This is a genomic window from Janthinobacterium sp. 78 (genome assembly GCF_003096775.1).
In the GTDB taxonomy this organism is placed as follows: domain Bacteria; phylum Pseudomonadota; class Gammaproteobacteria; order Burkholderiales; family Burkholderiaceae_D; genus Janthinobacterium; species Janthinobacterium tructae.
This window is the reverse complement of the sequence record NZ_QENT01000001.1, coordinates 4413348-4639768: the sequence shown is the minus strand read 5'-3', so window position 1 is coordinate 4639768 and position 226421 is coordinate 4413348. Positions and strand designations below refer to the sequence as shown.

Below are 226421 nucleotides of genomic sequence, written 5' to 3'. Positions count from 1 at the left end.
GAAGGAAGTCGAGATGCGTTCCTACCGTCCCGTCGACAAGGGCCACTCGGGCCAGATCCGCAAGGCCGTGCAGCTGTTGCTGCAAGCCGAACGCCCGATGATCTACACGGGCGGTGGCGTGATCCTGGCGAATGCGGCTCCCGAGCTGAACAAGCTGGTCGACCGCCTGGGTTTTCCGTGCACCAATACCTTGATGGGCCTGGGCGGCTACCGCGCATCGAGCGAGCAGTATGTCGGCATGCCCGGCATGCACGGCACCTACGAAGCGAACATGGCGATGCAGAATTGCGACGTGCTGATCGCCATCGGCGCCCGTTTCGATGACCGCGTGATCGGCAACCCGAAACATTTCGCCTCGCATCCGCGCAAGATCATCCACGTGGACATCGATCCATCGTCGATTTCCAAGCGCGTCAAGGTCGATATCCCCATCGTCGGCAACGTCAAGGACGTGCTGATCGAGTTCCTCGCGCAACTCGACGCGGCCGAAGCCAAGCCGAACGTCAATGCGCTGAGTAACTGGTGGAAGCAGATCGCCGAATGGCGTGGCCGCGAATGCCTGAAATACCCGACCTCCGACCTGGTCATCAAGCCGCAATCGGTGGTGGAGAAAGTCTTCCAGATCACCAAGGGCGACGCTTTCATCACCTCCGACGTGGGCCAGCACCAGATGTGGGCCGCGCAATATTACGGTTTTGACAAGCCGCGCCGCTGGATCAATTCCGGCGGCCTGGGCACCATGGGGGTCGGCTTGCCGTACGCCATGGGCGTGCAGATGGCCAACCCGGACGCCACCGTCGCTTGTATTACCGGCGAAGGCTCGATCCAGATGTGCATCCAGGAACTTGCCACGTGCAAGCAGTATCACCTGACGCCGAAGATCATCATGCTCAACAACCGTTTCCTCGGCATGGTGCGCCAGTGGCAGGAAATCGATTACGGTTCGCGTTATTCCGAGTCGTACATGGATTCGCTGCCCGACTTCGAAAGGCTGGCTGAAGCCTATGGCCACGTGGGCATGAAAATTGAAAAACCGGGCGACGTCGACGGCGCCCTGAAAGAGGCGTTTGCGATGAAAGACAGGCTGGTATTCATGAATTTCATTACCGACCAGTCCGAAAACGTGTGGCCCATGGTGAAAGCCGGCAAAGGCCTGTCCGAAATGATGCTCGGTTCGGAGGATCTCTAATCATGCGCCATATTATTTCTGTCTTGCTGGAAAACGAAGCGGGTGCCCTGTCGCGCGTGGTGGGCCTGTTCTCGGCACGCGGCTACAACATCGAAACCTTGACGGTGGCGCCGACGGAAGACTCGACCCTGTCGCGCATGACCATCGTCACCAGCGGCTCGGACGACATCATCGAGCAGATCACCAAGCACCTGAATCGCCTCATCGAGGTAGTCAAGGTGGTGGACCTGACCGAAGGCCAGCATATCGAACGCGAGTTGATGCTGATCAAGGTTCGTGCCGTGGGCAAGGAGCGCGAGGAAATGAAGCGCACCGCCGACATCTTCCGTGGCCGCATCATCGATGTCACCGAAAAGACGTACACGATCGAACTGACCGGCAACAAGGTCAAGCTCGACGCGTTCATCGATTCGATCGACCGCGCCGCCATCCTGGAAACCGTCCGCACGGGTGGTTCCGGCATCGGCCGCGGCGAACGCATCCTCAAAGTATAAAAATATAAGCAGCTCTACGCGGCCCACGGGCCGCATTTAAAACAACAACGCATCATCAAATTATAGGAAATACCATGAAAGTTTTTTACGACAAAGACGCTGACCTCTCCTTGATCAAAGGCAAAAACGTTGCCATCATCGGCTACGGTTCGCAAGGCCATGCGCACGCACAAAACCTGAACGATTCGGGCGTCAACGTCACCGTCGGCCTGCGCAAGGGTGGCGCTTCGTGGACCAAGGTCGAGCAAGCCGGCCTGAAAGTGGCGGAAGTCAACGACGCCGTGAAAGCGGCCGACGTCATCATGATCTTGCTGCCAGATGAAAACATCGCCCAGGTCTACAACGAAAACATCGCCCCGTTCGCCAAGCAAGGCGCCGTACTGGCCTTCGCCCACGGCTTCAACGTGCATTACGGCCAAGTCGTGCCACGCGCCGATCTGGACGTGATCATGGTCGCGCCGAAAGCCCCGGGCCACACCGTGCGCGCCACCTACACCCAGGGTGGCGGCGTGCCCCACCTGATCGCCGTGTACCAGGACAAATCCGGCATCGCCCGCGATATCGCCCTGTCGTACGCCTCGGCCAACGGCGGCGGCCGTGCCGGCATCATCGAAACGAATTTCCGTGAAGAAACCGAAACGGACCTGTTCGGCGAACAGGCCGTGCTGTGCGGCGGTGCCGTGGAACTGATCAAGGCCGGTTTCGAAACCCTGACGGAAGCCGGTTACGCGCCTGAAATGGCGTATTTCGAGTGCTTGCACGAACTGAAACTGATCGTCGACCTGATCTATGAAGGCGGCATCGCCAACATGAACTACTCGATCTCGAACAACGCCGAATACGGCGAATACGTGACCGGTCCTAAGGTTGTGACCTCGGCCACCAAGGATGCGATGCGTCAATGCCTGAAAGATATTCAAACGGGCGAATACGCGAAGAGCTTCATCCTGGAAAACAAGGCCGGCGCTCCGACCCTGATCTCGCGCCGCCGTTTGACGTCCGAGCACCCGATCGAAGAAGTGGGCGCCAAACTGCGCGCCATGATGCCTTGGATCGCCAAGAACAAGATGGTTGACCAGTCGAAGAACTAAGCAGCGATCGTAGCAACTATCGTTCTTCACAAGAAGCCGGCGCAAGCCGGCTTTTTTCATTACAATCAGGGCCATTCAACCATACCGTGAGCACCATGCTTGTTTTTTCTAAAGTTTTTGTCGGCAATCTTCATGTGGTCAAGCGCCCCGTCCTGGTTGCCATCAGCTGCTGGTTTCTGGTCCTCGGCTCGCTGTCAGCACTGGTGTCGTCCTACCTCGGCCGCAACGATCCCGCCATGCTGGCCGGAATGGGGCACAGCGTGATTTCCGCCGAGGTGCAATACGCGATTTTTCTTTTCAGTCAGGGCATTACCCTGGTGGCTGCGCTGGCCATGCTGCAAAGGCAGCGTGGCGCGCGCACCGTGTATCTGGTGTGGGGCGTGCTCGACATTGCGTTCTGCCTGGCGACCTTACCGCTCAAGATGCACGTCTTGCCTGGCGCGCTGCTGTTCGCCGTCATCTGCGCCTTGCTGTACAGTCCGAAATCGAATGCCTGGTTTTCGCCACGCAAGGCGGCCAATGATGCCTGCATGACGCCAGCTTGAGCACGGTTGTTTGAGCACGCACGTTTTTTGCCCGTCTCCTATATAATCCCGCCCTTCCTTTGCAGTTTCCTATGGACTGCATCTGTTTCGGTATCTGCCGACCGCAACGCGCATCACCGCTTTTGTCGCACGCCAGGCGCTAATTGATCAGCCGCTTGCGCAAGTAGAAGGACCCCCATGACTGACCGTATCACCGCCACGGCGCCCTCGCAGGCCGCTGTTGACTCTTCCATTCCCATCCTGGCCTTGCTGGCCCTGGCCATGACGGCGTTCCTCGCCCTCCTGTCGGAAACCTTGCCGGCCGGCTTGCTGCCGCAGATCGCCCAGGGTCTCGGCATTTCCGAAGTCATGACGGGCCAGCTGGTGACCGTGTACGCCATCGGTTCCATCCTGACGGCGATTCCCCTGACGGCGCTGACGAGCACCTGGCGCCGGCGCAATGTCTTGTTGCTGGCCATCATCGGCTTCCTGATCTTCAATACGGCGACGGCCCTCGCGCCCAACTATATGGTTGCCCTGATCGCGCGCTTCGTCACCGGCATGGCCGCCGGGCTGGCCTGGGGCTTGATGGCAGGCTATGCGCGCCGCATGGTGCGTCCCGAACAGCAGGGCAGGGCGATGGCCATTGCCATGATCGGCACGCCGCTGGCCCTGTCGCTGGGCGTGCCGCTGGGCACCCTGATGGGCGGCGTGCTGGGCTGGCGCAGCATCTTTGGCATCATGTCCGGCCTGGCCGTGGTGCTGGTCGCATGGGTATTGCTGGTCGTGCCCGATTATCCGGGGCAAAAGCGTGGCGAACGCCTGTCGATCCGCCAGGTGTTCGTGACGCCGGGCGTGCGGCCGATTCTGTTTGTGATCGTCGCCTGGATGCTGGCGCATAACATTCTGTATACCTATATCGCGCCGTTCCTGGCGCCGTCCGGCTTGCGCCCCCGCGTCGACCTGGTGCTGCTCGTGTATGGCGTGGGTTCGCTGGCCGGTATCTGGCTGGTCAGCCAGCTGATCGACCGCTGGCTGCGCCCGCTCGTGCTGGGCTGCATCGCCGCCTTTGCCCTCGTGGTGGTGGTGCTGGGGCTGGCGATGGATTCCCCCATCGTCATCTATGTCAGCATGGCCATCTGGGGCATCACCTTCGGCGGCGCCGGCACCTTGCTGCAGACGGCGTCGGCGGACGCGGCCGGCGATGGCATGGATGTGGCGCAGGCGATGGTGGCGACCATCTGGAACGTGGCCATCGCGGGCGGCGGCCTGGCGGGCGGCATGCTGCTCGACGGCTATGGCGCGGCATCGTTCCCGTGGGCCATGCTGGCCTTGCTGCTGGTGGCATTGACCATCGCCTGGCGCGCGCACCGCCACAGTTTCAAGCCGGGCCGGCGCAGCGGTGGCGCGGTGATTGGCCACTAATAACATTGTTATTTATGATCACAGTGTGTTGAAATGTGAGCAGATGTGACTGCCAAGCGCATTTTGTGACGATTTGTTAATTTGCGCCACGGGAATGAATGAGGCGTTAGAATCTACACAGTTTGACAAGTTTCTCAGGCGAAAGGGATGGAAAAAGCGTCCCTTTCGCGGGCTGTCAGCCATATTAACTACCTAGGAGTACCCCCATGACCGTGATGAAATCCATCCTTGTTGCTGCCGCAGCCACCGTTGCCCTGAGCGCACAAGCGCAAACCTTGCCAACTTCCGGCACCCTGGTGGTCGTCCCCGCATTTGGCGAAGTCAAGCATGTCAATGACCAGGTGGTCGCTACCCTGGCCATCGAAGAGCAGGACAAGGACAAGGCTGCCGCCGCGTCGAGAGTCAACCAGAAGATGAACAAGGGTATCGCCATCGTCAAGCAGGCTGACCCGTCGGCAGCGCTGAAATCGTACGGCTACTACACCTATCCCGTGTATCCGGAAGAGCGCCCATTGCCAGCCGGCGCTGTCGCCAAGCCACGTTTGCCAACGGCCTGGAGAGTGGGCCAGTACCTGGAAGTGACGACGGCCAACCTGGCGTCCTTGCCAAAAACCGTGTCGGCGGCGCAAGGCGTGCTGACCCTGAATGGTTTGAATTTCGGCCTGAAGCCGGAAACCATCCGCCTGCTGGACGACCAGCGCATTGCCGCCACGTACAAAAACCTCAATGAGCGCGTGGCCGCCATCGCCAAGGCCATGGGCCGCAATGTGTCCGACGCCGTGCTCGATACGGTGGACTTCGAAGGTTCGGGCAACTACGCCACCGAAAGCCGTCCTGCTGCCGCACCGATGATGATGCGCAGCGCCAAGATGGCCGAAGACAGCACCGTCGCCGAACCGAGCTTCGAACCGGGCGAAACGACGCTCGACATGCGTGTCGTCGGCAAGGTCAAGTTCAAGTAAGCACGCCAGCGTGGAAATATTTCCGCATTAGCATGTGTTAAAAAATCATGGGGCTGTTGGCCCCATGCTCGTTTTTGCCCCATTATTTTCCAGGAGAACACCATGACCGTCATGAAATCGATGCTGGCTGCTGCCGTTGTTGTTACTGTCGCTACCGTTGCCCTGAGCGCACACGCCCAGACCTTGCCCACCTCCGGCACCCTCGTGGTGGTGCCCGCGAATGGCGAAGTGGTGCATGCGAACGACCAGGTGACCGTCACCCTGGCCATCGAAGAGCAGGACAAGGACAAGGCCGCCGCCGCCTCGCGCGTGAACCAGAAGATGAACCAGGGCGCGGCCATCGTCAAGAAAGCCGATCCGCAAGCCGTGCTGAAAACCCAGGGCTACTACACGTACGCCGTGTACCCGGAAACGGCGCCCCTGCCGCCCGGTGTCGCCGCCAAACCGCGCGTGCCGACCAGCTGGCGCGTAGGCCAGTACTTGCAAGTGACGACGACCAATCTGGCCGCCTTGCCGAAAACAGTTTCCGCAGCGCAAGGTGTGCTGACCCTGAATCGTTTGAACTTCGGCCTGGCGCCCGCCACCGTCCGCAAGCTCGACGACCAGCGCATCGCCGCCGCCTACAGGAACCTGAATGAACGCGTGGCCGCCATCGCCGGCGCCATGGGCCGCAATGTCAATGAGGCCGTGATCGACACCATCGATTTCGAGGGTTCGGGCAACTACGCGCAGCGCGTCAGCGTGACGGGTGCGCGCAACATGAGCGCCGACGCCATGGGCTATGGCGGTAACCAGGTGGCCGAACCGAGCTTTGAAGCGGGCGAAACGACCCTGAACATGGGGCTGGTGGCGAAGATCCGCTTCAAATAAAGCTTGAATCGGCGTCAATATTGCCAGCTTGACGCCGCCGCGCTTTTCTTTGGCGGCAGCTCCTCTATAATGGCAACATCGGCAGGCGCATGCCGCGAGACGAATGCGCCTGCCATCTGGCACCGAATCCCCCGCAGTACACAAGATATGGAACAACATGGCAAACTTCCCCCGTCGTAGAGGCAAGAACGGCACTCCCGCAGTCTCCAAAGCGTCCCGCTTCAGCAAATTCGTGCGCCAGCCGGTGAACGAGGGTACTGGCAAGAAAACCTTGCGCCGCCGCGGCATCTACTTGTTGCCGAATGCCTTCACGACGGCAGCCCTGTTTTGCGGCTTCTACGCCATCGTCATGGCCATGAACCAGAAATTCGAACATGCAGCCTGGGCCATCTTCATCGCCATGATCCTCGACGGCCTTGATGGCCGCATCGCGCGCCTGACGAATACGCAGAGCGAATTCGGCGCCCAGTACGACAGCCTGTCCGACATGGTCTCGTTCGGCGCCGCGCCCGCGCTGGTGATCTATGAATGGTCGCTGCGCGGCATGGGCAAACTGGGCTGGCTGGCCGCCTTCGTGTATTGCGCCGGCGCCGCCTTGCGCCTGGCCCGTTTCAACACGAATATCCAGGTCGTCGACAAGCGCTTCTTTCAGGGCTTGCCCAGCCCGGCGGCGGCGGCCATGGTGGCCGGCTTCATCCTGCTGATGAACGACCTGGAATTTGCCGGCAACCAGCTGGCCTGGGTTTCGTGGACGATCGCCCTGTTCGCCGGCCTGACCATGGTGACCAACGTGCCGTTCTACAGTTTCAAGGATGTGAATTTCCGCAAGTCCGTGCCCTTCATCGTGGTATTCCTGCTGGCACTGTTCTTCGCGCTCATTTCCATCGATCCGCCGAAAGTGCTGTTCCCGATTTTCGTCGCCTATGGCCTGTCCGGCTACGCCGTGTTTTTCTGGCGCATGGCGAAGGGCAAGCCCGTCAGCATCATCCAGACCGACCCCGAGCATTAAGGCGCTGAGTCGGTAGCGTCGCCAGTCTTCAGCCAGCCAGGAGCAGCCATGAACACCAGCAACCGACTCATCATTTTTGACACCACCTTGCGCGACGGCGAGCAATCGCCGGGCGCCTCCATGACGCGCGAGGAAAAGCTGCGCATCGCCAAGCAGCTTGAGCGCATGAAGGTCGACGTGATCGAAGCGGGCTTCGCCGCCGCCTCGCAAGGCGACTTCGAGTCGATACGGGCGATTGCCGGCGCCGTGCGCGAGTCCGTCATCTGCTCGCTGTCGCGCGCCAACGACCGCGACATCGCGCGCGCCGCCGAAGCGCTGGCACCTGCCGAACGCAAGCGCATCCACACTTTCATCGCCACCTCGCCCCTGCACATGCAGATGAAGCTGCGCATGACGCCTGAGCAAGTGCTGACGCAGGCGCAGAACGCCGTGCGCTACGCGCGCCAGTTCACGGACGATATCGAATTCAGCCCCGAAGACGGCAGCCGCTCCGACGAAGATTTTCTGTGCCGCGTGCTCGAAGCCGTGATCGCCGAGGGCGCCACCACCATCAATTTCCCCGATACGGTCGGTTATGCCGTGCCTGAGATCTTCGGCAATACCATCAAGCGTTTGCGCGAACGCATCCCGAACTCGGATAAAGCCATCTGGTCTGTCCATTGTCATAACGACCTGGGCCTGGCCGTGGCCAATTCGCTGGCCGGCGTCATGATCGGCGGCGCGCGGCAGATCGAGTGTACCGTCAATGGCCTCGGCGAGCGCGCCGGCAACACGGCGCTGGAAGAGGTGGTGATGGCGCTGCGCACGCGCGCCGCCTATTACAATTTGACGGTCGGCATCGACACGACGCAAATCGTGGCGGCGTCCAAGATGGTGTCGCAGATCACGGGCTTTGCCGTGCAGCCGAACAAGGCCGTCGTGGGTGCGAACGCCTTTGCGCACGCCTCCGGCATCCACCAGGACGGCATTTTAAAGGCGCGCGAGACGTATGAAATCATGCGCGCCGAAGACGTGGGCTGGACCGCCAACAAGATCGTCCTGGGTAAATTGTCGGGCCGCAATGCCTTCAAGCAGCGGCTGCACGAGCTGGGCATCGCGCTCGAATCGGAGGCGGAAGTCAACGCCGCCTTCCTGCGCTTCAAGGAGCTGGCGGACCGCAAATCCGAGATTTTCGATGAAGACATCATGGCCCTCGTCAGCGAAGAACAGCAGGCGCAGGAGAGTGAGCACTACCGTTTTATTTCCCTGACACAGCAATCGACGACGGGCGCCGTACCCCACGCGCGCGTGGAATTCCTTGTCGGCGGCGTGCAGCGCAGCTGCGAAGGGCAGGGCGACGGCCCCGTCGACGCCACCGTCAACGCCATCGAAAGCGCGGCCGCCAGCGGCGCGGAGCTGGTCTTGTTCTCCGTCAATGCCATCAGCACGGGCACGCAGTCGCAGGGCGAAGTCACCATGCGATTGTCGCGCGACGGGCGCATTGTCAACGGCGTGGGCGCCGACCCCGACATCATCGTCGCCTCGGCCAAGGCGTATTTGTCGGCCTTGAACAAGCTGCATGCTAAAGACGAGCGTATCGATCCCCAGCCGTGAAGGGGCGCTAACTACCAAAAAAAGCGCCGCTCTTCCTTGGCCGGATCGGGGCCGTTCATCATCATGCGCACGATGCCGTCGTGGTCGAAGTGCACGTGCATCATGGAATCCCACACGCCCGATTCCTTGTAGCGGTAGGACCAGACGTGCAGTTTCGGCAGCGACAGATACGATGTTTCCGTCGGGCGGCCCAGGGTGTGCAGCACGTCTTGCTGGGTCGACACGCCCACCTTGATGCGGGCAAAGCCCGGCGTGTCGAGCACTTGCTCGTAAGAAAGCAGCTTGTCGTCGGGGCCGAAGCGGGCCATATACGTGTACTGGCCGTACGGCCCCGTGGCGTATTCCAGTTCCGGGCCCGTGGGCAATGAGTAGATGGCCGTGGGACGGCCCAGGCGCGCTTCCACGGCGGCGCGCGGCTCGCCCGGCTGCGGCGGCGGGACGTTCCAGCTGGCGCAGCCGGCCAGCGCGGCCAGCAGCACGGGTGTTGCCAATTGGAGCAGTTTTTTCATGGTTATCCTCCTGAAATGCGGGAAAATCCTATCATGGACCGAGAAAAGAGCGCACGGCAGGATACAGGCGGGCTTTTTTCCGATATACTTGCGCGTCTGGTTGGAAGCATAGGCCAGTATTTTAATAATCGTAGTTCACGGTGGATAGGGTTCAGACTCTGTGCACCGCATGTGAAAGGTTTATCATGACAGTAGAAAACATCAACAAAGCCGCTATTATCGCGGACAACGCACGTGGTCAAAACGACACCGGCTCCCCTGAAGTGCAAGTTGCACTGCTGACAGCTCGCATCAACGAACTGAACGGCCACTTCAAAGCCCACTCGAAAGATCACCACTCCCGCCGCGGCCTGATCATGATGGTCAACCGTCGTAAGAGCCTGTTGTCGTACCTGAAGTCGAAAGACGCTACCCGTTATCGCGACCTGATCGCTAAACTTGGTCTGCGCAAGTAATTTTTGCCGTACAAGGTTTATACAGAAATGCCTGCGCCAGTTCGCTGACGCGGGCATTTTGTCATTTGAATTCCGGATTTATGTCGGTAAGTGCAGTATGCTCCTACCGATATCATGCTTTAAAAGTAAAGTAGTAAAGGCGGCAACGGTTTTTTCACCGCCTGTGGTGAGGTGAACGACAGCCCCTGAAAATCTGTCGGCAATTAGAAAAGGGATACCCCATGTTTAACAAAGTTACGAAAACCTTCCAGTACGGTCAACACCAAGTGACCCTGGAAACCGGCGAAATCGCACGTCAGGCATCCGGCGCAGTGCTGGTGTCGATCGAAGATACCGTCGTGCTGGCAACGGTAGTGGCACGCAAAGATGCCAAACCAGGCCAGGATTTCTTCCCTTTGACGGTAGATTATGTTGAAAAAACCTATGCTGCCGGTAAAATCCCGGGCGGTTTTTTCAAGCGCGAAGGCCGTCCTTCCGAAAAAGAAACACTGACATCGCGTTTGATCGACCGTCCTATCCGTCCGCTGTTCCCGGAAGGCTACCTGAATGAAGTGCAAGTCATCATTCACGTGTTGTCGGTCAACCCTGAAATCGATCCGGACATCGCCGCCATGATCGGCGCCTCGGCTGCCCTGTGCGTCTCGGGCGTGCCTTTCAGCGGCCCGATCGGCGCAGCGCGCGTCGGTTACGCGAATGGCCAGTACATCCTGAACCCGACCGTCCAGCAACTGAAAACGTCGGAAATGGACCTGGTGGTCGCCGGTACCGAAACGGCCGTGCTGATGGTCGAATCGGAAGCGAAACAGCTGTCCGAAGAAATCATGCTGGGCGCCGTGGTCTTTGGCCACGACCAGATGAAAGTCGTCATCGACGCAATTCACGACCTGGTGCGTGACGGCGGCAAGCCGGAAGTGGAATGGGCGCCTGCGCCGAAAAACGAAGCACTGATCGCCCGCGTCGCGCATTTCGCCAACGCCAAGATCAATGACGCGTATCAAACCAAGGACAAGCAAGAGCGTACGGCCAAGCTGAAAGCGGCGACGTCGGAAGTGATCGCCGACCTGTCGGCTGAAGCTGCCGCCAACGGTGGCGCGTCCATCGACAGCGCCGAAGTGAACAACATCCTGTTCGACATCGAAGCGAAAATCGTGCGTACGCAAATCCTGGACGGCGAGCCACGCATCGACGGCCGCGACACGCGCACCGTGCGTCCGATCTCGATCCGCACCAGCGTGCTGCCACGCACCCACGGTTCGGCCCTGTTCACGCGCGGCGAAACGCAAGCGCTGGTCGTCGCTACCCTGGGCACCGCCCGCGACAGCCAGAAGATCGATGCGCTGATGGGCGAGTTCACCGATTCCTTCATGCTGCATTACAACATGCCTCCGTTCGCCACCGGCGAAACGGGCCGCGTCGGTACGCCAAAACGCCGCGAAATCGGTCACGGCCGCCTGGCCAAGCGCGCGCTGATCGCCGCTCTGCCAGCAGCTGAAGAGTTCAGCTACTCGGTGCGTCTGGTATCGGAAATCACGGAATCGAACGGTTCTTCGTCGATGGCTTCGGTCTGCGGCGGCTGCCTGGCACTGATGGACGCCGGTGTGCCGATGAAAGAACACGTGGCCGGTATCGCCATGGGCCTGATCAAGGAAGGCGGCAAGTTTGCCGTGCTGTCCGACATCCTGGGCGACGAAGATCACCTGGGCGACATGGACTTCAAGGTAGCCGGTACCCGCAACGGTATCACGGCGCTGCAGATGGACATCAAGATCATGGGCATCACCAAGGAAATCATGCAAGTGGCACTGGCGCAAGCCAAGGAAGGCCGCGAGCACATCCTGGGCGAAATGCAAAAAGCCATGCCGCACGTCAAAACCGAACTGTCCGATTTCGCACCGCGTCTGATCACCATCAAGATCAACCCGGAAAAAATCCGTGACGTGATCGGCAAGGGCGGCGCCGTGATTCGCGCGCTGACCGAAGAGACGGGCACCCAGATCGACATCAGCGACGAAGGCGTGGTCACCATCGCTTCCGTCGACGCTGCTGCCGGCCAGGAAGCCAAGCGCCGCATCGAAGAACTGACGGCCTCCGTCGAAGTGGGCAAGACCTACGAAGGCACCGTGCTGAAACTGCTGGACTTCGGCGCCATCGTGCAAGTCATGCCAGGCAAAGACGGCTTGCTGCACATCTCGCAGATCGCCAACGAGCGCGTCAACGCCGTGGCCGATTACCTGAAAGAAGGCCAGCTGGTCCGCGTCAAAGTGCTGGAAACGGACGACCGCGGCCGTCTGAAGCTGTCGATGAAAGCTGCTGAAGGCAACGAAGCGCCAGCCGCCCAGTAATAAATTTTGTTTCCATGTTTTGCCATTCATGGCCGGACATGATAAACCGCCAGCGCGTAAGCCTGGCGGTTTTTCTTTTTGATTGCTTGTTTGATTAGCAAGAAAGGCCGGGAGGTTTGAACGTTTGCGGGAGTGCGGTAGGTAAGTGAATTTTTTTAGATAAACGGGGCGCCTGTAGTATTATTGGTGAGAAAAATAGAGTTCTGATCGGAATTCCTATAAATATGGATTGGATTGAAACGTGGCATTGGGCAACATACAACGAAAATTAACTGCAATTGACTTGTTTGCAGGTTGCGGTGGGCTTACGCAAGGTCTGAAAGATGCCGGCTATAGTGTCCGTGGCGCTGTTGAAATAGACTTCAAAGCAAGAGAAACCTATTTGCTTAATCATCCAGGAATTCCTTTGATTGGAACGGATATTAGGCAAGTTGAGCTAGATGATGTGTTAGCGATAACAGGTTTAATGCCGGGTGAATTGGACTTGTTGGCAGGATGCCCTCCTTGTCAAGGTTTTTCAACAATGCGAAGGAAAAATAAAGCTGTTGAAGTTTTTGATCCAAGAAATGATCTTATTGATGAGTTTACTCGGCTTGCTATTGCGCTAAAGCCAAAAATTATTATGATGGAGAATGTTCCTGGGATCGTGGAATATCCAAGATTTAAGGCTATGGTGGATGAGCTTAATATGTGCGGATATTCAGTAATATACCAAATTTTGGATATAGCGACCTTTGGCGTTCCACAGCGACGTCGTCGTTTAATTTTATCTGCGAATCGTACCGGTACTGCAGTGCTTGCTAAGCCAACTGGACGAATGTCAACTGTTCGAAAGGCGATCGGAAAATTGCCAGTTCCAGGAGCTACAGGGGATGCTATTCATGACTTCCCTGCTCGACGTTCCGCTAGGGTTGAACTTGTAATTAAAAATATTCCGAAAGATGGTGGTAGCCGTACTAGTCTTCCGGATTCATTGCAACTTGCATGTCATAGGAAAAATGGCGGATTCTTTGATGTATATGGTCGAATGAAATGGGATGATGTATCCCCAACAATTACTAGTGGATGTACTAATCCATCGAAGGGGCGATTCTTACATCCAGAACAGGATCGAACTATTACTCTACGTGAGGCTGCTATCCTGCAAGGATTTCCAAGGAAGTATAAATTTATAGGTTCCCACGGAAAAGAATCTATTAGTCTTATGATTGGAAATGCACTGCCGCCCTCCTTTATTTCCGCGCATGCGGCATTGATGGCCGAAAGTATTTATAATGAAGAGTATTGATGAATTGGTTAGGGTTATTCAGGGTGATTTTAAAAAAAATCATTATGATAAATTTATTCAGGACGTGACTTTTCCAAATTTTAAAAAAATATCACCATATTCAAAACTTCCTTTTCGCTTTCCATTGACTCTTTTGGTCGGTCCGAATGGTGGGGGGAAGAGTTCTATATTGCATGCTTTATGGGGTATGCCTTTAAATCATAGTACTAGTAGGTTTTGGTTTTCAACCGCGGTGGATCCAATTGCTGAGAAAAAAAGAGATGTTCCTCGATATTGGTACACGCATTATGTAAAAGATTTGGGGCGAAGTGTTCAAACCCGTAAGGTGAAGGGGCGGAAGCGGAATGGATATTGGGAACCATCGAAACCTTCTGTTCATGATGGAATGGATGTGTTGCAGGAGGCTGAAAAAACTGAATTCCGTGCAACAGACCGCTGGACTCCTGTACGGCGTGAGGTGAAATATATAAATACCAAAGCTGAGACAAGTGCATTTGATCGTTTTTTTTACTATACAGATAATACATTACTTCAAGACAGGCAAAATGTTTTCGTGAAGGAATCCGAACGTCTTCGCTCCGTAATTGATGGGGATTTAAAATCTAAAAGAATAGGTCGTGGTGAATTTGTATTTGAGAATACAACAATTGCACCGCCAACATTAGAGATAATAAATAAAATACTTGGAAAAAGGTATATTTCTGCAAAATACATAATTCACCGTTTTTACGATAGAAATAAGGCCGCCAGTGTTATATTTCAGACGAAATCTCACACCTACTCTGAGGCTTTTGCTGGTAGTGGGGAACTTTCTGTTGTTAATTTAATTCTTGCAATTGAGAAAATGGAAGATTTCTCATTGTTATTATTGGATGAGCCGGAAACATCATTGCATCCTGGCGCGCAACGAGAGTTGCTTAATTATCTGCTTGATCGTATAAATGAAAAAAAATTGCAGGTCGTTATTTCAACTCACTCTCCTACATTGGTGGAGCTTGTTCCGCAAGAGGCATTGGTTGTTCTTGGGAATGATGAGAGTGGAATTGTAATTCGACATGATATAAATAAGAGCGCCGCATTTTACCGACTTGGTCAAGCTGATCCACATAAGATTTCAATACTTACAGAAGATGTTTTGTTGAAAACTATGGTGGAGAGAAGTTTGAAGCTTCTGGATGAATCACTACAAAAAAAATGTGAAGTAATAGCTGTGACGCTTGGTGCATCGGAAATGCTTTCTCATCAAGTGCCGACCTTTATTATGACTGGTGCGCGTGCAGTTATGGTGTTAGACGGTGATCAAAAGCCTTTTATTGATTTGATTGATGTAAATGTTGATGAGTTGTCGGCTAACGAACAAGATAAATTAATTTCAAAATTTACAATGCATCATGTTGCGTTGGTTGGGATAAATCCGGATCTGAAGGGGTATGTAAGTTGGTGTCGGGACAGAATTAGCCTCATTGAAGAAATTTGCCCTGAGCAATTATTTCTTTCTATTCTAAATCCAAATCACCCAAAGCTTGGGCAGGCTAAAAATAGAGAGTATAAGACTCATCTGAAGAGTGAGCTTAAGCGAAGGGGCGATGATGTTGATGCACATTCGATGTGTGCAATTTTCAAGTTGAAATTGGGCGAAGAGATGTTGACTGAAGGACCTGTTTTGAAAACAATGCAAGTGCTTGCTGATCGAATATTGAAGGCATTGACAAATGTTGGTATCTAGTGCCAAGTTCTATTGCAGACAATAATCATGATAAAATTTTATTGAAGTTTGCCAAAGCTATCGAAATGGCTGCAATGTAGTACTCCTCAATTATTTTGCATACCTATACTTTAGAATCCAGCATACAAACCGCCAGCGCGCAAACCCTGGCGGTTTTTTTTTGCGCCGCGTTTGTGCTGCATCAAGGTAGATGCCGCTTTGCGCATCGGCCTTGATCCAGCTCGCATTGGCCAGTTGTACGCCTTGTAGATTCGGGAGGGGATCTTCCCCTGAACGAGTCTTCCAAGGAGATGCAGCATGCGCACATTCTGCGGGCTGGCCGCCGCCTTTCTGCTTGCCGTCGCGCCCGGCGTCCGGGCCCAGCTGGACAACGCGCCCATGCCGGTGCCGCTGCCCATCCCGATTGCCGGCGCGTCCACGGCCATGCCGGCGCAGGAGATCGACGCCTTGCGCGCCGTGCATGCGCGCGAAATCAACGACCTCAGCACGTTCAAGACGGCGGGCGTGCCGCGGCAAGCTATCGACTCCTATCTCGATAGCGGACCAGGGCAGCAGTTCCTGCGCGAACTGCGCGCCGCCGATCCGGCCGCACCGGCCGAGACGATTTATGCGCGCGCGGTCGAGCAGCTCGCTTCCGGCAGCACCTTGCCCGACTTGCTAGCCATGTCGGCCGCATTGGTAAAAATCGTGCCGCATGGCCAGAATGTGTCGCCGTATTCGCCGTATTTCACCACCAGCGCGCAATTGCAGCTGGTATCTAGCCAGTGCGCCAGCCTGGCCGACTGTTTCGGCTTGCCCCTGAAGAGCGAGGCGCCGCTGTATGATGTGTACCAGATCATGCCCAAGGGCACGGTGAACGTGTTCGTCAGCCAGGTGGCGCCCACGCAAGAGCTGGGCGGGCTGGTGCGGCGCCGTGGCGGGGCGCAACAGTATTTATTGCCAAATCGCAACTTGTGGTCGGCGCCCGTGCTGATCGGCACGATCAGGAACTGAGGAGAGATGATGGACCAGCAGCGCTTGCAAGCCCTGGCTACCGAACTGGAACAGTTGCTGGCGCGCCTGGCGCTCGCCGATGCGGAGGTGGCCGACCTGCGCAGCGCGCTCGAGCCGCTGCTGGCCCTGGCTGGCAGTGGCGCCTTGAGCGCGCCCCTGGCATGGGGCGACATCCCCGGCGGACGTTATTTTACGGAAGGCAGCCTGCGCCGCTACCCCGCGCTGGAACAGGCGTTTGCCCGCTTCCGCATCGAGGCCACGGGCGGCGAATCGCCGGCCTTGCGCAAGCTGCGTGGCGAGATGTAATTAATATTTGGTATCAATTGTTGTTTCTGGGTAATTGAGAGTCAGTATTGCTTGACGACAAAATCTTATTCCCCGACCATGGTGCATCCCTCCCGATTTCCCCTTTTTTATTGGATGCACCATGTTGTCCTCCCTTAAGGCGCGGCTGATCGCCATCGCCGTTTCCATCGTCGTGCTGGCCATGCTGGCTGTGGCCATCGCCAATTTCTTCACCACGCGCTCCAGCACCCTGGCCGCGCTCGACACGCAGATGCTGCAGTTGTCGCACAGCCATGCGCAAGCCATCGCCGAATGGCTGCGTTCCAAGCAGGCCGTGGTCGCTTCGCTCAAGCAGGGCGCCACGGCGGCCGATCCGCTGCCGGCCCTGAAGGCGGCCGAGCAGGCGGGCACGTTCGACATGGCGTACATCGGCTTTGCCGACAAGCGCGCCGTCTTTTCGCAGGAGCGCAAGCGCGCCGCCGACTATGATCCCACGGCGCGCCCCTGGTACAAGCTGGCGTCCGAAACGGGCGGCCCCGTCATTACGGCGCCGTATATCGGCGCCAGCACGGGCAAGCTGGTGGTGACGTTTGCCGAGCCGCTGGGCGGCAAGGGCAGCGTGACGGGCGTGATGGCGGCCGATGTGATGATGGATGCCGTGGTGCAAAACGTCGCCTCGATCAAGCCGACGGCGTCCAGCTACGGCTTTCTCGTCGATGGCGGCGGCAAGATCATCGCCCATCCTGACGGCAAGCTGACCCTGAAACCGCTGGCCGAGCTGGACCCGGGCCTGAGCGCGCAGGCGCTGGCCGATATTGAAAAGAGCGGCGACGGCGCCGCCATTCGCCTCGGCGAGCGTAACGGCATCTTGCATGTGAGTAAAGTGCCGGGCAGCGACTGGCTGCTGGCGACCGTGCTCGACCGCGCCGAAGCGACGCAAGCATTGACCTCCATGCTGCGCGCCTCGGCCCTGACGGCCTTGCTGGTGCTGGCTCTGGCCGCGACGGTATTGAGCGTGCTGGTGGCGCGCGCCCTGCGCCGCCTGGGCCTGGTGCGCGATGCGATGGAAGCGATCGCCACGGGCGACGGCGACCTGACCAGCCGCCTCGACGCGGAAGGTAGTGACGAACTGGCGCAGATCGCCAAGGCCTTCAATTTGTTCGTGGAAAAGATTGCCACCGTGCTGGTACAGATCCGCAGCATCAGCATCCTGGTGCGCAGCGAGTCGGCCGATATTGCCGCCGGTAACGCCGACCTGTCCTCGCGCACGGAAGCCCAGGCAGGGGCGCTGGAACAGACGGCCAGCTCGATGGATGAGCTGACCTCGACGGTGAAACAGAATGCGGAAAACGCGCATGCGGCCAACGAACTGGCCATGTCCGCCTCGGAAGTGGCGGCCAAGGGTGGCCGCGTGGTGCAGCAGGTGGTGGGCACGATGGCCGGCATCCAGGAAAGTTCGCGCAAGATCGTCGACATCATCGGCGTGATTGACGGCATCGCGTTCCAGACGAATATCCTGGCCTTGAACGCGGCCGTCGAGGCGGCGCGCGCGGGCGAGCAGGGCAGGGGCTTTGCCGTGGTGGCATCCGAAGTGCGCAACCTGGCGCAACGCTCCGCAGGCGCGGCGAAGGAAATCAAGGAATTGATCGGCGACTCGGTGGAAAAAGTCGATGCGGGTGGGCGCCTTGTCAATGAAGCGGGCCTGACCATGGATCAGGTGGTGGCCTCGGTGCAGCAATTGACGACCATCATGAGCGAGATCACCGTGGCCAGCCGCGAACAGAGCGCCGGCATCGGCGAGATCAACACGGCCGTCACGCACATGGATACCATGACGCAGCAAAATGCGGCCCTCGTCGAGCAAGCGGCCGCCGCCGCGGAAAGCTTGCAGGAGCAGGCGGTGGATCTGGCACAGGCCGTTGGCATGTTCCGCCTCGGCGATGCCGGCCCTGCCGCAGCACCCGCGCCCGTGACGCGCCTCAAGGCCCGGCCCGCGGCGCCGGCGCCGCGTGCGCCGACCCGTGCGCTCTCGCCGGCCAAGCCCGTCAAGGCGGCCAAGTCCGGCGCCGACGAATGGGAAGAGTTTTAAGTTGCAAGCGTAGCGACCTGCGCGTTTATCCGCGTTTTTGTCAGGCCAGCCTGCCAAAAGCGCAGTTCGTCGCAATCGGCGTGTTGGCCGGGGGCGGTATGGCTATAGTGACACCATACCGCAAGCCCACTGCCAGACACCCGAGGAGAACAACATGAACGTCGCTCAAAACATGGAAGTCATCGCCGTTGCCGCCGCCATCGTGCTCGGCGTCAGCTGCTACGCCATCGCCCCGGCCGCCCCGGCCCTGCAAGTGGCCAGCTCCACGGCCACCGTGGCCGCGCCAGCGAACAAGGCTGACATGCACGTGGTGGTGGTCAAGGCCAAGCGCCTGAGCGCTACCGAAAAAGCCCGTTTCGCCTGATTGATTGTCAGCCCGATTGTCAGCCCTTTTCTGCGCTGCTACAGTGGTGGTCAATGGCAATGCGCGCAAGCCCCACGAGGGCGCCGCGACACATAAAAACAAGATACCGAGGATGCACTACATGAAAAAGATACTGCAACTGGCGCTGCTGTTCCTGGCGACTTTTGGCCTGGTGCGCGGCGTGGCGGCCGAGACCCGCTTGCTGGAAATGCGCAACATCGACGCCCGCGTGGTACGCGTCAAGCTCGACGGCGTGATGGAAGTGCGCATTCGTCAGGGCAACGTGGCGTCCTTGAGCATCACGGCCGACAAACGCTACATCGCCGATGTCAGTACGGCGCAAAGCGGCGACACCCTGCACATCGAGACGGAGGTGCGCGGCTTCAAGCTCGGTCCCTCGTCGATCCGCGCCGACCTGGTCTTGCCGAACTTGCGCGAGCTGAGCTCGGAAGGCTTTGGCAGCACGGACATCACGGGTTTCAAGGGCGAGGAACTGACCCTGTCGCTGGAAGGGGCTGGCAGCATCAAGCTGGTGGGCGACTACCGCAAGCTCAATGCCAGCCTGGGCGGCGTGGGCAGCATGCAACTGTGGATCGGCAACAATGAGCGGGCCGAGCTGGACTTGCAGGGCGCCGGCTCGGTGGTGCTGGGCGGACGCGGGCGCACCCTGAAGGCCAGCCTGGGCGGCCTGGGCAGCCTGAATGCGCAGCAATTCGAAGCGGACGCCGTGAACCTGGAATTGAGCGGCCTCGGCAATGCCACGGTGAATGCCCATACGAATGCCAAGCTGAACCTGAGCGGACTCGGTTCGGTGGTGGTGTACGGCAAGCCGGCCAACCGCGATGTCAGCGTCGAGGGCCTGGGCAAAGTCAGCTGGAAGTAAAAGCATCCTGCCGCATGCCTTCGGCAGGACAAGAACAAGTAGTCAGACCACATCCCATTCCGATGAAAAAACTGATCATTACATTACTCATGCTGTTGACGATACAGCTACCCGCGCGGGCTGGCTTCGCCGAAGGCGCCAGCGCCTACAACAACAAGAATTACGCGCTCGCCTACAAGGAAATCCTGCCACTGGCCAAGACCGGCAACGCCGATGCCCAGCATTTGCTGGGCTTGATGTATTACATGGGACGGGGCTTGCCACAGGATTACAAGCAAGCCATGTTCTGGCACCGCAAGGCGGCCGAGCAGGGCAAGGCCGATGCCCAGTATGTGGTGGGCGCCATGTATTACACGGGCAACGCCGTGCTGCAAGACCACAAGCAGGCCGTGGGCTGGTTCCGCAAGGCGGCCGAGCAGAACCATGCGGAGGCGCAGCAGGTGCTGGGCCTGATGTACCGCTACCACATGGGTGGCGTGCCGCAGGATAACGTCATCGCCTACATGCTGTGGAACCTGGCGGCGGCGAATGGCAACGCGAATGCGGCCGACCAGCGCGCCGCCGTGGTGCGCAAGATGACGCATGAGCAAGTCGAGGAGGGACAAGCCCTGTCGGCCAAATGGAAGCCGGGCACGCCCTTGCCGCGCCAGTCGAAGACGGGCGCCGGTTAAGAGCGGCGCTGGTCTGCAGGGGAGGGCGGCTTGGCGTACAATCGCCGTTTTCCCTTGAGAGAGTCCCGCCATGCGTGCAGTTGCCATCAGCCAGCCAGGTCCCGCCGACGTTTTGCAGATCGCGGAGCGTCCCACGCCGCAATACAAGGCGGGCGAACTGCTGATCAAGGTGCACGCGGCCGGCATCAACCGCCCTGACGTGCTGCAGCGCCTGGGCAAGTATGCGCCGCCGGCCGGCGCGTCCGACTTGCCGGGCCTGGAAGTGGCGGGCGAAGTCGTCGATGGCGATTTCAGCAACACTGAATTCAAAAAAGGCGACCTGGTCTGTGCGCTGGTGCAGGGTGGCGGCTATGCCGAATACTGCGCCGCGCCCGCCGGCCAGTGCCTGCCCTTGCCCAAAGGCTTGACGGCGCTGGAAGGCGCCTCCTTGCCGGAAAACTTCTTTACCGTGTGGAGCAATGTGTTCGACCGCTGCGCGCTGGCCGACGGTGAAACCTTATTGGTGCAGGGCGGCACGTCCGGCATCGGCGTGGCGGCCATTCAATTGGCCGCTGCGCTCGGCCATCGCGTCTTCGCCACGGCCGGCAGCGACGAGAAGGCGCGCGCCTGCGAGGCGCTGGGTGCCGAACGGGGCATCAATTACCGCACGGAAGATTTCGTTGCCGTCGTCAAGGAATTGACTGATGGCAAAGGCGTCGATGTCATCCTCGACATGGTGGGCGGCGACTATCTGCCGCGCGAGATCGATTGCCTGGCCGACGACGGCCGCATCGGCCTGATCGCCGTGCAGGGCGGCAGCAAGGCCACCCTGGACCTGGGGCAAGTGCTGCGCCGCCGCCTGAGTGTCAGCGGCTCGACCTTGCGTCCGCGCCCGGTCGCCTTCAAGGCCGCCATTGCAAACCACTTGCGCACGACCGTCTGGCCGCTGATCGAGGCGGGCAAGATCAAGCCCGTCATCTATCAGACTTTCCCGTTGGAAAAAGCCAACGAGGCGCATGCCTTGATGGAAGCGAGCACGCACGTGGGCAAGATCATGTTGCAAGTTGCCTGAAACGGGGCGCTGCCTGTTTGACCGGCATCGGTGCCGGGGTTAGAATGACGGGTTATTAAAATTTAGGCTACTATGCGTCGCAAACTCGTCGTCGGAAATTGGAAAATGAACGGCAGTCGCACCTCGAACGCGGTGTTATTGTCTGAAATAGTTGCTGGCCTGGCCGCCTCTGGCGCCGCCAGCGCCGTCTGTGTGCCCGCGCCATATCTGGCGCAGTGCCAGGCGCAATTGGCAGGCTCGCCTCTCGGCTGGGGTGCGCAAGATGTTTCCGCGCACGCCAGCGGTGCCTATACTGGCGAAATCTCGGTTGCCATGCTGCAGGATTTCGGCTGCGGCTATGTGGTGATCGGGCATTCCGAGCGCCGCGCCTACCACGGCGAGAGCGATGCACAGGTGGCGGCCAAGACGGTTGCGGCGCTGGCGGCAGGCATTACGCCTATCGTTTGCATCGGCGAGACGCTGGCGCAGCGCGAAGCGGGCCAGACCGACGCGGTCGTGGCGCAGCAGCTGGGCGCCGTGCTGGCGGCGATTTCGGCCGACGACGTAGCGAAACTGGTGCTGGCCTATGAGCCAGTCTGGGCCATCGGCACGGGCAAGACGGCCACGCCGCAAATGGCGCAGGACGTGCATCAGGTACTGCGCGGCCAGTTGGCGGCAAAGAATGCGGTAGCGGCCGCCGGCGTGCAGATCCTGTACGGCGGCAGCATGAAGCCGGAGAACGCAAAAGAATTGATGGCGATGCCGGATATCGATGGCGGTCTGATCGGTGGGGCGGCATTGAAGGCGGCGGATTTCCTGGCGATTATTCACGCCGCTGATTGAATTAATTTAAACTAAGAATGGAATTGCAATGAACATGATGTTCAATCTGGTAGTGGTAGTACAGGTTATTTCGGCATTGTCGATTATCGCGCTGGTGTTGCTGCAGCACGGCAAAGGCGCCGACATGGGTGCCGCGTTTGGTTCGGGTGCCTCGGGCAGCCTGTTCGGTGCGACGGGTTCGTCCAACTTCATGTCGAAATCGACGGGCGTTGCCGCCGCGATCTTCTTCGGCGCCACCCTGGCCCTGTCGCTGATGGCCAATCAGCGCGCCACCACGGTGGGCGGCGGCGTGATGGATAAAGTCGTCAAGCCAGTGCCAGTCACCGGCGCGGGCGCGATCCCGACGGCGGTACCTGCCGCGGCTCCAGCGGCCAGTGCTCCAGCAGCGGCAGCCCCTGTTGCCAGCACCCCGGCAGGCGCGATCCCGAAGTAATTTAGTATTTACTGAGTAATAACTCGATACCTCATCGAGAGTAATTCTCATTACGGGCAGATTATTGCTCAATGTTTTGGCAGCGCGGCAGGAAAAAAACGTGGCGCGCTGGAAGATGTAAAAATTTATCGTTTTTATCTGTGTTTTGATGCATTTGTGCATTAACTTTAGCGGCAAAGCAGAGTAGAATACGGGCCTTACCGCCGACGTGGTGAAATTGGTAGACACGCTATCTTGAGGGGGTAGTGGCGCAAGCTGTACGAGTTCGAGTCTCGTCGTCGGCACCAGAAATCAGAAGCCAGCAACGGCGCACGAGCCATGGCTCGTACAAAGTTGCTGGCTTTTTTTACGAGGATGTGTCGTTCGATCCTGGTCTTAGCTTTGATTGGGGTCGTGCGTTAGATACGCTGCAAATGATCGCAGCGTCCTCATTTAACCGATCGTTCAATATAAGCTTATCAATCGTGAACCTCGAAAATTACTTCCCCGTCCTGCTGTTCATTATTATCGGCCTTGGTGTCGGTATCGCTCCCCAGCTCCTGGGGCGCCTGTTAGGCCCTCACAAGCCTGACGCAGCAAAACTCTCCCCGTACGAATGTGGCTTTGAAGCATTCGAAGACGCGCGCATGAAATTTGATGTGCGCTACTATCTGGTCGCAATCCTGTTTATTTTGTTCGATCTGGAAACGGCATTCTTTTTCCCATGGGGCGTTGCAATGCGCGACCTGGGCTGGGCCGGTTTCGTCACGATGATGGTGTTCATCGCTGAATTCGTGGTCGGATTTTGGTACATTTGGAAGAAAGGTGCCCTTGACTGGGAATAAGCCATGGCTATTGAAGGCGTATTAAGCGAAGGTTTCATCACCACCTCGGCCGACAAGCTGATCAACTGGGCGCGCACCGGGTCTATGTTCCCGATGACGTTCGGTCTGGCCTGCTGTGCGGTCGAAATGATGCATGTGGGCGCAGCCCGCTACGATATGGACCGTTTCGGCGTCGTGTTTCGTCCGTCGCCGCGTCAATCCGACGTCATGATCGTTGCCGGCACCCTGTGCAACAAGATGGCGCCGGCCTTGCGCAAGGTCTACGACCAGATGGCAGAGCCACGCTGGGTCATCTCGATGGGTTCCTGCGCCAATGGCGGCGGGTACTACCATTACTCCTATTCTGTGGTGCGCGGTTGCGACCGCATCGTGCCCGTCGACGTGTATGTGCCTGGCTGTCCTCCGACCGCTGAAGCCTTGCTGTACGGCATCATGCAGTTGCAGAACAAGATCAAGCGTACCAGCACGATCGCACGCTAACCGGGCCGCTTCAGATTATGACAACACATTTAGAAGTATTGCAAAACGCCCTCGGCACTGCCCTGGGCGATCGCGTTAGTACCACGGTTGCACTGGGCGAAGTTACCCTGGTCGTCAAGGCCGAGGACTACCTGGCCGTGATGCAGACCTTGCGCGACGATCCGACCCTGCATTTCGAGCAAATGCTCGACCTGTGCGGCGTCGACTACTCGACCTATGGCGACGGTAGCTGGGATGGCCTGCGTTTCGCGGCCGTCTCGCACTTGCTGTCGGTCAAGCACAACTGGCGCGTGCGCGTGCGCGTGTTCGCGCCCGATGACGACATGCCGCTGCTGCCCTCCGTGGTGAACATCTGGCGTGCCGTCAACTGGTACGAGCGCGAAGCGTTCGACCTGCTGGGTATCCTCTTCGAAGGCCACAACGACTTGCGCCGCCTGTTGACCGACTACGGTTTCATCGGTCATCCGTTCCGCAAGGATTTCCCCGTCTCCGGCTATGTCGAGATGCGTTACGATCCGGAACAAAAGCGCGTGATTTACCAGCCCGTGACGATCGAGCCGCGGGAAAACGTGCCGCGCGTGATCCGCGAAGAACATTACGGGATGAAATAATGGCTGAGATTAAGAACTACACCCTGAACTTTGGGCCACAGCATCCGGCCGCGCACGGTGTGCTGCGCCTGGTGCTGGAGATGGATGGCGAAGTCATCCAGCGTGCCGACCCGCATATCGGCCTGCTGCACCGCGCCACCGAAAAGCTGGCCGAACAAAAGACCTACCTGCAATCCGTACCGTACATGGACCGTCTCGACTATGTGTCGATGATGTGCAATGAACATGCGTACGTGATGGCCATCGAAAAGATGCTGGGCCTGGAAGTGCCGCTGCGCGCGCAATACATCCGCGTCATGTTCGACGAGATGACGCGCATCCTGAATCACCTGATGTGGCTCGGCACCCACGCGCTCGACGTCGGCGCCATGGGCCCGTTCCTGTATTGCTTCCGCGACCGCGAAGACTTGTTCGACGCCTACGAGGCAGTCTCGGGCGCGCGCATGCACGCGGCCTACTACCGTCCGGGTGGCGTGTACCGCGACTTGCCCGATGCGATGCCGCAGCACAAGGCTTCGATCATCCGCAACGCCAAGGCGATCAGCAAGCTGAATGAAAACCGCCAGGGTTCCCTGCTGGACTTCATCGAAGACTTCGCGCGCCGTTTCCCGAATTCCGTGGACGAGTACGAAACCTTGCTGACCGACAACCGTATCTGGAAACAGCGCACGGTTGGCATCGGCGTGGTCTCGCCGGAAGATGCGCTGGCCATGGGCTTTACGGGCGCCATGCTGCGCGGCTCGGGCGTGCAGTGGGATTTGCGCAAGAAACAGCCGTACGAAGTGTACGACCTGATGGATTTCGACATTCCTATCGGCACCAACGGCGATTGCTACGACCGCTACCTGGTCCGCGTGGAAGAGTTGCGCCAGTCGAACCGCATCATCAAGCAATGCGTGGAGTGGCTGCGCAACAATGAAGGTCCTGTCATGACCAGCAACCGCAAGGTGGCGCCTCCGGGCCGCGTCGACATGAAGACCAACATGGAATCCTTGATTCACCACTTCAAGCTGTTTACCGAAGGTTTCCACGTGCCGCCAGGCGAGGCCTACAGCGCCGTGGAACATCCGAAGGGCGAGTTCGGCGTGTACCTGGTGTCCGATGGCGCCAACAAGCCGTACCGCATGAAACTGCGCGCGCCAGACTACGCTCACTTGCAGTCGCTCGACGAGATGGCGCGTGGGCACATGCTTGCCGACGCCGTGACCATCATCGGGACGCAAGATATCGTGTTCGGCAGTATTGACCGCTAAGAGGCAAAAAGTATGTTGTTATCAGAGCAATGCTATAAGAAAATTGACCGCGAGCTGGCCAAGTACCCGGCCGACCAGCGTCAGTCGGCCGTCATGGCCGCGCTGGCCCATGCCCAGGATGAACTGGGCTGGCTGGCGCCGGACACCATGAAGGAACTGGCCGATTACATCGGCATGCCGGCGATTGCCGTGCAGGAAGTGGCCACGTTCTACAATATGTACAACGTGAAACCCGTGGGCAAGCACAAGATCACCGTGTGCACCAACCTGCCATGCGCCCTGTCGGGCGGCGTGCGCGCTGCAGAATACCTGAAGCAGAAACTGGGTATCGATTTCCGCGAAACCACCGCAGACGGCCAGTTCACCCTGGTTGAAGGCGAGTGCATGGGTGCTTGCGGCGATGCGCCAGTCTTGCTGGTCAGTAATAAAACCATGTGCAGCTGGATGTCGAACGAGAAAATCGACGCCATGCTGGAGGAACTCAAGAAATGACGTCACTCCACAACCGCCATATCGATCCATTGATCCTGAAGGATCTGGATGGCAAGAACTGGCATTTGCAAGATTATGTGAACCGCGGCGGCTATAGCGCCCTGCGGCGTATCCTGGAAGAGAAAATCACGCCGGAACAGATCATCGCCGACCTCAAGGCTTCGTCCTTGCGCGGCCGTGGCGGCGCGGGTTTTCCTACCGGCTTGAAGTGGAGCTTCATGCCGCGCCAGTTCCCGGGTCAAAAATACCTCGTCTGCAATACAGATGAAGGCGAACCGGGTACTTTCAAGGACCGCGACATCATTCGTTACAATCCCCATGCGCTGATCGAAGGCATGGCCATTGGCGCTTATGCGATGGGCATCACCGTCGGCTATAACTATATCCACGGCGAAATCTGGGCCGAGTACGCCCGTTTCGAAGAAGCGCTGGAAGAAGCGCGCGCCGCCGGTTTCCTCGGCGACAAGATCATGGGCAGCGAGTTCTCGTTCCAGTTGCATGCGCACCATGGTTATGGCGCCTACATCTGCGGCGAAGAAACGGCCCTGCTCGAATCGCTGGAAGGCAAGAAAGGCCAGCCGCGCTTCAAGCCGCCTTTCCCTGCCTCGTTTGGCCTGTACGGCAAGCCGACGACGATCAACAACACGGAAACCTTCGCGGCCGTGCCATTCGTGCTGAACATCGGTCCAGAGAAATACCTGGCGATGGGCAAGCCGAACAATGGCGGTTCGAAGATCTTCTCGATCTCGGGTGACGTGGAATTGCCGGGCAACTACGAAGTGCCGCTCGGCACGCCGTTCTCCACACTGCTGGAACTGGCAGGTGGCATGCGCGGTGGCAAAAAGATCAAGGCCGTGATCCCTGGCGGCTCGTCCGCGCCGGTGATCCGCGGCGACATCATGATGCAGACCGACCTGGACTATGACTCGATCGCGAAAGCCGGTTCGATGTTGGGTTCGGGCGCCATCATCGTGATGGACGAAACACGCTGCATGGTGAAGGCGCTGGAGCGCCTGTCCTACTTCTACTTTGAAGAATCGTGCGGCCAGTGTACGCCTTGCCGTGAAGGCACAGGCTGGATGTACCGCATGGTGCACCGCATCGAGCAGGGGCAGGGTCGTCCAGACGACCTGGACATGCTCAACTCGATCGCCGACAACATCCAGGGCCGCACCATTTGCGCGCTGGGCGATGCGGCCGCCATGCCGGTACGGGCCTTCATTAAGAATTTCCGTGAAGAATTTGAATATCATATCGAGCACAAGCATTGCTTAGTGCCCGCATATATCTAAGCTGCGTCAGGTAACGATCACCATGGTTGAAATCGAAATAGACGGCAAAAAAGTCGAAGTCCCTGCTGGTAGCATGGTGATGGACGCCGCCAACAAATTGGGAACCTACATTCCGCACTTCTGCTATCACAAGAAATTGTCGATCGCAGCGAACTGCCGCATGTGCCTGGTCGAAGTGGAAAAGGCGCCGAAGCCTTTGCCCGCTTGTGCGACCCCGGTCAGTGCCGGCATGATCGTGCGCTCCGCCAGCGATAAAGCTGTGCAGGCGCAAAAGTCGGTCATGGAATTCTTGCTGATTAACCACCCGCTCGATTGCCCTATCTGCGATCAGGGCGGCGAATGCCAGTTGCAAGACTTGGCAGTGGGCTACGGCAAGAGCGAATCGCGCTACAAGGAAGACAAGCGCGTGGTGCAGCCGAAGGAAGCCGGTCCGCTGGTGTCCATGCAGGAAATGTCGCGCTGCATCCAGTGCACCCGCTGCGTACGCTTTGGCCAGGAAGTGGCCGGCGTGATGGAGCTGGGCATGATCGGCCGCGGCGAACACTCGGAAATCGTGTCCTTCGTCGGCCAGACGGTCGACTCGGAACTGTCGGGCAACATGATCGACCTGTGCCCGGTCGGCGCACTGACCTCGAAGCCGTTCCGCTACAGCGCCCGTACGTGGGAACTGTCGCGCCGCAAATCGGTCAGCCCGCATGACGGTCTGGGCACCAACCTGATCGTGCAAGTGAAAGCTGGCAAGGTCAAGCGCGTCCTGCCGCTGGAAAACGAAGCCGTCAACGAGTGCTGGATCTCGGACAAGGACCGTTTCTCGTACGAAGCGCTGGACAGTGCCGAACGCCTGACTTCCCCGATGCTGAAACAGGGCAACGAGTGGAAAGAAGTCGATTGGCAAACCGCGCTGGAATACGTGGCGCACGGTTTGAAAAATATCAAGCACGAGCATGGCGCTGACGCCATCGCCGCGCTGGCCACCCCGCATTCGACCGTCGAAGAGCTGGTCCTGCTGCAAAAAGTCGCCCACGGTCTCGGTTCCGAGCACGTCGACTTCCGCCTGCGCCAGACCGACTTCGCACTCGACGCGAGTGTGAAACCATGGCTGGGCATGCCGATCAGCGAATTTGGCCAGATCAAGCGCGCCTTCGTCATCGGCTCGTTCCTGCGCAAGGATCACCCATTGCTGGCGACGCGTCTGCGCGCGTCCGTCAAGGGCGGCGCCAAGCTGTCGATCCTGCACGCCTCGGACGATGATCAGCTGATCAGCATCGCCAACAAGATGATCGTCGCGCCGAGTGATTGGCTGGCGGCCTTGTCGGAAGTGCTCGTCGCTGTTGCTAAGGCGAAAGAAATCGCCGCGCCAGCCGGTTTTGAAGCGGTTGTTGCTTCGGACGTGGCTGTCGCCATCGCTGCCAGCCTGATGGCCGGCGACCATGGCGCCGTGCTGCTGGGTAACGCGGCAACGCAACACCCGCAAGCGTCGCAACTGCATGCTGCCGCGCAATGGATCGCCGAACAGACGGGCGCCAAGCTCGGTTACCTGACGGAAGCGGCCAATACGGTTGGCGCGCACCTGCTCGCCAAGCCGCGCGCCAATGTGCAAGCAGCGTTTGCGGTGCCGAAAAAAGCTTACGTGCTGCTGCACGCCGAGCCGGAACTCGATGCCGCCAATCCACAAGCGGCGCGCGCCGCCCTGGATGGCGCCGAGATGGTCGTGGCCATGTCGGCCTTCAAGCACGGCATGGATTACGCCGATGTCTTGCTGCCGGTCGCGCCGTTCGCTGAAACCTCGGGTACTTTTGTGAACTGCGAAGGCCGCGCGCAAAGTTTCAACGGCACCGTCAAACCGCTGGCCGATACCCGTCCAGCCTGGAAAGTGCTGCGCGTCCTGGGCAACATCCTGGGCCTGGCCGGTTTCGACTACGACACCTCCGAAGCGATTCGCGACGAAGCGTTTGGTGCCGGCGTGACCGACCTGTCGGCACAGCTGAACAACCTCGCCAAGAACGCACCGGAAGCGGCTTCGTACGCACCGGCATCGCCTGCGCTGCAACGCATCGCCGACGTGCCGATCTACTTCGCCGACGCGCTGGTACGCCGCTCCGAACCGTTGCAACGCACGGTCGATGGCGCCGCGCCGCAAGCGCACCTGTCCCTGGCGCTGGCCGAGAAGCTGGGCATCAAGGCAGGCGACAAGGTCAAAGTGGCGCAAGGCTCCGGCAGCGCCATCCTGGTGGCGGCAATCCATGCCGGCCTGCCAGCCAATGTGGTCAAAGTGTCGGCGGCGCATGCCTCGACGGCTAGCCTGGGCGGCATGTTCGGTGACATCACAGTTGAAACAGCAGAGGGGAAAATCTGATGGCTCTGCCTGAATTTGTAAACGTCATCAACAGTACCGGCCAGGATTTGCTGGGCGGTACCTGGCCGTTCTTCTGGACCCTGATCAAGATCCTGTGCGTGCTGTTGCCACTGATGGGTCTGGTTGCTTACGCCACCCTGTGGGAGCGCAAGCTGATCGGCTGGATCCAGATCCGCGTCGGTCCGAACCGCGTCGGCCCATTGGGCTTGCTGCAACCGATCGCCGATGCGCTGAAACTCTTGTTCAAAGAGATCATCATCCCGGCCAAGGCCGCCAAGGGCCTGTTCGTGATCGGCCCGATCATGACCATCATGCCGGCCCTGGCCGCCTGGTCGGTCGTGCCGTTCGGCCCGGAAGCCGTGCTGGCCAACGTCAACGCGGGCTTGCTGCTGCTGCTGGCGATCACCTCGATGGAAGTCTACGGCATCATCATCGCCGGCTGGGCCTCGAACTCGAAGTACTCGTTCATGGGCGCCATGCGCGCTTCGGCACAGATGATTTCGTATGAAATCCCGATGGGCTTCGTGATGGTCATCGTGCTGATGGTCTCGGGCAGCCTGAACTTCATCGACATCGTTGGCGGCCAGCAAATCGGCTACTTCGCCGACAAGGGCGTGAACTTCATGTCGTGGAACTGGCTGCCGCTGCTGCCGATGTTCGTCATCTACCTGGTGTCGGGCCTGGCTGAAGCCAACCGTCACCCGTTCGACGTCGTCGAAGGCGAGTCGGAAATCGTTGCCGGCCACATGGTCGAGTACTCGGGCATGGCTTACGCCATGTTCATGCTGGCCGAATACGCCAACATGATCCTGATCGGCGCGCTGGCTGCGATCATGTTCCTCGGTGGCTGGTCCGCACCATTTGCCTTCCTCGAGTTCTGGGGTGGTTTCGGCGGCTTCTTCTGGCTGTTCGCCAAGACCTTCTTCATCGTCTCGGTGTTCATCTGGGTGCGCGGTACTTTCCCACGCTACCGTTATGACCAGATCATGCGCCTCGGCTGGAAAGTGTTTATCCCGTTGACGCTGGTCTACCTGGTCTTCGTCGCTGCCTGGATGCAGACATCCTGGAATATTTGGAAGTAAGAGAGTGCATACGAATGGATAAGGTAAAAGATTTCCTCAGCAGCCTGTTGTTGGGCGAGCTGATCAAGGGCATGGCGCTGACAGGCAAGTACATGTTTTCGCGCAAGATCACGGTGCAATTCCCGGAAGAGAAGACACCGATCTCGCCGCGTTTCCGTGGCTTGCACGCGCTGCGCCGCTACCCGAACGGCGAGGAACGTTGCATCGCCTGCAAGCTGTGCGAAGCGGTTTGCCCGGCGATGGCCATCACGATCGAATCGGAACAGCGTGACGACGGTTCGCGCCGCACCACGCGTTACGATATTGACTTGACCAAGTGCATCTTCTGCGGTTTCTGCGAAGAGTCCTGCCCGGTCGATTCGATCGTCGAGACGCAAATCCTGGAATACCACGGCGAGAAACGCGGGGATTTGTATTACACGAAAGAGATGTTGCTGGCCGTGGGTGATCGTTATGAAAATGACATCGCCGCTGCGCGCGCCGCCGACGCACCTTATCGCTGATGGATGCGCCGTAGCCTCTGGCTGCGGCGCGCCCCTCGTTCATCTGTACGTCTATTGGGTTTTTTATGGACTTTAAAACAATTTTGTTTTACGCCTTCGCGCTGATCTTGATTCTGGCAGCGACGCGCGTCATCACGGCCCGTAATCCGGTCCACGCAGTACTGTTCCTGGTGCTGTCCTTCTTTTCCGCAGCGGGCATCTGGATGCTGCTGCAAGCTGAATTCCTGGCCATCGTGCTGGTATTGGTGTATGTCGGCGCCGTGATGGTGCTGTTCCTCTTCGTGGTCATGATGCTCGATATCAATATCGACCGCATGCGCGAAGGCTTCTGGGGCTACCTGCCTTTGTCGGTGACGGTGGGCGTGATCATCGTGCTGGAAATGGCCGCTGTCCTGTGGCACGGTTTCCGCAACTTTACGCCTAGCATCGCTCCGGTGAACGTCAACCTGGGCGGCACCAAGGAACTGGGCCTGCTGATCTACACGGAATATGTGTTCGCCTTCGAGATCGCTGCCGTCGTGCTGCTGGTGGCCATCGTCGCCGCAGTTGCATTGACCCTGCGCAAACGCAAGGACACCAAGCATTTTGCTCCAGGCGATGCGGTACGCGTCAAGCGCAACGACCGCCTGAAGATCATCAAGATGGACGCGGTGGTCGAGCGTCCTGCGGCTGAGCCGGAAGTTAAGGAGGCACCATGACATTATCGCTCACACATTTTCTGGTCCTGGGCGCGATCCTGTTCGCAATCTCGATCGTCGGTATTTTCCTGAACCGCAAGAACATCATCGTATTGCTGATGGCAATCGAATTGATGCTGCTGGCGGTGAATATGAATTTCATCGCGTTCTCCCATTTCATGGGCGACGCGGCCGGTCAGATCTTCGTTTTCTTCATCCTGACGGTTGCCGCCGCTGAGTCGGCTATCGGTCTGGCTATTCTGGTGGTGATGTTCCGTAATCTGGATACCATCAACGTCGAAGACCTGGACAGCCTCAAAGGCTGATGTTTTTCAGACTCGATCTCTCGAATAATAACGATTAAGGTTCATCATGGCGGGGCAACTCCTCAACCCTAACCTCCTTCTTGCCGTACCGCTGGCGCCGCTGGCCGGTGCCGCGATTGCAGGTTTGCTTGGCACCCAGTTCCTGGGTAATTTGGTCGGACGCAAGACGTCGCATACCGCGACGATCCTGGGCGTACTGATAGCGTTCATCCTGTCCGTGCAGACACTGCTGGCAGTGATGGATGGCGCGACATTCAATGGCACGATCTATAACTGGATGACGATCGGCACCCTGAAGATGGAAGTGGGCTTCCAGATCGATTCGCTGTCGGCGATGATGATGTGCGTGGTCACCTTCGTCTCCCTGATGGTGCACATCTACACGATCGGCTACATGAAGGACGACGAAGGCTACAACCGCTTCTTCGCCTACATCTCGCTGTTCACGTTCTCGATGCTGATGCTGGTCATGGCCAACAACTTCCTGCAACTGTTCTTCGGTTGGGAAGCCGTGGGCCTGGTCTCTTACCTCTTGATCGGTTTCTGGTACCAGCGTCCGACGGCCATCGTGGCCAACATGAAGGCTTTCCTGGTCAACCGCGTGGGTGACTTCGGCTTCATCCTGGGCATCGGCCTGCTGCTGGCGTATGGTCAATCGCTGGATTACCAGGAAATCTTCGCCAAGAAGGAAGCCTTGTCCTTGCTGACCTTGCCAGGTACCGACTGGGCCCTGCTGACCGTTGCCTGCATCTGCCTGTTCATCGGCGCAATGGGCAAATCGGCGCAGTTCCCGCTGCACGTGTGGCTGCCTGACTCGATGGAAGGTCCTACCCCGATCTCGGCACTGATTCACGCCGCGACGATGGTGACGGCCGGTATCTTCATGGTCTCGCGCATGTCGCCGCTGTTCGAACTGTCCGACACGGCACTGTCCTTCATCCTGGTGATCGGTTCCATCACGGCGCTGTTCATGGGCTTTTTGGGCATCATCCAGAACGACATCAAGCGCGTCGTCGCTTACTCGACCCTGTCGCAGCTCGGCTACATGACCGTCGCGCTCGGTTCGTCCGCGTACTCCGTGGCCGTGTTCCACCTGATGACGCACGCCTTCTTCAAGGCACTGCTGTTCCTGGGCGCCGGTTCCGTCATCATCGGCATGCACCACGACCAGGACATCCGCAACATGGGTGGCCTGCGCAAATACATGCCGATCACGTGGATCACGTCACTGGTCGGTTCGCTGGCCCTGATCGGCACGCCGCTGTTCTCCGGTTTCTACTCGAAAGACAGCATCATCGAAGCCGTCGAAGCGACGCACATCTGGGGTGCTGGCTTTGCCCAGTTCGCCGTGCTGGCTGGCGTGTTCGTCACCGCCTTCTATTCGTTCCGCATGTATTTCCTGGTCTTCCACGGCAAGGAACGTTTCGGCCAGGCGCATGCGCACGGCCATGACGACCATCACGCGCCTGCGGCCAAGCATGATTCGGACGCGCACGATGAAGAAGACGAAGACGACCACGCGCACCACGGTCTGGAACCTGGCCAGAAGCCGCATGAATCCCCATTCGTGGTGTGGTTCCCGCTGGTGATGCTGGCGATCCCGTCGCTGCTGATCGGTTACCTGACGATCGGCCCGATGCTGCATGGCGATTTCTTCAAGGGCGTGATTTTTGTGGGCGAAAACCATCCGGCAATGGAAGAGTTGTCGCATGAATTCCACGGCGCGATGGCGATGGCGATCCACGGCCTGTCGACGGCACCGTTCTGGCTGGCATTGTCCGGCGTGGTAGCAGCCTACTACTGCTACATGGTCAACCCGCGTGTACCGGCCTGGTTCTTTGCCAAGTTCCACGCGATCCACACCCTGCTGGACAACAAGTACTACCTGGACAAGTTCAATGAAGTCGTGTTCGCCGGCGGTGCCCGTTTGCTGGGTAATGGCCTGTGGAACTTCGGTGACAAGAAGCTGATCGACGGTTTCGTCGTCAATGGCAGCGCCAAGGTTGTCGCCTGGCTGTCCTCGCTGTCGCGAGGCTTGCAGACCGGCTACATCTATCACTATGCATTCGTGATGATCCTGGGCGTGCTGGGCTTCCTGATCTATTTCCTGCCATTCTGGCCCGCTAAGTAAGCTGACCTGATAAAAGAATACTGAGAACCATGATGCAGTCTACGATTTCTACATTACCTCCTTACCTGAGTCTGTCGATCTGGGTGCCGATCATTTGCGGCGTCCTGGTCCTGGCTCTTGGCCGTGACAGCAAAGCGGGCTTTACCCGCTGGCTGTCGCTGGCTGGCGCCGTGCTCAGCATGCTGTGCACCTTGCCGCTGATCCAGCATTTCGACAACGCCGCACACGGCATGCAATTCGTCGAAAAAGCACCGTGGATAGCAACCTTCAATATCTGGTACTCGCTGGGTATCGATGGCCTGTCGCTGTGGTTCATTCCACTGACGGCCTTCATCACGGTCATCGTCGTCATTTCGGCCTGGCAAGTGATCGAGAAGCGCATCGCCCAGTACATGGGTGCCTTCCTGATCCTGTCGGGTCTGATGATCGGCGTGTTCTGCGCGCTGGACGGCTTGCTGTTCTACTTCTTCTTTGAAGCAACCCTGATCCCGATGTTCATCATCATCGGTATCTGGGGCGGTTCGAACCGCGTGTACGCGTCGTTCAAGTTCTTCCTGTACACCTTCTTCGGTTCGCTGCTGACCCTGGTTGCCATCATCTACCTGCGCAATGTGTCGGGTACCTTCGACATCCTGGCCTGGCATGCGTTCAAGCTGACGATGAACGAACAGATCTTCATCTTCCTGGCCTTCCTGATGGCGTTTGCCGTGAAAGTGCCGATGTTCCCGGTCCACACGTGGTTGCCGGACGTCCACGTGGAAGCGCCTACCGGTGGTTCCGCCGTGCTGGCCGCCATCATGCTGAAACTGGGCGCGTATGGTTTCCTGCGTTTTTCGCTGCCGATCACGCCGGACGCCAGCCACTACCTGTCGGGCTTCATGATCGCCTTGTCGCTGATCGCCGTCATCTACATCGGTCTGGTTGCCCTGGTGCAGACGGACATGAAAAAACTGGTCGCCTATTCGTCGATCGCGCACATGGGTTTTGTGACCCTGGGCTTCTTCATGTTCAACGACATTTCGGTGCAGGGCGGTATCGTGCAAATGGTCTCGCACGGCTTCATCTCCGCTGCGATGTTCCTGTGCATCGGCGTGCTGTATGACCGCATGCATACCCGCAACATCGCCGACTACGGCGGCGTCGTGAACCGCATGCCGAAATTTGCCGCCTTGTTCGTGCTGTTCTCGATGGCCAACTGCGGTCTGCCAGCAACTTCCGGCTTCGTCGGCGAGTTCATGGTGATCCTGGGCGCGGTGCAATACAACTTCTGGATCGGTCTGCTGGCTGCAACGGCACTGATCTGGGGCGCGGCGTACTCGCTGTGGATGGCCAAGCGCGTGGTGTTCGGCAAGATCAAGAACAAGCATGTGGCCGAACTGACCGACATCAACAAACGTGAATTCTTCATGCTTGCTTTGCTGGCCATCGCCGTGCTCGTGATGGGTCTGTACCCAGCCCCGTTCACCGACACGATGCAAACTTCGGTTGCCGACCTGCTGCAGCATGTCGCCACCAGCAAGTTGCCTTAAATAGAAGACCGATAACATGACTAATGCACCTAATCTGGTACCGCTGTACGCGGAAATCTTTTTGCTGATCGCCACGTCGGCGCTCTTGCTGATCGATATGTTCTTGCCTGCGGCGAAGCGTTCGATCACTTATGCGCTGTCCTTGCTGACCCTGGCCGGCTGCGCCTTGCTGACCGTGGGCGACTTCAACGCGGGCACCACCGTCTACACGTTCCATAACATGTTCGTGTCGGACCCGATGTCGCAGCTGCTGAAACTGTTCTCGTACGGCGCCGTGGCGCTGACCCTGATCTACTCGCGTGCCTATGCCACCGACCGCAACATGCTGTCGGGCAACCTGGGCGGCGAGTTCTACGTGCTGGCCCTGTTTGCGCTGCTGGGCCAGATGATCATGATCTCGGCCAACAACTTCCTGATCATCTACCTGGGTCTGGAACTGATGTCGCTGTCGCTGTACGCACTGATCGCCTTGCGCCGTGACAATGCCAAGGCCACGGAAGCGGCCATGAAATACTTCATCCTGGGCGCACTGGCTTCCGGTTTCATGTTGTACGGTATCTCGATGCTGTACGGCGCCTCCGGCACGCTGGACCTGGGCGAACTGCGCGTGGCGCTGGAAAACGGCAAGACCAACGGCACCATCATGGTCTTTGGCCTGGTGTTCCTGGTAGCTGGCCTGGCCTTCAAACTGGGTGTCGTGCCATTCCACATGTGGGTGCCTGACGTGTATCAAGGTTCGCCAACGGCCGTGACCTTGCTGCTGGGCGGCGCGCCGAAACTGGCCGCGTTTGCCATCACCCTGCGTCTGCTGGGCGAGGGCTTGCTGCCGATGGCGCATGACTGGCAGCAAATGCTGCTGGTGCTGGCCGTGATGTCGCTGGCCATCGGTAACTTCACCGCCATCGCGCAAACGAACCTGAAGCGCATGTTGGCGTACTCGACCATCGCGCAAATGGGCTTCGTGCTGCTGGGCCTGCTGTCCGGTACCGTCGATGCGCCGAACAACACCCTGAACGCGGCTGGCGCAGCCACCGCCTACGGCGCCTCGATGTACTACGTCATCACCTACGTGTTCACCACGCTGGGTACCTTTGGCGTGATCATGTTGCTGGCACGTAATGGTTTCGAAGCAGAAGAACTGGCCGACTTCAAGGGCCTGGGCAAACGCAGCCCGATCTTCGCGCTGGTGATGACCCTGTTCATGTTCTCGCTGGCCGGCGTGCCGCCGCTGATGGGCTTCATGGCCAAGTACTCGGTGCTCGCTTCCGTGCTGGCCACGGGCCAGCTGTGGCTGACCATCGCTGCCGTGCTGTTCTCGCTGATCGGCGCCTTCTACTACCTGCGCGTCGTGAAAATGATGTGGTTCGACGAGCCGACCGACACCAACGCGCTGGTCGTGCATGGCGACATGCGCGTCGTGCTGGCCCTGAACGGCGTGTTCGTCCTGGCCCTCGGTGTGATGCCTAACAGCATCTTGGCTGCCTGCGCGACGGCCATCACCAAGACCCTGGCGTCCTGATCGATGGATGTCACCGCATCGAGCTGGCTGGTGATCGCCCTGGGTATCCTGGGCGCCAACCTGCCATTTCTGAATGAGAAACTGTTTGCTGCCGTGCCGCTGAAAAAAGCGGCGCAGTCAGAGCAGGGCTGGCGCAAGCCGCTGGCACTGCGCCTGCTGGAGATGGTGATTCTGTACTTCATCGTCGGCGCCGTGGCGTTCGCGCTCGAAGCGCGCATCGGCAACGCTTTCCCGCAGACGTGGGAGTTCTATGCCATCACCGGTTGCCTGTTCCTGGTGCTGGCTTTCCCCGGCTTTGTCGGACGCTACCTGCGCAAGCGGCGCTAGCCCCATCGACCGAAAGCGGCGCCTCTGGCGCCGTTTTTTTTTATTGAGCATAATCAAGGTATGGATACAGAACGCATGGATATGAACTTAACTGAAACCAAGGTGGACGGCGAGCTCGTCTACCAGGGCGGCTTCCTGCGCGTGCAGCGCGACCGCGTGACCCTGCCGGACGGCAAGATCACGGCGCGCGAATTCATCCTGCACCCGGGCGCCGTCGTCATCCTGCCGCTGCTCGACGATGGCACGGTGCTGATGGAACGCCAGTATCGCTATCCGCTGGACCGTGTCTTCATTGAATTCCCGGCCGGTAAGATCGATGCGGGAGAATCGCACCTGGCCTGCGCCCAGCGCGAGTTGCTGGAAGAAACGGGCTACACGGCCAGCGACTGGCAATTCGTCTCCACCATCCATAACGCCATCGCGTATTCGGATGAACACCTGGAACTGTTTTTGGCACGGGGCCTGGTAGCCGGCGAGCGCCGCCTCGACGAGGGCGAGTTCCTGGAAACGTTTACGGCCACCGTGCCGCAGCTGCTCGACTGGGTCAAGGATGGCACCATCACCGACGTGAAAACCGTCATCGGCATCTTCTGGCTCGACAAGATCACCAGCGGCGCCTGGCAAGCGGCTTGATCTTGCGCATGCGTAACGCGATCTTCCTGCTGCTTGCCTGTGTCACCCTGGGTGCGCAGGCGCAGGCGCGCACGCCGTTCCAGGTGCGCTGCGAAGACACGATCAGCAAGACGGTGTCCGTGCTGACGGCGCAGCAGAACGGCTACAGCATCGATACGCATCTGCCGTACAAGGCGCTGACCGTCATGAAGGGCACGGCGCGCGCGAATACCTGGGTGCTGGGCCTGACGAAGACCGATTCGCGCGTGGCCATCGCCCTGGCCGGTCCCATGCTGCAAGACCCGGCCAGCGGCTATGAATGCGTGGCGCCGCAGATTACCGTGACCCTGACGTATGCGCCCGTGGTGATCTATATCGGGCGTGAATTTGCCCCGGGCACTTGCGCGTATGATGAGATACTCGCGCATGAACTGCGGCACATGAAGACCTATATGGAACACTTGCCGCGCGTGGAAAAGACCGTGCGCGCGGCGCTAGCCAGGCGTTTCGAGGCGCGGCCCCTGTACGCGCCCAGCGGCACGGCCAAGGCGGCGCTGGCGCGCGAGATCGATACGGGCTGGTTGCCCTACGTCAAGGCCGAGATGCGCAAGGTGGAAGCCTTGCAGGCGGCCATCGATTCTCCGCAGGAATATGCGCGCCTGGGCAAGGCGTGCAAAGGCGAAATCCAGAACATATTGGCGGGCAAGGTACAGCCCGCCCAGCAGTGACAAGACAAGGAATGGCATGACAGCAGCATCGAACACCGTCCGCTACTTTGCGCTGATCCCCGCCGCCGGCGTGGGCGCGCGCATGGAAGCGGGCAGTCCCAAGCAATATTTAGCCATCGCCGGCAAGCCCATGCTGCGCCACGCGCTCGACGCCTTTCTCGTCAGCCCCCTGATCGCGCATACGTATGTCGTCGTCAGCGCGGAGGATGGCCAGATAGATGCGGTCGTGCCGCAAGGGAACAATAGCGGCGTGACTGTGCTGCGCTGCGGCGGCGCCACGCGCATGGAAACGATCTTGAATGGCCTGCAGGCGCTGCACGGCAGCATCGATGCACACGACCATGTGCTGGTGCACGACGCGGCGCGGCCTGGCCTGACGCCGGCGCTGATCGCAAAGCTCATTACCGAAGTCGGTGAACATCCGGCCGGCGGCTTGCTGGCCTTGCCCGTGGTCGACACCGTCAAGCGGGCTGGGCCAGGCAGTCTGTCGGTGCAGACGGTGCCGCGCGACGGCCTGTGGCTGGCGCAGACGCCGCAGATGTTCAGCTATGCCTTGCTGCACCGGGCCTTGTCGCAAGCGCCCGATCCGCAGGCCATCACGGACGACGCCAGCGCCATCGAAGCGCTGGGCCTGGCGCCCAGGCTCATTGAGGGCCACCCGCGCAACCTGAAGGTAACCCTGCCGCGCGACATACACACGGCCGAGCTGTACTTGGCTAATCCTTGAATTCCAGAGAGACCCGCATGCACACAACGACACCCGTACTCCCATTTCGCATCGGCCAGGGCTATGACTGCCACGCGCTGGTGGAGCACCGCGACCTGATCATCGGCGGCGTGAAGATTCCCCATCATTTGGGCTTGCTCGGCCATTCCGACGCGGACGTGCTGCTGCACGCGATTACCGACGCCATCTTCGGCGCCGCCGCCCTGGGCGACATCGGCCGCCATTTCCCCGACACGGATGCGCAATTCAAGGGCGCCGATTCGCGCACCCTGCTGCGCGAAGCTGTGCGCCGCGTGCAAGTCACCGGTTATATCATCGGCAATATCGACGCCACCATCATCGCCCAGCGCCCGAAAATGGCGCCGCACATCGCCGCCATGTGCGCCAACGTGGCCGAAGACTTGGGCGTGAGTGTGGGCCAGGTGAACATCAAGGCCAAGACGAATGAAAAGCTGGGCTACCTGGGCCGGGAAGAAGGCATCGCGGCCGAAGCCGTGGCCTTGCTGCTGCGCGCCTGATTCCACCTTTGCAGCATCCACCGACAGGAGAGAGCATGTTCCAGTTACGCCGCATCAGCATCTTGCTTGCATGGGCATTGACCGCCGCGCCATCGGCCCACGCCGAACTGCAAGCCACGGGCGAGCCGCCCGCCGCCAAGCAGGGCTGGAAGGCCGAGACCGTCGCGCAGGGCGTGCGCCAGCCGTGGGGCATCGCCTGGCTGGGCGAGGGCCGCGCGCTGGTCACCAGCAAGCAGGGCACTTTGCATTTGCTGAATGGCAAGAGCTTCGAGGATGTGGCGCTGGAAGGCATGCCCAAAGTCTTCACGGGCGGGCAGGGCGGCTTGCTCGATATCGTCATTCACCCGCAGGATACGGGCAAGCCGAATCCGCGCGTGTACATGACGGTATCGACGGGCACGAATGACGCGAACCGCACGACCCTGGTGCGCGGCGTGTTCGACGGCAAGAAGGTGACGGGCATCCAGACCCTGTTCAAGGTCGCCACGGATAAAAGTGGCGGCCAGCACTTTGGCTCGCGCCTGCTGTGGCTGCCGGACGGCACTTTGCTGATGAGTGTGGCCGACGGTGGCAATCCGCCGCTGCGCATCGGTGACCGCCTGGCGCGCGAGCAGGCGCAAAACCTGGCCACGCATCAGGGCTCCATCCTGCGCCTGACGGAAGAGGGAAAACCGGCGCCGGGCAACCCGCTGGCGGCCAAGGGCGCCTTGCCGGAAATCTGGTCATATGGCCACCGCAACGTGCAGGGACTGGCGCTCGATCCTGTTTCGGGGCGCGTGTGGGCCACGGAACACGGTCCGTATGGCGGCGATGAGCTGAACCTGGTGGTGGCGGGCGGCAACTATGGCTGGCCCCTGCAAAGCTATGGCGCCGACTACAAGACGCACGAGCCCATCGGCAAGCATGAAGTGGCCGGCATGCTCAACCCGAGCGTGGCCTGGGTGCCGTCGCCGGCCCCGTCGGGGCTGGCCGTCTACACGGGCGACAAGATTGCCGCCTGGCGCGGCAGCATCTTCAGCGGCGGCCTGGCGGCCAGGGATATCCGCCGCATCGCCGTCGATGCGCATGGCAAGGTGACGGGGCAGGACCGCCTGGCCATCGGCGCGCGCGTGCGCGACGTGCGCCAGGGCCCGGACGGCTACCTGTATGCGCTGACGGATGAAGACAATGGCCGCTTGCTGCGCATCGTGGCGCAGTAGCACGGCCGGCGCCATCTTCGCTTAAGATGGCGCCTTTACTTCATTCAAGGTGGCGGCATGGCCCGTGATACTTATGCATACCGGCACGTCGCCGTCGAATCGCGCGCGATTCATGGCCGCGTGGAAATCCGTCCCGTGCCGGGCCAGGCATTCTCTCCCGAACTGGCCGTGCAGTGCTCGCGCCGCCTGGTCGATCTGCAGCGCTACCCGCTCGGCAGCCGTTTTTTACTCTTTGCCAAGCTGACGGATCGTTTGGGCGGCACGCCCTTCCTGTATGCATATCATGGCGACGCGGATGTGCCGATGACGCCGGCCGACGTGACGAAATTCCTCGGCGAATTTCGCCGCGGGCGCATCTGAGCCGCAGGGTCTCCCGTATTTCCCCCGCATGACCGCTTGCGCGGTGCGCGTCGTGGCCGTGTGGCGCGCGGCATACACTGCATGACGGTTGTTATTTTATTGACACTTGGAAATATCTATATGTTACTATTAAAATAGTAACTTATAGTGATAATAAAATAATCAGGCCTGCTCGATAGGCGGCCATCAACAAGGGGATGCAAATGAAAAATTCTTGGAAATCCTGGCTCTGCAGCATGGCCATGCTCGCCGCAGCGCCGCTGGCCGGCGCGACGCCCCTCATCGATCAGGAAGCCAATATCCATGCGTTGAACATGGCCAATTTTTCGCAGGGAGACCTGGCCCAGTCGTTCCAGCAATCGGCGGCGACGATTGCGGGCGCAGGCATCTTTTTGACGCCGAACCGGGGTAGCACGGATACCGTGACCATTTCCTTGTGGAATAATTTGCCGAACGCCGCCGGCACCATGCTGGCGCAAGCTTCTGTTGCCGGGACCGCCGGCCAATGGGCGGATGTGTTCTGGTCGCCTGTTGCCATCGCCGCCAATACGACGTATTACCTGGTGTTCGGCGGCAATAGTACCTTGTCCATCGCCGGCGACATAAACAATGGTTACGGCCTGGGCCAGGTCTATGCGAACACGGGCTATCAAAGCTATGCCAACTTCGACTATGCCTTCCGCACGTTCGCCGCTCCCGTGCCGGAACCGACCACGGTGTATCTGCTGCTGGCAGGCCTGGGCGTGCTGCTACTGGCCCGCCGCCAGCATGCCGGCAAGTCATTGCGTGTGAAAGCGGCAAGCCAGCCGGCTTGAGCGCCGCTCAGGCGCCGCAGGCGGCAGCCTGTTTGACCGGCTGTTGCTTGCCGAATGTCCCTATCGTCAGCGCGCAGCCGAGGGCGAACACGCCGCCCACCACCATCGCGCTGGACACGCCCAGCCGGTCGACGGCCATGCCACCGAGCAAGGCGCCGGACGCCAGCGACACTTGCACGATGGCGACAAACAGCGCGCTGCTGCCTTCCATCAAGTGTGGCGCCGCCTTGAACATCCACGTTTGCACGGCGATCGGCATGGCGCCGAAACCGAAGCCCCACACGGCCACCAGCAGCATCGCCGTCACCGAATGGCTACCCAGCGCGGCCAAGGCCAGGGTGGACAGGCCCAGCACGGCGCCCGTCAGCATCAGCGCGGCCCGTTCGTAGCGGCCGGCGGCCCAACCGCCCAGCAGATTGCCGATGAAGCCGGACGCGCCATACACCAGCAGCATGGCGCTGACGGTGCCGGCCGCCAGGTGCGAAATCTGTGTAAGGAAGGGCGCGATATACGTGTAGGCGGCGAACTGGCCCGTGAAGAGCATGGCCGTGGCGATCAGGCCCAGCCTGGCTTTGCGGATGCCGAAGATCATCGGCAACTGGCGCAGGCGGATGGCCTGTGTCGGCGGCAGTCTGGGCAACAGCAGCAACTGCCCGAGGAAGACCAGCACGGCAATGGCGCTGGCTGCGCCGAAAGCGACCCGCCAGCCCACCAGTTCGCCCACCAGCGCACCGGCCGGCACGCCCGCCACCGTACCCAGCGAGACGCCGGCAAAGATGATGGACATGGCGCGCGACGCATGTTGCGGCGCCACCAGGCGCGGGCCGATGGCGCTGCCGATGGCCCAGAAGCCGCCTACACCCACGCCCAGCATGGCGCGGCCCAGCAGTATCCACGCATACGAGGGGGCCAGCGCCACCAGCAGGTTCGATGCGACCAGCAGGGCGGTGAGGGCCAGCAGCACGATGCGGCGGTCCAGGCGGCCCGAGCCGACGGTGACGAAGATGGCGGCAAACGCGGCAACGATGCCGGGCGTGGTGATCATCAGTCCCGCCTGGCCCTTGCTGATGGCCAGTTCGGCGGCCATCGCCGGCAGCAGCCCGACGGGCAGGAATTCGGACGTGACGAGGGCGAAGGCGCCGATGCCGACCGATAAGACGGCCAGCCAGGGCGCCACGGTGGTATCGTCGCTGGCAGTGTTGGAAAGTGTTTGCATATGAGGTTCCTGAAAAGCCGAGAGGTTTTTAACCGGTCGGTATATAATCAGGGCAGGCAGACAGTGTTGTCAATAATTTTTTACCGAACGGTATGAAACAAGATAAAAAAGAGGAAGCCGTCAAGGCGAAAACGGGCCGGCCACGCACCTTCGACGCGGAGGAAGCGCTCGATTGCGCCATGAAAGTGTTCTGGGAAAAAGGCTATGAAGGCAGTTCCCTGCCGGAATTGACGAAAGCCATGGGCATGAACCGGCCCAGCCTGTATGCCGTCTTCGGCAACAAGGAGCAGCTGTTCCACAAGGCGCTCGAACGCTACAGCGACACGCGCATGCAGTTTTTCGATGCGGCGCTGGAGCAGCCCACGGCGCGCCAGGTGGTGGAAGCCCTGCTGACGCAGTATGTCGATGCGCAAACCATGCCGGACGGCCCGCACGGCTGCATGGGCGTCAATGCCGCGCTCGCCTGCAGCGACGATGCCTTGCCGATCCGCGATGAATTGTTTGCGCGCCGGCTGCGCGGTGAAATCAAATTGCGCGACCGCTTGCGGCGCGCCAGGGAGGAGGGCGATTTGCCGCCCGATTCCTGTCCCGAGCAGCAGGCGCGCTTTGTCGTGACCTTGTCGCAGGGCATGGCCATCCAGGCGGCGGCGGGCGTATCGCGCGAGCAATTGCAGCAGATGGTGGCCTTGCTGCTGCGCAATTGGCCGATGTAGTTACCCGGTCGGGGCGATGGTCTTGGCCAGGTCGCTTGGCGCCTTGCGCCGCCAGGCGGCCGTCAGGGCGGCGGCCAGCATGTCCAGTTCGGCATCCGCCAGACGCACCGTGATACCGGCCAGGCGTTCGCCCCACCACAGCTTTTGACAGCCGGACGGCGTGATGACGGTGGCGATATGCGCCGCTTCCGCATCGAGCAGCACGTTGATGTGCTCGTCGTCGGGCAGGGTGGCAAAGATCTTCCCGCCCACGCGGAAGGCTGGACGGTCGTGGTGTTCTTCCTCGGTGGTGTCGGGAAACGACAGTGCCAGATAGCGTAGTTCTTCCAGGTCGACCATTTCCTCTTTCCCCCTCATCGGACAGATAGCTGCATGTATGCATTTTGCCATGCTGTTTCGCCCCGTGGTGCAGCGGCATGTGAAAAGAAATGCGCAAGATGCGACAGTGGCGGCCCCATCTGTGGCGTGGTCGCGACAATCGGGGCAGGGGATGATGCTTGTTATAATAGAATCTTTAGTGGTTAAAAGAAAAATACTTTTCTTAAAAGAAAATTAGGATAAAATAGCTTCATCGTCTTGCCCGACCCGTCAACCGTCTGAACCTGTCCCGGAAACCCGACCCCTTTCCTGGACGCTTGCAGCGCAGTCAATTGCGTAGCAAGTCCGCGCTCTTGCGCGGTAGTTCCAGCCCCCGACCGCTCATCTTTGCAGTCTCTAGCGCTCCCACCGACACGCCTCAGTGCAGCGTGCATTGAGTCCAAGCACTCGCACGCCTACTGAATAACTACTGGATATCATCATGAAAAATTTGCCTAAAATCGCCCTGTCCCTGATCGCTGTCGGTGTGTTTGCCCACGCGAACGCCAGCACCGTCACCGTGTCCACCGGTTTCTCGAACGCCAGCGCGCAAGCTTCGGCCGCCGCTTACCAGTCCGTGGTGAATGCCGCCGTGGCTACGCCGGGCGCCGGCTACGGCACGACGACGATTGCCAGCTACAACAATGTCACGAATAGCAGCCTGTTCGGCAATGGTTCGAACATCGCCTTCAAGTCGGTGATCAATTTTGGTGTCAGCGCAGCCGATGCGGGTGCCTGGAGCTTCCGTACCGGCGTCGATTTCGGCAAGGGCGGCGCCCTGTTCCTCGACGGCGTGGCGCTGGACTTCAAGAGCAACGACATGTGGTGGGCAGGCAACTACAACAATGGCAGCCAGTTCCTCAGCGGTTCGAGCTTGCTGGCAGCCGGCAACCATACCCTGAGCATCTATGGCCTGGAAAGCTGCTGCGATGGCGGCCAGCAAGCGCAGTTCAAGGCGGGCAACAGCAATTTCACCAGCTTTGCCAGCACCGATGGCCTGGTCTCGGCCGTGCCGGAACCGACCACCTACGCCATGCTGCTGATCGGCCTGGGCCTGCTGGGCTTTACGGCGCGCCGCAAGCAGGAAGCCAAGTTCTAAGTTTGATCGCCGACATCCGCGCCTGAGGGCGCGCGATAAAAAGCCCGCCGGTCTGTCAGGACACGGCGGGCTTTTTGCATAGCGAGCTATGAATCGCCGCTGTCTTCGTCTTCGTCGGCGCCTCTGGCCGCCTTGCCCCGCTCGGCGTCGACGGCGCGCTGCAAGCCGGCCGCATCGCGCAAGAACGCCTCCGTCGTGTGATCCGGGCTCAGGCGCAGGGCCGGCGGGTAGATCACCGACATGTAGGCTTCGTCGGCCAGGCGGCCGCTGATCTGCAGGTTGCTCAGCAAAATCAGGGTCGAGCCAAGGATGGCCAGCACGACGGCAACGAGGCCGAAGCGGCGCGGATGCTGCGGTTTGATCGTGCACAAATGGTAGTAGATCATGGCGCAGACGATGACGACGAACATATGCCGTCCGTAGCGCGTCAGCACTTCCAGCGACAGTGCATACGCCGCCACATTGCTGCCCAGTTCCCACACTTCCATGGCCAGCAAGCCGCAGCCGATGATGAACAGGTGGCGGCCGAAGCGCGCCACATGGCCGAACAGGCGGTTCGCCACGGCCCAGATCGACGCCCACACGAGGCCGCCGGCCAGCGCGTAGGCGATGATCATCAGGTAGGAAATCGGCTCGAAGGCGTCCGCATCACTGAGCCAGTTGCTGAAGGCGGCCGAGGCGCCGATCATGGCCAGGCCGGCGACGGCGGGGCGCAAGCCTTCCCAGTCGTGCCTGGTGGTATCGCTCAATTCGGGCGCAACAGGGTGGTCGCTGGCGCGCACGCGCAGGCGCGTGTGGCCCAGGCGCACGACGCTGTTGCCGTTCAAGGCCACTTGCAGTTGCCGTTGGCCCCGGTGGATCACGCCATTCTGGCTGCCCAGGTCGCGCAGCAGCAGGCCGCCTGCGCCGTCGTCTTCGACGATGGCGTGGCAGGCGGCCGTATGCGCGTCGTCGAGGATGAAGTCGTTGTCGTAGCCGCGGCCTATGCGGATCGGCAAGGCATCGATGCGCTGGCGCTGCTGTACTTCGCCATTCTCGGCGAGGATTTCGATGTAGTACGGAGGCTTCATGGCTTGCGGCTGCTGTTGGTGGAGGGCGCGCGCGACAGCGCTTCGAGGAAGGTACGCGTGACGCGCATGCCATTGGCGTAGGACACGCCGCGCGCATCGATGCGGCTTTGCAAGCTCATGAGTGGCTCATCGGTGCTGGCGGCCAGCAGGGCAAAGTCGTACAGTCCCGTAAACTTGCGGTAGGCGCGCACGCACAGCACGGCGCGCAAGGGCAGGGTGGCATTCTTGACGAACTGTTCGGTGCATTGCGGGCCCGTCAGATTCACGCTCTTGTAGCTGCCGAAACTTTCATTCTTGAACGAGGCGCTGGCCAGCTCGGAAAAGCGCAGGGCGCCCAGTTCGCTGCTGCGCAAAAATTCGTGGCGCATCGACACTTGCCCCGTCTGCAGGGTGCCGGAAATGAAGATGGCCGATTCCATGGCGCAGCTGGTGTTGTCGAGCATGTAGGGCTTGTCGGACTTGACGTTGGAGCGGCCCCAGCAGCGCATCTGGTCGGACTCGCGCACGGGCACGCGGTACGGCCCCATGGCTTTCAGGCTCAGGGGCGTGCCCAGCAGGCGCGCCAGCATCACTTCCTGGTGCGCCAGCAGCTGCGCCGTCACCAGCGGCTTGAAGTCTTTCGGCGCCTTGCCTTGCAAGGCCACCCTGGCCAGCAATTGCTGGGCATAGCGGGCGGGCACGAGAAAACTGACGAGTTCGCCATCGAGGCGTTTCGAGACATTGATACCGGCGACGTCGCCATTCGCCGTGACGCTGGGGCCGCCGCTCATGCCGGCATTGATCGGTCCCGTAAACATCAGCTGGTCGTAGAAGCTGCGCGTGACGACGCCGTTGTACGAGCCTTCCGAAATGGCAAAGCCCAGGTCCAGCGGATTGCCCATCGAATACAGGTACTGACCCTGAGTCAGGGGCGCCAGCGCTTCCGGCATCTTGAAAAAGCCCGTGCCGTGGCGGTTCACGCGCAGCACGGCCAGGTCGTGCAGTACGTCGACGGCCAGCAATTCCACATTGCCGCGCTGGCCGCTGGTGTCGACCCATTCGCCCACATAGGTATCGGGGTCGAGCGCGAATTGCGACACGACGTGATAGTTGCTCACCACCAGGTCGCCCGTGCCGATCAAAAAGCCCGAACCCACCGACGATTGCGTGCGGCCGTTTTTCAGCAGCACACGTACTTGCAGGATGTCGGCGCGCGCAGCCGTGTACAGCTTTTGCGCGGCCGACGAGGGCGGAGGCAAGGTTGCATGTTCGGTGGCGGCGGGCGCGGCGGTGGCCGGTGGCGGCTTGGCGGGAGGAGTCGAGGCGGTGGGAGCCGCGTGGGCGCCTGTGGCAGCGCACAGGCTGGCCAGCAAGAAGGCGAAGTTAGCTAATTTCATGCATCCTTTGTGCGTGAGCAGGAGCGAGGCCGGCCCGGCGCGGCAGCGTGCACGCGCTGCGCCAGCCCGGGCAATTACAGGGCGCCGTCTTCCAGCGCCGGCGCCGTTTCCGGCGTCATCATGTGACCGAGCTTGCTTTGCTTGGTGTTCAGGTAGTGCTGGTTGAAGGCGTTGCGGTTGACCAGCAGCGGCACCCGTTCGGCCACCGTGATGCCCAGCGCTTCCATGGCGGCGATCTTGCGCGGGTTGTTCGTCATCAAACGCAGGCTGTGGATGCCGAATTGCGCAAACATGGGTTTGCACAAGGTGTAGTTGCGCGCGTCGGCCTTGAAGCCCAGCTGTTCATTCGCCTGCACCGTGTCGGCGCCTGCCTCTTGCAGGCGGTAGGCGCGGATCTTGTTGATCAGGCCAATGCCGCGCCCTTCCTGGCGCAGATACAGCAAAATGCCACGGCCTTCCTCGGCGATGCGCTTCAAGGCGCCTTCGAGCTGGGCGCCGCAATCGCAGCGCTGGGAAAACAGCACGTCGCCCGTCAGGCACTCGGAATGCACGCGCGCCAGTACCGGTTCGCCGTTGCCGACATCGCCCAGCACCATGGCCAGATGTTCCTTGCCCGTGGCGTGTTCGACAAAGGCGTGCAGGGTGAACTGGGCCCACGGCGTCGGCAGTGCGCAGGAAGTCGTGTAATCCAATTCGCCTGTCGCCAGGAGGTCTGCGCCGCTTTGCATGGTTGTGCTCATATAGGTAATTGTCAAAAATAAAAGGCGCGCGACACCACTGCGGTGCCGGCGCGCCTTGCCATCATACCAAAAAGCAGGGAAACGTTTTCCCTGACTGCCTTTCGGTCGTTGCAATATCTGGTGATGAACCTTACTTAGGGGCACTTCCTCCTTTTACAAGGTGAATGGCTGGCTTTGCCTGGCGGATGCCTCCGCCAGGCACGGGACATCAGCTGCCGATGCGTCCGCCATCGTTCTTGGTGATCACGATGGTGGCCGAGCGGGGGCGCTTGCCGGCCCCATAGCCGGCGTTGGCTGGCCACTGGCTCGTGTATTTGGATGGATCGCCGATATTTGCCAGCTTGGTGTTTTCGCCCGGATGCTGGATGTTGATGAACATGGTCTTGCCATCGGGCGTTTCGCTGATGCCCGTGATTTCCGAGCCGACCGGCCCCACCAGGAAGCGCTTGAGCGTATCGGCCGTGGGTTTCTTGCCGATGAAGGTGTCGACAGCCAGGTTGCCGCCGGCTGCCGTGGCGTAGTTCAGGGTCGACTTGGCGCCATCGCCGACCTTGCCGGGGATGGCCGCCAGCATCATGCAGTTGGTCACATCCGTGTACGCGCCATCGTCGGTCTGGATCCAGCAGATGCCCGTGTAGGGGCTGAAGGCCAGGCCGTCCGGGCTCGAAAAGTCCTGCTCGGCCGTCAGGTTCGACAGGTTGATCTTGCTGGCGTCGGCGCCGCTCTCGGCGCCGAACAGGTAGACATCCCAGGTAAAGCTGGTGGCTGCGGCCGCGCCCGTGCCTTCCTTGAAGCGGATGATGTGGCCGTTCGGATTGCCGTTTTGCGCGCTGCTGCCCTTCATGTCCGTGTAGGCGCGCGGGTTGGCGCTGTCCGGCGCCAGCTGCGACGAGCCGCTCGGATTGACGGTGCGGTTAGAGTTGTTGGTCAGCGTGTAGTAGATCTCGCCATTCGCCGGGTTGACCGAGCACCATTCCGGGCGGTCCATCTTCGTCGCGCCCACGGCGTCGGCCGCCAGGCGGGCATTCACCAGCACATCGGCCAGGTCGGCGAACTTGTAGGCGCTGTACGCCTGGATCAGCGCGTTCGACATGGCCAGTTCGATCCACTGGCCCGTGCCGTCGGCAGCCAGCTTGGCCACGTACAGCTTGCCCGAGTCGAGGTATTTGTCGCCGGTGGCCATGCGGTCAGCCGGGTTGGCGTCCGCGGCGGCCCAGACGGCGGTCGTGACGAATTTGTAGATGTATTCGTTGCGCGAATCGTCGCCCATGTAGACAGCCAGTTGCTGGCCCACGGCCGGCACGCTGAAGGCGGCGCTTTCGTGTGCGTAGCGGCCCAGGGCCGTGCGCTTGCGGATGGCGCGGGTCTTGTCGTACGGGTCCATCTCGACGATGTAGCCCATGCCGTTCAATTCATTGCGGTAGTCGTCGCTGCCGTTGCTCGATGCGCCGATCTTGCTCAGATTCCAGCGCGCGTACTTGTCGTCGCTGCCGCCCGTTTCCCAGCCGTGGCGCGAGCCGGCGCCCTGGCTGCGGCCATAGCGGTTCAGCGAAACGACGGACTTGTCGCCGCGCGCGGCGTTGTCGGTGGACGAGCGGGTGAAGTAGCCGGCCCAGTTTTCTTCGCCGGACAGGTAGCTGCCCCAGGGCGACTTGCCCGTGCCGCAGTTGTTGATGGTGCCGCGCGTCTTGGTGCCGGTCGGCGAATACTTGGTCACCACGAGGGCGTTGCCGCGCACGGGGCCGGCAAGCTCGATGTCCGTCAGCGGCGTGACGCGGCGGTTGAAAGCGGAATCGTTGACGGTGGCCCAGGCGCTGCCCGTTTTTTTGACTTCCACCACGCTCAGGCCGTGGACGGCCACTTCCTTGTCGACTTCGGCGGCGGGGCGCGGCAGCGAGGTGGTACCGCCATTCACGTGCAGGAAGTGCGAGGACAGTGTTTCGTCCGTGGTCGCTTCGTGGTTCATCGCCAGCAAGCCCCGTTCGGCGCCGGACGCCAGCGGCGCGCCGGCGGCGGACAGGCCGTAGTATTCCATGCCGTCGTGGTGGTCGCCGGCGCGGTTGTCGAAATCGGTATCGCTGCCGTCGTTCTTGTAGGCTGGCGTGGCTGCGCGCAGCGAGTCGCCCAGCGCATACAGGGCCGTGGCCGTGTAGCCGGCCGGCACCGACACGACGTCGGCCAGGCTTTTCGGCACGGCCGTGAAGGCCAGCAGTTTTTCGGGTGTTGGCGTTGGCGTCGGTGTGACGGCGATGGCGTCGCTGCCGCCGCCGCAAGCGGACAGGCCCATCGAACCCATGACGGCGGTCGCGGCCGTGACGGCGCTGCCGCGCAGCCAGTTGCGGCGGCTCAGGCGGGCGTTCAGGATGCTGTTGAAATGGTTGTCGTGGGACGCGTTGCTGTCAATGTCGTTCAGATCGGTGGCGCTGATGGCCAGATCGTTGGGCTTGTTCATGGGCTGCGATGTCCTGTGGTTGCGTGATTTAAAGGCAACCGCATGATAGTTGTCGAATGTGACAGCGCCATGTCAGCTTGATGACAAAACGGTGACAGGCTGCCGGCCGGGCGGGCCGCGTCGATGACGGGCCCGTCCGGTCAGGCAGCCCTGGGCCTTACCGGGCCTGGCGACAACCGCGCTCCACCAGCAGCATGCCGCCAAAGATGGACAGGTACCATCATTTAGGCAAGTCGAAGAGCAGAAATTCCGCATCTTCCGGTTGCGTAATTGTCACGGCCGCTTCCTGCGTCAATTTCAGCGCATCGCCCGCTTTCAAGGGCGTGCCGTTGACCACCAGGCTGCCGCGGATCAGGTGCACATACGCAATGCGGCCTTCGTCCAGCGCATGTGCGGCTTGCTCGCCTTCCTGCAGGATGCTGGCGTAGAGGGCCGCATCCTGGTGGATCAGCACGGAACCCTGGCGCCCGTCGGACGAGGCGATCAGGCGAAGCTTGCCCCGTTTGCTTTCCGGCGTAAAATGTTTCTCTTCATAGCTGGGGGCAATGCCCGTCACGTTCGGCTGGATCCAGATTTGCAGGAAGTGCAAGCCATCCGTGGCGGAATGGTTGAACTCGCTGTGGCGCACGCCGCTGCCGGCGCTCATGCGCTGCACATCGCCGTAGTGCAGTACGGAACCGGTGCCCATGCTGTCCTTGTGTTCCAGCGCGCCGTCGAGCACATACGAAATGATTTCCATGTCGCGGTGGCCGTGCGTGCCGAAACCCTGGCCTGGCGTGACGCGGTCTTCATTGATCACCAGCAAGGGGCCAAAACCCATGTGCAGCGGATCGTGGTAGCTGCCGAAAGAAAAGCTGTGGTGGGAATTGAGCCAGCCGTGGTTGGCGGCGCCGCGTTCTTCGCTATGACGAATCTGTAACATGGTGGACTCCGTTTCTATCAATGAATGTGCGATAATTTCGAAGGAACTTTGCGCGGCTGCTGCCGTGGCGCCGATGCTGCCCTTCGCTGTACGATGGAGAGAGTATAGGCCGCCCACTCCAGAAAGAAAAACGGAAAATCTTGCGACCTATGATCGAAAAAATCGAATGTTAAGACTGAGCCTGGAAGCCTTGCAAATCGTCGACGCCATCGACCGCCGCGGATCGTTCTCGTCGGCCGGCAAGGAATTGCATAAAGTGCCGTCCACCATTTCCTATACGGTGGCCAAGCTGGAAGACGATCTGGGCGTGCAAGTGTTCCGGCGCAATGGTCCGAAAGTCATGCTGACGGCGGCCGGCCAGGAGTTGCTGAAAGAGGGCCGCTATTTATTGAAGGCGGCACAGGACCTCGAACACCGCGTACGCCGGGTGGCGTCCGGCTGGGAAACAGAGTTGTCCATCGGCATCGATTCCATGTTTTCCGCCGTGGCCCTGGCCGACGACGTGCGCACCTTCTACGAGGTAGCACAGCAGACGCGCTTGCGCCTGTCGCAGGACACCCTGTCGGGCACCTGGGAAGCGTTGCTGGACCGCCGGGTCGACTTGCTGGTGGGCGCGCCCGGCGACGGGCCGGCGGGCGGCGGCTATATCGCGCAGCCGATCGGCATGCTTGACTTCGTCTTTGCCGTGGCGCCCACGCATCCGCTGGCGCAGGTGGCAGAGCCCCTGTCGCGCGGCCATCTGCAGCAGTACCGGGCCGTGGTGGTGGCTGACTCGGCGCGCCAGATGGCGCCGCGCACCGTGGGGCTGCTGCTGGGGCAAGATGCCTTGAGCGTGCCGAGCATGCAGGTCAAGTTCGACTACCAGGTGCTGGGACTGGGTTTTGGCTTCCTGCCGGGACCGTGCGCGCGCGCCGCCATTGCGCGCGGCCAGTTGGTGGAAAAGGCCGTGGAAGAACCAAAACCGTCGGAAACGTTTTACCTGGCGTGGAGAGTGGGCGAGGATGGCGCCGCGCTGCGCTGGTGGATGGCGCGCATGCGCGAACCGGATGTGTTTGCCCGCCTGGCACAGCATCTGCCGGGCCATTCGGCGCAGGTCTTAAAATGTTGACATATGCCAACATTTTTAAGTTACCATATTCATAGTATTTCGACCGTCTTTCTGCTCCGACCTGCATGCCCCATAGTGGGATTTTGATGATGACACACACCGCAGCGCCCCTGATATGTTCCCCTGACCTGGCACACGCGCGGGGTTGCCATGCTTGAGGCGAAGGTCGCGCTGTGCCTGGGCCTGGCCCAGGACGCCCGTGAACAGGCGGGGCCGCAGCAGGCCGCCACTCTGGCGCGACTGCAGGAAGAGCTGGAGCGGCTGCGCGGCGTCAGCCGGCCCGTGGTGCGCGTGGCGCTTGCCGACGCCTTGCTGGAAATCGATCCCGATGGCTTCCTGATCGGCTGGAACCATGGCGCTGAACAGATGTTCGGCTATTCCGAACTGGAAGCGCTGGGCCAGCACATCCTGTTTTTGTATCCGGAAGACGATGCGGAAGCGAGCGTGCTGGAACTGCATTTCAAGCAGGGCGACGTGGCCACCGATGTGCGCCGGCGCAAGAAGTCGGGCATGGTAACGTGGCTGCGCATGCACCGCCACGTGATCCACGATCAGGCGGGCAAGGCTTGCGGCATGGCCGTGCGCCTGTCGGCCATGAGCGAACCGCTGTCCGACGTGGACAAGGTGAGGTTGCACGCACGCATCATCGAAGACAGCGAGCAAGCCGTGCTGATCACGGACTCGGAAGAGCGCATCGTCTCCATCAACAGTTCGTTTTCCCGCATCACCGGCTATTCGCCGGCCGAAGCCATCGGCCGCACACCGGACTTGCTGCGTTCGGGCGTGCACGACCCCGATTTCCGCGCCAAGGTGCGCGCCGCCATGCGCGGACACGGCTCCTGGCGCGGCGAAATCATCGGCAAGCGCAAGAATGGCGAACTGTTCCCGCAAGACGTCACCATCAGCGTCGTGCGCGACGAGTATGGCGAGATCAGCCATGTTTTTTCCCTGTTTTCCGATATCTCGGTGCACAAGGATGCCGAGGCGCGCATGCAGCGCATGGCCAATTACGACAGCCTGACGGGCTTGCCCAACCGCTGCCTGCTGAACCAGCTGGTGGGCCAGGGCCTGGCTGAAGCGAAACGGCAAGGCACGCATGGCGCGCTGATGGTGATCGACATCAGCCGCATCGGTTCCATCAGCGACACGCTCGGCCACGAAGTGGGCGACCAGCTGGTGATCGCCATCGGCCAGCTGTTCCGTGGCGCCTTGCGCGACGCGGACATCCTGGCGCGGGTCGACAACAGCAAGTTCGTCGTGGCGCTGTTGCATATCGAAAAGCGCGAACATGCGGCGAACGTGGCGCAAAAGCTGCTCAACCTGTTGGAAGCGCCCATCAATATCGATACGCACGCCTTGCACGTGGGCGCCAGCATCGGCATCACCGTGTATCCGGAAGATGGCCTGGAAGCGCCGGCCCTGTTCCGCTTTGCCGACGTGGCCGTGGCCAAGGCGGGGCAGACCATCGAATCGACCTTCCTGTTTTTCCGTGAAGACATGAACCGGCGGGCCAAGGAACATTTGCGCCTGGAAAGCGAAATGCGATTGGCGCTGGGCGACAAGGAGCTGGAATTGCATTACCAGCCGAAAGTGAGTCTGGCCAGCGGGCGCATCGTGGGCGCGGAAGCCTTGCTGCGCTGGAAGCATCCGATGCGCGGCATGGTTTCGCCCGGCCTCTTCATTCCCGTTGCCGAGGAAACCAGTTTGATTTTAGAGTTGGGCACCTGGGTGCTGGACGAGGCTTGCCGCCAGATCCGCAACTGGGAAGACCGTGGCCTGCACATGCCGGCCATCGCCGTCAACCTGTCGGCGCGCCAGTTCGACGAACAGTTGCCGGCGCGCATAGCGGCCGTGCTGGAACGCTATGGCGTGCGGCCCGACCAGATCATGCTGGAAATCACGGAAAGCCTGCTGATGCGCGGCGCCGACAAGGTGATCGACATCATGAACCAGCTGGTGGCCATGGGCCTGGCGCTGGCGCTGGACGACTTCGGCACCGGCTATTCCAGCCTGGCGTATTTGAAGAAATTTCCCATCAGCACCCTGAAAATCGACCGCTCGTTTGTCGTCGGCTTGCCGTTCGATGAAAACGATTGCGCCATCGCCCGCGCCATCGTCACCATGGCGCAGCAACTGCGCCAGGAAATCGTCGCCGAAGGGGTGGAAACGGCCGAGCAGATGCGCTTCCTGCGCGAACTCGGTTGCGACCAGTTGCAAGGTTATCTGTTCAGTCCTGCCGTGCCGGCGGCGGAATTCGAAGTGATGCTGGGCGATGGGCGGCAGCTGCGGCTGGAAACGGCGACCGTCTAATCGTCGCCCAGCTGCACTTGTTCCAGCAGATAGTCGAGTATCACGCGCACGCGGGCCGGCACTTGCTGGCCCGGTCCCACGAAGACGGCGTGCACGCGTCCACGGTCGCGCGGATTGTAGTCCTGCAGCATGGCCATCAACTTGCCTTGCTCGCCTTGCTCCATATTCGCGCAGCACGTGCTGGCGCGCCGCAACCTGGCTGCCCCTGTGCGGGGGCGGCCGTGTATTAAGGGGACGCTTCAGGTATGCACGGCGGCGCACGGCGCATTGCGTTTCTGGCGCTGCGCCATATAGGAGCTGCCCATCGATGCGGCCATGATCATGGCAATCGCCAGCCACTGCCCGGCCCCCAGGCGCTCGTCGAGCAGGATGTACGCCAGCATGGCGGCCACTGCCGGTTCCATGCTGCTCATGATGCCGAACGCTTGCGGCGTCAGCCGCTTCAGGGCCACCATTTCCAGCGAGATCGGTATCGCGCTGGAAATGAGCGCCACGCCCAGGCCCACGCCCAGCACGACGGGCGAGAGGAGGGCGGCGCCGCTATGCATCACACCCACAGGCACCACCACCAGCGCGGCCATCGCCAGGCCCAGCGATACCGAATGGCCTGCATGCAAATGGCTGGCGCGCTTGCCGAAGACGATGTACGAAGCCCAGCAAACGGCGGCGCCCAGCGCGAACAGCACGCCCGTGGGATCGAGATTGCTGACGTCGTGGCCGAGCGGCAACAGCAGCGCCAGTCCCGCCACGGCCAGTGCCACCCAGACGAAATCGACCGGCCGGCGCGAGGCCAGCAGGGCCACGGCCAGCGGGCCGGAAAACTCGATCGCCACGGCGATGCCGAACGGTATCGTGCGCAGCGCCATATAAAAACACAGGTTCGTCAGCCCCAGCGCCGCGCCGTACAGGGCCACCGTGCGCAGGTCGGCGCGGCTCAGCTGCCAGCGCCAGGGGCGCCAGAACAGCAACAGCAGCAGGGCGGAAAAGCCCACGCGCACGGCCGTCGTGCCTTGCGCACCGACCAGCGGGAACAGGCTGTGCTTGGCCCATGAGGTGCCCAGTCCCAGGCAGGTGACGGAGCCGAGGATGGCGAGCAGGGGAATCAGCGAGGAATAGCGGCGTAATGGCATGGTGATAAAAGGCTTGATATCGGAATAGTGAAAGTTTATTGTGTCTACTCTGATATTTGCACTGTATTTTGACCCTCATGACGCAACTTTCGCTCATGCCTTCCCTCGCCCTCGATGCCTTCGACCTGGCGATCCTCGACATCTTGCAGCGTGATAACACGACTTCGCAGCGCGAAATCGCCCAGGCCGTGCATTTGTCCGCACCGGCCGTGCAGCGGCGCATCCGCCGCCTGCGCGAAAGCGGGGTGATCCGTCAGGAAGTGGCCGTGCTCGACGCCAGTCGCCTGGGCCGCCCCTTGATACTCACGGTGGAAGTGCATCTGCACGACGAGCACCCGCTGCGCACGGCCGGCCTGCGCGCGCGCATCATGGCCGAGCCTGCCATCCAGCAGTGCTACGGCATCACGGGCGAGGCCGACTACCTGCTGGTGATCACGGCCAGCAGCATGGCCGAGTACGAGGCGCTGACGGAACGCCTGTTCGGCGGCGACGACAATATCCGGCGCTACCGCACCTCGGTGGCCTTGACCTGCCTCAAGATGGGCTTGCACGTGCCGCTGGGATAGAGTGATCGGCGCTGCACGGCTATCTGCCCCGCGCGCCCGTATCGCTCACGCCGACCTGTGCGCGTGGCACACGTGTCACAATGCGTGACCCGCACGCCCCGTGCCACTCATCCCAGGACTTTCATGACCCGCGCCATCCTCGACGAAGCCCAGATCCATCCCGCCGCCCGCCCTTTGATCGGCAGCAAGCACCAGGACATCGTGCGCGAAGTGCAAGCGGCCATTGCCGCGCATCAGGTGGTGGTGGTCGGCATGGCGCTCAATCCGTTTCCGCGCAAGGCGCGCAAGATCCTCGACGTGCTGGGCACGCCCTACCAGTACCTGCAGTACGGCAGTTATCTGAACCAGTGGCATCGCCGCAATGCGCTGAAAATGTGGACGGGCTGGCCGACGTTTCCCATGGTCTTTGTCAACGGTGTGCTCATCGGTGGCGCCAGTGAGCTGCAAACGCTGGTGGGAAATGGCGAGTTCAGCGCCATGCTGGCGAAGAAGGTGCGCCAGTTTTAAGACCTGCCTGACTTCTCTTACTCGCCCGGCCGCCACGGCGACTTGCGCGTGCGCAAGGGGTCGAGCAAGCCGCGCAAATCATTGTGGTCGAGCTCGTACATCAGCGCAATTAAACTGCCCAGTTCGCCCGAGGGGAAGCCCTCGCGCGCGAACCAGCCCAGGTAGTGTCCCGGCAAGTCTGCCAGCAAGCGTCCCTGATATTTTCCATACGGCATTTCGCGCGTGACCAGCAGCGCCAGTTTTTCTGAATTCATGGTGGTGACCCCGTGTTGATGGGGCCAGTGTAGCAGACCATTACATTGTTGATTTGCGCGCAACTATCTTCTGCCTGATGAGGTATTTTTAGAAACAAAGAAAACCCCGATACTGCATGCCCCCATCATTTATCGGAGTTTGTCATGCCCATTGCCTTGCTCGCGCTGACCCTCAGCGCCTTTGCCATCGGAACCACCGAGTTTGTCATCGTCGGGCTGTTGCCCACCATCGCCGCCGACCTGGGCGTCAACCTGCCGTCGGCCGGCTTGCTGGTCAGCCTGTATGCGCTGGGCGTCGCCGTCGGCGCGCCCGTGCTGACTGCCTTGACGGGCAAGATCCCGCGCAAAACCTTGTTATTGTCGCTGATGGTCCTGTTCACCTTGGGCAATTTGCTGGCCTGGAAGTCGCCCGGCTACGAAACCCTCGTCATCGCCCGCATCCTGACGGGGCTGGCGCATGGCGTGTTCTTTTCCATCGGCTCGACCATCGCCACCTCGCTGGTGCCGAAGGACAAGGCGGCCAGCGCGATTGCCATCATGTTTACGGGCTTGACCGTGGCCCTGGTGACGGGCGTGCCGCTGGGCACCTTCATCGGCCAGCATGCCGGCTGGCGCGAAACCTTCCTCGCCGTCTCGGCGCTGGGACTGGTCGCCTTTGTCGGCAGCCTGCTGTACGTGCCATCGAGCATCAAGCACGGCAAGCCCGCGTCCCTGCTGCAGCAAGTGCAGGTGCTGGGCCAGCCGCGCCTGCTGCTGGTGTACGCCATGACGGCCGTCGGCTATGGCGGCTCCTTCATCGCTTTTACCTATCTGGCGCCGATCCTGCAGCAAGTGTCGGGTTTCAGCGCCGGCGCCGTGGGCGCGGTGATGCTCGTGTATGGCGTCTCCGTGGCCTTCGGCAATATCTGGGGCGGCAAGCTGGCCGACAAGCAGGGCCCGGTGCGTGCGCTGAAACGTATCTTCCTGCTGCTGGCAGCCGTTTTGCTGCTGTTGACCTTCACGGCGCCGCATCGCGTGCTGGTCGTCATCACCGTGCTGCTGTGGGGCGCCGTGGCTTTCGGTAACGTGGCTGGTTTGCAAGTGTATGTGGTGCAGCAAGCGGAGCACTTCACGCCCCGCGCCGTCGATGTGGCCTCGGGCTTGAATATCGCCGCTTTTAATCTGGGCATCGCCGGCGGCGCCTGGGGCGGCGGCCTGATCGTGGAACACCTGGGCCTCGTGCATACGGGCTGGATCGGCGCGCTGGTCGTGCTCGGTGCATTCGGCTTGACGGCCTTGAGCGGCAGGCTGGATCGCCTGAACCCGATTCCCGTGCGTGCTGGCGGCGAAAAGTCGATGCATGCGGTGGGGCATTAAGCTGGCACGGGCGAGCGTAGGGTTTACAATAGTGCTTACCTTTCTCTCGCCCATACTCCCCATGTCCGATACAGCAATGTCACCGCTGCGCCTGCGCGCCGCCATCAATCCGAAACCGCTGGGCGTCGCCCTGTTGCTCATCGTGCTCGGCGCCTGGTACCTGGCGCAAACCGTCGGCGCCACGCTGTCCGCGCTGTACGTGGTGGGCGCCTTGCTCGGCGTCACCCTGTATCACGCGGCCTTCGGCTTTACGTCCGCCTGGCGCGTCTTCATCGCCGATGGCCGCGGCGACGGCTTGCGCGCGCAAATGCTGATGCTGGCTGTGGGCGTGGCGCTGTTCTTCCCCGCGCTGTCGGCCGGCACCCTGTTCGGCACGCCCGTCGCGGGCCTGGTGTCTCCCGCCGGCACCTCGGTGATCTTCGGCGCCTTCATCTTCGGCATCGGCATGCAGTTGGGCGGTGGTTGCGCTTCCGGCACCTTGTACACGGTCGGCGGCGGCAGCACGCGCATGCTCATCACGCTGGCCGCCTTCATCGTCGGTTCCGTGATCGGCACGGCGCACATGCCGTTCTGGACGGCGCTGCCGCAATTGAAACCCATTTCCCTCGTCACAAGCCTGGGCCTGGTACCCGCGCTGGCGCTGAACTGGATCGTCTTCGCGCTGATCGCCGGCATCACGGTGCTCGTCGAAAAGCGCCGCCACGGCAAGCTCGTCGCCACGCCGCTGCGCCCGGCGCAGGCGTCGCCCTGGCTGCACGGCCCCTGGCCGCTGGTGGCGGGCGCCGTCGCGCTCGTCGTGCTGAACTTCGCCACCCTGGCGCTGTCGGGCAAGCCGTGGGGCGTGACGTCTGCGTTTGCCCTGTGGGGCGCGAAAGCGGCGTCCGTGGTCGGCATCGACACGGCCAGCTGGGCCTACTGGTCGACCACGGCAAACGCCGCCGCCCTGGCCGCGCCATTGACGCAAGACAAGACTTCCGTGATGGATATCGGCATCGTGCTCGGCGCCATGCTGGCGGCGGCGCTGGCCGGCCGCTATGCGCCCGTGTGGCGCATCCCGCGCCGTTCGGTGATCGCCGCCGTCGTCGGCGGCTTGCTGCTCGGCTACGGCGCGCGCCTGGCGTATGGCTGCAATATCGGCGCTTATTTCAGCGGCATTATCTCTGGCAGCCTGCACGGCTGGCTGTGGCTGGTGTGCGCTTTCGTCGGCAACGTCGTCGGTACGCGCTTGCGTCCGTGGTTTGGCCTGGAAGTGGAGCGCGTGAAACCGACCGGCTGCTGACACCGGCGTCAACAGGGGCTTTGCTGTACGCTTTCCTGTATATTGCTGCCCCTGTTCACCTTTGGCGCCAGCGCAACGTTCATGTCCCCAGTCACCCTGTTTGCCGTCATCCTCGCGTATTTCCTGATTTTGCTGGGCGTGGCGTGGCGCACCTCGCGCCACGCCACCAACGACAGTTTTTTCATCGGCAACAAGGACAGCAACTGGATGCTGGTGGCCTTCGGCATGGTCGGCACGACGCTCACGGGCGTGACCTTCATCAGCGTGCCCGGCGCCGTGGGCAGCAACGGATTTGGCTACATCCAGCTGATGCTCGGCTATGTGCTCGGCTACCTGGCCATCACCTTCATCTTGCTGCCGCTGTACTACCGGCTGCAGCTCACCTCGATTTACCGCTACCTGGAATGGCGCCTTGGCCGGCGTGCCTACCAGAGCGGTGCCGCATTCTTCATCCTGTCGCGCCTGCTGGGCGCCACGGCGCGGCTGTATCTGGTGGTCAATATCCTGCAAGCGACCATCCTCGACAGCCTGGGCGTGCCGTTCTGGCTGACGTCGTGCGTCGTGCTGCTGCTGATCCTGCTCTACACCTACGAGGGCGGCGTGAAAACCATCGTCTGGACCGATACCCTGCAAACGGCGTGCATGCTGGCCGGTCTCATCATCTGCAGCGTGTTTTTGTTGCGCGCAATGGATCTGTCCTTCATCGACAGCCTGGAGCGCATGCGCGCGCAGGGCCTCACGCGTATCTTCACCGTCGACCCGGACAGCCCCGCGTATGTGTGGAAGCACATCGTGGCCGGCATGTTCATCACGATCGCCATGACGGGCATGGACCAGGAAATGATGCAAAAGAACATTTCCGTGCGCACCTTGCGCGATTCGCAAAAGAATATGCTCAGCCTGACCGTGGTGCTGACGGGCGTGCTGCTGCTGTTCCTGTTTTTGGGCGGACTGCTGCACCTGTACGCGCCGCTGGCCGGCGTGACGGCCACGGGCGATAAACTCTTCCCCGCCATCGTGCTCGGGCATTTCCCCGCCGTGGTGCAGCTGATCTTCTTCATCGCCCTCATTTCCGCCCTGTTTCCCAGCGTGGATGGGGCGCTCACTGCCCTGACGTCCACCTTCTGCATCGATATTTTGGGCGTGCAGCGCAGGCCGGAGTTGAGTGCGGCGGCGCAGATGCGCTGGCGCCGCCGTGTGCACCTGGGGTTTGCCGCACTGTTCCTGATATTGATCATGGCCTTCAAGTGGCTGGACGATCCCAGCATGATCGGCGTGATCCTGAAGCTGGCCAGCTATACCTATGGTCCGCTGCTGGGCCTGTTCGCCTTCGGCCTGCTTTGCAAGCGCGGCGTGCGCGACCGCTGGGTGCCGCTGGTGACCGTGGCGGGGCCGCTGCTGTGCGCGCTGATCGAGCAGGAGCAGGCGCTGCTGTTCGAGCATTACCGCATCGGCCTGGAATTGCTGATCCTGAATGGCGCCCTGGTGCTGGGCGGTTTGTTCCTCATTTCCACGCAGCCAGGGCAGGCCATCAAGGGCGCGGCACACTTGTCAAAATAAGACGATTCAGCCCGTTTTCAGTTATATTGGTTTCCTTTCGGTACACAACCCCACGGAGCATCAATGTCACTCAACCCCTTCCCGCCGCTGCGCCGCGGCTTTGGCGCATTCTGGCGCGCGCTGGACGCCACCCGCCGCGCGGTCATCAATCTGATCTTCCTGCTGATCGTCATCGCCATCCTGATCGCCATCTTTGGCGGCGGCGCCAAGCCTCTGGCGGAAAAGACCACCCTGGTGCTGGACTTGCAAGGCCCGCTGGTCGAGGAAACCCCGGGCGGCGTGCGCGAGGCGGTGCTGGCCAATGTCAGCGGCGAAGTCAAGAAAAACGTGCAGTTGCGCGATGTGCTGGCGGTGCTCGACACGGCGTCCAAGGACAAGAACATCGGTTCCATGGTGATCCTGCTCGACGAGCTGCAGGGCGGCGGCCTCGCATCGCTGCGCGAAGTGGCGGCCGGCGTGGAGCGTTTCCGCGCCACGGGCAAGAAAGTCACGGCCTGGGGTTCGAGCTACAACCAGCGCCAGTACCTGGTGGCGGCCAAGGCCGACGAGGTATTCCTGCACCCGATGGGCGGCGTCATGCTGGAAGGCTTTGGCCGCTACCGCAATTACTACCGCGACGCGCTCGATAAAGTGGGCGTGACGGTGAACCTGCTGAAAGTGGGCACGTACAAGAGCGCGGCCGAGCCGTTCATCGCCAACGGCCCGTCCGAAGCGGCGGCCGAAGCGGACCGCTACCTGAACAACGGCCTGTGGACCACCTACACGACGGACGTGGAAAAGGCGCGCAAGCTGCCGGCCGGCGCCATCATGCAAACGATCGACAAGCTGCCCGAGCTGATGACGGCCGCTGGCGGCGACCTGGGCAAGCTGTCGCTCAATGGCAAGCTGGTCGACGGCCTGAAAACGCGCGATGAGCTGCGCCAGTTCATGATGGCGCGCGGCGCCAAAAATACGGAAGGCACGAACTTCCGCCAGATCAATTACACGGATTACCTGGCGCGCCTGCGCCCCGTGCATATCGGCGACGCCGTCGGCGTGGTCATCGCCTCCGGTGAAATCGGCGACGGCATCGCTTCGCCGGGCGCCATCGGCGGCCTGTCCACCTCGCGTCTGATCCGCCAGGCACGCGAAGACAAATCGATCAAGGCCATCGTGCTGCGCGTCGATTCGCCGGGCGGCAGCGCCTTCGGCTCGGAATTGATCCGCCGCGAACTGGAACTGACGCGCGCCGCCGGCAAGCCGGTGGTCGTCTCGATGGGCAACGTGGCCGCTTCGGGCGGTTACTGGATCAGCACCTCGTCCGATGAAGTGATCGCCGACGCGGCCACCATCACCGGTTCCATCGGCGTGTTCGCGATTTTGCCGACGGCCGACAAGGTGGTGGAAAAGCTGGGCATCCACACGGCCGGCTCGCCCACCACCTGGCTGGCCGACGCGGGCAACCCATTGCGTCCGCTCGATCCCCGCTTCGCGCAAGTGATCCAGGGCTCGATCAACCACGTGTATGGCGACTTCCTGAACCTGGCCGCCAAGGCGCGCAAGACGACACCGGAAAAGATCGATGAAGTGGCGCAGGGCCGCGTCTGGACAGGCTTGCAGGCGAAAGAGCGCAACCTGGTCGACCGCATCGGCAGCTATGGCGATGCGCTGGCCTCGGCCGCCAAGCGCGCCAAGCTGGGCAGCGATTACCGCGTGACCTATCTGGAGCAGGAAACGTCGAACGTGGACCGTTTGATCGGCATGTTCGGTTCCAAGGCCATGGCCTCGCTGGGCCTGGGCGAGCACGTGAAGCTGGGCCTGGCCACGACGGGCTTGCCGGCCGACGCGGCGCTGGGCATGGCGCAGGACCTCTCCTGGCTGTCGGGCATCACGCGCGAACACAAACCGTTCATGGCGCTCACGCACTGCCTGTGCGAGGTGCCACTGGGCGGCAAGTAATACCCACATCAACAACCTACCCAAGCCGGCTTCGCCCGGCTTGTTTTCTATGCAGAGCAGACTATGGCAAGCGACATGCATACACACACTGACACGGCGATCACCATCCGTCCCTGCGTGAAGGGCGATGAACAGGCGCTGGTGCTGGTGGGGCAATCGACTTTTCTTGAAGCGTTCGCCGGCATCCTCGATGGTGCCGACGTCATCGCCCATTGCCAGCGCCAGCGCCAGCACGACGTGCAGCTGTATCGCAACTGGCTGGCGCTGCCGGCCATGCGACTGTGGCTGGCCGAAGCCACGCCCGGTGGCGCGCCCGCCGCCTGAGCACCCGCATGGCGCCAGGTCAAGGCCGATGGCGGGAGATTTGTAGCGAGTTTGTATCTGCATGCGAGTCGCCCGCGCACCGCTGGCGCCGGGGCGCGAGGCCCCGCAAGCCTGATTTTTCCACCGTTCCCTCACAGCGCAGGCACGCCAGCCTGTCCTCCTGATCCTCGCATGCCAGCCTGGCTGTGTGTAATTGTTTCAAGTAGAAATGAAACAGATACATGACTATGCTAGAGTCGTTTCACGCTAGGGAGCGATGTTTTTTCAGCTGATTTTCAGCTCTTGACTCCCCCGGCTGTGTACCGAAACAACCCCGAAAAACGGTCGTCCGGCCTGAGTGTGCTCCACCTCGGCCGGCGCCACAGACTCGCCGTGCCAGCGGCGTATACAAGGATAAGCGATGGATTCGCAGACAACACCCAACACCGCGCGGCGCAGCCGCCGTTCGAAAATCGTCGGCACAGTCATCGCGCTGGCCGTGATGGCTGCACTGGGGGGCGGTGCCTGGTACCTGACACACTCCGGCACCAGCGTCCAGGGCGGTCCCGGCATGGGCGGCCCTGGCGGGCCAGGTGGTCCCGGCGGGCGCCGTGGCGGCCCATCGACTACCGTGGGCGTGGCCACGGCTGTGAAGTCCGACCTGCCCGTGGTGCTCGATGCGCTGGGCACGGTGACGGCCGCGTCCACCGTGACGGTGCGCCCGCAAGTGTCGGGCATTTTGAAAGAGCTGAAATTCAAGGAAGGCGGCATGGTCAAGGCGGGTCAGGTGGTGGCGCAGATCGACCCGGCGCAGTTCGAGATGGCGCTGATGCAGGCCACGGGCCAGCGCCAGCGCGATGAAGCGCAGCTGGAAAACGCACGCCTGACGCTGAAGCGCTATCAAACGCTGCTGGGCCAGGATTCCATCGCGCGCCAGGATGTCGATACGCAGGCCGCGTTGGTGAAACAGCTGGAAGGCACCGTCATGACGGATCGCGCCGCCGAAGGCACGGCCAGGCTGAACCTGGGCTACACCAAGGTGGTGTCGCCGATCAGCGGCCGCGCAGGCCTGAAGGTGGTCGATATCGGTAATCTGGTCAGCACCAGCGACGCGGGCGGCGTGGTGGTGGTGACGCAGCTGTCGCCCATCGACGTGCAGTTTTCCGTGCCTCAGGATAAAGTGCAGACCATCCAGGAGCGCCTGAATGCCGGCTCGGCTCTACCGGCGCTGGCGCTGGACCGCACGCGCACGCATACGCTCGACAAGGGCAGCTTGAGCGCGCTGGATAACCAGGTCGACGTGCAGACGGGTACCGTGCGCGCCAAGGCCCGCTACGCGAACGACAAGATGGCCCTGTTCCCCAGCCAGTTCGTCAACGTGCGCCTGGAACTGGGTAATATCACGGGCGCCGTGCTGGTGCCCGTCACGGCCCTGCGCCACAGTAACAACGGCGACTTCGTGTATGTGCTGAAAGCGGATAAAACCGTCACCGTGCGCATGGTCACGCGCGGCCAGGCCACCACCGACATGGTGGAAATCCGCGCCGGCCTGGAAGCGGGCGAACAAGTCATCACGGAAGGCGCCGACCGCCTGAAGGAAGGCGCGAAAGTCACCCTGGCGGGCGACAAGCCTGCCGGCGCGCGCGGTGCAGGCGCCGGTGGCGCAGCTGGCGCGAACGGCGAACGCCGCCACCGCCGCCAGCCGGCTGACGGCGCGGCCAGCGCATCGGCAGCGGCTTCCGCATCCGCGCCAGCCGCAGTACCAGCTAGCGCGCCAGCGAAGGGCGCAGCGCAATGAGTCCATCGACGCCCTTCATCAAGCGCCCCGTCGCCACGGCGCTGCTGATGCTGGCCATCGTGCTGGCGGGGCTGGTCGGCTTCAAGTTCCTGCCGCTGGCCGCCTTGCCGCAGGTGGACTTCCCCACCATCCAGGTGCAGACCCTGTACCCGGGCGCCAGTCCCGAAGTCATGGGGCAGACGGTCACGGCGCCACTGGAGCGCCAGTTCGGGCAGATGTCGGGCTTGCAGCGCATGAGTTCCACCAGCGCGGCCGGCGTTTCCCTCATCACCCTGCAATTCACGCTGGGGCAGACGCTGGATGTGGCCGAGCAGGAAGTGCAGGCCGCCATCAACGCGGGCGGCTCGCTGCTGCCGACCGACTTGCCGGCGCCGCCCGTGTACGCGAAGATCAACCCGGCCGACGCGCCCGTGTTGACGCTGGCGATTACCTCGGACACGATGCCGCTGACGCAAGTGCAGAACATCGTCAACACGCGTCTGGCGCTGAAAATCAGCCAGGTCAACGGCGTCGGCCTGGTCTCGCTGTCTGGCGGCCAGCGTCCCGCCGTGCGCATCCAGGGCGACACCAAATTGCTGGCCTCGTATGGCCTCGGCCTCGACAGCCTGCGCACCGCCGTCGCGGCGGCCAACGTCAACAGCGCGAAGGGCAGTTTCGACGGTCCCACGCGCTCGTTTACCATCAACGCCAATGATCAATTGGTGACGGCGGAAGACTACAAGCGCCTGATCATCACCTATAAAAACGGCGCGCCCGTGCGCCTGTCCGACGTCGCCAATGTCGTCGACAGCGCTGAAAACACGCGCCTGGGCGCCTGGTCGGGCAAGCGGCCGGCCATCATCCTGAACGTGCAGCGCCAGCCCGGCGCCAACGTCATCAAGACGGTCGACGCCATCAAGGCCCTGCTGCCGGACTTGCAGGCCAGCCTGCCGGCGGCCATGAAGCTCGATGTGCTGAGCGACCGCACCACGGGCATCCGCGCCTCTGTCGAACACGTGGAAATGGAACTGCTGTTGTCCGTGCTGCTGGTGGTGCTGGTGATCTTCGCCTTCTTGCACAGCATGCGCGCCACCGTGATCGCCAGCCTGTCCGTGCCGATCTCGCTGATCGGCGCCTGCGGCGTCATGTATTTGCTCGGCTACAGCCTGAACAACCTCTCCTTGATGGCCTTGACCATCGCCACCGGCTTTGTCGTCGATGACGCCATCGTCATGATCGAAAACATCGCCCGCTACATCGAAGAGGGCGAAACGCCGATGGCGGCCGCCCTGAAGGGCGCGTCGCAGATCGGCTTTACCATCATCTCGCTGACGGTGTCCTTGATCGCCGTGCTGATTCCCCTGCTGTTCATGGGCGACGTGGTGGGCCGCTTGTTCCGCGAATTTGCCATGACCCTGGCCATCACGATTCTGATTTCCGCCGTCGTCTCGCTGACCCTGGTGCCGATGATGTCGGCGCGCTGGCTCAAAAGCCGTGCCGATGAAAAGGTCAGCGCCACGGGCCAGCGCATCCAGGCTTTCCTCGACCGCGTGATCGTGCAGTACGACCATGCGCTGGTGTGGGTGCTGAAACGCCAGGGCTTGACCCTGCTGGTGGCCCTGGCCACCTTGCTGCTGACCGTCATCCTGTATATCACCATCCCGAAAGGCCTGTTCCCCACGCAGGACACGGGGCAGCTGAAGGCGCGCATCGAAGCGTCGCAAGCCGTCTCGTACGAGCGCATGGCCACCTTGCAGCAGGCCGCCGCCAGCGCGTTGCTGGAAGACCCCGCCGTCGATACCTTGAGTTCCCTGGTCGGCGTGGATGCGGCCAACAACACCATGCTGCACACGGGCAGCATGCTGATCAACCTGAAGCGTCCGCGCAGCGGCAGCCAGGACGAGATCATGGAGCGCCTGCGCGACCGCGTGGCCAGGGTGGCCGGCGTGACGCTGTATCTGCAGCCGACGCAGGATCTGACCATCGATGCGGAATCGGGCCCCACGCAGTACCGCGTCTCGCTGGAAGGGGCCGACACGGCCACCGTCACCGAGTGGGCCGGCAAGCTGGCGGCGCGCATGCGCGAGCAATCGCAGCTGCGCAACGTCGTCACGGATGCGGGCGCCACGGGCGCCGCCGTCACCGTGGCCATCGACCGCGACAGCGCCGCGCGCATGTCGGTGACCACGGCCACCGTCGATGACGCCTTGTATAACGCCTTCGGTCAGCGCATCATCTCGACCATTTTCACGGAAACCAACCAGTACCGCGTGATCCTCGAAGCGCAGCCCGGCATCGTCACCACGCCGACCGACCTGTCGGAACTGCAGGTGCGCACGGGTTCCGGCAAGTCGACGCCGCTGTCCGCGTTTGCCAGCGTCAGTGAAAAACAGGCGCCGCTGCAAATCACGCACGTGGCGCAATACCCCGCCACGACACTGGGTTTCGATACGACGCAAGGCGTGGCGCTGGGCAGCGCCGTCGACGCCATCCGCCAGGCGGCGAAAGACATCGCCTTGCCGCCATCGGTGACATTGACGTTCCTCGGCGCGGCAGGCGCGTATGAAAATTCGCTGTCGAACCAGCTGTGGCTGATTCTGGCCGCCGTCGTCTGCGTCTACATCGTGCTGGGCGTGCTGTACGAAAGCTACATCCACCCGCTGACGATTCTGTCGACGCTGCCGTCGGCCGGCGTGGGCGCCTTGCTGGCGCTGATGATTTCCGGGCAGGACCTGGGCGTGATCGGCATCATCGGCATCATCCTCTTGATCGGCATCGTCAAGAAGAACGCCATCATGATGATCGACTTTGCCATCGAGGCCGAACGCGATGAAGGCAAAAGCCCGCAGGAAGCCATCCACCAGGCGGCCCTGCTGCGCTTCCGTCCTATTTTGATGACGACCCTGGCGGCGCTGTTCGCGGCCGTGCCGCTGATGCTGGGCTGGGGCGAGGGCGCCGAGTTGCGCCGTCCGCTGGGCCTGGCCATCTTCGGTGGCCTGATCGTCAGCCAGGTGCTGACCTTGTTTACCACGCCCGTCATCTACCTGGGCTTCGACCGCCTGGGCCAGCGTTTCGCGCGCAAGACACCTGGGGTGAACCTGGACAAGCCGGCCGATAATGCGGGGAGCGCTGCGTGAACCTGTCCGAACCGTTCGTCAAGCGCCCCATCGCCACCGTACTGCTGACCATCGGCATCGCGCTGGCGGGCATCGGCGCCTTCTTCGTGCTGCCCGTCTCGCCGCTGCCGCAGGTCGACTATCCGACCATTTCCGTCAGCGCCAGCCTGCCCGGCGCCAGCCCCGCGACCATGGCCACCTCGGTGGCCACGCCGCTGGAGCGGCGCCTGGGCGTGATCTCGGGCGTGAACGAGATGACGTCGTCGTCGGGCACGGGTTCGGCGCGCATCAATTTACAGTTCGACCTGAACCGCAAGATCGATTCGGCCGCGCGCGAAGTGCAGGCGGCCATTGCCGCCGCGCGCGTGGACTTGCCGGCCACCCTGCGCAGCAACCCCACCTACCGCAAGGCCAATCCGTCCGACGCGCCCGTGATCATCCTGGCGCTGACGTCGAAAACGCGCACGCCGGGCCAGATCTACGATGCCGTGTCGAACCTGGTGCAGCAAAAGGTGGCGCAAGTGAAGGGCGTGGGCGACGTGGAACTGGGCGGCGGTTCGCTGCCGGCCGTGCGCGTGGAATTGCTGCCCTACCAGCTCAATCACTACAGCGTGTCGATGGAAGACGTGCGCGCGGCCATCCAGGCCAGCAACGCCAACCGTCCCAAGGGGGCGATTTCCGGCGATGCGCGCAGGCTGCAGATCTATTCGGGCGCCAGCACGGCCTCGGGCGGGCGCAGCGCAGCCGACTACCGCAGCCTGGTGGTGGCCTGGCGCGATGGCGCCGCCATCCGCCTCGACGACGTGGCTGAAGTGGTCGACGGCGTGGAAAACAACAATACCCTGGGCCTGTTCAATGGCGACCCGGCCGTCATCGTGCTGATCACGCGCCAGCCGGGCGCCAACGTCATCGCCACGGTCGACGGTGTGCGCGCGCTGCTGCCGCAACTGCAGGCGCAGCTGCCCGGCGACATCAAGCTGCAGGTGGCGTCCGACAGCACCAACTCCATCCGCTCGTCCCTGCACGAGATCGAATTCACCTTGATCCTGTCCATCGTGCTCGTCGTGCTGGTGGTCAGCGCTTTCCTGCGCAGCGTGCGTGCCACCATCATCCCGGCCGTGGCCACCATCGTCTCCTTGCTGGGTACCTTCGGCGTGATGTACGTGCTGGGTTTCAGCCTGAATAACCTGTCGCTGATGGCGCTCACGGTGGCCACCGGCTTTGTCGTCGACGACGCCATCGTGGTGCTGGAAAATACGCAGCGCCACATCGAGGCGGGCATGGACCGCTTCAAGGCGGCCCTCTTGGGCGCGCGCGAAGTGGGTTTTACCGTGCTGTCGATCAGCCTGTCGCTGGTGGCCGTCTTCATCCCGCTGCTGTTCATGGGTGGCCAGGTGGGGCGGCTGTTCCGCGAATTTGCCGTCACCCTGTCGGCCGCCGTGATGATTTCGCTGGTGATCTCGCTCACCACCACGCCGATGATGTGCGCCTGGCTGCTGAAAAGCGGGCAGCAGCATAAAAAGCCGGGCTTTGTCGCGCGCTGGTTCGAGCGCGGTTTCGAGCGCATGCTGAAAGTGTATGAACATTGCCTGGACTGGGCATTGTCCAGCGCCGCGCTGGTGATGACGATCCTCGTGTTCGTCGTCGGCCTGAACGTGTATCTGTTTGCGGCCGCGCCCAAGGGCTTCTTCCCGCAGCAGGATACGGGCCAGATCAATGGCGGCATGCGCGCCGACCAGAGCATCTCGTTCCAGGCCATGCAGGGTAAATTGCGCCAGCTGGTCGACATCATCAAGGATGACCCGGCCGTCGCCACCGTCGTCGGCTTTACGGGTGGCGGCAGGGCGGGGGGCGGCTTCATGTTCATCGATTTGAAACCGGCCTCGCAGCGCACCGACAAGGGCCAGGCCGTGATCGCGCGCCTGCGCCCGCAGCTGGCCAAGGTGACGGGCATTTCGCTGTTCCTTAACCCCGTGCAGGATTTGCGCATGGGCGGGCGTTCCAGCAATTCCACCTACCAGTACACCCTGATCAGCGACAACCAGGCGGACCTGAAGAAATGGGCGGCGAAACTGGCCGACCAGATGAAGCTGCAGCCGGCCCTGATCGACGTCGACACGGACCAGGCGGAAAACGGCGTGGAAACGTTTGTCAGCATCGACAAGGACCGCGCCACGCAACTGGGTGTACAAGTCAAGGATATCGACAATGCGCTGTACAACAGCTTCGGCCAGCGCCAGGTGGCGACCATCTACGATGAGCTGAACCAGTACCACGTGATCATGGAAGTGGCGCCGCGCTATGCGCAAAGCCCGGAAGCGCTGCGCTCCGTGTATGTGCCGGCGTCGAACGCGGCCGCCGTCGCCGCCACCGCCACGACAGCCACCACCAGCACCACCAGCACCACCAGCACCGTTGCTGCGACGGCGTCCAACACGACGGCGGCGCGCGATCCGTCCAGCGGCTCGGCCCTGTCCACGACCCTGGCGCACATGGTGCCGCTGTCGTCGTTCAGCAGCTTTGCCGAAAGCTCGACGGCCACCTCGATCAACCACCAGGGCGGCGAGCTGGCCACCACCGTGTCGTTCAACCTGGCCGACGGCTATCCGCTCAGCGACGGGCAGGCCGCCGTGGCCCAGGCGGAGTCGGAAATCGGCATGCCGGTGAATGTGCGCGGCAGCTTCCAGGGTTCGGCGAAGAGCGCGCAGGACAGCAACAAGGAGCAGCCGCTGTTGATCCTGGCGGCCATCGTGGTGATCTACATCGTGCTGGGCATCCTGTACGAAAGCCTGATCCACCCGATCACCGTGCTGTCGACTTTGCCGTCGGCAGGGGTGGGCGCCGTGCTGGCGCTGCTGCTGTTCCGCATGGAGTTTTCCATCATCGCCCTGATCGGCGTGTTCCTGTTGATCGGTATCGTCAAGAAAAATGCTATATTGATCATCGACTTCGCGCTGGAGGCCGAGCGTTCGCGCGGCTTGACAGCGGTGGAAGCGGTGCGCGAGGCATGTTTGCTGCGTTTCCGCCCCATTCTGATGACCACTCTGGCGGCGGCGCTTGGCGCCTTGCCGCTGGCGATCGGTTTCGGCGAGGGGTCAGAGCTACGCCAGCCCTTGGGGGTCGCCATCATCGGCGGCCTGATTGCCAGCCAGTTACTCACATTGCTGACCACCCCGGTGGTCTACATCCTGCTTGACAAGCTGCGCACGCGCAGCGCCGACGAGCAGCAATTGAGCCGCATTCCTGGGCCAGATAACCCGAGCACACAATCATGAAGCAAGTAAAACCTATCGTATCGACCGTCCCCGCACGCCACCTGCTGGCATTGGCGGCGGCCGCAGTTCTCCTGGCCGGTTGCGCCGTCAGCCCCGCGTATGAAACGCCGACGGCCGCCGCGCCGCAAACGTTCAAGGAAGCGGCCGGCTGGCAACCTGCCGTGCCGGCCGATACCCTGGAGCGCGGTCCCTGGTGGACCCTGTTCGGCGACGCGCAGCTGAACCAGCTGGCCGAAGGCATCGACATCTCGAATCAGAATGTGGCCGCTGCCATCGCCTCGTACGAGCAGGCGCGCGCGCTGGTGCGCGAACAGCGCGCCTCGCTGTTCCCGGCGGTGAACCTGACGGGCAGCGGTGCCCGTTCCGGTGGCGGGGGAGAGCAGCAGACGAACAACAACTTCAAGGCCGCCATCGGCGCCTCGTGGGAACCGGACGTGTGGGGCAAGCTGCGCGCCGGCGTGACGGGGGCCGATGCCAGTGCCGCCGCCAGCGCGGCCGACCTGGCTGCGGCGCGCCTGTCGGCGCAGGGCGAGCTGGCCATCAATTATTTTTCGCTGCGCCAGAGCGATGCGCAGATCGCGCTGCTGAACGCCACCATCGATGGCTACAAGCGCGTGCTCGACATCACCGGCAACCGCTTCAATGCCGGCATTGCCGCCAGGTCCGACCTGCTGCAGGCGCAGACGCAGCTGGCCAATGCGCAGATCGATCTGTCCAGCCAGACGCGTTCACGCGCGCAGCTGGAACACGCGATCGCCATTCTGCTGGGCAAGGCGCCGTCCGACTTCAGCCTGGCCGTGGCGCCGTGGACCCTGACCGTGCCCGAGGTGCCGCTGGGCGTGCCGTCGACCCTGCTGCAGCGCCGTCCCGACATCGCCGCCGCCGAGCGCAGGGTGGCCGTGGCCAACGAGCAGATCGGCATCGCCCGCTCGGCCTACTATCCGAGCCTGAACCTGACGGGATCGTATGGTTCCGGCGCCAGCAAGGTCGGCGACCTGTTCAATGCTTCGTCGAGCCTGTGGTCGCTGGGCGTGTCGGCCGCGCAAACGCTGTTCAACGCGGGCGCCACCACGGCCAGTGTGGACGCGGCCAGGGCGGGGCATGAGGCGGCCGTGGCGCGCTACCGCCAGACGGTATTGAGTGCCTTTGGCGCCGTGGAAGACCAGTTGTCGGCCACGCGTGCGCTGGCCGAGCAGCTGGCCTTGCGCCAGCAGGCGTCGTCCGCCGCCGACCAGGTCGAGCAGCAGATGCTGAACCGCTACAACGCGGGCCAGGTCGGCTATACGGACGTGGTGACGGCGCAAGTGACGGCCCTGTCGGCGCGCCGTTCGCTGGTGCAGGCACAGGCGGACCGCCAGACGACTGCCGTGGCCCTGATCCAGTCGCTGGGCGGCGGCTGGCATGTGCCGCAGGCGCAGTAAGGGGTAAGCAGCCCGCGCGCCAAATTCGCGTTTTGCCGTGCGTCTTGGGTGCTAGAATGCCAGATTATCTATCCGCCAGCCAGGCGCACGTGCCGCGGCTGCATTCTTGCCGACGATGACACGCAGCAAACACAGCAAAGCTCCAGCGCAAGAGGTGGCCGCCATCGATTTCCCCGTGGTGGCCATCGGCGCGTCGGCCGGTGGTCTCGACCCGATTATCGCTTTCCTGACCCATGTACCGCCGGAGAGCGGCATCGCCTATGTGGTGATCCAGCACCTCGATCCCACGCAAAAAGCCATGTTGCCGGAACTGCTGCAGCGCGCCACCAGCATTCCCGTCACGGAAATCACGCAACGTGCCGCACTGCAGCCGAACCATATCTATGTGATTCCGTCCAATGCGGACCTGGGCCTGTCCAAGGGACACTTTGTGCTCAGCGAGCCGCTGCAGCTGCGCGGACACCGCCTGCCCATCAATGCTTTCTTCGAAAGCCTGGCGGCCGAGCTGGGCGAACTGGCCGTGGGCGTGATTCTGTCCGGCATGGGCAGCGACGGCACGCGCGGCATGCAAGCCATCAAGCAGGCCGGTGGCCTGACCCTGGCCCAGCATCCCGATACGGCCAAGTTCGACATGATGCCGCAAAGCGCGATTTCCGCCGAGGCGGTGGACCTCGTCGATTTTCCCGACAAGATGCCGGAAAAGATCGTCAGTTACCTGTTTCGCAGCAGCTTCCTGGCGTTGCCGGGCAAGGTGCCGAGCGGACGCAATGCCTTGCAGGAAATTGTCGCCTTGCTGTCCGAACATACGGGCAACAGCTTCTCGGACTACAAGATCAATACGGTGCTGCGCCGCATCGAGCGCCGCATGAGCTTGTACCAGATGACGTCGATGGAAGAGTACATTCCCTATCTGCGCAACAATCCTGCGGAGATCGACCTGCTGTTCAAGGAATTGCTGATCGGCGTGACGAATTTTTTCCGCGATGCGAAGGTGTGGGAATATCTGAAGATGGTGGTCTTGCCGCAAATGCTGGCGGCCCACCCGGACGGGCGCGCCTTCAAGGCCTGGATACCGGCCTGTTCCACGGGAGAGGAAGCCTATTCGCTGGCCATGGTGTTCCATGAAGTGGTGGCCAGCAGCAACCCGCCATCGAAATACAGCCTGCAGATTTTTGCCACCGACCTGTCGGCCGACGCCATCGACCGCGCGCGCCAGGGCCGTTTTCCATCAACGATCAGCAGCGAAGTGTCGACAGAGCGCCTGGAACGGTTTTTCATGCAGGACAAGAACGACTACCTGGTCAGGAAAGAGATCCGCAACATGATCATCTTTGCCCAGCAAAATATCATTTCCGATCCACCGTTCACCAAGCTCGATATCCTGTGCTGCCGCAATCTGTTGATTTATCTCAATGCCAAGTTGCAACAGCGTTTGATTCCCCTGTTTCATTACGCCTTGAACCGTGATGGCGTTTTACTGTTGGGCAGCGCCGACACGCCCGGTCATTTTTCCGAGCTGTTCGCGCCACTGACCACATCGACCCGGCTGTACCGGCGCCTCGACAACCTGGCGCGCCAGCGCTTGCTGACGTACTTTCCCACGAAGGTATCGTCGGCCACTCCTCCTACCCCCAGCGACACGAGAGACGTCAGCATGCCCGGAAAAATCCAGTCCCATGTCGAGCAATTATTGCTCCAGAAATATTCGCCTGCGGCCGTGCTGCTGAACCAGGAAGGGGACATCCTGTACATCAACGGCCGCACGGGCGCCTTCCTGGAACCGGCGGCAGGCAAGGCCAACTGGAATATTCACGCGATGGCGCGCGAAGGCTTGCGCTACGAGCTGGCGGGCCTGATCACGCAGGCGCTGCAGAGCGACAGCCTGGTACGCCTGACGGGCCTGGTGTTCAAGGATCAGGCAGGACAGGCGCAGGGCGTGGACCTGACGGCGGAAGCCTTGCGCCAGCCCGAAGCGCTCTGCGGCATGGTCTTCGTCACGTTTGCCAGCGTGCCGCTGGCGGCGACGCCGCGCCGGAGCCGCTCGTCGAGCCCCAAGATGCTGGAGCTGGAGCAGCAACTGATCCAGGCGCGCAATGAAATCCAGGCCGTGCGCGACGAAATGCAGACCTCGCGCGAAGAACTGAAATCGGCCAACGAGGAATTGCAGTCGACCAATGAAGAACTGCAATCGGCGAACGAAGAGCTGACGACGTCGAAGGAAGAAATGCAGTCGCTCAATGAGGAGTTGTACACCGTCAATGCCGAGCTGCAATCGAAGGTCGATGATTTGTCGCTGGTCAACAGCGACATGAAAAACCTGCTCAACAGCACGGACATCGCCACCATCTTCCTCGACAGCGAGCTGCGTATCCGCCGCTTCACGGCGCCGGCCACGCAAATCTACAAGCTGATCCAGACAGACTTGCGCCGCCCGCTCAGCGACATCGTCAACGACCTGGCCTACCCGAACCTGGAAGCGGACGCACTGGAAGTGATCCGCAGCCTGGTGTTTTGCGAGCGGCAAGTGGAAACCAAGACGGGACGCTGGTACAACGTGCGCATCATGCCGTACCGCACGATCGAGAATGTGATCGATGGCGTGGTGGTGACCTTCATCAACATTACGGAATCGAAACTGCTGGAAGCCCAGTTGCGCCAGATCCAGTCCGGCGCCGCGGCAGACGGGAAAGCGGGAGAGAGCGCGTCATGAGCGAACCATTCGACGACGGGGGCGGGCCGGCCAGGTTGCGAGAGCAGGCCGAGCAATTGGCGGCGCAGCAGCGCCAGTCCGTAGCGCCGCCGCAGTCGAATGAAGAGGTGATGCGCCAGCTGCATGAATTGCAGGTCAGCCAGATCGAGCTGGAAATGCAGAGTGCGGCCCTGGCCGAGCTGGAACAGCTGAAGAATGAGTTTGAAAGCAGCCGTGACCGTTATGCGCAACTGTATGAACAGGCGCCCGTCAGCTATTTTTCGCTGGCGCGCGAGGGCGTCATCACGCGTGTCAACGTGGCGGCCTGCGGCTTGTTGCAGCGCGACAAGAACCAGCTGCTGGGGCGGCGTTTCGAGCAATTCGTCGCGCCGCATGCGCAGGGCGGCTTCCGCCGCTTCCTCGATGCCGTCTTTGCCAGCGGCGCGCGCCAGGTGCTCGAGGCAAAACTGTTCGAAGGCGAAGCGGGCGGCATGGGCGGCATGGTGCGCATCGAGGCCAATGTCGACGCGGCCAGTGCCACGGCGCGCATGCTGGTGACGGACCTGGGCGACGAGCATGCGCGCGAATCGGCCTTGCGGCGCGCCTTCGTCATCCTCGACAGCATCCGCGAAGGCGTGCTGGTGACGGACAGCGGCAACCGCATCATTTCCGTCAATCCCGCCTTCACCACCATCACCGGCTACCAGGCGGAGGAAGCCATCGGGCGCGATCCGTCCTTCCTCGGCGGCGGCACGCATTTGCCGCATTTTTATGCAGCCATGTGGCGCAGCCTGCACCAGGATGGCAGCTGGTATGGCGAACTGGTGAACCGGCGCAAGAATGGCGAGCGCTTCGTCGAATCGCTGTCGATCACGCCCATGCGCAGCCCGGACGGCGGCATCAGCCACTTTGTCGGCGTGTTTTCCGACATCACGGAGCGCAAGCTGGCCGAAGCGGACTTGCGCGAACTGCACCGCGAACTGGATCAGCGCGTCATCGACCGCACGGCCGAATTGCTGCGCGCCAACCAGCATCTGCAGCTGGAAGTGCAGCAGCGCGAGCGGGCACAGGAAGCCTTGCGCGATGCCGAGCGCTTCTTTCACGCCACCATCGATTCGCTGACGGACCGGGTGCTGGTGCTGGACCAGGCGGGCAGCCTCGTGCATGCCAACCAGGCGTGTCTGGCCTTCGTCGGGCAAACGCCACGGCCGCTGCAGTACCTGGAATTCTGCGAGACGGACCCGCGCTGGCAGCGCAGCGCCGGGCGCGAGCTGTCCGCCGGCATTCGCGCCGTGATTGCGGGCACGGCCGACACGTTTGCGCTCGAGTATGAATTTGCCACGCGCTCAGGCCCCCGCTGGTCGCAGGCCAGGATTAGCCGTTTCCTCGGTGAAGGGCCGCTGCGCGTGGTGGTGGCGCACACGGACATTACCGAGCGCAAGCTGATGGATGGCGCGTTGCGCCAGTCGCATGCGCAGCTGCGCCAGCTGGCGCTGCATCTGGAAACGGCCAAGGAAGACGAGCGCAAGCGCATTTCGCGCGATATCCACGATGAACTGGGGCAAAACCTGCTGGCGCTGCGCATCGATATTTCCATGCTCAGCGCGCGCACGGAAGGTTCCCATCCGCGCTTGCACCGCCGCGTTGGCGCCGTGCTCAGCAATGTCGACACCACCATCAAGAGCGTGCGCGGCATCATGAACGAGCTGCGCCCGATGGCGCTGGACCTGGGCTTGCAGGCCGCTATCGAATGGCAGGTGGGTGACTTCCGCAAACGCAGCGGCGTCGTTTGCCGCCTGCTGATACGCGACGAGGCCCTGTTTGCCGCCATCGGCAGCCAGGTCGAGATCGTGCTGTTCCGCATCGTGCAGGAAGCGCTCAGCAACGTCATGCGCCATGCCCAGGCCAGCCAGGCCGAGATCGAGCTCAGTTCGGATGCCTGCGCCGTGTATGTTGTCATCAGCGACAACGGCATCGGCATCACGCCGCAGCAGCAGCGCAAGAAGCAGTGCTTTGGCCTGATCGGCATTACCGAACGCGTGACGGCGCTGGGCGGCCACTTCGAGGTGGGCATGCCGGCCGCAGGCGCCGGTTGCCGTTTGTCCTTGCAGATTCCCTTGCCGGGAGCGGGGCGACCGGCCGCCTGATACAGAAATTGCAATGGGTTAATTTTTGCCGACTCAGGCCCCTGTGACAGGCTATACTTTCGCCTGCTATTTATGGAGGGGCATATCTTGTTCAAAACAATCGTTTTACCAGTCGCCTTGTTGGGCGCGTTCGCCGGCGCACACGCCGACGAAGGGCAGTGGCAACCACACCAGCTGCCACAGCTGAAAGCTGACCTGAAACGGGTCGGCATCGAAATACCTGCGGAAAAACTGGCCGACCTGAGCAAGCATCCGATGAGCGCCATCGTGTCGCTCGGCGGTTGCTCGGCTGCTTTCGTCTCCGACGCGGGCCTGGTGGTGACGAACCACCACTGCGCGTATGGCGCCGTGCAGCGCAATTCCACGCCGGAACACAATTACATCACCAACGGTTTCCTGGCCAAGACGCGCGCTAGCGAGCTGCCGGGCGGTCCGAACAGCCTCGTGTATGTGACCGACAAGGTGGAGAACGTCAGCGAGCGCGTGCTGAAAGGCTTGACGGCCGACATGACGGGCCGCGCGCGCCACGAAGCGGTGGAAAAGCGCGTCAAGGACTTGATCGCCGAATGCGAAACGGACAAGATGTACCGCTGCTCCGTGCCCGCCTTCCACCGTGGCCTCGAGTACTACCGCATCCGCCAGATGATGATACGCGACGTGCGCCTGGTGTACGCGCCATCGGACAAGATCGGCAACTTCGGCGGCGACATCGATAACTACGAATGGCCGCGCCACACGGGCGACTACTCGTTCCTGCGCGCCTACGTGGGCAAGGACGGCCGTCCGGCCGACCCGTCGCCCGACAACGTGCCGTACAAATCGAAGGACTTCCTGGTGGTCTCGGCCGAAGGCTTGAAGGCCGGCGACGGCATCTTGCTGGCGGGCTACCCCGGCCGCACCAGCCGCTACAAGCTGCCGGCGGAAATCCGTTTTGCACGCGACACGGCTTTCCCATTGAAAGTATCGGAACTGCAAGCGGACCTGGCCGTGATGGCCGACGCCACCCATGGCGACGCGGCCGCTGCCGTGCGCTACGCGAGCGTGGTGAAAAGCATCAACAACGTGCTGAAGAAAACCCAGGGCTTGCTCGACGGTTTTGCGCGCAAGGACATCGCCGCCATCAAGGACGTGCAGGATGCCGAATTCCGCGCCTGGTACGCGAAGCAGCCGAATGTGTCGGCTACCCTGCTGGCGGAACTGGACGCGGCGATCGCCAGCGACATGGCCCTCAGCGAAGAAGAGTTCGCCTGGTCGGTGGCCACCAACAGCGATTTGCTGAAAAGCGCGCGCACCCTCTACCGTTTGTCGCTGGAGCGCCAGAAAGCGGACGCCGAGCGCGAATCGGGCTTCCAGCAGCGCGACCTGGCCTTCATCAAGGCCCGTCTGGCTCGCCTGGAACAGTCGTACGTCAACCAGGTCGACCAGGCGCGTTTTGCAGCGGGCCTGAAGCGTTACGCGCAACTGGCCGCGAAGAGCCATCCGCAAGGCCTGGACGCGCTGCTGCCGGCGCCAGCGGCCGTGGCGGCCCTGTACCAGCAGACGCAACTGGCTGACACGGCCAAGCGCCTGGCCTGGCTGGAAAAGGACCAGGCTGCCGTGGCCCGGTCTGACGACGCCTTCATGCAGCTGGCTGTCAAGTTGCAGCCAGTGGAACTGGCGCTGGAAGAGCGCCGCAAGGAAATCGACGGCAACCTGGAACGCGTGATTCCGCAATACATGCAAGCCGTGATTGCCTGGAAAAAGTCGCAAGGCAAGCCGGTGTATCCTGATGCCAACTCGACCCTGCGCGTGACCTACGGCACGGTATCGCCGTACTCGCCGCGCGACGGGCTGACCAAGGGCCCGTTCACCACCGTGGAAGGCATCGTCGAGAAAGTCACCGGCAAAGCCCCGTTCGAAGCGCCGCAAGGCTTGATTGATGCCGTCAAGCAAAAACGCTACGGCCAGTTCCGCGACCCCGTGCTGGGCACGGTGCCCGTCAACTTTTTGACCAGCGCGGACACCACGGGCGGCAATTCCGGCTCGGCCGTGATGAACAAGCGTGGCGAACTGATCGGCCTGAACTTCGATTCGACGTATGAATCGATCACCAAGGACTGGTACTTCGACACGGCCATCACGCGCGCCATCCACCTCGACATCCGCTACATGCTGTGGGTGATGCAGGAAGTGGACCATGCGGATAACTTGCTGCAGGAAATGACGATCAAGTATCCGAAGCCAGTAAAAGCAGCGAAGAAGTAACTATTTCCAGCTGAGCTGAAAGCCGCATCCGCCCTAGGGCCGATGCGGCTTTTTTACGTATGGGCAACTAGTTTGAGTTCCATCAATATGCCAGCGTTCACCATGGTTAGCATGGGCCAGGGGAACAAGTTTGAAGGGGGCGATATGGATGATGGCGAGCTGGCAGCCGATCTGGCGCGCCTTTTCGGAGCGGGCTGGAGAACCCAGGACAGCCGCTTGCTGCGCATGGATTTTCCGCACGACGATGGTCCGCCCGATACCGCGCTGCTGGTCAACAGTTTGCGGGCACATGAGGAAATGTCACGCGACTTCCGCTTCGACGTCGAACTGCTGTCCGACAATCTCCACGTTCCCCTGACAGCGATGATGGGACGCATGGTCACGATTTCGATGGTGCGCGATGACGGCAGCTTGCGCCATTTTAATGGTTACGTCGGCGAATTTCGTTTGTTGCGCAGCGATGGCGGTTTCGCGTTCTACCAGATGGTGCTGCAACCCTGGCTGGCGTTTTCCAGGCTGCGCATGGACAACGTCTCGTTCCACGAACGCACGGTCATCGACATCAGCGAGACAACCTTCGATCATTATTTGCAGCGCGACTGGCAAAACCGGCTGCATGAGGAAAAAGCGATATTAAGCTGTGCCAACCAGCATAATGAAACCGATTACAACCATCTGCACCGGCGCTGGGAAGACCAGGGTATCCATTACTGGTATGAACATCGCGCCGACGGTCATGCGCTCTGTTTGGGCGACAATACCTGGCTGAGCGACAGCATCGATTCAGGCGACGGCGATGCCAGCGAAGCCGACGAGATGGTGTTTCGCAGCGACGCGGGCTCGCAGGAGTACGACGGCATACGCGATTGGCAGGCAATACGGAAGATCGCTTCAGGCTCGCTCACGCTGGCCAGCTTCAACTACAAGCATCCGTATGCCAGCCGCGCCAGCGGCTATGCGCTGCACCAGCAGGGCGACGTGTTTGCCCATGAACTGTATCAAAACACCGGCTATGGCTATACCGACATGGGCGATGGCGAAGCGCTGGCGCAACGCCGCCTGGAGGAGCAGAACTGCCAGGCGCAATACTTCGAAGCGGGCGGCAATCACCGCTGCGCCCAGGCCGGGCGCAGTTTCACGCTGGGCGGACACTTCAGCGGCAAGCAAGCCATGCCGGCCAGAGGTGAAGCGGCGCGCCCGGACATCGGCTCGCGCGAATACCTGATCCTGTCGGTCGATCATATCGCCAGCAACAATTACCAGGCAGGGATGGGCGCGAAGTCGCATTATGAAAACCGTTTTCGCTGCATCCGCAAGAGCATCCGCTGGTATCCGGGGCGGCAGTTCAACAGCACGCCTTGTGCCTTGCCCGGCGTGCAGACGGCGATCGTCACCGGACCGGCAGGCGAAACCATCCATACCGACGCGCTGGGCCGGGTGAAGGTGCAATTCCACTGGGACCGGCTGGGCAAGTTCGACGCGGGCAGTTCACCATGGATCCGGGTCATGACGCCATGGGCGGGCCAGGCCTTCGGCCAGATCGCGTTGCCGCGCATCGGCCAGGAAGTGCTGATCCAGTTTCTCGACGGCAATATCGACCGTCCCGTCATTGTCGGCGCGGTGTACAACGGCAAGCATGCGCCGCCGTGGAATTTGCCGGGGCAACGCGTACTGGGCGGCTGGCGCAGCGCCGAGCTGATGCCTGGCGGCGGCTACGGCGTGCGCGGCAACCAGTTGGTACTCGACGATACGCACCAGCACATCCAGGCGCAACTGAAAAGCGATCATCAGCACAGCCAATTGTCGCTCGGCTGCATCAGCCGCATCGAAGACGTCAGCGGGCGCAAGGATGCGCGTGGCGAGGGCTGGGAACTGGCGTCAGACGCCTGGGGCGTGGCGCGCGCCGGCCGCGGCATGTTGCTGACCACCGAAGCGCGCCCTGGCGCCGCCTCGCATATCAAGAGCATGGATGAGACCTTGCGCCGGTTGGCCGAGGCTGCTGAGCGGCACAAGGCGCTTGCCGCCCTGGCGCAGCATTACGGCGCGCAAGAAAGCGCCGCCCAGCAGGGCGCCGCCGCCGATGTGCTGAAAGCCCAGCATGCCGGGATCAAGGGCGGTGGCGGCAATGGCGAAAACGCATTTCCCGAATTGTCAAAGCCGCATCTGGTGCTGGCCAGTCCGGCCGGTATCGAAACGACGAGCGCGCAATCGACGCACATCGCCAGCGCCGAGCACACCGCGCTGACGACCGGGTGCGACCTGTCGCTGGCGGCCGGCGGCGGCCTGTTCGCCAGCATCGGCGCAGCGCTGCGCTTGTTCGTCCACAAGGCGGGCATGAAACTGATCGCCGCAGCTGGCCCGGTGCAGATCGCGGCGCAAACCGATGCGGTCGAAATCGTCGCCAACAAGGTTCTGGAATTGATCAGCCAGGCCGACTGGGTGAATATTCGCGGCCGCAAAGGCGTGCGCCTGCATGGCGCCGATTGCATGCTTGAAATTAGCGACAAGGTACAGTTTTTTACCGCGTCGCCGACGCTGTTCCATGGAAACCTGGAAACGCTGGCGCCCAAGAACCGGCCGCAACCAGAGCTGGAACCGCCCGTCGCGCCGGTAGCGGGGCAATTGCAGCATACGATACAGGCCCATGCGGATGGCGGCCTGTATGCCAATGTGCCGTACACGCTGTACAACGGGGAGGCCGAAGTCGAGCAAGGCTTGACCGACGAATTCGGCCGCATCCTGATCGCGCATCAGGACGGCACGCCGCGCTACCGTGTTGTCCTTGGCAATGGCGAAGAGTTTTCATTGCAGGCGAGCGCACGCTTCGACCCGAACGCGGCGCCGGACGGCGAACAGAAGCTGTCGAACCGCGGCTTGCGCGCATTCGACGACACCGCTGATGGCCGCGGGGTTCAATGACTCACGACACTGACTGGAGAGCGCCATGCCGGAATCGAGTGGCCGCATCGAAACCACCCACATCGACGAAGTCGGACGGACTGCGACGAGTTCGCTCCAGTGGCTGCTGGAAAACCGCAACCTGAAGGGCAAGGCCAGCCACCCGATCACGCACAACAACAAGCTGACGCTGTTCATTTGCGGACAGGAGGGGTTCGCCGACATCGCCGCCGAGATCGCCAAGGCTAAAAATTCCATCGACCTGTGCTGCTGGGGTTTCGATCCGGGCATGGAACTGGTGCGCGGCAACAGCGCCACCTGGCCGCGTGGCGACACGTTTGGCGACTTGCTGATCGCCGCCACACGGCGTCACGTCAGGGTGCGCCTGCTGATCTGGTATGACCGGATCGGTTCGCCAATAGCGCGCACTATGCCGGGCCATTCGCACGGCACCTCGCCATGGAAAACCGGCGGACAGCGCGCAGACGACATCAGCGCCAGAGCCAGCCTGGCGATGTTGCAGGAGGCAGTCAGGAAAAAACTTGTGTTAAGCAGTGCTTTCAGGGGCGATATCGTCCGGCCCGAGGATATCCCGATGCTGGCGCGTGAAGAATATTGCCACAGCTGGTATGCGGCCGCGTTCCATGGCTTGTTGGAGGGCCTGGAGATTCGCTTGCGGCACGGCGACAGCGCCGCGATCAGCAAGAGTATCGCGACCGAAATAAACCAGCCGCACGGCTTGACGATGGGGGAAATTGAAAAGCCCGGCATGCAATACCTGGGCACGCACCACCAGAAGCCGGTCTTGATCGATTTCTCCCACGAAAAGGGATCCAAGGCCGTCGGTTACGTGATGGGCCTGAACTCGGTGACCGATTATTGGGACACGACGGCCCATCTGCTCGACGACACGCGCCGCGAACAGGGCGGTGCCAACGAGCGGCGCGAGTGTTTGCAAGGAATGGCGGCGGACGGCGGCTTTGCCACGCTCAAGCCCTATCAGGATTATGCCTGCCGCATCGACGGTGGCAAGGCGCTCATCGCGCTCTATAACAACTTCGTGAAGGCATGGGATCGCGCGATCGACGACCGCACGCATCAGGCCGCCGGGGAATGCGTGAGTTGGTATTCGTCATGTAAAAACCCGCCGGCCCAGCTGTTGCGCGAGGCCGGGCCGGACGACTCCACCGTGCAGATCGTCTTGACCCAGCCCGAGGAACAAGACAAGACGATCAAGGAAACCTATTTTCGCGCGGTGACCCAGGCCAGCCTGGCGGCCGGCTACCTGTATGTGGAAAACCAGTATTTCCAGTATGAAGAATGGGCGCGGCATTTGCTGGCCGAGCGCAAGAAGGTGGTCGCCGCCTGGAAGGCCGGCAGTGTCAAGGCGGGCAAGAGTCTTGAAGATATGCCGGTCATGCACGTGTTCATCGTCATCCCGGTGCCCGAACGGGCGCAGATGGTGCCGCGCACCCACGACACGCTGGCTGCGCTGGGGCAGCACGATGGCATGACGGGTCAAAACAAGATGATCGATGACTACAACAAGCAGCCGAAAACCCGGCGTGTCACAGGCAGATTAGGCATCTCCACCGAGGTGGAAGTCCAGTTGCCCGACGTGGTGCGGCATTCCAACAGCATCAACAAACCCGGCGTGATGACGCTCGAGAGCGAATTCGGGCTGAAGGTATCGGTGGCCATGCTCAATGTCAGCGCGTTTGACAACGACCGCTGGCGTTACCGTGAAATCTACATCCATTCCAAATTGATGCTGGTCGACGACGTGTTCATGACCTTGGGCAGCGCCAACCTGAACCAGCGCAGCATGGCCGTCGACAGCGAAATCAATATCGCCACCATCGACCGCCGCGTGGCCCTCGATTTGCGCAAGCGGGTGTGGCGCATGCATAGCGGGGGATTGGTCGATGGAGGGGGTGGGACGAAGGGGGAGATTGTCACCGCATTCAAAGATTGGAATAATTTGATGCGAAGTAATCGCAAGAAAAAATTTGAAAAATCGGAAAATGCAATTTTGAAGAAAATGGCCGGTTTTTTGCTGCCATTGGAAGACAAACGCAGCTCCACGATACGTTTGGGGTGAGCATGAAAAAGTATAAAAACTTTCACCTTCCCCTGCCATTTTTTTTCGCGGCAGTTATCCTGAGTTTCTCTTTAGGCGCCTGCAAAATGTCGAACGACACGAAAGAAGTCTTGCCACGCAACCAAAGCCTGCCACTTTTCGATCCCCATGTCGCGGATTTTATCTGTGAAACCGAGGCAAGCAAGGTGCCGCCCATCGATGCGCAAGCTGAGGACTGGTTCCTCGAAGCGCGCGCCATGGAAGATCCTGAAATTGCCGTGGATGACCGCGATTACAAAAGAATTGTCGATCTGACGCGTCAAGCGGCGCAGCGGTTGCACTGGAAGGCGATGCTCAATCTGGCCAGCCTGTATGTGGAAGGGCGAGATCCATTGTACGGTAATGAAGATGCGGTGCAACTGGTGGAAAAGGCGATGCGGCTGGGCATACCGGCCGCCTATGACAGGATGGGGACGTATTATGCGAATAGCACTGGCGTTGACGGCGACATCACTCGCGCCTATGCATTCTGGCAAAAGGCGGCGCAGATGGGTAACCCGCAAGCGCTGGGCTTTTTAGGCGAGAAATTGACGGCTGGAGAGGATCATCCAAGTATCGGAATGTGGGGCAATATACCTGTGGCGACCAAAATGCTTGAGTGCGCGCTTGCACAAGGGTATGGCCAAGCCGCATTTGATTTGCATTATTTGTATGTGGTTTTAAGATCATCTGATGGGACCGCAAATGGGGGCGGTACCCCTGAAACAAAAGCGCGCGCCCTGAAAGTATTGCATGAGGGTGTCAAATTTGGTTGTGAAGATTGCGCTAACGCATTGCAAATAGAATTTGACCATCCCTTTGATTTAGCCAATATGTTTGCTCCGTACATCGATAAGGCTCGAGGCTTACGCTATGGAATGTTAGGTGACGCCCTCGGCTTCAACCCCAATCGCCGCTTCCCCAACCTCGATAAAATCTTGCCATTGCCACCGGCCGATCTGCCGCCCTGGGATGGCCAACGAAAGAGCCTGCTCGACGCCGCCATGGGCGTGCGCCCGCCGCCCGCTATCCCGCAGCCAAGCGCCGCGTCGCTTTCAAAAGAGCCATATTTCCTGGCCGCCGACTATGCGCTGCGCCCCACCGGCTTGCACAGCGATGCGCCGACCGCGCCATTTTCCGCATACTGGCAACCCGCCACTGGGCAGGGTGTGACAGAGCCGGCCCGGCTGCTGCGCAAAGGCGAAGAGTTCCGCCATTTCAGCGTGCTCGATGCCAATGGCAGGAGCCGTTATGGCCCCGTGACGTGGGAGCAGTGCCTGACGATACGGCACAACCATGGGGCAGTGGAACCGCGCGCGGTGCACGGCTTGCTGCGCGAGGTGGCGCGGCCCGAGCCTTTGTTGAGCTGTGCTTGCGGGCAAGCCTGTCCGGTCAGCGGCGTCTGGCAACCGTGGGTAGCGGCCGACCATTCGCTGCAGGCGACCGTCAACCAGTACTGGCGCCAGGCATGGCTGACCCAGGGCGCGCCGTTCCCGCGACCGCGCCGCGACTGGCTGCTCGATTTGCCTGACGACGAGGTGACGTGGCATTTGATGGATATGTCCCTTCCTGAAATCGGATAGGGCGGCGCACCAGGCGCGGCCCTTCCAGCAGCACAAAGCTGATGGAAAATTGATCGTCATGTAGTGCATCCAGGCTAATCGGGCATACACTATGCGCGGGATCCATGGACTTCACGCATCTAAAAAAGTGATGAAAATGATAGTTGTCAGGCTGTTTGCAATTCTCGCTACCTTGCTGGCGCTGCCTGGCCAGGCGCTCGGCGAACCGCTCAAGATTGCCACCATTCTCGGCCCGCCATGGGGATTCATGGGGAGCGACGGCCAGCCCACCGGCATGATGTACGAAATCGGCAATCGCATCGCGGAAGTTGCAGGCTTGCGCTACACCCATTCCCTTGTCCCTTATCCCAGAACCGCCGCCGATATTGAAAACGGGAGCGCCGACATGACCATACGCTTCGGCAACGATCAAATGACGCGCGGCGCCGTGCCGGCAGGCGTCGTCGTGTCCATGCCTGTCATCCTCGTGGGCCCCTCCGGCAAGAACTACAGCAAGCTGAGCGAATTGCGCGGCAAGACCGTCGGCGTGGTACGCACCAGCAAATATGTGGAGCAATTCGACACCGACAATGCGATCCAGAAGTATCCCGTCAATGACTATGTCACCATGGCAAAAATGTTGGCAATGCGACGTTTGGACGCGGGGGTGGGATCGAGTATGGGCCTGTTTTATGGCGCGTACATGGCCGGCGTGAAACCGGAAGACATAGGCGTTCCGCTCGTCCTGGGCAGCAACGATTTCATTTTGTTTGTTTCCAAGAAAACCGCAAAGCCGGAAACGACTCGGGCACTGAGAGAGGCGCTCGATAAGCTCTCGGCTAGCGGTGAGATCAAACAGATCATGAGCAAGTACAGCAAGTCCTTCAGTCTGCCACAGAGATAAACCGTCCCCTGACGCCCATGCGCGCACTGCACACATGCTGCCGTCTGCCGCGCGGGAAGTGCCACGTATAATTGCTTTTACCATTTACCGCTATTCTTTTCCGACAGGCCCCCATGCCCCAGACTCCCGATTTTCCGCCGGATTGGCACGCGTTTGAAACGGCCTATGACGTTGAAGCAAGCTGGTTCAGGCTGGCCAGCGCCTCGCTGGCGCTGCTGGGCGCGTCCGCTTTCAAGGATCAGGCATTTTCAGCCTTTGCCTTCAATGCCGTATCGTTCCCATCCCTTTCGCTGAGCTTTGACACCGATCCCGGTAACCGGCAGCGCGGAGACTACCCGCCGGACTGGTCGAACGAGTGCATGGAAGCCGACGTGCCGGAAATTGGCCAACTGTGGGAGGAGGGCCACGCAAGGATCGAAGGTGCGCTGCGCGAGCTGATCGACGCCGCCGATGACGAATTGCTCTGCGCCATCGAGGAGGGTTATCTGCACAGCCTGAGGAAAACGATGGTGCGGCTGGAAACGAGCCATGCTTTCGAGCAAATCAAGACGTGCACGCCGTTCTGGACCGTGGTCACGCAAGTCGATGCCGATACGGATGAAGAGGAGCGCCTGCTCGAGCAGGTGCGCCAAGGCCTTCTGGCGTGAGCGCTATAGCAAGGCTTGCCATGCGTGGACTTCCCCGTCCGTAAGTACTGGCCCCCAGCCGCCACGCAGCGCCGCATCGTGCTGCACATAGTGTTCAAGCTGCGGTACAGCCACCGCATGCCGGACGCAGATGGCAAAGACGGCTTCCAGCTGCCGCCTGCTTGCCGGCAGGTCATCGCCATGCCAGGTACAGGCACTCGTTTCCAGCACATGCTGCACCAGTTCCTGCAGCGCGCCGAACAGGTGCCCGGGTATTGCCAGGCGTATGTCATCCGGCCAGGGGTCGCCCATGCCCGTCACAGGCAAGGACGCAAAGCCGCGTTCCCAGGCAGCAAAATCCCCAGGCCCGACCTGTGCCACGTTCCACACGTGAGCGGCGAACGCGGACAGCGCGGGATGATCAATATCAAAGCGCTGGCAAAAGCGTTGCAGGCACGTCACGGCCATGCATTGCCTGGCAATCACGGAGAGTGCATCTATCGATATGTTGTGCATGAAAGTTCCTGAAGGTGGCGCCTGCCGATAACTGCTTCAATTTGACTGGATTGCGGTGGTCCCGCCAGGCAAGGCAGCCTGCCGCAAGGCCTCCACCGGCAACTGAAAAAAGCGCGGCACCATCGCTGGCGATAGCTCGTCGCCGCTGTCCGCCATGGCCAGGCGGCCGCTCAGCAGCAGCATCACATAGCCATGCCCCAGCGACCAGCCGGCGCTGGCGGCGGCCTTGTCCCAGCGCGCATCGAGGCCCGCTTCGCGCACGGCGGCGCCGGCCGTCTGCAGCACATACTGGAAGCACGCTTGCGCAGCTTCCTGCAGGGCGGGGAACTGGCGCACGTCCTGGTGCTCGAACATCAGCCGGTAGTGGGCAGGCGCGGCCAGGGCGAATTCGATGTATTGCTGGCCCAGCAGCTGAAAACGCTGCTCGGCGGGCAGGCTGCCCTGTGGTGGCAGTTCTGTCTCCCATTTGGCGATCAGGCTGGCGAAGCCTGCCGCCGCCACGTCGGCCAGCAAGGCTTCCTTGCTGGGGAAGTGGCGGTACACGGCGGCGATCGATACGCCCACCGAGCGCGCCAGTTCGCGCAGCGACAGGGCGGCGTCGTGCTGCTGCGCCAGTTGCGCGATGGTGGCGGCGACCAGGGTGTCGCGCAAGTTGCCGTGATGATAGGTGCTTGTCATTCTATGTTATCGCTGTTCACATTGTCGTGTATGATGGCCATGTTATCACTGAACACATGGAGAGCATATGCAAGAGATGAACATCGCCGTCCGCGCCGTGGCCTTGCCGCCCGGCGCCAGCATCGCCGCCTTGTACCCGGGCAGCAACCTGGCCGATGCGTATGCCGTCGACTTGCCGACTGCGCAGGCGCGCCAGATGGACATGGAAAGCCTGGCGCGCCAGCTGCTGGGCAGCCAGCCGGGCTGGGCGCGCAAGCTGATGGTGGTGCGCGACGCCATCGTGGCGCGCTTCGGCATCCGGACGGCAAAGCAGATGGAGGCCAGGCCAGGCAAGCGCATCGGCATCTTTCGCATCTTTGCTGTCAGCGATGACGAAATCATCGTGGGCGAGGACGACAGCCACCTCGATTTCCGCATCTCGGTGCTGCGCAACCGTGACACGGGGAGGCATGGCAGCGTGACCGTGGCCAGCGTCGTGCATTGCCACAACTGGGTGGGACGCGCCTACATCCTGCTGATCCGGCCTTTCCACAAGCTGATCGTGCAGCGTTCGCTGGCGCGCGCCGTCAAGGGCGGCTTTGCCTGAGGCGGGAAGGGGCGTGACGGCGCGGGCAATCTTGCTTATTCATGGCCGGTATTGCATACTGCGCCACCAGCCTCATCACGATTCCCATGAACGATACGCTTCTCCTGCTGGGTTTTGCCACCACGCCGCTTGAACTGATTTCCTTTGTCCTGGCACTGACAACCGTTGCGCTGAACATCCGCCAGAACCACTGGGCGTGGCTGTTCGCCATCATTTCCTCGGCCGCTTACGGTGTCGTGTTTTTCGAGTCGCGCCTGTATGGCGACATGGCCTTGCAACTGCTGTTCATCAGCGTCTCGTTCTGGGGCTGGTATCAGTGGCTGCATCCGGCCAGCGGCGGCAAGACCCTGCCCGTCACGCGCCTCGATGGCCGCGGCTGGCTGGCCTGCGCCGCGGGCTGGCTGATCGGCTTCCTGCTGATTGCCTGGCTGCTGACGACGACGGACACGGACGTGCCGCATGCGGATGGTTTCCTCACGGCAGGCAGCCTGGTCGGGCAATTCCTGTTGTCGCGCAAGAAGCTGGAAAACTGGATCGCCTGGATCGTCGTCGACGTGCTGTATGTCTGGCTGTACCTGCACAAAGGCCTGACCCTGACGGCCGTGCTGTATGGCTTCTTCGTCGTGATGGCCATCATCGGCTTGCTGGCGTGGAAAAAGTCGGCACCGGCCGCGCCCGATGCGATGGTCCTCAAGTGATGGCGCCTTGCGTGCGCGTGGCGATCCTGGGCGCGGAATCGTCGGGCAAGTCGACCCTGGCGGCCGCCCTGGCCGAGCGCTACGGCACCGTCTGGGTACCGGAATACTTGCGCGAATTCGTGGCAACGCAGGGCAGGGTGCCCGTCGCGGCCGACCAGTATGGTATCGCGCGTAGCCAAGTCGAACGCGAAGCGGCAGCGGCCGCGCAAGCGCGCAACTTCCTGTTTTGCGATACGACGCCGTTGATGACGGCCGTCTACAGCCGCCATTATTTTGATGGCGCGGACGCGCAGCTGGCGGCGCTGGCCGATGCCACGCAGTACGACGTGACGTTGGTGACGGCGCCCGACAGCCCGTGGGTGGCTGACGGCTTGCAGCGCGAGTCGGAAGCCGTGCGCCAGCTGATCTACCGCTACCTGCTCGACGAGCTCGACGCGCGCGGCATCGTCTACCACGTGCTGCACGACAACCTGGAGGCGCGCCTGGAACAGGCGGCGCCTTTGCTGCAGCAGGCGCTCGCTGCAGCGCCTGCCATTTCCCTCAATTAAAAGTCAAACTGCGCTGAAAGCTTGAACGTGCGGCTGGCGCCCGGGAACAGGTAGCCGCCGGCTTCCGGCGTCACATCGCGCCAGTAGAACTTGTCGGTCACGTTGTTGACGCTGGCGCGCAGCACGGCGCGCGTGCCGGCGATGCGCGTGGCCCAGGCGGCGCCCAGGTTGAACACGTTGTATGACGGCACGAAGGTCGTGTTGTTGTACTCAAACGCTTTCTTGCCCGCATATTCCCAGCTGCCATTCACGCTCAAGCCCGCCACCTGTTGCACGGCGTAGTCCGCATGCACGGCTGCCTTGAAGGCGGGCACGTTCGGTACGCGCTTGCCATCGTAGTCCGCATCGCCCGTGCCTGACTGCTGACTGTTCAGGGCCGTCACGGACGCGCCCAGGCTCAGGTTGGCTGTTGCCTTGCCCTGGGCCGACAATTCCAGGCCGCGGTGCTGCGCCTGGCCATTGCGGACGAAATAATTCTCGGCATTCACATATTCGAGACCTTTGCGTATCTGGAACAGGCTGGCCGCCAGCATGAAGTCCGGCGTCACATCCATTTTCACGCCCAATTCGATCTGCTTCGAGCGGCTCGGCGTCAGCTCTTCGTTGGCGTTGTTCTCATCGATGCTGGCTGTGCCGCCATGTTCCATGCCCTGCGAGTAGGCCGCATACATGGAGACGTTGTCGAGCGGGGTGTAGACGAGCGACACGTTGGGCAGCAGGAAGTCATGCTTGGCGCGGATTTCCTTGTCGGCCTTGAGCACATACTGGTAGCCATCGACATCGATATGGCGCAAGCCGCCATGCAGCTTCCAGTTCGGCGCCAGGCTGATAATGTCCTGCACGAAGACGGCGTTTTCTTTGTCATCGCGTACCAGGCGCACGGGTCCTGTAAGCCTATCCGATGGGGCGACGATGACGGGGCGGTAGATATTGCTGATGCCCACTTCCTTATACACGTACTTGCCGGCGTGGTCCTTGCGGTTGAAATACGACACGCCCACCGTGACTTCATGGCGCAGGCTGCCCGTGGCGAACTTGCCCTGGATCATGGCTTGCGCGCTCAGCGGTTTTTTCGTTTCGCCCAGGCTGCGGAAGTCCCACACGGAGAAATCGCCATTGCTGCAGAACACAGGCATCCAGCCTTCCGGGCTGCAGCCATACGGATAGGCCGTGTAGTCGTCGCGCTTGAACGAGTGCTGGTTGGCCGACAAGGTGGCGTGCCAGTCGTCATTGAAGGCGTACTGGAAGCGCAGGCCGATGTTGCTGGTGACCGTTTCCACGGGATGTGTCCACGGTTGCTTGTTGAGCATGGCGTCGGCGCTGACGTTGGCGGGCAGGCTGCCATTGCTCAGCAACTGGAAGCCGGGCGCCGTCACTTGCGCCTTGTCCTGGTAGTCGGCATCGAGCTGCAGCAGCGCTTGCGGCGAGATTTGCCAGTCGAAGGCGCCGGAAATGAACTTGCGGTTGCCGTCGGCGCCCTTGATGTAGGAGCGCAGGCGTTCGGCTGCCACGTTGACCCGGTAGCCGAAGCGCGTGTCTTCCAGGCGGCCGCCCAGGTCGACGGCGCCGTACAGGGTGCCCCGCTCGCGCGTTTCCACGGTGACCGTGCGCAGCGGCGCGCTAGTCGGGCGCTTGACGATGAAGTCGATCACGCCACCGGGCGCGGCCACGCCTGCCTGCAAGCCGGCCAGGCCCTTCAGAACTTCGATGCGTTCCTTGTTTTCCAGCGGAATTTGCGTGTCGCCGGGAATGGCCACGCCATCCTTGCGGTAGCTGGAATTGGTGTCGAGCTTGAAGCCGCGGATGGTGAACTGTTCCGCATAGCCGACGGCGTTGTAGGAATCGTTGATGCTGGCGTCGAGCTTGACGGCATCGCTGAGATTGCGGATCTGTAAATCCTGCATGTCTTTTTGCGAAATGACGGTGACGGACGCGGGCGTCTGCAGCAGCGGCGCGTCGGCAAAGCCGCCCACGGAAGCGCGCTTGGCGGCAGGCGCCTTGCTGGCCGTGACGACGACTTCAGCCATGCTTGGCGTGTCGGCCGGCGCTTCGGCGCTGTCATGCGCGGCCAGGGCGGGCGCGGCAAACGCGTGCAGGATGGCCAGGGTCAGAACGGAAATAGATAAATTCGGTGTGGACATAGATTGCTCGTGGTTCAAGCCGCGTCTGGGAAAGAGCACGGCAGGCTGCTTGTTCGGCTGGCGCCAACGCAGGAGCTATCAAAGGAGGGAGGTACTTTGCGCTTTCCTTCGCTGGCATTATCCAGATCAGGTACGAAGGGTATCTCTCACCCGGATGACTGCTCCAGGACCCCTAGCGAAATGACAGCTTAGCATGAAGCACGGCCAGCTGTCCCGCTGGCTGACCGTTTTACAACAGTGCGGTGCAAATCTACAAACTGAGTTCGAGCACCTTGCGGCTGACGGCGGGCGTCACCTCGCGCTGTTCGCCCAGCGCCGTCATGCCGTGCGCTTCCAGGGCAGCGACGACGGCGTCCACGCTGGCATGGTTCAGGCCGTAGTCGGCCAGGCGCGTCTTGACGCCCATGTGGCGGAAGAAAAATTCCGTGCGCGCGATGGCTGCCTCGATGCGGCCATCTTCGTCGCCGCCATCGAGGCCCCAGACGCGGGCTGCGTATTGCAGCAGCTTGGCGCGCTTGGCCTGCTTGCGCACGCGCAGCATGCTGGGCAGGATGATGGCCAGCGTTTGCGCGTGATCGAGCTCGTACAAGGCCGTCAATTCGTGGCCGATGGCGTGCGTGGACCAGTCTTGCGGCACGCCCACGCCGATCAGGCCGTTCAAGGCCAGGGTGGCGCTCCACATCACGTTGGCGCGCACATCATAGTCGTCCGGGTGCGACAGGGCTTTCGGGCCTTCCTCGATCAGGGTCAATAAAATGCCTTCGGCGAAGCGGTCTTGCACGGACGCGTTCACGGGGTAGGTCAGGTATTGCTCCATCACATGCGCAAACGCATCGACGACGCCATTGCCTACCTGGCGCAGCGGCAAGGTGAACGTTTTCGACGGGTCCAGCACGGAGAATTTTGGATACACCTTGCGGCTCATGAACGAGCGCTTTTCCTGCGTGGCCTTGCGCGTGATCACGGCCGAGCCATTCATTTCGGAACCGGTGGCCGGCAAGGTGAGCACTGTGCCGAAGGGCAGGGCGGCCTCGACGATCTTGCCGCCTTTCGCCAGGATGTCCCACGCCTCGCCTTCATGCAGGGCGGCGGCGGCGATGAACTTGGTGCCATCGACCACGGAGCCGCCGCCGACGGCCAGCAGGAAATCGATGCGCTCGCTTTTCACGAGGGCCACGGCCTGCATCAGGGTTTCATAGCTGGGATTGGGTTCGATGCCGGCAAATTCGAGCACCGTGTGGCCGGCCAGCGCCGCCCTGACTTCATCGTAGACGCCGTTGCGCTTGATGCTGCCGCCGCCGTAGGTCATCAGGACCCGCGCCTGCGGCGGGATCAGGCCGGCGATGGCGGCGATCTGGCCCTGGCCGAAGAGGATTTGCGTTGGATTGTAAAAGTCGAAATTGAACATGGGGCTCCCGCTGCCGAGGTTTAGGCTGTTGCTGAGCCATGATTATGGCCGAACGGGTGGAAACGTGTCGTGGACGCTTGAGCTTTTCGCCCGCGCGGTGGAGAATGCAGCCGATGTCTCCACCACGCGAAAAGGAATGCGCATGACCACCGTCCCACTGGAAGAATCGGGCTTGCCGGCCACGGCACTCGACATGCACCGCGCCATCGGCGCCACCATCGCCGCGCTGCAGGCGCTGGACTTGAACGGCCAGCGTTTCGAGGCCTGCACGGACCCGGAATTGCGCCGCGTGCTCGCGCATGCGGGCGACGCCAGCCGCAAGGAAGCGGCCATGCTGCTCGAATGGATGCGCCGCCGCGACGCGCGCCTGGATACGGCCATGAAGGAAGCGCTGTTCAAGGCAGGGCCGATTGTTGCTCAGTATCACTATGACGAGAAAATAGGGTAACTATTGGTTTGTTGCTGTGGCGTACCATGCGCCACATAGCCCTTGCTTCGCGTAGACTGTGCCCCGAACACGATTTTGGGGGAGTTTGCAGAAATGAAATCATTACCATACCGGGAAGGCAGCTGGTTTGCTGTGCCCTTGCCGGGCGGCGGCTATGCCGCCGGCGTGGTGGCGCGCCGGGCGCCTGCCGGGCGCATCATGCTGGCGTATATGTTCGGGCCGAAGCGCGACAGCCTGCCTGCGCTGGAAGAACTGGAAGGCTTGCGGCCGGAACAGGCCGTGCGCCGCCTGCGCACGGGCGACATGGCCCTGCTCAACGAGCGCTGGCCGCTGCTGGGCGACAGCCTCCACTGGGAGCGCGATGCCTGGCCCATGCCGGCCTTTATCCGCCGCAATGAATCCCTGCAGCGCGCCTGGCGCGCCAGCTATGCGGATGCCGACCCCGCCAAGCTGAACCGTGAAGAGTCGATCCCCTTCGATACGCCGGGCATGGAAAGCGATTCCCTCTACGGCTACGGGGCGACGGAATTGTTGATGAATAAATTGCTGGCGCAGGAAGCGGCGTCGGCAGCGTAGGTCGGATTAGGTGGGGCCGCCGAGGCCGCAAGGCCGTAATCCGACAACATTGTTGGCTGTTCTTGTCGGATTACGCGGTTCCCGCTAATCCGACCTACATCGCCTGCACCGCTGGTGTAAACACCGGAGTGAGCAGGCCCGATTATTTTTACGCCGCTGGCAAGCTGATCTGAAACGCCAGGCCGCCGCCTTCGCGGTTGCGTACCTGCAAGTCGGCGCCATGGCGCAGCAGCACGCGGTCGACGATGGCCAGGCCCAGACCGGCGCCATTTGCCTGCCCGCGCGCCGTGTCGAGGCGGGTGAACGGTTTCATCAGTTGCTCGATCTTTTCTGCCGGCACGCCCGTGCCGTGGTCTTGCACCTCGATAATCACCTTTTTCGCGCCGTGGCTGGTGCGCACATGGCAGGCGATATCGATTTCCGTCACATCGCTGTCCGGCGTCTTGCCATAGCGGCGCGCATTCTCGATCAGGTTGTTCAGCACGCGGCGCAAGTCGGTGGGGTTGCCCATCGCATGCGCGCCTTCGGCGATGCTGGCATTGATCTTCACATCCGGCAGGCGCATCGCTTCGCGCGTCATGTCGAGCAGCAAGCCGCTCAGGTCCACGTCCGTAAAGCTCGACGTTTCCGTCGGCTTGGCATAGTCGAGGAACTGGCCGATGATGGCGTCCATTTGCCCGATATCGGACTGGATGCCTTCGCGCGCCTCGTCCGACAGGTTGGCCATTTCCACTTCCAGCTGCATGCGCGCCAGCGGCGTGCGCAAGTCGTGCGAAATGCCGGCCAAAATCACGGCGCGGTCCGATTCCACCTGTTTCAAGTCATCGACCATCTGGTTGAAGCTGCGGTTCGCCTCGATGATTTCGATCGGGCCTTTTTCCGGCAGCGGTGCCGGTTGCTTGCCCTTGGCGATGTCGCGCGCGGCCGCCGTCAAGCGCGACAGCGGCAGATTGATCAGGCTGGAAATGATGGCCGCGCCCAGCAGGGACAGCAGGGACACCAGGCTTGCCCAGCCCAGCCACTGGAAGCCCGTCAGGCCGCGCAGGCGCTCGCGGTCCAGCATCAGCCAGTATTCATCGTCATCGATCTTGAAGCTGACCCAGAAACCGGCCACGCCGTTGACGCGCGCGGAAAAGCGAGTGTCCTTGCCCAGCTTGGCTTTCACCTGCGCCTCGATCTCGGGCATCAGGTAATTGTCGGGCGGCGGCTCGATGCGGTCGTCCTCTTCCAGCGAGAAGATGCGGATGCCTTCGTTGCTGACGAGATCGAACAGCAGCTCGCGCCGCAGCTCGGGCGCCGAGTGCGTCAGTGCCGCATGCGTGATGGTAACGACGGAAATGATCTGGGCGGAAATCTGCTGCGCCTGCGGCTCGCGCTGGATGACGGAAATCATGCCGATCCAGGTGATCATGCTGACCGTGGTCAAGGTGCCGAGCAGCAAAAAGGTGCGCCAGAACAGGCCGCTTTTCAGCCGCGCCAGGCTGATATCGGGAACAAGCTTCATCATGCCTCGCCTGCGATCAGCGCGGCTGTCCGTCCGGGATGAAGACGTAACCGAGGCCCCACACGGTCTGGATGAACAGCGGGCTCGACGGATCGGGTTCGATCAGTTTGCGCAGGCGCGAGATTTGCACGTCCAGGCTGCGGTCGAATACTTCGTATTCGCGTCCACGCGCCAGTTCCATGAGTTTCTCACGCGACAGCGGTTGGCGCGCATGGCGGGCAAACACTTTCAGCACAGAAAATTCACCGGTGGTCAGCGGCACCGTTTCGCCACTCTTTTTCAAGGTGCGCGTACCCAGGTCCAGCACGAAGTCGCCGAATTCGAAGGTTTGCGGTGTTTCCGACGGTGCGCCCGGGATTTCATCAGGACCCTTGCGGCGCAGCACGGCGCCGATGCGGGCCACCAGTTCGCGCGGGTTGAACGGTTTTGGCAGGTAGTCGTCGGCACCCATTTCCAGGCCCACGATACGGTCCACGTCCTCGCCCTTGGCCGTCAGCATGATGATCGGCGTCTGGTCGCCCGCGCCGCGCAGGCGGCGGCAGATCGACAGGCCGTCTTCGCCGGGCAGCATCAAATCGAGCACCAGCAAGTCGTAGCGTTCGCGCAGCCACAGCTTGTTCATGGCCGTCGCGCTCTCTGCCGTGAAGACATTGAAACCCTGTTCGGTCAGGTAGCGGCGCAGCAAGTCGCGCAGGCGCACATCGTCATCGACCACCATGATTTTTGCCTGGTGGCCGTGGATCGATTGCGTAGGCGTGTTGCTGCCGGAGGTGGAGGTTGTGGTCATTTAAGGTGTCGTGTTATCTTATATTAGTTGCTATAGTAACGCCTCGCGTGGCGTCGGCAAGGGCGTATGGCGACCCATTACAAAGTGTTACAAACTTTACCCAATTACTCTTACTGCACCGTGTAAAGCATCATACACTGGGGCCACAGTGGAAATCAGCTTTAAGTTTATACGGCATCGCGGAAGAGGAACTCAATGAATATCTTTACTAAAAAAATTCACACCGCTCCCAGCGCAGCTATTGCCGCACGTACGACTGTGCTGTCCGCATTTGCCGTTTGCTCCGTGTTTGCCGCCAGCCTGGCGCTGGCACAAAACCAGCCGCCGCCACGCCGTGACGACCAGCCGCAAGTGCAGGCCCAGCGCTATGAACAGGTACAGCGCAGCAATAGCAATGATACGCGACTGCGCGAACAGCGTGACGCACGCAGTTTCGACACGCGCGCCGAAGAGCAGCGCCGCGCCAGCGAAGGCGCCGACGCCTCGCGCCGCACGGGCCGCATGACGCCCGACGAGCGGCGCGACCTGCGCCGCCAGATCAATGAAGTGGGGCAAGACATTTACTCGAATCCCCCACGCCGCTAGTTACTTAGGCATCGCACCTCCCATCCGACAGGGCCATCTCGCAAGACATGGCCCTGTTGGCATCTGCCCACCAACATTGTTGCTCAGTCAGGCACACCGCCACGCCCCGTGATATTGTTCTAGTGCACTGAGACAATTCCTGGTTTTGGGGAGGCAAGTGGTGAGCGACGACGACACACCCGTTCCTGAGGCGGTCCCCGCAGGCGGCTTGCCGCGCGGCCTGGTGCAGCGCGACGAGGGCGTGTGTCTCGACCTGTCGCTGACGCCCGCGCAGTTGCGCGCCGCCGTCGACCAGCTGTTCCAGTCGGGGCAGCTGCTGGCTGGTCTCGACTACGCTTTGTTCCTGCTGACCCTGTTCCATGCCCCCGCGCCCCGCGCCGCGCCCAAGAGCGACGCCTTGCTGCGCATTGCCGCCCGTGTGGCGCCATTCCCGCCCCAGCGCCGCGCACTATATAAACAAATCAAGATCCGTGGCGACAGCGCCGAGTTCTACTTTGAAGCGCTGTCGCCTGACGCGGATGGCCAGGTGCCGGCGCGCCGCGAGTTTGACGAGTTGGTGGCTGACCTGTGGTGCAAGGGCGTGCGCTATGGCATCGATGGCGCGGCCGTGCGCGCCATTCTCGGCAGCGGCAAGGCCGAGCGCATCACGGTGGCGCGGGCGCTGCCGCCACAGCCGGGCCGCGACGCGCAACTGGTCGAAGTGTCGCAAGGCATCCACCGCGACGATGCGCCGCGCGAACGCTCCGATGGCCGCCTGGATTTGCTCAGTTTCAAGAACCGTTTTCCGCAAGTGAAAAAACACGCGCGCCTGCTGCGGCTGCTGCCCGGTGCCCCCGGCTTGCCCGGCTACGACCTGGACGGTACGCTGCTGCCGCCGCCCGCGCCGCTGGAGCTGGACCTGGCGGCGGTGGCAGGGGCGGGCACGGCGGTCGAACGCTTCAGCGATGGCGATTACGTGGTCGCCACCCAGGATGGCTATGTGAATGTCGATGCGCACGGCAAGCTCTCCATCGACAACAAGATCGTCAGCCGCGAAGGCGTCAGCAGCCGTACCACGGGCAATTTGAAGCTGCGCGCCGCGTACGAGGAATATGGCGAAGTGCAGGAGCAGCGCCAGCTCGACGGCAGCGACATCACCATCCATGGCGACGTGTACGGCCATCTGCACTCGCATGGCGGATTAATATGGCTACAGCGCAACCTGGTGGGCGGCACGGCCTTCAACGAGCACGGCGACGTGCGCGTCGAGGGCGTCGCTTCCGGTTCCGTGCTGCAGGCGCTGAGCGGCGAAGTCCACATGAAGCGCGCGGAAAGCTGCGTCATCGCCGGCACGCGCGTGGTGATCGAGCATGCCAGCAATTGCGAGATCATCGCCGACGAGGTCGTCATCGAGTTGGCCGAAGGCTGCGCCGTGGCGGCACGCACCATCCGCATCGGCAGCGCCGGTCCGCGCAAGCAGGTGGAGATGCTGCTGTTCCCGCTGGTGCCCAATTTGAGCGCGCTGGACCAACAGATCGCGGAAAGCCTGGCCAGGGCCGCGCACTATCAGCAGATGCAGCACAAGCGCCAGCAGGAAATCGATGCCATTGCGCATTTGCCCGAAGTGCGCAACTACCTGACCCTGGCGGGCCAGCTGCGGCGCGCCGAGCTGCAGCTGCAGCCGGCGCAGCAGCTGCAGTACGACAAGCTGGCCGCGCGCATCGCTCCCGTATTGAAGGAAGTGGCGCGCCTGCGCGTGGAAGTCAAACAGTCGGAAATCCTGCACGGGCAAATGCTGGCCCTGGTGGCGCAAGTGCGCCAGCAGCGCCAGGCGACGGCCGGCCAGTCGCGCTGCAGCCTGGGACTGGTCGACGGTGAAACGGTCGTGCGCGCGATGGTCGTGCCGCCCGGGCCAGCCAAGGTCTACGACCGGCCGCCGAAGGAGATCAAGGCGCTGTTGCGCAGCGCCACGCCGGCCACGCAGAGCGTGTTTGCGGACAGCACAGGCAGCCTGGAGTGGACGTATGCACCGCCGCCGTAACGTTTAGTCGGTGACCTTGCCACGTGATTGCTTGAGCACGCTGTGCGTACTCTTGCTATCGAGGCGGCGCCGCTGCGAGCTGCGCGTGGGCTTGGTGGCGCGCCGCACGGCGGGCAAAAAGGTGACGCTGTCGATGATTTCCTGCAAGCGCCGCAAGGCTTCTTCCTTGTTCTGCTCCTGGCTGCGCGACTGCTGTGCCTTGAGCACCAGCACGCCATCCTTGCTGATGCGGCTGTCGCGCAGGGCCAGTAGCCGCTCCTTGTACGCTTCCGGCAGCGACGAGGCGGCGATGGGGAAGCGCAAATGGATGGCGCTGGAGACCTTGTTGACGTTTTGCCCGCCCGGCCCCTGGGCGCGGATGGCGGAAAATTCAACTTCAGCGGGATTGACGAGGTGTTGCATGGCCTGCCTGTGGGGAAACGATGTGGGTATTGTAAGGGAAGATGGCTGCGCCGGCGCAAGCTGGGCAGTGAGAGTACGCGTGCCTTCCGGGAAAGTTGATGTTTCTCAACGCCGCCTGCGGTGATGCTGGTTAGCATGGGGCCAACGTTGCGCCACTGCGCATCCTGGCAGCGCTTACCGGATGAAAGGAACACCATGCAGCCCACGACGACGCCTGACGCCGTAACCGCGCAATGCCTGACGCAGTACTTGAGCTTCCGGCTGGGCGGCCTGGAATACGGCCTCGATTACCGCTGCGTGCGGGAATTGCGCCCGTTGAAGGAACTCGACCGTTTTTCCTCGGAAGGGGAGGTGCTGCGCAGCGTGGCCGTCTCGCGCGGTGTGATCATCCCCATCGTCGACATGCGCGCCGCGTTCGGCAGCGTCCAGGGTACGCCCGACCCGTCCACCGACGTGATCATCTTGCAGCTGAGCAATGGCGTGATGGGCATGGTGGTCGATGGCGTCACCGATATCGTCAGCCTGGCCGCCAGCGACATCGCCGCCGTGCCCGGCCTGGGCGCGGCGGAAGCCGATTATCTGCTGGGCCTGGGCACGCTGGCGGGACGTAGATTGATCCTCGTCGATATCGACCGCCTGATGGCCATCCGCAGCCCCGGCCCCATGCAGGCGGCCTGAAAAAAAAGACGACCCGGAGGTCGTCTTTGTGTTGTGCGTTAGCCGAGTTTCTCTAACTGATCCTGCAAATCGAGCCATTCCGCTTCCAGCTGCGCCAGGTCCTTGGTGAAGAAGGTCTGGTCGGCCAGCAATTGCTTCAGCTTGGCCTTGTTGGCGGCGTCGTAGATGGTCGGCTCGCCCAGCTTGGCTTCCGTTTCCGCCTTTTGCGCGTTGCGCTTGGCAATTTGCTCTTCCTGGCGCTTGATCTTGTTTTCGATCGGCTTGCGCAGGGCGGCAGCCTTCTGGCGGTCTTCCGCTTCCTGGCGCTTGTCGCGCACGGGCGCGGCAGGGGCGGCGGCCGCTACCGCTACTGGTGAGACGACAGGGAAGTCCGTCTTGTTGGCCTTGCCGGCGGCCGGCAGCACGTCCGTGCCCTTGCCCAGCTTGGTCTTGAACAGCCAATCCTTGTAATCGTCCAGGTCGCCGTCGAACGGTTGCAGCTTGCCGTCGGCCACGATGATGAATTCGTCGGTGGTGGCGCGCAGCAAATGGCGATCATGGGAAACGACGACCAGGGTGCCTTCGAACTGCGCCAGCGCTTCCGTCAGCGCTTCGCGCGTTTCCAGATCCAAGTGGTTGGTCGGTTCATCGAGCAACAGCAGGTTCGGACGCTGCCAGACGATCAGGGCCAGCGCCAAACGGGCTTTTTCGCCGCCCGAGAATGGGGCGATCGAGGCGGTGACCATGTTGCCGGGGAAGTTGAAGCCGCCCAGGAAGTTGCGCAGTTCCTGCTCGCGCACGGTCGGGGCGATCTTCGACAGATGCCACAGCGGCGATTCGTCGTGGCGCAGCATTTCCACCTGGTGCTGGGCGAAGTAGCCGATGTTGAGGCCCTTGCCCATGGTGGCGTCGCCCGTCAGCGGCATCAGTTCGCCGGCGATGGTCTTGATCAGCGTCGACTTGCCGGCGCCGTTCTGGCCCAGCAAGCCGATACGCTGGCCGATCTGCAGCGAAAACTTGATGCCGTTGACGATGGTTTTATGCGTGATTTCGCCCGTCGCTTCGTTTTCGATCTTGTAGCCCGCGTCGACGTCTTCCATCACCATCAGCGGGTTCGGCGCGGAGAGTGGCTCGCGGAATTCGAACGAGAATTCGGCGGCGGCGCGCAATGGCGCCAGCTCTTCCATCTTCGCCAGCGCCTTCATGCGGCTTTGCGCCTGGCGCGCCTTCGAGGCTTGCGCCTTGAAGCGGTTCACGAACGATTCCAGATGGGCACGCTTGCGCTGCTGCTTTTCCAGCGCGCCGGCGGCCAGGATCATCTGCGCCGCACGCTGGCGCTCGAAGCTCGAATAGTTGCCCGAGTAGCGTTTCAGCTTGCGTTCGTCGATATGCACGACGACGTTGACCACTTCATCGAGGAAGTCGCGGTCATGTGAAATGATCAATAAGGTGCCGGCATAGCGCTTGAGCCAGTCTTCCAGCCAGATGATGGCGTCCAGATCCAGGTGATTGGTCGGTTCATCGAGCAGCAGCAGGTCGGACGGGCACATCAGCGCTTGCGCCAGGTTCAAGCGCATGCGCCAGCCGCCGGAGAAACTTGCCACCGGTTGCTGCATCTGGTCCAGCGTGAAGCCCAGGCCCAGCAGCAATTGTTCGCCGCGCGACTGCACCGTGTAGGCGTCGGCATCGGCCAGCGCGCTGTACATGTTGCCGATGGCGATGCCGTTTTCCGTACTTTCCGGTTGCGACTCGAGATGCGCCAGTTCCGCTTCCAGTTTGCGCAGGGTGATGTCGCCATCGATCGCATAGTCGAGCGCGGCACGGTCCAGCGGCGGCGTTTCCTGCGCCACGTAAGCCACGCGCCATTTGGCCGGGAAATCGATCTCGCCCTGGTCAGGGTGCAATTCGCCACGCATCATGGCGAACAGGCTCGATTTGCCTGCGCCATTGGCGCCGATCAGGCCGATCTTGTCGCCCGGATTGAGGGTAACATCGACTTGTTCGAGCAACGGTTTGATGCCGCGCATCAGGCTTACTTGTAGGAAACGTATCATTTTTTTCTTTGCGTTTTAACCCAAAGGCGCAAACCTGGGGTCGGACCCTGAGGGTCCGACCCCGGCATTTGCAGTTGGGTTGAGTGAGGTAGTGCGTTTGTCAATTAACCTAGCTTGAGCTGCTCGGCCGTCAGCAGGAATACCATGTCGTCGCCAGCGCTCGTCGTCAGCCAGGTCAGGCCCAGCTCGCCGAAGGCCGCTTCCGCGTAGGCGCGTTCGTTGCCGATTTCAATCATCAGGATGCCATCGTCCGTCAGGCGCTCGGCCGCGCCGGCGATGATCTTGCGCACCAGGTCCATGCCGTCGCTGCCGCCGTCGAGGGCGATTTGCGGTTCGGCCAGGTATTCCTGGGGCAGCGTGCCCATCGACGCGGAATTCACGTACGGCGGGTTGCTGATGATCAAATCATATTTCTTGGCCGGCACGTTGGTGTACAGGTCCGATTCGATCAGCTTGACGCGATCCTGCAATTTGTACGTGTCGACGTTGCGCTTGGCCACGGCCAGCGCGTCGGCGGAAATGTCCACCGCGTCCACTGCGGCGTTGGGGAAGGCGTCGGCCATCATGATCGACAGGCAACCCGAGCCGGTGCACAGTTCCAGGATGTTTTCCACCGCTTCCGGTTCCGCCACCCATGGCGAAAAGTATTCAGGGATCAGTTCGGCGATGAAGGAACGGGGCACGATCACGCGTTCGTCGACATAGAAATTGTAGGTGCCCAGCCAGCCTTCCTTGGTGATGTAGGCGGCCGGCACGCGGTCGATGCTGCGGCGGTCGATGACCGTCATGACGCTGGCGATTTCCGACGGCAGCAGCTTGGCGTCGAGAAACGGTTCGAGCTTGTCGAGCGGCAACTTCAACGTGTGCAGGATCAGATAGGCCGCTTCGTCGAACGCTTCGGCGCTGCCGTGGCCGAAAAACAGCTTGGCGGTATTAAAACGGGTAACGGCGTAGCGCAGCAGGTCGCGTGGCGTGGAAAACGGGTTCGGGGTCATGGCATTCTCGAAAAGACGGTGTTCTGGCCCGCCGTGACGGGCCTCGGTATTCTGGTTCAGACGGGCAGCAAATGCTCCAGCGTGCGCCGGTAAATATTCTTCAGGGGATCGATGTGGCGCAGTTCGATGTGCTCGTCGATCTTGTGAATACTGGCATTGGGCGGCCCGAATTCTATCACTTGGGGGCAGATTTGCGCGATAAACCGGCCATCCGAGGTGCCGCCCGTGGTCGACAGCTGCGTCAGAATGCCCGTTTCCGCGTGAATCGCGGACGACAGCGCATCGGACAGGGTGCCGCGCGGCGTGAGGAAGGGCAGGCCGCTCAGGGTCCAGTGCATATCGTATTGCAAGTCATGCCTGTCGAGGATGGCGTGCACGCGCGCTTGCAAGCTTTCCGCCGTGCTGGCCGTGGAAAAGCGGAAATTGAAATCGATCACCATGTCGCCGGGAATCACGTTGTTGGCGCCAGTGCCCGCGTTGATGTTGGACATTTGCCACGAGGTCGGCAGGTAGTACTCGTTGCCCGCGTCCCATTTTTCCTCGACCAGATCGGCCAGCGCCTGCGCCGCCTCATGGATCGGGTTTTTCGCCAGGTGCGGGTAGGCGATATGGCCTTGCACGCCCTTGATCGTCAAGCGCCCCGACAGCGAACCGCGGCGCCCGTTCTTGATCATGTCGCCCAGTTGCGCGCTCGACGTTGGCTCGCCCACCAGGCAATAGTCGATCTGCTCGCCGCGCTCTTTCAACTTGTCGCAGACGATGACGGTGCCGTCCGTGGCCGGGCCTTCCTCGTCGCTGGTGATCAAAAAGGCGATCGAACCCGTATGGTCTGGCGTGGCGGCGATGAATTCCTCGCAGGCCACCACCATGGCGGCGATCGAGGTCTTCATGTCGGCCGCGCCACGGCCGTACAGCTTGCCGTCGCGCTGCGTGGGGATGAACGGCAGCGAGCGCCATTGTTCGACGGGGCCGGTCGGCACCACGTCCGTATGGCCGGCAAAGACGAACACGGGGGAACTCAATCCACGCCGCGCCCACAGATTGGTGACGTCGTTCGACTGGATCGTCTCGCAGACAAAGCCCAGCGGCGTGAGGATGTCGATCAGGTGCTGCTGGCAGCCCTTGTCATCGGGCGTGACCGAAGACAGGGCGATCAGTTTTTCGGTCAGGGCGAGGGTTTTGGAGGTGGTCATGGTGTAGAGCGGGGTGCTTCTGTCTAAGTAAAAATTACAGCCCGAAAATGGCTGCGTACTGTGCATCTGAAAACGCCACGCTGAACTTGCCATCCTTGTCCAGCACGGGGCGCTTGATGATGGACGGGTTTTCCAGCATCAGTTCCACGGCGCTGGCTGCATCGGTGATCGAAGCTTTGCGCTCGTCGGACAGGGCGCGCCAGGTCGTGCCTTTCCTGTTGACCAGCACATCCCACGGCAATTGTTGCAGCCATGCCTCGACGGTGGCGCGTTCCAGGCCCTGCTTCTTGAAGTCGTGGAAGGTGAAATCGAATTGCTGCGCAGCCAGCCAGGTGCGGGCCTTTTTGACGGTATCGCAATTGGGGATACCGTAGAGTGTAATGGTCGTCATGGGTAGGGCCAAGGGGAATGAATGCGGTTCGCTTGATCGCGGCGCTTGCGCCAGGACGAAATGCGATGGTAGCCGCCATTATACAGTCGATGCGCAGTCGATGCGGCAGTGCAACACGGCCCAGTGATTTCCCCTACACAGGCCGTGGCGCCGTCTTGCCTGTCTCCGCCGGACCGAAATGCAGGCCCAGTCGCAAGGCCAGGGCGCGCAGGGCGCCGCTTTCCTGCAGGTGCAGGGCCAGCGCGATGTGGCCGTCGGGGCGCACCAGGTAGGCTGCGTCGCGCCCAAGGCCGGCCAGCTTGGCGGCCACATTATAGGTGTAGCAATGCACGGGCAGTTTCAGCACGCGCGCCTCGTTCAACAGTTCGGGCGCCGGCTCGCCATAGATGTGCAATTGCCACTCCATGCTGCGCAGGGCCGTGAAATTGTCTTGCGTGCCATCGGAGAACCACGGCAGGCGGTCGCCGCCGCGCAGGTACTGCGCATGGCCTGCGGACAGGGCGCTGTCTTCATAGCTGATCTCGATTTGCGACACCGTCTTGAAGAGCAAACGGCGCGCCCGTTCGAAGCCCGAGAGGAAGGGCAGCGCGTGCGGCACCAGCCAGCGCCGCAGGAATTGCCCGGCCATGCCTTGCGCGACGATGGCCTGGAAGGCGCGGTCGGTGGTGGCGACGAGCTTGCGGGCAAACACGATGCGCTCGCTTTCATAGGTGTCGAGCAGGGCGTCGTTGCACTGGCCGTGCAGTTTTTGCGCCAGTTTCCAGGCCAGGTTGACGGCGTCGCCCAGGCCCGTGTTCATGCCCTGGCCGCCCACGGGGCTGTGCAAATGGGCCGCGTCGCCGAGGATGAAGCAGCGCCGCGCGCGAAACTGGCCCGCCACGCGGTGGTGGACTTTATACGTGGAAAACCAGTTCACGTGCTCGACCTGGATGCCGAGCAGGGTTTCCACGTCGCCGCGCACATCGTCAAACACGGGCGCGGGCGCGCCATCGGGACGGTCGGGCAGGATGCCGATCAGGCGCTGCATGCCGCTGGTGCGCACGGGCAGCATCAGTGCAAATGCGTTCGCGCCCAGGTGGGCGTGCAAATCCGTATTGCTGCCGGCCACTTGCGCATCGGCCACGTAATACAGGTGGTCGTAGGTGCCGCCGGAAAAGTCGACACCGGCGATCTCGCGCACCTTGCTGCGGGCGCCGTCACAGCCGCAGATATAGTCAAACGTGCAATATTGTCGCTCGTCATCCTTGAGCAGGATGGCTTGCACTTCGCTATCGTCCTGCTTCCACAGGTCCAGCGCGACATTCCATTCCACGTGCACGCCGGCCGCCGCCAGCTTGCTGATGAGAAAGCGTTCATGCTCGTCTTGCGGCAGGCTCAGCACGAAAGGATAGGGGCTCAGGCCTTCGCCGATCTCGCCCAGCGCCAGTTTCACCAGCTCCGCGCCGCCTTCGTGGATGTGCATGGCATTGATCTTGATGCCCAGGCTGACCAGCTCGTCGGCAAAGCCCAGCTGCTGGTAAAACTCCAGGGTGCGCGCATGCACGGCCATGGCCCGCGACGCCTGGCCCGGACCGCTGTTTTTATCGATGATGCGGCAATCGACGCCATGGCGCGCCAGGCGCAAGGCAAGCATGAGGCCAGTAGGACCGGCGCCGACGATCAATACGGGAGGAGTATTCATGCCATCCAGTATAGGACAGGATGAGAAGCGGGGGCGGGACGATTGAAGTTGCTCGCCAGAAATGAAAATGTCCCGCCGAAGCGGGACATTCAGGGAGCTGCGTGCGCCTTGCTGCGCAGTAATTAGATGCCGCGCAGCAACTCGTTGATACCCGTTTTTGCGCGGGTTTTGGCATCCACGCGCTTGACGATCACGGCGCAGTACAGCGAGTACTTGCCGTCTTCCGAAGGCAGGTTGCCCGAGACCACGACGGAGCCGGCAGGCACGCGGCCGTAAGTCACTTCGCCCGTGGCGCGGTCGTAGATCTTGGTCGACTGGCCGATGTAGACGCCCATCGAGATGACCGAGTTTTCTTCGACGATCACACCTTCGACGATTTCCGAGCGGGCACCGATGAAGCAGTTGTCTTCGATGATGGTCGGGTTCGCTTGCATCGGTTCCAGCACGCCGCCGATGCCGACGCCGCCGGACAGGTGGACGTTCTTGCCGATCTGGGCGCAGGAGCCGACGGTGGCCCAGGTGTCGACCATGGCGCCTTCATCGACGTAGGCGCCGATGTTGACGTAGGACGGCATCAGCACGACGTTCTTGGCGATGAAGCTGCCGCGGCGGGCAACGGCTGGTGGCACCACGCGGAAACCGCCCTTGGCGAAGTCTTCGGCCGTGTAGTTGGCGAACTTGGTCGGCACCTTGTCGTAGAACTGCATCGTGCCATCGGATGGCAGGACGACGTTGTCTTCCAGGCGGAACGACAGCAGCACGGCTTTCTTGACCCACTGGTTGACAACCCAGTCGCCCGAGGTTTTTTCCGCCACGCGGATGCTGCCGTTGTCCAGGCCATTGATGACGTGGGAGACGGCATCGCGCAGTTCGGCCGTGCCGTTGCGCGGATTGATCTCGGCGCGGTTTTCCCAGGCCTGGTCGATGATGGTTTGCAGTTGTTGGCTCATGATGATGTCTTGTTTATTTAGTTGGTTGATGCGGATGCGGAAAGCTGCTGGCAGAATTTTACTATGCGCAATGCGGCTTCCAGCCCTTCGGCCGTTTCGGCCACCAGGGCCATGCGGATGCGGTTGCGGCCCGGATTGATGCCGTGCGCGTCGCGCGCCAGGTAGCTGCCAGGCAATACCGTGACATTATATTCGGCGTACAGGCGCTGCGCGAATTCGGTGTCGGACAGTCCCGTGCGGCTGACGTCAGCCCACAGGTAGAAGCCGGCGTCCGGCAATTGCACGTCCATCACCGCTTGCAGCAGCGGCGTGATGGCGTCGAACTTGGCGCGGTACTTGGCGCGATTTTCCTCGACATGGGTTTCGTCGTTCCAGGCCGCGACGGAGGCCGCCTGCACGGCGGGGCTCATGGCGCCGCCGTGGTAGGTTCGGTAGAGCAGGAATTTTTTCAGCACTTCGGCGTCGCCGGCGACAAAGCCCGAGCGCATGCCCGGCACGTTCGAGCGCTTCGACAGGCTGGAAAACACCACCAGACGCGCATACGGACGCTCGATCGTGGACAGACCCAGCATGTGCGCCGCCTGCAGCGCGCCCAGCGGGGGCGTGTCGCCGTGGTAAATTTCGGAATAGCACTCATCGGCGGCGATGACGAAGTCGTAGCGCTCGGACAGGGCAAACAGGTGTTCCCAGTCCGTCAGGGTCAGCACGGCGCCCGTCGGGTTGCCGGGCGAGCACAGGAACAGCAGCTTGACCTTTTCCCACACGGCAGCCGGCACCGCGTCGTAGTCGCAGCCGAAATTGCGCGCCGGATCGGAATTGACGAAATACGGTTCGGCGCCGGCCAGGTAGGCCGCGCCTTCATAGATCTGGTAAAACGGATTCGGACTGATCACGAGCGAACCGGCCGACGGATCGATCACCGTTTGCGCCAGCGCAAACAGCGCTTCGCGCGAACCGTTCACGGGCAGGATTTGCGTGGCAGGATTGAGCTTGGGGATGCCATAGCGGCGTTCCAGCCAGCCGGCGATGGCGGTACGCAAGGCTTCCGAACCGATGGTGGTCGGATAGCTGGCCAGGCCGTGGATATTGTCGACCAAGGCCTGCTCGATGAAGGCTGGCGTCGGGTGCTTGGGTTCGCCCATGCCCAGGCTGATGGGCGCATACTCGGGGTTGACCGTCACGCCGGCAAACAGCTGGCGCAGCTTTTCGAATGGATATGGTTGCAGTTTGGCAAGAAGTGGATTCACGGAGCGGACCAGGGCAAGAGTGGGGTGATAGTGTCGCGTATGGATTGCCAGGCATGGCGCAATGACGCCAGTCAAGCAATCAGCTTAGCCTTTTATTATAGCCGTCCTCACGCACGGGTTGTGCAAGTGGGCGGTTGTTGGCCGGCACGGCGTGCCGCTCCCGGGCCTGGCAAGGTAAAATACGCCATGCCTATCTTACTTCCCACCCTGCTTGCCATTGAAACTTCGTCCGAACTCGCTTCCTGCGCCTTGCTGCGCGGCGATGTCATCCTGTCCCGTGCCTCGTCAGGCGTGCGCACCCATTCCCAGTCGATCTTGCCGATGGTGCAGGAATTGCTGGCCGAAGCGGGCGTGACCCTGGCCGACGTCGACGCCATCGCCTACGGTTCCGGTCCCGGCTCGTTTACGGGCGTGCGCACGGCCTGCGGCATTGCGCAAGGCCTGGCCTACGGCGCCAAGCTGCCTGTCGTGCCCGTCGTGACACTCGACGCCATGGCGCTCGCGTGCCACCAGCAGCATGGCGCGCAGCACATCGTGACCGTGCTCGACGCCCGCATGGGCGAAGTGTACTGGGCGCAATATGACTATCAAAATGGCTTGCAAGCCGTGTCGCCACCGGCCCTGAGCTCGCCGGCCGGCGTGGCGCCGCAAGGCGACGTCGTCGTCGGCTGCGGCAACGGCTTTGCGGCCTACGCCGAAGCGCTGGCCGCGTTGCCGTGCGCCGCCACGGCCGACGCGGCCATCATGCCGCACGCCGTGCAAGTGGCGCAGTTGGCGCGCATCGCCTTTGCGGCTGGTCAGTTCGTGACGGCGGCCGAGGCGCAGCCTTTGTATTTGCGCAACAAGATCGCCTATACGAGCGCGGAACGGCAGGAGATGCAACTGGCCAAGGCCGCTGCGGAGTCGGCACAATGATGGAGGAGGGCAAGGACGCAGTGACGCAGGACGACAGCGCGGCAGGCTGGGACTTGCTGCGTCTCGACTATCAGCCGATGCTCGAAGCGGACCTGCTGGAGGTGCTGGCGCTGGAACAGCGCGTGTATCCGCATCCCTGGACGCACGGTAACTTCGTCGATTCGCTCAAGAGCGGCTACCCGGCCTGGGTGCTGCGCGACGTGGACGGCACCCTGCTTGGCTATTTTCTGCTGATGCTGGTCGTCGACGAGGCGCACTTGCTGAATGTGGCCGTCGAGGGCGCCATCCAGGGCCAGGGGCTGGGCCGCTTCCTGCTGAACCAGTCCTGCGCCTGCGCGCGCCAGTTGGGCATGGAATCGATGCTGCTGGAAGTGCGCCCGTCGAACGCGCGCGCGCTCGATATTTATCAGCGTTATGGATTTGAACAGATCGGCCGGCGCAAGGGGTACTATCCGGCGGCCAATTCGCAACGTGAGGACGCCATCGTGATGCGTTATACCTTATGAGCCGCAGCGCCGTTTTCCTCGATGAAATGGGCGTCGGCCCCCTGTGGCGCTTGCGTCAGGGCGCCGCACCCGAGGCGGTTGACGCCGTTGAGATCGTCGCCGTGGCTGCCGTGGAGATGGAAGTGGCCGTGGCCGAGGTTGCTGCGCCTGGGCCTGCTGCCGTGGTCGAAGTGCTTGCCGAGGTGGAAGTCGAGGCAGTTGTCGCTGTTGCCGCGACGGCAGTCCCTGACGACACGGCCTGGTTCGACGATGCGCCCGCGCCGCCACCGGCCAGGCAGCTGAGCGACGCCGATATCGCTACCCTCGACTGGGATGGCTTGACGGCCGCCGTCGCCAAATGCGCGCGCTGCGACTTGTGCAAGACGCGCAAGGGCGTCGTCATGGGCCGTGGCGACCGCCAGGGCGCCTGGCTGATGCTGGCCAGCAGCCCCTCGCGCGCGGAAGAACGGGAAGGGCGCGCCTTGCCGGGCGAGCAGGGCAAATTGCTCGACAATATGCTCAAAGCCATCGACCTCGAAGCGGGCCGCGATGTCTATATTACGCACTTGCTGAAATGCCGTCCGCTCGACGAGGCGGGCCAGGAACGCTTGCCCACCGAATCCGAGTCGGCCGCTTGCCGCCCGTATTTCGAGCGCGAACTGGCCCTGCTGCAACCGCGCACCATCGTCACCCTCGGTTCGATGGCCGCTGCCGGCATCAATCCCGGTGAAAAACCCGTACGCGGCAAGGTGCGCCAGCTGGGCAATGCCTCGCTTGTCGCCACCTTCCATCCGGAAATGTTGCTGCAGGATGAGACGGGCAAGGCCAAGGCGCGTGCCTGGGCCGACCTGTGCCTGGCGAAAAGCACGCACGGTGGTTGACACATTTCAGGTCCGCTTCGAGCGCCGCTGGGGCCATCTGACGCACCCCCGCGTGCGTGCGCTGGCCTGGCTGCTCGACTCGCCCGACTTGCTGGACCCCTCCAGCGCCCACTGGGGCGGGCGCATCGCCAGCTTGCCTCCCGTCACGCCTGCCGTGGCGGCATGGCTGGGGGCGCTGCAAGAGGATCCGTCGCCGCTCGATGCGGCGCTGGGGCCGAAATTCTATTCCCGCCTGGGCCTGTACGCTGAAAAGCTGCTGGCCTTTTATTTTGAGCAGCACGGCGTGCTCGCTGCGCATGGCTTGCAAGTGCAGGTGAACCGCAACGATACGGTGGGCGAGTTCGATTTCCTGCTGCGTGACGGGAGCGATCTGTTGCACTGGGAATTTGCCACCAAGTTCTACCTGCTGGAAGGCGCGCCGGATCCCGGTGTCTTCAACCACTTGATCGGCCCGAACCTGGCCGACACCTTGGGCTTGAAGATGCGCAAAATTCTCGACAAGCAACTCGCCTTGTCTCGCCACCCGGCTGCGCAAAGCTTGCTGGCGCACCCCGTGCGCGCGGCGCAGGCGCTGGTCAAGGGCTGGCTGTTTTATGCGGCAGGCGCCACGCCCGCCGTGGACGGTATTTCCCAGGAACATGGACACGGCTTCTGGTGCACGCCAACACAATTGCCGGCGCAGCGCTATGTCGTGCTGCCGCGTTTGCAATGGCTGGCGCCGTTCAAGGGGCGCGAGGTGGCAGTGCTGGAGGTAGAGGCCTTGCGCGCGCAGTTGTCTGATCTGGCGCAACCGGTGATGGTGGCCACGGTGGACCATGTCGAAGGCTGGGAAGTGGAGCGCACGCGCGGTTTTGTCGTGCCCCATGACTGGACGGAGCAGGCCGCCGCACGGCGGCTGGCAGGCACGCTACCTGCGTAGGTCGGATTAGCGCGTAGCGCGTAATCCGACACCACCGTTAATGCTTATGCTCGCCGATCAAGGACAGACTGTCGTGTTCCAGCTGGTTCAGCTTGTGCCGGCGCATGATCATGTACATGGTGCCGGCGACGAACAGGCCGAACAGGGTGATGATGATATTGAGCGGCAGGTGCAGGCGGATCATGATCGAATACACGGCCAGCATGGTGAGAATCGACAGGTTTTCATTGAAGTTCTGCACGGCGATGGAATGGCCCGCACTCATCAGGACGTGGCCGCGGTGTTGCAGCAGGGCATTCATGGGCACGACGAAGAAGCCGGACAGGGCGCCGATCAATATCAGCAGCGGGTAGGCGATCCACACGGAGTGCACTTGCGTCATCATCATGACGATCACGCCCATGGCGATGCCCAGCGGAATGACGGTCAGCGATTTGCGCAGCGGAATGAAACGTGCCGACAGCACGGCGCCGGCGGCCACGCCGATGGCGACCACGCCCACCAGGCTGGTGGCCTTGTCGAACGGCATGTTCAGCGACTGCTTGGCCCATTCCAGCACGATCAGTTGCAAGGTGGCGCCAGCGCCCCAGAACAGGGTCGTCACGGCCAGGGTGATCTGGCCCAGCTTGTCTTTCCACAGGATGGAATAGCAATTGGCAAAATCGGTGATCAGTTTGATAGGATTACGTTCCTGATGCGCATACACGCAGCCCGTGTCGGGAATCTTCAGGTTGGCCAGGGTTGCCAGCACATAAATGCCTACCACCACGCACAGGGCCGCTTCCGTCTTGTTGGCGATGCCCGTGTCGATCAGGGGGATGTCGATCGACAGCAGCATGTCGGACACGTGGCCGCTGACCAGCGCGCCGCCCATGACGGTGCCGAGGATGATGGAGGTGACGGTCAAGCCTTCGATCCAGCCATTCGCCGCGACGAGCTTTTCCGGCGGCAGCAGTTCCGTCAGGATGCCGTACTTGGCGGGCGAATACACGGCCGCGCCGAAGCCGACGACGGCGTAGGCCAGCAAGGGGTGCACGTGGAAGAAGACGAGGGCACAGCCGAAGATCTTGACCATGTTGGCGATGAACATGACCTTGCCTTTCGGCAATGCATCTGCGAAGGCGCCGACAAAAGCGGCCAACAGCACGTAAAACAGCACGAACGACAATTTGAGCAGCGGCGTGATCCACGCTGGGGATTTCATGGACACCAATAAATCGACGGCGACAAAAAAGAGGGCGTTATCTGCCAGCGAGGAAAAGAACTGCGCCGCCATGATGGTATAAAAACCACGATTCATTCTGGATTGCCTGAAATCATATCTGGCTTGCTTTATACCACGAAAAAACGGCAAACCCCAAGTTTGGGCGGGGTCGCTTTGCATAGTCTTGCCTAAGCGAAGCTTAATTTTTCTGCCGTAGAAAAATACACATAGATGTGAGCATTTTATAAATGATGTCCTCTGCACATGATCGTGGGCGCCTGCAGTGTCCGCTTACTGTGCATCCGGTAAAATACGGCTTTCCCACCCGCCGTGAACGACGCATATGCCCAGGCCCCTCATCGCCACCATCCATCTGGATGCCATGCAACAGAATCTGGCGCGCGCGCGCGCCTGCGCCCGCGGCGCCAAGGTGTGGGCTGTCGTCAAGGCGAATGCCTATGGCCACGGCCTGGAACGGGCCATGCGGGGCTTTGCCGACGCCGATGGCCTGGCGCTGGTCGAGGTCGACTACGCCGTGCGCTTGCGCGAACTGGGCTGGAGCAAGCCCATCTTGCTGCTGGAAGGCTTTTTCGACGCCAGCGATCTGCCGGTCATGGCGCAATACGGCTTGAATGGCAGCGTGCATTGCGAAGAACAGATCGCCATGCTGGCAGCGGCGCGCTTGCCGCACGCCATCGATGTGCATCTGAAGATGAACACGGGCATGAACCGCCTGGGCTTTACGCCGCAAGCCATCGCCGCTGCGTATGCGCGCCTGCGCGCCATGCCGCATATCGGCACGATCACCCTGATGACGCATTTCGCCAATGCGGACGAGGCGGCGCCCACGCGCTTGCCACTGTCCCAGCAGATGCTGCGTTTTGAAGCGGGCGCGGCCAGTATAGATGCGGCCTTGCCGCGCAGCCTGTGCAATTCGGCCGGCTTGCTGCTGCACCATCTGGACAGCGACTGGGTGCGCCCCGGCATCATGCTGTATGGCGGCACGCCCAGCGGCACGTCGGCGCAGGCGTTCGGCTTGCTGCCCACCATGACCTTACGCAGCAGCATCATCGGCATCCAGGATATCGCCGCTGGCGAAGTGGTGGGCTATGGCAGCCGCTACGAAGCGGCCGGCAATATCCAGGTGGGCGTGGTGGCTTGCGGCTATGCGGATGGCTATCCGCGCCATGCGCCCGAAGGCACGCCCGTGCTGGTCGACGGCGTGCGCACGGGGCTCATCGGCCGGGTCTCGATGGACATGCTGATGGTCGACCTGACGCACGTGCCCGGTGCGCGGGTCGGCAGCAATGTAACCTTGTGGGGGCAGGGCCTGCCGATCGACGAGGTGGCGCTGGCCGCCGGCACCATCGGCTACGAGCTGATGTGCGCGCTGGCGCCGCGCGTACCGGTGAACGAAGCGTAGGGTGACGCGGCAGCGCGGTTTGTATATACTGTATATATAACCAGCTGTTTCATTTTACCTGAGCAAAGTACACCATGGCAAAAGTCAAGACCATCTATACCTGCAGCGATTGCGGCGCCATCAGTAATAAATGGATGGGGCAATGCACCTCGTGCAACCAGTGGAACACCATGGTGGAAACCCTGCCCGAGACGGGCGGCAACAACCGCTATTCGAACCCGCAGCACATGTCGCTGGCGCAGACGGCGCCCGTGCTGTCGCTCGACGATATCGATGCCATCGACGTGCCCCGCTTCGGCACGGGCATCGAAGAATTCGACCGCGTGCTGGGCGGCGGCATGGTAGCGGGCGGCGTGGTGCTGATCGGCGGCGATCCCGGCATCGGCAAGTCGACCCTGCTGCTGCAGGCGCTGGCCAACATGTCGCACCACAAGCGCGTGCTGTATGTCAGTGGCGAGGAATCCGGCGCGCAGATCGCCCTGCGCGCCAAGCGTCTCGTCATCGATGCCAAGGAACTCAAATTGCAGGCCGAGATCCAGCTGGAAAAAATTCTCGGCACCCTGGCCGACCTGAAGCCGGAAGTGGTGGTGATCGATTCGATCCAGACCGTGTATTCGGACGCCCTCAGCTCGGCGCCCGGTTCCGTGGCGCAAGTACGCGAATGCGCGGCGCAGCTGACGCGTGCGGCCAAGCAGACGGGCGTGACCATCATCCTGGTGGGGCACGTGACGAAAGAGGGCGCGCTGGCCGGTCCCCGCGTGCTCGAACACATCGTCGACACGGTGCTGTATTTCGAGGGCGACGCCCATTCCAGCTTCCGCCTGGTGCGCGCCATCAAGAACCGTTTCGGCGCCGTCAACGAGCTGGGCGTGTTCGCCATGACGGAAAAGGGACTGAAGGGCGTGTCGAACCCGTCCGCGCTGTTCCTGTCGCAGCACGACAACCAGGTGCCCGGTTCCTGCGTGATGGTGACGCAGGAAGGCACGCGTCCGCTGCTGGTGGAAATCCAGGCCCTGGTCGATACCAGCCACTTGCCGAATGCGCGCCGCCTGTCTGTCGGCCTGGAGCAGAACCGCCTGGCCATGCTGCTGGCCGTGGCGCACCGCCACGCGGGCATCGCCGCGTTTGACCAGGATGTGTTCATCAATGCCGTCGGCGGCGTCAAGATTACGGAACCGGCGGCCGACCTGGCCGTGTTGTTGGCGATTAACTCGTCGATGCGCAATAAACCCTTGCCGCGAGGACTCGTGGTGTTTGGCGAAGTGGGCCTGGCCGGCGAAATCCGCCCTGCGCCACGCGGCCAGGAACGCTTGCGCGAAGCGGCCAAGCTGGGCTTTACCCTGGCCGTGGTGCCCAAGTCCAATTTGCCGAAACAGGTTATCGAGGGCCTCAAGGTTATCGGCGTCGAACGTATCGACGAGGCGTTTAACAAACTGCGCGACCTGGAGTAAGAACACCGAACCAAACCTGCTGCGCGTCGCGCTTTGCGGCCGGCGATGCTCACCGCCTCGGCGGCCCCGTACAAAGTACGGTTGCGCTTCTCGGCCACAAATCACTGCCGCTCGCTACGGTTTTGTTCGGTGTTCCAGGGCTCAACTTGGTATGGTGTAAATGCCAAGCTTGAGACAAGTCAAACGGAATTTCCGTTTAGAACTATAATATTCGTCCGATGGATTCGCGCAGCGAGTTCGCATCGACAATGCATAGTTAGAGAAGCGGAATACAGTGTCAGTTGAGCAAAGGCAGGGCGCACGCAAGATATTGCGTGCCAAGGCAATGTTGGTAATGGATGGCGCGGGCCCGGTGGCGGCGCGCACCCTCGATGTGGGGCCGGGCGGCATGGCGGCCGTCATCGCGGAACCGGTGCCGACAGGCAAGCAGGGCAAGGTGCTGTTCGAGTTGTTTTACGATGGCTCGGCGCACATTATCGAGGCGCGCGCGTCTGTCTCGCACTGCATTTTCAGCAGTGCAGGTTTCAAGGTGGGACTCACTTTCCTGCAACTGGACATGGCTGTCAGCAGCGCCATTTCGAAATTCATGCGCTGAGGCATGCCCGCAGAGGGGTGGCACATGAAATGCGCTATCATGGTGCATATGGGTTTGCAGTCAGGAAAAACTTGTTCTGTTCGCTGTTTTGATATTCCGGTAATACTGCATAATTATCAACCAGAAGAGGGACCTTGCCGCGCCACGCGCGCTTGCTGTCCGTTTCCAGCGCAGCGCGCGGTCATGACCTGAACCGTGTGCCATGACCTTACACCCGACGGGAATGCCCACCATGTTTAATTCGACCATCAACAGCAAGGCTTACACCAACAGTACGCAACAGACGACGCAGGGCAATATCTCGGCCGATGTGTATGCGAAGGTGGAGCGCCAGATGCAGTCGCAGAACACGGGCGTCGTCAAGCTCAATGCCAGCCTGGCGCGCGACCAGGCCAAGTTCTCGGGCCTGGGCCAGTTGCAATCGGCGCTGGCGAAATTCCAGACTGTGGCCAAGAACATGGCCGGCAGCGGCCTGGCCACTTCGGCCACCTCCAGCAGCAAGGATGTGCTGAGCGCCACCACCACCGACAAGGCTGTCAGCGGCAGCTATGCATTGAACGTCAAGCAGCTGGCACAGGGACAGACACTGGTCAGCGGCGCGCAGAAAACCTCGAGCGCGGCGATCGGCACGGGGGCGCCCGCGCTGGTCAAGATCGAAGTGGGCGCGACCGACGGCAAGCAATTTACCCCCGGCAGCGGCAAGGTCATTTCGCTGACGATTGACAGCAGCAACAATAGCCTCGACGGCATCGCCGCCGCGCTCAAGCAGCAGGGCATCGACGCCAGCGTGGTGAAGGGTCCGGATGGCTATGCGCTGGCCCTGAACGGCAAGAGCGGCGCCGACAGCAGCATGCGCATCAGCGTGTCCGGCGACGCGGCCGTCAGCAACCTGCTCAGCTATGCGCCCGGTGCCGGCAAGGGCTTGCAGCAGACGGCCGCCGCGCAGGACGCGCTGCTCACCGTCGACGGCAAGGACATCAAGAGCGCCACGAATACCCTGACGACTGCCGTCGAGGGCACCACCATCGAATTGAAGAAAACAGGCACGACGGACCTGGTCATCGCCAAGGACAGCAGCCAGATCGCCAGCAACGTGGCCAGCTTCGTCACGGCCTACAATGAGCTCAACAGCAAGCTGCAGAGCCTGCAGCAGGGCGATTTGAAATCCGATACGGCCCTGGGCCAGGTGCGTTCGCAGATGGAGCAAGTGCTGCGCACGGCCAGCACGGGCGTGCCCGCTTCCATCCTGAGCAGCGCTGGCGTGACCCTCGGCAAGGGCGGCGAGCTGGTACTCGACGATAAAAAACTCAAGGCCGCCATCGCCGCCGATCCGGACGCCGTCAGCAAGCTGTTTACGAATAACGGCAAGGGCGTGGCGGATCAGTTTTCCAGCAAGATCGGTGAACTGACGGGCGAAACGAGCATCATCCGCAAGGAAGTGCAATCGGTGGGCAAGGACATCACCACGCTGAACAACAAGAAAGCCGTGCTGGCCAAGGCGCTGACGGCGCAGGCGCAGGCGCTGGTGAAGGCGTATTCGGCCCAGGAGCAGATGGGCACGAACTCGGCCTTGCCGGGTTATACGGGCAAAAATTCGCTCTTCGACTTCATGGCTTAAGGGCGCACCGCTAAAGCGCCCATGGCGGCGTTGCACCGCCTTGCCGTACTAGCGTACTGCCTGCGGCGCTGCGCCTTGCCCTGAGCGCTGTATCGGCGCGCTTTCCAGTTGGCTAGATTCTGTCGCCCTGCGCAAAGAAGGCCGATGGCGAACTGCCGAAAGTCTTCTTGAACATGGCGGAAAAGGCCGACTGGCTGGCGTAGCCCAGTTCTTCGGCCACCTGCGACAGCGGCACGCCGCGCGCGATCAGGGGCGCCGCGTGCGCCAGGCGCACCTGCTGGCGCCACTGGCCAAAACTCATGCCCAATTCCCGTTCGAACAGCCGCGCCAGGGTACGCTCCGAGGCGCCGACCTGCTGCGCCCAGTGTTCCAGCGTCTGGTTCAAGCCGGGCTTGTCGATCAGGCTGTCGCACAGGGTCTTCAGGCGCTTGTCGCTGGGCAAGGGGACACGGATGGGACGCGTGTCCGAGCGTTTCAGTTCGTCGAGGATCAGTTCGGCCAGCAGCGCCTCGCGCGCCGGCTCCTGGCCCGGGTCCAGCTGTTCCAGCGCCATGATCAGCTGGCGCAGCAGGTTCGACACTTCCAGCACCTTGCAGTCGCTGCCCGCGAACGGCGCGCGCGCGGCATGGATGCACAGGGGGCGCAAGCGGGTTTTTTCCAGTATCGTGACGGCATGCTCCACGTTCGGCGCGATCCAGATGGCGCGCATGGGCGGCAGCACCCAGCTGCTGTTGTTGGCGGTAATGCGCAGCACGCCTTCGAGCGCCATCGTCACCTGGCCCCAGGGGTGGCTGTGCGGTAATAAAAATTCATCGGGTTGCAGGTCGCGCGCGACCATGGTCACGGGGATGGTCGCACTGGGCGCCTCCCTTGGCGGACACATGCGGGTATGGTGGAGGATAGGTACACCCATCAGCTTGGCCTTAATTCGATAAATTATGTCGTTCTGTCGGAAAACAGACGATGGTATTTTGCATACACTTGAGCTTCACCAGTATAAGACAGGGTATGACATGATAACAACTAACTCGGCAAGGCAGTTGCCACCGCAGTCACCGCCAACCTTGCGCAGCGACGCGCGCGTCATCGCCCTGGTGGGGCTGGCGCATGGCATTTCGCACTTCTACCACCTGATCCTCGCGGCCCTGTTCGTCTGGCTGAAACCGGCCTTTGGCCTGTCGTATGCGGAACTGGGCCTGCTGATGACGGTGTTTTTCATCATCTCAGGCGTGGGGCAGGCGCTGGCCGGCTTTGTCGTCGACCGCTTCGGTGCCCGTGCCGTGCTGTTTTCCGGCATATTCTTGCTGGGCGTGTCGGCGCTGGCCCTGTCCACCGCGCACAGCTATGCGGCGCTGATGCTGGGCGCCATGCTGGCCGGCATGGGTAACAGCGTGTTCCATCCGGCCGACTATACGATCCTCAACCAGCGCGTCTCGGCGGCCCGCGTGGCTTACGGTTTTTCCGTGCATGGCATCAGCGGCAACATCGGCTGGGCCCTGGCGCCTTTGTTCATGACGTACGTTGCCACCCAGTATGACTGGAGAATCGCGCTGCAATGCGCGGCCGTGCTGCCGTTTGGCGTGCTGCTGATCCTGTTTTTGAACCGCCACGCCATCCGTCCCGAGCCGTTGAAAAAGGCCGTGCCGGGCCAGGCGGGCGGCGGCGAAGGCACGCTGGACTTTTTGCGTTTGCCGGCCGTGTGGATGTGTTTTGCCTTCTTCTTCATTACCGCCATCGCCTTGGGCGGCATCCAGAGCTTTGCCAGTGTGGCTCTGGTCAAGCTGTACGGCATGAGCCTGGCGCTGGCCACCAGCGCCTACACGGCCTACATGCTGGCCTCGGCCGTGGGCATGCTGGCCGGCGGCGTGGTGGGCGCGCGCAGCAAGCAGCCGGACCGCAACGTGGCGATCGCCTTTTCCGCCGCCGCGCTGCTGGCCGTGCTGCTGGCCATGGCCGTCGTGCCGGCCTGGGGCGCGGTGGTGCTGATGGGCGCCATCGGCCTGACGTCGGGCGTGGCGGGACCGTCGCGCGACCTGATGATACGCGCGGCGGCGCCGAAGAATGCCACCGGGCGCGTGTATGGCGTCGTGTATTCGGGCCTCGACAGCGGTCTGGCCGTGGGGCCCCTGTTCTTTGGCGCGCTGATGGATGGCGACCATCCGGCCTTGCTGTTCGTCTTCATCGGTGTATTCCAGGCGCTGGCGATTGCCACGGCCGTGGGCGTGGGCGGTAAAACACGCGCGGCGGCGCTGCAAAAGGCATAGAATCGTTGCCATCTGCCACTCAAGGAGTTCCCATGACCTTTGCCACCACCGATCTGTGCGACGACCATGCAGCCATGCTGGACGATGGCACCCTGGCCGTGCTGCCGCCCGTGTACCGCGCTTTCGGCCAGCGCGTGCGCTTCAGCGGCCCGGCCACCACCTTGCAAGTGTTCGAAGACAATGCCCTCGTGCGCAGCACCCTGGAAACGCCGGGCCAGGGCCATGTGCTGGTGATCGATGGCGGCGGCAGCCTGCGCCGCGCGCTGGTGGGCGGCCAGCTGGGTGTGCTGGCGGAGAGCAACGGCTGGGCCGGCATCGTCGTCGATGGCTGCATCCGCGACAGCGAAGAAATCAATGTCTGCCAGATCGGCGTGCGCGCGCTGGCCACGCATCCGCGCAAGAGCAACAAGACGGGCGCCGGCCAGCGCGACGTGCGCGTGCAGCTCAGCGGCGTGGCCGTGCATCCGGGCGACTGGATCTACGCCGATGCGGATGGCATCCTGGTGGCGCGCCAGGAACTCGATTGAACTGTTCTCTTCCGGGAGGGGGCGTATGCCGAAAGGCGTTGCATATTGTCCACGTTAAATATATTTTTGCAAATTTCTTTGCTTTTCATCATGGCTGAGATATGATTTCACTTAAGGTAACTTTAATATCAACAGAGCAAGGAAATCAGACCATGAAAATCGCCACCATCGCAGCAGTTGTCGCTCTGTTTGCAGCCGGCACCGCCAGCGCCAGCCCCGTCAACCTGATCACGAATGGCAATTTTGAAACGGTCGCTACCGGCTATACCTTCAACAGCGGTTTTAAAGTCATCAACAGCGGTTCGTCGGCCCTTACGGGCTGGACCGTGGGCGCCAGTTCCGTCGACCTGATCCGCAATGCCTACAATGCCATCGATGGCTACAGCGTCGATATGCTGGGCACACCTGGTCCGGGTTTCCTCTCGCAAAGTTTCAGTGTCATTGCCGGCCAGACGTATAACCTGAGCTTTGACATGGCGCGCAATTCCGGCGGCCCCGCAGGCCAGGGCGTGGCCGTCAGCTTCGGTGGCGTGGCAGGCAATTTCTACTCGACGGCTGCCGCCTCGAACACCTTGTCCAGCAATACCCTGAGCTTCACGGCTGCCACCACCGGCCTGGCGACCCTGTCGTTTGCCAGCGCCGCCAAGGCCGGCACGCCGCTCGACAAATTCTCGGGCGCCGTGATCGACAACGTGTCCGTGATGACCGCCGTGCCGGAACCGGAAACCTACGCCATGCTGCTCGCTGGCCTGGGCCTGATGGGTTTCCTGCGCCGCCGCAAGGCCGCCAAGTAAGCCTGGTTTTGTCCGAGATCAAACCGCCTGCTGCCATGCACAGGCGGTTTTTTTACGCCAGGTTTGGTTGAGTTGCATCGGCCTCTCCCCGTAACGGACACGCCGCCGCGTGCGGCTCCAGCCGCCGCGCCAACTCTGCGCGCAACTGTGTCAATCCCGCGATGCGCGCATCGATGTCAAGCAGCTTGCGCGCCAGAGCCGCGCGCAGCAGTTCGGCCGTGGCGGGATCGCCGGCGCCGGCCAGCAGCGGCATGTCGGCCTCGATTTCGGCCAGGGTAAAGCCCAGCTGCTGCGCCGTGCGCAGGTAGCGCAGCCAGTCGGTCGCCTCGGGCGGGTAGTCGCGGTAGCCATTTGCGCCGCGCCGCGCGCGCAGCAAGCCCCGTTTTTCATAGAAGCGCAGGGTATCGCGGCTCAAGCCCGTCGCCTGTGCCATCTCGCCGATCTGCATGGGTTTTCTTTCATAAAATGCTTGACCATGGAGTGTACTCCAGCCTTGATCATGGACACTTTCCAATGACAGGAGTTGCCATGTTGTCCGTTTCCGCTTTCCGCCGCCTGGTGCGCGCCAGCGCCATTTATGATGTGCTCATGACGGCCGCGTTCGCCACGCCGTGGACATTTTTGCTGTTGCGCGAGCAACTGAGTTCCCTCAACGTCTCCCTGGGCGGCGCGCCGCTGCCCCTTTTCGTGCCGTTTCATCTGCTCATCAGCAGCTTGCTGGGCAGCGTGGTGATGGTCTGGTCGGTGCTGCGCATCGTCGACCCGCAGCCGCGCTTCGGCCGCTATGACGCGGCGGCGCGCTACCTGTTTTCCACCTGGATGGCGTGGGCGTTGCTGGTCACGGGCCAGCCCGTGCTGTGGCTGTTCATCGTGCCGGAACTGGCCTGGGGCCTGGCGCAAAGCCTGTCATTGCACCCCGGCGTAGGCGCGCGGGGAGGGCAGGCGCACGAATCGCTGTTGAGATGACGATAACGAAATGCAATAATGGCCGTGCTCGCAGTACAGCAATGACTGCAATGAACGACTATTAAGAGGATGACTATGCAGCAGGATGCCGCAGGAAAAAACATGGCGTTGCTCGATCCGGTGGTGGCGCCGCGCATCGCGGTGACGCGCCTGGTGACGGGCCTGCTGCAAGGCTTGCTGCTGTACTGGCTGTACAGCACGGCGCAAGACAAGGTGTGGCCCGCCACGGAAGCCTACTTGCTGGGCCCGTTGATGCTGATCAGCCTGCTGTTGCCCATCCTGCTGGTGTCCAGCCTGGGCCACATGTCGGCAAAGCGCATCGGCCTGTGGATGGCCGGCGCGGCCGTCGTGCTGGCCGTGCTGGCCTGGCATGACGTGGCGCGCGGCGCGGAACACGTGATCTGGGGCAATTACAAGCCGGGTGCGCCGCTGCGCGTCATTTCCGCCCAGCTGTTCGGTTTTTGCGTGGTCGGTTTCTATATCGCCCACGCGCTGGTGCTGGCCGGCACCCAGGATGGCCAGCGCATCGCCCGCTATCCCACGTATTTTGAAATCGCCTGGAAGCTCGGCATCCAGCTGCTGTTTTCCCTGCTGTTCGTGCTGGGCCTGTGGCTGGTGCTGTGGCTGGGCGGACAATTGTTCCTGCTGATCAAGCTCAGTTTCCTGAAAAAATTGCTGGGCCAGGCGTGGTTCGTGATTCCCGTCATCTGCTTCGCGTTCTCGTTCGCCATCCACATCACCGACGTGCGCCCGTCCATCGTGCGCGGCATCCGCACCCTGTTGCTGGTGCTGCTGTCGTGGCTGATGCCGATTGCCGCCGTGCTCGTCTCCGGTTTCCTGCTGACCCTGCCCTTCATCGGCTTCGAGCGCCTGTGGGCCACGCGCCATGCAGCGTCCGTGCTGCTGGGCATGGCCGGCGTGCTGGTGGTGCTGATCAATGCCGCCTTCCAGAATGGCGAAGTGGGCCATGGCGTGGCGCGCGGCATCCGCCTGGGCACGCGCCTGGCCTGTCTGCTGCTGCCGTGGGTGGTGGGCATCGCCATCTATGCACTGACCTTGCGCGTGATGTCGCATGGCTGGACGGCCGACCGCCTGATCGCCGCCGCCTGCCTGCTGGTCGCCACCTGCTACGCCGCCGGCTATGCCTGGGCGGCCAGCAAGTATGGCGACTGGCTGCACCTGATCGCCAACGTCAACGTGGCCACCGCCTTTGTCACCCTGCTGGTGCTGTTCGCCCTGTTCTCGCCGCTGGCGGACCCGGCGCGCATTTCCGTGGCCAGCCAGATGGCGCGCCTGGACAGCGGTAAAGTGAGCGTGGACAAGTTCGATTTTGAATACCTGCGCTTCCAGGGCGCCCGCTATGGCCAGGCGGCCCTGCAGGAATTGACGAAACGCACGACGGGGCGGGATGCGGCCATCGTGCGGGCCCGCGCCGAGGCCATGCTCAAGCGCCAGAACCGCCTCGACGAGACGGGCGCGCTGAGCGACGTGTCGATCAACCTGACCCTGCGCCCGGCCACGGCGAAGTTGCCGGACAGTTTTCTGCGCCAGGACTGGACACAAGTGAGCCCGGCCTGGCGCCTGCCCGCCTGCTTGAAGCGGGCAGGGCCTCAGTGCGACGCGTACTTGCTCGATTTCGATGGCGATGGCAAAGAGGACGTGCTGCTGATCAGCAATGACCCGCGCGCTTCGTCGGTATTGCTGGCGGAAAAGGAAGACGGCAGCTGGACCGCGCGCGGGCAAATCCCTGTGGACGCCCTGCGCTGCAAGCCCCTGCGCGAGAAACTGCAGGCGGGCGAGTTCCAGTTGGTGCCACCAAAGGTGCGCGAGCTGGAAGTCGACGGCCAGCGCGTGCCGATGACTTTATATACGCCAGAGGACGAGGTCAGCTGCCCGGACGAGACGGCGCCGGCACCCTAAACGGCAGAGAGAAGACTTGGCGCGGCGAACATAACCTCTTGCTTGTCATGAAGGCAATAACTTCGTACACGGAGCCATTCTGACCGTCCACTATCGGCTGCTAGAAGCGGACATTCACGTTGGCGTGACGATGTGTGACTTTTCTGGCTTGGTAATTCGTTATGCTCACGGACCGCTGCCGGCCAGAAGCGGACGGACTACTGGACGTCGATATCATCTCAACTGTAGTGGAGGCGAGAATTCAAAGCTATCTATTCGCATCGTCAAACGAACCAAGTGCAACAGCGTCGTTGTCGATTGACGCCTTAGTGGCGGCGGCCTATGCCGAGCTTTTCTCGGTTACGCTCGCCAGTGACGACGAATTGGAGTTGCTGATGGGTTTGCTCGGCATTGAACCATTGCGCTCAATATCGTTGCGGTCTAACACTGAGTTCCTTGCGCTCTTCGATTATTCCGACAAGTTTTTACCTCAAATGACTCAGGAAGACTTTGACGTATTTTATGAGAAATGGCTACGCTTAACTCACCGAGATTCAAATATGGATGAGTATGGACAGCTGTTATTTCTTCAAGGGCGGGCTGCTAGCTGGAACCAGATGGCGAGCAGGTTCATACTCCGCGAAGCCCCAATGACATCAGCAGAGTGACTCCAACCGGCCAGAAGCGGACTGTCCCTTCATCAACCAAAACGATACGATGAACGTAAATTTGCTTGCCGACATGAATTGGGAATCGAAGCTCGACCATGCAATACGTGTTGTAGATTTCAACTCGCTAATCGATGCCGATTACGGCCCTGGCTTGTCCAAACTTACGCTTGCGGCCATTTGCCGCGACCCAGCCCTTGAATTCAAACAGCGCGTGAGACTTGTGACCGCGACAAGGACACTCTACATCGACGTGATGCTGGATCTCCCTTTTTTTGTGAAAGCGAAGCATCGTGAACGCCGCGCTACACTCTATGAACAACTTATGACTCAGGTTAGGAAAGTGCTGGAAAAGCGGCGGATCAAGGACTTTGACTCCAAGCGTTTCCTCCAAGACCTCGATGATCTTTTGATAGAGCAGCTTACTGGCGAAGGCTCCTCTCGATTCGATTCGCTTTGCCTGGAACGAGCCACTGGCTTTTAGGTGAGGTCGGCACAGAGGATTCGCATGTCGCACCGTTCTTGCCACCGACAAAGGGCACTTTTAGGGCGAATTCAGCCTGCCGATGCAGCCCCTAGATGTTCACCCTGGTAACCTGCTATCCTGGGCCGAAAGGCCGGGTTCGGCCAAAAGCAGCCCTTCGAACGGCCGAAAATTTCAGTGTGATGGGATTTGCGAGGTGATATGACCTATCAGTTGGTACTGCAAGTATGTGGCGACTCTCTAGTTGAGTTCGATGTAATGACGAATTTGGAAAAGGAACTTTCCATTGAGTTGAATGACATTGCTGAAGTCGACGGCCATGATATGGGCTGCGGGGAGATAAATATTTTTATCCTGGCCACAAATCCGACGGCAGTGTTTGAAGCGAGCAAACCCATCCTAGCTAGGTTCAAATTGCTACATGATGTAAAAGCTGGATACCGATTGCTTTCTGATGATATCTACACAACCATTTGGCCGGATGATTCAACGGATGATTTTTTGGTCGCGTAGTCGACAGCCCGGGAAATTTGGCGGCTGCAATCGGCCAGAAGCGGTCGGTGAGTCTACCCATGATAAATTGGAGGCACAATGTATATTCAAGAAGTCGAAATTTTTTCTGATGCATCGAACGCCGTTGTAATGCGCCATCCACAGCGTAATTTCCCCGGGTGCCTGATTCAAGGCGATACACTGAGTGTCTTGCTTCAGTCTCTTAAAGTAGTGCAGTCTGAAGCGGCGTGCCTAAGTGAAGAGGCTGCAGGAGAGCTCGCGGACACTGTTGAGCAGCTATCTGACCTGGTGTCTCACTACAAGGTCACGTTAATGAGCAACAATATTTCTCTTCCGTTTAGCGACTGAACATCTTCGCTCTTTCGTGAAAATGGCGAGTGTCTGCTTCGGGGCGGAACCCGGCAGCGACGGCAAGCCGCCAGAAGCTTTCATGACAGACTGTATGCCGTCAATCCGTTGCCGAGCCAAGCTGCTTGCCGGCAGCTTTCATTGCGTGTTCAACAAAGCTGATCCTGAACGACAGCAGCAAGGCGGCAGCGGCGAATCCTGCGGCGAGCCAGAGGTTGGCGGACAGGCCCAGCCCGTCGACGGCCTGTCCGCCGGCCCATGCCCCGAGTGCAATGGCAACGTTGAATACGCCCACATACAGCGCGGCGACTATTTCCACGGCCCGGGGCGCCGCCTTCATCATCAAGGTCATCAGGCCGACCGAAACGCCACCGTAGGCTAGTCCCCAGGCCAGCAACACCGCGCCGCCGCCGATGCGCGAGTCGCCGAGCGCCAGGAAGAGTAGCGGCGTGAGCAGCAGTCCAGCTGAGATGGCGATGATGGTGGGCGCCGTGCGCCGCACCGCAACGGCACCGGCCAGGAAGTTTCCAATGATGCCAGCGAAGCCATAGAAAAACAGCAGTGCGCCCAGCCATTGCGCATCAAACCCCGACACTGACAGCAACAACGGACGCACAAAGGTGAAGGCCACGAAATGGCTGGTCACCAGCAACAGGGTCAGAAGCAGCCCCGCTTGCAATTGCCGGTTGCGCAACTGCTTGCCGAATTGGCGCAAGGTCGCCGCACTGGCAGCAGGCAGCGCTGGCATGACGGCCAGATGCAGCGCCAGTACCAGGCCGCTCAACAGCGCCATGGCGCCAAAGGCCCAGCGCCATCCTGCAACGTCGCCGATTTGTGCGCCAAGCGGTACGCCCAGCACAGAAGCGATCGCTACTCCGCCGAAGATAATCGACGTTGCCAGACCGATCGAGGGAGCCGGAACAAGGCGGGCAGCCAGGCCACCGGCAATGGCCCAGATGCCGCCCATGCAAAAACCGACGAGAACGCGTGCAGCCAGCATCCACACCATGTTTTGTGCCAATGCCGAGGCAAGGTTCGCGATCACCAATAGACTCAGCAAACCACAGAGAATTTTGCGCCTGTCCAGGCTTCCCGATGCGATCACCAGCAGCGGAGCGAACAAGGCCGCCAGTAATGCTGGCAGCGAGATCATCAGGCCGGCGGTTCCGGTGGAGGTGTCCAGCGTGTCAGCAATCGGCGTCAACAGGCCGACCGGGAGCATTTCCGTCGTCACTACCGAGAAGGTGGCCATGCCTATGGCGGTGACCGCCAGCCACGGGTGACGGACAGCGGTTTCTGTTGCGGCGCAGGGAGACGTACTCATGCTTCATTTCCTTCATTCGATAATTGGCTTGTGCCGGCATGCCCAGCTTGCAATGGAGACACGTCGCAGTGATAATACATACATCGCGTATGAATAAGTATATATTCATACGCACTGTATGTAAACAATCATGCGCTACGTATGTAAGGAGAAAGCAATGGTTCGCCGCACCCGTGCCGAAATGGAAGAAACCCGTGCATCGTTGCTGGCCACTGCCCGCAAAGTGTTCAGCGAGCACGGTTATGCCGACACCTCAATGGATGACCTCACCGCGCAGGCAGGGCTGACGCGTGGTGCGCTGTATCACCACTTTGGCGACAAGAAGGGCTTGCTGCTCGCGGTGGTGGAACAGATCGACGCGGAAATGGATGACCGCCTGCAAACCATCTCCGAACGCGCCGACGATCTGTGGGACGGTTTTCGCAGTCGCTGCCGTGCCTATCTGGAGATGGCCCTGGAACCGGAAATTCAGCGCATCGTTTTACGCGATGCCAGGGCGGTCCTCGGTGGTGCCTCACCGGACTCGCAGCGCCATTGCGTCGCGTCGATGCAAGGCATTCTCCAGGAGCTGATTCATCAAGGCATCGTGGCAGACGCCAGCCCACGGGCACTGGCTTCGCTGATTTACGGCAGTCTGGCAGAAGCGGCGTTCTGGATCGCAGACGGTGACGAAGGCACGGCGCGCTTGATCGAGGGAGTTGCTGCCTTGGAATTGCTGCTACGCGGGTTGTTGGTCAAAAGGTCATCGCGCCAATGACAGCAAGCCGCCAGAAGCGCACTGGCGTATCCGCTGCCGTCGCCGGAAGCCTGACGCGCCGGGCAAGTGAATCAGGCCGTATCAGTTTTTCGTGCGCACCTGGCGCACGTGGTTTTCCAGTTCGCTGAACGAGGGGCGTTCCGTGGCGGAAATGACCTTGCGGCCGAATTCCACGGCCAGCGCCGGCGCATAGCCGTTCAGGCTGGCCAGCAGCGTCACTTTCACGCACTGGTACATCTTCGCCGTTTCATGGTGCTTGCGGCGCAGCAGACTGGCCAGCGGGGCGATGAAGCCGTAGGCCAGCAAGATGCCGATGAAGGTGCCCACCAGCGCCTGCGCGATCAGCACGCCCAGCTCGGCCGGCGGCAAGCCGACGGACGCCATGGTATGCACCACGCCCATCACGGCGGCCACGATGCCGAAGGCGGGCATGGCGTCGGCCAGCTGCGAAATCGTCTGGATCGGCATTTCCGCATCTTCATGGTGCGTCTCGATCTCGTTATCCATCAGATTTTCGATCTGGTAAGCATCCATATTGCCCGACACCATCAGGCGCAAATAATCGGTGATGAATTCCAGGATGTGCTCGTCACCGAGCGTGTACGGATATTTCACGAAGATGGCGCTGCGATACGGGTCGTCGATATCGTCCTCGACCGACATCAGGCCTTCCTTGCGGATCTTGCTGAGGATTTCATACATCAGCCCCATCAGCTCCATGTAGCGCGCTTTCGTGTATTGCGAACTGTGGAACAGGGTGGGCAGGGCGGCGAACGTGGCGCGGATGGCCTTGGCGTCGTTGCCGATAAAGAAGGTGCCCAGCGCGGCGCCGCCGATCATCAGCAGTTCCAGCGGCTGGAACAGGGCCGCCAGGTGGCCGCCCTGCATGGCGAAGCCGCCGAAGACGGAAAACAGCACGACGAGAAATCCGAGGATGACTAGCAAAACTTACTCCTTCATAACATTGCCATATCGCAATATTGTAGTTTAACCTGATTCGGCCGCCGTGGCCGCTTCCGGCTGCAACTGCTGGCCGAGAAAATTGATAAAAGCGCGCACTTTGGCGGGCAACTGGTGGCGGCTGGGGTAGTAGGCGTACAGGTCGGCAGGCGCCAGCGCGTAGTCTTCCAGCACCACGCGCAGGCGGCCACTGTCGAGGTAGCGGGACAAATCCCATTCCGAGCGCAGCAGGATGCCGTGCCCGTCCAGCGCCCAGCCCAGCACCACGTCGCCATCGTTGCTGGCCACGGTGCCGCGTACCTTCACCGTGTGCGTGGCGCGGCCACGACTCAAACGCCAGATGCCGTAGGCGTCGTCGTTCTGCCGGTGCACGATGCAGCGGTGCCGTGCCAGGTCGTCGGGCGTTTGCGGCGTGCCGTGCGCCTGCAGGTAGGCGGGCGAAGCGCACAGGAAACGCCGGTTCGACATGATCTTGCGCGCGGAAAGGCGCGTGTCGGGCAAGTCGCCGAAGCGGATGCCCAGGTCATATGCCTGCTCGACCAGATTGATAGGGCTGTCGGTCAGCTGCAGCTGCACTTCCAGCTGGGGGTGGCGCAGCGCGAATTGCGACAGCAGGGGCGCGATCACCGTGCGCCCGAAGCCCAGGGTGGCGTTCACGCGCAGCAGCCCGCGCGGTTCCGCGCTGCCGCTGGCCAGGGATTCTTCCATGGCGCGGATATCGTCGAGGATTTGCCGCGCCTGCTGCAGATAGCTTTCGCCGTCGCCCGTCAGGCTGATGCGCCGCGTGCTGCGGTTCAGCAAACGCACGCCCAGGCGCTGCTCCATCAACTGCAGCCGCTTGCTGACAGCGGGGGGCGTGATGTCCAGCTCGCGCGCCGTGGCCGACAGGCTGCCCAGCTTGGCCAGCAGCACAAAGAAGGCCATTTCCGTGGTGGCGTCGCTTTTCATTATTAACTTCAAGTGAAGAATGGTTTAAATTGCCATTGATTATACGACTCAAAATCGCGCGTAAGCTGGCGTCATTGTTTTCACCCACAGGAGAGCCGCATGAAAATCGTCGATATCCGCGAAAAGACCATCCCCATCTCATCGCCCATCCGCAATGCCTACATCGATTTCACGAAGATGACATTGAGCCTGGTGGCCGTCGTCACGGACGTGATGCGCGACGGCAAGCCCGTCGTCGGCTATGGTTTCAATTCGAATGGCCGCTACGGCCAGGGCATGCTGATGCGCGAGCGTTTCATTCCGCGCATCCTCGATGCCGATCCGGCCAGCCTCGTGACGGAGGACGGCAGCAACCTCGACCCGCACAAGGTGTGGGATTGCATGTACACCAATGAAAAGCCGGGCGGCCACGGCGAGCGCTCGGTGGCCATCGGCACCATCGACATGGCCATCTGGGACGCCGTGGCGAAGATCGAACACAAGCCGTTGTTCCAGCTGCTGGCCGAACGCCACGGCACGGGTGCGCCTGACAAAAAAGTCTTCGTGTATGCGGCGGGCGGCTATTACTATCCGGGCCAGAGCCTGTCCGCGCTGCAGGACGAGATGCGCAGCTATATCGATCGCGGCTATACGGTGGTCAAGAAGAAGATCGGCGGCGCCTCGCTGGACGAAGACTTGCGCCGCATCGACGCCATTATGGAAGTGCTGCAGGATGGGCAGAAGCTGTGCGTGGATGCCAACGGCCGCTTCGACCTCGACACCTCGATCGCCTACGCCAAGGCGCTGCGCCAGTACGATTTGTTCTGGTACGAGGAGGCGGGCGATCCGCTCGATTTCGAGTTGCAAGCCACCCTGCGCAGCTATTACGACAAGCCGATGGCGACGGGCGAGAACCTGTTTTCCATGCAGGATGCGCGCAATCTGATCCGCTACGGCGGCATGCGCGCCGACCGCGACTGGCTGCAATTCGACTGCGCCCTCAGCTACGGCCTGGTGGAATACCTGCGCACGCTGGACATGCTGCACCAGCACGGCTGGTCGCGCAGCCGCTGCATCCCGCACGGCGGCCACCAGATGTCCCTGAATATCGCGGCGGGCCTGGGCCTGGGCGGCAATGAATCGTATCCGGATTTATTCCAGCCGTTCGGCGGCTTCCCCGATGGCGTGCGCGTGGAAAACGGCCACATCACCATGCCGGACCTGGTCGGCATCGGCTTCGAGGGCAAGGCGAATCTGTATGCGGAAATGCGCGCGCTAAGCGGCCAGTAAGCGTTATGCGCTGCGCTGCCAGAAGCGCAGCCGGTTGCCGAACGGATCCGCCACTTCCAGGATGCGGCCCCAGTCCTCGTCGCGGATGCCGGGCCGCGCATACGGGTAATCCTTGCCCTGCAGCTCCGCGTGCAGGGCGGCGATGTCGTCGACGGGGATCAGCAGCGCCGTGCCGGGCGTGGCGTCGCCGTAGTGCTCGCTCAAGTGCAGTACCAGCTCGCCCCGCGTCAGCTGCAGGTACAGCGGCGCCGTGGGCTCGAAGCGGTGCTCCCAGTCCAAAGTAAAGCTGAGGAAGCCGAGGTAGAACTCGCGCGCCTTTTCTTCCGAGAAGATGCGCAGGATGGGGATGGCAGGGGACAGCTGCATGGCGGCCCTTTCAACAATGGTGGCGATCCCACCATTCTAGCCGTGCTGCGATAGATGTGGCCGCATGCCCTGGTCGAAATCGAGTCCGGTTCCAGCGCCGGCCCGGCGCCAACGATGACAGGCCGACACGTCTGAAATACTTGCACATCATCACTTGCCCCTATAATTGCGGCATGACTTTCTTATCACTACGTGCCCGCTCCGTGCTGGCCACCCTCGGCAAAATGGCCGTTTCCCTGATTCTCCTGTTGACTGCACTGTGGGGCGCGCTGGCGCTGTGGTACCAGCTGTCCGGCGGCACGGCGGCGCAAGCCATCGGCGCCCTGTTGTGGGGCGCGCTGGGCGTGGCCAGCGTGGTGCTGTGGTGGATGCGCGGCGATGTGCGCGTGCTGCTGCCGTATGCGGCCGGTTTTATCCTGCTGCTCCTGTGGTGGAGCCTGATCACGCCGAAGCAACAGCGCGTGTGGGCCGACGACGTGGCGCGCAATGTCACGGGCAAGGTGGCGGGCAATCGAGTCACCTTGGACAATGTGCGCAATTTCGACTGGCGCAGCGATGACGACTACACGGTCAAGTGGGAACAGCGCAGCTACGACCTCGACGAGCTGCGCACGGTGGACACGGCGCTGTCGTACTGGACGGGGCCGTACATCGCGCATACCCTGATTTCCTTCGGTTTTGCGGACGGGCGCTTTTTGACGTTTTCCATCGAGATCCGCAAGGAAAAGGGCGAGAGCTTTTCCGCCATCGGCGGTTTCTTCAAGCATTTCGAGATGAGTCTGATCGCTGCCGACGAGCGCGACATCCTGCGCGTGCGCACGAATGCGCGCGGCGAGGACATGCATCTGTACCGCGTGATGATGCCGAAAGCGGCCATGCGTTCGCTGTTCCTGGCCTACCTGGACGAAGCGCAAGCGCTGAAGGCCAAGCCGCAGTTCTACCATACCCTGACGGCCAACTGCACCACCATCGTCTTCGAGATGGTGCGCCGCATCGTGCCGGGCCTGCCGTTCGACTACCGCCTGCTGGCCTCGGGCTACCTGGACCGCTATCTGTTCGACGTCAAGGGCCTGGTGCCCGGCCAGAGCTTCGAGCAGCTGCGCACAGGGGGCCACGTCACGGCGCGCGCGCGGGCGGCGAATGACGATGCGGACTTTTCGCACGCGATCCGCCGCGGCATGCCGGGCTACGATGAAGCGGGCTTTCCGAAGCTGCAAATGCCACGCCAGTAGCGGTCTGCCTTATACTGTCGCAATTCCGACCGGCCGCCTTTCGCGGCCGGTCTCACTTTACGAATAAAGAAGGCCCGCTATGCCATTTTCCTCACTGGGTCTGATTCCCGCCCTGGTCCGTGCCGTCGACAAGGCCGGCTATGCCGTGCCGACGGCCATCCAGGCCGCCGCCATTCCCGCCATCTTGCGCGGCAGCGACGTGCTGGGCGCGGCGCAGACGGGTTCCGGCAAGACGGCCGCCTACGCGCTGCCGCTGCTGCAGGCGCTGATGGCGCCCGCTGCCGGCCCGCGCCAGGTGCGCGCGCTGATCCTCGTGCCCACGCGCGAGCTGGCCGCGCAGGTGGGGCAGACGGTGCACGCGCTGGCCAAGCCGCTGCCGATCAAACTGAAGATTTCCGTGCTGTTCGGCGGCGTGTCGATCAATCCGCAGATGATGGACTTGCGCGGCGGCGCCGATATCGTCGTCGCCACGCCGGGCCGCTTGCTCGACCTGGTGCGGCAAAATGCCGTGAAGCTGGGCGGCGTGTCGCTGTGCGTGCTCGACGAGGCCGACCGTTTGCTCGACATGGGTTTTAGCGAAGAAATCAACGCCATCCTGGCGCTGCTGCCGGGCAAGCGTCAAAACCTGTTCTTTTCCGCCACCTTCCCCGACAGCGTGCAGGCGCTGGCCGACAGCCTGCTCAAGGAACCCGTGCGCATCGAAGTGGCGTCCGAAGCGCAGGACAAGCCCGACATCGTGCAGCGCGCCATCACGGTCGACGTGCCGCGCCGCACGCAGCTGCTGCGCTACCTGATCCTGCAGCAGCAGTGGGATCGGGTGCTGGTGTTCGTCGCCACCAAGTATGCGGCCGAACATGTGGCCGACAAGCTGCAGCGCGCGGGCCTGCATGTGGGCGCCTTCCACGGCGAATTCAGCCAGGGCACGCGCAGCCAGCTGCTGGCCGACTTCAAGGCGGGGCGCTTGCAGGTGCTGGTCGCCACCGATGTGGCCGCGCGTGGCATCGACATCGCCGGGCTGCCGGCCGTCGTCAATTACGACTTGCCCCGCTCGGCCGTCGACTACACGCACCGCATCGGCCGCACGGGCCGCGCGGGCGAAAGCGGCACGGCCATCAGTTTTGTCACGGCCGACTCGGAAGCGCATTTCCGCCTGATCGAAAACCGCAACGACTTGCGCATCGTGCGTGAAGTGGTGGCCGGTTTCGAACCGACGGAACTGCCCGCGCCGGTAAGCGCCGTCACGGATACGGTAAACGGCGGCGTGAAGGGCGCGCGCAAAAGCAAAAAGGATAAATTGCGCGAAGCTGCTGCCATGGCTGCCATGGCGGAAAAAGCGGCCGGGGGCAATTAAATCCCCCTTATGTGCGCTGGCCGCTGGAACGGCCAGGTTTCCCGGACTAAGATTGTGTTTCTATAAAGCAAGGGGATGGGAATGCACATGACATTCATCACGCGCGCGGGCGCACTGGTTGGCGCGCTGGCGCTGGCTGCTTGCGCCGGCATGGGCGGAAGCGGTGATAAGCCCGATGGCACGAACGGCATGCAGATGCCGGGCAAGACAGCGGCTGATGCCGCCGTGGCCGCCACCTGGTACAACCCGCCCAGCGAATTTCCCGGCATTTGCCTGACCCAGTTCAAGGATGGCAGCTTGCGTTTCGACGGCGGCTTCGCTTTCTACAACCCCGGCCGTTGGGCGTATGACGCCGGCAGCGGCGAATTGCGCCTGGCGCTGGCGCCGACGCCTTCGCTGGAGCTGTCGCATGCGCAAATCGTGCAGCACCAGAATCTGCTGCGCATCGAGGCGGACAAGAATACGCTGGTCTATGGCGTGAAAGCCGACACCAAGGCCATCGGTCTGGGCGGCTTTGTGTTTTACCGCGACACGCCTTGCCCGGCGCGGCACGGATAAGTGGCGGATAAGTGCAGGATTAGTGTCCTACGGGAATATTTAGTCGTATAATTTTAGCGCAAGCCGATTGCCGCGCAAGATGATGCCGCGCTCCAGGCAAGCTTCCATATCGCCTTGGCGATGAGAGGATGGTCCGATGGATTTGCACGACGAGCATGGTATGCCGGGTACTGCGGTGCTGGCGGCGGATGCCGTACAGCAGCCTGCGGCGCAGCGGCGCACCTTGCTGCTGGTCGATGACGAGCCGAATATCCTCGCTTCCCTCAAGCGTCTGCTGCGGCGCGATGGCTACCATATCCTCACGGCCAACAGCGGCCAGGAAGGATTGGACGTGCTGGCCAGCAATGCGGTCGACGTGATTGTGTCGGACCAGCGCATGCCCGGCATGCTGGGCGCCGACTTCCTGCGCAAGGCCAAGCTGCTGTGTCCGCAAACCATCCGCATCATGTTGTCGGGCTATACCGAGTTGCAGGCCGTCACGGACGCCGTCAACGAGGGCGCCATCTTCAAGTTCCTCACCAAGCCCTGGGAAGACCATCAGCTGCGCGAGCATATCGCCGAAGCCTTTCGCCTGAAGGGCATCGACGACGACAATGTGCGCCTGAATGCGCAACTGCGCGACGCCAACCAGGCGCTGGCGGCGGCGAATGCCGCCATGCAGGCGCTGGTGAGCCAGCAGCAGCACCAGATCAGCCGCGATGAAGTCAGCCTGGGCATCGCGCGCGAAGTACTGCAATTTCTGCCGCTGGCCGTGATCGGGCTCGACGACGAAGGCATGATCGCCTTCATCAATGCGTCGGCAGCCAACCTGTTCGAGCGGGGCGCGGCCTTGCTGGGCAGCGAGGCGGCGCTGGTCTTGCCGCAACTGTTCGACGGGCAGGACACGCCCCGCCTGGCCGCCATCGACGGTCAGCCGTATGTCGTGGCAGTCCATCCCATGGGCTTGCATTCGCGCTCGCGCGGCAGCCTGGTCACCCTGAGTCGTCATGGAGCCGATACATGAGTGAAAGCGTGAGTGAAAGCGGACGCGAGATTTCCATGGAGCAGGCGCAGGAAGGCATGGTGCTGGCGCAGGCGTTGAGCGATGCCAGCGGCGCCGTGCTGCTGGCCCGGGGTGCCACCCTGACGGCGGCCAGCCTGACGGCCTTGCGCAGGCGCAATGTGGAGCGCTGCCACGTCGTCATGGACGAGGCGCCGGACCCGGCCGCGCAGGCGCATGCCGAGCAGGAGCGCTTGCGCCGCCTGGAACGGCTGGCCGTACTGTTCCGCGCCACGCCGCCCGATTCCGCCGGGGCGGAACTGCTGGCGCTGCTGCAGCGCTACCGGCAAGGGGGCGCGGCATGACACGGCTCAGTTTTGAACATATCATCCGCCAGATACAGGAATTGCCGTCGCTGCCGGTGGTGGTGCTGGAGCTGCTGTCGAGCATGGACCAGGACGACACGGATGTGCATGTGCTGGCGCAAAAGATCGAGCTGGACCAGGCCCTGGCGGCAAAGACCTTGCGCATCGCCAACTCCTCGTTCTACGGCATGCAATCGAAGGTCACCAGCATTCCGCAAGCCGTTTCCGTGCTGGGCTTTCACAGCATCCGCACCGTCGTCACGGCCTGCGCCCTGACGGGCAGCTTCGCGCCCGTGGCCGGCGGCTTCGATTTCAAGGCGTTCTGGCGCCATTCGCTGGCCACGGCCATCGCCGCGCGCCTGCTGGCGCCGCACTTGCGCATCAATCCCGAGACGGCGTTCACGGCCGGCCTGCTGCACGATTTGGGCACGCTGGTGCTGGTGACGCGCTTCCCGGCCGAGCATGCGCTCGTGCGCAGCTACCGCCAGGCGCATGACTGCCAGATGGCCGAGGCCGAACTGGCCGTCATCGGCATCGATCACGCGCAAGTGGGCAGCGCCCTGGCTGCCTACTGGAAGTTTCCCGAGGCGATACAGCAGGCGGTGGCCGACCACCACGCCATCGACCGCCTGGAGGCGGGCGGCTTGCCGCTGGTCGTGCACATGGCCAACGCCGTCGCCCTGGGGCTCGACCTGGCCGGCGTCGACGATGCACTGGTACCGGCCCTGTCGCCCACGGGCTGGCGCAGCATCGCGCTGGACGAGCCGGCCTGGCTGGCGCTGCTGGGGCAAACTGAACACACCTTCGATGAAATGTCGCGGATCATGCTGGCATGAACAAGAAAGAGGCCATGGAAACAGACGCAGGAAAGGCATTGCCCGCCACGCCGGAACGCCGCCAGGGCGACACCATCGCGCTATCGGCGTTTTTCGACGGCCATCCCGTGGCCACCTTCGCCATCGATACGGACCACGTGGTGACGCACTGGAACAGCGCCTGCGAACAGTTGCTGGGCTTTACTGCCGCCGAGATGGTCGGCACGCGCGAGCACTGGAAGGCGTTTTATCCGCAGCCGCGCGCCTGCCTGGCCGACCTGCTGGTGGCCGACGATATCGCGCTCGGTGAAAATGACCTTTACCTTGGCAAGCTGAAGCGCTCCCCCGTGATTCCCGGCGCCTTCGAGGCCGAGGATTTCTTTGCCGATATCGGCCCCGACGGCCACTGGCTGCATTTCACGGCGGCGCCCCTGCGCGATCGCCAGGGACGCCTGGTGGGCGCCATCGAAACCCTGCGCGATGTGAGCGAGCGGCGCCTGGCCGAACTGGCGCTGCGCAAGGCGCACGACAACCTGGAACACCTGGTGGCCAAGCGCACGGCCCAGCTGGCCGAAATGAACGAGCGCCTGGCCGACGATATCCGCCAGCGCCAGATCGCCGATCTGGAATTGCGCGAGCGTAACCTGGCCCTGACGGAATTGAACAGCAAGCTGTCGCTGGCCCAGCAAAAGCTGCTGCAGTCGGAAAAGCTGGCCTCGATCGGCCAGCTGGCCGCCGGCGTGGCGCACGAGATCAACAATCCCATCGGCTATGTATTTTCGAATTTCGGCACGCTGGAAGGCTACCTGGACGACCTGTTCAGCATGCTCGACGCCTACGAGGAAGCCGAGCCGGCCGTGGCCGACGCCGTGGTGGCGGCGCGCCTGCGCGCGCTGCGCGAACAGATCGACCTGGACTTCCTGCGCACCGACATACCGCTGCTGATGGGCGAGTCGAAGGAGGGCATTTCGCGCGTGCGCCGCATCGTGCAGGACCTGAAGGATTTTTCGCGCACGGATGCGCACCAGGAGTGGGTCTGGGCCGACCTGCGCCAGGGCATCGATACCACGCTCAATATCGTGAATAACGAGGTCAAGTACAAGGCCGACGTGGTGCGCGAATATGGCGACATTCCCGATATCGAATGCCAGCCTTCCGAACTGAACCAGGTGATCATGAACCTGGTCGTCAACGCGGCCCATGCCATGGGCGAGGAGCACGGACGCATCACCTTGCGCACCGGTAGCGATAATACGACGGAAGTGTGGATCGAGGTCGAGGACACGGGCGGCGGCATCGCGCCCGAACACCTGTCGCGCATCTTCGATCCGTTCTTTACCACCAAGGCCGTCGGCAAGGGCACGGGACTGGGCCTGTCGCTGGCTTACACCACGGTGCAGAAACACCACGGCCGCATCGACGTGCGCAGCGTCATCGGCCGCGGCACCACCTTCCGCATCACCTTGCCCGTGCGCCAGGCGCAGGCCGCCGTACCATGACCGAACAGGACAGCATGAGCACCAGTACCAGCGCCAGCACCAGCACCGCGGCCGCGCCGCCGACCATCCTGTGCGTCGACGACGAACCGAATATCCTTTCGTCGCTGCGGCGGCTGTTCCGCCCGCACGGCTACCGCGTGCTGACGGCCGACGGCGGCGCGGCGGGCCTGGCCCTGCTCGAGAGCGAGACGGTGGACCTGGTCATCTCCGACATGCGCATGCCGCACATGGATGGCGCGCAATTCCTGGCCCAGGTGCGCCAGCGCTGGCCCGGCACCATACGCTTGCTGCTGACCGGCTATGCCGATATCCAGTCCATCCTCGACGCCATCAACCAGGGCGAGATCTACCGCTACGTGACCAAGCCGTGGGACGAGAACGATATCGTGCTGGTGGTGCGCCACGCGCTGGAACGGCGCGCGCTGGAACAGGAAAAACTGCGCCTGGAAGCGCTGACGGCCAGCCAGAACGTGCAGCTGCAGGCGCTCAACGCCAGCCTGGAAGCGAAGGTGGCGACGCGCACGCAGCAGCTGAAACAGTCGCACGATGAGGTGCAGGCGGCCAATGAGCGCCTGAAGGCCACGTTCGTGACGACCATCAAGGTGTTTTCCAACCTGATCGAGATGCGCGGCGGCAAGCTCGTCGGCCATGCGCGGCGGGTGGCCGAGCTGTCGCGCAAGCTGGCGCAGGCGCTGGGTCTGGAAGGGCAGGAAGCGCGCGACGTGTTCATCGCGGCCCTGCTCAAGGATATCGGCAAGCTCAGCCTGAGCGACGATGTGCTGGAACTGCCGGCCAGCGCCTGGACGGGCGAGCAGCTGGCCGCGTTCCGCAAGCATCCGCTGCGCGCCGAACAATTATTGATGGCGCTCGACGAGTTGCGCGCCGTCTCCGTGATCCTGCGCTCGCAGCTCGAGCGCTTCGACGGCGGCGGCTTTCCCGATGCCATGGTGGGCCTGGCCATTCCCATGGGCGCGCGCATTCTGGCGCTGGCGTCCGACTACGACGGCTTGCAGATCGGCGCCATGGTGCAGCGCAGCCTGCGCGCCGACGAAGCGCGCACCCTGATCTACGACAGCGTCGGCAAGCGCTACGACCCGGCCGTGGTGACTGCTTTCCGCAGCATCATGGAGGAGACGGAGCCGCCGGCGCGCGACCTGACCGTGTTGTCGGGCCAGCTGGAGCCGGGCATGACGCTGTCGCGCGACCTGATCAGCCGCGATGGCCTGATGCTGCTGGCGGCCGAACACGTGCTGACGGCCCGCGTGATTGCCCAGCTGCTCGATTTCGAAGGCAAGAATGGCGGGCGCCTGAGCATCCGCGTGTACGCGCCGCCGAAAGACGCCTAGGCGTTCGCGGCGCCAGCGGGCTGCAGCGGCAGGTGCACGGTAAAGCGCGTGCCCTGGCCCACTTCCGACGCCACCTCGATGCGCCCGCCATGCTTGTTGACGATGCCGTACGACAGCGACAGGCCCAGGCCCGTGCCGCTGCCCACGGCCTTGGTGGTGAAGAATGGCTCGAAGATGCGGTTCAGGTGCTCGGGCGCGATGCCGGCGCCCGTGTCGCCGATTTCCACCCACACCCAGTCGCCCGCGTGACCCGTGCGGATGCTGATCACGCCGTCGCCGCTGATGGCCTGGCCCGCGTTGACGAGCAGGTTCATGAACACCTGGTTCAGCTGCGACGCCAGGCACAGTATCGGCGGCAGTTCGCCATAGTGTTTCTCGATGCGCGCCTTGTATTTCAATTCGTTGGCGACGATATTGAGGGTGCTGTCCAGGCCCGCGTGCAGGCTGGCCACTTGCCAGTCCGTCTCGCCCACATGGGAAAAATCCTTCAGTGCCTGCACGATGTCGCGCACGCGCTTCAAGCCATCCATCGATTCGCGCACCAGGTCCACCATGTCGTCCTGCAGGAAGGCCAGGTCGGCCTGCGCGCGTACCTCGGCCACGCATGCGGCCAGGGCAGGGCCGTCGGGCGTCTCGCGCATCGCCGCTTCATATTGCCCGATGACGCCGAACAGGGTGCCGACATAGCCTTGCAGTGAACTCATGTTGGAATTGACGAAGCCGATCGGGTTGTTGATTTCATGCGCGATGCCGGCCGCCAGCTGGCCGATGGAGGCCATTTTTTCCGATTGCAGCAGCTGGTCGTGCGCTTCCTGCAACTTGCTGATCAGTAGTTGCTGTTCTTCGCCGCGCGCCTGCAGCATCGCTTCCATGCGCTTGCGTTCCGTGATGTCCGTCAGCGAGCCGATCACCTCGAACGGCACGCCATGCTCGTCGCGCACCAGGCGCAGGCTGTCGTGCATCCACAGATAGCTGCCGTCGCGCACGCGGAAACGGTATTCATAGGCGCGCGCGCCTTCGACGAAGATCTGCGCCAGGCTGGAAAAAATGCCGGGCGCATCGTCGGGGTGGATGTGGTCGAACCAGAAGTTGGGGTCGGCCACCATGTCTTCGGGCTGGTAGCCCAGCACGTTCAAGGCATTGTTGCTGACAAAGGTCATCTTGAAGTCGCCGCTGGGCACGGTGCAATAGATGATGGAGGGCGTATTGTCGAGCAGGTATTGCAGGCGCACGGCCGTCGCCGCCGACTCTTCGTCGCCAGGCACCGCCTTGGCATGCTGGCCGGCCTCGGGTAAAGAAAGGTCGAAATCCTCGAACTGCATCGTCATACCTCGCTGCCTGCACGGCATTGCTGTCATCCTGGCTGAATTATGCCTGATTCTGCCTGCCTTGGGCCGCCATCGGCACGCTCAGGGGGCCAGCGGCTGCTCGACGATCGCCATGCGCCGCGCAATGCGCTGCGCCGCTTGCGTGTCGCCCGCCTGTTCGGCGCGCAGACGCTGCACGCCCAGCCACGCCAGCAGCGGGCGGCGCCAGCCCTGGTCCGAGGCGGTGGCCACGGCCGTGTCGAGCAGCTCTGGCGTGGCGCGGCCCGAGCGCAGCAGCACGCCGGCCGCCACCAGCTGCGACAGCGGGTCATCGATGGCCGCCACGGCGCTGGCGGCGGCCGTGTCGGCGCCGGCACCGGCTGGCGCGCGCTGCGCTTGCGGCAGCAGGGCGATGCCGGACGCTTGCGCCTTGCCGGCCAGGTAAGCCGCATACGCGCGGTCGGCGTCATTCGCATCCGCTTGCAGGGCGTCGAAGCCGGCACAGTCCTCGAAGGCCAGGCTGGCCACGCGCGCGGCGCAGCGCAGCAGTTCGATGCGTGCCACGAGCTCGAGCTTGCCCGTGCCGGCCACCTGGCTGCGGGCACGGCGGAATTCTGTCTGCTCGACCAAGGCGTTGCCACTCAAATAAGCCGATTGAAACCGCTCGACGGAACTTTGCGCATTCATTTTCCAGTCCGGCACGGGCGGGCCGCTGGAGCAGGCGGCGAGCAAGGTGCACAGCAGGGCGGCGATGGCGGGGCGGGATATTGTCATGGCAGTTTGATCTCCGGATTGCGCTTGAACGGCCATTTGCGGTTGATGTCATTGACCAGCTGCTCGACCTTGCGCAGATTGCTTTCCACATCCGCGCGCAGCGGGCCCAGGTCGGCTGTCGCCGCCCTGGCGTTGGCGCCCACGGCTTGCGCCTCGACCAGCACGGCGTCGACCTTTTTCAGGCTGTTGCGGGTGTCGGCCAGCAGCGCGTTCAGCTGCACGATGGTGGCCTGCGCATCCGTCATCACGCCCTTGTCGCCGAAGACACGCGTGTCGGCATTGGCCACCAGGCCATCCGTGCGGCGCGCCAGCTGGTCCGCCGTGACCAGCAGGGCGTTGGCCCGCTCGACCAGCAGGCGCGACTGCTTGTCGTCGCCCGTCAGCAAGCCCATGGCGCCGCCTGGGCCGCTCAGCTTGCCGGTGACGGCCTGCACATTGCGCAGGGTGCCGTCGAGCGGAGAATCGGTGCCCGTCAGGCTGCCCAGGTTGTTCAGCAAGTCTTTCGCGGCGGCCAGCAGGCGCGGGATTTCCGCCGCCATGTCGCCCACCAGCAAGTCGCGCGTGGCGTCGTCGGGCAGCGGCGGATCCGTCAGGATGCCGCTGTAGGCGCGCAGCTTGGCGCCGCCGACGATGCCCCGTTCCAGGGTAAAGATGGAGCTGCTGCGCAGCCAGTGCGCGTCTTTGCGCGGCACGTCGATGATGACGCGCGCGCGCCCGTCCGGCGCCAGTTCGATGCGCTGCACGCGGCCGATGGGAAAGCCGGAAAAGGTCAGGTCGGCGCCCACGCCCACGCCGTCCGAATCGTCGGCCGTCAGCACCAGCGTTTGCGTGGCTTCGAAGGCGCCGCGCGCATACATCAGGTAGACGACCGAGCCGACCAGCAGCACGAACATGAAGACGAGCAGGATGGCCGCCTTCAGTTCGGCATGGCGCACGGGCGGCGGGGCGGGCAGCACGGCATCTGGCGTGAGACCGGCGGGCGCGGTGACGTCGACCTGGTCGGGATTGGGGGGCTGGCTCTGGCTCATGGATTCTGGCTCTCGTATGGGGGGTTCGGGGATCGCTGGCGGTGGCGGCGGGGCATCAGTAGTAATTGCCCATCAGCGAAGCCACTTCGATCAGCAGGATGACGGTAAACAGGCGCAGCATTTCGGACAGGCCGTGCGCGGCCCACAGCCGGTTGCGCCGGCCATGCGGCTCTTCCGGATAATAGGAGGAAGCCAGCGGGATCAGGGCCACGGCAAAGCTGAAGAAGATGACCTTGAGCATCAGGATCAGGGCCACGGCCGGATTGAAGATTTGCCCGACGACGCGCGTGTAGCCTTGCAGCGCCCACGGCGTAAAACCGTAGATGGTGACATACGCGAGGATCAGCGAGGTGACGCAGCTGACGATGGCCAGCATCCACACGGCGAAGATGCCCGACATGACGCGCGGAAAGTACTCGCGGCGTAGCAGGTCGACGCCCTGGTGCTGCATGGTGTCGAGCATGCCGGAAGAGCGCATTTGCGCAAACGCAATGCCGTCGGGCAGGGTCAGGCGCAGGGCCACGAATAGGGCGGCCGTCAACGGGATCAGTTCCAGCACCAGCACGCGCACCACCATTTCCAGCGCATAGCGCGACAGGCCGTAACTTTGCGCACTGACGACGACGATGCGTATCAGCACCAGGCTGACCAGCGCGCAAGCCACGCTGAACCACACGAGATTGGGCGCCGTATTCGTTACCAGGCGGTGCGCGAGGATGGGGCGGTTGTCGCGGTTATAGCTCGATGGCGACAGGGCCAGCGAAAACACGAGGGTGGCGAAATGCAGCATGCGCCACCAGCTGACCAGCCAGGCCATGGTGGCCCGGTGCAGGCGGCGCAGGCTGATGATGAGGGAGACGGATAGGGTCATCATGGCATCTTAACATTGGATGCGTTCGATACAAGCGATTGTCCTGCCGTGCGGCCGGGCGCGGGCTACCCTATTGCCCGGCCACGCTGGCGATAATCGCATCGGCCGCCGCGCGCACGCGCGCCGAACGGTTCAGGTCCGCATGCATGACCAGCCATACGTCGTAGCTTTCCGCCCGCTCGGGCCAGATGCGCACCAGTTGCGGGTCGATATCGCCCAGGTGGGTGGCCAGTTCGGCCACGCCCAGGCCCGCGCGCGTGGCTTCCTGCAGCATCGCCGCCGAATTGACTTCCATGGCGACCCTGGCGTTGGCGACGGGCTCGCCGGCGATTTTCTCGCCATGGCGTGGCGTCACGGACTGGTGGTAGATGACGATGTCGTGCCCGGCCAGCGCCGTGCCGCGCACGGGCTCGCCCCGTTCGGCCAGGTAGCTTTTCGACGCATACAGACCCAGGCTGCGCTTGACCAGATGGCGCGAGATCAGGTCCGGGTCGGTGGGGCGCACGCCGCGCACGGCCAGGTCCGCCTCGCGCCGCGTCAGGCTGGCCAGCGCAGGCGCCACGTTGAGCACGATGCGGATGTCCGGGTGGGCCGCGTGCAGCTGCTGCATGGCGCGGATGACGAAATGGCTGGCCATGGTGTCGGTGGTGGCCACGCGCACCAGGCCGCTTAAACGGTTGTCGACGCCCTGCATCTCTCTTTGCAATTTGTCGGCCGCCCGCTCCATCGCTTCGGCCGCCGTCAGCGCCAGTTCGCCGGCCGGCGTGGGCACGTAGCCTGACGGCGTGCGCAGGAACAGCGTGGCGCCCAGCGAGCTTTCCAGTGCGGCCAGCCGGCGCCCGCACGTGGCCTGGTCGATGCCCAGCAGGGCCGCCGCGCCGCGCAGGGTGCCGGCGCGGCCGATGGCCAGAAAGATGCGCGCGTTATCCCAATCCATGAGCCCAGCCCTTGTCCTTGTTTGCTGATGCATTTTTGCATCATGGTGCTGATTTTATGCCTGTTTACTGCATTATTCAACGCTCGCATAATGGCTGCCCGCTGTCCCTGCAAGGAAATATCATGATTGCCTCCACACCGCACCGCGCCAGCGGCTTGATCCTGCTGACCCTGGCCTTCGGCTTCGTCATGGCCATGCTCGACGTCACGGCCGTCAACGTGGCGCTGTCCGATATCGCCATGGACTTGCGTATACCGCTGACGGGCCTGGTGTGGGTGGTCGACGGCTACACCTTGACGTTTGCCGCGCTGCTGCTGGCCGGCGGCGCGCTGGCCGACCGCTACGGGCCGAAAGCCGTGTACCAGGGCGGCCTCGGCATCTTTATCCTCGGCTCGGTGTTGTGCGGCGCCGCGCCCGACGGGCATTTTTTGACGGCGGCGCGTTTGCTGCAGGGCGCGGGCGCGGCGCTGTTCATGCCCAGTTCCCTGAGTTTGCTGACGCACAGCTTTGACGACGAGCGTGTACGCACGCGCATGCTGGGCGCCTGGTCGGCGCTGGTGGGCGTGGCTGGCGCGTCCGGCCCCCTGATCGGCGGCATCCTCGTGCACCAGTTCGGCTGGCGCAGCGTCTTCTGGGTGAATGTGCCGCTGGGCGTACTGGCCATCGTCATGGCGCAGCTGCTGCTGGCCGCACCGGCGCGCCAGCCGCGCGATTTATCGCTGTTCAGCCATGCGTTCGGCGTGGCGGCGCTGGCGGGCCTCAGTTTCGTGCTGATCGAAGGGCCCGTGCTGGGCTGGCTGTCGCCCGGCGTGCTGGCGGCGGCGGCCTTGACCTTGCTGTCGGCCTGGCAGTTGCTGCGGCGCGAGCGCAGCGGCAGCCATCCGCTGTTGCCGCGTGAACTGTTTCACAGCAGCAGCTTTGGCGCGGCCAATGGCGTGGGTTTTTTGATCAATTTCTGCGTCTTCGGCCAGCTGTTTTTATTGAGCCTGTTCCTGCAGCAGTCGGGCGGCGCCGATGCCTTGCAGTCGGGCTTGCGCTTGCTGCCGATGATGGCGGCCTATACGGTGGGGAACTTCATGGCAGGCGGTATCGCGGCGCGTCATGGCACGCGCTTGCCCATGCTGGCGGGCTTGCTGGTGGGGGCCGTGATGGCCTTGCTGCTGATGGGCTTGCGCCCGGGCACGCCGTATGGCTGGCTGGCGCTGGGCACGGCCGTGATGAACGTGGCTATCGGCATCGCCATACCCGCCATGACGGCCACCGTGATGCGGGTGGCCGGCAAGCAGCATGCGAACAGCGCGGCGGCGGCCCTGAATGCGAACCGGCAAATCGGCGCGCTGGTGGGCGTGGCCCTGATCGGCAGCATCCTGCACATGCTGCCCGACTGGTCGCTGCGTTTGCCGCTGGCCTACGCGACGATTGCCGTCGCGTATGGCCTGGCGGCGGGCCTCGTGTATCGGCACGTGCATCTGCCGAAGGCCGTGGCCGCCTGAAGAGCGCTTACTGTTCGCGCGTGCTGCGCCATTCCACCAGTTCTTCGATGGTCAGGATCGGCATGCCGTGCAATTCGGCGAAGCGTTCGATATCGTCGCCGCGCATCATGCTGCCGTCCGGGTTCATCAGTTCGCACAGCACGGCGGCCGGGTTCAGGCCCGCCATGCGCGACAGGTCGACCGAGCCTTCCGTGTGGCCACGGCGCTCGAGTACGCCACCGGGCGCGGCGCGCAGGGGGAACACGTGGCCGGGGCGCACCAGGTCGGCCGGCTTGGCGTTCGGCGCGATGGCGGCGCGGATGGTGGTGACCCGGTCGGCGGCCGACACACCCGTCGTGACGCCGTCGCGCGCCTCGATGGAAACCGTAAACGGCGTGCCGTAGCGGCTGCCATTGTCGGAGGACATGGGCGGCAATTCCAGCGCGCTGACGACGTCGGTGGGCAGGCACAGGCAGACGATGCCGCTGCATTCGCGGATCAGCAAAGCCATGGTTTCATTCGTGAGTTTCTCGGCAGACAGGATCAGGTCGGCTTCGTTTTCACGGTCGAAATCGTCGAGCAGAATGACGGGGATGCCGGCGCGCATGGCGGCCAGGGCGGATTGGATGCGACCTTCGAGGTCGTTGGAAAGCAGGGTATAGCTGTTGACTAACATGGTGAAACGCTCCTCGCATAGGCGAAAAACGCTGCAGGGCAAGCGAATAGACGCAGCCGGCCGCATCGACAGGTCGATGGGACATCGCGTTTACTGCACATCTTCTTTCATCCGGACTATACCGTCGGCCCCGGAATCACACCGGATCTGCTGACCTCATCAGGCGAAACCTGACAAGCGCTCGCGGGCTTGACCGTTGCCGGTCTTACCGCCGGTGGGGAATCGCACCCCGCCCCGAAGACGTATTGTTGTGCCGGTCCACATGACCGGCGGCAATACTTTAGCACAATTGAAAAAAGCTGGCAGGGCACTGCTGAGTTTGTCATTCGGTAAAGTTGCCTGGGAAAAGCAGGTTTTTCTAAGCTGTTTTTAATGGCGGAAAGACGATTTCAGTGTAAGGTACGCTTACTGAATCTTACCGTTGAGAATACATGAAGCTGAGTAAATTACGCCTGATCTCGGGCGCCGTCTTGCTGGCGTGCGCCTGCATGGCCCAGGCGGAAATCCGTTTGACCGATCCCCTGCCGCTGGCACCGGAAGTGACTGTAGGAAAATTGCCAAACGGCTTGACCTATTACATCAAGAAAAATGCCCGTCCCGCGCAGAAAGTGGAATTGCGCCTGGTGGTAAAAGCCGGCTCCATCCTGGAAGATGACGACCAGCAAGGCCTGGCGCATTTCACGGAACACATGGCCTTCAATGGTTCCACGCATTTCAAGCGCAATGAGCTCATTTCCTATTTGCAATCGATCGGCGTGAAGTTCGGCGCCGACCTGAACGCCTACACGAGCTTTGATGAAACCGTGTACGTGCTGCCGATTCCGACGAACAAGAAGGACAACCTGGAAAAGGGTTTTCTCGTGCTGGAAGACTGGGCGCATGGCTTGAAATTCAATCCGGCCGACATCAACAGCGAGCGCGGCATCGTGCTGGAAGAGGCGCGCCTGGGCAAGGGCGCCAGCGACCGCATGAACAAGGTGCTGTATCCGAAGCTGCTGAACGGTTCGCGCTATGCGCAGCGCATGCCAATCGGCAAGGAATCCGTCTTGAAAACGTTCAAGCCGGAAGCCATCAAGCGTTTCTACAAGGATTGGTACCGGCCTGACCTGATGGCCGTGATGGTGGTCGGTGACGTGGAGCCGAGCCAGGCTGAAAAACTGATTCAGCAGCATTTCGGCAAACTGAAAAACCCCGCGAAACCGCGGCCGCGCCTGTATGCGGAAGTGCCGCAGCGCTCGCAGACGGAAGCGCTGGTGATCACGGACAAGGAAGCGCCGGACGACACCGTCTTCATCCGCTATCCGATCCGCGCCGCGCAGGAGGCCGTCACCATTGCCGACTACCGCCGCCAGATGATCGAAAACCTGTATGGACAGATGCTCAGCGCGCGCATGCAGGAATTGACGCAGCAGGCGAACCCGCCCTTCATCCAGGGCGGCAGCAGCATGGGCAAGCTGGTGCGTGGCTACGAGTCGTTCAGCGCGTATGCCTTGCTGGGCAAGGGCGGCGTGCAGCCGGCCGTCGACGCGCTGGTGCAGGAAGATGAGCGGGCGCGCCGCTTCGGTTTCAGCCAGGATGAGCTGGACCGCGCGCGCAAGAACATGCTGCGCAATTACGAGCGCGCGTACAGCGAGCGCGACAAGTCCGATTCGTCCGGTTTCGTGGCCGAGTATTCGCGCAACTTCCTGGAGCAGGAAGCCATCCCCGGCATCGCCAATGAATTGCTGTACGCGCAGGAACTCTTGCCGCAGGTGACCTTGCAGGAAATCAATGAAACGGTGGCCAGGGTCATCCCCGACCAGCAAAAGAAACTCGTCGTCTTCATGGGCGCCGAGCCGAAAGCGGGCGCCAGCGTCCCGACGCAGCAGCAATTGCTCGACGCCGTGGCGCAAGCCGAGCGGCAGAAGGTCGAGCCGCGCACGGAAAAAGTGCTGGCCAGCAAGCTGATGGACGGCCCGCCGGCCGGCGGCAGCATCGTTTCGGAGAAGTTGAATAGCGCCATCGGCGTGACGGAGCTAACCCTGGGCAATGGCGTGCGCGTGTTGCTCAAACCGACCGATTTCAAGAATGACCAGGTGCTGATGGGTTCGACCCGCTTCGGCGGCCAGTCGCTGTTTGGCGACGCCGACATCTACAGCGCCCGCTATGCCAGCGCCGTGGTCGGCAGCATGGGCTTGAAGGACCTGGCGCCGCTGGACTTGCAAAAGGTGTTGGCCGGCAAGACGGTCAATGTGGGCGCTTCGCTGGGCGAACTGAGCGAAGGCTTTGGCGGCTCGGCCAGCAGCGCCGACGTGGAATCCATGCTGCAACTCGTGACTCTGTATTTCCATGACGTACGCAAGGATGCGGGCCTGTACCAATCCTTCATCGGCAAGCAGCAGGATCTGGCGAAAAACAGCATGGCGCAGCCGGAAGCCGTGTTTTACGATGCCGTCCAGCACGCCACGTTTGGCGACAACCCGCGCGTCGATGGCGTGCCGCGCGCGGCCGACTTCGACAAGGTGGGCCTGGACCGTTCGCTGGACATTTTCCGCCAGCGCTTTTCCAGCGCGCGCAACATGACCTTCATCTTCACGGGCAGCTTCGAGCTCGAGAAGATCAAGCCCCTGATCGCCAGCTACCTGGGCACCTTGCCCGTGGCCGAGGTGCCGCACGCCTACCGTGACGTGGGCATGCGCCCGGTGACAGGGATCGTCAAGAAAGATATCTACATGGGTAGCGAGCCGAAGAGCACGATTTCCATCACCTTCAATGGCGACGTGGCGTATTCGGACGAGCAAAAGCTGACCCTGCAGGCGCTGGGCGAGGTGTTGAACCTGAGAGTCATCGAAGTGCTGCGCGAAAAGATGAGCATGATCTATGGCGGCGGCTTCGAAACGTCCATGGGCCAGCATCCGTACGGCCATTATTCGGTGGCGCTGAACTTGCCGACGGGGCCGGAAAACGTGGACAAGGTGATCGCCGCCGCGTTTGCCGAAATCAACAGGATGAAGGCCGAGGGGCCGTCTGTGGCCGACCTGGAAAAGGTCAAGCTGAACTGGATCACGCGCCAGCAGAAATCCTTGCGGGAAAATAATTACTGGATGAACCAACTGATGGGTTCGGTGACGCAGGGCCGCGATCCCGCGCAGATCCTGCGCTACGAGCAGCGCGTGCGTGCCATCACGCCGCAAGCCGTCAAACAGGCGGCGCAGCGCTATCTGGACATGCACAATTACGTGCAGGTGGTGCTGTATCCGGAACGCAAGAACGTTGCAGTCAAGTAATCTTCATTGTTGAACTGCAGCGGCGGCAACGTGGCGAAGCTGTTAAACTGCTGCTGATTGATGTGATCGCAATTTGACAAGCAAGGAAATACGATGGCTAAGAAAGAAGAACTCGATCCGGAAACCCTGGAATTGATCAACTGGTGTATCGAGGTTGAAGGCTTTCTGGTGGCCGGCGGCGCCACCGTGGCACAGGCGCAAGACCACATCGAAGAGCAGGTCGAGTGGTTTACCGACCAGTTCTACGACGGCTTGACGCCGGAAGAGGCGGCCAAGGAAGCGCTGGCGTGATGCGCCAGTAACAAGCGAGCAGTAACAAAGCGGGCGGTGCCTGCCGGGCATCAGCCTGGTAGCGCCGCCCGCTTTGCTTTTCTGAAAAGATTCCCGCAGGGAAATTGTTTATAATTCCACGCTTTATTTTCCATCCCAGGCTCCCATGACACTCCGTTCACGCATTCTCCTCCTGTGTTTCAGCACCTTGCTGGGCATCGTCCTTATCGCGTCATTCTCTCTGTATTCCCTGCGCCAGACCATGATGGCCGAAAGGGTGGAGCAATTGACGGTGTTGGTAGAATTGGCCAACGCGTCCGTGGAAAAGGCGTATGCGCTGGAACAGTCGGGCAAGCTCACGCGTGAGCAAGCCCAGCAGCAGGCCAAGCTGGCCATCGGCAGCTTCGTCAAGGACGAGATGTATTATTTTGTGCGCGACTTCAGCACCGATTTGCTGTACGTGCACCCGAATGCGTCGCGCATCGGTGTGCCGCAAAAGAACATGAAGCAGTCGGGCGACCGCTACCGCGCCGCGCTGGCCACCAGCCGTATCGGCCTGGTGCAGGCGGACGGCACGCGTCCCGGCGTGAAGGACCCGGTGGCGAAGATGTATGCCGTGGTGAAATTTGCGCCGTGGGACTGGCTGATCGGCACGGGCACCTACATCGATGACATCAACCACAAGTTCTGGGCCCAGGCCGGCGTGCTGCTGGCCATCGGCGGCGCGCTGATGCTGGTGGTGGGCGCCCTGGCGGCGCTGATGCTGCGCCGTATCCTGGCCCAGCTCGGTGGTGAACCCGACTATGCAGCGGCCATCGTGGCGCAAATTGCCCAGGGCGATCTGACCACGCAGATCGATACGCGCCCCGGCGACACGTCGAGCTTGCTGATGGCGATCAAGGCCATGCGCGATAACCTGGCGCATCTGGTGAGCCAGGTGCGCAACGATGCCGATGCCATTTCCACGGCGTCCGGCGAGATCGCTTCCGGCAACCACGACCTGTCCGCGCGCACGGAGCAGCAGGCGGGATCGCTGGAAGAAACAGCCTCGACCATGGAAGAAATGACCTCGACCGTGCGCCAGAATGCGGACAATGCGCGCCAGGCCAACCAGCTGGCTATTTCTGCCTCGCAAGTGGCGACGCAGGCGGGCGGCGTGGTGAGCCAGGTGGTCGATACCATGGGCGCCATCAATGCCTCGTCGAAAAAGATCGGTGACATCATCGCCGTCATCGACGGCATCGCCTTCCAGACGAATATTTTGGCCTTGAATGCGGCCGTGGAAGCGGCGCGCGCGGGCGAGCAGGGGCGTGGCTTTGCCGTCGTCGCCAGCGAGGTGCGCAATCTGGCGCAGCGTTCGGCCGCCGCCGCCAAGGAGATCAAGCAATTGATCGATAGTTCCGCCGAGCAAGTGGGTGCCGGTGAAAAACTGGTGGCGCTGGCGGGCGAGACGATGGAGAAAGTCGTTTCCAGCGTGCAGCATGTGACCGATATCGTGGCCGAGATTTCCTCGGCCAGCGCGGAGCAGAGCGCCGGCATCGAGCAGATCAACCAGGCCATCGTCGAGATGGATAACATGACGCAGCAAAACTCGGCCCTGGTCGAGCAGGCTTCGGCGGCGGCGCAGGCCATGAACGAGCAGGCGGCCGGGCTGGCGCAGATCGTCAGCGTGTTCAAGGTCGATGCCGTGGCGCCGGCAGCGGCGGCGCTACAGCGCAGCGTGCCTGCGGCGCGACGCCTGGCGCGTTAAGCACTTTTTCTGTCATGCGGGGAACTTATCCCCGGCTCACCTGTCCAAACTTTTTCGTCCGCAAGGGACGCACAGAAGAGGTGAGCATGACAGACGGTTTTTCGTATCACGCGGCATTTGCCCGCAACCTGGGCTGGGTCACGCAGGCGGAGCAGGACAGCTTGCGCGGCAAGCGCGTGGCCATTGCCGGCATGGGCGGCGTGGGCGGCGTGCATTTGCTGACCCTGGCGCGGCTGGGCATTGGCGCTTTTCACATCGCCGATTTCGATACCTTCGATATCGCCAACTTCAACCGCCAGGCCGGCGCCATGGTCTCCACCCTGGGCCAGCCCAAGGTGGCCGTGCTGGCGCAGATGGCGAAGGATATCAATCCCGAACTGGAGATTAAACAATTTCCTGACGGCATACACGACAGCAACCTGGCGGAGTTTTTTGCCGGTGTCGACCTGTATGTGGACGGCCTGGATTTCTTTGCCTTTCCCGCGCGCCAGGCCACCTTCGCCACCTGCGCGCGCCTGGGCATCCCCGCCATCACGGCCGCCCCGCTGGGCATGGGCACGGCCGTGCTCAGCTTCATGCCCGGCGGCATGACGTTCGAAGAGTATTTCGGCTGGGGCGACTTGCCCGAAGAAGAAAAAGCCCTGCGCTTTCTCGTCGGGCTGGCGCCGGCCGGCTTGCACGGCCCCTACCTGGTCGACCCGTCGGCCATCAACCTGAAGGAGCGGCGCGGACCGTCGACCATCATGGGTTGCCAGCTGTGCGCGGGCGCGGCCGCCACCGAGGCGCTGAAAATACTATTGAAGCGCGGCAAGGTGATGGCCGCGCCGCACGGCATGCATTTCGACGCCTACCGCAACAAGCTCGTGCGTACCTGGCGTCCCGGCGGCAACCGTCATCCGCTGCAACGCCTGACGATGGCCATCATCAAGCGCCGGCGCGCGGCGCAGGGGGCGTAAATGGCGCAAGCACCGCAAATCGATCCTGTGCTGGAAAACATCCTCGACCAGGCGCGCTGGGCGCCCAGCGGCGACAATACGCAGCCGTGGCGCTTTGAAGTCGTGAACCCGCGCCATGTCGTCGTGCATGGCTTCGATACGCGCAGCCACTGCGTGTATGACCTCGACGGCCATCCCAGCCAGCTGTCGCTGGGCGCCTTGCTCGAAAGCATGGCGCTGGCCGCCAGCAGCCATGGTTTGTGCATGGAAGCGCGCCGGCGCGGCGGCTTGCCCGACACCTTGCCCACGTTTGACGTGCACTTTGTCGACAGCCCCGGCATGCTGCCCGACCCGCTGGCGGCCTTCCTGCCGCAGCGCAGCGTGCAGCGGCGACGGCTCAGCACGCGCCACCTGCGCGCCAGCGAAAAGGCGGCGCTGGCGGCCAGCTTGCCGCCCGGCTACAGCGTGCAGTGGTTCGAAGGCTGGCGCATGCGCCTGGCCTGCGCGCGCCTGATGTTCGACAATGCGAAGCTGCGCCTGACCATGCCCGAAGCGCACAAGGTGCACCGCGACGTCATCGAATGGGGCGCGCGTTTCAGCGCCGACCGCATCCCGGAACAGGCGCTCGGTGTCGACCCGATGACGGCGCGGCTGATGCGCTGGGTCATGCACAGCTGGCGCCGCGTGGATTTTTTCAATACCTGGCTGGGAGGCACCATTGCCCCGCGTCTGCAGATGGACTTGCTGCCGGGCCTGTATTGCGCCGCGCATTTCGTGCTGCTGGCCGAGGCGCCGCCGCGTCACATCGACGATTACGTGGCGGCGGGCAGGGCCATGCAGCGCTTCTGGCTGACGGCCACGCAGCTGGGCCTGCAGTTACAGCCGGAACTGACGCCGCTGATCTTCGCCCGTTATGTGCGCGAACGGCGGGCCTTTTCGCACACCGACGGCATGCTGGAACTGGCGCAGGAACTGGCGCTGCAATGCCAGGCCGTGCTGGGTGCGGTGGCGTTTGATCGGGCCGTGTTCCTTGGCCGCATCGGCGCCGGCCCGGCGGCCCAGGCGCGCTCCTTGCGCCGGCCGTTGCAAGACTTGCTGGTGGCGCCGGTCAACGGGAGGACGCTTGCGTGAGCGGCATGGGCTTGCCGCTTGCCGCAGCGAAAGAGCCGCTGAGGACATCAGCGGCTCTTGGACTGGATGATCGCATGTCAAGCCTGGCGTTGCCCGCGTTGCTGGCGGCGCGCAGTCATGCCCAGGCCAAACAGGCCGATACCGAGCAGGGCGATGGTGCCTGGTTCAGGTACAGCGGCCTGGAATAATTCCAGGCCGCCACCGTCGGCCATCGCGACGAAACTGTCGGTCAGGCTGCCGCCGATGAAGCTGTTGGTATTCCCGCTGAGGGACTCCAGCGGGAAAAACGGGTTGGGGTTGACGAAGAACAACTGTCCTTGCGGCGTCAATGTGGCGTTCAGCAAGGCCTTGAAGTCGCCCTGGGCCAGGCCGGCGAAAATGTGTGCTTCGCCCACGTCGAGCGTGTAGGTCACGATCGCATAGTCATCCCCGGAGACGCCACCCACATTCACCGGCGAGCCTGCGACGTTACTGACCGACAGTGCCGTGTCCTGGTTGGGGTCGATGTACAAGGTCATGGTCAGGGTTTGAAAGGTAGCGAAGATCCCGCCAGCCAGCGTATCGGACTGGCCGGTGATGGAAAACAGGCCATAGATGCCATAGCCATTCAGGGCGTTCAGTTGCGATGGAACGCTGCCGCCAGTGGGACTGCCGAAAGCGGCCTTGCTCAGAAAGCCTGTTTGAGTGAAAGGATCGTTGCCACCACCCAAACCGCCAACGATGGTTTGTTCGACGCGCGCGTGATATTCAAAGCTGATGCGGTCGGCCACCACCAGATTGGCTGCGGCACCGGGGACGGAACCTTCATTGACGGTAAACAAAGGACCAGCGAATGCGGGAGCACTGATCAGCGCGGCGCCGATGGTGGCCGCGGAGAGAGCGAGACGCAGAAACGAGGACAGCGTTTTCATGGCATTTCCTTCAGCGTGAGGGTTGATCGGACCAGGTCACTGTGGCGGCTGCCTCAGATAACCTCATACGCCCTTGAAGCAGAATTCGTACCATGTAATATTTGTATTTAAATTCAACAGCTTATAAAAACAGGGATGGCGTTTTTCGTGCTTGTGTAAAAAAAATCGACGTTTTACCCGGCCGATGGCGCGGCTCGCGGGCGCCAGTCTTTCCTGTCATCGGCTAGAGTGGGCCAAAGGAGGTCACCATGCAACTACCATCCCGTCATGCCCCGCTGCGTGCGCACAGCACGCCTGAACCGGATATCCCGCCGCCGCCCGAAGGCGATCCGCTGACGCCGCCGCCGGAAAAGCCGCCGCACACGGACCCCGTGCCCGTCGAGGAACCGACCCCACCGCCGCCGCCCGTCAGGATGGGTTGACCAAGTCGTCGCGCACCTGAGTGCACCTGAGCGGCGATGCCACTGCCGCGCGCTGTTTATTTCTGGTCGGAAATGAATTGTGCGGGCGGCGGAGTCGCCACGCCAATTAAACAACAAAAATGCCAATAAACATTGCCGAGTGGATACAAATCAAGCGCTAACTGCTGTGTGTCATGTGGCCGTCACGATTCTGTTCTTATAATGAGACATCATAAAAATTCTTGTACAGGAGACCATCATGGGCAATTCCTTGCATAACAAAATCTACCTGGGCCGGCGCCCAGTGATCACTGGCAAAAACCTCGCAGCGCTGGCGCTGGCGGGCGCCGTCGCTGGCTGCGGCCTGGCGTGGCTGCTGCTGCGCAGCTACAAATAAGCGCGCTTCACGCACATTTTCAGTACGCCATCCGTGGGGTGGGCGGCGACTGAATCACGTTGCCTGTTGCCGATGCGCAGCGGGGCGCGTACCATGGGGGCCGAACACCTGGCCTTTTATGGAAAAGTAATGAAGAACGAGAAATTAACAACCGATGAATATGACGCGCTGGAGCAAGTTGCACGCGGCATCAAGACCGAGCGCCCCAGTGCTTGCGTTGCCCGCAATGCCAAGCGCCTGTCCGGCCTGAAGCTGCTCAGCTATGCACGCGATGGCCGTTTGTCCATCACCGAGAAAGCCCAGCAGCTGCTGTTCCTGCGCCGCTGCATCATGGGGCTGCGCGCCGTCGCCGCCGATCCGCTGACCAGGCTGGAGTCGGACGTGGCCTATTTCCTGGGCAAGAAAGCCCACATCGTGGCGCGCGCCGAAGGCGAGGGGCACGACATTTCCGACAAGGGCCGCGACTCGCTGGCCGACATCGACACCCTGGGCCTGTAGAGCCTATCCCGGCAGAAGACGCTCCCTACCAGGATAGACTCTGCGCTTTGCCACCGGCCCCTGGGGCCGGTTTTCATATCCCCACTCTTTTTCTTATTTCCCCCTTGGAGAACACTTTGGATAGCGCGATGAACTGGTCGGCCCACGAACTGACGATGACGGTCCTGATGACGCCCGATATGGCCAACTTTTCCGGCAACGTGCACGGCGGCACCATCCTGAAATACCTCGACAGCGTCGCCTACGCCTGCGCCAGCCGCTATTCGGGCAGCTATGTGGTGACCTTGTCGGTGGATCAGGTGATGTTCCTGCAGCCTATCCACGTGGGTGAGCTGGTGACGTTCCTCGCCTCGATCAATTACACGGGCACGACCTCGATGGAAGTGGGCATCCGCGTGGTGACGGAAAACATCCAGCAGCGCCTGGTGCGCCACGCCAACAGCTGCTATTTCACGATGGTGGCCGTGGATGCCAACCGCAAGCCCGTGGCCGTGCCGCCGCTGGTGCTGGAAACGCCGGAGCAGCAGGTGCGCTTCGAGCAAGCCAAGCTGCGCAAGCTGTCGCGCCAGAAGGTGTCGAAGAAATAAATGCAGCGGACATGAAAAAACGGCCACCAGAGCGATCTGGTGGCCGTTTTTTTATTGCCTGCCGCCTGCTGGCGGCATGGCGCCGTGATTAACGGTCGCCGTAGCTGCGGCGTGCGCCGTCGGTGCTGCGCGGGTTGGAACCCTTGTAGCCGCCGCCGGTGCTAGGTGCGCCGTCTTTGCGTGGTGCGCCTGGCTTGCTGAACGTGCGTTGCGCTGGCTTCGCGCCGCCACGGTTGTCGCCTGGTTTCCAGCCGCCTGGACGGGCGCTCGAACGTGGTGCCGACGCCGTTTTCTTAGGCTCGAAACCTTCGATGACATTGACCGGGATCAATTGCTTGGTGAAGCGTTCGATGCGCTTGACGTTCATGCCTTCAGCGTGGTTCACCAGCGAGATGGCCAGGCCATTGCGGCCAGCGCGGCCGGTACGGCCGATGCGGTGGACGTAGTCTTCCGGGAACTTCGGCAGATCGTAGTTGAACACGTGGGTGATCGTCGGTACGTCGATACCGCGGGCGGCAACGTCGGTGGCGACCAGTACTTTGACCTGGCCGCGGCGCATGCCGTCCAGGGTGCGGTTACGCGCGCCCTGATGCATGTCGCCGTGCAAGGCGGCAGCGGAGAAACCGGCGATGTTCAGACGGTCGGCGATGGTGTCGGCGTCACGCTTGGTGGCGGTAAACACAACAGCCTGGTCCAGGGTTTCGTCACGCAGCAGGTGGTCCAGCAGGCGATTCTTGTGCGACAGATCGTCGACGAAGTGCACGCGCTGGGTGATGTTTTCATGCTTGTTCGACGAACCGGCGATCTGGATGACCAGTGGGTTTTTCGTGATGCGGCGGGCCATGTTGCCAACCACGCCGTCCAGCGTTGCCGAGAACAGCATGGTTTGACGGCCTTCTGGCGTCGCGTCCACGATTTTTTCGATGTCGTCGATGAAACCCATGTCCAGCATGCGGTCGGCTTCGTCCAGCACCAGGATTTCCAGTTGCGAGAAGTCGATCTTGCCCGAATCCATGTGGTCGATCAGACGACCAGGGGTGGCGACCAGAATCTCAGGATTCTTGGCCAGCAATTGCATCTGTTTAGGGTAAGGCATGCCACCCAGGATCGACACAGCCTTGATGCGGCGGATGCCGGTACTGTACTTGTCGGTGTTGGTGGTCACTTGCAGGGCCAGTTCGCGCGTTGGCGTCAGCACCAGCATTTTTGGCTGGGCAGCCTTGAAGCGTGGACGCTCGCCGCGGGCGCGCGATGCTTGCATTTCCTGGTTCGGCGTCTTGCTGGCGGCGCTTTGTTCGGCGCTGGCCAGTTTGTGCAGCGACGGCAGCATGAACGCTGCGGTCTTGCCCGAACCGGTCTGCGACGAGACCAGCAGGTCACGGCCTTCGATCGCGGCTGGAATCGCTTGCGACTGTACCGCGGTTGGCGCGGTGTAGCCCGATTCGGTCAGAGCGGCGATGATGGACGGATGCAGGCCTAAGGATTCAAATGTCATTCTTTTCTTTCGTAAAAATCAGCGTTCTTGCAAAAAGCAGAACGCAAAATAGCAACGCCAACCAAAACGAAATGACTCAACTAGAAAGAAATTTCGGCACAAAAGCTTTGCGCCGGGACGGTGTCAGGTGCGACACACAAGGCGGGAGGGCTTTATAAGCGGCATCCTGTGGATGCGCTAAGGCTTGCGAAGCTGCTAAGTTTGTAATTGCATGTTACTGCGGTGTTGCCATCGCTTCAAGCGAACATATTGCAGCGCACAACGACACTATACCGTATTTGCCGCCGTTTTGCACGGCCTAAATGGGAAGAAACGACAGTCCTACCACGTTTTGAACATGTTTCCTATGCGAAATAAGTAAGAATACGTAGTTTTCGTTGATTTAATTGAGCATGGCCACGATGTCGGCGGGCAGTTGGGGTGCCTGTGCCGTTTCCCTGGCCAGGTTGATTTGCCGGGTCACCTGCGCCAGTTCGGCCAGGCCGGGTTCCAGCTGATATGTTCCCTTGGCATGCAGCCATGCCAGTACGTCGGCCAGGTGCCAGATGCTGGCGCTGCCCTCATGCACGGGCACGGGGAAGCTGTGGCGGTGTTTGCTCATCAGCTTGTGCAGGTTTTGCCGGGACAGGCCCAGTACCTGTGCCACGTCCGTCAAGCCCACGAAGTCGGGCGCGGCCTCGACCAGCACGGCTTCGGGCACGATGGCTTTGACGTCGGCCAGGGCGCTCAGCAGCGCTTCGTTGGCATTGCTGGCCTCGCGCGTGAATTCCAGCGCCAGCCGTCCCGCTTGCCCGATGCCCGCCAAGGCGTCGTCGCAGCCGCCGTTGCCCAGGCGCTCGGCCAGCGCGTCGAGGTCGTGTTCGTGGTCGGGCAGGCGATACTTGAGCGTAAAGATGTAATCCATGGCGGTTATCTCCTGCGTTGCATGCAGTCGTGCATCAGTTTATTGAAAGTACAATTATCTACTACTCGCCGGATCGCCCGTGCGTGGTTGCCGGGATTTTTCGGCGTGCTCCAGATGCAGGCGATGCAAAACTCGCCACAGCGGCAGCCGTCGTCATTGTAGGGGCAATAGATTTTCCCCCAAGCATGGCTGCCACCCACTTCCACTCTCCAGCCCTGGCTTTCCGCGTGGCGCAGCGCTGCTTCGATTTCTTTCTTGGGATGCGAGGAGCGCGCCATGTGATGTCTCCAATGTAGGTCAATATTTTTCGGTTGTCAAGTGACAACCTAAAAATACCGACCATCACCGCATCACTCTACTTCGGGATTGACGGCCATCACTTGCGAAAAGCCGCCATCGACGTAGGTAATCTCGCCCGTGATGCCCGAGGCCAGGTCGGACAGCAAAAAGGCCGCCGTGTTGCCCACCTCCTCGATGGTGACGTTGCGGCGCAGCGGTGCGTGTTCCGCCACAAAGCCCAGCAGTTTACTGAAATCCTTGATGCCGGAGGCGGCCAGGGTCTTGATGGGGCCGGCGGAGATGCCGTTGGCGCGGATGCCGCGCTGGCCCAGCGATTCGGCCAGGTAGCGCACGGACGCTTCCAGCGACGCCTTGGCCAGGCCCATGGTGTTGTAATAGGGCACGGCGCGCACGGCGCCCAGGTAGGTCAGGGTCAGGACCGAGGCGCCCGGATGTAGCAGGGGCAGGGCGGCCTTGGCCATGGCAGGAAAACTGTAGGCGGAAATATCGTGCGCGATGCGGAAGCTGTCGCGCGACAGGCCGTCGAGGAAGTCGCCGGCAATCGCCTCGCGCGGCGCAAAGCCGATGGCGTGTACCAGGCCATCGAGGTGTTCCCAATGCTGCGCCAGGTCGCTGAAGACGGCGCTGATCTGTTCATCGCTGGACACGTCGCAGTCGAATACCAGTTCGCTGCCGAATTCGGCCGCAAATTCTGTGATGCGTTCCTTGAAGCGCTCGCCCACATACGTGAAGGCGAGGGTCGCACCTTCGCGGTGGCAAGCCTTGGCGATGCCGTAGGCGATGGAGCGGTTCGACAGCAGGCCCGTGATGAGGATTTTTTTACCTTGCAAGAAAGCCATGACGACTCCTGTCTGGGGTGGTGGGCGGGTAAGGCGGATGTACAACCGGCCGCGACAGCAGAGCTGTGGCGGCCGGTGAGGTGCGTCAATACAACTCAGGCGATCAGTGACGCGCTTTTGCCCGGCTGTTGCCGCCACCTCGCTGGATGCGCGGTTTTACGAGGGAAATTGGCGCGGCTTGCACCTTGCCGCCCTTGGCGACGCGGCGCAGTGCCTTGGCGGCCCGTTCCGGACGGTCCGCTTCCAGCAGCATGGTGGCGCTGTCGGCGATTTCCTGGGTGATGTCCTTGTTCATCGTGGCCGAGGTTTTCGGCACGAGGATGGTGGAGCCGGCGCGCAGGCTGGTGCGCTGGGGAATATTGTTGGCCTGGCGCAGCACGTCGGCCGTGGTGCCGAATTTCGACGCCAGCGTTTCGATGCGTTCGCGCGCATTGGTGATCTTGTGCGTCGTCCAGCTCGACAAGGCATGGCCCCATTGCGCCAGGTTGGTGGTGAACTTGGCCGCGTTTTCCTGTGGCAACAGAATCTTGGTCTTTTCGCCGCCGATGATGACGGGGCGGTTGAATTGCGGGTTCAGCGCCTTGAATTCGTCGGTCGACAGTTCGGCCAGCTGGGCCGCGACGGTGATATCGATGTCGCTGGTCTTGTCGATGGCCGTGAAATACGGCTGGTTGTCGACCACAGGCAGGGTCAGGCCGAACTGGGCCGGATTGGCGATGATGTTTTTCACCGCTTGCAGTTTCGGCACGTAGTTACGCGTTTCAGCCGGCATCAGATCGGCCAGGCTTTCGAAGTCGGTCGGCTTGCCCAGCGCCTGGTTTTTCTTGATGGCGCGCTGCACCGAGCCTTCGCCCCAGTTGTAGGCGGCCAGCGCCAGTTGCCAGTCGCCAAACATGTCATACAGGCGCTGCAGATACGTCAATGCCGCATCGGTCGAGGCCAGCACGCCGCGGCGGTCGTCCTTGAACATGTTTTGCTTGAGGTTGAAATCGCGTCCGGTGGCGGGCACGAATTGCCACAGGCCGGCCGCACTGGCGCTGGAGAAAGCCTGCGGGTTGAAGGCGGACTCGATAAACGGCAGCAAGGCCAGTTCCGTCGGCATGCCGCGCTTTTCCAGTTCCTGCACCACGTGGAAGATATAACGCGAGGCGCGCGCCGTGGTGCGCGCCAGGTGGTCGGGGCGGGTGGCATACCAGTTGACGTGGTTCGCCACCAGCTGGTTGTTGATGTCGGGAATCGCATAACCGCTGCGGATGCGGCCCCAGACGTCGGCTTCGCGCAGCGGATCGGAATTGTCGCTGAGGTTTTTCAGCAGACGGTCGGTCTTTTGCAGGCGGTTGTCGAGGGTGGGGAGTTTCGCCGTGACCTGGGCGGTCATCGGGATCAGGGCAGGTGTGGTTGCAGCGACTGGCGCGTTATCGCTCTCAACACCGGCTTCGTACGCCTGGCTGAGGGCGGGCGCAAGCGCCAGGGCCAACGCCGCCAGGACGGTAGATTTAAAGGAGTTTTCGTGCATAGTGTTCCATTGTTGTCGTCGGAGAAACATCGGACAGACCCATGATCAAGCTGCGAGTGTACGTATATCCACATGCCGGAGTCAAGAATTATGTCAGCATGATGACAGGAAATACGCGGTAATAAGTGGGAAACGCCTAGGTTTCCATTCGCAGATGCTGTCATTATTGCAAATTTAATTTGCCCGATGCGTGATTCGGCCGCTGTTATAGCATACATGGCGAGGGCGATGGCGCAAGCCTGGCAGCCGTCCAGTATGAGACTGCGCAAAGAGTGCGTACAATTTGGCTTTGGCCGGCCATTCGGCTGCCGGCTGCCATATTGATAGAGAGTCATGCATATGAACACCCCGCCGCGCCACGACGACGACAACGCCGTCATCATCGCCAATACCGTTGCCTGGCTGGAAAAGGCCGTGATCGGCCTGAACCTGTGCCCGTTCGCCAAGGCCGTGCACGTCAAGAAGCAGATCCGCTATGTGGTGTGCGAGTCGAGCAATCCGGAAGATTTGCTGGCAATGCTGATGGACGAGCTGCAAACGCTGGCCGACACGGACCCCGAGCAGATCGACACGACCTTGCTGATCCATCCGTACACCCTCAACGATTTCCTCGACTACAACGAGTTTCTCGATGTGGCCGATGCGGCCGTGGAAGACATGCACCTGGCCGGCGAACTGCAAGTGGCCAGTTTCCATCCGCACTACCAGTTTGCCGAGACGTTCGAGGACGACATCAGCAACTACACCAACCGCTCGCCGTATCCGACCCTGCACCTGCTGCGCGAAGACAGCATCGAGCGCGCCGTCGAGGCGTTCCCGGAAGCGTCGGAAATTTTTGACAAGAATATTGCCACGCTGGAAGCGCTGGGCACCGAAGGCTGGGAAAAGCTCGGCTTGCCGAAGGTATCCTGATGGCTGACAAGGAATTGCCGCCGCGTCCCGATACGCCGTGCGTGGCGGTCTGCTCGACCACCTTCGACGAAATCTGCCGCGGCTGCGGTCGCAGCGTGGTGGAAGTGGCCCACTGGGTGTCGATGACGGAGGAAGAGAAGGAAGTGGTGTGGGTGCGGATTCTTTCTCAAGGGTATCCGCGCCGGAATACTTAGCTAACCCAAGGGCAACTGCTGGGGTCAGACCCCCAAGGCCGCTAACGCAGAGCTCAGCGTTGGCGGCCGCGAGGGTCTGACCCCGGTACTATTGGCGTCAACTATTAATAACTACCAATAAAATCTTTCTTGCCCACTTCGATGCCATTGTGGCGCAGGATGTCGTACGCCGTCGTCGCGTGGAAGAAGAAGTGCGGCAGCGCGTAGTGGAACAGATACGTCTGGCCCGTGAAGTGCTTGGTCTTTTCGCCGCTGCCGGTGGTGATGGCGCGCGTTTCGCTGCCGTCGATGTCCGCTTGCGGCAGGCTTTCCAGGAAGGCGATGGTTTTCACGATGCGCGCTTTCAGCTCTGCAAAGCTCTGTTCGCTGTCTTCATACGGTGGCACGGCTACGCCGGCCAGGCGTGCGCCGCAGCCCTTGGCGAAGTCGGTGGCGATCTGGATCTGGCGCACGAAGGGCAGCATGTCCGGGAACAAACGGAATTGCAGCAGGGCGTTCGGGTCGATTTTCTTGTCTTGCGCGTGCGTTTCCGCCTTGTCCAGGATGGCGGCCAGGCTGCCCAGGATCTGTTTGAAGACGGGGATGGAAGCGGAGTAGATGGAGAAGGTCATGGTGGTTCCTCTAGGTAAAGTGGCGCGATGATAGCAAGCTGCGCGTTTTTCTGCTGGCCCTGGCCCGGCGCGCCGGGCCGCGTGTGGTTTTTCAGCCCTGTGTATATGGCATCAGGTCGCCGTTGGCACGTGTTTATTGGTGACTTCCCCCGCTTTTTCCATGCATAATTGCTCCTGAAAAAGTTTCTTCCCGCCTTATCACCCGAATTCCCCTGTAAAGTTCCATGACCGCCTGCCTGATCCCTGTTGCCCTGTTGCCGCATGTTTAATTCGCCCTCTCAGCGCTTGCGTGCCAGCCTGCGTGTGCTGTACGGCTCGTCGATCTATGGCGCCTTGCTGCTGGTGGTGTTTGGTGGCCTGGTCGTGCCCGCCATTTTCGGCAGCTATCTGCTGGTCGGCGTGCATGAACGCCAGTCGGCGCGCACCAGCCTGAACGAAGCCTTGCAGCGCAATGCCGACATCCTGGCGCTGGGCATGCAGGAATCGCTGTGGAACATGAATGCGGAATCGGCCCATTCGCTGGTCGAGTCGGTGATGCGCGACCGCGCCGTGCTGCTGGTGCAGGTGCTGGGGCAGGGCGACACGGAATTCATTCGCCTGCAGGCGCCGCAGCGGCCCGTGGGCAATCTGTACCGTGCCGAGCGCGACATCCTCGTGCGCGGTGAGCGCATCGGCCACATCGTCGTCGAGATGGACGATGCGCGCAGCCAGCAGGAGCTGCGCGAAAAGCAGAGGTCCTATATTTTCGTGCTGGGCGCACAACTGGCCGTGTCGATGGCGCTGATCGTGCTGTTCCTGAACCGCCGCCTGTTGAAACCCCTGCGCCGCCTGACGCGCTTTTCCGACCGCCTGTCGCACGGCGATTTTGACACGCCGCTGGCCTCGCACAGCAATGACGAGCTGGGTCGCCTGACGGCCCAGCTTGAGCAAATGCGCGCGGCCATTCGCCAGCTGTTCGAGGATGTGGGGCAGCGCGAAGAGCGTTTCCGCACCATCGTCACGCAGGTGCCGGGCGCCGTCTTCCGCTACCGGCCCGACGGCCCCATCGATTTCGTCAGCGATGCCATCGAAGACATCGCCGGCTATTCGGCGCGCCAGTTCATGCGCGGCCGCACGCACGCCTGGGCCGACCTGATCTGCCCGGAAGACCGCCGCGAACACCGCCGCGCCGTGCGCCAGGCGGTGCTTGAGGTGCGCCCGTATGCGCTGGAATACCGCATCATCGACGCCTTCGGCATCGAGCGCTGGGTGGCCGAGAATGGCCAGCCGCAGGCCGGTGAACAGGGCGTCGTCTGGGTCGACGGCATCATTGCCGACATCAGCCAGCGCAAGCACCACGAGATGCGCATCGAGGCGCTGCTGACGGAGCAAAGCGCCATCCTCGACAATGTGATGTTCGGCGTGATGTTCGTGCGCCACCGCCGCATCATTTCCGTCAACCGCCGCTGCGAGGAGCTGTTCGGCTACGCTCACGCCGAAATGACGGGCTGTTCGACCGCCATCGTCTTCCCCACGCACTTCGAGTTCGAGGCGGCGGGCGAGCGCCAGTATCCGGCCCTGGCCGCTGGCGGCGACTTCAGCGAGGAGCGCCACTACCTGCGCCAGGATGGCAGCCAGTTCTGGGCCTTGGTCAGCGGTTGCGCGCTCGATCCGCTGCACCCCAACGATGGCAGCATCTGGGTGTATGCCGACATCACCTCGCGCAAGGAAGCCGAGGAAAAGCTGCGCCTGTCGGCCACCGTGCTGGAACATATCGCCGACGGCGTGATGATGGTCGATCCCGCCGGCATCATCGTCGCCGTCAACCCGGCCTTCACGCAGATCACGGGCTACCAGGAAGCCGAGGCGCTGGGGCGGCACTCGTCGCTGACGCGTTCGCAGCGCCACGACGCGGCGTTTTACCAGGCCATGTGGGATGCATTGATCGCCTCGGGCTTCTGGCGCGGCGAGATCTGGCACCAGCGCAAGAACGGCGACATCTACCTGGAGTGGCTGACCATCAGCGCCGTGCGCGACACGCAGGGCGTCACCACGCATTTTGTGGGCGTGTTCAGCGATATCACCCTGCTCAGGGAATCGCAGGAAAAGCTCGACCACATGGCGCACCACGATCCGCTGACGGCGCTGCCGAACCGCCTGCTGTTCCACGACCGCCTGCAGCACGCCTTGCTGCGCGCCGCGCGCGACCAGGAGCAGCTGGCCATCCTGTTCATCGACCTGGACCGCTTCAAGAATGTCAACGACACGCTGGGCCACCATATCGGCGATGAATTGCTGAAGAAGGTGGCCGGCCAACTGGCGGCCCGCCTGCGCGAAGGCGACACCCTGGCGCGCCTGGGCGGCGACGAATTCATCGTGCTGCTCGAGCGCGTCGATGGCGAGTATGGCGCCACGCAGGTGGCGGAAAAGCTGATGACCATGTTCGAGCAGCCGTTCACGGTGGCCGACCATGAATTGTTCGTCACCTGCAGCGTGGGCATCAGCCTGTATCCGGATGACGCGCTGGACTTGAACATGCTGATCCGCAATGCCGACGTGGCCATGTACCAGGCCAAGGCGCGCGGTCGCAACGGCTACCGTTTCTATGCGCCGTCGATGACGGGCGAGGGCGTCGAGCGCCTGCGCCTGGAAACCTTCCTGCGCCGCTCGCTGGAAAAGAACGAGATGTTCCTGAATTACCAGCCGCAGGTGGAAATCGACACGGGCCGCCTGGTCGGCGTGGAGGCGCTGGTGCGCTGGAATCACCCGGAACTGGGCCTGGTGCCACCGGTGCGCTTCATCCCGCTGGCCGAGGACAGCGGTTTCATCAACCAGCTGGGCAAATGGGTGCTCGACGAAGCGTGCCGCCAGATGATGCGCTGGCAGGCGCAGGGCTTGCGCGTGCCGAAGATGGCCGTCAACCTGTCCGTGAAACAGTTCGAGCGGGGCAGCATCGCTGGCATGGTGGCCGATATTTTGAAGGAAACGGGCCTGGAGCCACAGCGCCTGCAGCTGGAAGTGACGGAATCGGTGATCATGAACACGGGCGACGCGCTCGGTTTCATCAACGATCTGCACGCCATCGGCGTGGGACTGGCCATCGACGACTTCGGCACCGGCTATTCCTCGCTCGCGTACCTGAAACAGCTGCCCGTGCAAACCTTGAAGATCGACCGCTCCTTCATCAAGGATATCTCGACGGACGTCAATGATGAAGCGATTGCGATTGCCATCATCCAGCTGGGCAAGAGCATGCACTTGTCGGTGATCGCCGAGGGCGTGGAGACGGAAGAGCAGGCCGCTTTCCTGCTGCGCCATGGCTGCAAGCTGGCGCAAGGTTATTTTTATAGCCGCCCGGTGCTGGCGCAGGATATGCTGGAGCGCTGGCGCGACCCGCTGGAACCACCACTAACTAATTAAAGGGTATCCCATGGCCGCAGAAAAAAACACCTCGCGTCGCCGTTTCCTGCTCGGTGGCCTTGGCCTCGGCGTGGCCGGCGTGGGCGCCCTGGTGCTGGGCTGGGGCGTGCTGCCGCCGCGCCAGCGCCTGCACGGCAGTGCGCCGCTGCCGCTGCAGGGTGGCGCCGTGGCGCTGAACGGCTGGCTGGCTATTCAATCCGACGGCAGTGTCCTCCTGGCCATGCCGCGCAGCGAGATGGGGCAGGGCGTGCATACGGCCTTGCCGATGCTGGTGGCCGAGGAGCTCGACGTACCGCTGGCCAGCGTCAAACTGATCCAGGCGCCGATGGATAAAATCTTCGGCAATGTGGCCATGCTCAAGGATGGCCTGCCGTTCCACCCGGACGACCAGGGCCGCGTCAAGGCGTTGGCGCAATGGACGGTGGCCAAGGCGGCGCGCGAACTGGGCGTGATCGTCACGGGCGGCTCGTCGAGCGTGAAGGATGGCTGGGGGCCCATGCGCGAAGCGGGGGCCTCGGCGCGCGCCATGCTGGTGGCCGCCGCCGCCGCGGCGTGGCAGGTGCCGGTGGCGCAATGCCGCACGCAGGATGGTGAAGTGATCCATCTGGACGGCCGGCGCGCCAGCTACGCCAGCCTGGCGCAGCGCGCCGCCGCCATCGATCCGGGCACGCCCGTGCTGAAGTCGCCCAAGTATTTCAAGCTGATCGGCCAGCCGGCGCCGCGCCGCGACACGCCGTCCAAAGTCAATGGCAGCGCGCGCTTCGGCATCGATGCGCGTCCGCCCGGCATGCTGTACGCGGCCCTGCATCTCCCGCCGCGCCTGGGCGACACCTTGGCCGCATTCGACGCGGCACCCATCCTGGCCATGCCCGGCGTCAAGAAAGTGCTGGACCTGACGCCGCACCTGGCTCAGCGCAGCGTCTCGTGCGCCGCCGTGGTGGCCGACACCTGGTGGCGCGCGAAACAGGCGGCCGCCGCCTTGCCGACGCAGTGGAAGGCCGGCCCGCAAGCGAACTTGTCCAGCGCCGACGTGTATGCGCAGTTTGCCCGCCTGTTGGACAGCGAAGCCGGTTATGCCTACCACGCCAGCGGCGAGGTCGAGGGCAAGGTCGCGCAGGGCTTGCGGCAGGTCAGTGCCGAGTATCGCGCGCCGTTTCTCGCGCACGCCGCCATGGAACCCGTCAACTGCACCGCACAGGTAAAAAATGGCAAGGTGATGCTGTGGGTCTCGACGCAGGCGCCCGGCATCGCCGTCGACGTGGCGGCGAAAGTGGCCGGCGTCGATGCGAAAGACGTCGGCATCGAAGTGCTGCTGCTCGGTGGCGGTTTCGGCCGCCGCCTGGAGGTGGATATGGTGGCGCAAGCCGTGGCCATCGCGTTGCAGTGCGATGGCGCACCGGTGCAGCTGGTGTGGACGCGCGAGCAGGATACCCGGCACGATATGTACCGTCCCGCCGCGCTGGCGCGCTTTGCGGCCCGCCTCGACGAGCACGGCCGCATCGCGTCCTGGGACAACAAATCCGTCAGTGGTTCTATCACGCACCAGTTTTTGCAGCGCAACTTCGGCTTGCCTGGGGCGGGGCCGGACAAGACCACGGCCGAAGGCGAATTCGACATGCCGTATGAAATCGCCAACCAGCGCATCGCCCACGTGATCGCCGACAGCCCCGTTCCCATCGGCTACTGGCGCTCCGTCGGGCATTCGCACAATGCCTTCTTCAAGGAAAGTTTTATCGATGAGCTGGCGCATGCGGCCGGGCAGGATGGCATCGCCTTCCGCCGCGCCATGCTATTGAAACATCCGCGCCACCTGGCCGTGCTCGATGCGGCAGTCGCCAGGGCGGGCAGTGCGCCGCCCGGCCATGCGCACGGCGTGGCCTTGCACCAGTCGTTCGGCAGCATCGTCGCGCAAGTGGCGCAGGTATCGGTGGAAAATGGCGAAATCCGCGTGCAGCGCGTGGTGTGCGCCATCGATTGCGGCATCGCCGTCAATCCGAACATCATCGCCCAGCAGATGGAGTCGGCCGTGCTGTTCGGCCTGTCGGCGGCGCTGGGCGGCGAGATCACCTTCAAGGATGGCAAAGTGGAGCAGGGCAATTTCCACGATTATCCCGTGCTGCGCATGGGCCAGACGCCCGAGGTGGAAACCATCATCATCGCCAGCGCCGAGCATCCGGAAGGCGTGGGCGAGCCCGGTACGCCACCGATCGCACCGGCCGTGGCCAACGCCGTGTTCAGTTTGACGGGGAAACGGCTGCGCAGCCTGCCGTTGCGCCTCGCTTGAGGTGGCTCAGGCGAGGGTGGCGGCCAGCATGTGGCGCAAATTGCAGTCGCGCTGCCAGTCGCGCCGTTCCTGCGTGCTGCCGGCCAGTGCCGCCAGTTCCTCGGCGCTGAGCGCCTGCTGCGCCTGCACCATGCGGTGCGCCAGGCCGCCGTCGGGCAGCACCGTGCCGAAGAAGGCGACATGGTCCTCGCGCTGGATCAGCAGGGTGGGGAAGTTGTCGATGTCGAGGTCGCCCACTACGTCGGCCTGGTCTTCGATGTCGATCCAGACGAAGACGGTATCCGGATGGCGCGCGGCCAGTTCCTCGAACGTGGCGCGGTAGCTGCCGCAGGTGCCGCACCACAGTGCGCACAGGCAAGCCACGGTCCAGCGTGGGCCGGCCAGGGCTGCCGCGACGTCGGCGCGGTTATCGGTCGTGAGGGTCAGGCTGTGCATGCTCGTATCTATTAGTGGACGGATGGGCGCGGGGCGCCAGATGCGCGTATTCTACCGCGCCCGGCCCCCTCGCTCCTGAGAATGCATGTGCTTGTTTAGCGGTGTTTTTTGATGCAATCGCCCTTTCTGGTGGATAATGCTGATAATTGCGCGCTGATTACGCTGGTCCATGCTGTTTCCTGGCCCCGCAGCCTGACCCCTCCAGTCTGTTTTCATGCCCTGCCCGGTGTCAGCGCTCCCGCCTTTATTTATTTTTATTATGGAATTAGCCAGCTTATGTTGAGTTACCGCCACGCCTTTCACGCGGGTAATCACGCCGATGTGTTGAAGCATTATGTGCAGATTCAGTTGTTGCAATATCTGAATCAAAAAGATACCGCCTATAGTTATATCGATACCCACTCCGGCGCGGGTGTGTATGCGCTCGACGGCGGTTATGCCGCGAAAAACGCGGAATACGAAACGGGCATCGCGCCCCTGTGGGACCGCACGGACTTGCCGGCCTCGCTGGCCGAGTACATGAAGCTGATCAAGGAAATGAATCCGAGCGGCAAGATGCGCTACTACCCGGGTTCGCCGTACTGCGCCGACAAGGTCAGCCGCGAACAAGACCGGTTGCGCCTGTTCGAGCTGCATCCTGCCGATGCAAAAATTCTGGCCGACAACTTCCGCAAGGTCGAGGCGCATGCGCTGGCCCAGGGCGAGCGTCCGACCGTGCGCGGCAAGCGCGTGCTCATCACCAAGGCCGACGGCTTCCAGAGCCTGAAAGCGCTGCTGCCGCCGCCATCGCGCCGCGCGCTGGTGCTGATCGACCCGCCATATGAAGACAAGATGGATTACCGCAAGGTCAAGGATACCCTGGCCGACGCCCTCGTGCGCTTCCCGTCGGGCATCTACGCCGTCTGGTACCCGGTGCTGCAGCGCATGGAATCGCGCCAGTTCGCCGACAAGCTCAAGCAACTGCCCAGCTCGGACTGGCTGCACGTGACCTTGACGGTCAACACGCCGTCGCCGGACGGCTTCGGCTTGCATAGCAGCGGCATGTTCATCTTGAACCCGCCGTATACGCTGGAGCCGATGTTGCGCGAAGTCATGCCGTACCTGGTCAAGGTATTGGGTCGCGACGATGGCGCCAAGTTCGTATTGGAAACGGGCAAGGGCGGCCAGAAAAACACCGGAACAAGAAGAGTGTAATCGTACTTGTCCTGGTAGGGCTGCAATCAAAAACGCCACGGATAATTGTCCGTGGCGTTTGTCGTTTACTGTCCCAGTAACAGGAACACGGTCGGTTTCTTGTGGAAGTCCGGTGCCTTGCCGGCCGCCAATTGTTTCTTCCACTGCGCGCCATTCCACGTTTGCACGCTTTCCGTGTCCAGGCTCAGGTCGGTGGCGACGCAGATCAGGGTCGACGGCGCGCATTGCGCCACGAGCGCTTCGAGCATGGCGGCGTTGCGGTACGGCGTTTCGATGAATAGCTGGGTCTGCTTTTCCGTGCGTGACCGCACTTCCAGTTCCTTCAGGCGCTTGGCGCGCAGGGCCGCATCGGTGGGCAGGTAGCCGTTGAAGGCAAAGCTCTGGCCATTCAAGCCGCTGGCCATCACGGCCAGCAGGATCGACGACGGGCCCACCAGCGGGCGCACTTTAATGCCGTGCTGATGCGCCAGGCGCACCAGGTCAGCGCCGGGGTCGGCCACGGCGGGCACGCCCGCTTCCGAGACGAGACCCGCATCGCGTCCCGCCAGCAGCGGCGCCAGCAAGCCGGCCAGCGCTTGCGCCGGGGTATTGACGTTGAGTTCGGAAATCGTGATTTCCTGCAGCGGCTTGGCCAGCGGATGCTGGTTGCCGATCAATTTCAGGAAGGCGCGCGCCGTCTTGGCGTTTTCCGCAACGAAATAATCGAGTTGCGAGGTGATTTGGCGCACCTGCTCGGGAATGAGGTGGGCCAGCGGGTCGATTGCGCCTTCGGACAGGCCGAGGTGGTTGGGAATCAGGTACAGGGTGCCGGTCATATTCTTCTTGTCGGTAAATTAAATGGTAAAAAACGTCACGCCAGCCTTGCGCAGCATGCCAGTCAGGGCGATCAGCGGCAAGCCGGTGAGGGCGGTCGGGTCGGTGGTGGCGATGCATTCGAGCAGGGCGATGCCCAGGCCCTCGTTCTTGGCGCTGCCGGCGCAATCGTACGGCTGCTCGATGCGCAGGTAGGCGTCCAGCTCGGCATCGGGCAAATCGCGCACGGTGACGCGGGTCTGGATGTCTTCCACCTGCGCCACGGCGGGCGAGTGGCGTCCGTCGAGCAGGCACAGGGCCGTATGGAACACGGTCTGGCGCCCGCGCATGGTTTGCAGTTGCTGCAAGGCGTAGGCATGGTTGCCCGGCTTGCCGATCTGCGCGCCATCCAGGGTGGCGACCTGGTCGGAGCCGATGACGAGGCTGCCAGGGTAGCGGTCGAGCACGGCCTGCGCCTTGGCCTGGGCCAGGCGCAGGGCCGTGGCGCTGGGGCTTTCACCGGGCAGGGGGCTTTCGTCGAGATCGGGCACGGCCACCTCGAAAGGCAGGCGCAAGCGTTGCAGCAATTCCTTGCGGTAGGTCGAACTCGATGCAAGAATCAAGCGCAATGGGGCGGAAGTTGGTATCATTCGGTAGTGGATGGCGGCCGGCATGGCCGCGCTGGTCGATGTCAGTGGAATGTCACGTGGTTCCAGGGCGCAGAGCCCATAACTGAGGCTCCATGCGGCATGACGGTGTTGATGAAGTTGTCATGTTAATGGCAAAGATTGCGTCAAAAAAGATGCTTAGCCTTTGACTCCGTGCTCAAAACCCTGTTATTATCGCAGGTTTTCCGGGGAAATTTTCTACCAATGAATGCTTTTGTGATCGACGCCTTTGATTTTTGTCGTATCAGCGGGAGCCGCGAGGGTGTAACTCCTGTCGCTGAAATGACCCGGTTGACCAAGGATTGTGCAGATGCTTCCGGCGACATCGCCTGGAAGATCGTCGGCGGCACCAGCAAGCTGGGCTACCCACAACTGACCTTGTCGGTCAACGGCACCGTTCAGCTGGTTTGCCAGCGCTGCCTGACTCCGTATGCTTACGCAATTGATTCGACGACTACTCTGATGCTGGGCAAGGATGACGAGCAGGCCGACGAGATCGAAGAAATCATCAACGATGAATCGATCGACGTGATCGTCGGCAGCCGCAGCATGGATGCCGCGGCCCTGATCGAAGATGAAGCCTTGCTGGCCCTGCCGCAGGTACCCAAACACGACGTCTGCCCCGATACGGCGCAGCTCGATGCTCTCAAGACTGAAAAGCAGTCGCCGTTTGCGGCACTGAAGGACTTGAAGCCAGAATAAGTTAAGAGAATAAGTTAAGTAGTAGTGGTAGTTTGTAGGGGGCCTCAAAAACCGTAGCGAGCGGCCCAATATCGTCTTGAGTAGCGCAAGCGTACGGAAGTACGCTGAGCAACGCCGAGGCGATAGTGGGACGCGCAGTAGGTTTGTGAGGTCCCTTTTAGAGAACGTGTCAAACGCGTGTAGTAATCGAGTATGGCAAGTGTAGTGAAATGTAATTGTAATAAACGATGTCGGTCCGGGCTATTTTCGGGTAGTCTTTGCCGCTGGGATACTCGATTCGCATGTATTTGCCTATCGATTGTGCTAAAATTTTAGAACTTATGTATTAGGAGTCATCATGGCAGTTCAACAGAACAAGAAAACCCCTTCCAAGCGCGGCATGCACCGTTCGCACGACTTCCTGGTCGCGCCGCAATTGAGCGTCGAGCCAGTTACCGGCGAAACACACCTGCGTCACCATATCAGCCCTAACGGCTTCTATCGTGGCCGTAAAGTGTTGAAGACCAAAAACGACGAGTAATCGACGTTTTTGTTGGGTAAGATGAAAGCGGTGTTGCGTGGTTATTCGGCGTGGCGCCGCTTCTTCTTTTTTATCGGCTGCAATTCATCTTGCGCACCCGTCATTTTGAATCAAGCTTGCTCAGGCGGTGCATGACATGCTGCGCCCTGCATATGCTCCAGTCCGATTCACATCTTGCCGCACGCCCGCAGCGGTATTGAATCAACACAAATGACAATCAAAATTTCTATCGACTGCATGGGCGGAGATCATGGTCCCTCAGTCACTATCCCTGCAGCAATTTCCTTCGTAAAACATGAGCCTGAAGTCGAACTGATCCTTGTTGGATTGGAAGACGTGATCCGTGCCGAACTGAAAAAACATAAAGCCGACACGCATCCGCGCCTGTCGGTATTGCATGCCTCCGAACAAGTTACCATGGACGATCCCCTGGAAGTGGCCCTGCGCCGCAAGAAGGATTCCTCCATGCGCGTGGCCATCGAACAGGTCAAGAGCGGCGCGGCGCAAGCCTCCGTTTCCGCCGGTAATACGGCAGCCCTGATGGCCGTGTCGCGCTATGTCTTGAAAACCATGTCCGGCGTCGACCGCCCGGCCATCTGCAGCATCTTGCCGAATCAAAAGAATGGCCCCACCTACATGCTGGACTTGGGCGCCAATGTCGATTGCGAACCGCATCACTTGCACCAGTTCGCCATCATGGGTTCCGTGCTGGTGTCCGCCATGGAAGGCATCGCCCGCCCGACGATCGGCTTGCTGAACGTGGGCACGGAAGATATCAAGGGCAATGAAGTGGTGAAACTCACTTCGAAGCTGTTGCAGGCCGACCACGAGCGTGGCGCGCTGAACTTCTACGGCAACGTGGAAGGCAACGATATCTTCAAGGGCACCACCGATATCGTCGTCTGCGACGGTTTTGTCGGCAACGTGACCCTGAAAGCCATCGAGGGCCTGGCGCGCCTCATGAAGGACGTGCTGACTACCGAATTCAAGCGCAACCCGATCACCATGCTGGGCGCGCTGATTGCCCGCGGGGCCCTGAAAGCCATCGGTAATCGCCTGAATCCTTCGCGTTACAACGGCGCCAGCCTGCTGGGCTTGCGTGGCCTCGTCTTCAAGAGCCATGGCAGCGCCGATGCCTATTCGTTTGAATGGGCCTTGCGCCGCGCCTTTGATGCGGCAAAAAATGACGTGCAAGCACAGTTGGCCAGCCTGATCGCCGAGCTGATGCCGCGCACGCCAGTACCGGACGAACCTACTTCAACAAGCTCTACCATTTAGTGGACGGGTACTTGCATGACTGTTTTTAGCAAAACTTACAGCAAAATTATCGGCACTGGCAGCTACCTGCCGGAGAGGCGCGTCACCAACCAGGACTTGACCGAGCAGCTCGCCGCCAAGGGCATCGAGACATCGGATGAATGGATCGTCTCGCGCAGCGGCATCTCGGCGCGCCATTACGCGGCACCAACCCAAAACTCCTCGGACCTGGGCGTGGAAGCGGCCAAAAAAGCCCTGGAGATGGCGGGCCTGAGCGGCAACGACCTGGACCTGATCATCGTCGCCAGCTCGACCCCCGATTTCTTCGGCAGCTTCCCCAGTACCGCCTGCATCGTGCAGAGCAAGCTGGGCATCACGAATCACTGCGCCGCCGTCGACGTGCAAGCCGTCTGCAGCGGTTTTGTGTATGCAGTCGCCACGGCCGACAGCTTCATCCAGTCGGGCATGCATAAAAACGTGCTGGTGATCGGTGCCGAAGTGTTTTCGCGCATCCTCAATTTCGACGACCGCGGCACCTGCGTGCTGTTCGGCGACGGCGCCGGCGCCATCGTCATGACGGCCTCCACCGAGCCGGGCATCCTGGCCACCAAGCTGCACGCGGACGGCCGCCACTCGAACATCCTCAGCGTACCGGGCAGCGTGGCTGGCGGCGCGCTGGCCGGTAGCGCCTTCCTGTACATGGATGGTCCGGCCGTGTTCAAGCTGGCCGTCTCCGTGCTGGAAAAGGTCGCGCACGAAGCATTGGCGCACGCCAACATGACGGCGGACCAGATCGACTGGCTGATCCCGCACCAGGCGAACATCCGCATCATGAACAGCACGGCCAAGAAACTTGGCTTGCCGTTGGAAAAGATGGTCGTCACCGTCGACCAGCATGGCAACACCTCGGCCGCTTCGATCCCGCTGGCGCTCGACATCGCCGTGCGCGATGGCAGGGTCAAGAAGGGTGACAACGTCATGATGGAAGGCGTGGGCGGCGGCTTTACCTGGGGCGCCGTGCTCGCAAGAATGTAAACTGGTTAGCACCGGGGTCAGACCCGTTGGGGGAATGCGCTCCAATGGAGCGTATTCCGATCCCGCAGGGACTGACCCCAGCCTTTGCCGTTGGGGGTAAAGGTATAAAGATCACCGAACCTAAGTACCAAAAAATTCAAACGGAGTCACCATGACACAATTTGCATTTGTTTTCCCAGGCCAAGGCTCGCAAGCGATTGCGATGCTCGACGGTTTCGCCGGCAACCGCGTGGTGGCCGATACCGTGGCCGAAGCGTCGGACGCCCTGCAATTTGACTTGGGCAAGCTGATCGCCGAAGGTCCGAAGGAAGAACTGGATCTGACCACCAACACGCAACCGGTGATGCTGACGGCGGCCGTGGCCTTTTACCGCGCCTGGCTGGCAGCGGGCGGCCCCGTGCCGAACGTCGTGGCCGGCCATAGCCTCGGTGAATACTCGGCGCTGGTCGCCGCCGGCGTCATCTCGTTCAAGGATGCCGTGCCGCTCGTGCGCTTCCGCGCGCAAGCGATGCAGGAAGCCGTGCCCGTGGGGCAGGGCACGATGGCTGTCGTGCTGGGCCTGTCGGATGACGACGTGCGCGCCGCCTGTGCGGAAGCGACGGCGGAAAACCCGGCCCTGGTGGTCGAACCCGTCAATTTCAATGCGCCTGCGCAAGTGGTCATCGCCGGCCACACGGCTGCCGTCGAGCGCGCCTGCGAACTGGCCAAGGCCAAGGGCGCCAAGCGCGCCATGAAGTTGCCTGTTTCCGCGCCATTCCACTCGTCGCTGCTGAAGCCTGCCTCGGACCGCTTGCGCGAGTACATGGCCGGCCTGACATTCGCCGCGCCGCAGATCGCCCTGATCAACAACGTCGACGTGGCCATCGTCAACGATGTCACCGGCATCAAGGAGGCGCTGGTGCGCCAGGCAGCGAGCCCCGTGCGCTGGGTGGAAACGATGCAGAAAGTGGCGGCGGACGGCATCACGCAAGTGATCGAATGCGGTCCGGGCAAGGTCCTGATGGGCCTGGCCAAGCGCATCGATCCCGTGCTGGTGGGCGACGCCATCGTCGACCAGGCCTCGCTGGAACGCATTTTGACGCAGCTCAAATAAACATCAGATCGCGGCAGCCTGCCTGCCGCGCTTGCTTTTAAGGATACTCATGAATTTAGCAAATCAAGTCGTGCTGGTCACGGGCGCCTCGCGCGGCATCGGCCGCGCCATCGCCACCGAACTGGGCAAGCAGGGTGCCACCGTCGTTGGCACCGCCACCTCGGAAAGCGGCGCGCAAGCCATCACCGATTACCTGGCCGCCGAAGGCGTGGCGGGCAAGGGCCTAGTGCTGAACGTGACCGATGCGGCGCGCTGCGCGGCCGTCGTCGATGAAGTGCAGAAAACCTACGGCAGCCTGTCGATCCTGGTCAACAATGCGGGCATCACGCAAGACCAGCTGGCCATGCGCATGAAGGATGACGAGTGGGATAGCGTCATTTCCACCAACCTGTCGGCCGTCGGCCGCCTGTCGCGCGCCGTACTGCGTGGCATGATGAAAGCCAAGGCTGGGCGTATCATTAATATTACGTCGGTGGTGGCTTCGTCGGGTAATCCGGGACAAATGAATTACGCGGCGGCCAAGGCCGGCGTGGAAGGCATGAGCCGCGCCCTGGCGCGCGAAATCGGCAGCCGCAACATTACCGTGAACTGCATCGCCCCCGGCTTCATCGATACCGACATGACCAAGGCCCTGAGCGAAGAGCAGCACGCGGCCCTGTTGACGCAAATTCCCCTGTCCCGCCTGGGCAAACCGGAAGACGTGGCAGCGGCGGTGGCCTTTCTGGCCTCGCCACAAGCGGCGTATATCACGGGCACGACCCTGCACGTGAACGGCGGAATGTACATGAATTGATGTGAAAGCTAGACAGGGCGGGCGTTTGTGGCATGATTCAACGGTCGTTTTTGTCTATAATCGCATCTTTTAGCAGCAGCTTCGGTCGAATTAGCAGCAGACACCGAAATTAGTATTCGGACGCGCAAACCTGATAAAATGCGCGCACTTTCCGTAACACACACTTTGGAGCCATAACATGTCGGATATCGAACAACGCGTTAAGAAAATCGTCGCTGAGCAACTGGGCGTTGCAGAAGCAGACATCAAAATCGAATCCTCCTTCGTCGACGATCTCGGCGCCGATTCCCTGGACACCGTGGAACTGGTCATGGCCCTGGAAGACGAATTCGAAATGGAAATCCCTGACGAACAAGCTGAAAAAATCACCACCGTGCAACAGGCGATCGACTACGCCACCGCACACGTCAAGGCCTAAGCCTGTTTGACCGACTTCAGGAGAATCGCTTGAGCCGTTCTAAAAACCGTCGTGTTGTTGTAACCGGCCTGGGCTGTGTTTCACCTGTCGGCAATACTATTGCCGAGGCGTGGAGCGCAATTACCGAAGGTAAATCCGGCATTGCCACGATTACCAAGTTTGATGCATTGCCCTTCACCACGCATTTTGCCGGTGAAGTCAAAGGTTTCAATATCGAAGAGTACATCTCCGGTAAGGAAGCCCGCCACATGGATACCTTTATCCATTACGGCATGGCTGCAGGCATCCAGGCGATGCAGGACTCCGGTCTGGAAGTGACCGAGGAAAACGCCGAGCGCATCGGCGTGATCATCGGTTCCGGTATCGGTGGCTTGCCGCTGATCGAGGAAACCAAATCCGAGTACGAAAAGCGCGGTCCGCGCCGTATCTCGCCATTTTTCGTGCCTGCCTCGATCATTAACATGATTTCTGGCAATCTTTCGATCAAATATGGTCTGAAGGGCCCGAACCTGGCGATCGTGACGGCGTGTACCACCGGTTTGCACAGCATTGGCGCTGCCGCGCGCATGATCGAGTACGGCGATGCCGACGTCATGATTGCCGGTGGTGCTGAATCGACCGTGTCGCCGCTGGGCCTGGGCGGTTTCGCCTCGGCACGTGCCTTGTCGACCCGCAACGACGATCCGGCAACGGCATCGCGTCCGTGGGATACCGACCGCGACGGCTTCGTGCTGGGCGAGGGTGCTGGTGTCATGGTGCTGGAAGAGTACGAGCACGCGGTGGCCCGTGGTGCCAAGATCTATGCCGAAGTGCATGGTTTCGGGATGAGCGCAGATGCTTATCACATGACCTCGCCGCTGGAAGATGGTAGCGGCGGCAGCAAATCGGTGATCGCGGCCCTCAACAACGCAGGCTTGAACCCGGATCAGATTCAGTACCTGAACGCGCACGGCACGTCGACCCCGCAAGGCGACGTGGCGGAAGTGATGGGTATCAAACGCACCTTCGGCGAGCATGCCAAGCATATGGTCGTCAACTCGACGAAGTCGATGACGGGCCATTTGCTGGGCGGCGCGGGCGGTCTGGAAGCGGTGTTTACGGTCCTGGCATTGCACCATCAGGTGTCGCCACCGACCATCAACATCTTCAACCAGGATCCCGCTTGCGATCTCGATTTCTGTGCCAACACGGCGCGGGACATGAAGATCGATTATGCAGTGAAGAATTCGTTCGGCTTCGGCGGAACGAATGGCACGCTGATTTTCGGTAAAGCGAAATAAGCAGGAACTTTCAAGCGCTCACTACGGTCAAATCGTAGTGAGCGCTGATTCGGTCCCAACGTTCGTTGGTGCCTGAATTTGCCCGGCATGGTGCCGGCGCGCCTGATGTTTTTCCCTTTGAGTTGGCAATATGTCGATCGCTGTAGCGGCTGTCATTCGCACGCCTGTCTGTTTGCGCCTGCTGCAAGCGCTACTGGGGCTGTGCGCGCTGCTGGCCGCCTGGCCCTTGAGCGGCGCGTGGCACGTTGCGGCCCTGTCTGGCTCTGGCCTCGGCCCCGCCCAGCTGGTGGGCGGCTATGCGCTGGGCTGGCCCGGTGCGCTATCGAGTGCGGCTGGCGGCGTGTTTTTGCTGGCTTTGCTGCGCCAGCGCAGAAAGCCGCAGGTGCTTGATATTTCGCCGGTCGGCCAGTTGCGGCTGGCGGTATATCTGGAGCATGGCGCGGCGCCGTCCGGCGCGGGGCCGTTGGTGCCGCCAGTGCTGCGCCTGTTGCCGGGTTCGACTCTGTGGCCCTCGCTGCTGGTGCTGTGCCTGGCCAATGCCGCAGGGCGGCGCACGCAAGTGCTGGCGCAGCGTGGCAGCGCTTGCACCGCCTTCCGCCCGCTGGCCGTGGCGTGCCGGGCCATCGCGGCGCGCCGTAGGGAAGAATAAAAATGGGGCGAACACTGAACTTCTTGCAGCGGGCCAACTCTATATCCATACAGGCGCCCACGCTGCATGCGAACAGGGGCATCGGGCGTGAGGACAGAGCGCGAGTATGATCAGTTACTGGTCGAGCGGGTGCAGGCTGGCGACAAACGGGCATTCGATGTGCTGGTATCGAAATATCAGCGCCGCTTGATGCGCTTGGTATCGCGACTTGTGCATGACCCGGCGGAGGCCGAAGATGTGGTGCAGGAAACCTTTATCAAGGCATACCGGGCGCTGCGCCATTTTCGCGGCGATGCCGCCTTCTATACCTGGTTGTATCGCATCGGCATCAATACGGCCAAGAATTATCTCGTCACGCAGGGGCGGCGTGCCGCCACGTCCAGCGATGCCGACGCCGAGCAGGCGGAGTCCTTCGATGATGGTAATAAATTGCGTGACAACAATACGCCCGAATCGGTGCTGGCCAGCAAGCAGATTGCCGCCACCGTCAACGCGGCCATGGAGGTGCTGCCCATCGAGCTGCGCACGGCCATCGTGCTGCGCGAGATCGAGGGCCTCAGCTATGAAGAGATCTCGGAGATCATGGCGTGCCCCATCGGCACCGTGCGCAGCCGCATTTTTCGCGCGCGCGAAGTGATCGCAGAGAAATTGAAACCGTTGTTGGATATGCCGATTGACAAGCGCTGGTAATCTGCGGAGTATGAGCTTGGCATGGCTGCGTCCGGTTTCCGCAACTATCCTCTTGAAATGGCAGGACCCATCATGGATACGCATACACGATTGCACGAGACGATTTCCGCCCTGGCCGATGGCGAGCTGGCTGCGAGCGAACTCGAACTGGCTTTTGCCGCCCTCGACACGGATGAGGGGCGGCAAGCCTGGGATGCCTATCGCCTGATCGGCGACGTGCTGCGCTCGGAGCAGTGCGGCCATGCCCTGAGTGCCCAATTCGACGCGCGCCTGGCCAGCCGGCTGGCCGCCGAGGCGGCGCCTGACGAGCCGCTTATCCGCGCGGTGCCCCTGCTGCCCATCGTGCCGCCGGGCGCTGCCGAGCCGCTGGAGGCGGGGCCGCTGGCGCAACGCTAGCGCTGCATCTGCGACATCTTATGCCCGGCGGGTCTTGACCCTTCACCTGTTCCTGGCCCTCTTGACACTGGACTTCGCTACGATTGACACTGTGTGCAGGCAATATCTTGCTTTTGCGATATATTATTGCTGCCGTGCGCGCGACCAGGTGTGTTTGCCCCCGGGATTCCGTCATGACACCCAATCATGCACGCAGGCAATCGCCGATCCGCGTGTTGATCCGTTTATATACTCGAAAAGATCCTTTCCATGAAAAAAAACATGTGTGCCGCCAGCAAGTCGTTTTCAGTGAAGACGCTTTCCGCCTTATTGTTCGGTACGGCTGGCGTCTTTTTCGCCCCGACCATGCTCGGCCTGGTGCCACAGGCGCAGGCCGCCGTGCCGGCCGTGAAACTGCCTGATTTCTCGGACCTGGTCGACGCCGTTGGCCCGGCCGTGGTGAATATCCGCACCACCGAGCGCCTGAAGATGACTGCGCCCGGCGCGGGCGGCCAGGATGAGCAGGAAATGCAGGAATTTTTGCGTCGCTTCTTTGGCGGCGCCATGCCCACGCCGCGCCAGCAGGCGCCGCGCGGCGGCCGCCGCGGCGTGCCGCAAGAGCAGGAAGTGCAGCGCGGTGTCGGTTCCGGCTTCATCATTTCGGCTGATGGCTACGTGCTGAGCAATGCCCACGTGGTCGACGGCGCCGATGAAGTCTACGTGACCCTGACGGACAAGCGCGAATTCAAGGCCAAGGTCATCGGCACCGATGCGCGCACCGACGTGGCCCTGCTGAAAATCGAGGGCGCCAACCTGCCGCGCCTGACCATCGGCGACTCGAACAAGATCCGCGTGGGCGAGTGGGTGATCGCCATCGGCTCGCCATTCAATCTGGAAAACACGGTGACGGCCGGCATCATTTCCGCCAAGTCCCGCGACACGGGCGACTACTTGCCGCTGATCCAGAGCGATGTGGCCGTCAACCCGGGCAACTCGGGCGGTCCCCTGATCAATATGCGCGGTGAAGTGATCGGCATCAATTCGCAGATCGCCACCCTGTCCGGCGCCTACAACGGCATTTCGTTTGCCGTGCCCATCGATGAAGCCATGCGCGTGGGCGAGCAGCTGAAAAAGACGGGTAAAGTGGTGCGCGGCCGTATCGGCGTGCAGATCGGCGAAGTGAGCAAGGACGTGGCGCAATCGCTGGGCTTGCCCAACGCCAAGGGCGCGCAAGTGTCGATGGTGGAAGAGGGCGGTCCTGCCGACAAGGCGGGCATCAAGCCGGGCGACATCATCCTGAAATTCAATGGCGCCCAGATCGAGCGTTCGTCCGACCTGCCGCGTCTGGTAGGCGGCGCCGCCGTCAACGGCAAGTCCACGGTCACCGTCTGGCGCAAGGGCGCGCAGCAGGATATCGCTGTCACCGTCGTCGAGCTGGAAGCCGAGAAGACGGCGAAGAAGGGCGCCCGGGAGCCGGAAGCGCAAGCCGTCAATGCACTGGGACTGAAGGTCAGTGACGTGCCAGCCGCGAAGAAGCAGGAGTTGAAGATCGACGCGGGCGTGCTGGTCGACGACGCGGTCGGCGTGGCGGCCCTGGCCGGCCTGCAGCCTGGCGATGTGATCTTGCAATTGAACAACGTTGCCGTGAAAGATGCCAAGCAGTTCAATGCCCTGGTGGCCAAGCTCGATCCGAAGAAGTCGTCGGCCGTGCTGGTGCGCCGTGGCGATGTGGCGCTATTCGTTTCGCTGCGTCCGTCGGCGAAGTAACTTTTCAACCCGCACCCCGCAAAGGCTGGGGTCGGTCCCTTCAGGATCGGAATTCAAGCCACTGGCTTGAATTCCCCCGTCGGGTCCGACCCCGGTCGTCGTTCTTGGGGTTATTCCAGTATTCCATGCATTTCACTCTCTATTCCCGCAGTTATTGCCACCTTTGCCAGGATATGCTCGACGCGTTGCTCCTGCTGCAGCCGCCTGACAAACCGTTTACGGTCGAGGTGATCGATATCGATACGTCGCCCGATACATCGCTGCTGGCGCGTTTCGATGAGCTGGTGCCGGTGCTGTTCGGCGACCTGGCGCAACCCGATCTATGCCATTATTTCCTGGACGAGGCCGCCGTCCGGCGCTGCCTGGTGTAGCTTAAATACCAATATTGTCACTGCATTGCAGCATTCCGCTGCTGGAAACAGCTGAAAATGTCGGCTTGCCCGCTGCCGGCCTCTGAAAGACGGGCTTTCCGCTCTGAAATCCGGTAAAATGGGGAGGTCGAAAAAGCTACTGTCCGAGGCAGCAGCTTCTGTCGCTTCAAAAGCGCTCGCCTGGGCATGCAGATGTCCTGCTCGGAGCGCTTTTTTCATCATGAGTGGGGCGCCTGGTTTCGGCCCTGTTTGGCCCGGACATGATCCCCTTGATTCCTGTTAAAGCAGTGTTGTCACTCGCACATATATTAGTTAATGAATAACATACGCAACTTCTCCATCATCGCCCATATTGACCACGGTAAATCGACCCTGGCTGACCGCATCATTCAATTGTGCGGCGGCTTGTCCGACCGCGAGATGGAGGCGCAGGTGCTCGATTCGATGGATCTGGAGCGCGAGCGCGGCATTACCATCAAGGCGCAAACGGCGGCCCTGCACTACAAGGCGCGCAATGGCCAGATCTACAACCTGAACCTGATCGATACGCCAGGCCACGTCGACTTCAGCTATGAAGTGTCGCGCTCGCTGTCGGCGTGCGAAGGCGCGCTGCTGGTGGTGGACGCATCGCAAGGCGTGGAAGCGCAAACGGTCGCCAACTGCTACACGGCGCTGGACCTGGGCGTGGAAGTGGTGCCGGTCCTTAACAAGATCGACTTGCCGAACGCGGACCCACCGAACGCCATTGCCGAGATCGAAGACGTGATCGGTATCGACGCTGCCGACGCCGTGCATTGCTCGGCCAAGACGGGCTTCGGCGTGCTGGACGTGCTCGAGCAACTGATCGTCAAGGTACCGCCACCGAAGGGCGACCCCGATGCGCCGCTGCAGGCGCTGATCGTCGACTCCTGGTATGACGCCTATGTGGGCGTGGTGATGCTGGTGCGCGTGGTCAACGGCACCCTGAAGCCGAAAGACAAGATCCGCCTGATGGCCACCGATTCGGTGCAACTGGTGGAAGACATCGGCGTATTTTCGCCCCGTTCGCAATCGCTGCCGCAATTGTCGGCAGGCCAGGTGGGTTTCATCATCGCCGGCATCAAGGAATTGAAAGCGGCGAAAGTGGGTGATACCGTCACCCTGGTCAGCCGTCCTGCCGCCGCGCCATTGCCTGGCTTCAAGGAAGTGCAGCCGCAAGTGTTCGCCGGCCTGTTCCCGGTCGAAGCGAACCAGTACGACGCGTTGCGCGACTCGCTGGAAAAGCTGAAACTGAACGACGCGGCCCTGATGTACGAGCCGGAAGTGTCGCAGGCGCTGGGCTTCGGCTTCCGCTGCGGCTTCCTGGGCTTGCTGCACATGGAAATCGTGCAGGAACGCCTCGAGCGCGAATTCGACATGGACCTGATCACCACGGCGCCCACCGTGGTGTACGAAGTGATCCAGCGTGACGGCACCTTGATCAACGTCGACAATCCATCGAAGATGCCCGATCCTTCGCGCATCGAGGAAGTGCGCGAGCCTATCGTCACGGTCAATCTGTACATGCCGCAGGAATACGTGGGCTCCGTGATTACCCTGTGTATCGGCAAGCGCGGCATCCAGATGGACATGAGCTACCACGGCCGCCAGGTCAAGCTGGTCTACGAAATGCCGATGGCCGAGATCGTGCTGGACTTCTTTGACCGCCTGAAATCGACGTCGCGCGGCTATGCCTCGATGGATTACGAGTTCAAGGAATACCGCGCGGCCGACGTGGTCAAGGTCGACATGCTGATCAACAGCGAAAAAGTCGATGCGCTGGCCATCATCGTCCACCGTTCGAACAGCCAGTACCGTGGCCGCCAGGTGGCCGCCAAGATGCGTGAACTGATCCCGCGCCAGATGTTCGACGTGGCCATCCAGGCGACCATCGGCGCCAACATCATTTCGCGCGAGAACGTGAAAGCCTTGCGCAAGAACGTGCTGGCGAAGTGCTATGGCGGCGACATCAGCCGCAAGAAAAAATTGCTGGAGAAACAAAAAGCGGGTAAGAAACGCATGAAGCAAGTGGGTTCCGTGGAGATCCCGCAAGAGGCATTCCTGGCAATTTTACAAGTGGATGGTTGATCAATGAACCTGCAAGTGATTTTAGGAAATTTCGCTTTAATCCTGTTCGTGCTGATGCTGTTGACGGGCCTGGTCTGGTGCCTGGATGTATTTTATCTGTCCAGGCAGCGCCGCCAGGCGGCCGACCTTGCCCTGGCCGAGTTCGACGCGCGCCAGTCCAAGCTGGCCGCCGAGGGCATCAAGTCCGATGCGGGCGGCAGCCGCGCGACCATCGAGGCAGCGCTGTTGCGCCAGCCGACCTGGGTCGAGTATTCGGGTAGTTTCTTCCCCGTCATCGCCCTGGTGTTCTGTCTGCGCTCGTTCCTCTACGAGCCATTCAAGATCCCGTCGAGCTCGATGGTGCCGACCTTGCTGGTGGGCGACCTTATCCTGGTCAACAAGTTCACTTATGGCATCCGTTTGCCGATCATCAACAAGCGTATCATTGAAGTCAACGATCCGCAGCGCGGCGACGTGATGGTGTTCAAGTACCCGAAAGATATGTCGCAAGACTACATCAAGCGCGTGATCGGCGTACCCGGTGATAAAATCACCTATGAAAACAAGCGCTTGACGGTCAACGGCAAGGAAGTGCAGTACACCCCGCTGGACGACTACCTCGATGACGAAAGCACGGTGTACCACAAGCAGTTGGAAGAAAATCTGACGGGCGTGAGCCACCGCATCCTCAACGACGAGCCTGCTCCCACGTTGAACTTGCGCGAAGTGAAGGATTTCCCGCACAAGGATGCGTGCAACTACAACGAGGATGGTTTTACGTGTGTGGTGCCACAAGGCAATTACTTCATGATGGGCGATAACCGCGACAATAGCGCGGACAGCCGCTACTGGGGTTTCGTGCCGAACGAGAACATCGTCGGCAAGGCTTTCCTGGTGTGGATGAACTTCAGCAACCCGAAACGCGTGGGCGGCATCCACTAGGCCGCTCCTATGGCTGCCGCGCCGACTCCCCGCGCGGCGGCCAGCCGAATTACTCAGATGATACAGAAACAACAATGAATCTTCAGCTATTGCAAACCCGTTTAGGCTATACGTTCCAGGATGCTGGCCTGTTGCAGCAAGCCTTGACGCATCGTAGCCACAGCAGTTTGCATAATGAGCGGCTGGAATTCCTCGGCGACTCCATTCTCAACTGCGTGGTCGCTTCCATCCTGTACGAACGCTTCAAGACCATCGACGAGGGCGACCTGTCGCGCTTGCGCGCGAATTTGGTGAAACAGCAGTCGCTGTATGAAATCGCGCAAAAGCTGGAATTGTCGCAATTCCTGCGCCTCGGTGAAGGTGAGCTCAAATCGGGCGGTTTCCGCCGTCCTTCGATCCTTGCCGATACGCTGGAAGCCTTGCTGGGCGCGATTTTCCTCGATACGGGCTTCGATGCGGCCAGCACGGTGATCCGCGCCTTTTACATACCCATCCTCGACTCGGTCGATCCGCAAACCCTGGGCAAGGATGCCAAGACCCTGCTGCAGGAGTTTTTGCAAAGCAAGAAAATTTCGCTGCCACAGTACAACGTGGTGGCCACCCATGGCGCCGCCCACAGCCAGGAATTCGAAATCGAATGCCTGGTGCCGAAATTGAATATCCAGGTCTACGGCCGTGGCGGAAGCCGCCGCGCCGGTGAGCAAGCCGCCGCCAAACTGGCGCTGGACGTGGCCGAGCAGGCGCTGTTGAAGTCGCCTGCCGCCAGCCGCAAGCCCAAACCGCGCGCCGCCCAGCTCAAGCTGGCCGGCATTGCCACCATCCAGAGCGACAACGCGCAAGCTCCTGCAGCCCCGGCGATCGCCGCTCACACTAAACAGAATCGACACTAGCATGATAGCCACCAAAATGCCCGACAACTTCCGCTGTGGCTATATCGCCATCGTGGGCCGCCCCAACGTGGGCAAATCGACCCTGATGAACGTGCTGATCGGCGCGAAGGTCAGCATCACTTCGCGCAAGGCGCAAACCACGCGTCACCGCATCACGGGTATCCAGACGGTGCCGGACGCGCAATTCATCTACGTCGACACGCCTGGCTTCCAGACGCGCCACTCGAACGCGCTGAACAAGACGCTGAACAAGACCGTCACCAACACGCTGATTTCCTCGGACGTGATTTTGTACGTCATCGAGGCGGGCACCTTCGGCCCGGCCGACCAGCAAGTGATGGACCTGCTGCCGAAGGAAGTGCCATGCATCTTGGTCATCAACAAATCCGACCGCGTGAAGGATAAGGCCGTATTGTTGCCGTTCGCGCAAAAGATCGCCGCCATGCGCGACTTTGCCGCCATCGTGCCCGTGTCCGCCAAGCTGCATTTCCAGCTGGAAGGCTTGCAGAACGAAATCAAGCGCTTCTTGCCGGAAAACCAGCCGATCTTTGGCCCGGATGACATCACGGATCGCAGCGAAAAATTCCTGGCCTCGGAAATCGTGCGCGAAAAACTCTTCCGCTTCGTGGGTGACGAACTGCCGTACACGAGCACCGTGCTGATCGAGAAATTCGAGCAGGAAGGCGATCTGCGCCGCGTGTTCGCCGCCATCCTGGTCGAGCGCGATACGCATAAATCCATGGTCATCGGCAACAAGGGCGCGCGCCTGAAGGAAGTCTCCACCCAGGCCCGCCTGGACATGGAAAAGCTGTTTGGCGGCCCCGTGTACCTGGAAATCTGGATCAAGGTCAAATCGGGCTGGGCCGATAACGAGGCGGGCTTGCGCGCCTACGGCTACGAGTAATCCGCAACCCGGGGGCGACGCTACACGCATGAGCACCACCACGCCAGCGCAGCCTGACTTCGCGCCAGCCTCACTCGCCCCCTCTACGCCGGCTGCACCTTCCGCAGCGCCTCCCCGGCGCAGCCGTCCGCCCGCTCGCGACGGCCGCATCACGGGCCAGCCAGCCTTCGTGCTGCACAGCTACCCGCATAAAGAAACCAGCCTCATCGTCGACGTGTTTACACGCGAATACGGCCGCATCGCGCTCGTCGCCAAGGGCGCCAAGCGGCCCCATTCGCAGTTGCGCGGCGTGCTGCAGACGTTTCAACCGCTGCAGGCGGGCTGGACGGGTAAATCCGAGCTGCGCATCTTGACGGGCGCCGAGTGGGTGGGCGGCATGCTGCCGCTGGAAAAGACGGCGCTGCTGTGCGGCTTTTATCTGAACGAATTGCTGGTCAAACTGCTGGCGCGCGACGATCCGCATCCCGTCCTGTTCGACCACTACGTTGCCACCTTGAATCAGCTGGCGCACAATGAGCCGCCGCCGATCGTGCTGCGCAAGTTCGAGCGCGCTCTGCTCAAGGAAACGGGCGTGGCGGCCGACCTGACGCGCTGCACGGGCACGCGCCAGGCCGTCGAAGCGGGGCAGGTCTACGTGGTCGACCCGGAACGGGGACCGCGCCCGGCGCGCGCCAGCGATGCCTGGCCGAAGATCACGGGCAAGACCCTGCTCGACATGGAGCGCGAAGATTATCTTGACGTGGCCACGCAGGCGCAAAGCAAGCTGCTGATGCGCTTTTTGCTGGCCCATCAACTGGGGGGCGCCACCTTGAACACGCGCCAGATACTGATCGATTTAATGCAGCTGTAGCGGCGGTTTGCCGCACAACAGCACTTTACGGATACCATCACCATGAGCTTTTTGCAGCCTTCCGGCCCCGTCATCGACCTGGGCGTCAATATCGACCACGTGGCCACCTTGCGCAATGCGCGCGGCACCGCCTATCCGGACCCGATCCGCGCGGCCCTGCTGGCCGAGCAGGCGGGCGCCGACGCCATCACCCTGCATTTGCGCGAAGACCGCCGCCACATCAAGGATGCGGACGTGATCGCCATCGCGCCGCAATTGCTCACGCGCATGAACCTGGAAGCGGCCGTGACGGCCGAGATGATCGACTTCGCCTGCCGCATCCGTCCTGCCGACGTCTGCCTGGTGCCGGAAAAACGCACGGAAGTGACGACCGAAGGGGGGCTGGACGTGGTGCGCTACTTCAAGGAAGTGCAGGCTGCCGTCCAGCAATTGCAGGGCGAGGGCATCCGCGTGAGCCTGTTTATCGATGCCGACGAGCAGCAGATCGCCGCCGCTGCCGAACTCGGTGCGCCCGTGATCGAGCTGCACACGGGGCGCTACGCCGATACGGCAGGCGCCGAGCAGTTGGCGGAGCTGGAACGTATCAAGGCGGGCGTGCTGTTCGGCGTGGGCCGTGGCTTGAAGGTCAATGCGGGCCATGGCTTGCATTACACCAATGTGCAAGCGATCGCCGCCATTCCCGATATTACCGAACTGAACATCGGCCATGCCATCGTCGCGCATGCCGTATTTGTCGGCTGGGAAAACGCCGTGCGCGAAATGAAGGCCATCATGGTGGCGGCACGCCTGGGCCACAGGGACTGACAAGGGAGCGCAGCATGATCTACGGCATCGGTACCGATATCTGCAAGATCCCCCGCATCGAGGCGGCGCTGGCGCGCCATGGCGAGCGTTTCGCGCAGAAAATACTGGGGCTGCAGGAGATGGAGAAATTCCGCGCCCGCAGTGCGAAAAACGCCGTGCGCGGCGTGCGCTTCCTGGCCACCCGCTTTGCGGCCAAGGAGGCGTTTTCCAAGGCCATCGGCCTGGGCTTGCGCATGCCGATGACCTGGCCTGCCGCGCAGATGCTGAATCACCCCAGCGGCAAACCGATGATCGTCTGCAGCGGCGTGCTGGCGGACTTCATGGAGAAAAACCGGCTGAGTGCGCAAGTGACCATCAGCGATGAAGAAGAATATGCGGTCGCATTCGTGATCGTGGAGCAAGCAGCGCAAGAATGAGCCAGCAATGACCGAAGCAAGCCCAGAATCTTCCTTGGCGGAAACGCCACCCGACCCGCGCGCACAGGTGCTGGCCACCGTCGCCAAGCTGCCGAATTTGCCTGGCGTGTACCGCTATTTCGACGCCGCCGACAAGGTGTTGTATGTCGGCAAGGCGCGCGACCTGAAAAAGCGCGTTTCCAGCTATTTCCAGAAAAACCTGGCCAGCCCCCGCATCGCCATGATGGTCGAGCGCATCGCGCGCCTGGAAACGACCGTCACGCACAGCGAAGCGGAAGCCCTGATCCTGGAAAACAACCTGATCAAGGCGCTGCAGCCGCGCTACAACATCCTGTTCCGCGACGACAAGTCGTATCCGTATCTGAAAATCACCAATGGTGATGCGCCGCGCATGGTGTATTACCGGGGCGCGGTGGACAAGAAAAACCAGTATTTCGGGCCGTTCCCCAGTTCCTGGGCCGTCAAGGAATCGATGCAGATCCTGCAAAAGGTGTTCCTGATCCGCACCTGCGAGGACAGCGTCTACGCGAATCGCACGCGGCCCTGCCTGCTGCACCAGATCGGCCGCTGCAGCGCGCCGTGCGTGGACCTGATCAGCAAGGAAGACTATAAAAACGATGTGGAAAACGCGGCGCGCTTCCTGCGCGGGCGCCAGAGCGAAGTGATGGCCGACCTGGAAAAGAAGATGCACGCCTTTGCCGCCGAGCTGAAATTCGAGCAGGCCGTGGTGGTGCGCAACCAGATCGCTTCGCTGTCGCGCGTGCTGCATCAGCAAAGCATGGAAACGACGGGCGATGCCGACGTCGACATCCTCGCCGTGCTGGTGCAGGGCGGGCGCGCCTGTGTCAATCTGGCTATGGTGCGCGGCGGGCGCCACCTGGGCGACCGCGCCTATTTCCCCAGCCAGCTCAGCGATGCGGCGGCGATTGCCGAAGAGCCGATCGAGGTGGAAGTGCTGGCCGCCTTCCTGGCGCAGCATTACACGGAAAAATTCATCCCCGGCACCCTGATCCTGAATATCGAGTTCGATCAGCCGGCCCTGATGGTGGCGCTGATGGAGCAGTGCGGCCACCGCATCAACCTGATCTTCCAGCCGCAGGGGCAGCGCCGCCAGTGGCTGGAGATGGCGCAAAAGGGCGCCGAGATTTCGCTGGCGCGCTTGCTGTCCGAGCAAGGTTCGCAGCAGTCGCGCACGCGCGCGCTGGCCGAAGCGCTGCGCCTGGAAACGGAAGACCTCGACAGCCTGCGCGTCGAGTGTTTCGACATCAGCCACACGCAGGGCGAGGCGACGCAAGCCTCGTGCGTGGTGTTCCACCACCACGCCATGCAGAACGGCGAATACCGGCGCTACAACATCAACGACATCACGCCCGGCGACGATTACGCGGCCATGCGCCAGGTCTTGATGCGCCGCTACGAGAAGGTAGCGAATGGCGACGGGGTGATGCCCGACGTGGTGCTGATCGATGGCGGCAAGGGGCAGATCGAAATGGCGCGCCAGGTGTTCGCTGAACTGGGACTCGATATCAGCTTGATTGTCGGCGTGGCCAAGGGAGAAGGGCGCAAGGTGGGCCTGGAAACGCTGCTGTTCGTCGATGGCCGCGCGGCGCAGGAACTGGGCAAGGAATCGGCGGCGCTGATGCTGATCGCGCAAATCCGCGACGAGGCGCATCGCTTCGCCATTACCGGCATGCGCGCCAAGCGCGCCAAGACGCGCCAGACCTCGCGCCTGGAAGAGATCGAAGGCATCGGCGCCAAGCGCCGGCAGAAGCTGCTGTCGCGCTTTGGCGGCTTGCGCGGCGTGGTCGATGCCAGCGTCGAGGATCTGATGTCGGTGGAGGGGATTTCCACGCAACTGGCGGAAGAGATTTACAAGCAGCTGCATTAGAACGCCCCACCAAACCTACTGCGCGTCGCGACTTGCGGCCTGCGATGCTCACTGTGCTCAAGCACAGTTGCGCTTCTCGGTCGCAATTCGCTGCCGCTCGCTACGGTTTTGTGAGGGTTCTATGGCGGCCTGGTCCGGTGCTGCGGCAAGCGGACTAGGCTAATACCCTGGGGCCATGTAGACTAGTGGCGCTTTCTTCATGTTTAATTTACCCGTCGGCCGATTGCTTCCTTATGCCTTTTAATATTCCCATTCTGTTGACCTGGCTGCGCGTGGCCCTGATCCCGCTGGTCGTTGGCGTGTTTTACCTGCCGCCGTCGATGCTGCTGCATGGCGACCAGAACCTGGTTGCCACCCTGGTATTCATTGTTGCCGCCGTCACCGACTGGTTCGATGGTTTTCTGGCGCGGCGCTGGAACCAGACCTCGGCCTTCGGTGCCTTTCTCGACCCCGTGGCCGACAAGCTGATGGTGGCCGGCGCCTTGCTGGTGCTGGTACAGCTGGACCGTGTCAATGCCGTGCTGGCCTTCATCATCATCGGCCGCGAAATCACCATTTCCGCCTTGCGCGAATGGATGGCGCAGATAGGTGCATCGAAATCGGTGGCCGTCAGCTCGATCGGCAAGATCAAGACGGCCGCGCAAATGACGGCCATTCCCTTGCTGCTGTACCACGAAGTGATCTTCGGCGCGATCGATACGCACGTGTGGGGCGAACGCCTGCTGTGGATCGCCTGCGTGCTGACGGTGTGGTCGATGTTCTATTACCTGCGCCTGGCATGGCCCTTGATCAAGGAAAAGGCCGGCAATTTGCATTGAAGCGTTTAGCCCAAACGCAAGAGCTGGGGTCAGACCCAAAGGGTCTGACCCCAAATATTTTGCAAAAGACCAGATATTGCCCGTTGACAGCACCTGGAATCCCTCTATAATGCTGGCCTGTTGTTGATGACGCGGGAGTAGCTCAGTTGGTAGAGCGCAACCTTGCCAAGGTTGAGGTCGAGAGTTCGAGCCTCTTCTCCCGCTCCAGTTTTCTGGATCGTGTCATAGGTAAAAACAGCAGATGCAGTAAAAAGTAGTACTGGCGATGTAGTAGAGCTTCTGATACAATGTTGTCCACTGCGGGAGTAGCTCAGTTGGTAGAGCGCAACCTTGCCAAGGTTGAGGTCGAGAGTTCGAGACTCTTCTCCCGCTCCAGTGAAGACTGGATCAGCAGTAAAGCAGCACTGGTAAACGGTAGCAAAAAGCAGTAAAATAGCGGTTCGTATGCGGGAGTAGCTCAGTTGGTAGAGCGCAACCTTGCCAAGGTTGAGGTCGAGAGTTCGAGACTCTTCTCCCGCTCCAGCGCAAGCTGGAAGCAGTACAGCAAGATGGCAGTAGCAGAAAATAGAAGCTCCAATGCGGGAGTAGCTCAGTTGGTAGAGCGCAACCTTGCCAAGGTTGAGGTCGAGAGTTCGAGACTCTTCTCCCGCTCCAGAATTCTAAAGGGAAGCTAAGCTGGCTTCCTTTTTTTATCCGCTGCAAAGCAGTCATGCAGCGTGATCAGGCGGTAAACAAGCTCCAATGCGGGAGTAGCTCAGTTGGTAGAGCGCAACCTTGCCAAGGTTGAGGTCGAGAGTTCGAGACTCTTCTCCCGCTCCAGTTTTCAAGGTGTGCCGGAAGGCCACTCAAGCAGTTCCTCTGGCGAGGTAGCAAAGAGGTTATGCAGCGGCCTGCAAAGCCGTTTAGACGGGTTCGATTCCCGTCCTCGCCTCCAGATGAAAAAAATAGCCCACTTTCGAGTGGGCTATTTTTTTGTCCGTGCATTTGCCTGACTTTTGCTGTCAGTGTCTTCCCAGCGCCGTCTGGACGGCCTGACCACCGTCATCCATGGTCGAATTTTGGCACAACATTTATGCCCACAAATTATGATTATGGACAAAAATTGTCAATCGATCATTTCGGCGAATACGCGCTGCCATTATCGGCAGCGCTCGTTGGAGTTCAAGCGCGCGTTGGTGGCGTTGTCGCTCGAACCGGGCATCTCGGTCGCTCGCATCGCGCGCGAACACGGCGTCAACGTCAACCAGGTATTCAGCTGGCGCAGCCTCTATCAACAAGGACGCCTCGGCGTGCCTGCGTTGATGCGCGACGATGGCCTTTTGCCGGTGGTGCTGGCGCGCACTGCGCCGGCGCCGGGCAACGCCACCATCGATGTGGGCGGGACGATCATGCTTGAGCTGGGCCAAGTCCGCGTGCGCAGCGAAGGCCAGTCCGACGCGACCGCGCTGGTGTAGGTGCTCGATCGAGTGCTGCGATGATCGGCCGGCCGGAATCCACATCGTCAGGTGCCGCTTTTGGTCTGACATGAGTTCGGTAAAGCCGTAGCAGACAGCGTCTTCGGCGAAGTCGGGCGGTACGAGGGGATATCTGTCTTTGTCTCCGGCAACTCAGGCCGGGTGAAACTCTTGCCGCCGAAGTGAAGAATTTCGCCACCCAACAGACTGCACTGGGCTGTTTTCTGCCTCATCGTGACAAATATGAACTTCGCACCCGGCATATCGACCATACTCTTTAGTGATCCTTGGTAGCACGTGGTGCGCCTCCATGAACTTGTCGCTGCATCAGAACTTTAGCCGCCGCGAGCGCATCGTTCACCTTTGCCACTACATCCGGAGTGACGCCCGTGCCCTCCCAGTTTGCATGGGTAATTGAGTTGATCGGGCGCTTGCTTGGGATAAAGATAGCAAAATGCTCGCTGAGACGATATGGGCGCGAAGCGTTGGCGCCGCCCCAAGTGCGCTCCCCGATCACCTTGGCGCGTTTCAGCGCCTGCATTTGGTACGCGAATGATTCGGCTGCAGACTTCGTATCGGGGCCTGCCAAGATGAAGACCGGTTTCTTGCCCCCATAGCGTTTGCCGTCGAGCTTATCCTGCGTCCAATACTGCGTGGTGATACCGGTCGCACGTTCCCATATGTCGTTGAGGCGGGTGCGCCCGTCAACAAGATAGCTGATCAGTAGCGCCACTGAGTCTTCCCCGCCACCGCCGTTGTTGCGCAGATCGATGATGAGGCCATCGGTGTTAGCGACTTTATTCATCGCTGCGGCGAACTTGTCGGATACGAGGAAAACCGGTCCGAATGAGGAAATCTCCAGGTAGCCGATATTGGGACTAAGGTGATCCACCTTTTCCACGCCAAGGTTTGATGCAAGAACCCTTTCAAGCACGGCAGGCGGCACTAGTTTTTCCCATTCCTCCCGCGTCTGTGGTGGCGGCATTGCATCATCGGGCGGCACCGGATGAGCACTGACATCGATGAACACATGCTTGTCGTGCATAACGCCATCAATGTCATCGAATAGCTGTTTGGCGAGTTGTTGACCGTCCGTGACCCTATCGTACTTGCCCTCGCGCTGATGCTGGCGCAAGACAAGCTCGACTTGTTTGGCTTTGTCTGGAAAAACGTAGTGGGCATTGAGCTTGGCAATCAGCGTATCGATGACCTCCAACCGGACTGCCGGATTGACCTCCACTGTCGGCGCCACCGGGGGGGTAGCTGCGATTGCCCCTGTCACGGTCAGCAATAACAAAGCCAGGGAGACTATCCATTTATTTTTCATAATTGTCCTTTTTTAATATATTTAAATGATTTACTGCGAACTGAACCAACAAATCCGCCGTCGTCACGCAGGCGGCCAATCGGCAGGGAGGCTTTAAGATCCCTGCTACATCTGGCGGAACTGCTTGGCAAATCCCTCACTAACGGTCAAGCGCTCGGTCCGGCCTTTCAGGATGACCTCCAGCCCAGGGCCGCTGCGCACCCCGGATTCAATGCGTTCAATCCGGTCAATGGCCTGTAGATTGACGACGGCACTGCGGTGGATTTGCGTGAACAACTGCGGGTCAAGTTGATCGAGCAGGGCCTTGAGAGGCAAGCGAATCAGCGAATCGCCGTTGTCCGTCACCACCCGCGTGTACTTTTCGTTTGACTGGAAGTACAGCACTTCGCTCACCATCACCAGCCGCACCGAATTGCCGCTTGAGGCCTTGATCCACTTGAGGTACACCGGTACGCTCTCCTGTTCAAAGAGCTGTTCCCACACGGTCGGCGGCGGGCTTGCGGCCGTGCGCGACTTCAGACGACGGATCGTCTGCAGCAGGCGTGAGGTGGTCACCGGCTTGACCAGATAGTCGGACGCGCCGGCATCGAAAGCGGCCAAGGCATAGTCCGCATACGCCGTAACGAACACTACCTGGCACGACTCGGGAATATGGCGCGCCACCTCCATGCCGTTCAGGCCGGGCATCTGTATGTCCAGGAATACGATGTCCGGTTTCAGCATGTCGATGCTTGCCACCGCGTCGATGCCGTTTTCGACCTGGCCGGCGATTTGCAGTTCGGGCCACAAGGCATGCAGCTGGTCCACCAGCTCCGCCCTTAGCAGAGGCTCGTCCTCGACAATCAGAGCGCTTGGCATCAGGCGTGGCTCCCGACAATAGGCACCGTCAACACTGCGCATACGCCTTGTCCGTCGCCTGGCTCCACAAAAAGGCTAGCCTTCCGCCCATATAGCAGCAGCAAGCGTTCTGTAATATTCGCCAACCCCGTTCCTTGCCCGGCTTGTTCGGTCAAGCCGACCCCGTCGTCGACAACAGACACGCTCAGCAGCCCGTCCGTGCTGTCGCTTTCGTGCCTTGCACTGATGGTAATCAGGCCCGGTCGGCTGGCCCGCTCCAAACCGTGTTTGACGGCGTTCTCCGCAAGCGAGATCAGCATCGCCGGCGGGAATGGCAGGCTGCGCAATTCCTCGGCCACTTCGACAGCGTAGCGTAGGCGCGTGCCCATGCGGATGCGCATCACCGCCAGGTAGTCGCTAACAAGATCCATTTCTCGTCCCAGGGTCGAGGACACCGAGCGCATATCGGGCATCGCGTTTTGCAGGTAGCCGACCAGATGGTCGAGCATCTCTTGCGCGGCCATCTGGTCGGTGCGGATCAGATACTTGAGATTTGCCAGGGTATTGAACAGGAAGTGCGGCTCTACCTGGGCCTGCAAGGCTGAAAGGCGTGCCTGCAGAGAGGTGCGTTCCAGCTCGCGCTCACGCCGAGCCGCATTTAGCGCGCTTGCATGGCGCGCGAGGTGCTGGTGCAGTTGGGTAGACACCAGTTCGGCAGTCTTTAGCGACTCACCCTGCTGGATCGCGAACCAGGCCAGGCCCGGTCGGCAGCGCAGCTCAATGTCGCAACTGGGGCCCAAATCGGACGATATTCTCACCTCGACATGGCGCCCCAGCGCCAACGGGCGCCAGCGACCCAGCACGATCCGGCCCTTGAAAGGGTCGTGAAAAAACGCAGGCGGACCGGAGTAGCCAAGTGCCGTGCCGAGCGCCAGCCCTGACAGGGATTCGGTGCACAGGTCAAAGGTGGTGTAGGGATTGAACGGCGCATGGATGTGACGCGTAACCAAGGAAGCCATCGCCTCGACACTCAGCGCCTTGCCCTCTTCGCCCAGCCGCGCTAGAAAACCGCGTGCGATCCCATTCGACATCAGCGCGAGCCAGAGCATCACCGCCGCTACAACTCCGCTGACAATGTACGGAGTCAGCTTGCGGGTCTCCATTTCGCCCGGCGCGGCCGGGGCGTGGTTCAGCCAGAGCGGCAGCAGCGCGATCGCCAGCGACAGGAACAAGAGTGAACCGGCGTTTAAGCGCAGCGCCGACTGCAGCAAGTAGCGGCGCACAAGGTGGCGGTCGTGCTTGACTTCCGATACGGGAGGCGCGTTGAATGGCAAAAATGGGGGAGAACTCATTAAATTCCTTGTGTTTAACTCGCCCACCATTCTAGCGGCACGGATGCCCGTGTCCTCTCCCATGCGACGAATGCCTGCAAATCGCGGAGGAAACCGGCGCTGGCGGGATGGACGCCGCTGATAGAGTCGCAGCCCGGACTTAGCGATTTAGAAGGACATATGCATGAACCCAGATGGGTGGAGCGGCGCAACAGGGATACCTGCGTCGAATTGTTGGATGATGGCCTCCCACCGCTGGGAAGCGGCGAGTTGTTCAGGCAGGGGCCAACTGCCCGGCGCAATGCCAGGGAAGTAACTCGTCAACACGATGGACGGGATGATCGGCGATGGGGGCTAGCACATGGCGCAACCAAGCTTCGGGATCGACCCTGTTGGGTTTGGCCGTACCGATCAGCGAGTAGATGGCGGCGGCACGATCACCGCCCGGGTCAGCACCCGCAAACAAATAGTTGCGGCGGCCAATAGCAACGCCACGCAGGGCACGCTCGGCGGCGGAGTTGTCGATGTCGATGGCGCCATCATCGCAGTAGCGTGTCAGTGCCGGCCATAGATTGGGCGAGTACAGGATGGCTGCCGAGGTTCCAGGTCCACGCCCTCGCGTGCATAGATCGCGCTCTGGCGGTAGCGCGGCAAGTGGTCGGCGAATTTCTCCACCAGGACATGTGCCAGCAAACCGGTGCAGGGCCGACGCTTATCTTTTGCCGGCTGCGCATCTTGTATAATGCCGGCAAGCTCAGCCGCGCCGCACGGCGCCGTGATGAAACTTCCCCTTTCCGCCGTACCGACGTAGTCACTGACGACTTTTCTGCTCCGATCAAGCTCAGCGCAGCTTTTCTGTGACGCCCGCTGGCATGGCTGCGCCTGATGATTGCCCATCAGGCCGGCATTTTCCTGTTCCGACTTTGGATACGCATCAATGATCAACACAACTTTTCGGGATGAGTGGTTCCCGAACCTGCAAAAAAACATCCTGGCGGGCCTGACCACCTCGTTTGCCCTGGTGCCCGAATGCATCGCCTTCGCCCTGGTGGCGCAGTTGAATCCCCTGATGGGCCTGTATGGCGCCTTCATCATTTGCGCAATGACGGCGATCTTTGGCGGGCGCCCCGGCATGATTTCGGGCGCGGCCGGGTCCATGGCCGTCGTCATCGTGGCGCTGGTGGCCCAGCATGGCGTGCAATATCTGCTGGCTACCGTGGTGCTCAGCGGCATCCTGATGGCGCTGTTCGGCATCTTGCGTCTCGGTAAACTGATCCGCATGGTGCCCTACCCGGTGATGCTGGGCTTTGTGAATGGCCTGGCCATTGTCATCGCCATGGCGCAACTGGAACACTTTCGCCAGGCCACGCCGCAGCGCGAAACCTGGCTGCAAGGCACGCCCTTGCTTGTGATGGGTGCGCTGGTGGCGCTGACCATGGCCATCGTCTACGTGCTGCCGCGCATCACGAAGGCCGTGCCGCCCGCGCTGGTGGCCATCCTGGGCGTGGGCCTGCTCAGCCATTTTCTGCACTTGCCCACGCGCACTCTGGGCGACCTCGCGCATATCGCCGGCGGCTTGCCGGCCCTGCATTGGCCCACCGTGCCGCTGGATATGGCGACCTTGCACATCATTTTTCCGTATGCGGCGCTGATGGCCATGGTGGGCTTGCTGGAAACCTTGCTCACTTTCAATCTCACCGATGAGATGACGGAAACGCGGGGCCAGCCCAACCGCGAATGCATCGCCCTCGGTGCCTCGAATGTCGTGTCGGGTCTGTTTGGCGGCATGGGCGGCTGCGCCATGATCGGGCAGACCATGATCAACCTGAGTTCGGGCGGCCGTTCGCGCCTGTCGGGCGTGACGGCTGGCGTGATGATTTTATTGTTCATCCTGTTCCTGTCGCCCTTGATCGAGCGCATCCCGCTGGCCGCCCTGGTGGGCGTGATGTTCGTCGTGGCGCAGCAGACGTTTGCCTGGGGTTCCTTGCGCGTGCTGGGCAAGGTGCCGCCGCAGGATGCGCTGGTGATCGTCGCCGTGACGGTCATCACGGTGTTCACGGACCTGGCGACGGCCGTGCTGTGCGGCATCGTCATCGCCGCCTTGAATTTTGCCTGGCAACATGCACGCGACATGCGTGCCGACATTGATGACAGCAGCCCTGGCATGCGCGTGTACCTGCCGCACGGCACCCTGTTTTTCGCCTCGGTCACGCATTTCCAGGAACTGTTCCAGTTGGCGTCGGACCCGGCCCGCGTCATCCTCGATTGCCGGCACCTGCACATGGCCGATCACTCGGCCATCGCCGCCATCGAAGCCCTGTATGAACGCTACGACAAGGCCGGCAAGCACCTGCAGGTGACGCAGTTGTCCGCTCGCAATGAGGCCTTGCTGCAGCGGGCCGGGGTGGATGTGAGCGTGGCGTAAAATAGGGGATTGTTGAATGCCTGTGGAGTGTGAATGCTGTCGAACGAACAAGAGCAATTATTGCAACAAAGCCAAACGGCTTTTGACGCCTACTATGACGCGCTGGGCGCCTCGCTGGTGAGCTTCGTCGAGCGCCTGGGCATCCAGCCGGCGCACGAAGTGTTGACCAACGCGGCCGAATATCTGCCGTACATCGATGCGGCCATGCGCAACATCGTCATCCGCGACGAGAGCTGGCAGTGGGTGAAAACCATGCTTGGCTACTTTATCGGCGAATACTTCGTGCAGGGCCATGCCGGCTGCTGGTATGTGGAAACGCGGGCCGAATCGCCGCATTTCTGCCGCACCATGGTGGGCGGCTTCGAGCATGGCTTGCCGCTGGATGCGGCCATCGATCCGGAGGTGCTGGCGCTGGAATTTCTGGGGCAATCCGTGCCGCGTGAGCTGGCGAAACTTATTGAAGAGGCGCAAGCCAGGCTGGCTTGAGGCGCGCATGAAAGGTGGAGAAATGGATGCAGAGTTGAATCTGGCTGAAATCCTGTACGACACGGGCGAGTTGCGTTTCCGCTATACGCGCATGCTGTCTGCGGACGGCACGCGCTGGATACGCCATGGCCTGTTTTGCGAATACCATCGCAACGGTACGGTCATTTCGGAGGGGCATTACGTGCAGGGACGTGAAAACGGCCTGTGGCGCGACTTCTATGAAACGGGCGCGCCGGCCGCCGAAGGGCACTATCTGGATGGCGCCGAAACGGGCGACTGGCGCTATTGGGATGCGTCCGGAAATAGCGCGGTGCGCGCCTAGGCGCGGATGGATGCAGGACCCAGCCGCCTGGCAATGCGTGACAGTGACTGCCACGCATTGATCGTCACACTTTAAAACTCTTCCCACTCGCCTTCGGCCGGCGCCGGCGCCTTGCCGCTCTTGCGCGTCACGGGCAGGCGCAGGGCAGGGGCCGAGGCTTTGCGGGCAGGCGTGGCCGGGGTTGCTGGTGCTGCCGGGGCGTTGCGCTGTGCCGCTTTCATGCTGAAACGGTCGGTCGCCGCCGCATTCGCGTCCAGGCGGAACACGCTGACCACCTGCGCCAGTTCGCTCGCCTGCTCCTGCATCGCTTCGGCTGCGGCCGAGGCTTCTTCCACCAGGGCTGCATTTTGCTGGGTCACCTGGTCCATTTCGGAAATGGCCTGGTTGACTTGCTCGATGCCGGCGCTCTGCTCTTCGCTGGCGTTGCTGATCTCGCTCATGATGGAGGTGACGAAGCCGATGCTTTGCACGATTTCTTCCATCGTCTTGCCGGCCTTGTCGACCAGATCCGTGCCCACGTCGACCTTTTGCACGGAGTCGTCGATCAGTCCCTTGATTTCTTTCGCCGCCGCTGCCGAGCGCTGCGCCAGGTTGCGCACTTCCGTGGCGACCACGGCAAAGCCGCGGCCCTGTTCACCGGCGCGTGCCGCTTCCACAGCCGCGTTCAGGGCCAGGATGTTGGTCTGGAAGGCGATGCCGTCGATGACGGAAATGATGTCGACGATTTTCTTCGACGAGGTATTGATCTCGCCCATGGTGGCCACCACTTCAGCCACCACCGCGCCGCCGCGGCTGGCGATGCCGGCGGCGTCGCCGGCCAGTTTATTTGCCTGGCGCGCATTGTCCGCATTCTGCTTCACGGTACTGGTCAATTCTTCCATCGACGACGCGGTTTCTTCCAGCGAGCTGGCTTGCTGTTCCGTGCGCGACGACAGGTCCTGGTTGCCGGCGGCAATTTCTGCCGATGCCGTGGCGATGGTGTCGGTGCCGCTGCGTACCTGGCCGACGATGCCGACCAGGCTGTCGTTCATGGTTTTCAGTGCATGCATCAGCTGGCCCGTTTCATCGCGGCCTTGCACCGTGATGATACTGCTCAGGTCGCCTGCTGCCACGGTTTCCGCCACTTTCACGGCATCGCGGATGGGGCCGGTGATCGAGCGCGTGATCCACCAGGCGAAACCGATGCCCATCAGTACGGCCAGCACGCCCATGGTGATCAGGAAGATACGGGTGCTGCTGTAGGCTTCGATGATGCTGGCGCCGACGCCGTCGGCGGCCTTGATCTGCATGCCGGCAAAATGCTTCACTTCGGCCAGATAGGCCACGGTGATCGGCGCGACTTCCTTGTCGAACACTTCCTTGGCGCCCGCCACGTCGCCGTCGGCCTTCATCTTGAAGGCGCGCGCGCGCGTCGTCACGTAGTCGGTGCGCACCTTGCGCACGACCTTGAACTGCTCGATCACGGCCGGGTTGCGCAGCGAGGCGATGATGTCGTCCTGCAGCTTGCTGGAACGCTCGGCATCGACTTTCAAGTCTTGCTCGATCTTGGCGCGCACGACGGGATCGGGGATTTCAAACGAGGCGACGCCGCGCACGCTGTTGAGTTCAATGATCTTCGACCATTCGGCCACCATGCGTTGGTTCTTGATGCTGGTATTGATGAGGCGGTAGGTCAGGTCGCTGGCCGTTTGCATGCGCACCAGGGCGGTGATGGTCAAGGCGGCAAGCAACAGCAATACGACAGCAAAGCCGACGCCAAGGCGGCTGCCGATGTTCAGGTTTTTCATGTAAGTCCTAACAATGTAATAGTCATGATCGCCGCCGCCAGCAGGGGCGGACAGGCGCCGCAAGGCGCAGGGGATCGGGGTCTTCGGGTGCCGCGTGATGGCTGTGCGGCGCGCCACGCTGAGCGTGGCGATGGAGGTAAAGCAAGGGGCACGTCGGTCAGGCTGACCGCTGTCCAGCAAGCCGCAAGTATAGCATTGACGCAGAGAAATAGTTTTTCAAGGCAATTTTAATTGCCTTTTGATATCTATTTCCTGTTGTGTTTTTACGTCAAGTACCTAGTCCATAAGTACTATCACTTACATTTCGCCTTACTTTTCGCCGTGCTGGCTGATAAAATACTAATGATAATCATTCGTATTAAAACATCGACCAGGGAATTGTATGCAGCAACAGCGCAAGCCAGGATGTAAACCGATTACGCTCGCCGTACTGGGCGCCCTGACCTTTGGCGCCACGCCATTGGCGGCCTGGGCACAGGAAAGCTTGCCCGCCGTTACCGTGACGGCATCGAAGGACAAGGATGGCTATGTCGCCGCCACGTCCGCCAGCGGTACCAAGACGGAAATGGCCCTGCGCGACGTGCCGCAGACGATCAATGTGGTGCCGGCCGCCGTCATCCGCGACCAGAACGCCATGTCGATCCAGGACATCATGAAGAACATCCCCGGTGTGGGCTTGTCCACGGGTGACGGCCAGCGCGACCAGGTGTTCATCCGCGGCTTCACGGCCATCGGCGACCAGTTCGTCGACGGCTTCCGCGATGACGCGCTGTATTTCCGCGACCTGTCGAACGTGGAGCGGCTGGAAGTGATCAAGGGACCGGCCGCCGTGCTGTACGGCCGCGGTTCCTCGGGCGGCCTGGTGAACCGCATCACCAAAAAACCGGGCGTGGATATCACGGACGTGGCCCTGAGCCTGACGAATACAAAAGGGCGTCGCGGCGAAGTCGACGTGGGCCGCGTCGGCGAGACGGTGGACTGGCGCGTCACGGGCGCGCGCGAAGTGTCGGACAGCTACCGCGAGCTGCAATTCATCAACCGCACGGCGCTGGCGCCATCGGTGGCCATCCGCCTCTCTGGCGCCACCAAATTGCTGCTGCAGGGCGATTACCTGGAAGACCGCCGCCTGACGGACTTCGGCATCCCGTCCTGGCATGGCCGCGCTATGGCTGTCGATGCGAGTACTTACTACGGTGCCGCCAACGCCCGCGATGCGGACTTCAGCCAGTCGCGCGTGGTCTCCACGGCCGCGACGCTGACGCACAAGTTCAGCGACAGCTTGTCGCTACGTAATGCCTTCCGCTATTACGACTACCACCTGGACCGCAACAACACGAATATTTCCGGCAACGTCAACGAAGTCAATGGCACGATGAAGCTGGGCCACGCCAAGCTGAACCGCGACGAGAGCGGCTGGTTCAACCAGACGGAACTGACGCAAAAGCTGGTCACGGGTACCTTGCGCCATGAAGTGCTGTACGGTGCCGAGTTCGGCAAGCAAAACAAGGATGCGTCGAACTGGGCCTCGACCGTGGTGGCGCCGAATGTGTCGATCTTCAATCCTGTCCTGCCCGTCGTCGACCGCAGCAAGCTGGGCGCGCGCAGCGATACCTTCGGTACCTACGACACGGCCGCCGCCTACGTGCAGGATGCCATTGCTTTCAGCGACGAGTGGAAGGCGCTGGCTGGCTTGCGCTATGACCGCTATAAGCAGCAGTCGCGCCTGGCCAATGCGCTTGGTGTGACGACGGCAGACCTGTCGCGCACGGATGCGGCGTTCAGCCCCCGCGCCGGCCTCGTCTGGCAACCGAGTGCCGTGCAATCGTACTACGCCTCGTGGAGCCGTTCCTTCCAGCCCAGCGGCGAGAACTTCGCCCTGGCCGCGAATAACGCCGAGCTGGCGCCGGAAACCACGCGCAACACGGAAGTGGGCGCCAAGTATGACCTGTGGGGCGGCCGCGCGAATGCCACCGTGTCGCTGTTCCGCCTGGAGCGCGACAACATCAAGACCAGCGATCCGATCACGAACCGCATCGTGCCCGTCGGCACGCAGCGCACGGACGGCCTGGAACTGACCTTCAACGCGGACTTGCACGATGGCTGGAAAATGATGGCCGGCTACGCTTGGCTGGACGCCACGATCACCGATTCCATCGCCGTCGACAAGAGCGTCAATGTGCCGGGCGGCATCATCGCCAGAGAAGTGCCGGTCAAAGGCAAGCGCGCCACCTTGACCGCGCGCAACATGGCCAATCTGTGGCTGACGAAAGACCTGGGCCACGGCTTCACCGTGGGCGGCGGCGCGAATGCCGTCGGCAGCCGTTTTGCCAATGCCGGCAACACGGTGGTCTTGCCCGGCTATGTGACGGCCGACGCCATGGCCGCGTACCGCACGGGCCGCTATGAAGTGCAGCTGAACGTCAACAATATCGGCGACACGCGCTACATCGTCTCGGGCCACGGTTCCAGCCCGAACCTGAGCTTGCCGGGCGCGCCGCGCAACGTGGCGCTGACCTTGCGCTACAGCCTGTAAGTTAGCATGTAAGTTCGGCCGCTTCCTCAAAACCCGCTCGCGAGCGGGTTTTTTCATGGGGAGCTGGGTCGGGCAGACCGGCATTGTTTAGAGGAACTGCTCAGTACTGATCAAATAATGTTGACTATGTGCAATTTTCTCCGGCGGACTGAGCCTTGACGGGGTTTGAGGGGTAAAATACTGTCATACGGCACAGGCATGGTGCTTATATCTTGGCGATATGACACCACCACGACGTTGTATGACTTTTTATTTACTCACATCATAGAGGCCTGAATATGGTTCAGATGTCCAGGCGCCAGTTCCTTCGGGTAACTGGCGCGACCATTGCTGGTTCCAGCCTCGCCCTGCTCGGTTTCGCACCGGGCCAGGCGATGGCGGAAGTGCGGCAATACAAGCTGTCTCGCACCACCGAGACACGCAATACCTGTCCTTACTGTTCGGTAGGATGTGGCGTCCTGCTGTATGGTCTGGGCGACGGCGCGAAAAATGCCGTTTCCAGCATCATCCACGTGGAAGGCGATGCCGATCACCCGGTGAACCGCGGCACCTTGTGCCCGAAGGGCGCCAGTCTGGTCGACTTCATCCACAGCCCGAACCGCCTGAAAGTGCCCGAATACCGCGCCCCGGGCGGCACGGAATGGCAACCGATCTCCTGGGACGTGGCGCTCGACAAGATCGCGCGCCTGATGAAGGATGACCGCGATGCCAACCTGATCGAAAAGAATGCCGACGGCAAGACCGTCAACCGCTGGCTCTCCACCGGCATGCTGGCCGCGTCCGCCGGCAGCAACGAGGTCGGTTATCTGACCCACAAGACAGTGCGCAGCATGGGGATGCTGACCTTTGATAATCAGGCGCGTGTATGACACGGACCGACGGTGGCAGGTCTTGCCCCGACGTTTGGCCGTGGCGCGATGACGAATCATTGGGTCGATATCAAGAATGCCGATGTGATTTTGGTCATGGGCGGCAATGCAGCAGAAGCACATCCTTGCGGATTCAAATGGGTTACGGAAGCGAAGGCGCATAACAAGGCCAAGCTGATCGTTGTCGATCCGCGTTTTACCCGTACCGCATCCGTGGCAGATTACTACTGCGCCACGCGTACCGGCACGGACATCGTCTTCCTCGGCGCGATCATCAATTATCTGCTGACGAACGACAAGATCCAGCATGAGTACGTGCGCAACTACACGGACATGCCTTTCATCGTGCGCGAAGACTATGCGTTCGAAGATGGCCTGTTTTCGGGTTTCGACAAAGAAAAAGGCAAGTACACCAACAAGGCCACCTGGGATTACGAGATCGGCGACGACGGCTATGCCAAGGTCGACCCGACCCTGGAACACCCGCGCTGCGTCTACCAGATGATGAAGAAGCACTACGCACGTTACACGACCGAGATGGTCGAACGGACGTGCGGCGTGTCGCCCGACAAGTTCCACAAGGTGGCCGAAGCCCTGGCGTCGACCGCCGTGCCGGGACGCGCCGGCACCATCTTGTACGCACTGGGCTGGACGCACCACTCGACGGGCGCGCAAACCATCCGCACGGGCGCCATGGTGCAGTTGCTGTTGGGTAATATGGGTATCGCGGGCGGCGGCATGAACGCCTTGCGCGGCCACTCGAATATCCAGGGCTTGACCGATCTGGGCCTGATGTCGAACCTGTTGCCAGGTTATATGACGCTGCCGAACGAAGCCGAGCAGGACTTCGATGCGTATATCGGCGCGCGCGCCACCAAGCCGCTGCGGCCAAACCAGCTCAGCTACTGGAGCAATTACCGCAAGTTCCACGTCAGCTTCATGAAGACGTGGTGGGGTGATTTCGCCACGGCCGAGAACAATTACGCGTTCGACTACCTGCCGAAACTCGACAAGCCGTATGACTTGATGCAAGCCATCGAGAACATGCACCAAGGCAAGATGACGGGCTATATCTGCCAGGGCTTCAACGTGCTGGCGTCCGCGCCGAACAAGCAGAAGGTCACGGAAGCGCTGGCTAAGCTGAAGTTCCTCGTCATCATGGACCCGCTGGCCGTGGAAACGGGCGAATTCTGGAAGCCGCATGGCCAATACCACGAAGTCGATCCCACCAAGATCATGACGGAAGTGTTCCGCTTGCCGACCAGCTGCTTCGCCGAAGAGCGCGGTTCGCTGGTGAGTTCCTCGCGCGTGCTGCAGTGGCACTGGCAGGCGGCCGAACCGCCGGGCCAGGCGCGCAGCGACCTCGAGATCATGTCGGGCCTGTTCTTGCGCATGCGTAGCATGTACCAGAAAGAGGGCGGCAAGTTCCCCGATCCTATTCTCAACCTGACGTGGAATTATGCGCAGCCGCATAACCCGCAGCCGGAAGAAATCGCCCGCGAATTCAACGGCAAGGCGCTGGTTGACTTGTACGATCTGAAGGATCCGACCAAGCTGCTGGTGAAAAAGGGTGAACAGCTGGCGTCGTTTGCGCAATTGCGCGACGATGGCACGACCACCAGCGGTTGCTGGATCTTCGCCGGCAGCTGGACGCAGGCGGGCAACCAGATGGGACGGCGCGACAATAGCGACCCGACGGGCATCGGCCAGACGCTGGGCTGGGCCTGGGCATGGCCGGCCAACCGCCGCGTGCTATACAACCGCGCTTCGTGCGACTTGAAGGGCAAGCCTTTCGACCCGACGCGCAAGTTGATCGAGTGGAATGGCACCAATTGGAGCGGGGCCGATATTCCCGACTTCAAGGTCGACGAACCGCCGGAAAACGGCATGGGTCCGTTCATCATGCTGGGCGAGGGCGTGGCGCGTTTCTTTGCGCGCGGCGCCATGGCCGAAGGACCATTCCCCGAGCATTACGAGCCGTTCGAAAATCCGCTGGGCTACAACCCCATGCATCCGAAAAACCCGCTAGCGACCAGCAATCCGGCCGCGCGCGTGTTCGCCGATGACCGGAAATTGTTCGGCACGCACGAGGAATATCCGCATGTGGCGACCAGCTACCGCCTGACCGAGCATTTCCATTACTGGACCAAGCATGCGCGCCTGAACGCCATCATCCAGCCGCAGCAATTCGTTGAAATCGGCGAAGAGCTGGCCAAGAGCATCGGCGTCGTCGCCGGCGGTGAAGTGCGCGTCAGTTCCAAACGGGGGCATATCATCGCCAAGGCCGTGGTCACCAAGCGCATCAAGGCCTTGATGATCGAGGGCAAGCAGGTGCATACCGTCGGCCTGCCGCTGCACTGGGGCTTTACGGGTGTGGCCAAGCCGGGGTATCTGATCAATACCCTGACACCGGGCGTGGGGGATGCGAATTCGCAAACGCCGGAATTCAAGTCCTTCCTCGTGAAGGTGGAAAAAGCATGATGGGAGCTCAATAATGGCACTGCAATCCTTAGATATCCGGCGCCTGTCGGCTACCACGGTGACGCCGCCGCAAGCGCGCAGCCCGGTGACGGGCACCGTGGCCAAGCTGATCGATGTGTCGAAATGCATCGGCTGCAAGGCTTGCCAGACGGCGTGCATGGAATGGAACGACTTGCGCGATGAAGTCGGCGAAAACCATGGCACCTATGACAATCCGACGGACTTGACGCCGGAATCGTGGACGGTGATGCGTTTTGCCGAACACGAAGACAACGACGGCAACCTCGAGTGGCTGATCCGCAAGGATGGCTGCATGCACTGCGAGGATCCGGGCTGTCTGAAAGCCTGTCCGGCGCCGGGCGCCATCGTGCAATACACGAACGGCATCGTCGATTTCCACCAGGAAAACTGCATCGGTTGCGGCTACTGCGTGGCTGGCTGTCCTTTCGACGTGCCCCGCATTTCGAAAAAGGACGACCGCGCCTACAAGTGCACGCTCTGCTCGGACCGCGTCGCCGTGGGCCAGGAACCGGCCTGCGTGAAAACCTGCCCGACGGGCGCCATCCTCTTCGGCACCAAGGAAGACATGAAGGTGCATGCGGAAGAGCGCATCGTCGACCTGAAGTCGCGCGGTTTCGAGAATGCGGGCCTGTACGATCCGCTGGGCGTGGGCGGTACGCACGTGATGTACGTGCTGCACCATGCCGACAAGCCGAAGCTGTATTCGAACTTGCCGGAACGTCCGCGCATCAGCCCGATGGTGGGCTTCTGGAAGGGTTGGTCCAAGCCGCTGGCAGTAGCCGGCATGGCTGTCACGGCGCTGGCAGGCCTGTTCCATTACACGCGTGTCGGTCCGAACGAAGTGAGCAAGGACGAAGAGCACGAAGCATTGGAAGAGGCCAAGCGCATCCGGGAGGAACAGCATGAAGCATAGTGAACATCACGATGGCAAGCTGCGCGACAAGGATGGCAATCCCTTGATCGAACGCTACAACCCGAACGAGCGCACGAATCACTGGGTCACCGCCATCACCTTCGTCATGCTGGCCCTGTCCGGCCTGGCCATGTTCCATCCTTCGATGGCGTGGCTGGCGAACCTGTTCGGCGGCGGGCAATGGACGCGCATCTTGCATCCGTTTGCCGGCCTGGTGATGTTTGTCTCGTTCGCGATCCTGGTGCTGCGCTTCTGGCACCACAACAAGTTCGAGGACGGCGACAAGCAGTGGCTCAAGCAAATGGACGACGTGCTCCACAACCGCGAGGAAAAGCTTCCGAAGATCGGCAAATACAATGCCGGCCAGAAGATCCTGTTCTTCGTGTTGCTGGTCAGCATGGTCGGCTTGCTGCTGTCGGGCATCGTGATCTGGCGCGCGTATTTCGCGTTCTACTTCCCGATCGACGTGGTGCGCTTTGCCGCCTTGTTGCATGCCGGTTGCGCCTTCGCCATCATCTGCGCCATCATCGTGCATATCTATGCGGCGCTGTGGGTCAAGGGCTCGATCGGCGCCATGGTGCGCGGCACCGTCACCTACGGCTGGGCGCGCAAGCACCATCCGAAGTGGTTTGAGGCTGTCATTCGCAATACGAAGGACTAAGGCTCTTCGTAATCGTAATTAAACCCAACTGCAACTGCTGGGGTCAGACCCGAAGGGACTGACCCCTTTCTTTGCGGCTTGCCGCGACCGTATCGATTAAAATACTTTTACATCCCCTTTTTTGATGGGAAAACTCCATTGGTACAACGCATTCTTCAGCCAGGCGAAATCGAAGGCCTGGACCACAACGCGATTCCGCGCCTGCTGCTGCCGCAGCCTGACAGCTTGTTCAAGGCGCGCGCCTTGCGCTTGCGCGAACTGGCGCAAGGCAATATCAAGGGCATCCCCGTCGACGCGGGCATGCAGGGTTACCTGGTGCTGATGGCCGCGCTGGCCGACGCGCAGGCTGCCGTGGTGGGAAAACTGGCGCCCGGCGCCGTGCCCGCCGCCGACCCCGACGCGCTGCGCCGCGCGATGCAGCACCGCATGCCGGTGCTGCCCGTGAATGGCGCCCGTCCGCCCGTGTGGCGCGCCATCTTTGCCAGCCTGCTCGATGAATTGGCGAGCACGGCGGCCAGCCAGCCGGCATTGTCGGGCGGCCTGACGCAGGTGCTGGCGCAGCTGCGCGCGCTCGACGCGCTAGCGCTGGACGCCTGCGCCGATGCCGTGCTCGATGAAAACGGCGACAACCTCAATCCCATGCACGCGCCGTTCGTCGCCGCCGCGCTGCAAATTTTGTGGTCGGTGTCGGCCAGCGAACTGCGCGCCGCGCGCGTGCCGGACCTGGAAACGGGCACGCTGTGTCCCGTCTGCGGTTCGCACCCCGTCGCCAGCGTGATCCGCATCGGAGGCCAGTCGCAGGGGTATCGCTATCTGCACTGCGGCATTTGCGAAAGCGAATGGCATATGGTGCGCGTGAAGTGCTCGACCTGCGAACAGAATGGCAAGATCGCCTACCAGGGCCTGGACGCGGCCGATGCAAAGCCGTTCGACCCCGTGGCGGCCAAGGACGACAAATTGCCCAACAAGGCGAATGATCCGAAGAAGGTGGCGCGCGCGGAAACCTGCGACGACTGCCATACCTACCGCAAAGTCTTCAACCAGGAACACGATTACAACGTCGAACCGCTGGCCGATGACCTGGCCAGCCTGATGCTCGACTTGCTGGTGGGCGAAGCGGGCTATCAGCGCGCCAGCGGCAATCCGCTGCTGTGGCTGGGTAAAAGCACGGAACAGCCGTCATGACGACGGGGCAAACCGTGCGCCTGCCGTCGGTCGACCGCATCCTGGGCGACGCGGCTTGCCTGGCCCTGATAGCACACTACGGCCGCGTGCAAACCCTGGCCTGCGCGCGCGCCGTGCTGGCCGAACTGCGCACGGCCATGCTGGCGGGCGCAGTGTGCGAAGAGGGCGCATCGATCGCTGCCATCGTCGCGCAAATGGGCGAGCGGCTGCAAGCCCAATCGCGCTCGCAGCTGCGTGCCGTGTTCAACCTGACGGGCACCGTGCTGCACACGAATCTGGGCCGCGCGCTGCTGCCCGACGCGGCCGTGCAAGCGGTGGTGGAAGCGCTGCAGTGGCCGATGAACCTGGAATTCGACCTGGAGACGGGCAAGCGCGGCGACCGCGATGACCTGGTGGAGGAATTGCTGCGCGAACTGACGGGCGCCGAAGCGGCCACCATCGTCAACAACAATGCCGCCGCCGTGCTGCTGATGTTGAATACCCTGGCGCAGAATAAAGAGGTCGTCGTCTCGCGCGGCGAACTGGTGGAAATCGGCGGCGCCTTCCGCATCCCCGACGTGATGACGCGCGCGGGCGCCGTGCTGCGCGAAGTGGGCAGCACCAACCGCACCCACCTGGCCGATTACGCCAATGGCGTGAATGAAGACACGGCCCTCTTGATGAAGGTCCATTGCAGCAATTACGCGATCACCGGTTTCACGAAAAGCGTGGAACTCGACGAACTGGTGCCGCTGGCATCCAAACACGGCGTGCCGACGGCCGTGGACCTGGGCAGCGGCACCCTGGTCGACCTGGCCCAGTATGGCTTGCCGCACGAAACGACGGTGCGCGAAACGATAGCGGCGGGCGCCGACCTGGTCACTTTCAGCGGCGATAAATTGCTGGGCGGCCCGCAGTGCGGCGTCATCGTCGGACGCGCCGATTTGATCGCGAAGATCAAGCGCAACCCCCTGAAACGCGCGCTGCGCGTGGGCAAACTGACCCTGGCGGCATTGGCCCCGGTGCTGCAGCTGTACCGCGCGCCGGACTTGCTGGCCGAACGCCTGACTACCTTGCGTTTGCTGACGCGCCCTACGGCCGCCATGCGCGCGCAGGCGCACACCCTGCTGCCGCTGCTGCAAGGCGCGCTGGGCATGCAATACGTGGTCACGGTCGAAGCCATGCAAAGCCAGATCGGCAGCGGCGCTTTGCCCGTCGACCAGCTGCCCAGCTTTGGCCTGGCCGTGCGCAGCGCCGCGGACTCGCGCCTGAGCAATCCCTTGGGAATGCTGGAGCAGCGCTTGCGCGCCTTGCCGTGCCCCGTGATCGGGCGCATCGGGCAAGACGCTTTGTGGCTCGATCTGCGCTGCCTGGAGGCGGCGCACGAGACGGCCTTCATCGAGCAGCTCGGCGAGTTGTCCGCATGATCGTCGGCACCGCAGGCCATATCGACCATGGCAAGACGACGCTCACGCGCGCGCTGACGGGCGTGCACACGGACCGCCTGAAGGAAGAGCAGGCGCGCGGCATTTCGATAGAACTCGGCTATGCCTACCTGCCGCTGGCGGACGGCACGGTGCTGGGCGTGATCGACGTGCCGGGCCACGAAAAATTCATCCGCACCATGGCGTCCGGCGTGACGGGCATCGACTTTGCCCTGCTGGTGGTGGCGGCCGACGACGGCATCATGCCGCAGACGCACGAGCACCTGGCGATTTTGCAGCTGCTGGGCGTGACGCGCGGCGCCGTGGCGCTGACCAAGATCGACCGCGCCGACGGCGCCCGCGTGGCGCAGGTGGAGGCGGACATCGAGGCGCTGCTGGCCGGCACGCCGCTGGCGGGCAGCCCCATCTTCCCCACGGCCGCCAGCCGCGACAACGATCCCGGCGTGGCGGCCTTGCTGGCGCACCTGACGCAAGTGGCGTGCAGCCTGCCGCAGCGCGACGAGCGGCGCTTGTTCCGCCTCGGCGTGGACCGCGTGTTCACCTTGTCGGGGCAGGGCACCATCGTCACCGGCACGGCGCTGGCGGGACGCGTACAGGTGGGTGACATGCTGCAACTGGCGCCCGGCGGCGCACAAGCGCGCGTGCGCAGCATCCATGCACAGAACCGCGCGGCCGAGACGGGCGTGGCGGGCCAGCGCCTGGCGCTGAACCTGGCCGGCATCGAGCGCGAGCGCATCGAGCGGGGCAACTGGATCGTCGCGCCCGCGCTGGCGCAGTGTTCCGAACGTCTCGACGTGGAACTGACCTTGCTGCCTGACGCCGGCGTGCAATTGAAAGCCTGGTCGCCGCTGCACGTGCACCTGGGCGCGGCGCATCAGCTGGCGCGCGCCGTCATGCTCGATGGCGAAACCCTGTCGCCGGGGCAGACGGGCAGAGTACAACTGGTGTTCGAGTCGCCCATGCACGGCGTGCCGGGCGACCGCTTCGTCGTGCGCAATGCGCAAGCGACGCAGACGGTGGGTGGCGGCATGGTGCTCGACCCGTTCGGCCCCGCGCGCAAGCGCCGCAGCCCGGCCAGGCTGGCCTGGCTGGCTGCGCTGGCGGCCTTTGTCGCACAGGGCGATATTGCTGCCTTGCTGGCGCAAAGTCCGCTGGGGCTGCGCGAATCGCTGCTGGTGCGCCTGTCGCTGCTGCCGGCGAACGCCATCGCGCTGCCGGCCGAGACGCGGCGCATCGCCCTGCGCGGTGGCGACGCCCTGCTGCTGGCGCCACCCGCGTTGCTGGCGCTGGAACAGCGGGTTCTGGCGGCCCTGGCGGTGTTCCACGCGCGCGCACCCGATGAAGCAGGGCCGGAACTGTGGCGCCTGAAGCGCATCGTCGACGCGGAGATGGAAGACGCCTTGTGGAGCCATCTGGTCGAAGGCTTGCTGGCGCGCGGCGAGGTGCTGGCGCGCGGCGCCAGCCTGCATCTGCCGACCCACAGCGTGGAACTGACACCGCAGGAGCAGGCGCTGGCCGAGCCCTTGCTGGCGGCCTTGCTGCAGGGGCGCTTCGAGCCGCCGTGGACGCGCGACCTGGCGCGCGACTTCGGCCTGGCCGAGGACGACACGCGCAGGCTGCTACGTAAACTGGCCAAGGCAGGGCAGATTAGCCAGGTGGTGCACGACCTGTTCTATCACCAGGCGGCGCTGGCCGAGCTGGCGCAACTGGTACGCACTCTGACCGAACAAGCGGAGCTGGACGAGCATCTGGCGCCCGGTTCCGGCGCCGTGGGCGCGGCCGCCTTCCGCGATGCCAGTGGTCTGGGGCGCAAGCGGGCGATCCAGGTCCTGGAATTCTTTGACCGCGTCGGTTATACTCGTCGTGTTGGCAATGGGCATCTATTACGCCCGCAAGCGCTGTGGTCCTATACTGCGGCCTTGCCCAACAGTTAGCTCAGGCACCGCGGAAAGCACACTCATCCGGTGATGTGGCCGGGCTTCAAACCCGGTGGAGGGCGTCAGACGTTCTCCCGTAGGTTCGACTCCTACTGTTTTCCGCCAGATATTCTTCCTTTCCCCTGCATGCTGATCGTCCCGGCGTTGGCCTATTACCACGTTGCGGAAAATACATGGTGTAATTGATAATATGCGGCGATGCAGGCGCGGGGCGATGGTAACATCGGCGGAAATCCCCTGTTGCAGATGAAAGCAAGCATGAAACAAGCAAGCATGGCGCGGCTGCTGGCAGTGGCGCTGCTGATGCCGGCGCTGGCCGCGGCGGCTGGCCTGCGCATCGTTGGCGAGCACTTGCCGCCATCGAGCATGATGGAAGGCAAGGTCGTTGTCGGACGCGAAACGACGAAGGTGCGCGACATCATGGCGCGCGCCGGCATCGCCTACAGCATCGAGTTGTTGCCGTGGAAGCGCGCGTATGCGCAGGCGCTGCGCGAGCCTGATACCTGCATCTTTTCCACCAGCCGCACGCAGGAGCGCGAAGCACAGTTTCGCTGGATCGGCCCCCTCAACGAAGCGGAGTGGATACTGTATGGCCTGGCCGAGCGGCATCTGACGCTGCGCACGCTGGCCGATGCGCGCGGCCTGGTGATCGGCACGGTGCTCGGTGACGCGCGCGACGACTACCTGCGCCAGCATGGCCTGAACGTGGCGCCCGTGACGCAGGAGTGGCTCAATCCGCAAAAACTGCTGCTGGGGCGCATCGACCTGTGGGCCGTGGGCATGGCGGTGGGCAGCAAGCCGTTTGCCGGCAAGGAGTGGGAGGGCAAGGTGGAACCGCTGCTGACCTTTAATCGCGTGCAGACTTACCTGGCCTGTAACCTCAAGGTGCCGGAGGCGCAGGTGGCGGCCATGCAGCGCGCCGCTGCCGCCATGCGCCGCGACGGCAGCATGGCGCGCGAACAGCAGCGCTGATGCAGTGCATTGAGTCAGCTTTCCAGCCACTGGCGCACGCAGTTGCGTCCTTCGCGCTTGGCCTGGTACAGGGCCTGATCCGCATGGCTGTAGGCCGTCTCGAACGGCGTGCCGGCGCGGTTCCAGCTCAGGCCCACGCTGACGGTGATGGCGCGCGTAATGGGCGCCGCATGGCGCTGGCGGCCGACGCTCTCGCAGATGCGCTGCGCGATTTGCATCGCCTCGTCGCGCGAAGAGGTGGGCCAGACCACGGAAAACTCTTCACCGCCGACCCGGCCGATGGCCGTCTCCAGTCCCAATAATCCCTTCAGGCAGTCGACCACGGCCTGGATCACGCCGTCGCCGGCCGGGTGGCCGAAATCGTCGTTGACCTGCTTGAACAGGTCGATGTCGAGCACGATCAGGGCCATGTCGCCTTTCGCCAGGCAGCGCGAGGCATGCTCGATCACGGCGCCGCGGTTCAGGGCGCCCGTCAGCGGGTCGTGCGTGGCGCGGTATTCGAGCTGGCCGGCCAGGGTTTGCAATTGCCGGTTCAGCAAATGCATGTCGCGCTCGGCGCGGTCGCTGCGGCCGATCAGGCGCCGCGTCTCGCGCATCAGCCGTTCGTAGTGATTGATCAATTCACCGAGCACGCGGCGCTGCGCCTCGCCGCTGGCATGGACGTCGGCGTGCATGCGACGCGCGGCAGCCAGCGCCGCCGCTTCCACGGTGAACAGGTCGGGTTCCAGGCCGGACTCGGAGATGGCGGCGTGCATGCTCTAGCTGCCTCGCACGGGATGGTCGCAGAAATCCAGTGCCGTGAAATCCTGCTGCAGCTCCTGGCCGAACTCCAGGATGGTGTCGTCGTCTTCGTCGTGATACCAGTTCAGGCGCACCTGGTTGCCATCGATGGCCGCCTGGTTCAGGGTGTCGAACAGGGTAAACAGCATCTTCGTGCTGGAGCTGTTGAAGTAGGCCAGCGAGACGTTGACGGTGATGGCGCTCTCGCGGCAGGCGTCCAGATAGGCGCGCACGGTGGCGATCAGCGGGCCATAGAAGGCGGCCGCGTTTTCCGGATATGACTCGCCCTTGATCGACAGGGTGTGCTGCTCGAAACGGAAGTCGATTTCGGGCGAACACGGGGTCGCGGCGATGAACAGTGGTGACGGTAATTGCATATGCTTTCCTGAGTCGGCTCTTTCAAATGATGGCTTTGATGCAGAAGATGGTGTGCCCCGGCTCCTGTGGGTCCTGGACGAATTCGAATTCCAGCGGCTCGCTGGCGTCGCGCGCCATGGTGAGAAAACCCAGGCCCGCGCCCTTGCTGTCGGCTGGCGCTTCTTCGCGCAGGGCCTTCTTGTAGGCGAGGCGGATTTCTTCCATCGTCATCGTGTGCAGCGGCTCCAGGCGGGCGCGGATCTGCGCCACGTTGTCCGTCGAGACGGGGTTGGCGCACAGCAGAAAAAAGCTGTCGCCGCGCGTGCCGATGCAAAACGAGCCGCGCCGCATCTGCTGGTCCAGCTGCGCATCGGGCGTCAGGCTGTCGGCGGAATAATGCATGATGTTTTGCGACATCTCGATGAACGAGGAAAAGATGCGCCGCCGCGTGGGTCCGGCCGCGCCGGCCGTGTCGAGGCGCGCCTTGATGGTTTCGGAAATGGCGCTCACCACGTGCTGCGAGAAATAGCCCACGTAAAAAAAGATGATGTTGCGCTTGCGCGCCACATCCCAAAACTCGTTGAATTCTTCGTACAGCACGTCCGTGCTCCTGGCTGGCCGGTTGCCCGGCGGGTTATCGTGGATGGCTGCAGCCTGTGGCTACAGGCGGAAACAGAAAAAGGTCAGGTCGTCGCGGCGCGGCTGTTTGCCTTGCCAGGCCGCGCTATCCTGCAGCAGTGCCGCCGCCACGTCGCCGGCGGGAGCGTCGCGCTGCGCCAGCAGCTGCTCGCGCATGCGCCGCTTGCCATAGGCGATGTCGCGCGCGCCGCCGATCTGGTCGAGCAAGCCGTCGGTGGTGATGAACAGCAGGCTGCCGGCGGGTATGGCGAGCGTCTCGTTGTGCCAGCAGTAGCCGGGCGGCGTATCGACATAGCCCACGCCCATGCGCGCGCCGTCGATGGCGCGCACGGCCTCTTCGCCCGGCGCCACCACGTACAGCGCCAGTTTCGCCCCTGCGAAACGCAGGCTGGCACTGGCGTCGTCGTAACACAGGAAGGCGCAATCCATGCCGTCGTTCGAACCGGCGTGATGGCCGCTGGCGGCGCCATCCTGGCCCAGCAAGGTCTTGATGGAGCGGCTGACGGCGCCGATCAGGGCGGCCGGATCGCGCGGCCCCAGTTCGCGCAGTGCCTGGCTCAGGGCCGACGAGGCGATCAGGGTCATGAAGGCGCCCGGCACGCCGTGCCCGGTGCAGTCGGCGATGGCGGCAAACCAGCCGCCCGCGTGGCGCTCGAAGAAGTAAAAATCGCCGCCGACGACGTCGCGCGGCTGCCATTCCAGGTGCGCGTCGGGCAGGGTGGCGCGCAATTCCGCGTCCGAGGTGCGCAGCCGGGCGCGCTGGATCACGCTGGCGTAATCGATGCTGTGCATGATTTGCCGGTTCTTTTCTGCCTGCATGGTGGCCACCACGTTCATCAGCTGCAAGCCGAAGCCCACGCCGGCCAGCGCGCCATCCACGGTGATGATGAAGCCGTCGGCCAGCGCCTTTTCGCCCGCTTCCACGGCGCGAAAGGTGAGGTCTTCGATGCTCATGGCGCCATCGACGATCAGCGGTTCCTTGTCCATGAAGGCGATGCAGCTCTTCTTGCCGTACACCTCGTGATAAAAGGGTTTGGACATTTGCGACATGAAGATGTTGCGGCTGATCAAGCCGATGGGCTTGTGCTGCTCCGTGACTGGCAAGCTCATCATGTCGCGCCGTTCCGTGAACAGTTCCAGCACGGCGAAATTGCTGGCGTCGGCCTGCACCGATTCCGTGGGTATGCACAGATCGAACGCCACGGAGGTGCGATAACGGGGAAGATGCAATCGAGAAGCGTTGAACTCCACAGCGGCTACCTTTACATGACGAGCGGACCCTTGTTGTCGCGACGGCAAGGCGACTGACAAACAGGCAATATCATCATGGTAGCCTTGGAATGTGACGGCTTCATTACCAGCTTGTCAAAACCGTATGCAAGATGGCTGCATGGCAAGCCGTTTCCGGCCCTACAGGCGCCGGGCCAGCGCCTGCGCCTGCTCCAGCCAGCGCGCGCGCTGCACTTCGGTGGAACCGAGGATGGGGCCGAAGCTGGCCACCTTGACGGGCTTGACGCCGCAAAATTCCAAGGTCGTCTTGCGCAGCTGGTGGATGCCGGGCATGTGGTAGACCCAGCGGAAATACCAGGGTGGCGTGTCCATCGTCACCAGGAGCTGGGCCGTGCGGCCCTTCAGCAACTGGGCCGGGAAAGCCTTGCCCGGGCGGTACTTGAAGGCAAAGCCGGGCAGGAAGACGCGGTCGACAAAGCCTTTCAGCAGGGCCGGCGCGCCGCCCCACCAGATGGGGTAGGCGAACACCAGGTGTTCGGCCCAGCGGATGGCTTCCTGGGCCGCCAGCAAGTCCGCTTCCAGCGGCTGCACCTGGCGGTAGCCTTCATGCAGGATGGGATCGAAGTCCAGCTGGCCCAGGCGCAGCTCGCGCACGGTATGGCCTTCGTTGCGGGCCGTGGCGGCGTAGGCTTCGGCCAGGGCGGCGCAGAAACTGTCGCTGGACGGGTGGCCGAGGAGAATTAAAATGCGTTTCGGTGTAATGTTGCTCATGCTGCAGGCTTTCCGTTAAAGAACAGCTTGCATGCTAAAGCCTGCCCCTGGGGGCAGAGTCAAGCGGCCGCTGAAAGATGCTGGCGCGCCAGACAGTCGCGGATTTCCGTGTCGATGTCGGCCAGTTGCGCGTCGAGCTGGCGCAGGCGGGCGAACTCCTGCTGTATCTGCGCGCGCTTGGTGGCGATGTGCTGCGACAGGGCGGCCCAGTCGGTCTCGTCGCCTGCCAGGATGGGCAGCAGTTCGGCCAGGCGGAAGCCCAGCGCTTGCGCCTGGCGTATGAGTCTGACTTGCGCCAGGTCTTGCTGCGTGTAGACGCGGTAGGCGCCGGAACGGCGCACGTCGCCCAGCAAGCCCAGCGCTTCATAGTGGCGCAAGGCCTTGGGCGAGGTGCCCGCCAGGCGGGCGATTTCTCCGATGTACATGCTTGTCCCTGGTTGAGCTGCGGCGCACGCAGTGTAGCGCAGATGGCTTGCCAGGCGCTACCTTGCGCGCTGCCTCAGGAGGCTTTGCGCGGCGGGACTTTCTTCGCCGTGCATTCGGCGCAGGTGCCGTACAGCGACAGCGCATGCTCGTGCAGCACGAAGCCCCGCTCGGTGGCGATTTCATTCTGGCGCAGTTCGATGCCTTCATCGACGAATTCATCGACCTTGCCGCAACCCGTGCAGACCAGGTGATCGTGGTGCTGGCCTTCATTCAGTTCGAAGACGGCATGGCCCGATTCGAAGTGCCGGCGAAACAGGATGCCCGCTTCGGCAAACTGCATCAGCACGCGGTAGATGGTGGCCAGGCCCACGTCGATTTTTTCAGCCAGCAAGAGTTTGTAGACATCGTCCGCACTCAGGTGCTTGATGCCCCCTTCTTGAAACAGCTGCAGAATCCGCAAGCGGGGGATGGTTACTTTCAAGCCCGATTCACGCAGTTCCCTCAATATATCCATGTCTCCCATTCCTTTTTATGATCGCCTGAGCGAGCGCTTAAGCGTGAACCTGCATTATATCGCAAATGATAATCATTACCATTCGCATGTACGAACTGGAAATAGTATGCGGTGTAGCCAGTTGGGTATCCAGTGACATCGGCGCAAGTGCCCATTGCGTGGCGGGCAACTTGTAGCAGCACTAGAGTTCAATATGGAAAAATGGCGCTCGAATCGTTACACTGTGCAGCAGGCAATAACAATGGAGGGGGCATGGACCGATTTGATGCGATGCGTCTGTTTACCCGCATCGTCGAGCTGCGCAGTTTCACGCAGGCGGCGCATGACCTCGGCTACCCGAAGGCGACCGTCACGCATGCGATCAAGCAACTCGAAGCGCGGCTGCGCGTGCGCCTGCTGCAACGGACCACGCGGCAAGTAACGCCCACGCCCGATGGCGAGGCGTATTACCAGCGCTGCGCGCGCCTGCTGGCGGACCTGGAAGAAACGGAAGCCGTGTTTTCCTCGGCGATGCAGCAGCCGGCCGGCAAGCTGCGCATCGACCTGCACGCGACCCTGGCCACGCATTTCGTCCTGCCCGTGCTGGACCAGTTCTGCGCCCGCTACCCTCTGATCGAACTGGAGATCGGCATGGGCGACCGCCTCGTCGACCTGGTGCGCGAAGGCGTCGACTGCGTGCTGCGCGTGGGCGAACTGAGCGACTCGTCGATGGTGGCGCGCCGCGTGGCGTTGCTGGAACAGCTGACGTGCGCCAGCCCCGCCTACCTGGCCGCGCACGGCATGCCGGAGAATCTGGCGCAGCTCGATGGCCACCGCGCCGTGAATTTCTTTTCCGCCCAGACGGGCAAGGTCTGGCCCTTCGATTTCAAGGTAGACGGCCAGCGCCACAGCGTGGCCTTGCCGGGCACCGTATCCGTCAACAATGCCGACGCGTATCACGCCTGCTGCCGCGCGGGCCTGGGCTTGATTCAGGCACCCCGCTACCATCTGCAGCAGGCACTGGCCACCGGTGAGCTGGTGGAAGTGTTGTCGGCCATGCGTCCCGACCCGCTGCCCGTGTCCGTGCTGTATCCACATCAGCGGCAACTGTCGCCGCGCGTGCGCGTGTTTGCCGACTGGCTCGCCAGCCTGTTCGCCGAGGTGGCTTAATTTTGCAATGCCGCATTTTCTTGACCTTGGTAAAGAAA

Annotated in this window: 212 protein-coding genes, 8 tRNA genes, 1 pseudogene and 2 riboswitches (1 of these 223 only partly in view); of the genes and pseudogenes, 160 read left to right on the top strand and 61 right to left on the bottom strand. The window is 61.9% G+C overall.

All coding sequences use genetic code 11. The features are described 5' to 3' along the window. The 9 genes from C8C92_RS20425 to C8C92_RS20385 all read left to right on the top strand — a co-directional run. Nucleotides 1-1189, top strand: the 3' portion of a protein-coding gene (locus C8C92_RS20425) for an acetolactate synthase 3 catalytic subunit (protein WP_099763013.1). 542 nt of this gene lie to the left of the window's left edge; the window shows 1189 of its 1731 coding nt (coding positions 543-1731); its start codon lies off the left edge, out of view; its stop codon occupies nucleotides 1187-1189. 2 nt (nucleotides 1190-1191) lie between these two features. Further along, nucleotides 1192-1683: an acetolactate synthase small subunit gene (gene ilvN, locus C8C92_RS20420; protein ID WP_010399754.1), complete on the top strand. Its 492-nt coding sequence runs from the start codon at nucleotides 1192-1194 to the stop codon at nucleotides 1681-1683. Between the two features lie 74 nt (nucleotides 1684-1757). Then, nucleotides 1758-2774, top strand: coding sequence for a ketol-acid reductoisomerase (ilvC, locus tag C8C92_RS20415; protein WP_096236700.1), 1017 nt, complete (start codon nucleotides 1758-1760; stop codon nucleotides 2772-2774). Between the two features lie 95 nt (nucleotides 2775-2869). Further along, nucleotides 2870-3319 carry a hypothetical protein gene (locus C8C92_RS20410; protein WP_133250808.1) on the top strand — a complete coding sequence of 150 codons (450 nt, stop codon included), beginning with the start codon at nucleotides 2870-2872 and terminating at the stop codon, nucleotides 3317-3319. A gap of 177 nt (nucleotides 3320-3496) precedes the next feature. Further along, the gene (locus C8C92_RS20405) at nucleotides 3497-4723 is read left to right on the top strand and encodes an MFS transporter (RefSeq protein WP_099763015.1); all 1227 of its coding nucleotides are present in this window, start codon (nucleotides 3497-3499) and stop codon (nucleotides 4721-4723) included. A 206-nt stretch (nucleotides 4724-4929) separates the two neighbouring features. Further along, a complete protein-coding gene (locus C8C92_RS20400; protein ID WP_099763016.1) occupies nucleotides 4930-5685 on the top strand; it encodes an SIMPL domain-containing protein in 756 nt (251 codons plus the stop codon). A 102-nt stretch (nucleotides 5686-5787) separates the two neighbouring features. Beyond that, the gene (locus C8C92_RS20395) at nucleotides 5788-6555 is read left to right on the top strand and encodes an SIMPL domain-containing protein (RefSeq protein WP_116745096.1); all 768 of its coding nucleotides are present in this window, start codon (nucleotides 5788-5790) and stop codon (nucleotides 6553-6555) included. Between the two features lie 157 nt (nucleotides 6556-6712). Next, nucleotides 6713-7564, top strand: coding sequence for a CDP-diacylglycerol--serine O-phosphatidyltransferase (pssA, locus tag C8C92_RS20390; RefSeq protein WP_099763018.1), 852 nt, complete (start codon nucleotides 6713-6715; stop codon nucleotides 7562-7564). A 48-nt stretch (nucleotides 7565-7612) separates the two neighbouring features. Further along, a complete protein-coding gene (locus tag C8C92_RS20385; protein WP_099763019.1) occupies nucleotides 7613-9157 on the top strand; it encodes a 2-isopropylmalate synthase in 1545 nt (514 codons plus the stop codon). An 11-nt stretch (nucleotides 9158-9168) separates the two neighbouring features. On the opposite strand, the gene bamE is transcribed toward C8C92_RS20385, so the two are convergent. Continuing rightward, nucleotides 9169-9666 carry an outer membrane protein assembly factor BamE gene (gene bamE, locus C8C92_RS20380; protein ID WP_116745095.1) on the bottom strand — a complete coding sequence of 166 codons (498 nt, stop codon included), beginning with the start codon at nucleotides 9664-9666 and terminating at the stop codon, nucleotides 9169-9171. Between the two features lie 185 nt (nucleotides 9667-9851). Between bamE and rpsO the strand changes: the two genes are divergently transcribed. The 36 genes from rpsO (at nucleotide 9852) to C8C92_RS20200 (ending at nucleotide 43429) form a co-directional block, all read left to right on the top strand. Then, a complete protein-coding gene (gene rpsO, locus C8C92_RS20375; protein ID WP_071076969.1) occupies nucleotides 9852-10121 on the top strand; it encodes a 30S ribosomal protein S15 in 270 nt (89 codons plus the stop codon). Nucleotides 10122-10342: 221 nt separating this feature from the next. Then, nucleotides 10343-12463 carry a polyribonucleotide nucleotidyltransferase gene (gene pnp / locus C8C92_RS20370; RefSeq protein WP_116745094.1) on the top strand — a complete coding sequence of 707 codons (2121 nt, stop codon included), beginning with the start codon at nucleotides 10343-10345 and terminating at the stop codon, nucleotides 12461-12463. A gap of 241 nt (nucleotides 12464-12704) precedes the next feature. Beyond that, nucleotides 12705-13751: a DNA cytosine methyltransferase gene (locus C8C92_RS20365; protein ID WP_243420300.1), complete on the top strand. Its 1047-nt coding sequence runs from the start codon at nucleotides 12705-12707 to the stop codon at nucleotides 13749-13751. After that, nucleotides 13738-15477: an ATP-binding protein gene (locus C8C92_RS20360; RefSeq protein ID WP_133250807.1), complete on the top strand. Its 1740-nt coding sequence runs from the start codon at nucleotides 13738-13740 to the stop codon at nucleotides 15475-15477. The genes C8C92_RS20365 and C8C92_RS20360 overlap by 14 nt, the downstream gene beginning before the upstream one ends. Nucleotides 15478-15774: 297 nt before the next feature. Further along, nucleotides 15775-16470 (top strand): hypothetical protein, encoded by a 696-nt coding sequence (locus C8C92_RS20355; RefSeq protein ID WP_099763021.1) that lies wholly within the window; start codon nucleotides 15775-15777, stop codon nucleotides 16468-16470. Nucleotides 16471-16479: 9 nt separating this feature from the next. Beyond that, nucleotides 16480-16776: a hypothetical protein gene (locus C8C92_RS20350; protein ID WP_099763022.1), complete on the top strand. Its 297-nt coding sequence runs from the start codon at nucleotides 16480-16482 to the stop codon at nucleotides 16774-16776. A 121-nt stretch (nucleotides 16777-16897) separates the two neighbouring features. Next, the gene (locus tag C8C92_RS20345) at nucleotides 16898-18844 is read left to right on the top strand and encodes a methyl-accepting chemotaxis protein (protein ID WP_165829511.1); all 1947 of its coding nucleotides are present in this window, start codon (nucleotides 16898-16900) and stop codon (nucleotides 18842-18844) included. A gap of 154 nt (nucleotides 18845-18998) precedes the next feature. Beyond that, complete coding sequence (locus C8C92_RS20340; RefSeq protein WP_099763023.1) at nucleotides 18999-19208, top strand: hypothetical protein; 210 nt, start codon at nucleotides 18999-19001, stop codon at nucleotides 19206-19208. A gap of 121 nt (nucleotides 19209-19329) precedes the next feature. Beyond that, complete coding sequence (locus tag C8C92_RS20335) at nucleotides 19330-20091, top strand: DUF2807 domain-containing protein (RefSeq protein ID WP_116745091.1); 762 nt, start codon at nucleotides 19330-19332, stop codon at nucleotides 20089-20091. Nucleotides 20092-20153: 62 nt separating this feature from the next. Continuing rightward, a complete protein-coding gene (locus C8C92_RS20330) occupies nucleotides 20154-20762 on the top strand; it encodes a tetratricopeptide repeat protein (protein WP_071076354.1) in 609 nt (202 codons plus the stop codon). 70 nt (nucleotides 20763-20832) lie between these two features. After that, nucleotides 20833-21813 carry an NAD(P)H-quinone oxidoreductase gene (locus tag C8C92_RS20325; RefSeq protein ID WP_116745090.1) on the top strand — a complete coding sequence of 327 codons (981 nt, stop codon included), beginning with the start codon at nucleotides 20833-20835 and terminating at the stop codon, nucleotides 21811-21813. 72 nt (nucleotides 21814-21885) lie between these two features. Continuing rightward, nucleotides 21886-22635: a triose-phosphate isomerase gene (tpiA, locus tag C8C92_RS20320; RefSeq protein WP_116745089.1), complete on the top strand. Its 750-nt coding sequence runs from the start codon at nucleotides 21886-21888 to the stop codon at nucleotides 22633-22635. Between the two features lie 28 nt (nucleotides 22636-22663). Then, on the top strand, nucleotides 22664-23068 hold the full coding sequence (gene secG / locus C8C92_RS20315) for a preprotein translocase subunit SecG (RefSeq protein ID WP_071076357.1): 405 nt from the start codon (nucleotides 22664-22666) through the stop codon (nucleotides 23066-23068). A 202-nt stretch (nucleotides 23069-23270) separates the two neighbouring features. Next, nucleotides 23271-23355, top strand: a tRNA-Leu gene (locus C8C92_RS20310). A 177-nt stretch (nucleotides 23356-23532) separates the two neighbouring features. After that, complete coding sequence (locus C8C92_RS20305) at nucleotides 23533-23892, top strand: NADH-quinone oxidoreductase subunit A (RefSeq protein WP_071076971.1); 360 nt, start codon at nucleotides 23533-23535, stop codon at nucleotides 23890-23892. A gap of 3 nt (nucleotides 23893-23895) precedes the next feature. Beyond that, a complete protein-coding gene (locus tag C8C92_RS20300; protein WP_010399733.1) occupies nucleotides 23896-24372 on the top strand; it encodes an NADH-quinone oxidoreductase subunit B in 477 nt (158 codons plus the stop codon). A 17-nt stretch (nucleotides 24373-24389) separates the two neighbouring features. After that, entirely contained in the window at nucleotides 24390-24983 is a 594-nt protein-coding gene (locus C8C92_RS20295) for an NADH-quinone oxidoreductase subunit C (RefSeq protein ID WP_099763027.1), read from the top strand. Then, a complete protein-coding gene (locus C8C92_RS20290; protein WP_010399731.1) occupies nucleotides 24983-26236 on the top strand; it encodes an NADH-quinone oxidoreductase subunit D in 1254 nt (417 codons plus the stop codon). The genes C8C92_RS20295 and C8C92_RS20290 overlap by 1 nt, the downstream gene beginning before the upstream one ends. A 12-nt stretch (nucleotides 26237-26248) precedes the next feature. After that, nucleotides 26249-26728, top strand: coding sequence for an NADH-quinone oxidoreductase subunit NuoE (gene nuoE / locus C8C92_RS20285; RefSeq protein ID WP_071076360.1), 480 nt, complete (start codon nucleotides 26249-26251; stop codon nucleotides 26726-26728). After that, nucleotides 26725-28020 carry an NADH-quinone oxidoreductase subunit NuoF gene (nuoF, locus tag C8C92_RS20280; RefSeq protein WP_116745088.1) on the top strand — a complete coding sequence of 432 codons (1296 nt, stop codon included), beginning with the start codon at nucleotides 26725-26727 and terminating at the stop codon, nucleotides 28018-28020. Before nuoE ends, nuoF begins: the two co-directional genes overlap by 4 nt. A 22-nt stretch (nucleotides 28021-28042) precedes the next feature. Continuing rightward, nucleotides 28043-30376, top strand: a complete 2334-nt coding sequence (gene nuoG / locus C8C92_RS20275; RefSeq protein WP_116745087.1) for an NADH-quinone oxidoreductase subunit NuoG — start codon at nucleotides 28043-28045, stop codon at nucleotides 30374-30376. Beyond that, nucleotides 30376-31458, top strand: coding sequence for an NADH-quinone oxidoreductase subunit NuoH (nuoH, locus tag C8C92_RS20270; protein WP_099763029.1), 1083 nt, complete (start codon nucleotides 30376-30378; stop codon nucleotides 31456-31458). The genes nuoG and nuoH overlap by 1 nt, the downstream gene beginning before the upstream one ends. A 14-nt stretch (nucleotides 31459-31472) precedes the next feature. Further along, nucleotides 31473-31961, top strand: a complete 489-nt coding sequence (nuoI, locus tag C8C92_RS20265; protein WP_096236664.1) for an NADH-quinone oxidoreductase subunit NuoI — start codon at nucleotides 31473-31475, stop codon at nucleotides 31959-31961. 65 nt (nucleotides 31962-32026) lie between these two features. Further along, on the top strand, nucleotides 32027-32659 hold the full coding sequence (locus tag C8C92_RS20260) for an NADH-quinone oxidoreductase subunit J (RefSeq protein ID WP_071076364.1): 633 nt from the start codon (nucleotides 32027-32029) through the stop codon (nucleotides 32657-32659). Then, on the top strand, nucleotides 32656-32964 hold the full coding sequence (gene nuoK, locus C8C92_RS20255) for an NADH-quinone oxidoreductase subunit NuoK (RefSeq protein ID WP_010399724.1): 309 nt from the start codon (nucleotides 32656-32658) through the stop codon (nucleotides 32962-32964). Before C8C92_RS20260 ends, nuoK begins: the two co-directional genes overlap by 4 nt. 46 nt (nucleotides 32965-33010) lie before the next feature. Continuing rightward, on the top strand, nucleotides 33011-35095 hold the full coding sequence (nuoL, locus tag C8C92_RS20250; RefSeq protein WP_096236660.1) for an NADH-quinone oxidoreductase subunit L: 2085 nt from the start codon (nucleotides 33011-33013) through the stop codon (nucleotides 35093-35095). A 29-nt stretch (nucleotides 35096-35124) separates the two neighbouring features. Further along, nucleotides 35125-36624, top strand: a complete 1500-nt coding sequence (locus C8C92_RS20245) for an NADH-quinone oxidoreductase subunit M (protein ID WP_116745086.1) — start codon at nucleotides 35125-35127, stop codon at nucleotides 36622-36624. A 16-nt stretch (nucleotides 36625-36640) separates the two neighbouring features. Further along, on the top strand, nucleotides 36641-38143 hold the full coding sequence (gene nuoN / locus C8C92_RS20240; RefSeq protein ID WP_071076367.1) for an NADH-quinone oxidoreductase subunit NuoN: 1503 nt from the start codon (nucleotides 36641-36643) through the stop codon (nucleotides 38141-38143). A 3-nt stretch (nucleotides 38144-38146) separates the two neighbouring features. Next, entirely contained in the window at nucleotides 38147-38470 is a 324-nt protein-coding gene (locus C8C92_RS20235) for a DUF2818 family protein (RefSeq protein WP_099763032.1), read from the top strand. A gap of 75 nt (nucleotides 38471-38545) precedes the next feature. Next, on the top strand, nucleotides 38546-39103 hold the full coding sequence (locus C8C92_RS20230) for an NUDIX hydrolase (RefSeq protein WP_099764505.1): 558 nt from the start codon (nucleotides 38546-38548) through the stop codon (nucleotides 39101-39103). An 8-nt stretch (nucleotides 39104-39111) separates the two neighbouring features. Further along, nucleotides 39112-39810: a hypothetical protein gene (locus C8C92_RS20225; RefSeq protein ID WP_243420299.1), complete on the top strand. Its 699-nt coding sequence runs from the start codon at nucleotides 39112-39114 to the stop codon at nucleotides 39808-39810. 16 nt (nucleotides 39811-39826) lie between these two features. Further along, complete coding sequence (gene ispD, locus C8C92_RS20220; RefSeq protein ID WP_116745085.1) at nucleotides 39827-40537, top strand: 2-C-methyl-D-erythritol 4-phosphate cytidylyltransferase; 711 nt, start codon at nucleotides 39827-39829, stop codon at nucleotides 40535-40537. A gap of 17 nt (nucleotides 40538-40554) precedes the next feature. Then, nucleotides 40555-41055 (top strand): 2-C-methyl-D-erythritol 2,4-cyclodiphosphate synthase, encoded by a 501-nt coding sequence (ispF, locus tag C8C92_RS20215; RefSeq protein WP_116745084.1) that lies wholly within the window; start codon nucleotides 40555-40557, stop codon nucleotides 41053-41055. Between the two features lie 35 nt (nucleotides 41056-41090). Further along, nucleotides 41091-42254, top strand: a complete 1164-nt coding sequence (locus tag C8C92_RS20210; RefSeq protein WP_116745083.1) for a PQQ-dependent sugar dehydrogenase — start codon at nucleotides 41091-41093, stop codon at nucleotides 42252-42254. A gap of 57 nt (nucleotides 42255-42311) precedes the next feature. Continuing rightward, a complete protein-coding gene (locus C8C92_RS20205) occupies nucleotides 42312-42614 on the top strand; it encodes a hypothetical protein (RefSeq protein ID WP_165829510.1) in 303 nt (100 codons plus the stop codon). A 203-nt stretch (nucleotides 42615-42817) separates the two neighbouring features. Then, on the top strand, nucleotides 42818-43429 hold the full coding sequence (locus tag C8C92_RS20200; RefSeq protein ID WP_207781028.1) for a PEP-CTERM sorting domain-containing protein: 612 nt from the start codon (nucleotides 42818-42820) through the stop codon (nucleotides 43427-43429). 7 nt (nucleotides 43430-43436) lie between these two features. Here C8C92_RS20200 and C8C92_RS20195 read toward each other — a convergent pair whose 3' ends face one another. Next, nucleotides 43437-44645 carry an MFS transporter gene (locus C8C92_RS20195; RefSeq protein ID WP_116745081.1) on the bottom strand — a complete coding sequence of 403 codons (1209 nt, stop codon included), beginning with the start codon at nucleotides 44643-44645 and terminating at the stop codon, nucleotides 43437-43439. Nucleotides 44646-44737: 92 nt separating this feature from the next. On the opposite strand from C8C92_RS20195, the gene C8C92_RS20190 reads away from it, so the two are divergent. Beyond that, entirely contained in the window at nucleotides 44738-45358 is a 621-nt protein-coding gene (locus tag C8C92_RS20190; protein ID WP_116745080.1) for a TetR/AcrR family transcriptional regulator, read from the top strand. Here the strand turns inward: C8C92_RS20190 and C8C92_RS20185 are convergent, their stop codons facing one another. Continuing rightward, nucleotides 45359-45697, bottom strand: a complete 339-nt coding sequence (locus tag C8C92_RS20185) for an MmcQ/YjbR family DNA-binding protein (protein ID WP_096236640.1) — start codon at nucleotides 45695-45697, stop codon at nucleotides 45359-45361. It abuts the gene before it with no gap. A gap of 460 nt (nucleotides 45698-46157) precedes the next feature. Here C8C92_RS20185 and C8C92_RS20180 point away from each other — a divergent pair, with 460 nt between their 5' ends. Continuing rightward, the gene (locus C8C92_RS20180; RefSeq protein ID WP_116745079.1) at nucleotides 46158-46814 is read left to right on the top strand and encodes a CCXG family PEP-CTERM protein; all 657 of its coding nucleotides are present in this window, start codon (nucleotides 46158-46160) and stop codon (nucleotides 46812-46814) included. Nucleotides 46815-46900: 86 nt separating this feature from the next. Here C8C92_RS20180 and C8C92_RS20175 read toward each other — a convergent pair whose 3' ends face one another. The 5 genes from C8C92_RS20175 to C8C92_RS20155 form a co-directional block, all read right to left on the bottom strand. After that, nucleotides 46901-47884, bottom strand: coding sequence for an FHA domain-containing protein (locus C8C92_RS20175; RefSeq protein WP_116745078.1), 984 nt, complete (start codon nucleotides 47882-47884; stop codon nucleotides 46901-46903). Then, nucleotides 47881-49260, bottom strand: coding sequence for a serine protease (locus tag C8C92_RS20170; protein WP_116745077.1), 1380 nt, complete (start codon nucleotides 49258-49260; stop codon nucleotides 47881-47883). Before C8C92_RS20170 ends, C8C92_RS20175 begins: the two co-directional genes overlap by 4 nt. A gap of 74 nt (nucleotides 49261-49334) precedes the next feature. Further along, complete coding sequence (gene ribA / locus C8C92_RS20165; RefSeq protein WP_035820484.1) at nucleotides 49335-49988, bottom strand: GTP cyclohydrolase II; 654 nt, start codon at nucleotides 49986-49988, stop codon at nucleotides 49335-49337. A 220-nt stretch (nucleotides 49989-50208) separates the two neighbouring features. After that, nucleotides 50209-52452, bottom strand: coding sequence for a PhoX family phosphatase (locus tag C8C92_RS20160; RefSeq protein ID WP_116745076.1), 2244 nt, complete (start codon nucleotides 52450-52452; stop codon nucleotides 50209-50211). A 220-nt stretch (nucleotides 52453-52672) separates the two neighbouring features. Continuing rightward, nucleotides 52673-53374 (bottom strand): pirin family protein, encoded by a 702-nt coding sequence (locus C8C92_RS20155; RefSeq protein ID WP_116745075.1) that lies wholly within the window; start codon nucleotides 53372-53374, stop codon nucleotides 52673-52675. A 166-nt stretch (nucleotides 53375-53540) separates the two neighbouring features. Between C8C92_RS20155 and C8C92_RS20150 the strand changes: the two genes are divergently transcribed. Together C8C92_RS20150 and C8C92_RS20145 are read left to right on the top strand one after the other, a co-directional pair. Further along, nucleotides 53541-54482: a LysR family transcriptional regulator gene (locus C8C92_RS20150; protein WP_116745074.1), complete on the top strand. Its 942-nt coding sequence runs from the start codon at nucleotides 53541-53543 to the stop codon at nucleotides 54480-54482. A gap of 150 nt (nucleotides 54483-54632) precedes the next feature. Continuing rightward, a complete protein-coding gene (locus C8C92_RS20145; protein ID WP_116745073.1) occupies nucleotides 54633-56792 on the top strand; it encodes an EAL domain-containing protein in 2160 nt (719 codons plus the stop codon). On the opposite strand, the gene C8C92_RS27580 is transcribed toward C8C92_RS20145, so the two are convergent. Both C8C92_RS27580 and C8C92_RS20140 read right to left on the bottom strand, forming a co-directional pair. Next, nucleotides 56789-56929: a hypothetical protein gene (locus C8C92_RS27580; RefSeq protein WP_165829509.1), complete on the bottom strand. Its 141-nt coding sequence runs from the start codon at nucleotides 56927-56929 to the stop codon at nucleotides 56789-56791. The genes C8C92_RS20145 and C8C92_RS27580 overlap by 4 nt on opposite strands. Nucleotides 56930-57031: 102 nt before the next feature. Next, nucleotides 57032-57922 (bottom strand): DMT family transporter, encoded by an 891-nt coding sequence (locus C8C92_RS20140; protein ID WP_116745072.1) that lies wholly within the window; start codon nucleotides 57920-57922, stop codon nucleotides 57032-57034. Nucleotides 57923-58017: 95 nt separating this feature from the next. Between C8C92_RS20140 and C8C92_RS20135 the strand changes: the two genes are divergently transcribed. Beyond that, nucleotides 58018-58488 (top strand): Lrp/AsnC family transcriptional regulator, encoded by a 471-nt coding sequence (locus C8C92_RS20135; RefSeq protein WP_116746052.1) that lies wholly within the window; start codon nucleotides 58018-58020, stop codon nucleotides 58486-58488. Between the two features lie 123 nt (nucleotides 58489-58611). Next, nucleotides 58612-58995, top strand: a complete 384-nt coding sequence (locus C8C92_RS20130; RefSeq protein ID WP_071076390.1) for a glutaredoxin — start codon at nucleotides 58612-58614, stop codon at nucleotides 58993-58995. Between the two features lie 17 nt (nucleotides 58996-59012). Here the strand turns inward: C8C92_RS20130 and C8C92_RS20125 are convergent, their stop codons facing one another. Then, nucleotides 59013-59249: a DUF3820 family protein gene (locus tag C8C92_RS20125; protein ID WP_071076391.1), complete on the bottom strand. Its 237-nt coding sequence runs from the start codon at nucleotides 59247-59249 to the stop codon at nucleotides 59013-59015. A 144-nt stretch (nucleotides 59250-59393) separates the two neighbouring features. On the opposite strand from C8C92_RS20125, the gene C8C92_RS20120 reads away from it, so the two are divergent. The 17 genes from C8C92_RS20120 (at nucleotide 59394) to C8C92_RS20040 (ending at nucleotide 90484) form a co-directional block, all read left to right on the top strand. Next, complete coding sequence (locus tag C8C92_RS20120) at nucleotides 59394-60605, top strand: MFS transporter (protein WP_116745071.1); 1212 nt, start codon at nucleotides 59394-59396, stop codon at nucleotides 60603-60605. Between the two features lie 61 nt (nucleotides 60606-60666). Continuing rightward, on the top strand, nucleotides 60667-61884 hold the full coding sequence (locus tag C8C92_RS20115) for a YeeE/YedE family protein (RefSeq protein ID WP_116745070.1): 1218 nt from the start codon (nucleotides 60667-60669) through the stop codon (nucleotides 61882-61884). A gap of 81 nt (nucleotides 61885-61965) precedes the next feature. Beyond that, the gene (locus C8C92_RS20110; RefSeq protein ID WP_116746051.1) at nucleotides 61966-63444 is read left to right on the top strand and encodes a sodium:solute symporter; all 1479 of its coding nucleotides are present in this window, start codon (nucleotides 61966-61968) and stop codon (nucleotides 63442-63444) included. Between the two features lie 63 nt (nucleotides 63445-63507). Then, the gene (sppA, locus tag C8C92_RS20105) at nucleotides 63508-65382 is read left to right on the top strand and encodes a signal peptide peptidase SppA (protein ID WP_116745069.1); all 1875 of its coding nucleotides are present in this window, start codon (nucleotides 63508-63510) and stop codon (nucleotides 65380-65382) included. Nucleotides 65383-65457: 75 nt separating this feature from the next. Then, complete coding sequence (locus tag C8C92_RS20100) at nucleotides 65458-65706, top strand: hypothetical protein (RefSeq protein WP_207781027.1); 249 nt, start codon at nucleotides 65458-65460, stop codon at nucleotides 65704-65706. A 400-nt stretch (nucleotides 65707-66106) separates the two neighbouring features. Next, on the top strand, nucleotides 66107-67483 hold the full coding sequence (locus C8C92_RS20095; RefSeq protein WP_116745068.1) for an efflux RND transporter periplasmic adaptor subunit: 1377 nt from the start codon (nucleotides 66107-66109) through the stop codon (nucleotides 67481-67483). Further along, nucleotides 67480-70599 carry an efflux RND transporter permease subunit gene (locus C8C92_RS20090; RefSeq protein WP_116745067.1) on the top strand — a complete coding sequence of 1040 codons (3120 nt, stop codon included), beginning with the start codon at nucleotides 67480-67482 and terminating at the stop codon, nucleotides 70597-70599. Before C8C92_RS20095 ends, C8C92_RS20090 begins: the two co-directional genes overlap by 4 nt. After that, complete coding sequence (locus C8C92_RS20085) at nucleotides 70596-73853, top strand: efflux RND transporter permease subunit (RefSeq protein ID WP_116745066.1); 3258 nt, start codon at nucleotides 70596-70598, stop codon at nucleotides 73851-73853. The genes C8C92_RS20090 and C8C92_RS20085 overlap by 4 nt, the downstream gene beginning before the upstream one ends. Next, nucleotides 73850-75274 carry an efflux transporter outer membrane subunit gene (locus tag C8C92_RS20080; protein ID WP_116745065.1) on the top strand — a complete coding sequence of 475 codons (1425 nt, stop codon included), beginning with the start codon at nucleotides 73850-73852 and terminating at the stop codon, nucleotides 75272-75274. The genes C8C92_RS20085 and C8C92_RS20080 overlap by 4 nt, the downstream gene beginning before the upstream one ends. A 115-nt stretch (nucleotides 75275-75389) precedes the next feature. Beyond that, on the top strand, nucleotides 75390-77984 hold the full coding sequence (locus C8C92_RS20075; RefSeq protein ID WP_116745064.1) for a chemotaxis protein CheB: 2595 nt from the start codon (nucleotides 75390-75392) through the stop codon (nucleotides 77982-77984). Continuing rightward, the gene (locus C8C92_RS20070; RefSeq protein ID WP_243420298.1) at nucleotides 77981-80110 is read left to right on the top strand and encodes a PAS domain S-box protein; all 2130 of its coding nucleotides are present in this window, start codon (nucleotides 77981-77983) and stop codon (nucleotides 80108-80110) included. Before C8C92_RS20075 ends, C8C92_RS20070 begins: the two co-directional genes overlap by 4 nt. Nucleotides 80111-80197: 87 nt before the next feature. Continuing rightward, complete coding sequence (locus C8C92_RS20065) at nucleotides 80198-82354, top strand: S46 family peptidase (protein WP_347708476.1); 2157 nt, start codon at nucleotides 80198-80200, stop codon at nucleotides 82352-82354. A gap of 144 nt (nucleotides 82355-82498) precedes the next feature. Beyond that, nucleotides 82499-85273, top strand: a complete 2775-nt coding sequence (gene tssI, locus C8C92_RS20060) for a type VI secretion system Vgr family protein (protein ID WP_243420297.1) — start codon at nucleotides 82499-82501, stop codon at nucleotides 85271-85273. 25 nt (nucleotides 85274-85298) lie between these two features. Then, nucleotides 85299-87353, top strand: a complete 2055-nt coding sequence (locus C8C92_RS20055; protein ID WP_116745061.1) for a phospholipase D-like domain-containing protein — start codon at nucleotides 85299-85301, stop codon at nucleotides 87351-87353. A gap of 2 nt (nucleotides 87354-87355) precedes the next feature. Continuing rightward, the gene (locus tag C8C92_RS20050) at nucleotides 87356-88954 is read left to right on the top strand and encodes a tetratricopeptide repeat protein (protein ID WP_116745060.1); all 1599 of its coding nucleotides are present in this window, start codon (nucleotides 87356-87358) and stop codon (nucleotides 88952-88954) included. 130 nt (nucleotides 88955-89084) lie between these two features. Next, nucleotides 89085-89837, top strand: a complete 753-nt coding sequence (locus tag C8C92_RS20045; protein ID WP_165829508.1) for a transporter substrate-binding domain-containing protein — start codon at nucleotides 89085-89087, stop codon at nucleotides 89835-89837. Nucleotides 89838-89950: 113 nt separating this feature from the next. Then, nucleotides 89951-90484: a hypothetical protein gene (locus C8C92_RS20040; RefSeq protein ID WP_116745058.1), complete on the top strand. Its 534-nt coding sequence runs from the start codon at nucleotides 89951-89953 to the stop codon at nucleotides 90482-90484. 3 nt (nucleotides 90485-90487) lie between these two features. Here the strand turns inward: C8C92_RS20040 and C8C92_RS20035 are convergent, their stop codons facing one another. Further along, the gene (locus C8C92_RS20035; RefSeq protein ID WP_133250806.1) at nucleotides 90488-90979 is read right to left on the bottom strand and encodes a hypothetical protein; all 492 of its coding nucleotides are present in this window, start codon (nucleotides 90977-90979) and stop codon (nucleotides 90488-90490) included. Between the two features lie 36 nt (nucleotides 90980-91015). Beyond that, on the bottom strand, nucleotides 91016-91657 hold the full coding sequence (locus C8C92_RS20030; RefSeq protein ID WP_116745056.1) for a TetR/AcrR family transcriptional regulator: 642 nt from the start codon (nucleotides 91655-91657) through the stop codon (nucleotides 91016-91018). A 67-nt stretch (nucleotides 91658-91724) separates the two neighbouring features. Here C8C92_RS20030 and C8C92_RS20025 point away from each other — a divergent pair, with 67 nt between their 5' ends. The 3 genes from C8C92_RS20025 to C8C92_RS20015 all read left to right on the top strand — a co-directional run bounded on the left by C8C92_RS20025 (nucleotide 91725) and on the right by C8C92_RS20015 (nucleotide 93489). Beyond that, entirely contained in the window at nucleotides 91725-92243 is a 519-nt protein-coding gene (locus C8C92_RS20025) for a DUF2867 domain-containing protein (protein WP_116745055.1), read from the top strand. A gap of 86 nt (nucleotides 92244-92329) precedes the next feature. Then, nucleotides 92330-92941 (top strand): nicotinamide riboside transporter PnuC, encoded by a 612-nt coding sequence (gene pnuC, locus C8C92_RS20020; RefSeq protein ID WP_099763069.1) that lies wholly within the window; start codon nucleotides 92330-92332, stop codon nucleotides 92939-92941. Next, entirely contained in the window at nucleotides 92941-93489 is a 549-nt protein-coding gene (locus C8C92_RS20015; RefSeq protein WP_116745054.1) for an ATP-binding protein, read from the top strand. The genes pnuC and C8C92_RS20015 overlap by 1 nt, the downstream gene beginning before the upstream one ends. On the opposite strand, the gene C8C92_RS20010 is transcribed toward C8C92_RS20015, so the two are convergent. Then, a complete protein-coding gene (locus C8C92_RS20010; RefSeq protein ID WP_116745053.1) occupies nucleotides 93486-95630 on the bottom strand; it encodes a TonB-dependent siderophore receptor in 2145 nt (714 codons plus the stop codon). The two genes, C8C92_RS20015 and C8C92_RS20010, sit on opposite strands and share 4 nt — an antisense overlap. Before the next feature lie 86 nt (nucleotides 95631-95716). After that, nucleotides 95717-95814: riboswitch (TPP riboswitch) on the bottom strand. A 66-nt stretch (nucleotides 95815-95880) separates the two neighbouring features. Further along, nucleotides 95881-97038, bottom strand: a complete 1158-nt coding sequence (locus C8C92_RS20005; protein ID WP_116745052.1) for an iron-containing alcohol dehydrogenase — start codon at nucleotides 97036-97038, stop codon at nucleotides 95881-95883. 142 nt (nucleotides 97039-97180) lie between these two features. Between C8C92_RS20005 and C8C92_RS20000 the strand changes: the two genes are divergently transcribed. Together C8C92_RS20000 and C8C92_RS19995 are read left to right on the top strand one after the other, a co-directional pair. Further along, a complete protein-coding gene (locus C8C92_RS20000) occupies nucleotides 97181-97486 on the top strand; it encodes a hypothetical protein (RefSeq protein ID WP_243420296.1) in 306 nt (101 codons plus the stop codon). Between the two features lie 93 nt (nucleotides 97487-97579). Next, complete coding sequence (locus tag C8C92_RS19995) at nucleotides 97580-98062, top strand: Imm26 family immunity protein (RefSeq protein ID WP_099763073.1); 483 nt, start codon at nucleotides 97580-97582, stop codon at nucleotides 98060-98062. 148 nt (nucleotides 98063-98210) lie between these two features. Here C8C92_RS19995 and C8C92_RS19990 read toward each other — a convergent pair whose 3' ends face one another. Then, nucleotides 98211-99569: a sensor histidine kinase gene (locus C8C92_RS19990; RefSeq protein ID WP_116745050.1), complete on the bottom strand. Its 1359-nt coding sequence runs from the start codon at nucleotides 99567-99569 to the stop codon at nucleotides 98211-98213. 13 nt (nucleotides 99570-99582) lie between these two features. Further along, nucleotides 99583-100284: a two-component system response regulator OmpR gene (gene ompR / locus C8C92_RS19985; protein WP_232730910.1), complete on the bottom strand. Its 702-nt coding sequence runs from the start codon at nucleotides 100282-100284 to the stop codon at nucleotides 99583-99585. Nucleotides 100285-100548: 264 nt separating this feature from the next. Between ompR and C8C92_RS19980 the strand changes: the two genes are divergently transcribed. Both C8C92_RS19980 and C8C92_RS19975 read left to right on the top strand, forming a co-directional pair. Then, nucleotides 100549-100938: a hypothetical protein gene (locus C8C92_RS19980; RefSeq protein WP_099763075.1), complete on the top strand. Its 390-nt coding sequence runs from the start codon at nucleotides 100549-100551 to the stop codon at nucleotides 100936-100938. A gap of 160 nt (nucleotides 100939-101098) precedes the next feature. Beyond that, nucleotides 101099-102958, top strand: a complete 1860-nt coding sequence (locus C8C92_RS19975; protein WP_116745049.1) for a flagellar assembly protein A — start codon at nucleotides 101099-101101, stop codon at nucleotides 102956-102958. 3 nt (nucleotides 102959-102961) lie between these two features. On the opposite strand, the gene arfB is transcribed toward C8C92_RS19975, so the two are convergent. Further along, the gene (gene arfB / locus C8C92_RS19970) at nucleotides 102962-103360 is read right to left on the bottom strand and encodes an alternative ribosome rescue aminoacyl-tRNA hydrolase ArfB (protein WP_034749850.1); all 399 of its coding nucleotides are present in this window, start codon (nucleotides 103358-103360) and stop codon (nucleotides 102962-102964) included. Between the two features lie 195 nt (nucleotides 103361-103555). Between arfB and C8C92_RS19965 the strand changes: the two genes are divergently transcribed. Then, nucleotides 103556-104038, top strand: a complete 483-nt coding sequence (locus C8C92_RS19965; protein ID WP_116745048.1) for a chemotaxis protein CheW — start codon at nucleotides 103556-103558, stop codon at nucleotides 104036-104038. Nucleotides 104039-104076: 38 nt separating this feature from the next. Here C8C92_RS19965 and C8C92_RS19960 read toward each other — a convergent pair whose 3' ends face one another. The 7 genes from C8C92_RS19960 to dapC form a co-directional block, all read right to left on the bottom strand. Further along, nucleotides 104077-106071: an ATP-binding cassette domain-containing protein gene (locus C8C92_RS19960; protein ID WP_099763078.1), complete on the bottom strand. Its 1995-nt coding sequence runs from the start codon at nucleotides 106069-106071 to the stop codon at nucleotides 104077-104079. 104 nt (nucleotides 106072-106175) lie between these two features. After that, entirely contained in the window at nucleotides 106176-107066 is an 891-nt protein-coding gene (prmB, locus tag C8C92_RS19955) for a 50S ribosomal protein L3 N(5)-glutamine methyltransferase (RefSeq protein ID WP_099763079.1), read from the bottom strand. 56 nt (nucleotides 107067-107122) lie between these two features. Continuing rightward, the gene (gene dapE / locus C8C92_RS19950; protein WP_116745047.1) at nucleotides 107123-108259 is read right to left on the bottom strand and encodes a succinyl-diaminopimelate desuccinylase; all 1137 of its coding nucleotides are present in this window, start codon (nucleotides 108257-108259) and stop codon (nucleotides 107123-107125) included. A gap of 34 nt (nucleotides 108260-108293) precedes the next feature. Further along, complete coding sequence (locus C8C92_RS19945) at nucleotides 108294-108650, bottom strand: ArsC family reductase (RefSeq protein ID WP_099763081.1); 357 nt, start codon at nucleotides 108648-108650, stop codon at nucleotides 108294-108296. 133 nt (nucleotides 108651-108783) lie between these two features. Then, nucleotides 108784-110331, bottom strand: coding sequence for an FAD-dependent oxidoreductase (locus C8C92_RS19940; RefSeq protein WP_116745046.1), 1548 nt, complete (start codon nucleotides 110329-110331; stop codon nucleotides 108784-108786). Between the two features lie 122 nt (nucleotides 110332-110453). Continuing rightward, entirely contained in the window at nucleotides 110454-111281 is an 828-nt protein-coding gene (gene dapD, locus C8C92_RS19935) for a 2,3,4,5-tetrahydropyridine-2,6-dicarboxylate N-succinyltransferase (protein ID WP_070223998.1), read from the bottom strand. Nucleotides 111282-111298: 17 nt separating this feature from the next. Further along, entirely contained in the window at nucleotides 111299-112528 is a 1230-nt protein-coding gene (gene dapC, locus C8C92_RS19930) for a succinyldiaminopimelate transaminase (RefSeq protein ID WP_116745045.1), read from the bottom strand. Nucleotides 112529-112714: 186 nt separating this feature from the next. On the opposite strand from dapC, the gene tsaB reads away from it, so the two are divergent. The 4 genes from tsaB to C8C92_RS19910 are packed head-to-tail and all read left to right on the top strand — an operon-like array spanning nucleotide 112715 to nucleotide 115728. Beyond that, the gene (gene tsaB, locus C8C92_RS19925; protein ID WP_165829507.1) at nucleotides 112715-113443 is read left to right on the top strand and encodes a tRNA (adenosine(37)-N6)-threonylcarbamoyltransferase complex dimerization subunit type 1 TsaB; all 729 of its coding nucleotides are present in this window, start codon (nucleotides 112715-112717) and stop codon (nucleotides 113441-113443) included. After that, nucleotides 113440-113949 carry a ribosomal protein S18-alanine N-acetyltransferase gene (gene rimI / locus C8C92_RS19920; protein ID WP_116745044.1) on the top strand — a complete coding sequence of 170 codons (510 nt, stop codon included), beginning with the start codon at nucleotides 113440-113442 and terminating at the stop codon, nucleotides 113947-113949. The genes tsaB and rimI overlap by 4 nt, the downstream gene beginning before the upstream one ends. Continuing rightward, on the top strand, nucleotides 113946-114809 hold the full coding sequence (locus tag C8C92_RS19915) for a uracil-DNA glycosylase (RefSeq protein ID WP_116745043.1): 864 nt from the start codon (nucleotides 113946-113948) through the stop codon (nucleotides 114807-114809). The genes rimI and C8C92_RS19915 overlap by 4 nt, the downstream gene beginning before the upstream one ends. Then, on the top strand, nucleotides 114802-115728 hold the full coding sequence (locus C8C92_RS19910; RefSeq protein WP_243420295.1) for a DUF1853 family protein: 927 nt from the start codon (nucleotides 114802-114804) through the stop codon (nucleotides 115726-115728). The genes C8C92_RS19915 and C8C92_RS19910 overlap by 8 nt, the downstream gene beginning before the upstream one ends. Nucleotides 115729-115765: 37 nt before the next feature. On the opposite strand, the gene lplT is transcribed toward C8C92_RS19910, so the two are convergent. Beyond that, nucleotides 115766-117028, bottom strand: coding sequence for a lysophospholipid transporter LplT (gene lplT / locus C8C92_RS19905; protein WP_071076427.1), 1263 nt, complete (start codon nucleotides 117026-117028; stop codon nucleotides 115766-115768). A 247-nt stretch (nucleotides 117029-117275) separates the two neighbouring features. Here lplT and alr point away from each other — a divergent pair, with 247 nt between their 5' ends. The 4 genes from alr (at nucleotide 117276) to fliD (ending at nucleotide 122019) form a co-directional block, all read left to right on the top strand. Then, nucleotides 117276-118355 (top strand): alanine racemase, encoded by a 1080-nt coding sequence (gene alr, locus C8C92_RS19900; RefSeq protein ID WP_116745041.1) that lies wholly within the window; start codon nucleotides 117276-117278, stop codon nucleotides 118353-118355. A 74-nt stretch (nucleotides 118356-118429) separates the two neighbouring features. Continuing rightward, nucleotides 118430-119806, top strand: a complete 1377-nt coding sequence (radA, locus tag C8C92_RS19895; protein WP_099763088.1) for a DNA repair protein RadA — start codon at nucleotides 118430-118432, stop codon at nucleotides 119804-119806. A gap of 274 nt (nucleotides 119807-120080) precedes the next feature. Continuing rightward, on the top strand, nucleotides 120081-120401 hold the full coding sequence (locus tag C8C92_RS19890; protein ID WP_257225035.1) for a PilZ domain-containing protein: 321 nt from the start codon (nucleotides 120081-120083) through the stop codon (nucleotides 120399-120401). A gap of 232 nt (nucleotides 120402-120633) precedes the next feature. Next, nucleotides 120634-122019, top strand: a complete 1386-nt coding sequence (gene fliD, locus C8C92_RS19885; RefSeq protein WP_116746048.1) for a flagellar filament capping protein FliD — start codon at nucleotides 120634-120636, stop codon at nucleotides 122017-122019. 112 nt (nucleotides 122020-122131) lie between these two features. Here fliD and C8C92_RS19880 read toward each other — a convergent pair whose 3' ends face one another. Then, nucleotides 122132-122932: a helix-turn-helix transcriptional regulator gene (locus C8C92_RS19880; RefSeq protein WP_165829506.1), complete on the bottom strand. Its 801-nt coding sequence runs from the start codon at nucleotides 122930-122932 to the stop codon at nucleotides 122132-122134. A 100-nt stretch (nucleotides 122933-123032) separates the two neighbouring features. On the opposite strand from C8C92_RS19880, the gene C8C92_RS19875 reads away from it, so the two are divergent. The 3 genes from C8C92_RS19875 to C8C92_RS19865 all read left to right on the top strand — a co-directional run bounded on the left by C8C92_RS19875 (nucleotide 123033) and on the right by C8C92_RS19865 (nucleotide 125604). Next, on the top strand, nucleotides 123033-124283 hold the full coding sequence (locus tag C8C92_RS19875; RefSeq protein ID WP_116745039.1) for an MFS transporter: 1251 nt from the start codon (nucleotides 123033-123035) through the stop codon (nucleotides 124281-124283). Nucleotides 124284-124315: 32 nt separating this feature from the next. Further along, the gene (gene rraA / locus C8C92_RS19870) at nucleotides 124316-124810 is read left to right on the top strand and encodes a ribonuclease E activity regulator RraA (RefSeq protein ID WP_116745038.1); all 495 of its coding nucleotides are present in this window, start codon (nucleotides 124316-124318) and stop codon (nucleotides 124808-124810) included. A gap of 152 nt (nucleotides 124811-124962) precedes the next feature. Continuing rightward, nucleotides 124963-125604: a choice-of-anchor C family protein gene (locus C8C92_RS19865; RefSeq protein WP_116745037.1), complete on the top strand. Its 642-nt coding sequence runs from the start codon at nucleotides 124963-124965 to the stop codon at nucleotides 125602-125604. 52 nt (nucleotides 125605-125656) lie between these two features. Here C8C92_RS19865 and C8C92_RS19860 read toward each other — a convergent pair whose 3' ends face one another. Beyond that, nucleotides 125657-126052, bottom strand: coding sequence for a MerR family transcriptional regulator (locus C8C92_RS19860; protein WP_116745036.1), 396 nt, complete (start codon nucleotides 126050-126052; stop codon nucleotides 125657-125659). Between the two features lie 80 nt (nucleotides 126053-126132). Here C8C92_RS19860 and C8C92_RS19855 point away from each other — a divergent pair, with 80 nt between their 5' ends. The 6 genes from C8C92_RS19855 to C8C92_RS19830 all read left to right on the top strand — a co-directional run bounded on the left by C8C92_RS19855 (nucleotide 126133) and on the right by C8C92_RS19830 (nucleotide 130482). Next, nucleotides 126133-126570 carry a hypothetical protein gene (locus tag C8C92_RS19855; RefSeq protein WP_116745035.1) on the top strand — a complete coding sequence of 146 codons (438 nt, stop codon included), beginning with the start codon at nucleotides 126133-126135 and terminating at the stop codon, nucleotides 126568-126570. Between the two features lie 102 nt (nucleotides 126571-126672). Continuing rightward, nucleotides 126673-128490, top strand: coding sequence for a DUF4153 domain-containing protein (locus tag C8C92_RS19850; RefSeq protein WP_116745034.1), 1818 nt, complete (start codon nucleotides 126673-126675; stop codon nucleotides 128488-128490). Nucleotides 128491-128651: 161 nt separating this feature from the next. Next, entirely contained in the window at nucleotides 128652-129137 is a 486-nt protein-coding gene (locus tag C8C92_RS19845) for a hypothetical protein (RefSeq protein ID WP_116745033.1), read from the top strand. 49 nt (nucleotides 129138-129186) lie between these two features. Continuing rightward, nucleotides 129187-129621: a hypothetical protein gene (locus C8C92_RS19840; RefSeq protein WP_133250805.1), complete on the top strand. Its 435-nt coding sequence runs from the start codon at nucleotides 129187-129189 to the stop codon at nucleotides 129619-129621. Between the two features lie 201 nt (nucleotides 129622-129822). After that, nucleotides 129823-130134: a hypothetical protein gene (locus tag C8C92_RS19835; RefSeq protein ID WP_116745031.1), complete on the top strand. Its 312-nt coding sequence runs from the start codon at nucleotides 129823-129825 to the stop codon at nucleotides 130132-130134. Nucleotides 130135-130212: 78 nt separating this feature from the next. Next, nucleotides 130213-130482, top strand: a complete 270-nt coding sequence (locus C8C92_RS19830) for a hypothetical protein (protein WP_034754744.1) — start codon at nucleotides 130213-130215, stop codon at nucleotides 130480-130482. Between the two features lie 100 nt (nucleotides 130483-130582). Here the strand turns inward: C8C92_RS19830 and C8C92_RS19825 are convergent, their stop codons facing one another. After that, nucleotides 130583-131806 (bottom strand): MFS transporter, encoded by a 1224-nt coding sequence (locus C8C92_RS19825; protein ID WP_116745030.1) that lies wholly within the window; start codon nucleotides 131804-131806, stop codon nucleotides 130583-130585. A gap of 157 nt (nucleotides 131807-131963) precedes the next feature. On the opposite strand from C8C92_RS19825, the gene C8C92_RS19820 reads away from it, so the two are divergent. Next, entirely contained in the window at nucleotides 131964-132563 is a 600-nt protein-coding gene (locus C8C92_RS19820; RefSeq protein WP_116745029.1) for a TetR family transcriptional regulator, read from the top strand. A gap of 81 nt (nucleotides 132564-132644) precedes the next feature. Here C8C92_RS19820 and motA read toward each other — a convergent pair whose 3' ends face one another. Next, nucleotides 132645-133508 (bottom strand): flagellar motor stator protein MotA, encoded by an 864-nt coding sequence (gene motA / locus C8C92_RS19815; protein WP_099763101.1) that lies wholly within the window; start codon nucleotides 133506-133508, stop codon nucleotides 132645-132647. A gap of 42 nt (nucleotides 133509-133550) precedes the next feature. Then, entirely contained in the window at nucleotides 133551-134471 is a 921-nt protein-coding gene (locus tag C8C92_RS19810; RefSeq protein ID WP_099763102.1) for a LysR family transcriptional regulator, read from the bottom strand. 99 nt (nucleotides 134472-134570) lie between these two features. On the opposite strand from C8C92_RS19810, the gene C8C92_RS19805 reads away from it, so the two are divergent. Continuing rightward, nucleotides 134571-135740: a mandelate racemase/muconate lactonizing enzyme family protein gene (locus tag C8C92_RS19805; RefSeq protein WP_116745028.1), complete on the top strand. Its 1170-nt coding sequence runs from the start codon at nucleotides 134571-134573 to the stop codon at nucleotides 135738-135740. Between the two features lie 3 nt (nucleotides 135741-135743). Here C8C92_RS19805 and C8C92_RS19800 read toward each other — a convergent pair whose 3' ends face one another. After that, on the bottom strand, nucleotides 135744-136106 hold the full coding sequence (locus tag C8C92_RS19800) for a glyoxalase superfamily protein (protein WP_099763104.1): 363 nt from the start codon (nucleotides 136104-136106) through the stop codon (nucleotides 135744-135746). Nucleotides 136107-136279: 173 nt separating this feature from the next. Here C8C92_RS19800 and C8C92_RS19795 point away from each other — a divergent pair, with 173 nt between their 5' ends. From C8C92_RS19795 to C8C92_RS19760, 8 genes are all read left to right on the top strand, one after another. Beyond that, nucleotides 136280-137338, top strand: a complete 1059-nt coding sequence (locus C8C92_RS19795; protein WP_165829505.1) for a DUF4105 domain-containing protein — start codon at nucleotides 136280-136282, stop codon at nucleotides 137336-137338. Nucleotides 137339-137417: 79 nt separating this feature from the next. Then, the gene (locus tag C8C92_RS19790) at nucleotides 137418-138689 is read left to right on the top strand and encodes a DEAD/DEAH box helicase (protein ID WP_099763106.1); all 1272 of its coding nucleotides are present in this window, start codon (nucleotides 137418-137420) and stop codon (nucleotides 138687-138689) included. An 87-nt stretch (nucleotides 138690-138776) separates the two neighbouring features. Beyond that, entirely contained in the window at nucleotides 138777-139247 is a 471-nt protein-coding gene (locus tag C8C92_RS19785; RefSeq protein ID WP_133250804.1) for a hypothetical protein, read from the top strand. A gap of 136 nt (nucleotides 139248-139383) precedes the next feature. Then, on the top strand, nucleotides 139384-140250 hold the full coding sequence (locus C8C92_RS19780) for a response regulator (RefSeq protein ID WP_099763108.1): 867 nt from the start codon (nucleotides 139384-139386) through the stop codon (nucleotides 140248-140250). Further along, nucleotides 140247-140591, top strand: coding sequence for a hypothetical protein (locus C8C92_RS19775; RefSeq protein WP_116745026.1), 345 nt, complete (start codon nucleotides 140247-140249; stop codon nucleotides 140589-140591). Before C8C92_RS19780 ends, C8C92_RS19775 begins: the two co-directional genes overlap by 4 nt. After that, nucleotides 140588-141427 (top strand): HDOD domain-containing protein, encoded by an 840-nt coding sequence (locus tag C8C92_RS19770; RefSeq protein ID WP_116745025.1) that lies wholly within the window; start codon nucleotides 140588-140590, stop codon nucleotides 141425-141427. The genes C8C92_RS19775 and C8C92_RS19770 overlap by 4 nt, the downstream gene beginning before the upstream one ends. Before the next feature lie 14 nt (nucleotides 141428-141441). Beyond that, nucleotides 141442-142905: an ATP-binding protein gene (locus C8C92_RS19765; protein WP_099764512.1), complete on the top strand. Its 1464-nt coding sequence runs from the start codon at nucleotides 141442-141444 to the stop codon at nucleotides 142903-142905. 14 nt (nucleotides 142906-142919) lie between these two features. Next, nucleotides 142920-144251, top strand: a complete 1332-nt coding sequence (locus C8C92_RS19760; RefSeq protein ID WP_116746047.1) for an HD domain-containing phosphohydrolase — start codon at nucleotides 142920-142922, stop codon at nucleotides 144249-144251. On the opposite strand, the gene C8C92_RS19755 is transcribed toward C8C92_RS19760, so the two are convergent. The 5 genes from C8C92_RS19755 to C8C92_RS19735 all read right to left on the bottom strand — a co-directional run bounded on the left by C8C92_RS19755 (nucleotide 144248) and on the right by C8C92_RS19735 (nucleotide 149168). After that, entirely contained in the window at nucleotides 144248-145579 is a 1332-nt protein-coding gene (locus tag C8C92_RS19755) for an ATP-binding protein (RefSeq protein WP_116745024.1), read from the bottom strand. The genes C8C92_RS19760 and C8C92_RS19755 overlap by 4 nt on opposite strands. A gap of 81 nt (nucleotides 145580-145660) precedes the next feature. Then, a complete protein-coding gene (locus C8C92_RS19750; RefSeq protein WP_116745023.1) occupies nucleotides 145661-146332 on the bottom strand; it encodes a hypothetical protein in 672 nt (223 codons plus the stop codon). Further along, nucleotides 146329-147360 carry an MlaD family protein gene (locus tag C8C92_RS19745; RefSeq protein ID WP_099763113.1) on the bottom strand — a complete coding sequence of 344 codons (1032 nt, stop codon included), beginning with the start codon at nucleotides 147358-147360 and terminating at the stop codon, nucleotides 146329-146331. The genes C8C92_RS19750 and C8C92_RS19745 overlap by 4 nt, the downstream gene beginning before the upstream one ends. Nucleotides 147361-147415: 55 nt before the next feature. Beyond that, nucleotides 147416-148231: an ABC transporter permease gene (locus C8C92_RS19740; RefSeq protein WP_165829608.1), complete on the bottom strand. Its 816-nt coding sequence runs from the start codon at nucleotides 148229-148231 to the stop codon at nucleotides 147416-147418. 70 nt (nucleotides 148232-148301) lie between these two features. Next, nucleotides 148302-149168, bottom strand: coding sequence for a LysR family transcriptional regulator (locus C8C92_RS19735; RefSeq protein ID WP_116745021.1), 867 nt, complete (start codon nucleotides 149166-149168; stop codon nucleotides 148302-148304). Between the two features lie 122 nt (nucleotides 149169-149290). Between C8C92_RS19735 and C8C92_RS19730 the strand changes: the two genes are divergently transcribed. Continuing rightward, on the top strand, nucleotides 149291-150661 hold the full coding sequence (locus C8C92_RS19730; RefSeq protein WP_116745020.1) for an MFS transporter: 1371 nt from the start codon (nucleotides 149291-149293) through the stop codon (nucleotides 150659-150661). 7 nt (nucleotides 150662-150668) lie between these two features. Here the strand turns inward: C8C92_RS19730 and ribB are convergent, their stop codons facing one another. Then, entirely contained in the window at nucleotides 150669-151316 is a 648-nt protein-coding gene (ribB, locus tag C8C92_RS19725) for a 3,4-dihydroxy-2-butanone-4-phosphate synthase (protein WP_116745019.1), read from the bottom strand. Nucleotides 151317-151411: 95 nt separating this feature from the next. Next, nucleotides 151412-151562: riboswitch (FMN riboswitch) on the bottom strand. A gap of 185 nt (nucleotides 151563-151747) precedes the next feature. On the opposite strand from ribB, the gene C8C92_RS19720 reads away from it, so the two are divergent. The 5 genes from C8C92_RS19720 to C8C92_RS19700 all read left to right on the top strand — a co-directional run bounded on the left by C8C92_RS19720 (nucleotide 151748) and on the right by C8C92_RS19700 (nucleotide 158668). Next, nucleotides 151748-154582, top strand: coding sequence for an insulinase family protein (locus C8C92_RS19720; RefSeq protein WP_116745018.1), 2835 nt, complete (start codon nucleotides 151748-151750; stop codon nucleotides 154580-154582). Between the two features lie 93 nt (nucleotides 154583-154675). Further along, nucleotides 154676-154873 (top strand): hypothetical protein, encoded by a 198-nt coding sequence (locus C8C92_RS19715; RefSeq protein WP_010399555.1) that lies wholly within the window; start codon nucleotides 154676-154678, stop codon nucleotides 154871-154873. 145 nt (nucleotides 154874-155018) lie between these two features. Next, entirely contained in the window at nucleotides 155019-156602 is a 1584-nt protein-coding gene (locus C8C92_RS19710; RefSeq protein WP_116745017.1) for a methyl-accepting chemotaxis protein, read from the top strand. Between the two features lie 86 nt (nucleotides 156603-156688). Continuing rightward, on the top strand, nucleotides 156689-157558 hold the full coding sequence (locus C8C92_RS19705; RefSeq protein WP_116745016.1) for a ThiF family adenylyltransferase: 870 nt from the start codon (nucleotides 156689-156691) through the stop codon (nucleotides 157556-157558). After that, entirely contained in the window at nucleotides 157559-158668 is a 1110-nt protein-coding gene (locus C8C92_RS19700) for a nitroreductase family protein (RefSeq protein ID WP_116745015.1), read from the top strand. It begins immediately after the preceding gene. Between the two features lie 77 nt (nucleotides 158669-158745). On the opposite strand, the gene pepA is transcribed toward C8C92_RS19700, so the two are convergent. Next, complete coding sequence (pepA, locus tag C8C92_RS19695) at nucleotides 158746-159579, bottom strand: flocculation-associated PEP-CTERM protein PepA (RefSeq protein ID WP_116745014.1); 834 nt, start codon at nucleotides 159577-159579, stop codon at nucleotides 158746-158748. A gap of 248 nt (nucleotides 159580-159827) precedes the next feature. On the opposite strand from pepA, the gene C8C92_RS27575 reads away from it, so the two are divergent. The 4 genes from C8C92_RS27575 (at nucleotide 159828) to C8C92_RS19685 (ending at nucleotide 161462) form a co-directional block, all read left to right on the top strand. Next, nucleotides 159828-160001 carry a hypothetical protein gene (locus C8C92_RS27575; RefSeq protein ID WP_165829504.1) on the top strand — a complete coding sequence of 58 codons (174 nt, stop codon included), beginning with the start codon at nucleotides 159828-159830 and terminating at the stop codon, nucleotides 159999-160001. Between the two features lie 238 nt (nucleotides 160002-160239). Beyond that, a complete protein-coding gene (locus C8C92_RS27570; protein ID WP_165829503.1) occupies nucleotides 160240-160377 on the top strand; it encodes a hypothetical protein in 138 nt (45 codons plus the stop codon). A gap of 129 nt (nucleotides 160378-160506) precedes the next feature. Next, the gene (locus tag C8C92_RS19690) at nucleotides 160507-160875 is read left to right on the top strand and encodes a hypothetical protein (protein ID WP_071076464.1); all 369 of its coding nucleotides are present in this window, start codon (nucleotides 160507-160509) and stop codon (nucleotides 160873-160875) included. A gap of 128 nt (nucleotides 160876-161003) precedes the next feature. Then, nucleotides 161004-161462, top strand: a complete 459-nt coding sequence (locus C8C92_RS19685; RefSeq protein WP_096238581.1) for an acyl-CoA thioesterase — start codon at nucleotides 161004-161006, stop codon at nucleotides 161460-161462. Between the two features lie 88 nt (nucleotides 161463-161550). On the opposite strand, the gene C8C92_RS19680 is transcribed toward C8C92_RS19685, so the two are convergent. From C8C92_RS19680 to C8C92_RS19660, 5 genes are all read right to left on the bottom strand, one after another. Then, nucleotides 161551-162957: a DEAD/DEAH box helicase gene (locus C8C92_RS19680; protein ID WP_071076465.1), complete on the bottom strand. Its 1407-nt coding sequence runs from the start codon at nucleotides 162955-162957 to the stop codon at nucleotides 161551-161553. 382 nt (nucleotides 162958-163339) lie between these two features. Beyond that, on the bottom strand, nucleotides 163340-163861 hold the full coding sequence (locus C8C92_RS19675; protein WP_099763121.1) for an AlpA family phage regulatory protein: 522 nt from the start codon (nucleotides 163859-163861) through the stop codon (nucleotides 163340-163342). A 5-nt stretch (nucleotides 163862-163866) separates the two neighbouring features. Next, nucleotides 163867-164139 carry a hypothetical protein gene (locus C8C92_RS19670; RefSeq protein ID WP_116745013.1) on the bottom strand — a complete coding sequence of 91 codons (273 nt, stop codon included), beginning with the start codon at nucleotides 164137-164139 and terminating at the stop codon, nucleotides 163867-163869. Between the two features lie 72 nt (nucleotides 164140-164211). After that, complete coding sequence (gene fabI, locus C8C92_RS19665; RefSeq protein ID WP_071076466.1) at nucleotides 164212-165000, bottom strand: enoyl-ACP reductase FabI; 789 nt, start codon at nucleotides 164998-165000, stop codon at nucleotides 164212-164214. A gap of 103 nt (nucleotides 165001-165103) precedes the next feature. Continuing rightward, nucleotides 165104-166516 (bottom strand): transglycosylase SLT domain-containing protein, encoded by a 1413-nt coding sequence (locus C8C92_RS19660; protein ID WP_116745012.1) that lies wholly within the window; start codon nucleotides 166514-166516, stop codon nucleotides 165104-165106. A gap of 339 nt (nucleotides 166517-166855) precedes the next feature. On the opposite strand from C8C92_RS19660, the gene C8C92_RS19655 reads away from it, so the two are divergent. Both C8C92_RS19655 and C8C92_RS19650 read left to right on the top strand, forming a co-directional pair. Next, a complete protein-coding gene (locus tag C8C92_RS19655; RefSeq protein ID WP_116746046.1) occupies nucleotides 166856-167428 on the top strand; it encodes a DUF1415 domain-containing protein in 573 nt (190 codons plus the stop codon). Continuing rightward, complete coding sequence (locus tag C8C92_RS19650) at nucleotides 167428-167622, top strand: DUF1289 domain-containing protein (protein WP_096236462.1); 195 nt, start codon at nucleotides 167428-167430, stop codon at nucleotides 167620-167622. Before C8C92_RS19655 ends, C8C92_RS19650 begins: the two co-directional genes overlap by 1 nt. Before the next feature lie 104 nt (nucleotides 167623-167726). Here the strand turns inward: C8C92_RS19650 and C8C92_RS19645 are convergent, their stop codons facing one another. Next, a complete protein-coding gene (locus C8C92_RS19645; RefSeq protein WP_034779265.1) occupies nucleotides 167727-168233 on the bottom strand; it encodes a DUF1993 domain-containing protein in 507 nt (168 codons plus the stop codon). Between the two features lie 261 nt (nucleotides 168234-168494). On the opposite strand from C8C92_RS19645, the gene C8C92_RS19640 reads away from it, so the two are divergent. Further along, complete coding sequence (locus C8C92_RS19640) at nucleotides 168495-171632, top strand: EAL domain-containing protein (RefSeq protein ID WP_099763125.1); 3138 nt, start codon at nucleotides 168495-168497, stop codon at nucleotides 171630-171632. Nucleotides 171633-171642: 10 nt separating this feature from the next. Further along, nucleotides 171643-173916: a xanthine dehydrogenase family protein molybdopterin-binding subunit gene (locus C8C92_RS19635; protein WP_207781026.1), complete on the top strand. Its 2274-nt coding sequence runs from the start codon at nucleotides 171643-171645 to the stop codon at nucleotides 173914-173916. A gap of 6 nt (nucleotides 173917-173922) precedes the next feature. On the opposite strand, the gene C8C92_RS19630 is transcribed toward C8C92_RS19635, so the two are convergent. Continuing rightward, nucleotides 173923-174351, bottom strand: coding sequence for a thioredoxin family protein (locus C8C92_RS19630; RefSeq protein ID WP_099763126.1), 429 nt, complete (start codon nucleotides 174349-174351; stop codon nucleotides 173923-173925). A 276-nt stretch (nucleotides 174352-174627) separates the two neighbouring features. Between C8C92_RS19630 and rlmJ the strand changes: the two genes are divergently transcribed. Further along, a complete protein-coding gene (gene rlmJ, locus C8C92_RS19625) occupies nucleotides 174628-175545 on the top strand; it encodes a 23S rRNA (adenine(2030)-N(6))-methyltransferase RlmJ (protein WP_071076471.1) in 918 nt (305 codons plus the stop codon). A 65-nt stretch (nucleotides 175546-175610) separates the two neighbouring features. Here the strand turns inward: rlmJ and C8C92_RS19620 are convergent, their stop codons facing one another. Continuing rightward, on the bottom strand, nucleotides 175611-176360 hold the full coding sequence (locus C8C92_RS19620; RefSeq protein WP_099763127.1) for an SAM-dependent methyltransferase: 750 nt from the start codon (nucleotides 176358-176360) through the stop codon (nucleotides 175611-175613). 18 nt (nucleotides 176361-176378) lie between these two features. Further along, complete coding sequence (locus tag C8C92_RS19615) at nucleotides 176379-176987, bottom strand: Maf-like protein (RefSeq protein ID WP_116745011.1); 609 nt, start codon at nucleotides 176985-176987, stop codon at nucleotides 176379-176381. Nucleotides 176988-177209: 222 nt separating this feature from the next. On the opposite strand from C8C92_RS19615, the gene C8C92_RS19610 reads away from it, so the two are divergent. The 29 genes and pseudogenes from C8C92_RS19610 to C8C92_RS27850 all read left to right on the top strand — a co-directional run. Continuing rightward, the gene (locus C8C92_RS19610; protein WP_071076474.1) at nucleotides 177210-177707 is read left to right on the top strand and encodes a YceD family protein; all 498 of its coding nucleotides are present in this window, start codon (nucleotides 177210-177212) and stop codon (nucleotides 177705-177707) included. Nucleotides 177708-178044: 337 nt separating this feature from the next. Further along, complete coding sequence (gene rpmF / locus C8C92_RS19605; RefSeq protein ID WP_010399517.1) at nucleotides 178045-178227, top strand: 50S ribosomal protein L32; 183 nt, start codon at nucleotides 178045-178047, stop codon at nucleotides 178225-178227. 210 nt (nucleotides 178228-178437) lie between these two features. Then, a complete protein-coding gene (gene plsX / locus C8C92_RS19600) occupies nucleotides 178438-179505 on the top strand; it encodes a phosphate acyltransferase PlsX (RefSeq protein ID WP_116745010.1) in 1068 nt (355 codons plus the stop codon). Nucleotides 179506-179520: 15 nt separating this feature from the next. After that, nucleotides 179521-180519 carry a beta-ketoacyl-ACP synthase III gene (locus tag C8C92_RS19595; RefSeq protein WP_099763131.1) on the top strand — a complete coding sequence of 333 codons (999 nt, stop codon included), beginning with the start codon at nucleotides 179521-179523 and terminating at the stop codon, nucleotides 180517-180519. Nucleotides 180520-180670: 151 nt separating this feature from the next. Continuing rightward, nucleotides 180671-181612 carry an ACP S-malonyltransferase gene (gene fabD, locus C8C92_RS19590; RefSeq protein WP_099763132.1) on the top strand — a complete coding sequence of 314 codons (942 nt, stop codon included), beginning with the start codon at nucleotides 180671-180673 and terminating at the stop codon, nucleotides 181610-181612. A 49-nt stretch (nucleotides 181613-181661) separates the two neighbouring features. Next, complete coding sequence (gene fabG / locus C8C92_RS19585; RefSeq protein WP_099763133.1) at nucleotides 181662-182405, top strand: 3-oxoacyl-ACP reductase FabG; 744 nt, start codon at nucleotides 181662-181664, stop codon at nucleotides 182403-182405. A gap of 178 nt (nucleotides 182406-182583) precedes the next feature. Then, nucleotides 182584-182823: an acyl carrier protein gene (gene acpP / locus C8C92_RS19580; protein WP_008449912.1), complete on the top strand. Its 240-nt coding sequence runs from the start codon at nucleotides 182584-182586 to the stop codon at nucleotides 182821-182823. Between the two features lie 29 nt (nucleotides 182824-182852). Then, entirely contained in the window at nucleotides 182853-184103 is a 1251-nt protein-coding gene (fabF, locus tag C8C92_RS19575; RefSeq protein WP_099763134.1) for a beta-ketoacyl-ACP synthase II, read from the top strand. A gap of 130 nt (nucleotides 184104-184233) precedes the next feature. Beyond that, nucleotides 184234-184752, top strand: a complete 519-nt coding sequence (locus C8C92_RS19570; RefSeq protein ID WP_116745009.1) for a hypothetical protein — start codon at nucleotides 184234-184236, stop codon at nucleotides 184750-184752. A gap of 66 nt (nucleotides 184753-184818) precedes the next feature. Further along, nucleotides 184819-185442, top strand: a complete 624-nt coding sequence (rpoE, locus tag C8C92_RS19565) for an RNA polymerase sigma factor RpoE (RefSeq protein WP_071076481.1) — start codon at nucleotides 184819-184821, stop codon at nucleotides 185440-185442. 72 nt (nucleotides 185443-185514) lie between these two features. Then, the gene (locus C8C92_RS19560; RefSeq protein WP_243420293.1) at nucleotides 185515-185838 is read left to right on the top strand and encodes a sigma-E factor negative regulatory protein; all 324 of its coding nucleotides are present in this window, start codon (nucleotides 185515-185517) and stop codon (nucleotides 185836-185838) included. A 249-nt stretch (nucleotides 185839-186087) separates the two neighbouring features. Further along, complete coding sequence (locus C8C92_RS19555; protein WP_116745008.1) at nucleotides 186088-187584, top strand: DegQ family serine endoprotease; 1497 nt, start codon at nucleotides 186088-186090, stop codon at nucleotides 187582-187584. A 125-nt stretch (nucleotides 187585-187709) separates the two neighbouring features. Continuing rightward, entirely contained in the window at nucleotides 187710-187955 is a 246-nt protein-coding gene (locus tag C8C92_RS19550) for a glutaredoxin family protein (RefSeq protein ID WP_099764517.1), read from the top strand. A gap of 315 nt (nucleotides 187956-188270) precedes the next feature. Then, nucleotides 188271-190061: a translation elongation factor 4 gene (gene lepA, locus C8C92_RS19545; RefSeq protein WP_096236434.1), complete on the top strand. Its 1791-nt coding sequence runs from the start codon at nucleotides 188271-188273 to the stop codon at nucleotides 190059-190061. A gap of 3 nt (nucleotides 190062-190064) precedes the next feature. Then, nucleotides 190065-190982, top strand: a complete 918-nt coding sequence (gene lepB, locus C8C92_RS19540; protein WP_099763137.1) for a signal peptidase I — start codon at nucleotides 190065-190067, stop codon at nucleotides 190980-190982. A 74-nt stretch (nucleotides 190983-191056) separates the two neighbouring features. After that, nucleotides 191057-191872: a ribonuclease III gene (rnc, locus tag C8C92_RS19535; RefSeq protein WP_099763138.1), complete on the top strand. Its 816-nt coding sequence runs from the start codon at nucleotides 191057-191059 to the stop codon at nucleotides 191870-191872. A gap of 1 nt (nucleotide 191873) precedes the next feature. Further along, nucleotides 191874-192776, top strand: a complete 903-nt coding sequence (gene era / locus C8C92_RS19530; RefSeq protein ID WP_116745007.1) for a GTPase Era — start codon at nucleotides 191874-191876, stop codon at nucleotides 192774-192776. Nucleotides 192777-192804: 28 nt separating this feature from the next. After that, nucleotides 192805-193626, top strand: coding sequence for a DNA repair protein RecO (gene recO / locus C8C92_RS19525; RefSeq protein WP_099763139.1), 822 nt, complete (start codon nucleotides 192805-192807; stop codon nucleotides 193624-193626). Nucleotides 193627-193668: 42 nt separating this feature from the next. Further along, the gene (gene pdxJ / locus C8C92_RS19520) at nucleotides 193669-194430 is read left to right on the top strand and encodes a pyridoxine 5'-phosphate synthase (protein WP_116745006.1); all 762 of its coding nucleotides are present in this window, start codon (nucleotides 193669-193671) and stop codon (nucleotides 194428-194430) included. 14 nt (nucleotides 194431-194444) lie between these two features. Continuing rightward, the gene (gene acpS / locus C8C92_RS19515; RefSeq protein ID WP_116745005.1) at nucleotides 194445-194846 is read left to right on the top strand and encodes a holo-ACP synthase; all 402 of its coding nucleotides are present in this window, start codon (nucleotides 194445-194447) and stop codon (nucleotides 194844-194846) included. Between the two features lie 7 nt (nucleotides 194847-194853). Beyond that, nucleotides 194854-196734 carry an excinuclease ABC subunit UvrC gene (gene uvrC, locus C8C92_RS19510; RefSeq protein ID WP_077406680.1) on the top strand — a complete coding sequence of 627 codons (1881 nt, stop codon included), beginning with the start codon at nucleotides 194854-194856 and terminating at the stop codon, nucleotides 196732-196734. A gap of 233 nt (nucleotides 196735-196967) precedes the next feature. After that, nucleotides 196968-197552, top strand: a complete 585-nt coding sequence (gene pgsA, locus C8C92_RS19505; RefSeq protein ID WP_071322919.1) for a CDP-diacylglycerol--glycerol-3-phosphate 3-phosphatidyltransferase — start codon at nucleotides 196968-196970, stop codon at nucleotides 197550-197552. 131 nt (nucleotides 197553-197683) lie between these two features. Continuing rightward, a tRNA-Gly gene (locus tag C8C92_RS19500) sits at nucleotides 197684-197759 on the top strand. Between the two features lie 92 nt (nucleotides 197760-197851). Next, a tRNA-Gly gene (locus C8C92_RS19495) sits at nucleotides 197852-197927 on the top strand. 71 nt (nucleotides 197928-197998) lie between these two features. After that, nucleotides 197999-198074, top strand: a tRNA-Gly gene (locus C8C92_RS19490). A gap of 56 nt (nucleotides 198075-198130) precedes the next feature. Continuing rightward, nucleotides 198131-198206 (top strand) — tRNA-Gly (locus C8C92_RS19485). A gap of 89 nt (nucleotides 198207-198295) precedes the next feature. Beyond that, nucleotides 198296-198371: transfer RNA gene (locus C8C92_RS19480), tRNA-Gly, on the top strand. Nucleotides 198372-198412: 41 nt separating this feature from the next. After that, a tRNA-Cys gene (locus tag C8C92_RS19475) sits at nucleotides 198413-198486 on the top strand. A 157-nt stretch (nucleotides 198487-198643) separates the two neighbouring features. Continuing rightward, nucleotides 198644-198838, top strand: a pseudogene (locus C8C92_RS27850) (transposase); the annotation flags it as partial. Between the two features lie 445 nt (nucleotides 198839-199283). Here the strand turns inward: C8C92_RS27850 and C8C92_RS19460 are convergent. The 5 genes from C8C92_RS19460 to C8C92_RS19440 form a co-directional block, all read right to left on the bottom strand. Beyond that, on the bottom strand, nucleotides 199284-200333 hold the full coding sequence (locus C8C92_RS19460; RefSeq protein ID WP_116745002.1) for a S41 family peptidase: 1050 nt from the start codon (nucleotides 200331-200333) through the stop codon (nucleotides 199284-199286). 105 nt (nucleotides 200334-200438) lie between these two features. Beyond that, the gene (locus C8C92_RS19455; protein WP_116745001.1) at nucleotides 200439-201191 is read right to left on the bottom strand and encodes a LytTR family DNA-binding domain-containing protein; all 753 of its coding nucleotides are present in this window, start codon (nucleotides 201189-201191) and stop codon (nucleotides 200439-200441) included. Further along, nucleotides 201191-202522, bottom strand: coding sequence for a histidine kinase (locus C8C92_RS19450; protein ID WP_165829502.1), 1332 nt, complete (start codon nucleotides 202520-202522; stop codon nucleotides 201191-201193). The genes C8C92_RS19455 and C8C92_RS19450 overlap by 1 nt, the downstream gene beginning before the upstream one ends. A 253-nt stretch (nucleotides 202523-202775) precedes the next feature. Beyond that, nucleotides 202776-203168 carry a transposase domain-containing protein gene (locus tag C8C92_RS19445; RefSeq protein WP_243420423.1) on the bottom strand — a complete coding sequence of 131 codons (393 nt, stop codon included), beginning with the start codon at nucleotides 203166-203168 and terminating at the stop codon, nucleotides 202776-202778. Then, nucleotides 203057-203449 carry a transposase gene (locus C8C92_RS19440; protein WP_165829501.1) on the bottom strand — a complete coding sequence of 131 codons (393 nt, stop codon included), beginning with the start codon at nucleotides 203447-203449 and terminating at the stop codon, nucleotides 203057-203059. The genes C8C92_RS19445 and C8C92_RS19440 overlap by 112 nt, the downstream gene beginning before the upstream one ends. On the opposite strand from C8C92_RS19440, the gene C8C92_RS19435 reads away from it, so the two are divergent. Genes C8C92_RS19435 through C8C92_RS19425 form a run of 3 tightly spaced genes read left to right on the top strand, consistent with a single transcriptional unit; the run spans nucleotide 203439 to nucleotide 205734 of the window. Beyond that, nucleotides 203439-204926, top strand: a complete 1488-nt coding sequence (locus C8C92_RS19435; protein WP_116744999.1) for a SulP family inorganic anion transporter — start codon at nucleotides 203439-203441, stop codon at nucleotides 204924-204926. The genes C8C92_RS19440 and C8C92_RS19435 overlap by 11 nt on opposite strands. A gap of 33 nt (nucleotides 204927-204959) precedes the next feature. Next, a complete protein-coding gene (locus C8C92_RS19430; RefSeq protein ID WP_116744998.1) occupies nucleotides 204960-205412 on the top strand; it encodes a hypothetical protein in 453 nt (150 codons plus the stop codon). Nucleotides 205413-205419: 7 nt separating this feature from the next. Further along, nucleotides 205420-205734, top strand: a complete 315-nt coding sequence (locus tag C8C92_RS19425; protein WP_243420292.1) for a hypothetical protein — start codon at nucleotides 205420-205422, stop codon at nucleotides 205732-205734. A 71-nt stretch (nucleotides 205735-205805) separates the two neighbouring features. On the opposite strand, the gene C8C92_RS19420 is transcribed toward C8C92_RS19425, so the two are convergent. Then, nucleotides 205806-207521: a methyl-accepting chemotaxis protein gene (locus C8C92_RS19420; RefSeq protein ID WP_116744996.1), complete on the bottom strand. Its 1716-nt coding sequence runs from the start codon at nucleotides 207519-207521 to the stop codon at nucleotides 205806-205808. A 382-nt stretch (nucleotides 207522-207903) separates the two neighbouring features. On the opposite strand from C8C92_RS19420, the gene C8C92_RS19415 reads away from it, so the two are divergent. The 9 genes from C8C92_RS19415 to C8C92_RS19375 all read left to right on the top strand — a co-directional run bounded on the left by C8C92_RS19415 (nucleotide 207904) and on the right by C8C92_RS19375 (nucleotide 220517). Continuing rightward, nucleotides 207904-210054, top strand: coding sequence for a TonB-dependent siderophore receptor (locus C8C92_RS19415; RefSeq protein WP_116744995.1), 2151 nt, complete (start codon nucleotides 207904-207906; stop codon nucleotides 210052-210054). A gap of 278 nt (nucleotides 210055-210332) precedes the next feature. Next, the gene (gene fdnG / locus C8C92_RS19410) at nucleotides 210333-213404 is read left to right on the top strand and encodes a formate dehydrogenase-N subunit alpha (protein ID WP_116744994.1); all 3072 of its coding nucleotides are present in this window, start codon (nucleotides 210333-210335) and stop codon (nucleotides 213402-213404) included. A 13-nt stretch (nucleotides 213405-213417) separates the two neighbouring features. Next, complete coding sequence (fdxH, locus tag C8C92_RS19405; protein WP_099763149.1) at nucleotides 213418-214338, top strand: formate dehydrogenase subunit beta; 921 nt, start codon at nucleotides 213418-213420, stop codon at nucleotides 214336-214338. Further along, a complete protein-coding gene (locus C8C92_RS19400; protein WP_099763150.1) occupies nucleotides 214328-214999 on the top strand; it encodes a formate dehydrogenase subunit gamma in 672 nt (223 codons plus the stop codon). Before fdxH ends, C8C92_RS19400 begins: the two co-directional genes overlap by 11 nt. Nucleotides 215000-215137: 138 nt before the next feature. Beyond that, nucleotides 215138-216184 (top strand): formate dehydrogenase accessory protein FdhE, encoded by a 1047-nt coding sequence (gene fdhE, locus C8C92_RS19395; protein ID WP_116744993.1) that lies wholly within the window; start codon nucleotides 215138-215140, stop codon nucleotides 216182-216184. Next, complete coding sequence (gene selA / locus C8C92_RS19390) at nucleotides 216181-217590, top strand: L-seryl-tRNA(Sec) selenium transferase (protein WP_116744992.1); 1410 nt, start codon at nucleotides 216181-216183, stop codon at nucleotides 217588-217590. Before fdhE ends, selA begins: the two co-directional genes overlap by 4 nt. Continuing rightward, nucleotides 217587-219542, top strand: a complete 1956-nt coding sequence (selB, locus tag C8C92_RS19385) for a selenocysteine-specific translation elongation factor (protein WP_116744991.1) — start codon at nucleotides 217587-217589, stop codon at nucleotides 219540-219542. The genes selA and selB overlap by 4 nt, the downstream gene beginning before the upstream one ends. A gap of 12 nt (nucleotides 219543-219554) precedes the next feature. Then, a tRNA-Sec gene (locus C8C92_RS19380) sits at nucleotides 219555-219650 on the top strand. 153 nt (nucleotides 219651-219803) lie between these two features. After that, entirely contained in the window at nucleotides 219804-220517 is a 714-nt protein-coding gene (locus C8C92_RS19375) for a transporter substrate-binding domain-containing protein (RefSeq protein WP_243420291.1), read from the top strand. 14 nt (nucleotides 220518-220531) lie between these two features. Here the strand turns inward: C8C92_RS19375 and C8C92_RS19370 are convergent, their stop codons facing one another. The 7 genes from C8C92_RS19370 to fur form a co-directional block, all read right to left on the bottom strand. Continuing rightward, complete coding sequence (locus C8C92_RS19370) at nucleotides 220532-221272, bottom strand: GGDEF domain-containing protein (protein ID WP_116744990.1); 741 nt, start codon at nucleotides 221270-221272, stop codon at nucleotides 220532-220534. A 3-nt stretch (nucleotides 221273-221275) separates the two neighbouring features. Then, nucleotides 221276-221674: a DUF1987 domain-containing protein gene (locus tag C8C92_RS19365; RefSeq protein WP_099763155.1), complete on the bottom strand. Its 399-nt coding sequence runs from the start codon at nucleotides 221672-221674 to the stop codon at nucleotides 221276-221278. 22 nt (nucleotides 221675-221696) lie between these two features. Next, nucleotides 221697-222254 (bottom strand): SiaB family protein kinase, encoded by a 558-nt coding sequence (locus C8C92_RS19360; protein ID WP_071076508.1) that lies wholly within the window; start codon nucleotides 222252-222254, stop codon nucleotides 221697-221699. A gap of 60 nt (nucleotides 222255-222314) precedes the next feature. Further along, nucleotides 222315-223523, bottom strand: coding sequence for a SpoIIE family protein phosphatase (locus C8C92_RS19355; RefSeq protein WP_207781025.1), 1209 nt, complete (start codon nucleotides 223521-223523; stop codon nucleotides 222315-222317). Between the two features lie 180 nt (nucleotides 223524-223703). Next, a complete protein-coding gene (locus C8C92_RS19350) occupies nucleotides 223704-224294 on the bottom strand; it encodes an NAD(P)H-dependent oxidoreductase (RefSeq protein WP_165829500.1) in 591 nt (196 codons plus the stop codon). Nucleotides 224295-224353: 59 nt separating this feature from the next. After that, the gene (locus C8C92_RS19345) at nucleotides 224354-224719 is read right to left on the bottom strand and encodes a MerR family transcriptional regulator (protein ID WP_099763156.1); all 366 of its coding nucleotides are present in this window, start codon (nucleotides 224717-224719) and stop codon (nucleotides 224354-224356) included. A 74-nt stretch (nucleotides 224720-224793) separates the two neighbouring features. Beyond that, on the bottom strand, nucleotides 224794-225234 hold the full coding sequence (gene fur / locus C8C92_RS19340) for a ferric iron uptake transcriptional regulator (protein WP_099763157.1): 441 nt from the start codon (nucleotides 225232-225234) through the stop codon (nucleotides 224794-224796). A gap of 252 nt (nucleotides 225235-225486) precedes the next feature. On the opposite strand from fur, the gene C8C92_RS19335 reads away from it, so the two are divergent. Beyond that, entirely contained in the window at nucleotides 225487-226383 is an 897-nt protein-coding gene (locus C8C92_RS19335) for a LysR family transcriptional regulator (protein ID WP_116744989.1), read from the top strand. Nucleotides 226384-226421: the final 38 nt, after the last annotated feature.

What these genes read in the sequence shown, in the direction of transcription:
- prmB (WP_099763079.1), bottom strand. Translation starts at nt 107,066, where the DNA reads ATGACCCCGAACCCGTTTTCCACGCCACGCGACCTGCTGCGCTACGCC.
- C8C92_RS19430 (WP_116744998.1), top strand. Translation starts at nt 204,960, where the DNA reads ATGCTGTCGAACGAACAAGAGCAATTATTGCAACAAAGCCAAACGGCT.
- C8C92_RS19675 (WP_099763121.1), bottom strand. Translation starts at nt 163,861, where the DNA reads ATGGATTACATCTTTACGCTCAAGTATCGCCTGCCCGACCACGAACAC.
- rpoE (WP_071076481.1), top strand. Translation starts at nt 184,819, where the DNA reads ATGCGAACAGGGGCATCGGGCGTGAGGACAGAGCGCGAGTATGATCAG.
- C8C92_RS20050 (WP_116745060.1), top strand. Translation starts at nt 87,356, where the DNA reads ATGAAAAAGTATAAAAACTTTCACCTTCCCCTGCCATTTTTTTTCGCG.
- C8C92_RS19640 (WP_099763125.1), top strand. Translation starts at nt 168,495, where the DNA reads ATGTTTAATTCGCCCTCTCAGCGCTTGCGTGCCAGCCTGCGTGTGCTG.
- C8C92_RS19400 (WP_099763150.1), top strand. Translation starts at nt 214,328, where the DNA reads ATGAAGCATAGTGAACATCACGATGGCAAGCTGCGCGACAAGGATGGC.
- C8C92_RS20175 (WP_116745078.1), bottom strand. Translation starts at nt 47,884, where the DNA reads ATGAAGCCTCCGTACTACATCGAAATCCTCGCCGAGAATGGCGAAGTA.
- ribA (WP_035820484.1), bottom strand. Translation starts at nt 49,988, where the DNA reads ATGCAAAGCGGCGCAGACCTCCTGGCGACAGGCGAATTGGATTACACG.
- C8C92_RS20120 (WP_116745071.1), top strand. Translation starts at nt 59,394, where the DNA reads ATGCCCATTGCCTTGCTCGCGCTGACCCTCAGCGCCTTTGCCATCGGA.
- C8C92_RS20195 (WP_116745081.1), bottom strand. Translation starts at nt 44,645, where the DNA reads ATGCAAACACTTTCCAACACTGCCAGCGACGATACCACCGTGGCGCCC.
- C8C92_RS20260 (WP_071076364.1), top strand. Translation starts at nt 32,027, where the DNA reads ATGGACTTTAAAACAATTTTGTTTTACGCCTTCGCGCTGATCTTGATT.
- C8C92_RS27580 (WP_165829509.1), bottom strand. Translation starts at nt 56,929, where the DNA reads ATGGCCATGCTGCAGGACTACAATCCGCGCGACCGTGGACGCGTGCAC.
- rraA (WP_116745038.1), top strand. Translation starts at nt 124,316, where the DNA reads ATGACCTTTGCCACCACCGATCTGTGCGACGACCATGCAGCCATGCTG.
- pnuC (WP_099763069.1), top strand. Translation starts at nt 92,330, where the DNA reads ATGAACGATACGCTTCTCCTGCTGGGTTTTGCCACCACGCCGCTTGAA.
- C8C92_RS19830 (WP_034754744.1), top strand. Translation starts at nt 130,213, where the DNA reads ATGTATATTCAAGAAGTCGAAATTTTTTCTGATGCATCGAACGCCGTT.
- C8C92_RS20225 (WP_243420299.1), top strand. Translation starts at nt 39,112, where the DNA reads ATGCGTAACGCGATCTTCCTGCTGCTTGCCTGTGTCACCCTGGGTGCG.
- C8C92_RS27570 (WP_165829503.1), top strand. Translation starts at nt 160,240, where the DNA reads ATGGGCAATTCCTTGCATAACAAAATCTACCTGGGCCGGCGCCCAGTG.
- alr (WP_116745041.1), top strand. Translation starts at nt 117,276, where the DNA reads ATGCCCAGGCCCCTCATCGCCACCATCCATCTGGATGCCATGCAACAG.
- C8C92_RS19650 (WP_096236462.1), top strand. Translation starts at nt 167,428, where the DNA reads ATGGCTGACAAGGAATTGCCGCCGCGTCCCGATACGCCGTGCGTGGCG.
- C8C92_RS19635 (WP_207781026.1), top strand. Translation starts at nt 171,643, where the DNA reads ATGGCCGCAGAAAAAAACACCTCGCGTCGCCGTTTCCTGCTCGGTGGC.
- acpP (WP_008449912.1), top strand. Translation starts at nt 182,584, where the DNA reads ATGTCGGATATCGAACAACGCGTTAAGAAAATCGTCGCTGAGCAACTG.
- nuoI (WP_096236664.1), top strand. Translation starts at nt 31,473, where the DNA reads ATGGATAAGGTAAAAGATTTCCTCAGCAGCCTGTTGTTGGGCGAGCTG.
- C8C92_RS20410 (WP_133250808.1), top strand. Translation starts at nt 2,870, where the DNA reads ATGCTTGTTTTTTCTAAAGTTTTTGTCGGCAATCTTCATGTGGTCAAG.
- C8C92_RS20110 (WP_116746051.1), top strand. Translation starts at nt 61,966, where the DNA reads ATGTCCCCAGTCACCCTGTTTGCCGTCATCCTCGCGTATTTCCTGATT.
- C8C92_RS19680 (WP_071076465.1), bottom strand. Translation starts at nt 162,957, where the DNA reads ATGACATTTGAATCCTTAGGCCTGCATCCGTCCATCATCGCCGCTCTG.
- ispF (WP_116745084.1), top strand. Translation starts at nt 40,555, where the DNA reads ATGCACACAACGACACCCGTACTCCCATTTCGCATCGGCCAGGGCTAT.
- pdxJ (WP_116745006.1), top strand. Translation starts at nt 193,669, where the DNA reads ATGAGCTTTTTGCAGCCTTCCGGCCCCGTCATCGACCTGGGCGTCAAT.
- C8C92_RS20015 (WP_116745054.1), top strand. Translation starts at nt 92,941, where the DNA reads ATGGCGCCTTGCGTGCGCGTGGCGATCCTGGGCGCGGAATCGTCGGGC.
- C8C92_RS19790 (WP_099763106.1), top strand. Translation starts at nt 137,418, where the DNA reads ATGCCATTTTCCTCACTGGGTCTGATTCCCGCCCTGGTCCGTGCCGTC.
- nuoF (WP_116745088.1), top strand. Translation starts at nt 26,725, where the DNA reads ATGACGTCACTCCACAACCGCCATATCGATCCATTGATCCTGAAGGAT.
- C8C92_RS19685 (WP_096238581.1), top strand. Translation starts at nt 161,004, where the DNA reads ATGAACTGGTCGGCCCACGAACTGACGATGACGGTCCTGATGACGCCC.
- C8C92_RS20360 (WP_133250807.1), top strand. Translation starts at nt 13,738, where the DNA reads ATGAAGAGTATTGATGAATTGGTTAGGGTTATTCAGGGTGATTTTAAA.
- C8C92_RS19350 (WP_165829500.1), bottom strand. Translation starts at nt 224,294, where the DNA reads ATGAGCAACATTACACCGAAACGCATTTTAATTCTCCTCGGCCACCCG.
- C8C92_RS20180 (WP_116745079.1), top strand. Translation starts at nt 46,158, where the DNA reads ATGAAAAATTTGCCTAAAATCGCCCTGTCCCTGATCGCTGTCGGTGTG.
- C8C92_RS20075 (WP_116745064.1), top strand. Translation starts at nt 75,390, where the DNA reads ATGACACGCAGCAAACACAGCAAAGCTCCAGCGCAAGAGGTGGCCGCC.
- C8C92_RS19550 (WP_099764517.1), top strand. Translation starts at nt 187,710, where the DNA reads ATGCATTTCACTCTCTATTCCCGCAGTTATTGCCACCTTTGCCAGGAT.
- C8C92_RS19765 (WP_099764512.1), top strand. Translation starts at nt 141,442, where the DNA reads ATGGAAACAGACGCAGGAAAGGCATTGCCCGCCACGCCGGAACGCCGC.
- C8C92_RS19710 (WP_116745017.1), top strand. Translation starts at nt 155,019, where the DNA reads ATGACACTCCGTTCACGCATTCTCCTCCTGTGTTTCAGCACCTTGCTG.
- C8C92_RS19845 (WP_116745033.1), top strand. Translation starts at nt 128,652, where the DNA reads ATGCTCACGGACCGCTGCCGGCCAGAAGCGGACGGACTACTGGACGTC.
- C8C92_RS20160 (WP_116745076.1), bottom strand. Translation starts at nt 52,452, where the DNA reads ATGAACAAGCCCAACGATCTGGCCATCAGCGCCACCGATCTGAACGAC.
- C8C92_RS19555 (WP_116745008.1), top strand. Translation starts at nt 186,088, where the DNA reads ATGAAAAAAAACATGTGTGCCGCCAGCAAGTCGTTTTCAGTGAAGACG.
- C8C92_RS20140 (WP_116745072.1), bottom strand. Translation starts at nt 57,922, where the DNA reads ATGCCATTACGCCGCTATTCCTCGCTGATTCCCCTGCTCGCCATCCTC.
- C8C92_RS19660 (WP_116745012.1), bottom strand. Translation starts at nt 166,516, where the DNA reads ATGCACGAAAACTCCTTTAAATCTACCGTCCTGGCGGCGTTGGCCCTG.
- rimI (WP_116745044.1), top strand. Translation starts at nt 113,440, where the DNA reads ATGATGGAGGAGGGCAAGGACGCAGTGACGCAGGACGACAGCGCGGCA.
- dapD (WP_070223998.1), bottom strand. Translation starts at nt 111,281, where the DNA reads ATGAGCCAACAACTGCAAACCATCATCGACCAGGCCTGGGAAAACCGC.
- C8C92_RS19375 (WP_243420291.1), top strand. Translation starts at nt 219,804, where the DNA reads ATGAAACAAGCAAGCATGGCGCGGCTGCTGGCAGTGGCGCTGCTGATG.
- C8C92_RS20040 (WP_116745058.1), top strand. Translation starts at nt 89,951, where the DNA reads ATGCCCCAGACTCCCGATTTTCCGCCGGATTGGCACGCGTTTGAAACG.
- C8C92_RS19775 (WP_116745026.1), top strand. Translation starts at nt 140,247, where the DNA reads ATGAGTGAAAGCGTGAGTGAAAGCGGACGCGAGATTTCCATGGAGCAG.
- C8C92_RS19940 (WP_116745046.1), bottom strand. Translation starts at nt 110,331, where the DNA reads ATGAATACTCCTCCCGTATTGATCGTCGGCGCCGGTCCTACTGGCCTC.
- C8C92_RS20070 (WP_243420298.1), top strand. Translation starts at nt 77,981, where the DNA reads ATGAGCGAACCATTCGACGACGGGGGCGGGCCGGCCAGGTTGCGAGAG.
- C8C92_RS19960 (WP_099763078.1), bottom strand. Translation starts at nt 106,071, where the DNA reads ATGATACGTTTCCTACAAGTAAGCCTGATGCGCGGCATCAAACCGTTG.
- C8C92_RS20190 (WP_116745080.1), top strand. Translation starts at nt 44,738, where the DNA reads ATGAAACAAGATAAAAAAGAGGAAGCCGTCAAGGCGAAAACGGGCCGG.
- C8C92_RS19825 (WP_116745030.1), bottom strand. Translation starts at nt 131,806, where the DNA reads ATGAGTACGTCTCCCTGCGCCGCAACAGAAACCGCTGTCCGTCACCCG.
- C8C92_RS20150 (WP_116745074.1), top strand. Translation starts at nt 53,541, where the DNA reads ATGTTAAGACTGAGCCTGGAAGCCTTGCAAATCGTCGACGCCATCGAC.
- C8C92_RS20295 (WP_099763027.1), top strand. Translation starts at nt 24,390, where the DNA reads ATGACAACACATTTAGAAGTATTGCAAAACGCCCTCGGCACTGCCCTG.
- plsX (WP_116745010.1), top strand. Translation starts at nt 178,438, where the DNA reads ATGACAATCAAAATTTCTATCGACTGCATGGGCGGAGATCATGGTCCC.
- C8C92_RS20115 (WP_116745070.1), top strand. Translation starts at nt 60,667, where the DNA reads ATGTCCGATACAGCAATGTCACCGCTGCGCCTGCGCGCCGCCATCAAT.
- recO (WP_099763139.1), top strand. Translation starts at nt 192,805, where the DNA reads ATGAGCACCACCACGCCAGCGCAGCCTGACTTCGCGCCAGCCTCACTC.
- C8C92_RS20205 (WP_165829510.1), top strand. Translation starts at nt 42,312, where the DNA reads ATGGCCCGTGATACTTATGCATACCGGCACGTCGCCGTCGAATCGCGC.
- C8C92_RS20090 (WP_116745067.1), top strand. Translation starts at nt 67,480, where the DNA reads ATGAGTCCATCGACGCCCTTCATCAAGCGCCCCGTCGCCACGGCGCTG.
- C8C92_RS19855 (WP_116745035.1), top strand. Translation starts at nt 126,133, where the DNA reads ATGTTGTCCGTTTCCGCTTTCCGCCGCCTGGTGCGCGCCAGCGCCATT.
- C8C92_RS20385 (WP_099763019.1), top strand. Translation starts at nt 7,613, where the DNA reads ATGAACACCAGCAACCGACTCATCATTTTTGACACCACCTTGCGCGAC.
- rlmJ (WP_071076471.1), top strand. Translation starts at nt 174,628, where the DNA reads ATGTTGAGTTACCGCCACGCCTTTCACGCGGGTAATCACGCCGATGTG.
- C8C92_RS19880 (WP_165829506.1), bottom strand. Translation starts at nt 122,932, where the DNA reads ATGGGTGTACCTATCCTCCACCATACCCGCATGTGTCCGCCAAGGGAG.
- C8C92_RS19705 (WP_116745016.1), top strand. Translation starts at nt 156,689, where the DNA reads ATGACAGACGGTTTTTCGTATCACGCGGCATTTGCCCGCAACCTGGGC.
- C8C92_RS20125 (WP_071076391.1), bottom strand. Translation starts at nt 59,249, where the DNA reads ATGAATTCAGAAAAACTGGCGCTGCTGGTCACGCGCGAAATGCCGTAT.
- C8C92_RS19740 (WP_165829608.1), bottom strand. Translation starts at nt 148,231, where the DNA reads ATGACCCTATCCGTCTCCCTCATCATCAGCCTGCGCCGCCTGCACCGG.
- C8C92_RS20330 (WP_071076354.1), top strand. Translation starts at nt 20,154, where the DNA reads ATGAAAAAACTGATCATTACATTACTCATGCTGTTGACGATACAGCTA.
- C8C92_RS19610 (WP_071076474.1), top strand. Translation starts at nt 177,210, where the DNA reads ATGAATGCTTTTGTGATCGACGCCTTTGATTTTTGTCGTATCAGCGGG.
- C8C92_RS19435 (WP_116744999.1), top strand. Translation starts at nt 203,439, where the DNA reads ATGATCAACACAACTTTTCGGGATGAGTGGTTCCCGAACCTGCAAAAA.
- C8C92_RS19780 (WP_099763108.1), top strand. Translation starts at nt 139,384, where the DNA reads ATGGATTTGCACGACGAGCATGGTATGCCGGGTACTGCGGTGCTGGCG.
- C8C92_RS20350 (WP_099763022.1), top strand. Translation starts at nt 16,480, where the DNA reads ATGGACCAGCAGCGCTTGCAAGCCCTGGCTACCGAACTGGAACAGTTG.
- era (WP_116745007.1), top strand. Translation starts at nt 191,874, where the DNA reads ATGATAGCCACCAAAATGCCCGACAACTTCCGCTGTGGCTATATCGCC.
- fur (WP_099763157.1), bottom strand. Translation starts at nt 225,234, where the DNA reads ATGGATATATTGAGGGAACTGCGTGAATCGGGCTTGAAAGTAACCATC.
- lepA (WP_096236434.1), top strand. Translation starts at nt 188,271, where the DNA reads ATGAATAACATACGCAACTTCTCCATCATCGCCCATATTGACCACGGT.
- C8C92_RS19745 (WP_099763113.1), bottom strand. Translation starts at nt 147,360, where the DNA reads ATGAGCCAGAGCCAGCCCCCCAATCCCGACCAGGTCGACGTCACCGCG.
- C8C92_RS19365 (WP_099763155.1), bottom strand. Translation starts at nt 221,674, where the DNA reads ATGCAATTACCGTCACCACTGTTCATCGCCGCGACCCCGTGTTCGCCC.
- C8C92_RS19800 (WP_099763104.1), bottom strand. Translation starts at nt 136,106, where the DNA reads ATGCAGCTGTCCCCTGCCATCCCCATCCTGCGCATCTTCTCGGAAGAA.
- lepB (WP_099763137.1), top strand. Translation starts at nt 190,065, where the DNA reads ATGAACCTGCAAGTGATTTTAGGAAATTTCGCTTTAATCCTGTTCGTG.
- sppA (WP_116745069.1), top strand. Translation starts at nt 63,508, where the DNA reads ATGTCACTCAACCCCTTCCCGCCGCTGCGCCGCGGCTTTGGCGCATTC.
- fabG (WP_099763133.1), top strand. Translation starts at nt 181,662, where the DNA reads ATGAATTTAGCAAATCAAGTCGTGCTGGTCACGGGCGCCTCGCGCGGC.
- fabD (WP_099763132.1), top strand. Translation starts at nt 180,671, where the DNA reads ATGACACAATTTGCATTTGTTTTCCCAGGCCAAGGCTCGCAAGCGATT.
- C8C92_RS19455 (WP_116745001.1), bottom strand. Translation starts at nt 201,191, where the DNA reads ATGCCAAGCGCTCTGATTGTCGAGGACGAGCCTCTGCTAAGGGCGGAG.
- C8C92_RS19715 (WP_010399555.1), top strand. Translation starts at nt 154,676, where the DNA reads ATGGCTAAGAAAGAAGAACTCGATCCGGAAACCCTGGAATTGATCAAC.
- C8C92_RS19990 (WP_116745050.1), bottom strand. Translation starts at nt 99,569, where the DNA reads ATGATGAAGCTTGTTCCCGATATCAGCCTGGCGCGGCTGAAAAGCGGC.
- C8C92_RS19820 (WP_116745029.1), top strand. Translation starts at nt 131,964, where the DNA reads ATGGTTCGCCGCACCCGTGCCGAAATGGAAGAAACCCGTGCATCGTTG.
- C8C92_RS20290 (WP_010399731.1), top strand. Translation starts at nt 24,983, where the DNA reads ATGGCTGAGATTAAGAACTACACCCTGAACTTTGGGCCACAGCATCCG.
- pnp (WP_116745094.1), top strand. Translation starts at nt 10,343, where the DNA reads ATGTTTAACAAAGTTACGAAAACCTTCCAGTACGGTCAACACCAAGTG.
- C8C92_RS20035 (WP_133250806.1), bottom strand. Translation starts at nt 90,979, where the DNA reads ATGCACAACATATCGATAGATGCACTCTCCGTGATTGCCAGGCAATGC.
- C8C92_RS19645 (WP_034779265.1), bottom strand. Translation starts at nt 168,233, where the DNA reads ATGACCTTCTCCATCTACTCCGCTTCCATCCCCGTCTTCAAACAGATC.
- radA (WP_099763088.1), top strand. Translation starts at nt 118,430, where the DNA reads ATGGCAAAAGTCAAGACCATCTATACCTGCAGCGATTGCGGCGCCATC.
- C8C92_RS19595 (WP_099763131.1), top strand. Translation starts at nt 179,521, where the DNA reads ATGACTGTTTTTAGCAAAACTTACAGCAAAATTATCGGCACTGGCAGC.
- C8C92_RS19810 (WP_099763102.1), bottom strand. Translation starts at nt 134,471, where the DNA reads ATGAAAAGCGACGCCACCACGGAAATGGCCTTCTTTGTGCTGCTGGCC.
- C8C92_RS20400 (WP_099763016.1), top strand. Translation starts at nt 4,930, where the DNA reads ATGACCGTGATGAAATCCATCCTTGTTGCTGCCGCAGCCACCGTTGCC.
- C8C92_RS20355 (WP_099763021.1), top strand. Translation starts at nt 15,775, where the DNA reads ATGCGCACATTCTGCGGGCTGGCCGCCGCCTTTCTGCTTGCCGTCGCG.
- C8C92_RS19720 (WP_116745018.1), top strand. Translation starts at nt 151,748, where the DNA reads ATGAAGCTGAGTAAATTACGCCTGATCTCGGGCGCCGTCTTGCTGGCG.
- C8C92_RS20095 (WP_116745068.1), top strand. Translation starts at nt 66,107, where the DNA reads ATGGATTCGCAGACAACACCCAACACCGCGCGGCGCAGCCGCCGTTCG.
- C8C92_RS19840 (WP_133250805.1), top strand. Translation starts at nt 129,187, where the DNA reads ATGAACGTAAATTTGCTTGCCGACATGAATTGGGAATCGAAGCTCGAC.
- C8C92_RS20080 (WP_116745065.1), top strand. Translation starts at nt 73,850, where the DNA reads ATGAAGCAAGTAAAACCTATCGTATCGACCGTCCCCGCACGCCACCTG.
- C8C92_RS19570 (WP_116745009.1), top strand. Translation starts at nt 184,234, where the DNA reads ATGTCGATCGCTGTAGCGGCTGTCATTCGCACGCCTGTCTGTTTGCGC.
- C8C92_RS19835 (WP_116745031.1), top strand. Translation starts at nt 129,823, where the DNA reads ATGACCTATCAGTTGGTACTGCAAGTATGTGGCGACTCTCTAGTTGAG.
- selB (WP_116744991.1), top strand. Translation starts at nt 217,587, where the DNA reads ATGATCGTCGGCACCGCAGGCCATATCGACCATGGCAAGACGACGCTC.
- nuoH (WP_099763029.1), top strand. Translation starts at nt 30,376, where the DNA reads ATGGCTCTGCCTGAATTTGTAAACGTCATCAACAGTACCGGCCAGGAT.
- C8C92_RS19420 (WP_116744996.1), bottom strand. Translation starts at nt 207,521, where the DNA reads ATGAAAAACCTGAACATCGGCAGCCGCCTTGGCGTCGGCTTTGCTGTC.
- nuoN (WP_071076367.1), top strand. Translation starts at nt 36,641, where the DNA reads ATGACTAATGCACCTAATCTGGTACCGCTGTACGCGGAAATCTTTTTG.
- tsaB (WP_165829507.1), top strand. Translation starts at nt 112,715, where the DNA reads ATGCCTATCTTACTTCCCACCCTGCTTGCCATTGAAACTTCGTCCGAA.
- C8C92_RS20055 (WP_116745061.1), top strand. Translation starts at nt 85,299, where the DNA reads ATGCCGGAATCGAGTGGCCGCATCGAAACCACCCACATCGACGAAGTC.
- C8C92_RS19460 (WP_116745002.1), bottom strand. Translation starts at nt 200,333, where the DNA reads ATGAAAAATAAATGGATAGTCTCCCTGGCTTTGTTATTGCTGACCGTG.
- acpS (WP_116745005.1), top strand. Translation starts at nt 194,445, where the DNA reads ATGATCTACGGCATCGGTACCGATATCTGCAAGATCCCCCGCATCGAG.
- C8C92_RS19735 (WP_116745021.1), bottom strand. Translation starts at nt 149,168, where the DNA reads ATGGATTGGGATAACGCGCGCATCTTTCTGGCCATCGGCCGCGCCGGC.
- C8C92_RS19345 (WP_099763156.1), bottom strand. Translation starts at nt 224,719, where the DNA reads ATGTACATCGGAGAAATCGCCCGCCTGGCGGGCACCTCGCCCAAGGCC.
- C8C92_RS20025 (WP_116745055.1), top strand. Translation starts at nt 91,725, where the DNA reads ATGCAAGAGATGAACATCGCCGTCCGCGCCGTGGCCTTGCCGCCCGGC.
- fdxH (WP_099763149.1), top strand. Translation starts at nt 213,418, where the DNA reads ATGGCACTGCAATCCTTAGATATCCGGCGCCTGTCGGCTACCACGGTG.
- C8C92_RS20000 (WP_243420296.1), top strand. Translation starts at nt 97,181, where the DNA reads ATGACCACCGTCCCACTGGAAGAATCGGGCTTGCCGGCCACGGCACTC.
- ispD (WP_116745085.1), top strand. Translation starts at nt 39,827, where the DNA reads ATGACAGCAGCATCGAACACCGTCCGCTACTTTGCGCTGATCCCCGCC.
- ilvC (WP_096236700.1), top strand. Translation starts at nt 1,758, where the DNA reads ATGAAAGTTTTTTACGACAAAGACGCTGACCTCTCCTTGATCAAAGGC.
- C8C92_RS19770 (WP_116745025.1), top strand. Translation starts at nt 140,588, where the DNA reads ATGACACGGCTCAGTTTTGAACATATCATCCGCCAGATACAGGAATTG.
- C8C92_RS20155 (WP_116745075.1), bottom strand. Translation starts at nt 53,374, where the DNA reads ATGTTACAGATTCGTCATAGCGAAGAACGCGGCGCCGCCAACCACGGC.
- C8C92_RS19560 (WP_243420293.1), top strand. Translation starts at nt 185,515, where the DNA reads ATGGATACGCATACACGATTGCACGAGACGATTTCCGCCCTGGCCGAT.
- C8C92_RS19670 (WP_116745013.1), bottom strand. Translation starts at nt 164,139, where the DNA reads ATGGCGCGCTCCTCGCATCCCAAGAAAGAAATCGAAGCAGCGCTGCGC.
- C8C92_RS19875 (WP_116745039.1), top strand. Translation starts at nt 123,033, where the DNA reads ATGATAACAACTAACTCGGCAAGGCAGTTGCCACCGCAGTCACCGCCA.
- C8C92_RS20325 (WP_116745090.1), top strand. Translation starts at nt 20,833, where the DNA reads ATGCGTGCAGTTGCCATCAGCCAGCCAGGTCCCGCCGACGTTTTGCAG.
- C8C92_RS20100 (WP_207781027.1), top strand. Translation starts at nt 65,458, where the DNA reads ATGCATACACACACTGACACGGCGATCACCATCCGTCCCTGCGTGAAG.
- C8C92_RS19945 (WP_099763081.1), bottom strand. Translation starts at nt 108,650, where the DNA reads ATGACGACCATTACACTCTACGGTATCCCCAATTGCGATACCGTCAAA.
- fabI (WP_071076466.1), bottom strand. Translation starts at nt 165,000, where the DNA reads ATGGCTTTCTTGCAAGGTAAAAAAATCCTCATCACGGGCCTGCTGTCG.
- C8C92_RS20210 (WP_116745083.1), top strand. Translation starts at nt 41,091, where the DNA reads ATGTTCCAGTTACGCCGCATCAGCATCTTGCTTGCATGGGCATTGACC.
- dapE (WP_116745047.1), bottom strand. Translation starts at nt 108,259, where the DNA reads ATGACCACCTCCAAAACCCTCGCCCTGACCGAAAAACTGATCGCCCTG.
- pgsA (WP_071322919.1), top strand. Translation starts at nt 196,968, where the DNA reads ATGCCTTTTAATATTCCCATTCTGTTGACCTGGCTGCGCGTGGCCCTG.
- ribB (WP_116745019.1), bottom strand. Translation starts at nt 151,316, where the DNA reads ATGTTAGTCAACAGCTATACCCTGCTTTCCAACGACCTCGAAGGTCGC.
- C8C92_RS20185 (WP_096236640.1), bottom strand. Translation starts at nt 45,697, where the DNA reads ATGGTCGACCTGGAAGAACTACGCTATCTGGCACTGTCGTTTCCCGAC.
- uvrC (WP_077406680.1), top strand. Translation starts at nt 194,854, where the DNA reads ATGACCGAAGCAAGCCCAGAATCTTCCTTGGCGGAAACGCCACCCGAC.
- arfB (WP_034749850.1), bottom strand. Translation starts at nt 103,360, where the DNA reads ATGCAACACCTCGTCAATCCCGCTGAAGTTGAATTTTCCGCCATCCGC.
- C8C92_RS20405 (WP_099763015.1), top strand. Translation starts at nt 3,497, where the DNA reads ATGACTGACCGTATCACCGCCACGGCGCCCTCGCAGGCCGCTGTTGAC.
- C8C92_RS19335 (WP_116744989.1), top strand. Translation starts at nt 225,487, where the DNA reads ATGGACCGATTTGATGCGATGCGTCTGTTTACCCGCATCGTCGAGCTG.
- C8C92_RS19785 (WP_133250804.1), top strand. Translation starts at nt 138,777, where the DNA reads ATGACATTCATCACGCGCGCGGGCGCACTGGTTGGCGCGCTGGCGCTG.
- C8C92_RS20335 (WP_116745091.1), top strand. Translation starts at nt 19,330, where the DNA reads ATGAAAAAGATACTGCAACTGGCGCTGCTGTTCCTGGCGACTTTTGGC.
- selA (WP_116744992.1), top strand. Translation starts at nt 216,181, where the DNA reads ATGACGACGGGGCAAACCGTGCGCCTGCCGTCGGTCGACCGCATCCTG.
- bamE (WP_116745095.1), bottom strand. Translation starts at nt 9,666, where the DNA reads ATGAAAAAACTGCTCCAATTGGCAACACCCGTGCTGCTGGCCGCGCTG.
- C8C92_RS19425 (WP_243420292.1), top strand. Translation starts at nt 205,420, where the DNA reads ATGAAAGGTGGAGAAATGGATGCAGAGTTGAATCTGGCTGAAATCCTG.
- C8C92_RS20235 (WP_099763032.1), top strand. Translation starts at nt 38,147, where the DNA reads ATGGATGTCACCGCATCGAGCTGGCTGGTGATCGCCCTGGGTATCCTG.
- C8C92_RS19415 (WP_116744995.1), top strand. Translation starts at nt 207,904, where the DNA reads ATGCAGCAACAGCGCAAGCCAGGATGTAAACCGATTACGCTCGCCGTA.
- C8C92_RS20170 (WP_116745077.1), bottom strand. Translation starts at nt 49,260, where the DNA reads ATGAAATTAGCTAACTTCGCCTTCTTGCTGGCCAGCCTGTGCGCTGCC.
- C8C92_RS19620 (WP_099763127.1), bottom strand. Translation starts at nt 176,360, where the DNA reads ATGACCGGCACCCTGTACCTGATTCCCAACCACCTCGGCCTGTCCGAA.
- C8C92_RS19700 (WP_116745015.1), top strand. Translation starts at nt 157,559, where the DNA reads ATGGCGCAAGCACCGCAAATCGATCCTGTGCTGGAAAACATCCTCGAC.
- C8C92_RS19690 (WP_071076464.1), top strand. Translation starts at nt 160,507, where the DNA reads ATGAAGAACGAGAAATTAACAACCGATGAATATGACGCGCTGGAGCAA.
- C8C92_RS20300 (WP_010399733.1), top strand. Translation starts at nt 23,896, where the DNA reads ATGGCTATTGAAGGCGTATTAAGCGAAGGTTTCATCACCACCTCGGCC.
- C8C92_RS20145 (WP_116745073.1), top strand. Translation starts at nt 54,633, where the DNA reads ATGCTTGAGGCGAAGGTCGCGCTGTGCCTGGGCCTGGCCCAGGACGCC.
- C8C92_RS27575 (WP_165829504.1), top strand. Translation starts at nt 159,828, where the DNA reads ATGCAACTACCATCCCGTCATGCCCCGCTGCGTGCGCACAGCACGCCT.
- C8C92_RS19980 (WP_099763075.1), top strand. Translation starts at nt 100,549, where the DNA reads ATGAATATCTTTACTAAAAAAATTCACACCGCTCCCAGCGCAGCTATT.
- lplT (WP_071076427.1), bottom strand. Translation starts at nt 117,028, where the DNA reads ATGAATCGTGGTTTTTATACCATCATGGCGGCGCAGTTCTTTTCCTCG.
- rpsO (WP_071076969.1), top strand. Translation starts at nt 9,852, where the DNA reads ATGACAGTAGAAAACATCAACAAAGCCGCTATTATCGCGGACAACGCA.
- C8C92_RS20130 (WP_071076390.1), top strand. Translation starts at nt 58,612, where the DNA reads ATGACCCGCGCCATCCTCGACGAAGCCCAGATCCATCCCGCCGCCCGC.
- C8C92_RS20395 (WP_116745096.1), top strand. Translation starts at nt 5,788, where the DNA reads ATGACCGTCATGAAATCGATGCTGGCTGCTGCCGTTGTTGTTACTGTC.
- C8C92_RS20045 (WP_165829508.1), top strand. Translation starts at nt 89,085, where the DNA reads ATGAAAATGATAGTTGTCAGGCTGTTTGCAATTCTCGCTACCTTGCTG.
- C8C92_RS20010 (WP_116745053.1), bottom strand. Translation starts at nt 95,630, where the DNA reads ATGTCCACACCGAATTTATCTATTTCCGTTCTGACCCTGGCCATCCTG.
- C8C92_RS19655 (WP_116746046.1), top strand. Translation starts at nt 166,856, where the DNA reads ATGAACACCCCGCCGCGCCACGACGACGACAACGCCGTCATCATCGCC.
- rpmF (WP_010399517.1), top strand. Translation starts at nt 178,045, where the DNA reads ATGGCAGTTCAACAGAACAAGAAAACCCCTTCCAAGCGCGGCATGCAC.
- tssI (WP_243420297.1), top strand. Translation starts at nt 82,499, where the DNA reads ATGGATGATGGCGAGCTGGCAGCCGATCTGGCGCGCCTTTTCGGAGCG.
- C8C92_RS20340 (WP_099763023.1), top strand. Translation starts at nt 18,999, where the DNA reads ATGAACGTCGCTCAAAACATGGAAGTCATCGCCGTTGCCGCCGCCATC.
- secG (WP_071076357.1), top strand. Translation starts at nt 22,664, where the DNA reads ATGAACATGATGTTCAATCTGGTAGTGGTAGTACAGGTTATTTCGGCA.
- C8C92_RS19615 (WP_116745011.1), bottom strand. Translation starts at nt 176,987, where the DNA reads ATGATACCAACTTCCGCCCCATTGCGCTTGATTCTTGCATCGAGTTCG.
- C8C92_RS19730 (WP_116745020.1), top strand. Translation starts at nt 149,291, where the DNA reads ATGATTGCCTCCACACCGCACCGCGCCAGCGGCTTGATCCTGCTGACC.
- C8C92_RS20230 (WP_099764505.1), top strand. Translation starts at nt 38,546, where the DNA reads ATGGATATGAACTTAACTGAAACCAAGGTGGACGGCGAGCTCGTCTAC.
- nuoL (WP_096236660.1), top strand. Translation starts at nt 33,011, where the DNA reads ATGGCGGGGCAACTCCTCAACCCTAACCTCCTTCTTGCCGTACCGCTG.
- C8C92_RS19965 (WP_116745048.1), top strand. Translation starts at nt 103,556, where the DNA reads ATGCAGCCCACGACGACGCCTGACGCCGTAACCGCGCAATGCCTGACG.
- nuoE (WP_071076360.1), top strand. Translation starts at nt 26,249, where the DNA reads ATGTTGTTATCAGAGCAATGCTATAAGAAAATTGACCGCGAGCTGGCC.
- C8C92_RS19860 (WP_116745036.1), bottom strand. Translation starts at nt 126,052, where the DNA reads ATGCAGATCGGCGAGATGGCACAGGCGACGGGCTTGAGCCGCGATACC.
- C8C92_RS19915 (WP_116745043.1), top strand. Translation starts at nt 113,946, where the DNA reads ATGAGCCGCAGCGCCGTTTTCCTCGATGAAATGGGCGTCGGCCCCCTG.
- C8C92_RS20005 (WP_116745052.1), bottom strand. Translation starts at nt 97,038, where the DNA reads ATGTTCAATTTCGACTTTTACAATCCAACGCAAATCCTCTTCGGCCAG.
- tpiA (WP_116745089.1), top strand. Translation starts at nt 21,886, where the DNA reads ATGCGTCGCAAACTCGTCGTCGGAAATTGGAAAATGAACGGCAGTCGC.
- nuoG (WP_116745087.1), top strand. Translation starts at nt 28,043, where the DNA reads ATGGTTGAAATCGAAATAGACGGCAAAAAAGTCGAAGTCCCTGCTGGT.
- C8C92_RS19865 (WP_116745037.1), top strand. Translation starts at nt 124,963, where the DNA reads ATGAAAATCGCCACCATCGCAGCAGTTGTCGCTCTGTTTGCAGCCGGC.
- C8C92_RS20200 (WP_207781028.1), top strand. Translation starts at nt 42,818, where the DNA reads ATGAAAAATTCTTGGAAATCCTGGCTCTGCAGCATGGCCATGCTCGCC.
- C8C92_RS20030 (WP_116745056.1), bottom strand. Translation starts at nt 91,657, where the DNA reads ATGACAAGCACCTATCATCACGGCAACTTGCGCGACACCCTGGTCGCC.
- C8C92_RS19995 (WP_099763073.1), top strand. Translation starts at nt 97,580, where the DNA reads ATGAAATCATTACCATACCGGGAAGGCAGCTGGTTTGCTGTGCCCTTG.
- pssA (WP_099763018.1), top strand. Translation starts at nt 6,713, where the DNA reads ATGGCAAACTTCCCCCGTCGTAGAGGCAAGAACGGCACTCCCGCAGTC.
- ilvN (WP_010399754.1), top strand. Translation starts at nt 1,192, where the DNA reads ATGCGCCATATTATTTCTGTCTTGCTGGAAAACGAAGCGGGTGCCCTG.
- C8C92_RS19750 (WP_116745023.1), bottom strand. Translation starts at nt 146,332, where the DNA reads ATGACAATATCCCGCCCCGCCATCGCCGCCCTGCTGTGCACCTTGCTC.
- fliD (WP_116746048.1), top strand. Translation starts at nt 120,634, where the DNA reads ATGTTTAATTCGACCATCAACAGCAAGGCTTACACCAACAGTACGCAA.
- rnc (WP_099763138.1), top strand. Translation starts at nt 191,057, where the DNA reads ATGAATCTTCAGCTATTGCAAACCCGTTTAGGCTATACGTTCCAGGAT.
- nuoK (WP_010399724.1), top strand. Translation starts at nt 32,656, where the DNA reads ATGACATTATCGCTCACACATTTTCTGGTCCTGGGCGCGATCCTGTTC.
- C8C92_RS19805 (WP_116745028.1), top strand. Translation starts at nt 134,571, where the DNA reads ATGAAAATCGTCGATATCCGCGAAAAGACCATCCCCATCTCATCGCCC.
- C8C92_RS19630 (WP_099763126.1), bottom strand. Translation starts at nt 174,351, where the DNA reads ATGCACAGCCTGACCCTCACGACCGATAACCGCGCCGACGTCGCGGCA.
- C8C92_RS19795 (WP_165829505.1), top strand. Translation starts at nt 136,280, where the DNA reads ATGACTTTCTTATCACTACGTGCCCGCTCCGTGCTGGCCACCCTCGGC.
- C8C92_RS19760 (WP_116746047.1), top strand. Translation starts at nt 142,920, where the DNA reads ATGAGCACCAGTACCAGCGCCAGCACCAGCACCGCGGCCGCGCCGCCG.
- C8C92_RS19850 (WP_116745034.1), top strand. Translation starts at nt 126,673, where the DNA reads ATGGCGTTGCTCGATCCGGTGGTGGCGCCGCGCATCGCGGTGACGCGC.
- C8C92_RS19755 (WP_116745024.1), bottom strand. Translation starts at nt 145,579, where the DNA reads ATGACGATGCAGTTCGAGGATTTCGACCTTTCTTTACCCGAGGCCGGC.
- C8C92_RS20345 (WP_165829511.1), top strand. Translation starts at nt 16,898, where the DNA reads ATGTTGTCCTCCCTTAAGGCGCGGCTGATCGCCATCGCCGTTTCCATC.
- pepA (WP_116745014.1), bottom strand. Translation starts at nt 159,579, where the DNA reads ATGAAAACGCTGTCCTCGTTTCTGCGTCTCGCTCTCTCCGCGGCCACC.
- ompR (WP_232730910.1), bottom strand. Translation starts at nt 100,284, where the DNA reads ATGGTGGTCGATGACGATGTGCGCCTGCGCGACTTGCTGCGCCGCTAC.
- C8C92_RS20135 (WP_116746052.1), top strand. Translation starts at nt 58,018, where the DNA reads ATGCCTTCCCTCGCCCTCGATGCCTTCGACCTGGCGATCCTCGACATC.
- C8C92_RS19450 (WP_165829502.1), bottom strand. Translation starts at nt 202,522, where the DNA reads ATGAGTTCTCCCCCATTTTTGCCATTCAACGCGCCTCCCGTATCGGAA.
- C8C92_RS20245 (WP_116745086.1), top strand. Translation starts at nt 35,125, where the DNA reads ATGATGCAGTCTACGATTTCTACATTACCTCCTTACCTGAGTCTGTCG.
- C8C92_RS19370 (WP_116744990.1), bottom strand. Translation starts at nt 221,272, where the DNA reads ATGCACGCCGCCATCTCCGAGTCCGGCCTGGAACCCGACCTGTTCACC.